The sequence below is a fragment of the Microbacterium sp. 22179 genome, from assembly GCF_052045715.1.
GTDB lineage: Bacteria > Actinomycetota > Actinomycetes > Actinomycetales > Microbacteriaceae > Microbacterium > Microbacterium galbinum.
The window spans coordinates 162,012-334,800 of record NZ_JBQEPJ010000005.1 but is presented as its reverse complement, the minus strand read 5'-3'; the positions used below and the strand labels follow the sequence as shown (position 1 = coordinate 334,800).

Here is a 172,789-nt window from a genome sequence, read left to right as displayed (position 1 = left end):
ACCCGAAGGACCTCTTCGGGTTCGCGACCTCGCCCGTCCCCGTCGCCTGACCGGCCTGCGTCGAGGAGAGCCCGGTCTCGCCCCGCCGCATTCGGCCGAGGCGAACGGGCCTATGCTCACGAGGTGGGAAACATCGCCGGCCGGGTGGCTACCGGCACGTGGGTCGTCATCGGGCTCGTCGTGGTCGCCGTCGTGTGCGTGCTCACCGGCATCCTGCCGAGGGCGGATGCGGGGGCGCTCGGCGCGCGCATCGCCCCCGTTCTCGGGTTCGTGGTGGCGATCACGATCGTCGCCGAGCTCGCCCGCGACGCCGCCGTGTTCGACGTGGTCGCGCAGCGCCTCGCGCGCTGGGGCCGCGGCCGCGTGCTGCTGCTCTGGGGGCTCGTGATCGCCCTCGCCGTGGTGAGCACGGTCTTCCTCTCGCTCGACACGACCGCCGTGATCGTCACGCCCGTGGTGGTGGTGCTGGCGCAGAGCATCGGGGTGCCGCCGATCCCCTTCGCGCTGGCGACCGTGTGGCTCGCGAACACCGCATCGCTGGCTCTGCCGGTGTCGAACCTCACCAACCTGCTCGCAGCGTCGCAGATGGGCGGTCCCGGGACGTTCTTCGCGCTGAGCTGGGCGCCCACGCTCGTCGGCATCCTGATCCCGGTGGCGATCCTCACCCTCGTGCATCGGCGCACTCTGTTCTCCGCCTACGAGGTGCCGCCGCCGCGCCGCTCGGCCGATCCCGTGCTCTTCTGGTCGGCCACCGGCATCCTGGTCGTGCTCATGCCGCTGCTCGCCCTCACGCACGACGTGTGGATCCCGGCATCCGTCGCCGCTCTCGCCCTGATCGTGCTGTTCGCCGTGCGCCGGCGCCGCGCGCTGCGGCTCGGTCTCGTGCCGTGGCAGGCGCTCGCGCTCGCGGGGGCCCTGTTCGTGATCGTCGAGACGCTCCACGCACGCGGCATCCTGGACTTCCTGACGTCCCCGATCGCCGGCGACGCCCCGGGCGACCTCTTCCGTCTCGCCGCTCTCGGTGCCGCCAGCGCCAACGCGATCAACAACCTGCCGGCGTACCTCGTACTCGAGCCGGCGGCGGGCGATCCCGTGGCTCTCATGGCGCTGCTGATCGGGGTGAACCTCGGTCCGCTCATCACGCCGTGGGCATCGCTCGCGACCCTGCTGTGGCACAACCGGATCACCGCTCTCGGTGTCGAGATCCGGTGGGGCCGGTTCATGATGTGGGGCGCGATCGCCGCGATCCCGACCGTCGCGGTCGCGGTGCTGGCGCTGCTCCTCGTCGCCTGAAACCGTCAGTGCTCGCGGCGCGCCATGGTGACAAAATGCCCGTATCGTCCGCCGGCTTCACGATCAGCGAGCTGTGCTGCCCCGAGGTGCATCGAGCTGTGGATCTCGTCGACCGCGTGGGGGAGTCCGCGGATGCCCGGGGGCACCGCTCGCATCCACGCCGCGTCGATCGCGCTCGGGTCGCGCTCGAGCACGGAGTCCAGTGCGGTATCGCGCTCGCGTTCGATCGAGGCGCGGGTAGCCGCGTCTACCCTCCCCCACGCATCGACGATCGCGCCTTCCGTTTCGTCGAGGACGGACTGCAGGACGCCACGGCGGAGGTGATCCGCGTCTCGGTCGGTGAAGCGATCGCCGGCAGCCGTGCGCCTTCGCGAGACGCCCACCGCGAGGGCAAGGGCGAGGACTCCTGCGGCGACCGCGACGCACCACCAGGCGAAGGTGTCGTCCGCCCACTGGCTGCGGCGCAACTGCAGTGCGACGACGGAGCCGAGGGTGCCGACCGTCGCGATCCAGAGTGCTCCGGCCGCGAATCGACTCGGTATACCCATCCGGGCGGGGCGGACCAGAGAGCCGCCGAGTGCGCCGACGGCGATGGTTCCGGCCACGGCGATCACCACGGCGCCTGTCGCCGGATCGAGCACGGTGCTGCCGCGGCCCAGCCCGAGCCCTGCCAGGATGCCCGCCGGGGTCGCCGCCGCCGCGACGACGCCGATCACGCGCAGGGAGTTCCGCCAGGGTGACGGGGCGAGCTCGTCGCGCGCCCCGGGATTCGACCGGATCTTCTCGGCCACGGTGGACTCCCATCGCGCGCGTGCCTCGGGTTCCATCGCGGCGCGTAGAGCCGCGACCTTCCGCGCATAGGGCGGATGCCACGACACCACCTCGCGATCGATGAAGGCTTCGATCGGGTGGTCGGCGCTGTTGCGGGCGATGGCGCCCAGTGCCTGGCCCCGACCGTCGGTGATGTCCGAATCGGCGGCGCTCATGGCTGCGAGATGTCGGTCCACCGGAAGGTCGCGCTGTCGTCGAAGGTTCCATCGCCGCGACCGGGCCGCTGGGAGAAGTAGAGGATGACGCCGGCGATGAGGGTCAGTGGCCCGAGGCTCAGCCCGGCGGGCGCGAAACCGTCCGATACCGGGATGCCGAAGAAGAACTGCGGGATGGACGCCAGGATGAGCAGGCTTCCGATCCAGATCAGCCACAGACCGGGTGTGCGATACGGGCGTTTGCGGATGCGGCGCCGACGACGGGTCATGCACTCACGATAGCGGCCGGCCCGCCGACGCGAGGCGCTACTCCTGCGGCGGCCCCTCCGGCCGGTGGGCACGGCGACCCGAGACGACCACCGGGGCGACCGGGCGGCCGGCTCGCTCCTGCCCGGGAAGGGGGCGGGAGCGGCGGCCGTAGATGAGCTCCGACGAGTCGAGCAGCCACGGCACGAGCGTGATCGAGACGCCGTGCACCAGCATGAGCTGGTTCGCGAGACGGCGGGCGCGGCGGTTGTGCAGGAACGATTCCCACCAGTGCCCGACGATGTACTGCGGCAGGTAGACGGTCACCACCGACGAGCCGTGCTTCTCGCGGTACTGGGTGATGAACTGCGTGACCGGCTGCGCGAACGACCGGTACGGCGACTCGACGATCACCAGCGGGATCGGCACGAGGTGGTCCTTCCAGTCCTTCTGCACGGCGGCGGCGGCATCCGCCGAGACGGCCACGTGCACGGCCAGGGTCTTGTCGTGCTTCGCGGCGATCGCGTAGTCGATGGCCTTCATGACCGGCTTCTGCAGGTGGTTGACGAGCACGATGGCGACGTCGCCGGATGCCCCGAACCGCGTCGTGTCGTCGATCGCGATCTCGTGGTCGACGTCGCGGTAGTACCGCTTCACGCCGAGCATGAGGAACGCGAGGATCGGGATGGCGAAGAACACCAGGTAGGCGCCGTGCGTGAACTTCGTGATCGTGACGATCAGGAGCACCAGCACGGTGAGCGTCGCGCCGGCGGAGTTGATGACCAGGCCCACGCGGGCGGATCGGCGATCGGATGCCGCGCCCCCGTCGTGAGACGCCGCACCCTGCCCGCGCAGCACGCGCCGCCAGTGCCGCACCATGCCGATCTGGCCGAGCGAGAACGACACGAACACGCCGATGATGTACAGCTGGATCAGCGTCGTCAGCTTCGCCTGGAACACCACGAGCACGACGATCGCGGCGATGCCCAGCAGGATCATGCCGTTCGAGAACACCAGGCGGTCGCCGCGGGTGTTGAGCGACTTCGGGGCGTAGCCGTCGCGGGCGAGCACGGCCCCCAGCAGCGGGAATCCGTTGAACGCGGTGTTGGCCGCGAGCAGCAGCACGCACGCGGTGGCGGCCTGCACGACGAAGAACAGGATGCTTCCACCGCCGAACGTCGCGGACGCGATCTGCGCCATGAGGCTGGGTTGAGGGTTCGTGCAGTCGAAGCCGATGAGATCGCAGGGGTTCTCGGCGTAGTGCACGCCGGTGATGAGCGCGAGGGCGGTGAGGCCGGAGAACAGGCAGATCGCGATCGTGCCCATGAGCACCAGGGTGGACTGCGCGTTGCGCACCTTCGGCGCGCGGAAGGCGGGCACTCCGTTCGACACGGCCTCGACGCCGGTGAGGGCGGAGCATCCGCTCGAGAAGGCGCGCAGGATCAGCAGGATGACCGCGGCCTGGCTGAGGTTCTCGGCCTGCACCGAGAAGTCGGCACTGGAGGCGACCGGCGCATCGCCGAGGAACGTGCGCACCAGTCCGGTCACGATCATCAACCCGACCGAGCCGATGAAGACGTAGGTGGGGATCGCGAACACGAGGGATGCCTCGCGCACCCCGCGCAGGTTCACGATGATGATGAGGATCACGAACCCGACCGCCAGCTCCACGCGGAACGGGTCTAGGCCGGGCAGCGCCGAGATGATGTTGTCGACACCGGAGGCGACCGACACCGCGACCGTCAGCACGTAGTCGACGAGCAGGGCGGCCGCCACGATCACGCCGGGGATCTCGCCCAGATTCTTCGAGGCGACCTCGTAGTCGCCGCCGCCCGAGGGATACGCCTTGATGAGCTGGCGGTAACTGAGCACGACCACGATCAGCAGCACCACGACCGCCACCGCGACGAGCGGGGTGAAGGAGAGGAACGTGAGCCCGCCGATCAGCAGGATCATCACGAGTTCCTGCGGGGCGTAGGCGACCGAGCTGAGGGCATCCGACGCGAAGATCGGCAGGGCCATGCGCTTCGGCAGCAACTGGTCGTCGACCTGGGCGCTCGTCAGGGGTTCGCCGATGAGGATGCGCTTGACCGCCGGCCCATCGCCGCCCTCTCTGAATTCTTCCGACACGTCCGGCGACACTACTCCTGCCGAACGGCATCCTGACGGCATCCTCACGGAATCCCTACGGCCCGAGCGGGCGCCCTCACGAAATCCTCACGCGGCGGATGGACGGATGCACAGCCGTTTCCGATCACGGGTGGATAACGTCGACATCATGACCACCCTCCCTGTCGATGAGATCTCGATCCAGGAGACCAAGGCCCTGCGGGACCAGTTCCAGCGGTTCCTGCGCGAGTACGAGTTCGGCATGCGCGAGGTCGAGACGAAGATCTCGATCCTGCGCGACGAGTTCACCCACGACCACGCGTACAACCCGATCGAGCACGTCAAGAGCCGGCTGAAGTCTCCCGACAGCATCGTCGAGAAGCTCGCGCGCAAGGGCATCGACGAGCCCGACTTCGAGCTCATCCGCTCCGAGATCACCGACATCGCGGGCGTCCGCGTTACGTGCAGCTTCGTCGCCGACGTTTACCGGCTGTTCGATCTGCTCACCGCGCAGGACGACATCACCGTGCGGGTCGTGAAGGACTACATCGCCACCCCCAAGCCCAACGGCTACAAGAGCCTGCACGCGATCATCGAGGTGCCGGTGTTCCTCTCGACCGGTGCGCTGTCGGTGCCGGTGGAGGTGCAGTTCCGCACGATCGCGATGGACTTCTGGGCCAGCCTCGAGCACAAGATCTACTACAAGTTCTCGAACCAGGTGCCCTCGCATCTCGTCGACAGCCTGAGCGATGCGGCCGAGGCCGCCGCCGAACTCGACACCCGCATGGAGCGGCTGCACCGCGAGGCGCACGGGGTGCCGAAACGCCAGCTCGCCCCGCCTCCCCCGCCGCGCATCGTCGAGGTGTAGCCTCGGCGCCATCCGATCGGTCGTCCGCTCCGAAGAACCGGCGAGCACCGTCACCGGTGGACGAGGAGGGCATCATGGCCGATCGGCGTAGTGGAAAGCGGTTCATCGTGTGGGCGGCGCTGGCCGGCCTGATCAGCGGCGCGGTGTTCCTCGCCGTCGCCGAGCTGTTCGCCCTGCTCGTCGCCCGCGCGGCGAGCCCGGTGCTGGCCGTCGGCGGGTTCGTCATCGACATCGTGCCGCAGCCGTTCAAGGAGTTCGCGATCGCGACCTTCGGCGAGTACGACAAGGTCGCCCTGCTCGCCGGTCTCGGACTGGCGGTGGTCATCGCCTCGGCGATCGCCGGCATCCTGCAGCTCGTGCGCGCCCCGCTCGGCGTGATCGCACTCGGCATCGCCGGAGTGCTGTCGACCGCGGCGATCGTGACGCGCGCCGGGGTGACGCCCCTGGCCTTCCTGCCTCCCGTGCTCGGCACGGTCGCGGGCGCCGTCATCCTCGTCCTGCTGACCCGCCGCCTGCGCCGCTGGCGCGAGGCCGCCCTGGCCCCGGCCGCGGCGAAGAAGCCCGCCGTCGACCCCTCGACGCCCCCGATCACCAAGCCGTCTCCCACCGACCTCACCCCCGCCGACACGAAGGTCGGCGTCAGTCGTCGCGGGTTCTTCGGCCTCGCCGCGATCGCCGGTATCTCGGCCGTCGTCGTCGGGGTGGCGTCGCGCGCGGTGAGTATGACGGTCTCGTCGGTGGAGAGCATCCGCAAGGCGTTGAAGCTCCCCACCCCCAACAGCACCGTCACCATCCCCGACGGCGCCGAGCTGGACGTGCCGGGGATCAGCCCGCTCTTCACCCCGAACGAGGACTTCTACCGAGTCGACACGGCGCTCACCGTTCCGACGATCGACCCCGACACCTGGCGCCTCGTGATCGACGGCATGGTCGATGAGCGGGTCGAGATGAGCTTCCAGGATCTGCTCGACATGGGTCTCGACGAGTACGTCATCACCCTGACCTGCGTGTCGAACGAGGTCGGCGGCGAACTCGTCGGTAACGCGAAGTGGCTCGGCGTGCCGATCCGCGACGTGCTCGCGAAGGCCGGCGTGAAGTCCGGTGCCGACATGGTGCTCTCGCGCAGCGTCGACGGCTACACCGCCAGCACGCCGTTGGCGTCGCTGACCGACGACAACCTGGACGCGATCCTCGCGGTGGCGATGAACGGCGAGCCGTTGCCGCTCGAGCACGGGTTCCCGGTGCGCATGGTCGTGCCGGGTCTCTACGGCTACGTCTCGGCGACGAAGTGGCTCACCGAGCTCAAGGTCACCACCTTCGCCGACGACGAGGCCTACTGGACCCCGCGCGGGTACAGCGCCGAGGCGCCGATCAAGTTCTCGTCGCGCGTCGACACCCCGAAGCTCGGTGAGGCGGTCGAGGCCGGACGCATTCCGATCGCCGGGGTCGCCTGGGCGCAGTCGGTGGGCATCGACCGGGTCGAGGTCAGCATCGACAACGGCGAATGGACCCCGGTGACGCTGTCGAAGGCCATCAACGACGACACCTGGGTGCAGTGGTTCATGGAATGGGATGCGACCCCGGGCACCCACTACGTGGCGGTGCGGGCGATCAACAAGAACGGCGACACGCAGATCGAGGAGCGCGCGCCGATCGCGCCGAACGGCTCATCGGGCTGGCAGCGCTCGCTCGTGCGGGTCAACTGATCGGTGCGGGTGGCCCCGGCGCGTCCTAGGGTGGACGCATGACCTCCCCCTCCGCCTGTGTGATCACCGTGTCCGACCGATCGTTCGCGGGAGAGCGCGAGGATCGCGGCGGCCCCATCGCCGTCGGGCTGCTCCGCGAAGCGGGATGGCACTGCCCGGATGCCGAGATCGTCGCCGATGGCGCCGCCTCCGTCTCCGACGCTCTGCGTCGCGCGCTGGCCCGCGGTGCGAAGCTGATCGTCACGACCGGCGGCACGGGGATCGCTCCGCGCGATGAGACGCCCGAGGGCACCCGTCCGGTGATCACGCGCGAGCTTCCCGGGCTCGCCGAGGAGCTGCGTCGTCATGGTCTCGCCGACACCCCGAAGTCGGTGCTGTCGCGGGGCCTCGCCGGCGTCGTCGACCCGTTCGGCGCGCTCGTGGTGAACCTGCCCGGCTCCACGAACGCCGTCTCGTCCGGCATCCCGATCGTGCTCACGGTCGCCGCGCACATCGTCGACCAGCTCGCCGGCGGGGACCACGGATGAACGACGTCCGCATCGCCGCGATCGTCGAGCACCCGCTCGACCTCGACGCGCACCTCGCCGCGGTTGACGACCCGCGGCTCGGCGCGGTGACGACCTTCGTCGGGCGCGTGCGCGACAACGACCCGGATGCCGACACCCCGGTGATCGGACTCGAGTACAGCGCCCACCCCGACGCCACCGTCACCCTGCGGCGGATCGCCGCGGAGGCCGAGGGTGGGGCCGGCGCACTCGTCGCGGTCAGCCACCGCATCGGTCAGCTGGCCGTGGGGGACGCCGCCGTCGTGATCGCGGTGGCATCCGCGCACCGGGCCGAGGCCTTCGCCGTATGCCGCGAGATCATCGAGGCGATCAAGCGCGACCTTCCGGTGTGGAAGCGCCAGCACGAGTCCGACGGCACCTCGTCGTGGAAGGGCATCGGCGGCTGACGCTTCGGCTCGCCCTTCGTCTCGTCGCTACGCTCCTCGCTCAGGGACCGGTCGCGTTCGTCGGTCCCTGAGCGAGCGCAGCGAGACGATGGGTCACCCCCCGGCGAAGGGCGGCAGCACGTCGATGAGCTCGACCCCGTCGAGAGAGCGATCGTCATCGCTGCGCACGCCGTCGACCATCACGGCGCAGCGCGGCAGGATGTCGGCGAGTGCCGGGTGGTCGGCGACGACCGCGGCCCGGAGCCCGGCCAACGTGGGCTCGGCGCGCTCCTCGGCATCTGTCCCCGCGGCTTCGGCGGCGGCGGCGAAGTAGCGCACGCGGGTCATGCTGATGCCTCGCCGGGATCGGACTCGCCGGGCCGCACCCAGTCGCCCGAGCGCCCGCCCGACTTGGCGGTGATGCGCACGTTTTCGATCACGACCGAGCGGTCGAGTCCCTTGACCATGTCGACGACCGCGAGCGCCGTGACCGAGACGGCGGTGAGCGCCTCCATCTCGACGCCGGTGCGGTCGGCGGTGCCGACGGTGGCCTCGATCTGCACGCCGTCGTCGACGATCTCGAGGTCGACGCTCGCCCGGTGCACGCCGATCACGTGGGCGAGGGGCAGCAGGGATGCCGTCGACTTCGCAGCCTGGATGCCGGCGATGCGGGCGACGGCGATGACGTCGCCCTTCGGGGTGGTGCCGTCACGCAGGGCGGCGACCACGTCGGTGCTGCAGCGCACGAATCCCCGGGCGGTGGCGGTGCGGACGGTCGGCTGCTTGAGAGTGACGTCGACCATGTGCGCGTGACCGGCGGCATCCAGGTGGGTGAAGCTCATTCCACCAGCATGACATCGATCCGATCGCCGACGGCGACGGCTTCCACCTCGGCCGGGACGATCGCGAACGCCTGCGCCCGTGCGAGTCCTCCCGCCAGGTGCGAGCCGGAGCCTCCTGCGGTCGCGGGACGCACGGTGCCGGCGACGAGGTCGACGACGGCCGGAAGATACTGGCGCCGGCCCGGAGGGGTGGTCCACGCGGCATCCGCGGTCAGCGATGCGAGCGGCCGGTGGATCGCGGCCCGGCCCTGCATCGCCAGCAACGCCGGCCGCACGAACACCTCGAACGACACCGCGACGCTCACCGGGTTGCCGGGCAGGCCGAAGACCAGCGTGCCGGAATCGAGCACGCCGAACGCCTGCGGCTTGCCGGGCTGCATCGACACGCTCGCGAACTCGACCTCGCCGCCGCCGTCGAACGCCCCGCGCACGGGCTCGTAGGCTCCGGCGCTCACACCGCCCGTGAACACGATCACGTCGGCACCGAGGGCGACCGCTTCGGTCGTGACCGCGCGCACGGCATCCGCCTCGTCGGCCACGCGGGCGACCAGCACCACCTCGGCATCCGCCCCACCGACCAACTGTTCGAGGAGCGGGCCGTTCGAATCGGGGATGCGCCCCCGCACGACGGCATCGCCGGGCGCGAGCAGCTCGCTACCCGTCGACACGACCGCCACGCGCGGCGCGCGGCGCACGGCGACCTCGGCGATCCCGGCGGCGACGGCCGCGGCGATCTGGAACGCGCCGAGCCGTTCGCCGGCCCGCACGACGGGGTCGCCGGCGGAGAGGTCGGCTCCCCGGCGTCGGACGAACACGCCCGCCTTCGCCGGCGCGCGCAGCACCCGCACCTCGCCGAGAGAGTCGGCGAGACCGCCCGCGGTGTCTTCGAAGGGGACGATCGCGTCGGCGTCGGTCGGCGCCGGCGAACCGGTCATGATGCGGGCAGCCTCGCCGGCGGCGAGCGCCGGGTCGTCCGAGACTCCGGCCGGTAGATCGGCGACGACGCGCAGGGTGACGGGGGCATCGGCGGATGCCGTCGCGACATCTGCGTACCGCACGGCGAAGCCGTCCATCGCGGAGTTGTCGAAGAGCGGGATGTCGTGCGCGGCGGTCGCATCGGCGGCGAGGGTGCGGGCAGAGGCGTCGCGGATCGCGCGGGTCTCGGACGGCAACGGACGCACCGCGTCGAGCACGCGCGCGAGCTGCTCCTCGACCGTGCGGCGGCCTCCGGGTGCGGCGCTCACGCCGTGACCTCCGTCGCGACGCGGGCCGGGCCCGCGGGGCGGATCGCGACCTCGTGCTGCCGCGCCGAGAGGGCGTCGATCACGGCCAGGCGACCGAGCAGCGGGTCGCCGGCACCCGTGATGAGCTTCACGACCTCGCCCGCCAGCATCCCGCCGACCTGCACGCACAGGGCTCCGAGCACGCCGACCTGCGCGCAGCTGGGCGGTTCGCCCTCGGTGCCGATCGGGAAGAGGTCGGCCAGCACGACGGCATCCGATGCGGGCGGATCCGACCAGAACACCGTCACCTGCGCGTGCCATTCCTGCACGGCGCCCCAGACGAGGGGAACGCCCAGGACTTCGGATGCCGCGGCGACGGCTCGCCGCGTCTCGAAGGAGTCGCTCGTGTCGACGACGATGTCGGCGCCCGCGAGCAGCCTCTCGGCGTTGTCGGGGGAGAGGCGCTCGGAGCTCTGCACGACGGAGGTCTGCGGGGCGAGGGCCGTGATCGCGCGCGCCGCAGAGACGGTCTTCGGGGTGCCGATGTCGTCGACGCGATGGGCGAGCTGGCGCTGCAGGTTCGTGAGTTCGACCACGTCGTCGTCGATCACGGTGAGGGTGCCGATGCCGGCCGCGGCCAGCGCGAGCAGGGCGGGCGAGCCGAGGCCGCCGGCGCCGACGACCGCGACGTGCGCGGCGTTGAGGCGACGCTGCCCCTCTTCGCCGATACCGCCGAGCACGGCGTGACGCGCGGTGCGCACGAGCTCGGTCGGGTCGAGGGTCGGTGCGGGGGCGACGAGCGGGTCCATGGGTTCAGGGTATGCCGTGCGCTCGCTGTTCCGGAGGCCCGTGAGGGGTCAAGACACGCCGCGACTCGTGGCCCGCATCCGGCGTGTTGTGACCCCTCACGAAGAGATCGGTTGCGGGCGAGAGGTTCGTGATCCGCTTTCACGGATTCCTGGGTTCGGAATCTCCGCATGTGCGGTAGATTCGAACCCATGCAGACGTATCGGATCGCACGAGCCGCCCAGCTTCTCGGGGTCAGCGACGATACGGTGCGCCGCTGGGTCGACCAGGGTCTGCTGCCCGTGACCGACTCCACGCCCGCCGAGATCCCCGGCGATGCCCTCGCCGCCCGCGCCCTCGAGCTCGCCGACGAGGCGACCGCGCAGAGCGACTCCCTCTCGAGCGCCCGCAACCGCTTCGTCGGCATCGTCACGCGCGTGCAGATCGAGGGGCTGATGGCGCAGATCGACATCCAGGCCGGGCCCCACCGGGTGGTGTCCCTCATGTCGGCCGAGGCCGCGCGCGACCTGCGGCTCGAGATCGGCTCGCTCGCCACCGCCTCCGTCAAAGCGACCCAGGTCGTCATCGAGGTCCCGAAGGGGTGACCATGCACCGCTCCCTGCGCCGCTCCACCGCCGTCGGCATCGCCGCGCTCGCACTCGCGCTCGCGGGGTGCGCGAACGCCGCGCCGTCGGCGACCGCCCCATCGTCGACGGATGCCGCGGCCGACACGCTCGACGGCGAGGTCTCCGTCTACGCTGCGGCCTCGCTGGCGGGCGCTTTCGACGAGATCGCCACGGCGTTCACGGCCGAGCACCCCGACGTGACCGTGGTGCCGGTGTACGACGGCTCCTCCACCCTCGTGACGCAGATCCTCGAAGGCGCCCCGGCCGATGTGTTCGCCTCGGCCGACGAATCCAACATGGACAAGGCCGGAGATGCCGCCGTCGATCCGGAGCTGTTCGCCTCGAACACCCTCGTGATCGCCGTTCCCGCCGGCAATCCGAAGGGCATCGCCGACCTCGCCGATCTCGCCGATCTCGCCGATGTGACGACGGTGCTGTGCGCGGTCGAGGTGCCGTGCGGTGCGGCATCCGCGAAGCTCCTCGATGCGGCCGGCGTTTCGATCGAGGCCGCGAGCCTCGAGCAGAACGTCACCGCGGTGCTCACGAAGGTCGAGACCGGCGAGGCCGACGCCGGCCTCGTCTACGCCACCGATGTGATCGGCCGTGACGACGTCGAGGGTGTCGTGCCTGACAACGCCGACGACGTCGTGAACCACTATCCGATCGCCGCCCTCGCGGACGCCCCGAACCCGGATGCCGCGCAGGCCTTCGTCGCCTTCGTGCTGTCGGATGCCGGACAGGCCATCCTCGCGGAGTTCGGGTTCGGGAAGCCGTGAGCGCCGCCCTCGTGCCGGGGTACGCCCCGCGCACACTCGCGATCCCCGCGACGATCGGGCTCGTCTTCCTGCTGCTGCCGCTGATCGCGCTGATCTCGCGGGTCGAGTGGGCGACGTTCCTCGACGACGTGACCTCGGATGCCGCGCGCTCCGCACTCGTTCTCTCGCTCGGCACCGGACTCGTCGCCACGCTGCTCTGCATCCTCGTCGGTGTGCCGCTCGCCCTGCTCATCGCGCGCTCCGGCCCTCGTGTCGCGGCGGTGCTGCGCGCCGTGGTGACCGTGCCGCTCGTGCTGCCGCCGATGGTCGGCGGCGTCGCGCTCCTCTACCTCTTCGGGCGCGCGGGGTGGCTCGGCGGGCTCGGCCTGTCCTTCAGCACTCCCGCGGTCGTGCTGGCGCAGTCGTTCGTCGCCCTGCCGTTCCTCGTGCTCGCCGTCGAGGGAGCCGTGCGCGCCGCCGGGGTCGATCACGAACGCACGGCCGCCGCCCTCGGCGCCGGACGCTGGACGATCCTGCGCCGGATCACCCTCCCCCTCGCGGCTCCCGGCATCGTCGCGGGCGTCGTGCTGTGCTTCGCCCGGGCGATCGGCGAGTTCGGGGCGACCGCGCTCTTCGCGGGCAACCGGCCGGGCGTCACGCAGACCATGCCGCTGGCGATCTACACCGCGTTCAACGGTGCGGGCGTCTCGCAGGGTGCGGCGGTGGCCCTCGCGCTGCTGCTGCTCGCGACCGCGATCGCGGTGCTCCTGCTCGTGCGGGGCTGGCGGCCGGGGGCGGCGCGATGACGGCGCTGCGGGCGCATGTGGTCGTCGAGCGCGAGCACTTCGCGGTCGACGTCGCCCTCGCCGTGGCCGCCGGTGAGACGGTCGCGGTGATGGGCCCGAGCGGCGCAGGGAAGTCGACGCTGCTGCAGGCGCTCGCCGGGCTCGTGCCACTCGGCGGCGGCGAGATCTCCGTCGGTGAGCGGGTCGTCGACCGCACCGCCGCGCCCCGCGTGCAGGTCGCCCCCATGCACCGCGGAATCGTGCTGCTCGGACAGGACGCCCGCCTCTTCCCGCACCTCTCCGTGCGCGAGAACGTCGCCTTCGGCCCGCGGTCGGCCGGCGTCGCGGCTCGCCAGGCCCGGGCATCCGCCGATGCCTGGCTGGAACGCGTCGGCCTCCCCGGCGCCGGCGATCGGATGCCGCACGAGCTGTCGGGCGGCGAGAGCCAGCGCGTCGCCGTCGCCCGCGCGCTCGCCGCCTCGCCGCAGGCCGTGTTGCTCGACGAACCGCTCGTCGCCCTCGACCCCGACACGGCGGCCGGCATCCGCCGAATGCTGCGCGAGCAGCTCGCCGGCGTCACGACCGTCGCCGTCACCCACGATGCCGCCGATGCGGTGGCGCTCGCCGACCGGCTGCTCGTCATCGAGGCGGGGCGGGTCACGCAGAGCGGACCGGTGCGTGAGGTGCTCGGCGAGCCGGCATCGGACTTCGTCGCCAGCATCGGCGGGGTGAATCGCCTGGTCGGCGTCGCGGACGGAGGGGACTGGGTGGCCGGCGAGGTGCGACTCGCGAGTGCGGATGCCGCGTCGCGGGCGCTCGCCGCGGTCGACGGGGCGGCATTGGCCGCGGTGTTCCGCCCGGAGGATGCGCGCCTGGTCGGGGAAGAGGGGGCGGATGCGGACGCCTGGACGGTCACCGTGTCGGATCTGGAGCAGACGCTCACCGGAGTGCGCGTGCGGACCGGTATCGGCGTCGTCGACGTGCCGCTGGCGGATGCCGGGGGGCTGGCGGTCGGGAGCGCGGTGCGGGTGAGTGTCGCTGCGGACGCCGTGCGGTTCGTGGCCGTCCACTGAGTCGCCGGCGGCATCCGTTCGGCCGGGCCGACCGCCGGGCCCTGGCAATCCCCCGTCGATCACCGACGCATCCGCCCTGACCGGTATTCCAGCGGCTATTCTCGGAGGATGACGGGGATCGAGGGGGAGCGATGACGGCCGTACCGGTCGTGATCGGCCGCCGAGCGCCCGCCGCCGAGTCTCGTGAGCGGGCGGCGGTCGACCCGCGCGGACTCGTCGACACCCACGGCCGCGTGCACCGCGACCTGCGCATCTCCCTCACCGACCGCTGCTCGCTGCGCTGCACCTACTGCATGCCCGAGCAGGGCAACGAGTGGCTCGCCCGCACCAGCATCCTCTCGACCGACGAGATCGTCGAAGTCGCCGAGGTGGCCGCCGCCCTCGGCATCCGCACGTTCCGTCTCACCGGTGGGGAGCCGCTCCTGCGGCCCGACATCGTCGACGTCGTGCGGCGCATCTCGCGCATCCAGGGGGAGGACGGCCCGGTCGAGGTCGCGATGACGACCAACGGGATCAGCCTGGCCCAGAAGCTCCCCGCACTCATCGACGCGGGTCTCACGCGCCTGAACATCAGCATCGACACGATCGACCGGCAGCGCTTCGCCGACCTCACCCGGCGCGACCGGCTCGACGACGTGTTCGAGGGCATCGCGGCGGCCGCGGCATCCGAACTGCGACCGCTCAAGCTCAACGCCGTCGCCATGCGCGGCGTCAACGACGACCAGCTCGCCGACCTCGTGGCGTTCGCGATGGGGGTCGGCGCGCAGCTGCGCTTCATCGAGCAGATGCCGCTCGACGCGGGGCACACCTGGGATCGCGCGACGATGGTCACGCGCGAGGAGATCCTCGAAGCCCTCGGTGAGCGGTGGTCGTTGGAGCCGGTACCGGGGCGCGGGGGAGCGCCCGCCGAGAAATGGCGCATCGACGGCGGACCCCACGAGGTGGGCGTGATCGCCTCGGTCACCGCCCCGTTCTGCGGTGCCTGCGACCGCCTGCGGCTCACCGCCGACGGGCAGCTGCGCAACTGCCTCTTCTCGAACGACGAGTACGACCTCACGACGCTGCTGCGGGGCGAAGCATCCGTTCCCGGGCAGCGTGACGACGCGATCGCCGACCTGCTGCGGTCGTGCATCCTCGGAAAGCTGCCGGGTCATGCGATCGACGACCCGTCGTTCCTGCAGCCCGCCCGGGGGATGAACGCGATCGGCGGCTGAGCGGGCGGGGCACTGGCTCGAGGGAGTCAGAAGAACAGCATCGCTTTGTAGGCGATCGCGGACGAGACCGCGCACAGTACGGCGAGCAGGCCGATCGCCGAGACGGGCACGATCCACACGCGTTCTGCGCGCCGCAGGACGACGATCAGAACGAGACTCGCAATCTGAATCGCCGCGGCCGCCCACATGAACGTCTGACGGTTCTGGGCCAGAAGAGCCCACTCGCAGTTCGGCGAACAGTGCGGCGTCGAGATGCCCAAGAACCCGACCCAGAACACCGCCACCATCGCGGCCACGAGCTGCACCCACCAGACCACGAGACTCGCCCAGAACTGCGGGGACGGTTTCGGCCGGGTCCAGAATCCGATGCCGACTGCCACGCCGAAGGGGACCGCGGCGATCAGGGCCGCTTGTCCGAAGAGTTCGTACACCGGGCCAGTGTGCCCGATTTCGGCAGTCGCGCGCGGAGCCCTTGTGGAGAAGACGTCACGCGCGGTTCACAACTCCGGAGATAACGGGCGTTCCGGTCGGTTTCGGGGCTGAATGGGAGTGCAACGGGCGATATCTCCGGAGTTACGCGCGGGCGGGTGGGTGGCACCAACTCAGGAAGAACTCGTCGAAACGCGCTGAAACCGGGCTCGAACGGGCAATCTGACCTGTTCTTCCTGAGTTAGTGCACGGGCCCGCCGCCGCCTCAGCCCAGGAACTCCCGCGCGGCGGCCGACATCGCGGTGACCCCGACCTCGATCGTCGGGTGGATGACCGGCGCGAAGTACGGCGAGTGGTTGGTGGGGATGTCCTTGTCGAGCGTGCCGCCGGCCATCGCCGCCGCGAACGTCGCCGGGTCGACGCCGCCCCAGAACCAGAACACGAGGGGCGCGCCGGTGTCACGGGCGAACCAGGAGACGTCCTCACTGCCGGTGAACATGCCGGGATCGACGACGGATGCCTCCCCGAGAACACTCTGCAGCGCACGGGTGACGCGGGCCGTGGCATCCGCATCGTTGATCGTGGGCGGCAGGGTGTGGTCGGTGCGGATCTCGGGCTCGCGCTCGGCTCCGGATGCCGCGGCCTCGGCGCGCACGATCCGCTCGACGCTTGCGAGCACGCGGTCGCGCATCTCGTCGTTCGGGTAGCGCAGGCTGAGCTCGAGCTTCGCCTCGGCGGGGATGATGTTGTTCTTGAGTCCGGCGTGGATCGAGCCCACGGTCACGACGGCGACATCGCGCGGGTCGACCTCGCGCGAGGCGATGGTCTGCAGGCGCATGACGGTGGCCGCGGCCATCACGATCGGGTCGATCGTGGAGTGCGGGCGAGAGCCGTGCCCGCCGCGTCCGTGCAGGGTGACGGTGAGGCCGTCGGATGCCGCCATCTGCGTGCCGGGGCGCACACCGATCGTGCCGGCGGGCAGCGGGGTGACGTGCTGGCCGAGCACGATGTCGGGCTTCGGGGCGATGTCGAGCAGCCCGTCGTCGAGCATCGCGCGGGATCCGGCGCCATATTCCTCGGCGGGCTGGATGAGCACGACGAGCGTGCCCGACCACTCGGCGCGATCGGCGACGAGCTTCTCGACGGCACCGATCATCGCGGTCACGTGCATGTCGTGGCCGCAGGCGTGCATGACGGGCACGGTGTTGCCGGCGGGGTCGATGCCGGTCGCGGTGCTCGCGTAGGCGAGGCCGGTCTGCTCGCCCACGGGCAGTGCGTCCATGTCGGCGCGCACCCACACGACCGGGCCGTCGCCGTTGGTCAGGATGCCGACCACGCCCGTCACCCCGACGCCCTCGTGCACCTCGAGTCCGAGGTCGCGCAGATGGCCGGCGGCGATGCCGGCGGTGCGGGTCTCCTGGAAGGAGAGTTCGGGGTGCTGGTGCAGGTCGACGTAGAGCGCTTCGAGATCGATCGTCATGGCCCGAGCCTATCCGGCGGTGAGCGGGTCGCGCCTGGTGCACCGATCGGTGCAGAACGTCGGGAATGCGCGTTGAGAACCGGCGTTTCGCACCGATCAGTGCACGGGATCGCCCAGGGGTCAGGCGCCCGCGACGTAGGTCTCGAGGGCGGGGCCGGGGCGCAGCACCGCGGTGACGATCGCCTGGATGGCGAAGGCGCTGGTCTCGCCGAGCTCGATGAGGTCGGGGTGCAGCAGCCACTGCAGCTGCAGGCCGTCCATGACGGCGAGGATGCTGGCGGATGCCGCGGCGATCGTGTCGGGTGCGGTGACGCCCTCCTGCGCGCAGAGCTCGTGGAACGCGGCGGTCACCTCGCGGCGGAGGGTCGTGTAGCGCTCCTCGAAGTACTCGCGTCCGGGGTGGTGGTCGGTGACCGACTCCGACGAGAGCACGGTGTACGCCTGCACGATGCCGGGGCGCAGCTCGTTGGCGAACGCGGTGCGCACGAGGTGCAGGAACAGCTCGGGCCCGTCCGGGATGTGCTTCTCGGCGAGGTCGGCCACGTCGGCCTGGTCGCGATAGGCGAGCACTTCGAGCAGCAGCTTCTGCTTCGACCCGAAGTGGTGGAGCACGCCGGCGTGGGTCATGCCCACCTGTTCGGCGACATCGGCGAGGGTGCCGTTGGTCGATCCCTTGTTGCCGAAGATCTCGACGGCGGCCTGGAGGATCAGCTCGCGCTTGGCGCGGGTCGCCGGGCGCACCCGCGACTTCTCGCTGCTCTCGTTCACGGGACCCCCGTCGTTGGTGTTCAGGCTTGCCATCTTACTCACCAGTAGGTAACCTCTCGAAAGCTTACTTTCTCGCCAGTAAGCAAATCACGACGCCGTCGATCGACCGACCGCTCGACGGCAACGCAGCACAATGACCCGTGCCCCCAAGGAGAAGCAATGAAGCTCAGAAGGTCCTTGATCGCCCTCGCGGCGGTCACCGCGCTCGGCACCACCGCGCTCGCCGGATGCTCGTCCGGTGGATCATCGGATGCCGGTGACGGCGCCGGCTCCGCCGCCCTCACGATCGCCAAGCCCGACGGCGCGATCACCACCGAGTCGAACAACCCCTACGTCGGGGACTCCGCCGCCTCGAAGTACGGATACGGCAAGGTCATCTTCGAGACCCTCGGGCTCGTCAACCAGACCGGCGACCGCGGCGTCACCCCGTGGCTCGCCGAGAGCATCGAGTGGAACGACGACTACACGCAGCTCACGGTCGTGCCGCGCGAGGGCGTCACCTGGAGTGACGGCGAACCCTTCACCGCCGACGACATCGTCTTCACCTACGAGCTCGTCTCGACCCCCGCGCTCGACACCGCCGGCCTGAAGTTCGAGGGGGCGACCGTCGACGGCGACGCCGTGACCCTCACCTTCGGAGAGTCGAAGTACGTCAACCAGGCGCGCGTGCTGCACGTGCCGATCGTGCCGAAGCACATCTGGGAGAACCTCGACGAGCCGGCCACCGACCCGGTCACGGGCGACGACCTCGTGGGCACCGGCCCCTACGTCCTCTCGAACTGGTCGACCGAGTCGGTCACCCTCGAGGCCCGCGACGACTACTGGGGCGGCGACCTCGCCGTGCCCGAGCTGCACTACGTCTCGTACGGCGACAACACCGCTCTGACCACCGCCCTCGCGCAGGGCGAGGCGGACTGGGCGCAGGCCTTCATCCCGCAGATCGAGGAGCAGTTCCTCTCGGCCGACCCCGAGCACAACAAGTTCTTCGTCGCCCCGACCACGGGATCGGCGACGCTGTTCATGAACCTGCAGGAGAAGCCGTTCGACGACCCCGCGTTCCGTCAGGCGCTCGCCTGGGTGATCGACCGCGACGCCTACGTCGACATCGCCCGCGAGGGCGCGAGTGAGCCCGTGTGGTCGGTGACCGGCCTGTCGTCGATCCTCGAGGACGAGATCCAGCCCGAGTTCGCGGGCCAGAACTACGAGGTGGATGCCGAGAAGGCGCGCGATCTGCTGGAGGGCGCGGGCTACACCTGGAAGGACGACGCGCTCGTCGACCCCGACGGCACGCCCGTCTCGTTCACGCTCTCGGTGCCCTCGGGCTGGAGCGACTGGAACACCGCGCAGGAGCTCATCGCCGAAGACGTCAAGGAGTCCATCGGCGCCGAGGTCAAGATCGACATGCCCGACTGGGGCGGTTGGGCCGACCCGCGCGACAACGGAACGTTCTCGGCGATCATCCACTGGCTCGAGGACAGCGGCACGGCCTACGGCCTGTACACCTCGACCATGGATCCGCGTTGGATCTCCCCGGAGGGCATCGCCGGCTTCAACTTCGGCCGGTTCGAGGACCCCGCCGCGACCGAGGCGCTGAACACCTACGCGAACGCCTCGTCCGACGAGGAGCGCACCGCATCGCTCGACACGCTGCAGAAGATCTTCGTCGAGCAGGTGCCCGCGATCCCGCTCGGTGCGCACCCGCTGCTGGGCGAGTACAACACGCGCAATTACGTCGGCTGGCCGTCGGAGGAGGACCCCTACGCCTCGGGTGACCCGACGCAGCAGAACATCGTGCAGATCCTCACGAAGCTGAAGCCCGCCGAGTAGCCCTTCGTCTCGCTCCGCTCGCTCAGGGACCGGTCGCCATGCACCGGTTCCTGAGCGAGGAGCGGAGGGACGAGACGAAGGACGCCCCCACGAAGGAACCCCCATGCCAGACCCCCTCCTCACCGTGCGCGACTTCTCGGTCGTGTACGACGTCGATCCGCCCGTCGCGGCGGTCAAGAACGTCACCCTCGAACTGCAGCGCGGCGAGATCCTCGGTCTCGCCGGCGAGAGCGGATGCGGCAAGACCACGCTCGCGTACGGCGTGCAGCGTCTCTTGCGGGCGCCGGCCGTGATCACCGGTGGCGACGTCACGTTCCACGACGCCTCCGGTGTCGATGTCGACATCAACTCGCTCGACGTCGATGCGATGCAGCGCTTCCGCTGGGACAAGGTGTCGATGGTGTTCCAGGGTGCGATGAACGCCCTGAACCCGGTGGCGACGATCGGGTCGCAGCTCGAGGACGTGTTCGAGATCCACCGCCCCGACATGAACCGCCGCCAGCGCCGGGCCGAGGCCGAGGAGCTGCTCGAGATCGTGAAGGTCGGGCGGCAGCGGGTGCGCTCGTTCCCGCACGAGCTGTCGGGCGGCATGCGCCAGCGCGTGATGATCGCGATGGCGCTCGCGCTGCGTCCGCAGCTGATGGTGATGGACGAGCCGACCACCGCGCTCGACGTTCTGGTGCAGCGCGAGATCCTCAAGCAGATCTCGCAGCTGCGGCACGAGTTCGGCTTCTCGGTGATCTTCATCACCCACGATCTGCCGTTGCTGCTCGAGATCAGCGACCGGATCGCGATCATGCGCGAGGGAGAGATCATCGAGCTCGCCACCGCCGAGCAGATCTGGCGGCAGCCGCAGCAGGAGTACACGCGCACGCTGCTGTCGTCGTTCCCCCGGCTCACCGGGGAGAGAGGGGTGCTGGTGCGATGACCACCCTCGAGTTCCAGAACATCACCAAGACCTACACGGTGCGCGGCGCCGGGCAGATCACCGCTCTCGACGACGTGAGCTTCACCCTCGACTCGGGGCGCACGCTCGGTCTCGTCGGGCAGTCGGGCAGCGGCAAGTCGACGATCGCGAAGATCCTCACCCAGCTCGAGACCCCCACGAGCGGTCGGGTGCTGCTCGACGGCGCGCCCGTGCCGCGACGCGGCACGGGCCTGCGGCGGTACCGCCAGCAGTTGCGCATGGTCTTCCAGGATCCGTTCGCCTCGCTCAACCCGTACCACTCGATCCGCTACCACCTCGAGCGGCCGATCCGCCTCGATGACGTCGTGCCGAAGAAGGACACCGAAGACGAGGTGCGGCGCCTGCTCGCGCGCGTCCGTCTCGATGCGGATGCCGTGATCGATCGCCGCCCGCACGAGCTGTCGGGCGGTCAGCGCCAGCGCGTCGCGATCGCCCGCGCGCTGGCCTCGCGTCCGTCGATCCTGGTGGCCGATGAACCGGTGTCGATGCTCGACGTCTCGATCCGCCTCGGCGTGCTCACCCTGCTCGCCGACCTCCAGCGCGAAGAGGGACTCGGCGTGCTGTACATCACGCACGACCTCGCCACCGCGCGCCACTTCAGCGACGAGATCATGGTGCTCAACCAGGGGCGCGTGGTCGAGTACGGCACCGCCGACGACGTCATCCTGAACCCGCAGGACCCGTACACGCGCGAGTTGCGCGCGGCATCCCCCGACCCCGAGAAGCACTTCGCCTCGGCATCCGCGAACGGAGGCGCGCTGTGAGCACCGCATTCCCCCAGCTCGACGACAACGACCTCATCCAGCAGGACGCGCTCGAGGTCGGCACGACCGCGACGACCGCCGAGCGCGGGCGACGTCCGGTCGCCTGGCGCTTCTTCCTCGGGCGCGCGGGCTTCTACCTGTTCACCCTCTGGGCCGCGATCACGATCAACTTCTTCCTGCCGCGCTTCATGAAGGGCGACGCGGTCAGCTCGTATCTCGCGCGCAACCGCAACGTCAGCCCGGAGGCGGCGGAGTCGCTGCGCATCCTTCTCGGCATCGACAGCGACAAATCGATCTGGCAGCAGTACATCGAGTACTGGGGGATGCTGTTCCGCGGCGACCTCGGCATCTCCACGCTGCACGGGCTGCGACCGGTGGGCGAGGTGCTCGCCGCCGCCCTGCCGTGGACGCTGGGCCTGGTGGGCCTCGCGACGATCATCTCGTTCCTCATCGGCACCGTCGGTGGCGCGATCGTCGGCTGGAAGCGGGGGAGCAGGCTCGACGCGCTCATCCCGATCACGACCTTCTTCAACACGATCCCGTACTTCTGGCTGGGGCTCATCGCGATCGCGATCTTCTCGTCGACGCTGAAGTGGTTCCCGTCGTCGCACGCCTACGACAAGGGCCAGTCTCCCGAGTGGAGCCTCGACTTCATCGGCCAGGTGATCATGCACGGCACGCTGCCCGCGATGACGATCATCATCGCGTCGCTCGGCGGATGGATGCTCGGCATGCGCAACATGATGCTGACCGTTCTCGACGAGGACTACATCACCGTCGCGCAGGCGAAGGGCATGCCGAACCGGCGCGTGCTGTGGGCATACGCCGCGCGCAACGCGGTGCTGCCGCAGATCCAGAGCTTCGCGCTCTCGATCGGCTTCATCGTCGGCGGCACGATCGTCATGGAGATGGTCTTCAGCTACCCCGGCCTCGGCAAGCTGCTGCTCGACGCCACCAACGCCAAGGACTTCGCTCTCATGCAGGGCGTCTTCCTGGTGATCACGCTCTCGGTGCTCGCGGCCAACATCCTCGCCGATGTCGTCTACGCGTACCTCGACCCGCGCACCCGCCAGACGGAGGCCTGAGATGACCGATACACGCAAGACCTTCTGGTCGCAGCTCTCGCAGGCGTTCGCGATGTTCCGCAACCGCAAGTCGATCGCCGGGCTCATCATCCTCGGCATCTTCGTGCTCATCGCGATCCTCGCCGACTGGATCGCGCCCTACGGCCCGACCCAGAAGGACCGCTCGGCGCTGCGCCAACCGCCGTCGTTCGAGCACTGGCTCGGCACGACGCACATGGGCGAGGACGTGCTCAGTCAGATCATCTTCGGTACCCGCGGCGTCATCGTGGTCGGCTTCCTGTCGGCCGCGATCGCCACGGTCATCGCGATCACGATCGGCGTCATCGCCGGCTACGTGCGCGGCTGGAAGAGCGAGTCGCTGTCGGCGCTGACGAACGTGTTCCTGGTGATCCCCGGCATCCCGCTGATCATCATCATCGCCTCGCAGTTCGACAACCCGCCGATCATCCTCATCGCCGCGGTGCTCGGCCTCACCGGCTGGGCGTGGGGTGCGCGCGTGCTGCGCGCGCAGACGATGTCGCTGCGCAACCGCGACTTCATCCAGGCGGCGCGCGCCAACGGCGAGCCCCTGCGCCGGATCATCACGGTCGAGATGCTGCCGAACCTCATGGCGCTCATCGCGTCGAGCTTCGTCGGCACCGTGACCGCCGCGATCCTGGGCCTGACGACGCTCGCGTTCATCGGGGTGATCCCGGTGAACAACCTCAACTGGGGAACGATCCTGTTCTGGGCCCAGCAGAACGGCGCGTTCCCGCGCCTGTGGTGGTGGTACGTGCCCGCCGGACTCTGCATCGCGATCATCGGCGTCGCCCTGTCGCTCATCAACTTCGGCATCGACGAGTACGTCAACCCGCGCCTGCGCTCGGCGGGCGAGCGGGCGCGCGCGATGAAGAAGAAGGGGCTCGACGTGAACGACGCCGTCACGGCGGTGCGCAGCATCCCGATGGCGAACACGGATGCTCCGCCCAGCTCGACCCGAGACGATACGACCACACAGAACTCCTCGACCATCCTGACCCGGAACGCGAAGTGATGACCTCTCCCACCCTCACCACGGCTCTGCCGTACCAGGACCCCGCCCTCTCGATCGACGAGCGCGTCGCCGACCTCCTCGGGCGCATGACGCTCGAGGAGAAGGTCGGGCAGATGCTGCAGCTCGACGCGCGCGACGATCTCGACGACCACGTCCTGCGCCGTCACGCCGGGTCGATCCTGCACACGTCGCCCGAGCGCATCCTGCGCGCGAACGACCTGACCGCCCAGACCCGCCTGCGCATCCCGCTGCTGGTCGCCGAGGACTGCATCCACGGCCACTCGTTCTGGCCGGGGGCGACGATCTACCCGACCCAGCTCGGCATGGCCGCCTCGTGGGATGCCGAGCTCGTCGAGCGGGTGGCCCGCGCCACCGCCGAGGAGGTCGCGGTCACCGGCATCCACTGGACCTTCTCCCCCGTGCTGTGCATCGCCCGCGATCTGCGCTGGGGCCGCGTCGACGAGTCGTTCGGCGAGGACCCGTTCCTCATCGGCGAGCTCGCCTCGGCGATGGTGCGCGGCTACCAGGGCGACGGTCTCGACGACCCGACCGCGGTGCTCGCGACCGCCAAGCACTTCGCCGGCTACTCCGAGACGCAGGGCGGCCGCGACGCCAGCGAGGCCGACATCTCGCGCCGCAAGCTGCGCTCGTGGTTCCTGCCGCCGTTCGAGCGGGTCGCCCGCGATGGCTGCCGGGTGTTCATGCTCGGATACCAGACGATGGACGGCATCCCGATCACCACCAACGACTGGCTGCTCACCGACGTGCTGCGCGGCGAGTGGGGATACACCGGCACCCTCGTCACCGACTGGGACAACGTCGGTCGGATGGTGTGGGAGCAGCACGTGCAGCCCGACTACGCGCACGCCTCGGCCGCCGCGACGCGCGCCGGTAACGACATGATCATGACGACGCCGCGCTTCTTCGAGGGCGCGCTCGAGGCGGTCGAGCGCGGGTTGCTGCCGGCGGATGCCTTCGACGCCGCCGCCGCGCGCATCCTCACCCTCAAGTTCGAGCTGGGGCTGTTCGAGGATCCGCGTCTGCCGCGCGACGACCTCGACGAGATCGTCGGCAGCGCCGCGCACGCCGAACTGAACCTCAAGATCGCGCGCCGATCGATCGTGCTGCTCGAGAACGACGGCGTGCTGCCGTTGGATGCCGCGGCGCCGACGAAGGTCGCGGTTGTGGGTCCGCTCGCCGACGACGCGCAGACGCAGCTCGGCGATTGGGCCGGAGGGTCGGGCCAGGCCGGATGGCTCGACGGTCAGCCGCGCGAGATGATCACGACCGTGCTCGACGGGCTCTCGGGTGTCGGGGGCTGGGAGGTCTCGCACGCGCGCGGGGCCGACATCCTCACTCTCGAGGACGACCCGCAGGGAGCGCTGTTCCCCGACGGGCAGCCGCGCCCGCGCATCGTGAAGCCGTGCGCCCCCGACGAGGCGCTGATCGCCGAGGCCGTCGCCGCCGCAGAGGCCGCCGATGTCGTGGTCGCCGTCGTCGGAGACCGCATCGAACTCGTCGGCGAAGGCCGTTCGACCGCCACGCTCGAACTCATCGGCGGGCAGAACGCACTGCTCGACGCGGTGATCGCGACCGGCACACCCGTGGTGGTGGTGCTGATGGCGTCGAAGCCACTCGTGCTGCCGGCATCCGTCTCGCAGGCCGCGGCCGTGATCTGGGCCGCGAGCCCGGGCATGCAGGGCGGCCGTGCGATCGCCGAGATCATCGCGGGCGAGGTCGAGCCGTCGGGCCGTCTGCCGATCTCCTTCGCCCGGCACGTCGGCCAGCAGCCGACGTACTACAACCAGATCCGCGGGCAGCACGGCGATCGCTACGCCGACCTCACGCAGGCGCCGGCCTGGGGCTTCGGCGAGGGGCTGTCGTACACGACGGTCGCGTATTCGGACCTCGCGCTGGAGCGTTCGGAGCTCGGCCTCGGCGACATCGTCGTCGGGCACGTGACGGTGACGAACACGGGTTCGCGGCCGGTTCGCGAGACGGTGCAGGTCTACGTGCGGGATGCCGTGACGAGCGTCAGCTGGACCGATCGCGAACTCAAGACCTATCGCCAGGTCGACCTCGCGCCGGGGGAGTCGGCGCGGGTGCGGGTCGAGGTGCCGGTCGCCGACTGCACGATCGTGGATGCCGCGGGCGTGCGGGTCGTGGAGCCGGGGGAGTTCGCCCTGCTGGTCGGCCCCTCGTCGCGCGAGGAGAAGCTGCTCGGGGCGGGGTTCACGGTGGAGTGACCGTCCGGCGGTGGTACGCGCACGGCGGATAACCTAGCGTCGTGCATCGATATCGCGAGATCGCCCGTGACCTCACGATCCGGATCGCCGAGGGCGCATTCGACGCCACCGGGATGCTGCCTTCGGAGGCGCATCTCGCGGCCGACTACGAGGTCTCGCGCGGCACCGTGCGCAACGCGCTCGTGCTCATGGCGCGGCAGGGGGCGATCGCCCCGCGACGCGGTTCGGGCTGGCTGGTGCGCACGGCGGTGCAGAGCCAGCGGTTCTCGGAGATGCGGTCGTTTGCGCAGTGGGCGTCGAGCCGCGGCCTGGAGCCCGGCGGGCACGTGCTCACGCAGCAGCGCCGCCCGGCGACCGCGACCGAGGTGCGCCGCTTCCGGGGCGGTCGCGGCATCGGCGAGGTGCTCGAGGTCGTTCGTCTACGGTCTCTGAACGGGCGCGTCGTCATGCTCGAGCGCACCGCCTATCCGTCGTGGATCGCCCCGATCGTCGAGGAGCTGTCGCCCGACGAGCCGTCCGTGGTCGGTGCGCTGGAATCGCGCGGCGTGCGCATGGTCTCGGGCGAGCAGTCGATCGACGCGATCGCGGCTCCGAGCGAAGACGCCCGTCTGCTCGATGTGCGGCGTTCGAGCCCGCTCCTGCGCGTGAACCGCGTCAGCTACTCCGCCGACGGTCGCGCGATCGAGGCGGGCGACGACCGCTACCTTCCGGATGTCATGTCGTTCCAGATGCAGGCGTCGCTGCAGGGATACTCGCTCACGCGCGAGCTGGGCTGAGCGGCTCGACCTCGGCCCACGGCATCCGTGGTCCTGGGTGTACAACTGTGCATCGTGGGCTCCCGGATTCGGAGCGGATGCCGCAGCCGTCGCCGTTCGGACGAATCGCGTTCATCGACCGGTCATCTTGCGGCTGTTCTGTCGCTACAGGAGGCGATCACGACCTCCGATGGGCGTCCCGTCGGGGACGCCGACACTGTTCCCGGAAGGATCACGTCAGACATGTCCTCGTCACCTCCCCCCGTGGTGCGCCGTCGTCGGAGCGCGTCCCTGCTCGCCGCACTCGTCGCAGCCGGGGCGCTCCTCGTGTCGCCGCTGCTCGCCGCGTCGCCCGCAACCGCCGCGGCATCCGAGATCACCCTCGAAAGCTCCGACGTCGCCGTCGGGGATACCCTCTCGGTCGCCTACTCGACCGATCGCCCGACGGCCACGAACTGGCTGGCGATCTACCCCGAGTCCCGTCCCGCGCCCTGCGACGCGTGCGGCATGGCCTGGGCGTACGCGCCCGGCGCGACCGGCACGGTGCAGCTACCCACGAACGACCGTGCGGGCAACCCGCTGGCCGCGGGGAACTACCGCGTCGAGTACCTCTACAACGACGGATACTCCCGCGTCAGCGAGCCGGCGACGTTCACCATCGCGGCAGAGCCGGGCACCGAAGAGCCCGGTGAGGGCCCGGAGGTTGACCCGACGAAGCCGATCGATCTGTCGGTCGTGCAGCTCAACGTCTGGGGCAAGACCACCGACGCGACGATGCTCGCCGAGATCGGCGCCGACCTGATCTTCGTCGAGGAGGCGCAGAGCGCGGCAGCGGCCGTCGCCCGCGACCTCGGCTTCGACTTCCACTCCACGGGCGGCAGTGCGGGTGTCATCTCGCGCTATCCGATCGTCGACGTGGGCGTCGTCACGACGCCCGGCACCCAGGGCGGATGGACCAAGGCGATCGTGCAGGTGGGCGACACCCAGATCGCCGCGTACGGAGGCCACCTCGAGTACCGCTACTACGCCACCTACCTGCCCCGCGGATACGCGGGCGACGTGCTCGGCTCCGGGTTCCCGGCCGAGTGGCGCGGGTGGAACAAGCTGAGCGGTCCCGTGACCGACGTGCCGCAGATCCTCGCGGCGAACGAGGCATCCGGGCGACCGGCATCCGCTGCCGCCCTCACCACCGACATGGCGAACGAGCGCGAAGCCGGACGCCTCACCATCATGGGCGCCGACATGAACGAGCCGTCGGTCCTCGACTGGACCGAGAGCACGGCGAACCTCTACGACCACAACGGGGTCGTCGCCCCGTGGCAGACCTCCCGTATCCTCCGCGATGGCGGTCTCGTCGACGCGTACCGCGCCGTGTACCCCGACCCCGTGACCCACCCGGGCTTCACGTGGCCGGCCGACACCCCCAACGTCAGCGTCTCGCAGCTCGCGTGGGCGCCCGAGGCCGACGAGCGCGACCGCATCGACTACATCTTCTTCGCGCCGGACGAGCGCCTCACCCTGACGGGCACGCGCATCGTCGGGCCGAAGGGCGACATCGTGCGCGGCGCCCGCGCCCTGCCCGTCTCGGACGAGGAGATCTTCACCCCGCAGACGCTGTGGACCAGCGACCACAAGGGCCTGCAGTCCGACTTCGTGATCTGCGGCGAGGCCTGCCAGGCGGCGGAGCCCGAGCTCGGCGAGCTCGTCGTCGGCACGCCGTCGATCACCGGAACGGCGGCGGTCGGCGCCGAGGTCACCGCGGTGACCGGCGAGTGGACCGCGGGCACCGCCTTCTCGTTCCAGTGGCTGGCGGATGGCGAGGCCGTCGCGGGTGCGACCTCGGCCACGTTCTCGATCCCGGCGGACTTCGCAGGTCGTGCGCTCTCGGTACGCGTCGGCGGGACGCTCGAGGGATACGTCCCGGCCGAGGCGACGAGTGCTGCCGTGAGGGTGACCGCTGCCGAGGAGCCGGGTTCGGATGCTCCGGCGGTGATGCTCGGATCGTCGAGCGTGGTCGCGGGCGGAAGCCTGAAGGTCAGCGGCGCGGGCTTCGCGGCGGGCGCTCAGCTGAAGCTCGAGCTGCGCTCCACGCCGGTCGCCCTCGGTACGGTGACCGCCTCGGACGCGGGCGCCTTCTCGACGACCGTCACGATCCCGGCATCCGTTCCGGCCGGAGTGCACACGCTCGTCGTGATCCTGCCGGACGGCACCGAGGTGACCGCCGCCGTCACCGTGATCGCGGCGCCGAGTGCGAGTGCGGATGCCGGTGGCGAGGCGCTCGCGCAGACCGGTGGAGAGATCCTGATGCCGGCGGTGTGGGCCGCGGTTCTGGCGCTGCTGGTCGGCGCGGGGCTGATGGTGCGCCGCCGGATGCGTCGGTCGTAACGGCATCCGTGCCTGGTGCTGAGCCACCCCTCTCCGTGCGAGCCACCCCCTTCCGCGCCGTGCGGAAGGGGGTGGCTCGCTCGTGAAGGGGTGGTTCGGCGGGGTCAGTCCTCGAGCTGGTCGAGGACCAGTTCTCCTCGCGAATTGAGCGACTCCATCAGACGCTCGATGCGACGGCCGTCGATCGGCGGCAGCGCAGCCTCATCGAACGCGAAGACCAGAGGGATGCTCGGATGCATCCAGATGGTCAACCGGCCGGCCGGGTTCTTCGCCTCCGGAAGCCACGTCATCATGAAGCTCTCCTGGCGACGCAACTTCGTGCCGATCACGATCTTCAGATGCGCCAGCGTCCGGTCATCGATCTCGATCGGAGGGCGGGCGCTGTTGTACTCCAGGGTTCCCATGGAGTAACCATACGTCCTCGCCGGTCGTCTCTTGCAGGTCATCCGTGCGCGCGCAACCCCGGTCGCGCTCGGGTCGGCGCGGGCTTATCGTGCCCGGATGGACGGCATGCGAACGATGGAGAGAACAGAGATCCTGATCGACGGCGTCAGCGCGTACCTCGCCCAGGAACAAGACCTCGTCGCGCTCCTGCGGCAGATCGAGACGGCCGCGAGCGGACCCGCGGCGTTCGTCGAGTTCGTCGTCGTGGGGAATCGGCGGGTGAAGGTTCTCATCACCCCGAGCTCCCGCGTCGTGATCTTCACCGAGACGGTGCAGCACGACCCCCGTGACACGGGGAACGACGCCTATCCCTACGGGGGCCTTTACGACTTCGACCCCGAGCCGCTCGGCTGAGCCTGGCCCGAGCTATCGGGACTGAACTGCTTGACCTAGAGTGCTCTAGGTTTCGAGACTGGGTGGATGACCATGATCGCGCCCGCGTCAGACTCTCCCCACATCACGATGAAGGAGATGGTTCTGCGCTCCGGGCTGAGTGAGCACACACTGCGGTACTACGAGCGCATCGGGTTGCTCGGCCGTATCGCGCGGGATAGGTCGAGTCGGCATCGGTATTACAGCGAGAGCGACGCGGTCAAGGTCGTCACGCTGGCCTGCCTGCGCGCCACGGGGATGTCGATCGAACAGATGCGTCGATACGTGTCGCAGAACGACGCGGGCGTTTCTGCCGCAGCGGACCAGATCGCGCTCTTCGATCAGCATCGAGAGTTCTTGCAGCGTCAGATCACCCGTGCGCAGCACCAGCTGGAGTACCTCGACGGGAAGGTCGCCTACTGGAACGCGCTCTCCCGCGGCGATGGGGAATCGGCGTCGAAGATCGGCTGGAAGAACTTCGAGATGGCCCTCGAGATCAACAACGAAATGAAGGAGGAACAGGCATGAAGACCTGGTTCATCACAGGGACGTCCAAGGGCTTCGGCCGGGTGTGGGCAGAAGCGGCGTTGGAGCGGGGAGACCAGGTGGTCGCCACAGCGCGCAATCTCGACAGCATCGCTCCGCTGACCCAGGCATACCCCGACACCGCGCTCGCCCTCGCCCTCGATGTCACCGACCAGGATGCTGTTCTCGCGGCAGTGCGCCAGGCGAAGGAGCGGTTCGGGCGCATCGATGTGCTCATCAACAATGCCGGCTACGGCCTGTTCGGTGCCGTCGAGGAGATCAGCCCCGAGCAAGCTCGAGCTCAGTTCGAGACGAACGTGTTCGGTGCGTTGTGGGTCACGCAAGCCGTGCTGCCGGTGATGCGTGAACAGGGCTCGGGTCACATCATCCAGATCTCTTCCATCGGTGGGGTGAACGCGTTCCCGTACCTGGGCATCTACCACGCGAGCAAGTGGGCGCTGGAAGGGTTCAGTCAGACCCTCGCCCAGGAGGTTGCGGGCTTCGGGATCACGGTGACTCTGGTCGAGCCGGGTGGATACAGCACTGACTGGGGCACCGCGTCTGCGGACTTCGCCGAGCCGATCGACGCGTATCAGCCGCTGCGCGAGGGTCTCGCGCAGACGCGCGCCAACAGTGCCAACGGTTCCGGCGACCCGGAGGCGACAGGCCCGGCCATGCTGGAGCTGGCGGACATGGAACAGCCGCCGTTGCGGATCTTCTTCGGAAAGGGCCTCAACGCGCTCATCCATGGCGAGTACCAGAAGCGACTCGACGAGTGGGATGCACACAACGCGCTCTCCGAACGGGCTCACGGCTGAGCTCGCGATGTCGCGTCGAGGGCCCGTCTCGTCATCGAGCGGGTCCTCGATCGCGTGGGGGGGTGTGTGTCGCCGGATCACTCGCCGATGGTGCGGACGAGTCGGGCGGGGGAGCCGAGGGCGATCGTCCCGGCGGGCACGTCTTTGGTGACGATGGACCCGGCGCCGACGACGGCATCGTCACCGATGGTGACGCCGGGGAGCACGGTGACGTTCGCGCCCAGCCACACGTTGCGCCCGATGCTGACGGGGGCGGGGATGAGGTCGGCACGTCGGTGGGGGTCGATGCCGTGCTGCAGCGTGGCGATCACGACGTTGTGACCGATGAGGCTGTCGTCGCCGATCGTGATCCCGCCCTGATCCTGAAAGCGGCACCCGGAGTTGATGAAGACCCGCTTACCGATCGAGATGTTCTTGCCGAAGTCCGCGGTGAACGGCGGGAACAGCGTGACCGTGTCATCGACGGGTGTGCCGATCAGCGCACCCAGGAGTTCTCGCACACGGTTGGGCTCGTGGTATCCGGTGTTGAGTTCGCCGGCGATGCGGAGCGCCTCCTGGCTCGTCTCGTGCATCACCGCGTGGCCGGGTGATCCGCCGGGGATGGTCTCCCCGGCGTTCAGGAGGGTGAGCAGTTCGGTGAGGTTCATGCGACCCACCGTAGGTCGGCGCGGCCGGATGAGGGATGCCCTATCGGTACACGCTCCGGTGGGGCGACCTCGCGATGAGGGGGCATGGTACGTCGTGCCGGGGCATCCGTCGAGGGGCGCGGTGAAGTCGCCGCGGGGGCGCACGGTGAGTGCACACCCCACGGAGCCGACGGAGGCGCACCATGTATTTCCACGTGCAGGAATTCATCAACGAGATCGCCGCGGACGAGCCGGATCCCGCAGCGGCGAACGCGCTGCAGGAGGGGCTCGGCGGTCAGTTCGGCGAGATGCGCACCATGATGCAGTACCTGTTCCAGAGCATCAACTTCCGCGGCCCCGACGGCAAGCCGTACAAGGACCTCATCCAGGGCATCGGCACCGAGGAGATCAGCCACGTCGAACTGATCGGCACCACGATCTCCCGGCTCCTCGACGGTTCGCCGAAGTACCAGGGCAAGCCGACCGACCCGGTGGATCAGCCCGGTGCCGGCGGCGCGACGCCGCTGAGCATCGCCGTCGACACCAGCAACATCCACCACTACCTCGTCGGCGCGCAGGGCGCGCTGCCGGTGGATGCCGTGGGCAACCCGTGGTCGGGGAGCTACGTGTACAACTCGGGCAATCTCGTGCTCGACCTGCTCTACAACCTCATGCTCGAATCGACGGGGCGGCTGCAGAAGTGCCGGCTGTACGAGATGACCGACAACAAGACCGCGCGCACGACGATCTCGTACCTCATCGTGCGCGACCAGGCGCATGAGAACGCCTACGCGAAGGCGCTCGAGACCCTCGGTGTGAACTGGCGCACGTCGCTGCCGATCCCGAAGACGAACGCCGAGCAGTTCCCGGAGGTGAAGAAGTTCCTCGACCTCGGTCTGCAGAGCAAGAACTACTCGTTCGACCTCACGGCGCAGTCCGAGGCCGGCAAGATCTTCCAGGGCGCATCGCCGTCGAACGACGGCACCGAGCTCGACGCGAGCGAGCAGGCGCCCGAGGGCTTCCCGATGACCATCTCGCCGGAGCGCCCCGAGGAGTTCTCACCGGGCGCCGACGACGAGCTGCGCAAGCTCATCGAGGCGACCGCGGCGATGGAGATGGCCGACATCGATGCGACGTTCGGGCGGATGAAGTAGGGGCCGCGAGCTGACCCTATGATCGGAGGATGAATCCGAGGGCCTGGCTACGCGTTGGCCGCGGATGATGCCCTCTTCTTCCTCGGATCCCGCAGCACGTCGGAGAAGGCGACCGAACTCATCGGGTCTTCCGGACTGGCTCCCGTCGGCGTATCTCGACGCGCTTTCGTCGTCGGAAGGAGAGCTCGAGCCGGACTTGATCTTCTTCGGCGAGGCGAGAGCTCGGCGGGAGAACCTCGAGTTCGACGACGCCGACTACTGGCTGAGGGGCGAACGGCCCGATGCCTGGTGGATTTTCGGAGAGAGCGGCCAAGGAGACCACTGGCTGCTCCACACCGACTCTCAGGTCTACTTCTTCGATCATGATCAGGGCCAACGGTCGGCTGCTCGCTTCGCCTTCGTCGTGGAAAGTCTGCCGCAGTGGCTCGAGATCGCGAACGTTCTCGAATCGAGCGATCGCTCGTCCGATCGCATCGTTCGAGACGCCCTCGAACGGATATCCCCCGGACTCGCCGATCGCTACCCCTTCGCTCTCGCTTGACCCGGCCGGCATCTGTGTGTCCTCGGCTTGACTGAAGGCAAGCCCGGTGCGACGTCGGCCATTCACGCAGTGCTGGGGGACTGGGGCGCCGTCGACTAGCGGCATGCCGTAGAGACGCTAGCAGTCGTCGATCTCTCGGCCAGAATGGAACTCCGAGCATTCGCGGGGGCGTTGAGATGATTTCGAGTTTCATGGGTCGGGCGATCCCGGGCATCGCCCTGGTGATTCCCGCGCTTCTGCTGGTCGGGTGCACTCCCGCCGTCGACAGCGCTGAGGCGGACGACCTCGTCATCACCGAGGAGGGCACGGTGACCGCCGTGATCGACGGTGACACCATCGACGTCACGACCTCCTTCGGCGACGAGGTGCGCGTGCGGCTGATCGGAATCGACGCCCCCGAGATCGGTCGCGACGGTGCAGCGAGCGACTGCTACGCCGAGGAATCACGGGCGTTCGTGGACGAGCTGCTCTACGGGCAGGATGTCATGCTGATGTTCGACCGCACGCAGGGTGACACAGACAGGTACGGCCGGTTGCTGCGCTATGTGCTCATCGACCACCACTTGGCGGAGGACATCATCATCGGTGCCGGTTACGCCCGAGAACGCACCTTCGGCGAGCCGTACGTCCATCGGGACAGCCACATGGCCGGTCAGCGGGCGGCGCAGATCGCCGCAGCCGGGCTGTGGGGGCACTGCTAGGTTCTGACACTCAGAGGTTGCTGTGACGAGGGGGGAGCAAGAATGACGACGCCAGAGGGTGACATCACTGCAGAGGAGCGCACGGCTGCCGCGAGAAGGGCGTACTTGCGCGCGGACTCTCACGGACGGATCAAGATCCTCACCGCGATCAACGTGATCGGACTGATCTGCGCGCTCATCGGCGGCATCGGCGAGACGAATACGGTCTCATGGTTCTTCCCGCAGATCTGGGGGTTCAAGACGCCGTTCGGCATCGGTATCGGGGTGATCACGGTGATAATCCTCGCGGCGACAGCCAGCGTGAAGTCGATGACGGGCGTGGACAGCGAAGACCGCCGCTACAGGTTCTACGCATCATTGACCGTGTCGTCGACGATCATGTTCGCCGTCTTCGCCGGAGGGATGCTGCTCCTCTACGTGTTCTTCATGACTGCCGCCTCCTGAACCCTCCGGAGAAGCTCGGCGCGGTCGCTCCCGCTCAGCGTCCACCGCCGTTGAGAATGTCCATCCAGTCGGCGGGAAGCCGGTCGCTCGGACCGGGAACGGCCTGTGATTCGGGATGGCTCGTCGGTGCGGCGAGCGACGGGCCATCGAAAGCGGTCTCGTCACGGAAGTCCCAGAACCAGTCCTCCCCGGGTTCGAAACTCTGCATCACGGAGTGGCCGGTCTCCTGCCAGTGCTTCGTCGCGTGCGTGTTCGGGGAGTCGTCGCAGCATCCGATGTGTCCGCATGCGGCGCACCGTCGCAGGTGAACCCACCACGAGCCGGTCTCATCGCATTCCACGCACCCCGTACCGCTGGGAGGCACTGTCACGTCGATCATCTCGGGATCTGTCGTCATGCCGCCATCATCGCGGTTCCCTCGCCGCTTGGACAGGCCCTCCTGGGGCCACCACCGACGGAGCCGTAACCTGGCTGAGTGAATGTGCTCTTCGTGTGCAGCCGCAATCGGCTCCGCAGTCCGACGGCGGAGAACGTCTTCCGTGACTGGCCGGGCATCCGCGTCGCCTCCGCAGGCCTCAAGCCCGACGCCGAAGAGCGCCTCACGCCCGATGACCTCGACTGGGCGGACCTCGTGCTGGTGATGGAGAAACGGCACAAGAGCGAGATCAGTAGACGGTACATGCCGCACCTGCGGGATGTGCGGATCGTCGTGCTCGGCATCCCCGATGACTTCGACTTCATGGACCCGCAGTTGGTCGACCTTCTTCAGCGCAAGGTCCCTCCCCATCTTCGAGGGCGCTGAGGGTTCGTGTCGGGGCACTGCTAGGTTCGGAGCTTCAGGGGGAGAGGAACGGGCATGACCGCACCCGAACATGATGTCTGATGCGTGACGTCAAGGTCGGCGGGATCAACACAGCCGACGAGTTTGCAAAGCCGGCGAAGCCGCTGGGTGCGCTCGCCTGGAGCGCACTGATCCTGTCGTTGCTGTCCTTGCCGTCACTTATGCCCTACGGATGGCTCGAACCCGTAGGCGCTCTGATGCTCATGCGCGTCGGCGTCATTGCACTCATCCTGAGCGTCATCGCGACCGTCCGGAGATCGCGGCCGCGCAGGGTCGCGATCGCCGCCCTCGTGATCAGTGGCCTGTTCGTGCTGGTCGTCGTTCTTGCTGCAGGGCCGCTCGGGTTCCTGCGTCTCCTGATCGCCTTCTGACTCGGACTAGTCTCCGACAGGGGGGCGATGGACCGCCGCGCATCTTCGAAGGATCCCTGGGGAGGCTTGGTCAGCGGACTCGTGGCCGCGTCTCGGGTCGAACGCAGCGCCGATGCTGTGAACCTCACGTTTACACATTCGCTTCGCGCGAGTAGACTTTCTATCGGTAGCTAGGGATGAAATAGTTCCCCGAGCGCCGATCCGAGGAACCCACGCTTAGGCGTGGGTTTCTGCGTTGTAGGAGATACTAGTCGCGTGTTTCTGGCCTACATCGACGAGATCGGCGAGACCGGTGCGTTCATCAGCAGTGACCACGCCCGATTCAACACGAGTCCAGCGTTCAGCTATGCGGGCTTCGTGATCCCTGCGGACAAGGCGCGACTCTTCGGAGCCAAGTTCAACTTCGTCAAGCGTGGTCTCTTCAAATCGGAGATCGCCGCAGCCGCGCATCCCGGGCGGTGGGAGCGTAAAGGTGCGAGCATCTTTCGCCGGGACACCCATCAGACGTTTCCCAATCAGATTCGAGCGTTTAATGGCCTCGTGGAACAGTTGCGGTCTCTCGGTGGACACATCTTCTTCTACGCAAACGAGAAGCCGCTCGGCACGCCCGGGCAGACGAAGCTCGACACGACAGCTCGCGAGACCGCGGCCATGCAAGAGACCCTCAATCGCATCGCTCGCCACGCAGACAACGCACAGTCCAACGTCATGGTCGTGATCGATCAGATCAACGAGAAGACGCGCGCTGAACGGTTGCCAGTGATGTACAGCCATATCCTCGGTCGCGCTTCGGACCATCCTGAGATGAGACGCATCATCGAGCCCCCGATGCACGTCGACAGCGCCTTGAGCTCGAACATTCAGTTCGCCGACTGGATTGCCGCTTGCCTCACGCGCGCTATCCACTTCCACCTCATCGAGGACTCCCCATTTGGCTGGGTGACCCACCGAAACCGCGGAGGGCTTCTACCGGCCCTCCATGGGGGATTCACACTTGAGTCGAAGCTCCACCTTCAGAGCCATCGAACTGTGAAGGATCTCAATAACTCCGACATCGTGCGTGCGAAGCGACCGCTCTACCCGATAGGGAGTGGCAACCGAATCGGGTCGGCGATTACACCCGAGGCGCAGCGCCGTCTTCAAGCGATCGCCCAGATCCGAGCCGCCCAGAAATAGCTGTCGTGCGTTACTCGACGTCGGACAAGTCGCGAGTCGAGCGACTGCTCCGTGGCGGATGAACCGCTGAACCCGCCCGGTCTCCGAACCAAGCCTCCTCTCCCCGCGGCATAGAGTGGATCGGCCCCATCGGGCCCATCCACCCCCCTCTGGAGCATCCGTGACCTCCGTCGACGACCGCGCGCGCTATCGCGCGAATCCCTCCGTGCTCACCGCGCTGAAGAGCCCGCGTTTGCTGACGCGCGAGGTGCTCGCCGGCCTCGTCGTCGGTCTCGCACTGATCCCCGAGGCGATCTCGTTCTCGGTGATCGCCGGCGTCGACCCGGCCGTCGGCCTGTTCTCGTCGTTCATCATGGCGATCGCGATCTCGTTCCTCGGCGGACGCCCCGCCATGATCACCGCCGCGACCGGTGCCGTCGCCCTGGTGATCGCGCCCGTCGCCCCGACGTACGGCATGGACTACTTCATCGCCACCGTCATCCTCGCCGGCGTCTTCCAGGTGCTGATGGCTGTGCTCGGCGTCGCGAAGCTCATGCGCTTCATCCCCCGCAGCGTCATGACCGGGTTCGTGAACGCGCTCGCGATCTTCGTGTTCAGCGCCCAGGTGCCGCAGCTCATCGGCGTGCCGTGGTTGGTGTATCCGCTCGTGGCCCTCGGCATCCTCGTCATGATCTTCATGCCCAAGATCACCAAGCTCGTGCCGGCGCCCCTCGTGTCGGTCGTCATCGTGACCGCCGTCGTGCTGGTGTTCGCGATCAACGTGCCCACCGTCGGTGACCAGGGCGCCCTACCGCGCAGCCTGCCCGAACTCTTCATCCCGAACGTGCCGTTCACGTGGGAGACGTTCACGATCATCGCGCCGTATGCGCTCGGCGTCGCGCTCGTCGGACTCATGGAGTCGCTGATGACCGCGAAGCTCGTCGACGAGATCACCGACACCCACTCCCGCAAGACCCGCGAGGCGTGGGCGCAGGGCGCGGCGAACATGCTGTCGGGCATCTTCGGCGGCATGGGCGGCTGCGCCGTCATCGGCCAGACCATGATCAACGTGCGCTCCGGCGCCCGCACGCGCATCTCGACGTTCTTCGCCGGCGTCTTCCTCTTCCTGCTCGTGGTCGTGTTCGGCGACTTCGTCTCGACGATCCCGATGGCCGCACTCGTCGCCGTCATGATCATGATCTCGATCAATGCGTTCGACTGGCACAGCATCCGTCCGTCGACCCTCAAGCGGATGCCGAAGAGCGAGACGTTCGTCATGATCGTCACCGTCGTCGCCGTGGTGCTCACCCACAACCTCGCGGTCGGGGTCGTGGCGGGGGTGATCACGGCATCCGTCCTCTTCGTGCGCCGGGTCGCGCACGTCGTCTCGGTCACCCGCACCGTCTCGGACGACGGCGAGGTCGCGACCTACGTGGTCGACGGGGCGCTGTTCTTCGCGTCGAGCAACGACCTCACCACGATGTTCGAGTACGCCGCCGACCCCGCACGGGTGGTCATCGACCTGTCCCGATCGCACGTATGGGATGCCTCGACCGTCGCCGCGCTCGACGCGATCGAGACGAAGTACGCACGGCACGGCACGTCCGTCGAGCTCGTCGGGCTGAACGAGGCGAGCGGTGCGTTCCACGGACGACTGACGGGGCAGCTCGGCGGCGAGGGGTAGCGCGCATTACGCTGCATCACGACGACCGGCCCTCGGGGCTCCGGGGTGATTTAGCGTGAGGGTATGACAGCAGAGCCCCGCGTGTACGTGATCCACGAGAACGCCGAATGGTTCCCGCCGTTCGCCGCGGCCTTCGAGGCCGAAGGCGTGCCCGCGCAGGAATGGCTGCTCACCGACGGGTCGATCGACCTGAACGCCGAACCGCCCGCCGGCGTGTTCTGGTCGCGACTGAGCGCCTCGGCGCACACGCGCGACCACGGCGACTCGAAGGAGTTCGGCCGTGCCGTGCTGCGGTGGCTCGAAGCATCCGGTCGCACCGTCGTGAACGGCAGCCCCGTGCTCGAGCTCGAGGTCAGCAAGGCCGCCCAGCACGCCGCACTGCAACGCGCCGGCATCGAGGTGCCGCGCACCATCGCCGTCTTCGGCACCGCCGCGCTCAAGGAGCGCGCCCGCGAGTTCACCGCCCCCTTCATCAGCAAGCACAACCAGGGCGGCAAGGGTCTCGGCGTGCGCCGCCACGACAGCCACGACGAGTTCGACGCCTGGGTCGACGGCCCCGAGTTCGAGGCCTCGCCCGACGGCATCACGCTGCTGCAGGAGAACCTCTTCGCCGCCGCCCCGTTCGTCACCCGGGTCGAGTTCGCCGGTGGGGAGTTCGTCTACGCCGTGCGCGTCGACACCAGCGCGGGCAGCTTCGAGCTGTGCCCGGCCGAGGCGTGCGCGCTGCCCGGCGCCGACGGCGTCGAGCCCGAGCCGCTGTTCCGCATCCGCGAGGAGATCACGGCGCAGCATCCGCTCGTGCAGCAGTACCTCGCATTCTTGAAGGACGCCGGCATCACGGTCGCGGGCATCGAGTTCATCGAGACCGTCGACGGCCGCTTCGTCACCTACGACGTGAACACGAACACGAACTACAACCCCGGCGTCGAAGCCACCGCCGCCGTCTCGGGCCCGCGCACGATCGCGAGTTTCCTCGGCGGACTGCTCGCTCGCGACACCGCGCCGGTCGGGGTCTGACGCTTCGCGCGTTCATAACTCCTGAGAATCGGGCCGTCGCGCCCGCGAAAGCCCCCGGAACCCGCGTTCCGGGGGCTTTCTTCCGGAGTTGTGTACCGGGAACTCCGTACCTAACTCAGGACAAACCGCCTCGAAGTCGCCAGAAGGCGCCGATTCCGTGGATTCGGGGGCATTCTTCCTGAGTTAGTGCCACGTGCCGCCGACGCGCTACCGCCCGCTGCCGGCGATGACGCCCTCCTTGACGTACCGCTGAGCGGCGAGAACCAGCACGAGCGCCGGGAGGCTCGCGATGAGGGATGCCCCCATCGTCGCCGCCCACGTGTTCATGTTCGAGTTCGCGAGCGCGTAGATGAACACGGTCACGGGATACATGTCGGTCTTCGTGACGAGGGTGAGGCCGAACAGCAGATCACCCCAGGCGAAGAGGAACGTGAACACCCCGGCCGTGATGATCGCGTTGCGCGACAGCGGCACGACCACACGCCACAGCGACCCGACCGGTCCGAGTCCGTCGAGGGTGGAGGCCTCGATGACCTCGGTGTCGAGGCGCAGCATGAACGAGCGCAGCAGGATGATCGCGAACGGGATGCCGGCCGTCGCGTTCGCGAGGATCAGTCCGATGTAGCTGTTCAGCGCGCCCCACGTGTTGAACATCGCGTAGAAGGAGTTAGCGAGCACGATGCTCGGGATCATCTGCGCGAGCAGCAGGATGACGAGTCCCAGGCTCACCGCCCGCGACCGCAGCCGGCTGAGCGAGTAAGCGGCGGGCACCGCGATGACGAGGGTCAGCAGCACCGATCCGATCGCGGTGATCAGGCTGACGCGCAGGCCGTCGAGGCCGCCGTCCTCGAACGCCGTCACGTACCCGTCGAGGGCCGGGGCGGTCGGGAACCACGCGGTGTCGGTGGAGTTGGCATCGGGCTGGAGGGATGCCGAGATCATCCAGTAGATGGGGAACAGGTAGACGATGAGGATCGAGACCGTGAGCACGGTCCAGAACCAGCCGCGGCTGCGGCGGGGAGTGCGGGTGCTCATCGCTCGGCACGCTCCTGTCGGGCGGACAGCCACGTGTAGACGGCGGCGAAGCCGAGGCTGATGACGAGCAGCAGCATGCCGTAGGCGCCCGCGTGCCCGAACTCGAACAGGCTGAACGCCGAACGGTACGAGAGCACGCCGAGGGTCATGGTGCTGTTGGCCGGGCCACCCTGGGTGAGCGCGAGCACGAGGTCGACGATCAGCAGGTTGAAGACGACGCTCATGACGACGAGCACCGAAATCACGGGCCAGATGCTGGGGATGATGATGTGCCACAGGCGCTTGAACGCCCCGGCCCCGTCGAGGGATGCCGCTTCGAGGTGCTCCACCGGCACCTGCTTGAGGGCCGCGGCGAGAATCGTCGACCAGTACGGCAGGCTCGCCCACACGGTCACGATGATCACGGCGGCGAGGGCGGTGGCGGGATCGGCGAGCCAGGCGTTGCCGGGCAGGCCGAGGAACCCGAGGATGTCGTTGATCGCCCCGTCTCCCGCGAGCAGCGACTTCCAGATCGTCGCGACGACGACGGCCGGCAGCAGCCAGGGGATGAGGATGAGCGCGGGCAACCAGCGGCTGCCCGGGAAGCGCCGCGTGAACAGCAGCGCGAGCGCGAGGCCGATCACGAGCTCGGAGATCACGGCGACGACCGTGATGGTGAGGGTGTTCACGATCGCGATACCGGTGGCATCCGCGCGGAAGATGTCGATGAAGTTCTGGAACCCGACGAACGGCGCCTCGCCGGTGATGAAGGTGCCGGTCGTGAAGTCGGTCGTGCTCATGAACACGCCGTACCCGAGCGGGAACAGGAAGAACGCGGCGAAGAACAGGATCGCGGGCACGAGGAAGGCCCACAGCTCGAGGTTCCGTCGCCGCACCAGGGTCAGGCCGAAGCGGCCGGAGACACGAGTCCCCGGCCGCTTCGGCGCTGTGGCAGCGGCTGTCATCAACCCTGGTCGGCCTTGCTCAGCGCTTCCTCGGCGCTCACGCCGTTGACGGTCGCGTTCTGCAGCGCGTCGACGTACTTCGCCTGCAGGGCGCTCCACTCGGTTCCGAGCGTCGCCGGGTTGAAGGCGTTCGCGACGGGGGTGACGAAGGCCTCGGCGGCCGGGACCTCGGCGACGAAGGCATCCTGGGCCGACGTCAGCGCCGGGACGTACCCGCCCTGCACCGCGGTGTCGATCTGGTTCTCCTCCGAGGCGCGGCACTCGATCAGAGCGGCCGCCGCCTTCTCGCGCTTCTCGTCGCCCTGCACCGGCACGGTGTAGGCGTAGCCGAGGAGTCCGACGCTGCTCTCGTCGTCGCTGGTCGCGGCCGGCACCGAGAACGTGCCGTACTCGAAGTCGAGGCTCGTGTCGACGAGGTTCCAGGGGCCCGAGACCGTGATCGCGGCCTTGCCGGACTTCCACTGGTCGATGCCGTCCCAGCCCCAGTTCACGAACTCCTTCGAGAGGCTGCCGTCGTCGACGAGGGTCTTGTAGAGGTCGACCGCCGCGACCGCGCCGTCACTGGTGAGGTCGGCCGGGTCGCCGCCCGCGCTCAGCAGGAACGGCAGGAAATACGACGACGTCGAGCCGTCGCCCGCGATGCCGGGCAGCGCGATGCCGTAGTGGTCGGCGGTGGTGGTGGCCTTGGCAGCGGCGATGAGTTCGTCGAAGGTGGTGGGCAGCTCGGTGATGCCCGCCTCCTCGAAGTACGCCTTGTTGTAGAACACCGAGTAGTCCTCGACCTGCGTGGGCAGACCGTAGAGCGTGTCCTCGTATTCGCCGAGGGCGGCGACCGGCTCGGCGAGACCCTCTGTCGTGAGGCCGAGGGTGTCGAGGTCGGAGAGCACGCCTTGCGCTGCGAGCGTCGGCAGCTGGGTGTCGGTGTTGACGAGGGCGATGTCGGGCAGCGACTTCGAGCTCGCCGCCTGCAGCAGGCTGGTCGTGTAGTCGCCCGAGAGGGTCTGGGCGTCGATCGTCATGCCGAGGTCAGCGGCGCACTTCTCGAAGTACTCCTTCTGCAGCGTCTGGTACGGGTCGAAGTCGATGCTGCTCCACGACGTCAGCTCGACACCCTCGAAGTCATCGGCGTCACCGGAGGAGCTCGACGGGGCGGACGAACCGGTGCAACCGGCGAGGAGGGCGACGGAGGCGACTCCGGCGGCGGCCGACAGCGCGACCCGGGTGGCGCGCGTGCGAGAGGTGCTCATGAGGGTGCGGGATCCTTAGCTCGACCGGGCTGTGACCGATCGTCGGGAGAAGGTCGGGCGGATGCCCGTGGCATGAGTCTCTCGGACGTGGGGGCATGCGGTCACGGGTTCGGAAACACGGCGAAATGATGTGACGCAGATCGTCATTCCCGCGAAATCTGCGCGTTACGCAGGGCGCGACGGAGGGCAGCCGTGGTTCCGAATAGGATTCATCTGGCCGTGTCGGACGCTCGGGGAGGGTGTGTCGCGCCGGGCCGTGGAACGAGTGGGAACGATGCCCGGGGAGGCCATCATGAGATCTGCGCCGACCCCGGAAACACCGGAGGCCGCATCGGCCGCCGATCGACTGGACCGCGCCGTCGGCGAAGCCGACTGGGCCGCCGCGAGATCGGCCGTGCGAGATGGCTGGTTCGACCTCGTGACACCCGCGCACGCGGATGCGTCGCGCACCGTGTTCGCGCGCATCCCCACGGCGGTGCTCCGTGCCGAGCCGTTGCTCGCGATGGAGTACGGGATCCTGCTCAACCAGACGCGATACCAGCGTCTTCGTGCCCTGCGGTTCTTCGTCATGGCCGTTCGTGCTGCGCGTTCGGATCGGAACGACCTCGATCCCGCTGACAGGTTGCTGATCCGTGCCTCGGAGTCGGCCGCGTTCCGGTTGCTGGGGCGCACGGGTCTCTCGGTCAGTGCTGCTCGTGCAGCGATGGCGCTCGCCGAGACGTTGAGCGATGCCGACCGCGCCGCCGTTCCGGAGCTGCCCCGCATCTTCGCCGTCGTCGGCGTCTCGTTCTTCGCGGGCGATCTGCCGAACGAGGCCCTCCATGCGGCGGAGACGGGCATCGCCGAGGCAACGACCCAGACGCCGTCCGACGGTATGGGTGCCCTCGCTCTGCTGTGCGGGATCCCCGCGCTGCGGGGCGATCTCCCGCAGGCGGCCGAGCATCTCGACTACGCGCGGAGCGGACCGTGGACCGACGCGCAACGCGATGGGTATTCCGGTGTGCTCTACCGCGTCGCCGAGGCGTACGCCGCGATGGAACGGCTCGATTCCGACGAGGCGCTCAGCCAGCTCCATCGTCTGGCGGCGATGACGACCGGCAGGCACGCCAACGAGCATTGGATCCTGCTGGCCGAGACGCTGGCGATGGCGGAGCTCGTCGCCGGCCGTCCCGGACATGGGCTCGCGGCCGTGGACGAGTTCGTCGAGCTCCGAGGTGCCGAGGGCTCTCATCGCGCTCGCGTCCGCCTCGCGCGGGTGCGGGCGCTGTTGCAGCTGGCGATGGGGAACCCCGACGGCGCCACCGCCGTCCTCCGGAGGGACCGGCCCGAAACCCGCGTGGCGCGCCTCGAGCACGCGCGCATCGCCCTCGCGCTGGGGCAGACCCGCACAGCGCTGACCGAGCTCCGGGCACTCGGCGCGGAACGACTCTCGACGCGACAGGCGGCCGAGGCGGCGGTGATCGATGCGGCGGTGCTCCTGCGCCTCTCACCCACGCCGAGGAGGGCAGGGGCGGTTCAGCGTCTCGGCTCGCTCCTCGAACGATCCGGACAACGTCTCGCGCTCGCTCTGCTGCCACCGGCCGACCTGCGACGCGTGAGCGCAGCCCTGGTCGAAGCAGGATTCATGACGGTGGGAACGGACCCCGTTCTGCGTCCGTTGCTCCCGGATGTCGAGCCCTCCGGCCTGCTGAGCGAGCGTGAGCTCGCGGTGCTCGGTCAGCTCGCCCGCACGGGGTCGCTCGCCGAGATCGCCGCGTCGCTCGTCGTCTCGACGAACACGGTGAAGTCGCAGACGCGCAGCCTGTACCGCAAGCTCGGTGTCTCGAACCGGGAGGATGCCATCGCCGTGGCGTCCGAGAGGCATCTGCTCGTTATCGAAGAGTGATCTATCTCGAGGGTGATCGCGGGGTGAAAAACCTCCACGCCGGTATATCGGCGTGGATAGTGTTTCGCCGGTGGAGAGCGCGGTGCGCCTTTCCGAGCAGGAATCGAGAGGGGTACGGCCGTGGCCGCATCAGGAATCAGTCATGTCCGGCGGCGACGGATGCAGAGGCGAGATCTCTCCATCGACGGCGTTCGACGTCGCAGTGGATGGGTCGGCCTTCTCGCCGCTCTCGTCGTCGTGTTCAGCACTCTCGCTCCGACCGCCGCGATGGCCGCCCCGACCGGCATCACCCTCACCCCGGCCACCGTCACCGCCGCCAGCGGCGTATCGACGACGTTCACCCTGGGCGTGTCGTGCAGCACGGACGGCGGATGCACCGACGCCAAGGTGACGATCCCCACCACCGCCGTCACCGGCACCGACGGTCTGACCGATTTCGGGTCGTGGATCGGTACCAGCTCCTGCCCCGATCTGACGCGTACGGTCAGCGCCGGTCAGGTCGTCTTCTCCTTCACCAACACCCTCCCCACCGGTGGGCGTCAGTGCACCTTCCCGATCACGGCCCCCAACTACAAGGTCGCGAACGGCACCGTCGCGACCATCACCGCCTCGCTGACGAGCTCGAACTCCGACACGAGCACTGCCCCCTCGATCCCGTACACGGTCACGGCAGGGCGCAACGCGGGCGTCACGAACTCGACCCCTGCCTCCGTGCTGGTGGGCGGCAGCTTCGGCTACACGATGCAGTTCACCTGTGGCCAGGGCACCGGCAGCGTCGGCACATCGGCGATCAACCTGACGGCGACCCTGCCGACGAACTTCGACTATCAGAGCTACACGACCAGCCGCGGCACGCTTCCGGGGACCGTGTCGTACGACCCGGCCACGCGTCAGTTCACGTACTCCGATCCGGCCGGAGCCGCCTGCAACGGCTCGGTCGCGGGGAACGCCGCGAACCTGTTCACGATCGTGCTCACGGGCAAGGCGACGAGCGCCGTGGGCTCGCAGGTCTGCAATTCGGCGTCGGCATCGTGGACGTACATCGACGGCGTCTCCGGCTCGGCGGCATCGACCTCCGTCTGCACCCGCGTCGTCGAGATCAACACGAGCGCCGCGAAGGCGGGCGGCACGAACTCCACGCTCGGCAACGTCGGCCAGTACGCGGCGGCCGACGGCGGCAGCCGCGGTCAGTACGTCTTTCCCGGCAACTGGGACGGGTCGGGCGCGACCGGATACTACGAGGTGACGGCCTACACCGCGCCGACCCAGACGGCGAACTCCGGCGTCTCCTACGGGTTCACCGATCCGATGCCCTGTCTGACCAACGGCGTGAACGACAACTACACGTCGAACGCCGCGGGCACCTACTGCCAGAACCCCGGATTCGTCCCCACGCTCGTCACCGCGACCGGATGGGTGCCGACGGCATCCGAGCTGCTGACCCTCGTCTACACCGACGGCACGACCTCCACCGTTCCGTACACGGCGAATCGCGGCTGGGTCGTGCCGACCACGCGCGCCGTCGCCGAACTCCGCACGCAGCCCGTCGCGGCTCAGGGCTCGAGCGCGAGTACCTTCATGCGCATCCGGGTGACCGGATACGCCGCTGCCGGGGTGCCTGCCCCGGCCGTGCTCTCGAACCGCGCCAGCGTGACCCCCTACCTTTCGACGGATCTGTCGACCCCGATCGCCGCACCCACGCTCCCCGTCGGTCGCCTCCAGGTGGAGGTGCCGCCCGCGAACGACAGCCCCATCCTGCTGCCCGCACTCACGACGACGCGCATCGGATCGACCTGCACGGCGAATGTGACACTGACCTCGGGGAACAACGTCACGCGCATCGAGCTCGCCACGGCCCCCTCGCGCGCCATGTACATCGACTACCTGGCGCCGGCCGGCACGGCATCCGTCGCTGCGGCGACGACCACGTTCGGGTTCACCCCGATGAACACGTCGGGAGCGTCGCTCCCGACGTACACGTCCGGTGCGATCGCGCCGACGACCACACCGGACTACAACGGCACGGGACGCACGCTCATCCGCTGGGCGGTCCCCGCCGGTGTGATCCAGACCGCGGGCCTCTGGGCCGTGCGCCCCACGAGCGGGCTCGGCGTCATCACGCTGGAGTCGGGCTGTGTCGGCACCTACACGGGTGACGTCACGATCGGCTACGGCGCGCCGATCTACAAGTGCTACGTCGCCACCGGCGTCGCGGGTACGACGGTCGTTCAGGATGCGCCGCTGCACCCCTTCGGTACCACGCAGCTGCGCGACAACGCGGCACCCGCGTCCGGCAACTACTGCGGCTGGTCGAGCAGCCTCACCATCCAGAACGACACCGCGGCGTTCGTCGTCGACAAGACCGTGCAGGGCAACCTCGATCCGTCGCCGATCGGTTCCGGCGGCACGGGTCATGTGAGCGTCGACGGCGGTGCTGCGACCTACACCGTGACGTTCAAGAACAACGGCCAGAGCGTGCTCAAGAACCCGGTCATGTACGACCTGCTCCCGCGGATCGGTGACACCCGGGCATCCTCCACGGCCCCGCGCGGCTCGGCTTTCGCCGTCGCTCTGACGAGTGTCGCAGCGCTGCCCGCGGGGGTCACGGTGGCGTACTCCCAGGCGACCAACCCCTGCCGACCCGAGGTGCTGACGCCGAACGCGGGGTGCACGGACGACTGGACGACGACGGCTCCGGGATCGCTGGCGAGCGTCACCGCGCTGAAACTCGTCTACACCGGGAGCATCGCGCCGGCGGCGGCGTTCTCCGCGAGCTACACGGTGAGCACCCCGGCCACGGCTGCCGGGAACATCGCCTGGAACAGCATCGGCACGAACGTGACCGCCGGAGACGCCCGGATGGGCGCCGCGGAATCGTCTCTGACGGGCCTGCAGGCGCAGAGCGCTCAGCCCGCGATCACGAAGACGGCCGATCGGACGGCGGTCGACGCCGTGGGGCAGGTCGTGAACTTCACCTTCACGGTCTCGAACAACACGGCCGTGCAGCTGAACGACGTGCGCGTGACCGATGCACTGGTGAACTCCGCCGCGTCGAGCGTCGCCCCCACCCCGGTCTGCGTCGAGCGCACGTCCCCGAGTGCCACCTGCTCCGGGGCGACCACCTCGCTCGCCCCCGGGCAGTCGGCGACCTTCACGGCCGCGTACACGATCACCCAGGCCGACCTCGACCACGGTTCGGTATCCGACCAGGCCACGGCCACTGCCACCCCTCCGACGGGACCGGCGCTGAGCAACAGCACGGGCATCGTCACGGTCACGGCGACGCAGAACGGTGCCCTGACGCTCACCAAGAGCGCCTCGCCCGCCACCGTGGACTCGGTCGGTGACGAGATCGACTACACCTTCGCTGTCGTCAACACCGGCAACGTCACCCTGCGCGGGCTGAGCATCGCCGAGACCGCGTTCTCCGGCACCGGCTCGCTGTCGGCGATCACGTGTCCGACGGGTGCGCTCGCCCCGGGAGCATCCGCCGAGTGCAGCGCGACCTACCCGGTCACGCAGGATGACCTGACGGCCGGCTCGATCTCGAACACCGCGACGGCGTCGGCGAACACTCCGGCCTCGGCGGCGGTGACGTCCGCGGCATCCACCGCTGTCGTCGACGTCGAACAGGTCGCGTCGCTCAGCCTCGTCAAGTCGGCGTCCCCCGCCGGGGCGGCGTCGTACAACGCAGGGCAGGTCATCACGTACTCGTTCGTGGTGACGAACACCGGCAACGTGCCGGTCACGGGCATCACCGTCGACGAGGTCGAGTTCACCGGCAGCGGTGAGCTGTCGGCGATCGACTGCCCGGCCGACGAGCTTGCACCGACGGCGCAGTTCATCTGCACGGCGACGTACACGCTGACGCAGATCGACGTCGACAACGAGGCGCTCGAGAACACGGCTCGGGCGAACGGCACGGCCGTCACGGGAGCCGTCGCGTCGGACGAGTCGTCAGTGCGCACCCCGCAGATCGCGGCCTCGAGCCTCGAACTGACGAAGACGGCGAGCACGAGCTTCGTGAACGCTGCCGGTGACCCCCTCACCTACTCGTTCACGATCCGCAATGCGGGCAATGTCACGGTGTCGGAGATCGCGGTCGACGAGACCGCGTTCACGGGCACCGGCGGTACTCCCGTCGCGACCTGCCCCTCGACGACGCTCGCTCCCGGCCAGCAGGTCGTCTGCACCGCGCCGTACTCGGTGACGCAGGCCGACATGAACGCCGGCGGGATCGACAACACCGCTCGGGCGACGGCCGTCGACACGACCGGAGCGGACGTCGTCTCTCCGGAGGACAGCGCCTCGGTGACCGCGAATGCCGCCCCCGCCCTCTCGGTGGAGAAGAGCGCGGACGTCGAGACGTATGACGCCGTGGGCGACGAGATCGTCTTCTCCTTCCTGGTGACGAACATCGGGAACGTGGGCTTGACCGAGGTGGCCGCCACGGAGCGGACGTTCACCGGTACCGGGACGCTCGGTGCGATCGACTGCCCGGCGGACGAGCTGGCGGTCGGCGAGTCCTTGACCTGCACCGTGGGGTACGTGGTCACTCAGGTCGACATCGATGCCGGTCGTATCGTCAACACCGGCGCGGCGACGGGCGAGGCGCCCGACGGCACGACCGTGATCGCGGTCCCGTCGACGGCGACCGTCGATGCCGTGCAGGCGCCGGTTCTCGAGCTCGAGAAGACGGCCACGCCGGACGAGGCGGATGCCGCAGGGGACGAGGTCGTGTACACCTTCTCCGTGATCAACAGGGGAAACGTCACGCTCTCCGGAGTGACGGTCGCCGAGACCGCGTTTTCCGGAACCGGCGCGCTCGCGGCGCCCGACTGCGACATCGCACTCGCTCCCGGTGAGGGAGCGACCTGCGAGGTGACCTACGCGCTCACGCAGGCCGACGTCGATGCGGGTGAAGTGTCGAACACCGCGGTGGCGACCGCATCCGCCGCCGGCGCAGCCGTCACCTCGGAGGCCTCGACCGCCCTCGTCACGGTCGACCGCCAGCCCGCACTGTCGCTGGTGAAGTCCGCAGACATCGCAGACCCCGAGAGGGTCAACGCGGGTGACGTGGTCACGTACGGCTTCGTCATCACCAACACCGGCAACGTGACGATCAGGGACGCCGCGGTCGTCGAGGGCGAGTTCACCGGAACGGGTGCGCTCGGCGAGATCGAGTGCGAGAGCGGCGACCCGCTCGCCCCGGGCGATCAACTGATCTGCTCGCTGCCGTACACGGTCACGCAGGACGACGTCGACGCGGGGACGCTCTCGAACACCGCGATCGCGACCGGCGCGGGTCCGGCGGGCACCGAACCCCCGAGCTCGCCGGAGTCCACGGTCGAACTGCCCGCCCCGGCCGCCCCGGCGCTCTCGCTGGTGAAGAGCACCGAGGTGACGAAGGTGACGGCGGCAGGACAGGTCGTCGGGTACACCTTCACGATCACGAACACCGGCAACGTCACCGCGCGCTCGGTGTCGGTGAGTGAGGACTCGTTCTCGGGACGCGGTGACGACCTGGTCGTGACCTGCCCGGCCGACGACACGCTCCTGCCTGGTCAGGTCATCGAGTGCGCCGCGACCTACACGGTCGTCGCCGCCGACCTCGACGGCAGCGCGCTGGTCAACACTGCGAGCGCCCGCAGCGTCGCCCCGGATGGGACCGAGCTCGCCTCCGACCCGTCGACGGCGCGGATCGTCGATGTCGTCACGGCCCCCGGTTCGGAAGCCGACGAGCAGGCGGGGTCCGGGCTGGCGATCACCGGCGGAACACTGGCCTGGGGTGCGGCGATCCTCGCCTTCGGACTGCTGCTCGCGGGTGCGGTGCTCCTGACGGTGCGCTCGCGCCGCAGGCCGCAGGAGGACTGACCCGAGCGGTTGACGACAGGGCCCCCGGACCTTGCGCCGGGGGCTCTGTCGTTTGGGGATTCCGATCTACCGAAGGCGCATAAAATCGATCCATGACCGCCGGCCCCGCGACCACCTCGGGTCGGCGAGCATCCGCGACCCGCCCCCTCCTGCAGATCGCGGCGTTCTCTGCGGTGCAGGCGGTCGTGATCATCGTCCTCGCTCCATTCACGCCCCATGTCGCCGCATGGTTCCCGCCCGCGTACGCCCTGGTCGCCTTCCTGCAGACGCTGTTGATCTTCGCCGCGCGCCGGTTCACCGGCATCCGTTGGGGTGCGACGCTCGCCGCGGGTGTCACCGCACTCGTGTGCGGTCCTTTCACGGCGATCGGATGGTTGCTGGCGGTGCCCTTGCTGGCGGCCGCCGTGCTGTTCGATCTGGTCGTGGGCCTCGCCGAGCGCCGCAGTTGGAGAACTCAGCGAGACAGCATCGTGGTCGCGCTGGTCGTCGGGACCGCCTTGTTCCTCGTCTCGCTTCCGGTGATGTCGGTCGAGCATCTGGGACCGGTCATCGTCATCCTCACGCTCTTCGCCCGCATCGTCGCGACGTGGGTCGGAGCATTCCTCTCGGCACGGCTCGTGCACCGACTCGAGCGGCTCGGAGTCTCCGCGCATCGAGTGCAGACGGAGCCTCGCGTGGGCGACGCTTCGACAGGCTCAGCGACCCCGTCTCGGTGACGGGCGACGCTTCGACAGGCTCAGCGACCCCGTTCCGGTGGCCCCACCCAGGGGGCCGCTCCGCAACGGAGGAGATCACGCGCTCCGCAGGATCAAAACAGTGGATGCTTCCTGCGCAAGAAGCGATCTCCTCCCGTCGCGCGTAGGCCCCACCCCGCGAAACCCCCTCAGCGCCGCCGAGCCCCCGCGGGGTGGTCGGCGCCGAGCCGGTCCGCGCCGTCGGTGCGCAGGCGCGAGCGCAGCGTTCCTTCCGAGGGGCGTCCACCGAATAGCCCCCGCTCGCGCAGTCGGGGCGCGAGCAGCGTCGAGAAGTCGTCGAGCGACCCGGGCGACAGGTACTGGTGCAGCAGGAAGCCGTCGACCCCCGACTCCTCGACGAACTCCTCGATGTTCGCGGCGACCTCGTCGGGGGTGCCGATGAACCGGTCGTCGGCGAAGGCGGTCACCGAGGCGAAGCGGCGTCGCACGTCGCCCGCGGTGAGTGGCGGAGCATCCGACCGGGTCTCCTTCGTCTGCGTGTGGTTCGTCGACTGCTTCACGATGGGCTCGTCGTCGGCGTAGGCGGCGAAGTCGATCCCACTCCAGCCGGCGTACGCGGCGAGCTGGGCGTCGGCGTTGTAGTGCGACTGATAGGCGTCGAGCTTCTGCTGCACCTCGACGCGGGTGGGTGCGAGCACCGGGTTCATGCCGACGACGGCGCGGATCTGTTCGGGGTCGCGGCCCAGCTCGGCGGCGCGGGCGCGGATGCCGGCGAGCCCCTCCCGTATGGCCTGCGGGTCGGAGTCGCCGACGAAGATCAGCTCGGCGTGCCGGGCGGCGAACTCGCGTCCCCGCGGCGACCAACCGGCCTGGATCAGGTAGGGCGTGCGCTGCGGCGACGGCGGGCTCACGTGCGGACCGGCCACGCGGAAGTGCGCACCCTCGTGGTCGACGCGGTGCACCTTCGACGGGTCGGCGAAGCGCCGCAGCTCGCGACTGCCGACGTATGCGTCGTCGTCCCAGCTGCGCTCCCACAGGTCGTAGACGACCTCGAGGAACTCGTTTGCCCGGTCGTAGCGACTGTCGTGCGCGAGCACGTCGAGGCCGAAGTTCGCGGCTGCTCCCGGCAGGTACGAGGTGACGATGTTCCAGGCGATGCGCCCGGCGGTGAGGTGGTCGAGCGTGCTGAAGCGGCGGGCGTGGGCGAACGGATGCTCGTACGTCGTCGAGACCGTCGCCCCGAACGCGATGCGCTCGGTGACCGCTGCGAGAGCGGGGATGTGCAGGAGCGGGTCGTGCGCGGGAAGCTCGACGCCCCACTCGAGCGCGGTCGCGGGGCCGCCGCCGAGCGTGTCGTACATGCCGAGCACGTCGCCGAAGAAGAACAGGTCGAACTCGGCCTCTTCGGCGCGACGGGCGAGGTCGATCCAGTAGCGCAGGTCGAGCGCGCCGAGGCGCCGGTCGTCGGGGTGGGTCCACAGGCTCACGGCCCCGGACCCGTTGCCGACGCACGCCTGCTCGTACAGGCCGAAGAAGAGGGGCTTCGTGTCGGTCATGCGCGGGCTCCCTCGAACGGGGTCCCTGAGCCCGTCGAGGGGCCCCGCCCCACGGAACGCGCCTCCCACAGCATCCGTCCGTCGACCACCGTGCCGAGCGCCTCGGGCGCGCTCTCGACGATCTCGGCGAGCGCATCGCGCGGGTCGGCGGATGCCGTCGCGAACACCGCGAGGTCGGCCCGGGCGCCGTCGATCAGGGTGCCCGCCGGTGCGGGCCCGTCGGCGAGTCCGAGGGCGCGGGCCCCACCGGCCGTCGCCGCGTGCAGCAGCCGAGCATGCAGGTCGTCGGCCGAGTACCCCTGGGCGCGGGCGAGCCGGTGCAGTTCGGCGACGTCGTCGAGCACCCGCAGCGAGGGCGAAGACGACAGCGAGTCGGTGCCCACTCCGATCGGATTGCCCTCGGTGAGGTACGCGGCGATGGGCGGGGCATCCAGTCCGATGACGGCGTTCGAGCGCGGACACAGCGCGACCGACACCCCGCGTTCGCGCAGCAGTGCGCGGTCGGCGGCGTCGACGTAGATGCCGTGCGCGAGGTGCGAGTGCGGTGTGAGCACGCCGACCGTGTCGAGGTAGTGCACGACGCCGTTGCCCGATCCGTTACCCGAGAGCAGCTGCATGTCGGAGTGCCCGAGGCCGCGCCAGCGGTCGGCGAGGGGTCCGGTGCCGAAGCGGGCGAACTCGTCTTCGGATGCCGACTCGGCGGCGTGGATGTGCAGACGCACGCCGTGCGCCTCGGCGAGCCGCTGCAGTTCGCGGAACACATCGGTGTCGAGCGAGTAGATCGCGTGCGGCGAGAGGCCGGTCGCGGGAGGGGAGGGGAGCGCGTCGAGCTGGGCGAGCACGCGCTCGGGGCCGTCGTGCTGCCAGGCCGCGCGCTTCCAACCGAACACCTCCCAGAACACGACCCCGTGCAGCCCGGCGTCGTGCACGGCGCGCCCCGCCTCGGGGTCGGTGACGATCTCGGCGACCGCGGTCGTGCCCGACTCGATCGACAGGCGCACGCCCTCGGCGGCCGACGCTGCCCAGTCGTGCTCGACGCGGTAGCCCTTCTCAAACGCGAGCGCCCAGGTCTCGAAGCTCGGGTACTGCCCCCGGCCCACCGCCGCCATGTCGGTGTACTGCAGGTGCGTGTGGGCGTTGACGAGTCCGGGCGTGAGGGCGCCGTCCCATTCGCGGCGCTCGCCGATCGCGTCGCCGAGCTCGGCGGTGAGGGCGTCGTGCGCGCCCACTGCGACGATGCGTCCGTCGCGCACGGCGACCGCGCCATCGGCGATCGGGGGCGCGGCGACGGGCAGCACGGTGCGCGCGCGGTGGAGGATGATGTCGCTCATGGTCGTCTCTCGGGTGTGCGGGTCGGGTTCAGGGGGTGACGTCGCGGGGGCGCCAGGATGTCAGGTAGTCGCTCTGCGCGGACGAGACGGCATCCAGTCCGCCGCCGAAGGCGCCGAGCGCCAGCGCGGCCACGCGGTCGTCGGCGCTGCGGGGCAGGATGTGCACCGCGGGCGTGAGGGTGCCGCGGCCCGCGATCAGGTAGTCGACGGCCGAGAGCTGCACCCCGAACGACAGGTCCATGACCTGGATCGGATTGCCCTCGGCGGCGCTCACGTTGATGCAGTGGCCGTCGTCGAGCACGCGGATGCTGCGCCCGTTCGCGAGCCGCAGCACCGACACCGCTCCGCGCCGCGACGTCTCGACGGCGCCGGCGTCGAGGGCCGCGAACAGCGAGATCTCCTGAAACGCCCCACCGCCGACCGCGACGGCGGCGCCCTCGGGCAGCCGGTCGAGGTGCTCGACCGCGACGGTGTGCGCGATGCCGGTCGTCGAGATGAGCACATCGGCGTGCGCCGCGGCATCCGCCAACGGCTCCACGGCATACCCGGCGAACGCCGCCTGCAGAGCGGCCACCGGATCGACCTCGGAGACGGTGACGCGCGCGCCGAGGGCGGCGGCGTGGCGGGCGACGCCGCTGCCGACGCGTCCGAAGCCGACGACGACCACGTCGCTGCCGGCCCACGACTGGTCGAGCAGATCGGCGACCGCCAGCACCACCGACTGGCCGGTGCCGTGCGCGTTGTCGAACAGCGACTTGGTGCGGGCGTCGTTCGCGGCGACGATCGGGATGCGCAGGGCTCTCTCGCGCTCCATCGTGCGCAGCGGGCGCACGCCGCTCGTCGTCTGCTCGGTCGCGCCGGCCATCGACCCCAGGAGGCCGGGGCGCTCGGTGTGCGCGAGACGGATGGTCGCGGCACCGTCGTCGACGATCACCTCGGGGTGGTGGTCGAGCAGGGCGAGGACGTTGTCGCGGTCCTCGGCATCGGTCGCCCCGCGGTGCGCGTAGGTCGGGATGCCGGCGTGCACGAGCGCTGCGGCCACCGCGTCGTCGGTGTCGCGCCCGACGCACGAGACGGCGACGTCGGCACCGGCCTCGGCGAGCAGCAGTGCGACGGTCGCGGTCTTCGGCTCGAGCACGTCGGAGACGGCGATGCGGATGCCGCGTACCCGCCCGCTCTCGCGCAGCTCGGCCGCGAGAGCCGTCGTCGCGGGCATGAACTGCCGTGCCCACGCGATGCGTTCGGTGCCCTCGCGCCAGAGGGTCGGATCGGCGATGCGGCCGGTCATGCGAGCACCAGCTCGGCGAGGTGGGCGTCGGCCAGTGCTGCGGGGTGGGGCCCTTCGACAGGCTCAGGGACCCGGTCTCCAGGGGCGTCCGCTGCACCTGGGTCGCTGAGCTCCGCACCTGGGTCGCTGAGCTCCGCACCTGGGTCGCTGAGCTTGTCGAAGCGTCCCCCACTCGGGGCCCGGGCCGTGAGGATCGACAGGGCGACGAGCGCGTCGGCGAGGATGCTCGACTGCCCCAGCGTCTCGAACACCCCCGGGGCCTCGACGACCCAGGTGCCTTCTCCGACGCGGGTGACGAACGGACGAACCGTGTCGCCCGCCGACGACACGAGGCCGTTCGCATCCACGGACGCGTCGATCAGCACCCCGGTCACGGATGCCGGGTCGACGGCGGCATGGCCCTCGCCGGTCGTCAGCACGAGGTCGGCCACGGGCCACGGCTCGTCGACCGTGCGGGCACCGGCGAGGTGCGCGCGGAGGCGCGCGACCGGATCGGCGATCCCGCGGATCACCCGGGTGCCGCCGACGGTGAGCGTGGCGGCGAGACGATCGGCGAGCGGGCCGTCGCCGATCACGAGAGCGGATGCCGCGGGCAGCACAAGATTCGTGCGCCGGGCGAGCGCGCGCACGATCTGCTCGGCGCGCGCGTGCGCGAAGATCGCCGCGAAGGCGGGCAGGTCGCGGGGGTCGGGTGCAGCGGCATCCGACACGACATCGACGCCGAACGCCGCGCGCGCGGCATCCGCCACCTGCTCCGGCAACGCCGCGAACCGCCACGACACGGCGGCGGGCGCATCGCCAGGCTCAGCGAAAGGCGCCGGGAAGGCGGATGCCGCGGCCGCCGCCCACCGGAATCCCGGGGGCGTCACGGCATCCGTCGACGGGGTTCGGGAGGGGGCATCGGTCACGGTCGCGACGCTATCCGTTCGCCGCCGCGCGCCGCCGGTCTGTGACCTCTCATGACGCGCGGGCGAGCGCCGCGGGCGCGCGTTGTCTAGCGTCGGGGCAATGAGCGAAGGCATCCGTCCCGAATCCGTCCCGCACGAAGTGCTCGAACCGGTGTACGACTGGACGGGCTTCGGCTTCGACACCCGCCAGATCCACGCGGGGGAGTTCGACGAACCCGCCCACGGGTCGCGCATCGCGCCGATCTACCTGAGCGCGGCGTTCCGCTTCGACTCGTTCGACGAGAGCACGCGCCGCTTCGGAGGCGAGGACGGGCAGATCTACTCGCGCAACCTCAACCCCACGAACGAGGTCGCCGAGCGTCGCATCGCCGCACTCGAGGGCGGCGTCGGCGCCATCGTGGTGTCGTCGGGGCAGGCGGCGATCAGCGCCGCGATCCTGTCGATCGTCGGCAACGGCGACCGGTTCGTCTCGACCGCGAGCATCTACAGCGGCACGCGCATCCTCTTCGGTCGCTCGTTCGCCCGCTTCGGCGTCGGCGTCGACTACGTGCAGGATCCGACCGACGAGGCCGAGTGGGAGGCCGCGATCGGCCCCGACACCAAGGCGATCTTCACCGAGACGATCCCGAACCCCAAGAACGACGTGGTCGACATCGCGGCGGTCGCCCGCATCGCCGAGCGTCACGGCATCCCGCTCATCGTCGACAACACGATCGGCACCCCCTACCTCGTGCGCCCGCTCGAACTGGGCGCGCACATCGTCGTGCACTCGGGCACCAAGTTCCTCACCGGCCACGGTGCCGCGATCTCGGGCATCGTCGTCGACGGCGGCACCTTCGACTGGGCCGGGAGCCCGCGCGACTACCCCGGGATCACCGACTCGCCGGCGCCCGGCGTGCCGAGCGCTCTCGAGACCTACGGCCCCCGCGCCTACGAGTACTTCGTGCGCGGCGGCATCGTGAACGATCTCGGTCCGGCGCTCTCGCCGTTCCACGCGTTCCTGCTGCAGCAGGGCATCGAGACCCTGTCGCTGCGCATGGAGCGGCACGTGTCGAACTCCCGCGCGATCGCCGAGTTCCTCGCCCAGCACCCCGCGGTCGAGTACGTCGACTACGCCGGGCTCCCGGGGCATCCGCAGCACGAGATCGCCCAGCGCACCCTCGACGGCCGCAGCGGATCGGTGTTCGCCGTCACCGTGCGCGGCGGGCGGGCAGGCGCCGAGATCTTCATCGACAGCCTGCGCGTGTTCAGCCGCATGACCAACATCGGCGACGTGCGCTCGATGGTGCTGCACCCGGCGACCACCACCCACCTCTCGTTCACGCCCGAACTGCGGGCCCAGCTCGGCATCGACGAGGGGCTCGTGCGGCTGTCGGTCGGCATCGAGACGGTCGCCGATCTGATCGCCGACCTCGATTCTGCGCTCGCCGCGGTGAGCGCGCACCTTTCCGGCGATTCGGATGCCGCAGGGGTCGCGCCATGACCGCCCGCAGCCAGTGGACCGGGGTCGCGACCCGCGAGGAGAACGCGCACTGGCGCTCCGTCGCGCAGGCGGTGGCCGCGGAGCTCTCGGTCGACGTGCTCGCCCGCGAACGCGCCGGCGCCGTGCCGCGCGCCGAGTCTGCGCTGCTGCAGCGCTCCGGACTCACGACCCTGCTCGACCCCGCATCGCTGGGCGGCGGGGGAGGCCACTGGTCGTCGGCCTTCCTCGCGGTGCGCGAGATCGCCCGGGTGGATGCCGGCATCGCGCAGTTGCTGGGCTACCACTACGCCAACTCGGCCACGATCGCCCTGGTCGCGAGTGCCGACGAACGCGACGACTGGTACCGCCGCTCGATCGAGGGCACGTGGCTCTGGGGCGACTCGGTCAACCCGGTCGATCCGACGCTCTCACTCACCCCCGACGGAGACGGGTTCCGGCTGGCGGGGGTCAAGCGCTTCTCGACGGGATCGTCGGTGGGCGATGTGATCCTCGTCAACGCGGTGGTCGATTCGGGTCCGGACGAGGGGCGCTTCGCCTTCCTCGTGCTCCCGGCGGGGCATCCGGGTGTCGAGGTGCAGGACGACTGGGACTTCCTCGGTCAGCGCCTCTCGGCCAGCAACTCGGTGCGGTTCGCGGATGCTCCGGTCGGCCGTGAGCACCTGCTCGGCTTCGGCACCGACGAGTGGTTCCAGGCGCTGCTCACGCCCGCGGTGCAACTGCTCTTCGGCAACCTGTACCTCGGCATCGCGCAGGGCGCGCTCGACCAGGCGCGCGAACTCACCAACGCGCGGCCGAACGCCTGGTTCCTCAGCGGCGCCGAGCGGTACCGCGACGACCCCTTCGTGCAGCGCCTCTACGGCGAGCTCGTCGCGCAGGTCGCCGCGGTCGAGGCGCTCGCCGATCGCGTGAACGAGGAGTACGACGCGGTCGTCGCGCGCGGGGCCGAGGTCGACGAGCAGGCCCGCGGCGACATCGCGATCCGCGTCGCGCAGCTCAAGGTCGTCTCGAGCGAGACGGCGACCGATGTCGCCCACCGGGTGTTCGAGGCCACCGGGTCGAGTTCCACCTCCTCAAAGATCGGCCTCGACGCGCACTGGCGCAACATCCGCACCCACTCGCTGCACGATCCCATCGACTACAAGAAGCTCGAGGTCGGCGCCGACTTCCTCCTCGGCATCCGTCAGCCCCTGTCCCTCTACACCTGAGGTCGCCGAGGTTCCTCGGGGTGGGGCGCTTCGACAGGCTCAGCGACCCAGGAGCTGGGTCCCTGAGCTTGTCGAAGGGCCCCACTACGTGAAGCTGTGTCGTGTGGGGGACGCTTCGACAGGCTCAGCGACCCAGTTTCCATGACTGGGTCCCTGAGCTTGTCGAAGGGCCCCACCGCGAGACGCTTCGACAGGCTCAGCGACCCCCGCCGTGACCTACCGGGTCTCGAGGTCGTGCAGGCGGGTCCAGAAGTGGTGGAGGCCGTGCTCCGACAGGGTGGCCGAGGCGCCGAGCGTCTCGAACAGCGCCCGAACGGCATCGCCGGCGAGGGGCACGAGACCCGCGGCCACGAGTTCGACATCGGCGACGGATGCCGTGCCCTCCTCGGCGCGACGCAGCACCGACTCCGCGGCGGCCGAAGCCACGGCCGAGCGGGCGGCGGAATCGGCGAGAACCCGCAGGAACTGGGGGTCGTCGGCCGCGCGCTCGGTGTTGCCGTGCTGCTGACGGCGGGTGCGCGCGGCGGTCTGCGCGGCGCCCGTCTCGGTGACCTCGGCGATCAGGTCGGCGAGGTCGCGCACCAGCCCGGTGGCGCGGTCGGACGGCAGAGCGGAGGCGGGCATGGTGCTCCTCGGAGAAGAAGGCGGCGGGATGCTCCGACTGTATCGAACGGCATCCGTCGCGAACGTCATGCGCGTTAACAGGGACGCCCGCCCTCCCCGGTGCTGGATACGCTGAAGCCATGACCTCCCGTCCGTTCGGCTCCCTGGATTGGGCGCGGAGAACCCCCGGAATCCCGGCGCTCCTCGACGAGATCCGCCAGGCGAGCATCGCCGATGCCCCCGAGCTCCCGCAGAGCTTCTTCACCCGTCTCGCCGCCGCCGGCTTCGGCCGCATCCGCGTGCCCGTGGCCGAGGGCGGTCTGGGCGGCGACGTGCTCGACCTGCTCGACGCCCTGCTCGCGATCGCGGCGGCCGATTCCAACCTCGCCCAGGCCTGGCGCACCCACGTGCTCGCCACCGAGCGTCACGTGAAGTCGCCCGCCGGCCCGTTGCGCGACCGCTGGATCTCCCGCGTCGCTGCGGGTTCGATCATCGGCGGCGGCTGGACCGAGGCCGACGGCTCCGGCCCGAGCGTCTTCACCACCCGCCTCTCGACCGAGACCGGCGTCCCGCGTCTCACCGGCCGCAAGTTCTACTCCACGGGCAGCCGTTACGCCGACTGGCTCGAGTACAGCGCGGTCGACGATGCCGGCGACCTTGTGATCGCGGCGCTGCCGGTGGATGCCGAGGGCGTCACGCTCCTCGACGACTGGACCGGCTTCGGCCAGCGCGCCACCGCCAGCGGAACGACCGTGCTCGACGGAGCCCCGGTCGATCCCGACGACGTCGCCCCGTGGCAGACGCAGCACCTCGGCACCCCGGGCTGGCAGCAGATGATCCTGCTCGCGGTGCTCGTGGGCATCGGCGAGGGTGCTCGCGCCGCGGCATCCGATCTCATCGACCAGATCGACCGCGCGCACGGCGGATCGCCGATCCTCGTGCTCGAGGGCTACGGCCGCATCAGCGCGCTCGTCGCCTCGGCCCGCACCTCGCTCGGCGAGATCGGTCGGCTGAGCGAGATCGCGCACCGGGCGATCATCGCCGGAGATGCGGATGCCGAGACCCTCGCCGACGACGCGGTCAACGCCGTCTTCCAGGCGCAGGCCACGATCGTGCCGCAGGTCATCGAAGCCACCGACAAGCTCATGACGCTGCCGGCGCTCCTGGACGACGTCGCCGAGGCGCAGAACCTGCGCAGTTCCCTGCGCCTCGACCGCTTCTGGCGCAACGCCCAGACCCTGTCGACGCACAACCCCGTGCTGCACCGCCTGCGCGCGATCGCCGACCGCGAGATCTACGCGATCGATCGCATCGCCGATCCCGCCGAGCGCGAGGCCGCCGTCGCGCAGTCGATCGCCGACGGCATCCGTCCTCTGACCGTCGTGCGGCTCGATGCCGCGCTCGCCGCCCGCCTCGCCGCCGACCCGCGCTCGCTCGATGCGGTGGCCACGGCGTTCGGCGGTCGCGAGCCCGTGCTCTTCCAGTTCGACGAGCGCCCGGGCGCGCACTTCGACGCAGCGGTCGCGATCGCGACCCTGCTGCACTGCCTGCCCACGGCGTGGTTCGCCGTCGGCACCGGCGATCTTTCGCTCACCGGTCACCCGTACAACCTCGCCCGCCGCATCGCCTCGCTCGAGCAGCTGTCGGGCGGACGCACCGCCTGGGTGCTCGATGACGGCGATACCGAGACCGAGGAGCAGCGCGACCGCATCCGCGTCGTGCAGCAACTGCTGCGCACCTGGCCGCGGGAGAGCATCGCCGCGGATGCCGGTGCCCGCCACTTCGCGCAGACCGAGAGCATCCGTCGCATCAACGCCGACGGCGCCTTCCCGACGGCGGGCCCGCTCAACGTGCCGAGCAGCCCGCAGCACCTGCCGGTGTTCGTATCGTCGCGCCGGTTCGACGACGTGCACCGCTACGTCGACCTGCTCGTGCGCGACGACGCCTGGGTGCTGCCCTACGCGGATGCCGCCGGCCACCCGCTCGCGACCGGCCATGCGGTGGATGACATCGACGGACTGCTCGCGATCGCCGGCGCGCTGCCGCAGATCGCGGATGTCGCGTCGGACGCAGCGTCGGGTGCCGACTCGGATGCCGCTCCCCAGACCCTGCGCGCCCGGCTGAGGTTGCCCGCGCCCGCCCTGTACGAGCTCCCCGGAGCATCCGCCCGCTTCGAGCGCGGCAGCGAGACGGAGGCATCATGAGCGACGAGAACCGCCTGCTCACGGTCAACATCAACGTGCTCGGCGTCGGGCAGCGACCCGCCGCCTGGCGCGCCCCCGACATCCGCCCCGACGCGATCGTCGACCTCGCGCACTGGCAGAACGTGGCCCGCATCGCCGAGCGCGGTCTCGTCGACGCGATCTTCCTCGCCGACCGCCCGGCGATCACCGACCCGCGCAGCCGTCCGGTGCAGTACCTCGATCCGGGCGTTCTCGTGCCGGCGATGGCCGCGGCCACCGAGCATCTGGGCTTCGTGGCGACGGCATCCACCACCCTCAACGAGCCGGTCGAACTCGCGCGCCGCCTGTGGGCGCTGCACACCGCGACGCAGGGCCGCTTCGCGTGGAACGCCGTCACCAGCTGGGACGTCGAGGCCGTGCGCAACTTCGGCATCACCGAGGTGCCCGAGCGCGCCGTGCGGTACGCCCGCGCCGAGGAGTTCGTGACCGTGATCAAGCGCCTGTGGGAGACCGCGGGCACGTCGGACGTGGTGGATCACGACGGCTCGTTCTCGGTGCATGCCGGGCTCGAGATGGACGCCCTCGTGCCCGAGCGGCCGGCCATCGTGCAGGCCGGCGGGTCCGAGCCGGGCTGGCGTCTCGCGGGGCTCGTCGCCGACGGGGTGTACTCGGTCGACCACGACCCGGCATCCGCGGCGGAGCACCGTCAGAAGATCCGCTCCTACGCCGTCGAGGCCGGTCGCTCGGCCGACGACGTGCGGGTCTTCCCGGGGCTCGCGGTCGTGATCGGCAGCACCGAGCAGGAGGCCTGGGACCGCTTCGACCACTGGGAGCACCTCGCCCCCGCGACCTACAGCCTCAACGAGCTGTCGAAGGCGCTCGGTGCCGACTTCTCGGGGCTCGACCTCGACGCGCCGGTGCCCGAGAAGGTGCTGGCGGATGCCGAGGCGCAGGATGCCGGATGGTCGGCGGCGTACCGCCGGGTGCTCATCGAGCGGATCCGGTCGGAGCAGCCGACGATCCGCCGCCTGCTGCGCGACTTCGGCGGGTACGGGCAGCGGTTCCTCGCCGGAACGCCCGAGCAGATCGCCGACACGATGGAGGAGTGGTTCCGGGCGGGGTCGGCCGACGGCTTCAACATCATGCTCGACCTGTTCCCGTCCGGGGTGGAGGACTTCGTCGACCAGGTCGTGCCCGAGCTGCAGCGCCGCGGGATCTTCCGCCGCGAGTACGGCCAGGGCGGGGTGCTGGAGCGCTTCCGCCGGCCGTAGGCGGGTGGTTCGTGTCGCGCGGCGGGAGGAGATCTCGTGCTGTGCAGGAGGCATCCGCTGTGCTGATCCTGCGGAAGGCGTGATCTCCTCCGGTCGGTGACGGAACGGCGTCGCTGAGCCCGTCGGAGGCTCCCGCGGTCAGTCCCGCCGAAGCTCCGCATCATCGGGGGCGACGTTCTTGACCCACTGCTGGATCCCGGGTCGCTCGAACCCGTACGGCACGAATCCCTCTTCGGTGGCTCGCGGTTCGTCGGTGAAGAGCGACACGTCGCCACGCGGCACCGGCACGATCTCCACCCGCATCCCGCGGTACCTGCCGAAACGCGTCATGCTCCGAGCGTATCGGCGAGCAGAGAGGAGTGGCGCTCCACCCCCGAACGGTGCGGGCGGAGATCTCACCGTCGGGCGGAGATTCTCGCCCGATCGCTCCGCCCATCACGGAGAACTCCGCCCCACGCGGTGCGAGAGGGGCCCCGTGCACGCGCGAGGGGAGGAGATCTCGCCTTGTGCAGGAGGCATCCGCTGTTCTGATCCTGCGGAGCGTGTGATCTCCTCCGGTGCGGTGCGGTCCGAAGCGGGGCGGGTGCTGTGGGCTGGGGCCCTTCGACAAGCTCAGGGACCCAGCGCCCTCAGGGACCCAGCCGTGTGAAGGAACTGGTTCGCTTAGCCCACAACTGGGTCGCTGAGCCTGTCGAAGCGTCCCGCCCCGAAACCTCAGACCTGGTCGAACCGACCCGACCCGGCGAAGGCCGGAGCGCCGACCGCGATCGCCGCAGACGCACCGAGGCCGAAGGCCGTGCGCGCCCCGACGATGTCCTCGTCGCCCTCGTCACCGATCGCCGGCACCGTTCCCCACACCGGCAGCGCGGCCGCGTCGAGCACCACATCGACCCCCGGCTCCACCTCGGCGGAAGACGACAACAGCACCGTCACGGGCTTGTCCGCGACATCCACCGGCACCGTCAGCGGCCCGCCGATCGACGGGAACGCGGGATCAGAGATCCGCACGATGCGCGAATCGTCGACGTACACCCCGGTCTCGGAATCGCCGACCATCGCATCGAGCGGCCACGACTCGAACAGCCGCGAGATCAGCGCCAGCACGGATGCCGACGTCCCGGCGAGTCCGATCCGCCGCCCGTGCAGGTTCGACAGGGTCGAGATGTTCCGGCCGAGGTTGATCGGATGCTGCCGCTCACCGATGATCGGCACCACGACGACCCGCTGCGTGATCGCGAGCAGCGCCCCCGCGGCGGCGGTGCGGTCGGGCCCGGGGCCGGTGAGGTCACCGAGCAGCAGCACGTCGGCCGCGGCATCCAGTTCGGCGCCGAGTGTGGGGGGCGCCGCACGTCCGGAGCCCGAGCGCACCGCGAAGGCGGCGAGGGTGGCGTCGTCGACGCGCAGCAGACGGGTCATCAGCGGGCCTCTCTCATCCAGCGGGTGAACGGCCGATCGCCGTGCGAGGCGAGCAGTCCGCGTGACCGCAGCACGGGCGTCACGTGCTCGGCGAACTCGCGCAGGCCCCACGGGTTGGTGTCGAACAGCAGGTTGAAGCCGTCGGCGGCCCCGGCATCCACCCAGTCGGTCATGATGTCGACGAGCCGTTCGGGCGAGCCGACGAAGAGCTGGTGCCCGAAGCCTGCGAAGTACCGCAGCAGCTCGCGCGCCGTGAGGTTGCCGGCCGCGCCGTAGGCCGCGATCGCCTTGCGGAACCCGATCGGCGCGGCCGAGGGGTCGCCCGACAGCCGCTGGATCTCGCCCTCGGCCGGGGCGTCGAGGTCGAGCCGCGAGCCGTCGATGCCGAACATCGCGGTGAAGCGCTTGAGCACGTAGCCGTCGGGGCTGCGCTCGTGGATCGTCTGGAATCGGCGCTCGGCTTCCTCCTCGGTCGAACCGACGACGAGGTGGATGCCGGGCAGTACGAGCGGCGCGGGCCGCCCGAGCTCCGCCGACCGGCGGCGCAGGTCGAGGCGGTTCTCGGCCGCCGTCTCTTTCACGGTCTCGGCCGCGAACACGGCTTCGGCGCTCGCGGCGGCGAGCTGACGCCCGCGCGGCGAGCCGCCGGCCTGCACCACGAGGGGCGCGACGTCGGGCAGCAGAGTCCGGATCGCGGGATCGACGCCCAGATCGGCACGACGGATGCTGTCGCCGAAGTACTCGCCCTCGTGCACGTAGTCGGTGTCGCCCTGCACGGCGGCGAGGAACGCGGTGTAGGCATCGACGAACTCCTCGGCGCGGGCGTAGCGCTCCTCGCGTCCGGGGTCGGAGGTGTAGCCGAAGTCGGTGACGGCGGGGCCGGTGACCCCCGTGACGACGTTCCACCCGAACCGTGAGCCGCTGAAGGCGCTGACGCTGAGCAGACGGCGGGCGAGTTCGACCGGGTCGTTCGTGCTCGACGAGACGGTCGAGATGATGCCGAGGTGCTCGGTCTCGGCGGCGACCGTGGCCAGCGCCGCGAGGGGTTCGAGGAGCCGGCTCGGACGGATCGCCGGGTTCGAGGCGAGTCCCGGGGTGTCGGCGAGGAAGATCGCGTGGATGCCGGCGTCCTCCGCCGTGCGGGCGGCGTCGCGCCAGAAGTCGGCGCCGAACACGCGCAACGGGTCTTCGCCCGGTGCACGCCAGGCGCCGGCATCCGTGCCGTAGTCGTAGACGTTCGCGCCGATCACGAGGGGGCGGGTCATCGGGCGGGCTCCTTCTCAGCGGGCGTGGACGCGGTCGCGGATGCTCTCGTGGATGCGGTGGCGGATGCCGGAGCGGATGCCCCGAGCCGACCCGTGCCGACGTACCAGATCTCGGGCAGGTCGCTGCCGACCAGGGCGCGTTCGCCGAGCGCCCGAGCCTTGAGGTGCACGGGGTTGTGGTTGCTGAGCGTGCGGGCGTTGCGCCAGTGCCGATCGAGGGCCAGGCGGCCGTCGACGAGCGATCCGCCGCCCAGGTCGAAGACGCTCTGCGCGGCCTGCTGCACGAGCGCCGGCACCGTGATCTGCGCGCGCGTGACGGCGAGGTGCCCGTCGCCGGTCTGCTCGGCGAGGGGGCGATCCAGGTCGGCTCCGAGCAGCGCGGCCGCCGTGCGCACCGACGCCACCACGGCCTGCGCGAGACCGTCGAGAGTGCCGATGCGCTCCTGCAGCTGCGGGTCGTCGGCGGGCACGGCGGTCGAGGCGTGGCTGAAGTTGCGGGTGCGCGAGCGCAGCCAGGCGATCGCGTCGTCGCGGGTGCGCAGCGCGATCCCGGCCAGCGTCGCGAGATGCGTGAGCTGCAGCACGGCGTCGAGGTTGCCGAGCCGGTCGGTGCGCGAGCCCTCGCCCACGCGCACGCGCTCCGGGTCGACGACCACGTCGGTGAACTCGACCGTGCCCGAGGTGGTGAGCCGCTGGCCCACGCCGTCCCAGTCGTCGTGCAGCGCGACGCCCTCGGCATCCGCAGCCACGATCGCGACCAGGTGCCGGCCGTCCTCGTCGGAAGCGAGCACCGAGATCCGGTCGGCGTAGCCCGTGCCGGTCGCATAGGCCTTGCGTCCGTTCAGACGCAGGATGCCGTCGGCATCCGTGCGCAGTGTCGTGCCCACCGTGCCGATCTCTCCGGCGCCCTCGGTGGTCGCGCCGGCGAAGAGCAGTCCGGCCGCGATCTCGGCGGTCGCGGCATCCGTCTCACCGCGGGCGATGGCGCGGGCGGCGCGGTCGCTGGTGGTGAAGTGCGTGCGCAGGCTCTGCGTGACGTTCGCGTCGGCACGGGCCAGGAGGATCTGCAGGTCGACGAGCTGCGGGTACGTGAGCCCCGCGCCCCCGGCGGCGACCGGCAGGCGCGCTGCCGTCAGCCCGAGGCGGGCGAGTTCGCGCACGTCGGCGCGGAGTCCCCGCTCGGGGTCGCGATCGTGGTCGCGCGCCGGCGACTCGGCGGCGATGCGGCCGATGACCTCATCGATCTCGGCGACGTTCGCCAGGGCGACCCCGACGTCTGCGACCGAGGTGAACGCGAGCAGATCCTCCGGCATCCGTCAGTCCGTCCCGCCCGCGCCCGACGGGCCGGAGTTCGGCCAGCCCGCGGGGGCCGTGCGACCGGCCGGGTCGAGCGCCGGACGCGTGCGGCCGTAGGCGAGCGCGTGCACGAAGCGGCGGCGGAACTCGGTCAGATCGAACGAGGTCACCGCCCGCGTCGAGGCGCCCTCGGGCGTGCCCCACACCAGCGGCAGGCCGTCGCTCGTGAGCGCGACCCGAGTCGCGAGCGAACCCGCGGCCGGGGTGAAGTCGACCGGGCCCTCGATCCAGCCCGTCACGATCTCGGGGCGATGCAGGATCACCGACGACAGTCCGTCGTGGGCGGCCGAGATCCGGCGCCCCCACTTGTACTGGTAGAAGTCGTTGTACGCATCGAGGATCGTGCCCGCGAAGTGCGCCGCGGGCAGGTCGGAGCCGAGCAGCAGCGCCGTGACGTCCTCCTCGAGCAGCGCCTGCGAAGTGACGTTGACGCCCACCATGATCACGTTGCCGTTGTTCACGGCACCGAACACGGCCTCGGCTGCCGCGCGGTCGTTGTTCGTGTTCGCATCGGTCACGGTCGGGGTGCCGGGCGCCGGGTACGGGCCCGCGCCGCCCATGATCACGACCGAGCGGAACTTCAGGAACAGCTCCGGGTCCTTCTCGAGCGCCAGCGCGATGTTCGTGAGCGGTCCGAGCGGGTGCAGGTCGATCTGCCCCGGGTGCTCGTTCGCGATGCGCACGAGGTAGTCGGCTGCGGACTCCGCCTCGAGCGTGGGCTCGGGGCGCTCGAAGCCGCGGTCGCCGAGGCCGTCGTGTCCGTGCACGAACCAGGCGATCGACGGGTCGCCGTCGAGGGGGCCGCTCGCGCCCAGGTAGATCGGGATGCGCGGGGCGTCCGCCACGTCGAGCACGTACGCGACGTTGCGGGCCGAGTCCTCGACCGCGCAGTTCCCGTAGATCGTCGTGATGCCGACGATCTCGACGTCGGGCTGCGCCAGCAGGTAGAGCAGGGAGTGGGCGTCGTCGATCCCGGTGTCGGTGTCGACGACGATCCACTGCTTCTCGGGGGCGAAGTCGGGCATGATCCTGCTCTCAGTGCTGGTGCTGGTGCGCGGGCTCGGCGAGCTTGAACGCCAGGCGTCCGTGCGCGAATCCGCCGCCCGCGCGGATGGCGGTCGCGACCCAGGCGGCCTCGGCCAGTTCGGCCTCGTCGGCACCGGCCGCGACGGCCTTCTGCGAGTGCGCGTCGATGCAGTACACGCACTGCGTGGTGATGCCCACGGCCAACGCGATCAACTCGCGGTACTTCAGCGGGATCGCCCGCGACTCGTCGGGAGCGAACACGGCGCTGTCGAAGGCCGCGAACGCCGCGAGGATGTCGGGGGTGTGTTCCTTGTAGACCTTCGTGTAGGTCTTGTCGGCTTCGCTGTCGAAGTAGGCGCTCATGCTCTGCTCTCTGCTGGTGTGCGTCGGGTGCTCCCGCCGCCGGGCGCGACGGCGCCACCGAGGAAGGAGGATCTACCGCGACGCTAAGACCTGCGGCATCCGCCCCGCACCTCGGAGTGCAACACGAGGTCATCCGGCGCGAGCGGTCAGACCTCGTCCTCGTCGCTGAGTCGGCGGGGGCCCGCCCCGAGACTGCCGAGTGCGTCGTCGGGGTTCAGCAGACCGCACGCCTTCATCGACAGGCAACCGCAGCCGATGCATCCGGTCAGTTCGCGTTCGAGGCGTTCGATGCCCTCGCGACGCTTCTCGAGCGCGCGCTTCCAGCGGCGCGAGGCGCGCTGCCAGTCGTCGTGGCTCGGGGTCTCGGTGAGCGGCACGTCGGCGAACGCCGTCTGCACGTCGGCGAGCGGGATGCCGAGGCGCTTCGCCACCGCGATGAGCGACACCCGCCGGATCATGTGCCGCGGGTAGCGGCGCTGGTTGCCGGGCGTGCGGAACGAGGCGATCAGGCCGATCGACTCGTAGAAGTGCAGAGCGGATGCCGCGACCCCCGTGCGTCGCGTCATCTCGCCGATCGAGAGGGCGTCCTCGGCGGTGTGCGCGGCATCGGCGTGCGAGGTCATCGCTGCCTCCGGAATACTGTGGCTCATGCCCGCGGATCCTGGCCCGCGGATTTGACCTAAAGTGTACTTGAGGTTTTAGCGTGGAACGCTGACCCGAAGGAAGACCCGATGACCTATGTGATCGCCCTGCCGTGCGTCGATGTCAAGGACCGCGCGTGCATCGACGAGTGTCCCGTCGACTGCATCTACGAGGGTGAACGCTCGCTCTACATCCACCCCGACGAGTGCGTCGACTGCGGGGCGTGCGAGCCGGTGTGCCCCGTCGAGGCGATCTTCTACGAGGACGACCTGCCCGACGAGTGGACCGACTACTACAAGGCGAACGTCGAGTTCTTCGACGAGGTGGGTTCGCCCGGGGGCGCGGCCAAGGTCGGCATGATCGCGCACGACCACCCGCTCATCGCCGCACTTCCCCCGCAGGAGGGCGCCGAGTGAGCACCGCAGAATCCGGCATCCCCGTCCCCAGTGCCGTCGGCGAAGGGCTCAAGGCGGCGTTCCGCACCCACCCCGCCGGGGTCGCGATCATCACCGCGGCGACCCCCGAGGGCCCCGTCGGACTCACCGCGTCGAGCGTGGCATCCGTCGCCGTCGACCCGGCCGCGATCGTGTTCTCGGTCACCCGGGCGACCGGAAGCGCGGGCGGGCTCCTCTCGGCCCCGACCTTCGTCGTGCACCTGATCGATCACGATCACTCCGAATTGGCGCAGAGCTTCGCCGTGAGCGGGTCGGAGCGCTTCACGCCCGAGCAGCAGTGGAGCACCCTTCCGACGGGCGAGCCATACCTCCCCGCGGCCCGCTTCGCCCTGCGCTGCCGCGCGCTGCAGACCGTGCCCGTCGGCACGTCGAGCGTGGTGATCGCCGAGGTGCTCGAGGTGTTCGCCGGCCCGCAGGGCCGCCCCCTCGTCTACGTCGACCGCAAGTTCCACAGCCTCCCGCACCAGCCCTGACCGGCCCCGCGCGTACCCAACTCAGGAACATCGGCCTTCGAACGGCAGTTTCCGCCGCTGAATCGGACGATCGTGCCGTTCTTCCTGAGTGAGGTACGCCGCCCGCGGCGCACAACTCCTCAGAACCGGCCCCCGAACCCCGGTTCTGGCCGAAAACCACCCCGGAACGCCCGTTCTCTCCGGAGTTGTGAACCCCGATCCGCTCACAACGAGGCGGTCGAACCCCGATCGGTGAGCACGAACGGCAGATCGGCGGGCGGGACCTCGCCTTCGCCCAGCTGTGCGAGCACCGCGGCGGCCGCGCGCTCGCCCTGCTGCAGCGGGAACTGATCGACCGTGGTCAGCCCGAAGATCTCGCCGAGCTCGTGCCCGTCGATGCCGATCACCGAGAGATCCTCCGGAACGCGGATGCCGTGCTCCCGCGCCGCGAGGATCGCCCCGATCGCCATCTCATCGGATGCCGCGAACACCGCGGTCGGCCGTGGACCGCCCCCGCCGAGCAACTGATGAGCGGCGCGCAGGCCGCCCGCGATCGTGAAGTCGGCGGCCACCACGAGCGACGGGTCGACCGGGATGCCCGCGTCGGCCAGCGCCTCCTCGAACCCGCGGCGACGGTTGGTCGGCACGTGGAACTCCTCGTCGAACTCGGCGGTCGCTCCGATGTACGCGATGTCGCGGTGGCCCAGCCCGATGAGGTGCTCGGTGGCGAGGCGGGCGATGCCGAGCTCGTCGACCGTGAGGGTCTCGAGGGTCGGATGCGGTCCGCCGATCGCGATGATCGGCATCCCCAGCTCGAGCAGCCGACGCGTCTCGTCGTCGTCGAGACGGATCGACACGGCGATCACGGCATCCACGCCCTGACGTCGCAGGAAGGTGTCGAACACGTGCCGCCGCGTCTCGCGGTCGGGGGTGATGTTGTAGAGCGTGATGTCGAAGCCGGCGCGCATGAGCGCCGACGACACCCCCGACAGCACGGTGCTGAAGAACCAGCGGTCGAGGTAGGGAACGATCACGCCGACCGTACGGGTGCGCCCGGAGGCGAGGCTCGACGCACGCGACGACACCACGTAGCCGAGGCTGTCGGCGGCCCCCAGAACCCGCGCACGCGTCTCGTTCAACACCTTGCCGCGCCCGCTCAGAGCGCGCGAGACGGTCGCCGTCGACACGCCGGCCAGTCGTGCCACGTCGTCGATGCTCGCCATCGCGCCGCCTTTCGAATCGGGGTGATCGGGTGGGTGAGCGGATGCCGGGGCCGCACGCACGTGCGGCCCCGGCCGGAGGGCATCAGCCCCGCGTGAACCAGACGGTCGTGTCGACGGGCAGCTCCGAGCCCGCGAAGGGCTGGCTCTTCACGAGGAACGTCGCGTCGTCGGGCAGCGCGAGCGGCGCGGTGCCGAGGTTGGCGACCACGTGAACGTCGCCGCGGCGGAAGGCGACGGCATCCGCACCGAGGTCCTCCCAGACCAGCGAGCCCGAGCCGAAGCCGTGCGCACGGCGCAGCGCCAGCAGTTCGGTGTAGAGCGAGAGGGTCGAGTTCGGGTCGGCCAGCTCGACGTCGCGCGCGTACGTCGCCCATTCGTCGGGCTGCGGCAGCCACGAGAGTCCGGTGTCGTTGAAGCCGAACGCCGGGGCATCCGCCTCCCACGGCAGCGGCACGCGGCATCCGTCGCGTCCGTAGCGTTCGTGCTTCGTGCGGAACCAGGTCGGGTCCTGACGGTACTCGTCGGGGATCTCCATGGCCTCCGGCAGGCCCAGCTCCTCGCCCTGATAGAGGTACGAAGATCCGGGCAGCGCGAGCATGAGGGTCGTCGCCGCGCGGGCGCGGGCGAGGCCGATCACGGCATCGGGCTTGTTCGGGGTGTGGGGGCCGATGCCCTCGCCCTGCGGGTTGTCGACCGTGAGGGCGAGGCGGGTGGCGTGGCGCACCACGTCGTGGTTCGAGAGCACCCAGGTGCTGGGGGCGCCGACGGCTCCGAAGTCGTCGAGCGATTCGCGGATGACGTCGCCGAGTGCCTTCGCGTCCCACGCGGTCATCAGGTACGGGAAGTTGAAGGTCTGGTGCATCTCGTCGGGGCGCACCCACAGCGAGGTCTTCTTCAGCGTCGGCAGCCAGGCCTCGCCGCAGAGGGCGCGGTCGCCGTCGTACTCGGCGAGCAGTTCGTGCCAGTCGCGGTAGATGTCGTGCACGCCGTCCTGACCCCAGTACGGCACGTTCGCCTCGCCGCCGCCCATCGAGTCGGCATCCGACGGAGGGGTGTAGTCGGGCAGGCCGTCGGCCTTGATCATGCCGTGCGCCACGTCGACGCGGAAGCCGTCGACGCCGCGGTCGAGCCAGAAGCGCAGGATCGAGCGGAACTCCTCGCGCACCTCCTCGTTGGTCCAGTCGAAGTCGGGCTGGGTGGCGTCGAAGATGTGCAGGTACCACTGGCCGGGGGTGCCATCGGCCTCGGTCACGCGCTGCCACATGCCGCCGCCGAACACCGACTCCCAGTTGTTCGGGGGCAGTTCGCCATTCTCGCCCTTGCCGTCGCGGAAGATGTAGCGGGCGCGCTCGCGGCTGCCGGGCGCCGCCTTCAGCGCCTCCTGGAACCACACGTGCTGGTCGGAGGAGTGGTTGGGTACGAGGTCGACGATCACGCGGATGCCGCGGGCATGGGCCGCCTCGAGCATGGTGTCGAAGTCGGCCAGGGTGCCGAAGAGCGGGTCGACGTCGCGGTAGTCGGCGACGTCGTATCCGGCGTCGCGCTGCGGGCTGGTCATGAAGGGGCTCAGCCAGATCGCATCGACGCCGAGGTCCTTCAGCGAGTCCAGGCGGCTGGTGATGCCGGGGAGGTCGCCGATGCCGTCACCCGAGGCGTCGGCGAAGGAGCGGGGGTAGATCTGGTAGATGACGGCGCTGCGCCACCACTCGGATCCGGGCGCGGCGAACTGTTCGATTTCAGGCATCCCCCGAGCCTAATGCAAGCGCTTGCATCACTCGCGCACCGCGCACCCGGGAGTACGCTGACGGCACCATCACGAGGAGGTGTCGCATGATTCCCGAGATCAACTACTGGGCCGTTCTGCTGGCCATGCTGTCGAGCATGATCCTCGGCTCGATCTGGTACTCGCCGAAGGTGTTCGGTACGCGCTGGTCGAAGCTCGCGAACGTCGACATGGATCGTCCGGCGGCCACCGCGGTCTGGCCGATCATCACGACGGTGATCGTGAGCTTCATCACGGCCTGGGTGCTCGCCGGAGCATCCGCCATCGCCTGGCATTTCTACGGCGGATCCTGGTTCTGGGGTGCCGTCATCACCGCGGTCACCCTCTGGGCCGGCTTCACGGCGGCGCGCTTCATCACGCACGACGCCTTCGAGGGTCGCTCGACCCGGCTCACGACGCTCAACATCGCGCACGAGCTCGTGACGGTGCTCGTGATGGCGGCGATCATCGGGGTGTGGCCGCCCGCGATGACCGTGTAGGCGGCTTCGGTACCGGCCGGTTATCCACAGATTTGGGTATATCGGTCAGGGGCTTTTCCCCGCCGCTACGCTGGCCCGGCACCGTCATGTGGTGCGCGGCGACAGGGGGTCGGGGTGGGCAGGATTCAGGCGGATGCCGGAGTGGACTATCGAGTGGATCCGGATGGGGTCCTCGGGATGCTGGCGGCGCTGGACACCCTCGGCGGCGACTTCGAGTCCGCGTATCGCGAGATCGACAGCGCCGCAGCCGAGGGGCCGGCGGCGCTGACCGTCGACGGGCGAACGGCCGTCGCGAACGCGTGGCGCACCTTCATGGAAGACCGTCGCGTCGTGCCCGGTGCCGTCATGTATTCGATCAGCGCGTCGGCGAAGGCGGTGGGTGACGCCACGGTGGTGATCGTCACCGGAGATGAGCAGATGGCGCAGGCCCTCGTCGATGCGAGCTTCGGTGTGGACGTGATGCTGTGAGCGCGGTGCGCGGCGAGCTGCCGCTGCTGCTCGATCCAATGGTGCTCGAAATGCTGGGTACCCAGGTGTTCACCGCCGCGAGCACCCTCGCCGACGCGGCGAACCAGGCGAACGATCAGTGGAAACGCCTGCCCGAGGTGTTCGTCGTCGAGGATGCGGGCATCGCCGAGACGATGCTCGACGGACCCGCCGGGACCGCCGCGGATTTCGTCGAGGCGATGAAGTCGGCCCGCCGGGTGCTCGTTGAGTTCACCGTGACCACGATCCCTGCGTTGCAGAAGCGACGCGACGAGCTCGAAGCCCGCATTCTCACCGTGAATCAGGAGCACGAGACGGCGCAGTCGGGGCTCGAGTCGGCGGATGCCGCGTACTGGCGGTCGTACGAGACCGATCCGGCATCCGACTCGACGCGGCGGGCGGGCGAGGCGCAGACCGACGCCACGGATGCCTGGCGCGACGCGCAGGATGCCGTTATCGCTCTCGAAGCCGACATCCGCGTCTTCCGCATCGACGTCGAAGCAGCCGAGGACTTCCTCGCCTCGGATCTGAAGGGGATCAGCGGGGGCGACGATCCGCGCGGAGCGTGGGGAGTGCCGGTCACCAGCACGCAGAGCTCGTGGGGTGACACGGCCGCCCCGTACCCGGGCGGCCCCGTGAGCGACGAGACATTGGCCGACCGGCTGCGTGGAGACATGTCGGATGCCGTGGCGGCCCGGATCACCGCGCTCGGCAACGGCGACCCCGACGGTGCGAAGGAGTGGCTCGGGGCGCACCCGGACTTCGCCGGGACCGTCGGGGTCGTCGATGTCGATCGGGCGCGGGCGCTGTGGGATCAGCTCGGGCGTGCGTCCACCCGCGGCGATGACGGAGCCTGGGCGATGGGGCCTCTCGCCGTGCTGCTGGGTGGGGCACCGACCGTGATCGGGAACCTGAACGGCATCCCCGCGGCCGCGAAGGACGAGTTCAACCGGGCGGAGCTTGAGCGGTTGCTCGATGGTGAGCTGACGGATGATCAGCGGCGGAAGTTGGAGAGTGTGCAGGCCCTGTTGGACAAGGGGGATGAGAATCCGGTGCCGCCTCTAGCGCTCCTGTCGTTGTTCCTTGACACCGACGACGAAAGTCCGCGAGTGAGCGTTGGTTTCGGAGATGTCGATGCGGCTGATCAGGTTACGACGTTGACTCATGGCATCTCAACGGATACCGCTCAGATCGGGGAATGGGCCGATTCGGCGATCGCGTTGCAGAAAGCCACGATGGCCGAGCTCTCTGAGGTCGGCTCATCGGTGACGACCGCCGTCGTGCTCTTCATGGAGTGGGATTCGGGAGGGCCGTCGAACGTGTGGGAACTCGAGAGGCCGCACGCCGGTGCAGAGAGACTCGCGCAGTTGCTTCGCGGGTTCGATCGGTCGAACCCGAACGTGCAACTCGACCTCGGTCTGCATTCGCTCGGCACGACAATGGGGGCCGAGATGGTCGCGAACAATCCCGGGCTCGTGGAGCACGCGTGGTTGTACGGATCGGCGGGCATCGCCGAAGAGACGGCGGCGGACCTGGAGAACCTCATCCGGCGAAACGAGCTGAACCTCTTCGCAACCCATGCCGAAGACGACTTCATCGCTCCGATGGGCAGGTTCGACGTGTCCACTCATACGGTCGACCCGCGAAACATCGCCGGCACCGAGACGTTCGGGTCTGACGGTGGGTGGGTGCTCGGCTACGGCGACGGTGACAGGGATTGGGGAGAGAGAGTCGAGGGGCACAACTCGCAGGCGAGTACGGAGTGGTTCTATCTCCTCGACGGATTCAAGACCCAGCAGACGGGAGGAATGTCACCGTCGTTCATCCCGCAGTGGGACGACGAGGCGGTCGGTTACCTCGACCCGCGTTCGCAGTCCTTCAAGCAGACTGTCGTCGATCTCGTCGATTCGATCGTCATGTCTGAAGGGGTGCGTCGATGAGCGGTTCGAAGCGGGGCGCGCTTGCGGCTCTGACAGCGGGGTTACTCATGATGACGAGCGGATGTGGAGCGGCTATGACGGAGGAAGAACTGTTCGAGCGGGCGCGCGAGGTGAACTTCGCGTACAAGCGAGCTGTAGCTGACGTTCAGGTGCAGATCTTCGACGGGGACTGGGATCTGACCGGCTATGGCGATTTTCCCGATGCTTGCGCGAGTGGCGGCTACGAGTTCGATCTGATTCGATACACCCCCGAAGGGTGGCATCTGAACGAGAGTCCAGAGGCCATCGCCGACCGAGTCGCCGCATGGCTGAGCGAGCACGGATGGACGGATATCAAGACTCGGGGGTACTCGGGTGAGATCGCGGATGTCGTCGTCGAGGCCGAGCACCCCGGCAACTACGTAGAGTCGTTGGTCGTGGATATCAGTCCAGGTGACCTCTACGACCACGTGGCGCTTTACGCCACGAGCACGTGCGAGCCGGGTGACTGGCATGTGATCGCAGAGATGCGTCGACCGGGGGACGCTCCGAAAGAACAGCAGCCCGCCACGGAGCACCCGACTGCACCATTGAGCTTCGGTTTTGATGCGGACGGAAAGCGTCGTTTCTGGGATGAAAGCGGATGATTGAGCCGCGACCCACCAGCGTGGCAACTCTCGCCGGCATTGTGTCCGCACTGTTGATGGTGAGCGGATGTGGGGTACCGATGACGGACGAAGAGTTGTTCGAGCACGCGCGTGTGGTGAACTTCGCGTACAAGGCTCCGGTCGCGAAAGTGCAACTGAGCATTCTCGATGGTGACTGGGAGATCTGGGACTACGGGGACGCGCCGAAGAACTGCTCCGACAACGAGTACAAGTTTGGGATGAGCCGAACAACTCCGGAGGGGTGGCGGCTAGACCGGACGCCCATGGAACTGGCGGAGGAGGTCGCCGCGTGGCTGGACGAGAACGGGTGGACGGATATCAAGACGCGTGGGTACTCGGGGGAGATCGCGGACGTCGTCGTCGAGGCGGAGTATCCGGAGAAGCATGTCGACCTTCTCGTCGTGGATATCAGTCCGGGGGAGCTCTTCGACTCTGTGACCGTTTCGGCGACGAGTACCTGCGAGCCGGGTGATGCACATACGATCTCGACGATGAGGCGGCCTGGTGAGGGTGAGCGCGAGAAGCTGCCGGCGTCTGAGCATCCGACCGCGCCGCCGAGTTTCGGTCACACCGAGGATGGCAAGCGCCGCTTCTGGAAAGACAGCGAGTGACCGCACCGATGAAGCCTTTATTCATACACGAGCAGAAACTGTAAGAAATCCCCTTCCCTCTCGGCGACGGAACTGCGATGATCATCGCGTGACCTTCGGGTCGCCCGTGTGCGTTTCCCCCACCGCGCGCGGAGTTTGACGAGAGGTCCCCCCAATGTCTCGTTCTCGTTCGCCCCGTCGTGCTGTCGGCTGGACGGTGGTCGTCGCGCTCGTCGCCACCGCCGTGCTCGCCGGCGCGGCATCCGCTGCCACCGGAGACCCCGTCCCCGCCGACGAGACCGCAGACCCGACCGCTCCGGAGCCCTCCGTGTCGATCGCCCTCGCCTACGAGTTCCTCGACGCGCGCACCGACCAGTTCTGCGACGGCGAGGGCATGTGCCTGCCCCGCAGCTACGAGGGCGGGTTCTTCACGACGCCGACCTGGGACTTCACACCGTCGTTCGTCTACGACGACGCGCTGGTCATCATCGCGTACACCGCCCGCGGTCTTCCCGACGACATCCGCCGCGCGAAGAGCATCGGCGAGACGCTGCTCTTCGTGCAGGAGAACGACCCGATCGGCGACGGACGCGTGCGCACCCACTACGAGCCCCACGCCATCCGTCAGGGCCGCATGGAGATCACTGGACCCGGCACGTTCACCGGAAACCAGGCCTGGGCCGGGCTCGCCCTCGCCCGCCTCTTCCACGCCACCGGCGACCAGCGCTACCTCGACGGTGCGCTCGACATCGCGAACTGGATCCAGACGAACACCGCCGACATGGTGCGCGCCCCCTTCGGTTACACCGGCGGACAGACGGATGCCGGTGACTCGCTCCTCTGGAAGTCGACCGAGCACAACGCCGACATCGCCGGTTTCTTCGGGCAGCTCGCCCAGCTCACCGGCGACACCGTCTGGGCCGACCGCGCCGCCGTCGCCGCTGCGTTCGTCACCGCGATGCAGAGCCCCGACGGCCACGTCGACACCGGTACGCTGCTCGACGGCAGCACGGTCAACACTCACCCCATCCCGCTCGACGCGCAGACCTGGACCTCGCTCGCGACCGGCGACCCGCGCTACGACGCGGCACTCGACTGGACGCTCGCGAACCTGGTCGGCACCGACGGCCCCTACACGGGCCCCGGGATCAGCGACGTCGACACCTCGAAGGTCTGGTTCGAGGGAGCAGCGCACCTCGCACTGGCCCTGAAGCTGCGGGATGCCGCCGGCGATGCCGCCTACGCGGACACGTTGCTCGACAGCATCCGTCTCGGTCAACGCGATGCAGCCAACGGCGACGGCAAGGGGATCGTCGCGACCTCGACCGACGGCCTCGACTCCGGGTTCGGCGACCTCTACTACGCGAGCCTGCACACCGGCGCGACCGCCTGGTACCTGCTGGCCGAGGCCGGCGACAACCCCTTCACCCTGCCGGCCGACTGACCGGCGGCAGAAACGAAGAGGGGGCGGATGCCGAAGCATCCGCCCCCTCCGTCGAAGAAGTTACGCGGCGACGCGCGCGACCGCGGCGATCGCGCTCGCGAAGAAGCCGATCCCGTCGATGCCGGAGCGCATGGCCACCGAGGTGTCGGGGCCGAAGCCGGCCTCGGTCGCGTGCTCGGGGTGCGGCATGAGCCCCACGACGTTGCCCGCCTCGTTCGTGATGCCCGCGATGTCGCGCAGCGAACCGTTGGGGTTGACGCCCGCGTAGCGGAAGGCCACGAGACCCTCGCCCTCGATGCGGTCGAGGGTCTGCTCGTCGGCGATGTAGCCGCCGTCGGCGTTCTTGAGCGGGATGACGATCTCCTGCCCGCGGCGGAACTCGTTGGTCCACGCCGTGTCGGAGTTCTCGACCGTCAGCTTCTGGTCGCGACGGATGAAGTGCTGGTGGCTGTTGCGGATGAGGCCGCCGGGCAGCAAGTGCGACTCGACGAGCATCTGGAAGCCGTTGCAGATGCCGAGCACGGGCAGGCCCTTGGCGGCGGCATCCTTCACCTCGGCCATGATCGGCGAGAGCGCGGCGATGGAGCCGGCGCGCAGGTAGTCGCCGTAGCTGAATCCGCCGGGCAGCACGAGGGCGTCGACACCCTCGAGGTCGTGCGAGCCGTGCCAGAGGGCGACGGGCTCGGCGCCGGCGATGCGCACGGCGCGCTGTGCGTCGCGGTCGTCGAGCGAGCCGGGGAAGGTGACGACCCCGATGCGTACGGTCATTCGACGACCTCGATGCCCACGACGTCTTCGATCACGGAGTTCGACAGCACCTCGTCGGCGATGCGGGTCGCCTCGGCGAGCAGCTCGTCGGTGACCTCGCCCTCGACCGTGAGCTCGAAGCGCTTGCCGATGCGGACGTCGGAGAAGCCCTCGACGCCGAGGCGTGCGAACGCTCCGGAGACGGCCTTCCCCTGCGGGTCGAGCAGTTCGGACTTGGGCATGACGTCGACGACGATGGTGGGCATGAACGGCTCCAGAAGTCGCGGGCAGGAAGGCGCGTCCAGTCTACCGCCCTGCTCCGGTCGCGATTCGCCGCCGGGCGTGGCGCGCGGGGCGTCGCTCAGGCGTGGAAGACGGTGTGCAGATCGCCGATGAGCTCGCGGCCGCCGAGGCCGTCGATCTCGAACAGCACCGAGATGCCGACCACGTGGCTGCCGAGGCGCTCGACGAGCTGGCGGCCGGCGGCGAGGGTGCCGCCCGTCGCGAGCACGTCGTCGATGAGCAGCACGCGCGATCCCGCGGGCAGGTCGTCGTGCATCTCGATCGTGGCGGTGCCGTATTCGAGGGCGTAGTCGACGGATGCCGCGGGGCGGGGCAGCTTGCCGGCCTTGCGGATCGGGATGAGTCCGGTGCCCGCGGCGATGGCGGCGGCGCTCGCGAGGATGAACCCGCGGGCCTCGATCCCGGCGATCACGTCGAACTGTCCGGCGAACGGCTCGATGATGGCCTCGGTCGTGCCGCGGAGGGCCTCGGCGTCGGCGAGCAGCGGCGTGATGTCGCGGAAGACGATGCCCGGCTGCGGGTAGTCCGGCACGTTGCGGATCAGCGACTGGGCGCGGACGAGGGCAGGGGAGAGTTCGGCTTCGGGCACTGAGCAAGGGTACTCCTCGTGTTCGAGGGTTTCGAAAACGGGAACCCTTGACAATCGTGGGAGCGCTCCCATATCGTGGCCGGAACGTCGTGGGAGCGCTCCCATAGCGGAGCCCACGGCTCAGCACCATCCCGACGCACCACCCACCGCACCACCTCACAAAGGAGTGAACTGTGAACGCACGCGCCCGCCACCGGGTCCTCACGACCGCAGCCGTGGCATCCGTCTCGGCCCTCGCCCTCGCCGGCTGTTCCACCGGCGGAGGAGGCGAGGGCGGCTCGAACGCCGACGAGGAGATCACCCTCACCGTCACCACGTTCGGCACCTTCGGCTACGACGACCTGTACGAGGAGTACGAGGCCGCCCACCCGAACATCACCATCGAGGCCACCAACATCGACACCGGTGGCAACGCCCGCACCGACGCCTTCACCAAGATCGCGGCCGGCTCGGGTCTCAGCGACGTCGTCGCGATCGAGGAGGGCTGGCTCGGCGCCGTCATGGACGTGTCCGACACCTTCGTCGACCTGCGCGACTACGGCATCGAGGACCGCAAGGACGACTGGGTCGACTGGAAGTACGGTCAGGCCACGGATGCCGAGGGCCGCGTCATCGGCTACGGCACCGACATCGGCCCCTCGGGCATCTGCTACAACGGCGCCGCATTCGAGGCGGCGGGTCTTCCGAGCGACCGCGAGTCGGTCGCCGAGCTGCTGAACGGCGACTGGGAGAACTACTTCCAGGTAGGCGCCGACTACACGGCCAAGACCGGCAAGGCCTGGTACGACCACTCCGGCTTCGTCTGGAACGCGATGGTCAACCAGCTCGACGAGGGGTACTACACCGCCGACGGCGAGCTGAACGTCGAGGGCAATGCCGAGCTGCAGGAACGCTTCGAGCTGCTGGGCGCGGCGACCGAGGGCGGCCAGTCCGCCGCCCAGACCGCGTGGGACTGGAACGGCGGCAAGTCGTTCGTCGACGGCACCTTCGCGACGTTCGTGTGCCCGGGCTGGATGCTCGGCGTCGTACAGGGGCAGGTCGAGGCCGGCGGCGGCGACGCATCGACCGGCTGGGACTTCGCGGATGTCTTCCCCGGCGGAGCGGCGAACTGGGGCGGCGCGTTCCTGTCGATCCCCGAGTCCTCGCAGCACAAGGAGGCCGCGGCCGAGCTCGCCGACTGGCTGACGCAGCCCGAGCAGCAGGTGAAGCAGTCGGCCGCTGCCGGCAACTTCCCCTCGACGGTGAAGGCGCAGGAGACCCTCGCCGCCGATGCCACCCCGAACGCGTTCTTCAACGATGCCCCCACCGGCGCGATTCTCGCGGAGCGCGCGAAGGGCGTGGTCGCGCAGTTCAAGGGCGCCGATGACTCGGTGATCCAGGAGAACGTCTTCGGCCCGGCGCTCAGCGCGCTCGACCGCGGCGAGACCGACACCAAGGGCGCCTGGGATCAGGCGATCTCCCTCCTGAACGACCTGGTCGGCTGACCGGCCCTTCGACAGCGGGTGGGCCCTTCGACAGGCTCAGGGACCCACCCGCTGTCGAAGCATCCCGCAAAGGAACCCCATGACTCTCACCGCACCGCCCGCGCAGCAGCGGGTGGCGGCATCCGCCCCTGAATCGGATGCTCCGCCGAAACGCTCCTGGCGCCATCGCGTCTCCCGCTTCGACCAGAACGCCTCGCCGTACTTCTACATCTCGCCGTTCTTCCTGCTGTTCGGGCTGGTGGGCCTGTTCCCGCTGCTGTACACGGTGTACGTCGCCGTGCACGAGTGGGATCTGCTCAAGGGCGAGGGCGGGTTCGTCGGCTTCGGCAACTTCGTCGAGATCCTCGGCGACGGGATGTTCTGGAACTCGATCTTCAACACCCTCAGCATCTTCCTGCTGTCGGCGATCCCGCAGCTCGCGGTCGCGCTGACGATCGCCTACCTGCTCGACCGCGGGCTGCGCGCCCCGACGTTCTGGCGCATGAGCGTGCTCATCCCGTTCGTGGTCACCCCGGTGGCGGTCGCGATCATCTTCTCGAGCATCTTCAACGAGGCCGACGGTCTCGCCAACAACCTGCTCAACCTCATCGGCATCGCCGACCAGCAGTGGAAGCACGACACCGCGCTGTCGCACATCGCGATCGCGGTCATGGTGAACTTCCGCTGGACCGGGTACAACGCGCTCATCCTGCTCGCCGCGATGCAGGCCGTGCCGCGCGACCTCTACGAGTCGGCGGCCCTCGACGGCGCGGGCGCCGCCCGCCGCTTCTTCTCGATCACGATCCCGACGATCCGCCCGACGCTGATCTTCGTCATCATCACGGCGACCATCGGCGGACTGCAGATCTTCGCCGAGCCGCGGCTGTTCGACGTCTCCACCGCCGGCGGCATCGGCGGCAGCGATCGGCAGTTCCAGACGACCGTGCTGTTCCTCTGGGAGCTCGCGTTCTTCCGGCGCGATCTGGGCGAAGCATCCGCCGTCGCCATCCTGCTGTTCCTGTTGATCGTCGGCATCGGCGTGATCAACTTCCTGATCTCGCGACGGATATCGACGGGGGATGCCGGCCGCAACCGCGCCGCGCGCCGCCGGGCCCGCGCGACCGCCGCCGCCCTCGAGGAGGACGCACGATGACCGCCACAATGGCACTGAGCGTGCCCGAGAAGATCCGCCGTCGCAGGGGCAGCGCCCTCGGCAACGCGGGGATCGGCAGCCGCCCCGGCTTCCTCACCTACGGCCTGCTGGCCGCGTTCGTGATCGGCAGCGTCTACCCGCTGTGGTGGTCGGTCGTCGTCGCGAGCGGCACGAACGCCACGCGCGGCGAGACCCTGCCGCTCATCCCGGGCGGCAACTTCCTCGCGAACGCCGCCAAGGTGTTCGACGCGATCCCGTTCTGGCTGGCGCTGGGAAACTCGTTCCTCATCTCGGGCATCATCACGATCTCGGTCGTGACGTTCTCGACCCTCGCCGGGTACGCGTTCGCGAAGCTGCGCTTCAAGGGACGCGACGGCCTCATGGTGTTCGTGATCGCGACCATGGCGATCCCCACGCAGCTGGGCATCATCCCGCTGTTCATGCTCATGCGCGAGCTGGGTTGGACGGGCTCGATCGGGGCCGTGATCGTGCCGACGCTCGTCACCGCGTTCGGTGTCTTCTTCATGCGGCAGTACCTCGTCGACGTCATCCCCGACGAACTGATCGAAGCCGCCCGCGTCGACGGTGCCAACCAGTTCCGCACGTTCCTGACGGTCGGGATCCCGGCCGCCCGCCCCGCGATGGCCATCCTCGGACTCTTCACGTTCATGACCGCGTGGACCGACTACCTGTGGCCGCTCATCGTGCTCTCGCCCTCGAACCCGACCCTCCAGACCGCACTCAGCCAGCTGCAGTCCGGTTACTACATCGACTACTCGATCGTGCTCGCCGGTGCGGTGCTCGCGACCCTTCCGCTGCTCGTGCTCTTCGTGGTCGCGGGCAAGCAGCTGGTCAGTGGCATCATGGCGGGCGCGGTGAAAGGATGACTCCATGACCCGTGCGTTTCCCCAGAACTTCCTCTTCGGCGCCGCCACCGCGGCCTACCAGATCGAGGGGGCGGCTTTCGAAGACGGGCGCACCGCGTCGATCTGGGACGCGTTCTCGCGCGTACCCGGAGCGGTGATCAACGGGGACAACGGCGATGTCGCCTGCGACCACTACCACCGGTACCGCGACGACGTGGCGCTGATGAAGGACCTCGGTCTCCAGACGTACCGCTTCTCGACCTCGTGGTCTCGGGTGCGCCCGGATGGCGGTGCCGTGAACGCGCAGGGCGTCGACTTCTACGAGCGCCTGGTCGATGAGCTGCTCGCCGCCGACATCCTGCCGTGGCTGACGCTGTACCACTGGGACATGCCGCAGGCGCTGCAGGAGACCGGCGGCTGGACGAACCGCGACACGGTCGACCGCTTCCTCGAGTACGCGGGCACCATGCACGACGCGCTCGGCGACCGGGTGAACGTGTGGACCACGCTGAACGAGCCGTGGTGCTCGTCGTTCCTGTCGTACACGGGCGGTGAGCACGCCCCCGGTCACACCAGCGTCGCCGAGGGTCTGCTCTCGGCCCACCACCTGCTGCTCGCCCACGGCGAGACGGTGCGCGAGCTGCGCGGGCGAGACGCCTCCCTCAACCTCGGCATCACGCTCAACCACACGGTCGCCGACCCCGCCGATCCGACCAACCCCGCCGACGTCGACGCCGCGCGCCGCATCGACGGGCAGTTCAACCGCTGGTTCCTCGACCCCATCTACCGGGGTGAGTACCCGGCCGACATCGTCGAAGACATCCGGGCGGTGGATGCCGCGGCCGTCGAGACCTTCGAAGCCGCGATCCACGACGGCGACCTCGCCACCATCGCGCAGCACATCGACACGCAGGGCGTGAACTACTACCACGGTGACCTCGTCTCGGGCGCGGTGCCCGAGAACGTCGCCGTCGAGAGCGTGCCCGACACCGAGCGCAAGGTGCGCAGCCCCTACCCGTCATTCGAGAACATCCACAACGTCGAGCGCGGCCTGCCCCGTACGGCGCAGAACTGGGAGGTGCAGCCCGAGGGGCTCACCCGCCTGCTGCAGCGCGTGTGGACGGAGTACGCGCAGCCCGCCGGAACCGTGCTGTACATGACCGAGAACGGCGCCGCCTACGACGACGTCGCGGTCGTCGAAGACGGCGAGACGCGCGTGCACGACGACGACCGCGCCGAGTTCCTGCGGCTGCACCTCGCCGCGGTGCTCGACGCGGCGGATGCCGGGGTCGACGTGCGCGGATACTTCTACTGGTCGCTGTTCGACAACTACGAGTGGGCGTGGGGCTACGACAAGCGCTTCGGCATCGTGCGCGTCGACTACGACACCCAGGAACGCACGCTCAAGGACTCCGCGCGGGAGTACGCTCGCATCATCGCCGCTCGCTCTCTCTGAGACCGGGCGGCGAGGGCGGTCGGAGCACCCGATCGCCCCGCCGGATCGGAGGAAGAGCTGTGTCGCGAGCGACGATCGAAGAGGTGGCCGCTGCCGCCGGAGTGTCACGGTCGACGGTCTCGCGCGTCGTCAACGGTTCGACGGCGGTCAGCCCCGAGGCGCTCGCCGCGGTGCACGATGCGATCGAGCGGCTGAACTACGTGCCGAACCGCGCGGCGCGATCGCTCGCGTCGCGTCAGACGCATGCGATCGCCCTGATCGTGCCTGAAGACACAACGCGCTTCTTCGGCGACCCGTTCTTCGCCGCGATCGTCGCCGGCATCACCGGCACGCTGCGCACCTCCGACTACCTGCTGAACCTGCTCATCGCGAGCGACGACCCGGGCGACAAGATGACCGGCTTCGTGCGTAACGGCGGTGTCGACGGGGCGCTGCTGGTGTCGCACCACACGAGCGACGCGTTCATCGACCGGATCGCGGATGCCGTGCCGGTCGTCTACGGCGGGCGCCCCGTGCGCACGCGCGAGACCGACTACGTGGTCGACGTCGACAACGTGGCCGGGGCGCGTGAGGCGGTGCGCCGCCTGGTCGACATCGGCCGCACCCGCATCGCCACGATCTCCGGTCCGCTCACGATGTTGTCGTCGATCGACCGCGTGCAGGGCTTCCGCGAGGCGCTGGCGGATGCCGCGCTCACGCCGTTCGCCGAGGAGGAGGGCGACTACAGCGAGGCCAGCGGCGCCGACGCCGCCCGCCGCATCCTCGCGGCGGGCCGCCCCGACGCTATCTTCGTCGCGAGCGACCTCATGGCGCGGGGTGCCCTGACGGCGCTGCGCGCCTCCGGCATCCGCGTTCCCGACGACATCGCCCTCGTCGGATTCGACGACTCCTCGGTCGCGCTCAGCTGCGACCCGCAGCTCACGACGATGCGTCAGCCGATGTACGCGCAGGGCGAGGCGATGGCGCAGGTGCTGCTGTCGCGGCTCGCCGGGGGAGACCCGCCCCGCACGACCATCCTGCCGACGGAGCTCGTGGTGCGGGGTTCGGCCTGACGTTGGTCTCTCGGGGGTCGGCCCGCCTCGCTCCACCGGGTTGCTGAGCTTGTCGAAGCAACCGCCCCGCGTGCGCGCGGGGCGTGCGTGCGCGCTGGACGCTGTTAGGTTCAAGTCCGCAGACGGCCGCCAACGAGGGATGGCAAGATCGCCTCTGAGAGCGAGCTCTCTGCGGAAGAGCACACAGCCGCAGCCGTTCCTATGTCGCCTGGCGCCCACGACACGCCGAAGACCGTGACGAGTCGATCAGATCCTTGACATGCTCACCGGTCTCAATCGACCCTTCGAGTGGAGTTCGTATGCACGCAATCGTGAACGGTGTGTCGCAGCGTGTCGCATCGAGTCGCAGCGGCGAATCGCAACGGGGAGTCGCATTGTCTGGTGCGAGACGCCAAGTGGGAAAACGGCTATACGCGGAGTGCGGGATCGCGAATGTGGTTCGATCTCCTCATGAGTTCTGAAACGACCACCGCCACTCCCGAGCAAACGAGGGAGGCCATGACCACACTGTCCCGAAGGAGGTACACGCAGATCCGTAGCATCCTTGTCCAGCTGCCTGAACGGGGGAAGCCGCGCGCATCCACGTTATCGACGATGCTCCGCGGCCGTAAGCACCGCGCCCTGCTGCTTTACTTGCTCCTGCTCACCTGCTGGCCGTGGCTGGAAGGGCGCCGCAACCCACTCGAAGGCGCGATCTGGATCCGTGCTCTCACCTCGAAGGACGGGCCGACATGGACGGCATCGACGCTATCGCGCACCTGGGCGGAACTCGCCGACCTCGACTTGGTGGACCTGCCGAAGAAAGAAGGGCGGTTACGCCGTCCGCGGCCGCGTCGCGAAGACGGGGCAACGGAGTACGACGTTCCCGGTGGGCGCCGCGACCGCTACAACGCCTACTTCTCCCTCCCGGACGAGTTCTGGATCGATGGGCTGTTCGGTCGGCTCTCCCTCCCCGCCCTCGTGATGCTGCTCGTCATCGCGAAGGAGACCAATTCGAAGAAGACCAAGGAAGTCTGGCTGCCCTACGAGTACATGCCTGACTGGTATGGGATCAGCGCCAAGTCGGCACAGAAGGGCATCACCGAACTCCTCGGAGAAGGAATTCTCAATCGGCGACCCGACTCAAAACCCGCTCCGCTCTCCCCCACCGGAAGCACCACACACATGTACTACTCACTTACCGGCGTGTACGGACACACCTCCCGCGCCGCCCGCCGCAAGAAGGCCGCCACCGCCCGCGCCGAACGCGAAGCACAACGGGCTCTAGACGCCGTACCAGAGCCTTAGGAGACGCCATGACCACACCACCATCGAAGCCCGTGCGGCTCATCTACGTGGACGACTCCGGCGCCGAACGCAGCGGCTACGCCACCTTCAGCTGGCTCGAGCTGCGCATTGACGACTGGCAGAGCGCGCTCCGCACGGTCTTGGACTGGCGGCACCGGCTCGCCCGCGACCACCAGATCCCGGTCACCTACGAACTGCACGCCACCAAGTTCGTCAACGGCCGCGGAGACCCCTCCCTCGACCCCGACTGGAACCGGCACAAGGCCAAACGTTCCCGCGTCGTCGACGACGCGTTCCAGATGCTCGCCAACGCCCCCTGGCTGTCCGTGGGAACGGTGTATTCACACACGACGCGCCGCGGGCGCGACTTCGCCGACGAGCGCGCCCGGGTCTACGGCGAACTCGTCACCCGACTGGACCAGCGGCTCACCGCCGCCGGCGAGTTCGGCATCCTCTACATGGACGGCGACGGCACCGACCGCAGCTATGTCGCCGCCCATCGTGAACTCAAACTCGCCACCCGGTCCCTCATCGAGGACCCCGCGTTCCAACACTCCCACAGCAGCCACCTGGTGCAGATCGCCGACCTTGTTGCCTACGCCGGCTACCAGCAGATCCTGCAACTGCCACAGAAGTGGTTCGCCTGGCCCTGGTACCCCGCGCTCACCCCGAAAGACGTGAACGGCGGGCCGATCGCCGTATGAACCCGAAAAGAAGCTGGACCCGTTGACCAGTGTTCACTGGGCGGGTCCGCACGTACAGGCTACCTCATTCGCCTGATCGGGGATCGGTGGCACCCGTAAGCCCAGACAGCGCGCTCATGTGACGGATGAACGCGATCGACCCGGACGATCGCGACCAGATCCGCACAACAACCCGACGGCCTTCGCGCGGAACTTGAGCGACTCACCGCGGCAGGATCCTCGAAGAGGACTGGATTCGTGATCGCTTCCACCCCCTGATCATCACGCGCATTTTCGCGAGTGCACGCCCCGTGACCGACCCGCTGTGGATCGTGGCCGGCGGGAAGCCCGGCGCCGAGAAAAGCCCACGGCCGTGACGGGGTGCTCCGCCTGAACGGTGAAATCCCATCCGCCGCGATGCGATCATCGGCGACGACCTGCACCTCCCACCCCGACTACCATTGCCTCGGCCGCGAAGCCCGTTCGCGATGTCCGCCGCCACCGCGCCCGCCTCGTCGCGATCGCCGTCTCCTCTCGATGGGAAGGCCAACTACTGTCCTCCATCGAACACTTCCAACTCGACCACGAAGCCGGGTGCATTGCACGGTTGACTGATCGGGCAGCGCGGCGTGGGCATACATGGAGCCCTTCTCGCCGTTGACGCCGCAACTGACTCCCTACGATCGATCGGATCGCCGTCGTCACGCGCACTGGCGACGCGATCTTCGGCCCGACACGTCCCGCGCCTCTCGTCCACGCGGCCGACGCCCTGCGTGCCCTGCATCAGAGCTCGACTAACCCCGCAGTACTCCACAATTGGGCGTTCCGCCGCCAGGATGTCTTCGCTCGCCTGCGCCCGGCACTCCGCCGCGCGCGCGAAACCCGTGCGGCGGTTCGCGCGCTCGACGATCACGCCACGTCAGTGCGCCAACGTCGTCAGATCGCCGATCACCCCGAGGCGGACCACGCCACCGTTGATCTCACGAGTAGCGCCGAGACCGCAAGCGAGTATGCCACTGAACGCGCGCGACCGTCGCCTCGTTAGTGAGCGGTGAGCTTGACGGCTCACGAACGCATCGCTGAGCTCGCGCACCGTGTCGAGGATTCGGTCCGGAGGCCGGAGAGGCGGCGGCCCTCCCGCCTGTCGCGTTCCGATATGGTCGCGTCATGTCTCGAAGTCTTCACGCAGCCGCTGAAGCGGCTGTGACCCTCGGTTCATGGCCCGATTGGGTTGCCGCCGTCGGAACGACAGCTGCCTTCCTCATTGCGGCGATCAGCTACTTCAGGAGCACCCGAGACGCGAGCAAGGCTCAGGCCCGACTCGTGTACGCCAAGATCGCCGAGGTGAAGTTCTACGACCCGGGCGAAGAAGGGCCGCTCGTGCTCGACAACGTGCAGCTCTCAGTCGGCGAAGGTCTAGAGATCCTGCGTCAACCCGGTCTGATTCCGATGAGCATGCGCGCGTTGATGCCTCTGGCCCGCGTAGTAGTGCGGATTCACAACGGCAGCGATGAGCTTGTTGGCCCGGGCAAGCTGCAACTTGTCGATGCCGGCCAGGGGAAGATCTTCGACCAAGTATCCCTGCCGTTCGGTCCTATCGAGCCGAGGTCCGACATCACAGCCGAGATCCACGTCGCGAACCCGTATCACCCGAATCAGCCGTCGATTTCGACTGTGATGCTCTTCCGTGACTCGTCAAGCAGATGGTGGAAACGCGAAGGCATCGAACCGATCGAGAGTATCCACGAGGACCCGAACAACCTGCTGGACACGCCCGCGGAGCGGGCTCAGCGCGCGCGTGTCATCGCGGCTTTCGGCGGAGGACAGCTTGAGCCGCTTCCCGTGCCGTCGTTATTGGTTCGCTGGCACCGCCTGATGCGCGGACTGCGGGGCAAGAATCCGATCCCCTGAGGCGCGACATACTTCTATGCTCCGCACCCTCTAGGCAGGGTCGTCGCCGACGGGACGATTGCGGGCGAGTTCGTCGGTGAACGCGCCGGTGATCGCCGCCCCGTTAGGGAATGCCTTCTGCTCCTCTTCGCTGAGTTCGTACCGGCTGACCTCAACGGGCTGCGCCATCGATGCGAGCGCACCGGACCACCGTTTCGTCTTTATTCGCGACACGCAGGTTCCCACAGTCGGTTGATACTTTTCCGTGTTTCGGAGGATGTCATCGACGACGGTTGCATAGAAACCGAGCGGGCCGGCATCCGCGGGGTGACCGTCGTGGTTTTCAACTCGACGACCACGTACCGGAGCTGCCCAACGCGGAAGCACAGAGGGCCGATGTAAAAGTCCGTCTGTCCGATCTGCTGGTGCGCATGAAGGCCCACGAGCGCACACGATGTACGGGCGAGGCGATGGCGCAGGTGCTGCTGTCGTGGCTCGCCGGGGAGGGGGCGACCCGCCCCGCACGACCATCCTGCCGACGGAGCTCGTGGTGCGGGCACCCACCTGACGGGTTTCGCGGAGTGGGCCCTTCGACAGGCTCAGGGACCCAGTATCCAAAACTGGGTTGCTGAGCCCGTCGAAGCACCCACCATGCGGGAGTGAAACGAGTGCGCCCCTGTCGCCCCCTCCGGGACAGGGGCGCACCCGCGATTTCAGGGGCCGCCCAGGAGCGACGTGAAGAAGTCGCCGCCGAAGAGCGTCAGCGCGGTGACGCCGGCCGAGAGCAGAACCACCCCCACGGTGCTCGCCACGGCCAGCACAGAGATGCCGTGCCCGCCGAGGCGCTGTCCTCGCAGCCCCACCGAGACGCCCGCGCGGGCCGCGATCTCGCCTGCGGCGTCGTCGCGGTAGAGCTCGGTGCGTGCGGCGAATCTGCGGTGGAACTCCTCGGCGAGAACGAGCGCCGCGGCCATGGTGGCGGGGCGATCGAACCGCGTGCTCCCCGGCAGGTACACGTACAACCGGTCGGAGACGAGCTCGATCTCGGCGCCGCGTCCGAGGTCGAGCACGCGCGCCATCAGGTCGGGCGTGAAGATGTACAGAGCGTCGGTCTGATACCCCTCCGGCACGATCAGCCGGAACACCTTCGCGAACACGCCCTCGAGCTCCATCCGGGCAGCGCCCCGGCCGAGGCCCAGCGTCGGGACGATGCTGCGTCGCCGGTTGGCCAGCACGATGTGCGGCACCGATGACGGCAGCGGCAGCTCGATGAACGCGAACGGTCGCTGCACGGTCGCGCCCTCCTGACCGCGCGACAGCGAGTGATGGATGCCGAGCTCGAACGGCATCCGCGGATCGTCGCCCGCGACCACCGCCCGCTCCTGACCACGCAGCACGCGGGTGAAGGGAGCGCCGGGGCGGCCGGTGTGCGCGAGGCGATCCGCGTAGGCCCAGTCGTTCTGCCAGGCGAACGCCGCGATCTTCACGCGGCGGCTGAGGCCCACCGCGAACCACACGAATCCGACGGCCGCGAGCAGCGTGTAGCCGATGACGAACACCGCGAGGATCGGTGCGACGGCGAGGATGTCGGTGCGCCCGAGGAACCACAGACCCGCGAGCATCGCCGCCGCGAACATCAGCACGACCACGAGCAGGAACACGAAGCGACGGTGCAGCGGAGTCTTCGTGATCCGCTCGTAGGCGACGATGTCGCGGATGCCGGCGCTGCGCTGCAGCGGAGCGAGGTCGACGGCTACAGCGTCCACGGCAGGGTCGCCCACGGACCGTTGCGCGTCTCGGTCGCTGCGGCCTTGAAGTCCGCCCATCCGTCGCCGAACTTCTCGAACGACTTCTCGTCGACGCGGCCGTCGGACCAGTGCATGACCCGGCCGGCGATGTAGCTGAGGCCGAAGTCCGCCCACGACGAGAAAGCGGGCCGCGCCTCGACGTTGATCGCGTGGATGATCGAGCGGGCCTCGGGCACGTCGCCGTGTCCGAGCGCGACGCCCCAGGTCGCCATCGCGACGGCCTGGCCGATCGCGTACCCGTCGAGGGTCTGCACGAACAGGTCCGGCGTCACGATGTCCTTACCCACGCGCTTGCGCACCTCGGACTCGATGTACTCGATCGCGGTGATGAACGTCTTGGCGTCGCGCTTGTCGCCGCCCTCCTCGACGATGGCCGCCAGCCATTCCTTCGCCTTCGGGGCACGGCCGAGGCGCTCGGCGAGGGCGACGCGCACGGCGAGGTACAGCACCCAGACCTCGCGGCGGCGGCGCACCGTGGTGAGGCGTTCGATGTTCGACAGCCACTCCTCACGGGTGTGCACGCCCCACTGCTCCACGAGTACCGACTTCTCCGACGGGCCGAGGTCGCTCGCGGTCGGGTCGTTCCACGGGCCGGAGGGCAGGTTGCGGATCTGCAGGAAGCCCAGGGCGATCTCGTTCGCCTCGGCATCCGTCGTCGAGAACTTCTCGGACGGCTTCACCTTGGCCGCGGGGATGATCCAGAGGATCAGGAAGAAGAGGGCGACGGTGCCGACGATCGCCCACACCCACCACTGGCCGATCAGCCAGCCGACGATGGACCCGAGGTCGTTGAAATCGACGGGCGCGAGACGGTGCATGGAGGCTCCCCAGAGATAATTAAACTGAACGTACATTCAGCGAGTAATCTATAGTACGGGGACGCACATCGGTGCACATTCGGGGGCAACGGGGAAGTGAACTTCACATGGCGCGATCGGAAGACCAGAATCGACGTGCGCGCGAACGAGCCAAGGAGGTCATCCTCCAGGCGGCGATCGAGGTGTTCGAGGAGCGGGGCGTCTCCGGCGCCAGCATCGCCGAGATCACCAAGCGCGCCGGTGTCGCTCAGGGGCTCGTCAGCTATCACTTCGGCGGCAAGGATCAGCTGATCGCCGCGGTCATCGACCGCTGGTTCATCACGCTCCTCGAGTTGCCGAGTGTCGAGGGCAGTCCCGACGAGGTGCTCGCCTCGATCATCGACAGCGTGTTCCAGGCGACGGCCTACGCCGTGCCGCTGCAGCGCGTCGTGCTCGCGATCCAGCAGCAGCCGGCCACGCACCGGCTCTTCGCCGAGTCCGAGGACCGCTTCAGCGAGCAGGTCACGATGGCCGAAGACGCGGTGCGCAACCTGTTCCGCGCGCGCGGCGCAGCCGATCCCGGGCTCGAAGAGGTCATGTTCCGCAGCGTGCTCGAGGGCGTGTTCGTGAAGTACTCGGTGTACCGCGACACGTATCCGCTCGAAGACGCCCGCCGCTGGGTGCGTCGGTTGTATGGGCTGCCGGCGCCGACCGTGCCCCTGCCGCTCGCCGTCGCCCCGCGCGAGGGTGAACCGCGCCCTCGGGCCCGCAGCGGGGTGCGCGAGGGCGCCGGCACCGACGACTGACGGTCTGTCGGGCGGGACGCTTCGACAGGCTCAGCGACCCAGTTCCTCTAGGGCCCCGCATCTGGGCTGGGTCCCTGAGCCTGTCGAAGGGCCCACCCCGCAGCAACACGAAGGTCCCGGATGCTTCGCGCCGAAGCATCCGGGACCTTCTGTCGTGCGGGCCGGGGTCAGGCCGGGTCGCCGCCCAGCGGACCGACGGGCTCGAGCGGCTTGGGGTCGTCGGCACCCGTCTTGCGCGCGCGGGCGATGAAGTTGCCCACGTGGTAGATCAGCAGCGCCGCGACCGTGCCGAGCACGATGCCGCCGAAGGCGAAGTCGCCCAGGTTCATCGAGAATCCGGCGATGCCGATCACGAGCGACACCGCGGCCGTGTACTGGTTCACCGGGCGCGAGAAGTCGACGCGGCTGTCGACCCAGATCTTGATGCCGATGATGCCGATGAGGCCGTAGAGCGCGGTGGTCGCGCCGCCCAGCACACCGGCGGGGATCGAGTTGAACACCTCGCCGACCTTGGGCGAGAAGGCGAGCAGGATCGCGAACAGACCGGCGACCCAGTAGACGGCGGTCGAGTAGACGCGGGTGGCCGCCATGACGCCGATGTTCTCGCCGTACGTCGTGGTTCCCGAGCCTCCGAAACCGCCGGCGATGGTCGTCGCGACACCGTCGGCGATGAGCGCGCGACCGGTCTGCTTGTTGACCGTCGGGTCCTCGGTCATGGTGGCGACGCCGCGCACGTGGCCGATGTTCTCGGCGACGAGCACGAGCACGACCGGCAGGAACATCGCGATCGTCGACCAGGTGCCGGGGGCGACGAAGTCGGGGAACTGGAAGTCGGGCAGGCCGACCCAGGATGCCTCGGCGATCAGCTCGTTCGGGGTCTTGCCGCCGCGCAGCTCGTTCGGCACGTCGAACGAGCCGTTGAACGCCGCCCAGATGAAGCCGACGGCGACGCCGAGGAAGATCGAGATGCGCCCGAGGAATCCGCGGAACAGCACGGCGAAGACGATGATCGCGACGAGGGTGATCGTGGCGGTGACCGGGTCGAGGTTGTAGTTGTTCCACGCGGTCGGCGCGAGGTTGAAGCCGATGAGGGCCACGATCGCGCCGGCGACGACCGGGGGCATGAGCGCATCGACCCAGCGCAGGCCGGCGAACTGCACCACGAGACCGACGAGGGCGAGCAGGATGCCGACGGCCACCACGCCCGCGAGCGCCGAACCCGTGCCGCCCGCGGCGACCGCGGCGGTGATCGGCGCGATGAACGCGAACGACGAGCCGAGGTAGCTGGGCAGGCGGTTCTTGGTGATCAGCAGGAAGAGCAGGGTGCCCACACCGCTGAACAGCAGCGTGGTCGAGACGGGGAAGCCCGTCAGCGTGGGCACGAGGAACGTGGCACCGAACATCGCGACGACGTGCTGCGCACCGATCGCGATCGTGGCGGGCCAGTTCAGACGCTCTTCGGGGGCGACGACGGCGCCGGCTTCGACCGTGCGGCCGTTGCCGTGGATCTTCCACAGGGGCATGCGGGCTCCTCAGGGATTCGGGGTGGGGGAGTGCTGGAGCAACACTACCGATTCCTGAGTGTTCCCTGGGTGCCCTTCGTCTCGTCGCTGCGCTCCTCGCTCAGGAACCGCGCCGCGAGACGAACGGTCACGCCCCGAGGCGGTCGATCAGTTCGCGGTAGCGGTCGGCCGTGCGCGAGACGATGTGCTCGGGCAGCGCGGGGGGCTCGCCCTGCTTGTCCCAGTGCGACGCCAGCCAGTCGCGCACGATCTGCTTGTCGAAGCTCGCCATGCGCTGGCTCGGCGTGACGCCGGTGCGCCAGGCCTCGGCATCCCAGTACCGCGACGAATCGCTCGTGAGCACCTCGTCGGCCAGACGCAGCGTGCCGTCGGCATCCGTGCCGAACTCGAACTTGGTGTCGGCGAGGATTAGGCCCTTCTCCTCAGCGATGGCGGCCGCGCGCGTGTAGAGGTCGAGCGAGACGTCGCGCAGCTCGGCGGCGCGCGCTTCGCCCACCAGCTCGACGGTCTGCGCGAAGGTGATGTTCTCGTCGTGCTCGCCCATCGGCGCCTTGTACGCGGGGGTGAACAGCGGCTCGGGCAGGCGGTCGCCGTTCTTGAGCCCGGCGGGCAGCGGGATGCCGCAGACCGTGCCGCTCTCCTCGTATTCCGCCCAGCCGGAACCCGTGATGTAGCCGCGCACCACGCACTCGACGGGCAGCATCTCGAGGGACTGCGCGAGCATGGCGCGGTCGGCGACGGCATCCGGGATCTCGCCCTCGGCGAGGTGGTTGGGGGTGTCGAGCTGCGCGAACCACCAGCGACTCAGCCGGGTGAGCAGGGCGCCCTTCTTCGGGATGCCGGGTGACAGCACGGAGTCGAACGCGCTGACACGGTCGCTCGCCACGACCAGGATGCGCGTGTCGGCGGGATCCTCCGAGGCGTACAGGTCGCGGACCTTGCCCGAGTAGAGGTGACGCCAACCGGGGATGCTCTGGGACGTGCTGTCTGCAGGAGTGCTCACCTGCCCCATTATCCCGGTCGTGCGAGGGTGCCGTGTCAAGGGGAGTGGCGGATGCCGCGGCATCCGCGATGCTCTCCGCAACGAACGGAGGATGCATGTCGAAGGAACTGTCGAAGGGTGACCGGGTGAGCTGGAACACCTCGCAGGGGCGCACACGGGGGACCGTCGAGGAGAAGCGCACGAGGGACTTCGAGTTCGCGGGGCAGCATTTCACGGCGACGGCCGATGAACCGGCCTACATCGTGGAGTCGGAGAAGAGCGGTGATCGCGCCGCGCACAAGGGATCGGCTCTGCGGCGACTGAAGAGCTGACGGCGCGCCCGACAGCATCGCGCTTGCCCACTTCCGCGAAACAGGCGTATAGTCCACGTGGACTAATCGAAGTGGAGCAGGTGATGAAGGATCCGATCGACACGCTCACGCCCATGGGTGTGATGGTGCTCGCGCTGCTGCGCGAGGGCGACATGCACCCCTATGAAATGGTCCGTCTGCTGCGCACCCGTCAGGATGACCGCCTGCTCACGATCACCAACGGCACGCTCTACCACACGGTCGCGCGCCTGCAGAAGACCGGCCTGATCGACGAGATCGGCATCGATCGCGACGGCAACCGTCCCGAGCGCACCACCTACACGCTGACCGATGCCGGTCGCGACACCGTCATCGCGTGGGTGCGCCGCGAACTGCCCCGCACCGACAGCGAGACCGACTTCCGCATCGCGCTCGCCGAAGCGCACAATCTCGAGCGCGACGACGTCACCGCGCTGTTGCGCGAGCGTCGTTCCGCTCTCGTCGACAGCCACGTGGCCCACCGCGACGGGCTCCGCGCAGCACACGAACGGGGTACTCCCGCGCAGGTGCTCGTCGAGATAGAACGCCAGGAGGCACTGCTCGAGGCCGAGGTGCGCTGGCTCGACACCCTCCTCACCCGACTCGACGGCGACGGGCTCCGCTGGGGCCCGAACGACTTCGACGACACAGACCGCTACATCGCTCAGCGAAAGGCTGCACAGCAATGACCGATTCCCGACAGGCCGTCGGCCCCCAGACCGGCCCCTTCGCCGCGGGGCAGGCGCCGAAGAGCCCCTGGCCCGCCCTCTGGGCGCTCGTCATCGGCTTCTTCATGATCCTCGTCGACACGACGATCGTCTCGGTCGCGAACCCCGCGATCAAGGCCGCCCTCGACCCGAACACCAACAACCTCGACAACGTCGTGTGGGTGACCAGCGCCTACCTGCTCACCTACGCCGTGCCGCTGCTGATCACCGGCCGCCTCGGCGACCGTTTCGGCCCGAAGAACATCTACCTCATCGGACTCGCGATCTTCACCGCGGCATCCCTCTGGTGCGGTCTGTCGAGCTCGCTCGAGGGCCTGATCGCGGCCCGCGCCGTGCAGGGTCTCGGCGCTGCGTTCATGACCCCGCAGACCATGGCCGTCATCACCCGCACCTTCCCGCCCGAGCGCCGCGGCGCGGCCATGGGCCTGTGGGGTGCGACCGCCGGTGTCGCGACGCTCGTCGGCCCGCTGCTCGGCGGCGTGCTCGTCGACGGCCTCGGCTGGGAGTGGATCTTCTTCGTCAACCTGCCCGTCGGAGTGATCGCCTTCGTCGCCGCGTGGATCCTCGTGCCCAAGCTCAAGACGCACCCGCACCGCTTCGACATCCTCGGTGTCGTCCTGAGCGCCGTCGCGATCTTCCTCGTGGTCTTCGGCCTGCAAGAGGGTGAGAAGTACGACTGGGGCGTCATCTGGGGCCCGATCTCGGTGTGGGGCATGATCATCGCCGGCATCGTGGTGCTCGCGATCTTCATCGTGCAGCAGTGGAAGACGAAGTCCGAGGCGCTCGTGCCGCTGGAGCTCTTCAAGGACCGCAACTTCTCGGGAGCGAACGTCGCGATCGCCGCGGTGGGCTTCACGGTGACGAGCATGTCGCTGCCGCTGATGTTCTTCCTGCAGACTGCCCGGGGGCTCACCCCGACCGAAGCCGCGCTGCTGATGATCCCGATGGCGGTGCTCTCGGGCGTGCTGGCTCCGGTCGCGGGCAAGATCCTCGACCGCACCGACCCCCGCATCATCCTGATCCCGGGTCTGCTCGCCGTCTCGGGAGCCCTGTTCTGGTACTCGTCGCTGGTGAACATGGACACCCCGATCTGGATGTTCCTGTTCCCCTCCGCCCTCATGGGCCTCGGCAACGCCGGTATGTGGGGTCCGCTCGCGACGACCGCCACCCGGATGCTCCCGATGCGCCAGGCCGGCGCGGGCGCGGGCATCTACAACACCACCCGCACGATCGGATCGGTGGTCGGATCGGCCGCGATCGCCACGTTCATGCAGGCGCGCCTCGAGGCGAACCTGCCGGGCATGGACGACGCCGGCGGGTCGATCGGCTCGGGCGGAACCCTTCCGGATGCCGTCGCCGAGGGCTTCTCGACGGGCATGTCGCAGGCGATCCTGCTGCCGGCCTGCGTGATCCTCGTCGCGCTCATCGCGTCGCTGTTCCTGCGCGGTGCGCCGAAGCATCCGACCGTCTGATCCCCCGACGAACGCCCCGCCCCGAAATGGGCGGGGCGTTTCGCGTTGACTAAGGTAGACGGGCGGCGACCGGCCGGTCGCCACCCCGATCCGAGGAGCATCCGTCGTGATCCCACACCCCTCTTCCCTGCGCGCCCGGCTCCGCCGCCTCGCCCGCACGACCGGAGCCGCCGTGCTCGCGACCGCCGTCGCGGGCGCCGCGCTGCTCGGCGGAGCCGCCCCCGCCACGGCCGCCGACGGTGAGACGTACGTCATCGGCACCGACACGACCTTCGCTCCGTTCGAGTTCACGAACTCCGACGGCGAGCTCGTCGGCATCGACATGGACCTGCTCCGCGCGATCGCCGACGACCAGGGCTTCGAGGTCGAGATCCGCCAGCTCGGATTCGACGCGGCCCTGCAGGCCCTGCAGTCGAACCAGGTGGATGCCGTCATGGCCGGCATGTCGATCACCGAGGAGCGTCAGCAGACGTTCGACTTCAGCGAGCCGTACTTCACCAGCGGCATCCAGCTCGGCGTTCTCGAGTCGAGCGACATCGATTCGCTCGACGACCTCGACGGCAAGACCGTCGCGGTGAAGACCGGTACCCAGGGCCAGACCTTCGCCGAGGACAACCAGGACGAGTACGGCTTCCGCATCACGCCCTACTCCGACACGACCGACATGGTGGATGCCGTCAAGGCGAACCAGGCCGTCGGCTACTTCGAGGACTTCCCGGTGCTGGCGTACGGCATCCAGCAGGGCTCCGGTTTCCGTCTCGTGGGCGAGCCCGAGCTCGGCGGCGAGTACGGTTTCGCGGTCAACAAGGGCATGAACCCCGAGCTGATCGAGAAGTTCAACGCCGGCCTGGCGAACCTGCAGGAGAGCGGCGAGTACGACGAGATCGTCGACACCTACCTCAGCGCGGACGAGGCATCCGCCCAGCCGACCGACATCATCTCCGTCGCCGTGAAGTACTGGCCGGCGCTGATGAGCGGACTCTGGCTGACGATCCTCGCGACGCTCGTCGCCCTCGTCGCCGCCTTCGTGCTCGGCATCGTGTTCGGCTTCGGACGCCTGTCGAAGTTCTTGCCGTTCCGCTGGATCGCGACCGCCTACGTGTTCGTGTTCCGCGGCACCCCGATCCTGGTGCAGGCGTTCTTCGTCTTCTTCGCCATCCCGCAGCTGTTCCCGGGCCTGCAGTTCAACCCGTTCGTGGCCGGAGCGATCACGCTCTCGCTCAACACGGGTGCCTACATGACCGAGATCATCCGCGGCGGCATCCAGGCCGTCGACCCCGGTCAGAACGAGGCATCGCGGTCGCTGGGTCTCGGCCACTGGAAGACCATGCAGAAGGTCGTGCTGCCGCAGGCGTTCCGCATCATGATCCCGTCGTTCGTGAACCAGGGCATCATCACCCTCAAGGACACGTCGCTGATCAGCGTCATCGGCCTCGCCGAGCTGACGTTCCAGTCGCGTCAGATCATCGCCTCGACCTATCTGTCGGCGCAGGTGCTGACGATCGTCGCCATCATCTACTTCGTCGTGATCACGCTGCTGACGCTGCTCGCGAACCGCCTCGAGAGGAAGTTCAACGCATGAGCAAGATCGCCGTGCAGAACCTGCACAAGTCGTTCGGAAGCAACGAGGTGCTCAAGGGCATCGATCTGACGGTCGACGACGGCGAGGTCGTCGCGGTCATCGGGCCCTCGGGTTCGGGCAAATCGACGCTGCTGCGCTGCCTCAACAAGCTCGAGGAGCCCACGTCGGGCAAGGTCGTCATCGACGGCGTCGACCTCACCGACAAGAGCGTCAAGCTCGACGAGGTGCGCCAGCGCATCGGCATGGTCTTCCAGCACTTCAACCTGTTCCCGCACATGACGGTGCTCGAGAACATCACGCTCGCGCCGATCGAGCTGGGTCGTCTGTCGAAGTCGAAGGCCCGCGAGCGCGCGCTGGCCCTGCTCGAGCGGGTCGGCCTGTCGGAGAAGGCGGATGCCAAGCCCGCCTCGCTCTCGGGCGGTCAGAAGCAGCGCGTGGCGATCGCCCGCGCGCTCGCGATGGACCCCGAGATCATGCTGTTCGACGAGGCCACCAGTGCCCTCGACCCCGAGATGGTGGGCGAGGTGCTGCAGGTCATCCGCGATCTCGCCGAGGGCGGCATGACGATGGTGCTCGTGACGCACGAGATGGGCTTCGCCCGCGAGGTCTCCGACCGCACCGTCTTCATGGACGGCGGCGTCGTCGTCGAGGAGGCTGCACCGGCCGAGCTGTTCGAGGCGCCCAAGAACGAGCGCCTGAAGGAGTTCCTCTCGAAGGTGCTGTAGTTCGCGACATCCGCTCTTCGTCGGTTTGCGACCGGACACCGCCATCTGATGGGGTGGGGCGATGACCGTGCAGCTCGTTCGACCGACCGCCGACCTCTTCGGCTCGTGGGCAGCTGCCGTGGCGGAGTTCGGCGAGGGGCATGTCGACGGGTCGGGTCTGACGGCTCCCGTGACGCCCGATCGGGCGACTCTGGATGCCCTGATCGCGGATGCCGAGCGCCTCGCCGACACCTCGATCGCCCCGCCCGCCGACCGGGTGCACAACGACCTGTACTGGGTGGTCGACGGAGCCGAGGTGGTCGGGTTCCTGTCGTTCCGGCACGCGCTCAACGAGTGGCTCGCCGAGGCCGGCGGGCACATCGGCTACTCGGTGCGGGCCTCACGTCGCCGCGAGGGGATCGCGTCGGCCGCGCTCACGCTCGGCCTCGAGCGAGCGCGCGAGATCGGCCTGGAGCGGGTGCTGATCACCTGCGACGTCGACAACGAGGGCTCGTACCGCACGATCGAGCGGGCCGGCGGAGTGCTGCAAGACATCAGCGACCAGTCCGAGCGGGGCACGGGGATGCTGCGGCGGTACTGGGTCGCGCTCTAGAACGCCGCCCCGCACGCCGCTGCCCCACCCCGCCGTCCGGAGACGTTCGGGCGGTGTCCGGGATCGTCCGGAATACCCCGAACCGGTCGGGCGCGCGCCCGCACGCTCTCTAGCGTGAGCGGAGGCGCGATCGTCTCTCCCGGGACACCCGCGCGCAGGAGCAGCGGCCGTGCCGCGGACGGAAGGGGCGACGGTGGGACGATCTGTCGGCATCGATCTCGGGACGACGTACTCGGCGGTTGCGGTCGTCGACGAGTCTGGGGCGCCCGTGATCCTGAGGGATGCCGAGGGGCGGGCCACGACGCCGTCGGTGGTGCTGTTCGAGACCGTGGAGGGTGCGGATGCGCCGGTCGTCGGACACGCGGCGAAGCAGCAGGCAGGGGTACGACCGGACGACGTGGTCCAGCACGTCAAAAGGCACATGGGGGACCCCAGCTGGCGCTTCGATTCGCCGGCCGACGAGCAGTATCGTCCGGAGGAGATCTCGGCGATCATCCTCCGGGCGCTGGTGCAACGGGCCGAGGTCGCCCTGGGAGAGACGATCCGTGACGTGGTGATCACCGTGCCCGCGTATTTCGACGATTCCCGGCGCACCGCGACCAGACAGGCGGGTGAGATCGCCGGGCTCAACGTGCTGCGGGTGCTCAACGAGCCGACGGCAGCCGCACTCTCCTACGGCGTCGCGGCGCAGGCCGACGAGATCACCGTTGTGTACGACCTGGGGGGTGGCACCTTCGATGTGAGCATCCTCGGGATCGAGGGGAACGATTTCGCGGTGCTCGCGACCGAGGGCGATCGCAACCTCGGAGGCTTCGACTGGGACAACGCGCTCATCAAGCTCGTGGTTCAGGAGCTCGAAGACCGCCACGGGGTGCGGGACTTCTACGACGACCTCGACGCGGTGGCGGCGCTTCGAGAGCGCGCCGAGCAGGCGAAGCGCGAGCTCTCGACCTCGGATTCCGCTGAGATCCCGGTCGTGCACGGGGGAGCCGAGCGGCGCGTGACGATCACGCGCGAGCAGTTCGAGACCGCGACGAGATCGCTCGTCCGCCGCACGCAGGAGCTCGTCGAGGACACCCTCGACGCGGCGGGAATCGGATGGAGCGATGTCTCGACCGTCGTGCTGGTGGGCGGATCGACGCGGATGCCCGCGATCCGCTCGCTCATCGAGCGCCTGTCGGGTCTCACGCCGGTCGAGGGCGTCGACCCCGATCAGGCCGTCGCGCTCGGCGCGGCGATCCAGGCCGCGCTCGTCGGCGGTGGAGAGGCGCCTGCGGGTCTGGCCGACGTCCGCATCGCCGACGTCACCTCGCACGCCCTGGGCACGCTCGCCCTCGACGACGATGACGACCAGCGCAACTGGGTCATCATCGAGAAGAACGCCAAGGTTCCGGCGCAGGGCGTGAATGTACTCACGACGATGGGTCCGCGTACGCAGCTGCGTGTGACGGTCACACAGGGTGACGACCCCGACCCCGACTTCGTCACCGTGATCGGTGTCGGCATCGTCGACCTCGACGAGGAGTGGCCCGCCGGCGTCGACTTCGCGGTCGTCTATCGCTACGACGTCGATCAGACCGTAACGGTCGAGATCTACCGTCTTCCCGGCGACGAGTACGTCGGCGCGTTCGCGATCGAGCGGGTCGCGAACCTCACCGCCGAGAAGGTCGAGGAGGCGATCGATCGCATCGATCGCCTGGCCGAGCCGGCCGCCCCCGCTGTCGCCCTCAAGCCCGCCGCTCTCCCCGGAGGCATCCTCGCCCCGACCGCATCCGCGACCCTCACTTCCACGATGTCCGCGCGCCCGAGCGCCGCACCCTCCCCCAACTGAAAGAGAAGAACGCATGAGCCTCGCAGCTCCCGTGGTCGACGACTACTACACCCTCTTCGAGATCGACGGCTCGGCTGACCCCGACGCCATCCGTGCGGCGTTGAAGGCTGCCCGTCGCAAGTGGCGGCAGCTGACCGGTTCGCCCGACAAGGAGCGCGCTCGGATGGCCGAGCAGCGCATGGAGCAGATCGAGGCGGCGGAGACGACCCTCCTCGACGCCCCCTCGCGCGCCGCCTACGACCAGGCGCTGGCCGCGGCAGTCGCTTCGAGCGCTCCCGCCGCCCCCGAGCCTGCGACGAGCGGCTGGGGTGAGCGGGCGAAGGCGTATTACTACGACGGAGACGTCCGCAACGCCTTCGTGGCCGCGAAGAAGGGCACCGACACCGATGCCGACGACGTACTGGCGTGGCTGGTGTACGTATGGGCCGCGACCGATCTGAAGCGTCACGAGGACGCCGACTTCGCATCCGCCGAGCTCGTGCACCGCATGCCGGGCGACGCGACGCCGCTCGAGCTGCGCGGAGGCGTGCTCGACGGGATGGGCCGTTACGCCGAGGCCGAGCGTGCCTTCCGGGCGGCGGTCGCCATCGCTCCGGCGAACCCCTACTACCAGGGGCGCGTCGCCTGGGCGATGCTCGACCAGGGGCGAATCGACGAGGCCGTGCGCGAGGCCTGGGCGCTGGTCGACCGGTTCCCGGACGACACGTACGCGGTCAAGGTGCTCAGGGCCGCGTCGGAGCATCTGCGAGACCGCAAGCGCCCGAAGGAGGCGCTCGACCTCGCCGGATCGATCCTCGGACGCTTCCCCTCCGACACCGACGCGGTGCTGCTCGTCGTGCTCGCCGTACAGGATCTCGAGTCCGCGGGCGACGTCCAGAACGCCCTCGCCGAAGCCTGGCGCCTGCACGACGCCTACCCGCACGATGAGCGTGCGCAGCGTCTCGTCCGCTACGTGATCGGGGCGCTGCGTCAGCGCAGGATGGCCGGCGCCGCGCTGACCGAGTCGCGCCGACTCCTCGCCGCTCATCCCGAAGACGAGCACGCCCGTACGGCCTTCGCGCTGTCGCGGATCGCCGAGGCCGAGACGCGTCTGAGCCCCGCCGGTCCCGGTAGCCACATCATCCTCAACAAGGCTCAGGCGGCGCACTACGACGAGGCCATCCGCGAGGTGGAGGCCCTGGCGCCGCAGGACGCGGACGTGCGTCGGGCCATCGCGGGGATGCGGGAGTACCACGCGGCGCAGACCAAGACGAAGGTGCGCCTCGGCTTCGGCAAGGTCGTGCTCGGGATCGTCGCGGTGGTGCTGATCCTCATCGGCCTGGCGAACCTGGCCAGCGGCGGCTTCATCTGGCTGCTCTTCGGGGCGCTGCTGGGCTGGGCGTTCTGGAGCGTCTCCTTCCGCAAGCAGTATCAGCTGAACTACAAGGCGGCGGACCCCGCGAACCGCACGAAGGGGCTGCGATGATCGAACTGCTGCAGATCCTCGGCGCGGTCTTCGCGCTGATCGGAGGATTCCTCCTCTTCCGCGCCCTGATCACTCCGCGCCGCTTCCGTGCCAAGCGCCCGTGGCTGTTCACCGCGGGGTGGGGGACGATGGCGATCGCCGCGCTCTTCTTCTCGCTCGCGGGCGGGTGGATCCCCGAACTCTTCGTGCCCGCCGAGGGGATGACGCCCCCGGTGACGCCCTGAACGCCGACGCGAGCCGCGGAGCCGACACGCGGTGGCGGCACGCGCGAACGTGGGGGACGATGCGCGCCGGCGATCTCATCCTCGCGCTGCAACGCCTCGCCCCGGCGCGCTCGGACGACCCCTCCTCGCCGCGGAGCGGGACCATGCTGCACGTCGCGGCCGAGGGAGCGGTGGCGTGGGCGGCGACGGATGCCGGGCTGGCGCTCGTGCCGCTCTCCCTCGAGATCGCGGATGCCGCGGTGGGGGCCGCCGTCGTACCGAACGGTTTCGCCGCCGCGCTGCGTGAGGAGTTCGACCGCGCGGAGACGATAGAGCTCGCGGGCGGGGACGGCGAGGTGCTCGTACGTCGTCCCCAGGGTTCGCGGGTCCTGGTGCAGCCGCTCTGGGCGGGCACGGCATCCGCCGACGCCTATGCCGCGTACAACGTTCTGGCGGCCGGCGCGGCGTCGGCCGGCGCAGTCACGATGCGGGGCGAGGAGCTCCGTGCCGCTCTCCGTGATCGGGCGCACGATGAGCGTGTCGGCATCCGCCTGCGCACCGGGTCGGTGGAGATCGAGGCCGCCGGTGGCCGTATCGCCCTCGTCGACGCGCGCTCGTCCGTCGAGGGTGACGTCTCGTGCGATGGTCGCGCTCTCGAGAACGCTGTCTCGGTCGTGACGGACGTGAAGTTCCCTCGGGTTCAGCTGGAGTTCGGGAGCCCCGGCAGCGTGGCGCGGCTGTACGGCGTCAGTCGCGCCGAACCCCCCGCCTTCGGGACCGTCGAGTTCCTGCTGCCGACCCAGGCCGGGTTCCGACTTCCCACGGGCACGGGGAAGCCCGCGGCGCCCCCGGCTCCGGCCAGGATCGAGGAGCCGGAGCCGGTGGAACCGCTCGACGTGATCCTCGCCGAGCTCGACGCCATCGTCGGGCAGGCGCAGCTCAAGCGCGAGGTACGCGGGCTCGTGCATCAGGTCGAGATCAACAGACTGCGCGAGGCGCAGGGGCTCAAGCCCAGCCGCGTCGGAAGCCACCTCATCTTCGCTGGGCCCCCCGGCACGGGCAAGACGACGGTGGCGCGGCTCGTCGCCCGTCTCTTCCACGCGCTCGGGGTGCTCGAGGCGCCGGTCGTGCACGAGGTGTCGCGACCCGACCTCGTGTCGTCGAACGTCGGCGGTACCGAGGAGAAGACGAGCCAGGCCATCGCCGACGCGCTCGGCGGGGTGCTCTTCATCGACGAGGCGTACACCCTCGCAGATGGAGGCGACACCGACTTCGGCAAGCAGGCGATCGCGGTGCTGATGAAGGAGCTCGAAGACAGGCGGACCGAGTTCGTGTGCATCATCGCCGGATACGGCGACCGGATGTCGGACTTCCTGCGGTCGAACCCGGGTCTGGAATCGCGTTTCCGCCCACCCGTGACCTTCACCCCGTATGCGACCGACGAGCTGGTGCGGATCGCCGTGCACATGGCGATCGGCATGGACAACGAAGTCACCGACGACGCCCGCGCACGCCTGAGCGCGCGTCTCGCCGACGAGGAGCGCCGCGGTGGCCTCGAACGCGCCGACTGGGGCAACGCCCGCGCGATGCGCAACGTCGTCGAGGGGGCGATCACCCACCGCGACCTGCGGATCAGCATGGCCGGGGCGCGCGACCGCGCCTCACTCGTGGAGCTCACCGCGGACGACATCGAGGCCGCGTGCGACGACCTCGCCATCGGCCGCATCTCGGGTGTGCAGGAGACCGTCGAGGAGGTGCTCGCCGAACTCGACGCGCAGGTCGGACAGCCGGCGCTCAAGCGGCAGGTCCGAGCGATCCTGGCGCAGGCGCGCGTACAGCAGCGCAAGATGGAGCACGGTGGTGCGAACGGCGCCTTCCCGCTCGAGCACCTGCTGTTCGTCGGACCCCCGGGAACCGGCAAGACCACGGTCGCACGGCTGATCGCCCGCCTGTATCGGGCGCTGGGCATCCTGCCCCGCGGCGAGATCGTCGAGGTTGACCGGCAGGCCCTCGTTTCGGGCTACGTGGGGCAGACCGCGACGAAGACCACCGCGGTGATCGACGACGCCATGGGTGGTGTGCTGTTCATCGACGAGGCCTACACGCTCTCGCAGGGCGGCGAGAACGACTTCGGCCGCGAGGCGATCGCGACCCTGCTGCCGCGCCTCGACAACGACCGCGGCAAGTTCCTGGCGATCGCAGCGGGCTACCCCGACGACATGGACGCCCTGCTCGCGACGAATGTGGGACTGGCCTCGCGCTTCGTCACGCGGATCGAGTTCGCCTCGTACAGCGCCGAGGAGCTGGTGCGCATCGCGGAGGGCATGGCCCACGCGCTCGGTGAGCAGCTCACGACCGAGGCGCGCAGCGTGCTGCTCGACCGCCTCACTGCGGCCGAGGCCGCGGGGGCCTTCTCGTCGAAGGACTGGGGCAATGCCCGCTCTGTGCGTAACGTGCTCGACCGCGCCGTGCAGCAGCGCGACCTCCGCGTCTCCGACGAGGGCGGTATGGACGACGCTCTCACCGCCATCGACGCTCTCTTCACGATCGAGGCGGTCGACGTGCGCGCCGCCTGCGACATCGAGCGGATCGGGGCTCGGGCGGTCGTCGAGACGGTCGACGACGTGCTCGCCGAGCTCGACGCGCAGGTCGGCCAGCCGGCCCTCAAAGCGAAGATCCGCGAGCTCCTCGCGCAGGCTCGCTTCGACCTGCGCCGCCGCGAGGCGGGCGTCGGCGCAGGTCCGGTTCCGCTGGAGCATCTTCTCTTCGTCGGGCCGCCGGGAACCGGCAAGACCACGATCGCGCGCCTGCTCGGACGCCTCTACCGCGCGCTCGGACTGCTGCCCAGCGGCGTGCTCGTCGAAGTGGCCCGTGGTGATCTCGTCGGCGCACACATCGGTAGTACCGCCCCGAAGACCACCGAGCGGATCGAGGCCGCGATGGGCGGCGTGCTGTTCATCGACGAGGCGTACACCCTGGTCGGGGGCGGTCCGCAGGACTTCGGCAAGGAGGCGATCGAGACTCTCATGCCGCGCATGGAGAACGATCGCGGATCGTTCCTCGTCATCGCGGCGGGCTACCCGGCCGACATGGACCGGTTCGTGGCCTCCAATTCCGGTCTCGCGTCGCGGTTCACCGAGCGCATCGAGTTCCTCCCGTACACGGTCGACGAGTTGACCGAGATCGCCGTGGGCATGGCGCGCCGGGCCGGACAGGAGATCGGCGATGACGGTCGGGACGCCCTGCGCGAGCGATTCGCTGCCGCGGAGGCGTCCGGAGCGTTCACGACCGAGGGCTGGGGCAACGCGCGGCAAGCCCGCATCATCGTCGAGACGGCGATGAAGGCCCGGGATCTGCGGTTGGATGTCGGCGGCCATGCGGCACCCGACGACCTCGTCCTCCTGCGTGCGGACGACGTGCACGCCGCGTTCGACCGGCACGGGATCGGATGACGCCGATCCCGGAGCCGGTCGGTCATCCGGCGGGTGTGGCCTCGGGCGGGGAGTCGGAGGCGCGGTCGGTGCCGCGGCCGCTCGGGGCGTCAGCCGTGTACCCGTCGTTCGGGGTGTCCGTGGCGCCGGCGAGGTCGGGCGCGGCGAGAGCGCGTCGGCGCCGCAGGAGCGCCGGGGGTGTGCGCTCGGCGCCCAGTCCCCAGCGTAAGAACAGCCCGGCGAGCAGCAGACCCGCGGTACCCGAGATCGTCTTGTCGATGATCGACACCGTGATGTTCACGCCGAAGGTCCCCGTCCAGGGATCGCCGATCGCATGGGCGAGCGACGCCAGCAGGAGGCCGGAGTGCTCGGACGGCCCACCGTACATCAGCACGTTCAGCGGGGCGCCGATGATCGAGCATGCGAGCGAGACGACGATGGTGAGCAGGATGAATCGCGGAATCGTGTGCGCATAGCGACGGATGCCGACGCCCCAGATCAGAGCGCCGGTGACGTTGACCAGCGCGAAGACGATCGTCTCGGGCGTCGCGACGAGCGAGCCGAGCAGGTTGGTCACGAGGGCCACGAGGGCGCCCCACCACGGCCCGAAGGCGAAGGACGTCGCCGCCGTGCCGATCATATCGAGATAGAGGGGCACCTCGTGTCGGATGATCAGGGTGCCCAGGTAGACGTTCAGCCCTATGCATCCGATGAGAGCCGCGACGAGGGCGCCGGGGTGCGCGCCGAGAGGCGACCGACGGGGCCGTTCGTCGGGGGCGGGCCTGTCGATGGGCTGATCGGGCCGTCGGGCGTCGAGGTACCGCATCCGCCACCGCTCCGCCTCGTCGTCGTCGTATCCGAGAGCGAGGACGATCTCGCGCACCAGCGCCGGATTGACGCGGCGGCGGCCCGTCTGGAACACGTCGAAGACGGTCGATCGCGCGATCCGGGCGGCACCCTCATCGGAGCCCTCGGCCATGCGTCGTGCCGCGATGCGGGCGGCGATCTCGGCGTACGAGAGGTCTCCCGCGTGGAGGCGGAGACGCCGCAGCTCCTGCGCGAGGGCGTCCAGACGCGCGGTGGCCGCCGCATCCGCCGCCGGCGACGAGGTGCGTTCTGCCGAGTGGGGCGGTTCGGTCCCGGTCATTCGGCGACGCGGGCGGCGATGTCGCCGCGGTAGTGCGCGCCCTCCAGACGGATGCGTCCGATCGCGTCGTACGCGCGAGCGCGGGCCGTGCCGAAATCGGATGCCGTCGCCACCACGTTCAGCACGCGGCCGCCGGTCGCGAGCAGGTCGCCGCCCGGAGCATCCGGACCCGCCGTCGCGGCGTGCACGATGCGCACGCCCTCGACGGCCGCGGCATCCGCGAGGTTCTCGATCGGGCGACCGGTCTGCGGGGCCTCGGGGTAGCCCTCGCTCGCGAGCACCACGGTGATCGCGACGTCGTCGCTGAAGACGGGCTCGGGCTGGTCTTCGAGGGTGCCGGATGCCGCGGCGAACAGCAGCTCCGACAGCGGCGTGACCAGGCGCGGCAGCACGACCTGCGTCTCGGGGTCGCCGAAGCGGGCGTTGAACTCGATCACGCGCACACCCGCGGGGGTGAGGATGAGGCCGGCGTAGAGCAGGCCGATGAACGGGGTGCCCTCGGCGTCGAGCTGGCGGATCACGGGCACGGCCACGTCGCGCGTGACCTCGGCGACGAACTCCTGCTCGCTGCCGAACTGCTCGGCGAGCCAGGGCAGCGGCGAGTAGGCGCCCATGCCGCCCGTGTTGGGGCCGGCGTCGCCGTCGAGCGCGCGCTTGAAGTCCTGCGCGGGGCTGAGGGCGCGCACGGTGTCGCCGTCGCTGAGGAAGAAGAGCGAGACCTCGGGGCCGGAGAGGAACTCCTCGACGAGCACCGGGCCGGCGGGCAGATACTGCTCGGCGTGCGCGAGGGCCTCGGCGCGGTCGGAGGTGACGATGACGCCCTTGCCGGCGGCGAGACCGTCGGCCTTCACGACGTGCGGGGCACCGAGGTCGTCGAACGCCGCCTCGACCTCGGCGGGGGTGGTCGCACGCACGGCGCGGCCCGTGGGAACACCCGCGGAGTCCATGATGCGCTTGGCGAAGGCCTTCGAACCCTCGAGCTGGGCCGCCGCCTTGCCCGGGCCGAAGACCGGGATGCCGCGCTCGCGCAGCGCATCGGCCACGCCCGCGACCAGCGGTGCCTCGGGGCCGATGACGACGAGGTCGATCGCGTGCTCGTTCGCGAACGCGGTCACCGCGCCGCCGTCGAGCACGTCGACCGCGACGGGGGTCGCGTCCTGCGCGATGCCCGCGTTGCCGGGGGAGACGAAGATCTCGTGCTCCGCCTTCTCTGCTCGCAGAGCGAGGATGATCGCGTGCTCACGGGCACCGGAACCGAGGACGAGGATCTTCACCCGCCCAGCCTACCGAGCCTCGCCCGTCGGGTTTCGGCGGGTTGCGGCGGGCATAACTCCGGAGATCTGCGTCGAATTGCTCCGCATCTGCGTGATCCAGACCGAATCGCCGCGTTTCTCCGGAGTTATGAACAGGAGCCCCGGTCATTGAGCCCGTCGAAGGGCCCCGCCCCGAGCAACCCCTCAGACCGGCCGCTCGTCGGCGACGTTCCACGGCACGGTCCACCCGGCCGCGTCGAAGATGCCGCTGAGCACCATGGCCGTGAAACCCCACACGATCGTGCCGTCGACGTCGAACGCCGGAGCCCGAAACGTGCGGTCGCCGAACGTGCGCACCGAGGTGTACCGCGTCGCCGGGTCGAGCAGCTGCGCCACCGGCACGCGGAACACCTCGACCGTCTCGGCGTGATCGATCGCCGCCACACGCGACGGCGTGCGCCACCACCCCAGCACCGGAGTCACGCGATGATTGCTGGCCGCGAGGGGGATCTCGGGCAGGGTCGCCAGCACGTCGACGCCCGCCGGGTCGAGTCCGGTCTCCTCTTCGGCTTCGCGGAGCGCGGTGGCGGCGGCATCCGCATCTCCCGGCTCGACCCGCCCGCCCGGGAACGACACCTGCCCCGGATGCGACGAGAGCGTGGGGGCGCGGCGCTGCAGCAGCACGTCGAGGTCGCGCGCGACGGCCGCATCGGGCACCACGGCCGGTTCGCGATCGAGCACGCCGAACAGGATGAGCACCGCCGCATCGTGCGCGTTCTCGGGATCGAGGAGTGCGGGGAACGGGCCGCCCCAGCCGTGCCCGGATACCGCGGCGAGCAGCTCGGCGCGGGCGCCCTCGGGATGCATGCTCATGCTGCGAGCCTACGCGCGGTCGTAGTGTGGGGAGATGGCCAAGAAGATCGACATCGTCGACGGACGCTCGGCGCTCGACGTCGTGAAGCAGGCGGATGCCGCGGGCGAGAAGCCTCCGCGCCCCGCCCTCGCCACGGCCGTGCGGTATCTGCTGCAGCTGCTCGACGAGAAGGCGCCGGGCAACAGTGTCGAGGTGCGGGTGCCGCCGTTCGGTGCGGTGCAGGTCATCCAGGGTCCGCGGCACACGCGCGGCACACCCCCGAACGTGGTCGAGATGGACGCCGCGACGTGGCTCGCGGTCGCGCTGGGCGAGGAGCAGTGGGCGGATGCCGCGGCATCCGGTCGCATCGCCGCCTCGGGCACGCGCGCCGACCTCGTCGACGTGCTTCCGCTGCGCCCGTAGCGCGCCGGTACCTAGCGCCGCGCGACCACCAGCGGAACCCCCGTGACGGGGTGGGGGAAGACGTCGACGGGCTGACCGTAGACCTCTTCGATGCGCGGCGCCGTGAGCACCTCGGCGGGGGTGCCGGTGGCGACCACGCGCCCCTGCGACAGCAGGGTGACGCGGTCGGCGTGCGCCAGTGCGGCGTTGAGGTCGTGCAGCACGATCGCGACGGCGACTCCCTCGGCCGCCTGCAGGGCGATGAGCCGCATGACGTCTTCGTGGTGCTTGAGGTCGAGAGCGGCGGTGGGTTCGTCGAGCAGCAGGATGCCGGTGCTCTGCGCGATCACGCGGGCCAGAGCCACGCGGGCGCGCTCACCGCCCGACAGAGACGTGACCGAGCGGGCACTGAGCGGCAGCACCTCGGTGGATCCCATCGAGGTCGCGACGATGGCATCGTCGTCGTCGGCCGCGGGGGTGCGCGCCCAGGGCGAGCGCCCCATGCGCACGACCTGCTCGGCCGTGAACGGGAACGTGACGGTGTTCTCCTGCAGCAGCACCGCACGCTTCTGCGCGAGGGTGCGCGAACGGATGCCGGTGACCGGCGCACCGTCGAGCTCGACCCGTCCGGTCTGGGCCGTCACGTCGCCGGCGAGCACTCCGAACAGGGTCGATTTACCGGCGCCGTTGGGGCCGACGAGGGCGTGGATCTGCCCGGCGTGGATGTCGATCGAAGCGTCGTCGAGGATCGCGCGACCGTCGCCGACGCGCACGGTGAGCCCGGTGCCCCGCAGGCGGACGGTCATGCCCAGCCTCCCGCCCGGCGGCGCGTGCGCACGAGCAGCCAGAGGAAGAAGGGGCCGCCGACGAGCGAGGTGATCATGCCGATCGGCAGGTCGGCGAGGGGCACGGCGGTGCGGGCGACGAGATCGGCCACGGCGATGAGCAGCGCGCCGCCGAGAGCCGAGGCGATCACGAGCGGCAGGTGCGCGGGGCCGATGATCATGCGCATCAGGTGGGGCACGACGAGGCCCGCGAACCCGATGATCCCGGCGAACGCGACGGCCGCGCACACCAGCAGCGCCACGGTGACGATGACCGTGATGCGCAGCAGTTCGACGTTGAGTCCGAGGTGCCGTGCGGTGCGCTCGCCGAGGGCGAAGAGGTCGAGGCTCGGAGCGACGATCAACGCCACGACGATGCCGATCGCGACCAGCGGTGCGACGAGGGCGACGTTCTGCCACAGTGCGCCGTTGAGTGATCCGAGCTGCCAGAACACGATCTGCTCGCGCGTCGAGGTCGTGCCGATGAACGTGAGGAACGCCATCCCGGCACCCGCGATCGCGTTGATCGCGATACCCGTGAGCAGGAGCGTGACGACCTCGGTGCGCCCACCCGACCGGCTGATGAAGTAGACGGAGAGCACCGCCACGAGTCCGCCGATGAAGGCGAACGCGGGGGTCGTCCACATCCCGAACGAGGCGAGTCCCAGGGTGATGCTCGCGGCCGCGCCGAGGGCGGCACCCGACGAGACGCCGACGACACCGGCATCCGCCAGCGGGTTGCCGAAGATCGCCTGCATGAGCACGCCCGACACCGCGAGCGCGGCGCCGACGAGCAGGCCGAGCACCAGCCGCGGCATCCGGATGCTGTTGATGACGCCGTAGTCGGTGGCGTTCGACGGCGCCCAGGCGGTGTCGATGCCCATACCGTGCAGCAGCACGCCGATGAGATCGGTGGGGGAGAGGTCGTACTGGCCGCTCGTGATCGATGCGATGCAGGTGATCACGAGCGCTGCGAGCAGGCCGATGACGACCAGCGCGAAACGCAGCCCCCGGCGCGTGGTCGGCGTCGGGGTGACGACCTCCGAGGTCATTTCGCGGGCTCGGGCGCGTAGAGGGCGCGGGCGAGGGCGCTGATGATCTCGGCCGAGCGCGGCCCGAAGCTCAGGATCTCGCTGTCGGCCATGTCGATCACGCGGCGGTGGGTTCCGGCGGGCGTCTCGGCGACGGCGGGTACGCGTTCGATCAGACCGTCGATGCCCCCGACCGATTCGAGTCCGTCGGTCATCATCACGAGCACGTCGGGCTTCGCGGCGACGAGGGCTTCGGCGGTCATGGGCTTCATACCCTCCCAGCCGATCTCCTCGGCGACGTCGACACCGCCGACCGCGTCGATGAGGGAGTCGGCGCCGGAGTCCTCGCCGAAGATGTAGTAGACGTTCGCGCTGCCCCGCACGTAGAGGAAGAGCATGCGGGCGCGATCGGCCTCGTCGGCGGGCACGATCTCGGCGATCTCGGCCTCGGCGTCGTCGAGCTCGCCCGCGAGGCGTTCGATGAGGGCCGCTCCGCGGGTGGGCACGCCCAGGGCGCCAGCGATCTCGGTGACGAGCTCGTCGGTGGTGTCGATGCGGCGGTCGCTCGAGATGACGACGACCGCGATCCCCGCGTCGCGCAACTGCTGGCGCACCTCCTTGGGTCCGATGGTCGTGTCGGTGAGCACGACGGTGGGGGCGAGCTCGAGGATCGCCTCGGCGTTCAGGCTGTGCCCGCTCTGCGTGACGACGGGGAGGTCTTCGGTGCCGGCGAACTGGGTCGACGCATCCCGCCCGACGACCTGGTCGCCGAGGCCCAGGGCGAAGACGGTCGAGGCGATGGTGCCCGAGATGTCGATCGGCAGGATGCGGTCGGCCGAGGTGATCGTGACCTCGCGGTCTTCGCTGTCGGTCACCGTGACCGGCAGGTCGGGCGCGGTGTCGTCGTCGATGGGGGTGATGGCATGGCTCGACAGGCAGGCGGTCGAGCCGCCCTCGACGGCGCGGACGTCATCGACGAGGTCGAGATCGGCGAGAGCGACGGATGCCTGGGGGCAATCGTCCACGGGCGTTGCCGAGGCGTCGGGGGTTGCGGCATCCGCGCCGGGCTGTGCGCAACCGGCGAGTCCGATCGCGAGCGAGGCAGCGAGGAAGACGGCAAAGACGCGGCGCATAAGGCAAGGCTATCCTAAAACTTGACGCGAGCCTCGCGCACAGCCTACGCTCAGGAACGGTAGCTGCTTAGTGCAGCCTAACCTAATTCCTTCGCCCGACTGCATAGCGGCACCGCCGGCGTGCGTGCCCGCGCACCCCGGGGCCCGGAGAGAAACCGTGAACTCCACAGCACCCAGCACCACAGCGACAGGCCGCGTCCGCGCGGCGATAGCTGCCCTGATATCGCTCTTCCTCGTCGTGACCGGCCTCACGGTCGCTCAGCCCGCGCTCGCGGCCGACACCGTCGTCACCACCAGCGTCACCGTGGCCGATACGTCCGGCGTGACGGTGCGGGCCACGGCATCCGCTCTTCCCGAGGGAACGGCCGGCGCCTACGCCGCCGTCATCGAGAAGGGCAGCGAGAGCGGCGTGACCGCGGGTGGCGGATTCGCGGCCATGCAGTTCGTGCGCACCGTCACCGACGGCGGCTTCACGGTCGACCTCGCGGGGGCGGCATCCGCCTTCGACCGCACCAAGGTGTACGAGGTCATCGTCTGGCAGCAGCACACGATCCCGGACGCCACCAACATCTACGCCCGCGCCGATGTCGCCATCAGCGCGGAGCAGTGGGATGCCGTCTTCCCGCCCGCGACCGAGCCGGAGACGCCCGCTGAGCCGGAGACGCCGACCGAGCCGGAGACCCCCGCTGAGCCCGAGACGCCGACCGAGCCCGAGGTTCCGGCTTCCGCCGCGATCTCCGTCTTCCTCGCCGACGGCACCACGCCCGCGGCCGACACCGCGCTCAAGGCGGGCGACAAGGTCGTCGTGAAGGGCACGGGCTACGACCCGACCGCGAACGTCGGCGGCCGTGGCGTGCCGATCCCCGCGAACCTGCCCCAGGGCACGTACGTCGTGTTCGGCAACTTCGCCGAGAACTGGAAGCCGTCCGCCGGTGCCGCAGCCGCGACCCGCTCGGGTTCGGTGCAGGCGTGGGCGCTCGCCGAGAGCGTGCTCGACCAGGTTCCCTCTCAGTACCAGGCCGCCGTGCGCGGCCAGTGGGTGCCCCTCGCGGCCGACGGTTCGTTCACGGCGACCCTGACGCTCAAGGACACCACGGCGACCCCCGGCTCGTACGGCGTCTACACCTACGGTGCCGGTGGCGTGAGCAACGCCGACCAGGAGCGCAGCGTCGCCCTCAACTACGCGCCGGCCCCGAAGGTCGCCGTCTCCGACCTCGCCGTCAGCGATGCGGGCATCACGGCCAACGTCACCGGCACGCTGTTCGGCGCCGCCACCGGCGTCTACGCCGCGATCATCGAGACCGGCACCGAGGCGAACGTCACCGCCGGCGGCGGATTCGCGGCGATGCAGTTCGTGCGCAACGTCTCGGGCGGCGCCTTCTCGGTCGCGCTCGCGGCTCCGGCCTCCGCTCTCGACCGCACGAAGACCTACGAGGTCATCGTCTGGACGCAGCACACGTTGCCGAACGCGCAGACCATGCTCGCGCGCACGCCCGTGACGATCTCGACGGCGCAGTGGGAGATCGTCAAGCCGGTTCCGGCTGCCCCGTCGATCTCGGTCTTCCTGGCCGACGGCGTGACCCCGGTGGAGGGCACCGCTCTCAAGACCGGTGACAAGGTCGTCGTGAAGGGCTCGGGATACAGCCCGACCGCGAACGTCGGCGGCCGTGGCGTGCCGATCCCCGCGAACCTGCCCCAGGGCACGTACGTCGTGTTCGGCAACTTCGCCGAGAACTGGAAGCCCTCGGCATCCGCTCCTTCGGCGAACCGCTCGATCGGCTCTCAGCTCTGGGCGCTCTCCGAGGCCGTGCTGAACCAGGTTCCGGAGGCATTCCAGCCGACCATCCGCAGTCAGTGGGTCGACATCGCGGCGGACGGCACGTTCACCGCGACGCTCACGCTGAAGGACTCCGCGGCCAAGCCCGGTGCGTACGGCGTCTACACCTACGCCGCCGGTGGCGTCGTGAACGCCGAGCAGGAGCGCAGCGTCGCCCTGAACTACAACGAGGCACCCGTCGCGACCGCGACGGTGAAGGCGGCGACCGAGGACGGTCTGACCGTCACGGCCGGAGGCTCCCAGCTGGGGTCGATCACGGGTGCGTATGTGGCGCTGATCGAGGCGGGTACCGAGGCGGATGTGACCGCCGGTGGTGGGTTCGCGGCGATGCAGTTCGTGCGCAACATGTCCGGTGGTGCGTTCAGCGTTGATCTGGTGGCGGCGAAGGCGGGTCTTGACCGGTCGAAGTCGTACGAGGTCATCGTCTGGCAGCAGCACACGCTTCCGACGGCGTCAACGATCTACGCCCGTCAGGCCGTGAACGTGACGGATGCTCAGTGGAACACGGTGTTCCCGCCGAGCAGCCCGACGGTGTCGGGTTCGGTGTCGGTGGCGTCGACCGAGGGTCTGACGGTCGCTGCGTCGGGATCGAACCTGGGGTCGATCACGGGTGCGTATGTGGCGCTGATCGAAGCGGGCACCGAGGCGGATGTGACCGCCGGTGGTGGGTTCGCGGCGATGCAGTTCGTGCGCAACATGTCCGGTGGTGCGTTCAGCGTTGATCTGGTGGCGGCGAAGGCGGGTCTTGACCGGTCGAAGTCGTACGAGGTCATCGTGTGGCAGCAGCACACCCTTCCGACCGCGTCGACGATCTACGCACGTCAGGCCGTGAACGTGACGTCGGGCCAGTGGGATGCGGTGTTCGGTCCCCTGGACGGCCCGAAGGTGACGACCGCGGTGAAGTCCGCGACCGCCCAGAACGGCCTGACCGTCACGGCGACCGGTTCGAAGCACGGCTCGATCACGGGTGCGTACGTCGCGCTCATCGAGAAGGGCACCGAGGCGGACGTCACCGCCGAGGGCGGATTCGTCGCGATGCAGTTCGTGCGCAGCGTCTCGGGCGGTGGCTACTCGGTCGACCTCACGGCCGCGGCGAGCGCGCTCGACCGCACCAAGACGTACGAGGTCATCAGCTGGCAGCAGCACACGATGCCGACCGCATCGACGATCTACGCCCGCAGCACGGTGACGGTCACCGAGGCGCAGTGGGACAAGATCTTCGGACCGAAGCCCCCGCAGCCTCCGAAGCCCCCGAAGCCCCCGGTCACCCCGACCGCTCCGGTCGCGACCGTCCCCGGCGGCTCTCTGCGCTGGGACGTGTCGAGCTCGTTCCTGAGCTACATCACGGGCAACATCGCCAAGGGCGCGATCGAGGTCACCGGTGGTGCCACGCGTGCCGACGGACTGTTCCAGTTCGGACAGGCGACCGGCAGCACCTACGACCCCGCGACCGGCCTCGGCACGGTCTCGTACGTGGGCGCGGTCCGGTTCACCGGTCACGGCGGCATCCTCGATGTCACGGTCGCGAACCCGCAGATCCGCTTCACCTCGGCGAACGCGGCGACGCTCTACGTGACCAACGGCGGAAGCCAGGTGCCGTTCGCGACGCTCGACCTGTCGCGTGCGGGCAAGACCACGGCGAACGGCGCGGTCACCTACACCTCGGCCCCGGCATCCATCACCTCCGCCGGCGTCAACCAGGTGTTCCAGGGGTACTCGACGACTCTGAGCCCGGTCACGTTCACGATCGGTTCCGCAGCCGCGGCTCCGAGCGGATCGACCGGCACCGTCGCGGCGGCCGCGGCGGTCGTCAAGAAGGCGGCCCTCCCGGCCACGCCTCCGGCGACCACCGGCATCGAGATCGACGACGAGAACCTCACCGCCCTGCAGTCGGGCAAGACGGCGACGATCACGGCATCCGGTTTCGAGCCGAACGAGAAGGGCATCCAGGTCGTCGTGTACTCGACGCCCGTCCTGCTCGGCACGGTGGATGCCGACGCCAACGGTGTCGCCACGTGGACCGGCACGCTGCCCGCCACGCTCGAGAACGGTGAGCACACGCTCACCCTCCAGGGTTCGGTGACCCGCGGACTCGTCTTTACGCTGGCTCGTGCGACCGTCGTGATCGGCGCCTGCACCGTCGAGGGCGCGAGCCTGAACTGGGGATACAAGGAGTCGTTCCGCACCTACATCGAGGGCATCGCGAAGGGCGGCTGGACGCTCACCGATGTGGTCTACCAGTACCCCGACTTCGTGTGGTCGAACGGCTCCGGCTCGTACGACGACGAGAGCGGCGCGGGCCTCGTGACCTACGGCGGCAGCATCAACTTCACGGGCCACGACGGCGCGCTGAACACGACGCTGGCGAACTTCCGCCTCGAGCTCGCGGGCGACACCGGCTACATCGTGGTCGACGTCACCGGCACCACGCAGTCCGGCGAGGCCATCGACCTGAAGGACGTGCGGTTCGCGGAGTTCTCGCTGGCCGACGTCACCGCGGTCGACGGAGTGATCACGCTCGACGGCATCCCGTCGACGCTCACCGAGGCCGGTGCCGCCGCCTTCGGCACCTACGCCGCGGGCGAGGCGCTCGACCCGGTCAGCGCCGTCATCCCCGTCGGTGCGGACTGCGGAGTCGCGGCCCCGGCCGACGACGAGGAGACCGAGTCGGAGGCGACCACCGCGGTCACCGCCGTCACCGAGGTCGCGGATGAGCAGGGCGGCGTGCCGGTCTGGGTCTGGATCGTCGGCGGGCTCGTCGTCGTGGCCCTCGTCGGCACGGGCGGTGTGCTCATCGGACGCCGCAGCCGCTCGACGGCAGAGTCGTCCGTCACGACCACCGAGGTCTGACAACCGATCGAACCGCCCTTCCGCATCGCGCGGGAGGGCGGTTCGTCGTGGGCCGGTCGGGCGGAGGGCTCCGTGTTGCGCGGAGCGACGCGGCGTTGGGCGGAGTTCTCGGTGTTGGGCGGAGGTTTCTGGGCGAAGCATCCGCCCGACGTGGAGTTCTCCTCCGCTGCGTGGGGGGGCCTTCGACAAGCTCAGGGACCCGGCCTTCTGCGCGGGACCGACTCCCGGGTCGCTGAGCCTGTCGAAGCGTCCCGCGGAGCGACGCGGTGGTGGGCGGAGTTCTCGGTGTTGGGCGGAGGTTTCCGGGCGAAGCATCCGCCCGACGTGGAGTTCTCCTCCGCTGCGTGCGGCCCTTCGTCTCGCTCCGCTCGCTCAGGAGCCGGGTCTCAGGGGCGGCAGACACCCGGCTCCTGAGCGAGGAGCGGAGCGACGAGACGAAGGACGTGGCGCGGTCCGGAGGGAACGGTGGGAGAATGGAGGCATGTCCTCCTCCGAGACCCCGCAGACCGTCGAAGCGACCGTGCGCCACGTGCCGCGGTACGGCGTGTTCATGGGTATCGGTGTCGTGCTGGGTGTGATCGCCGCCGGCATCCTCACCTTCACCGGCAGCTTCGAGGAGTCGCAGGCTCTCGACGTCGTCTACCCGCCCGGCCAGGTCTTCGGATTCCTGCTGCTGTGGACGGTGCCGATCGGGATCGCCCTCGGCGGTGTCGTCGCGTTGATCCTGGAGCGCACCGGCCGCCGGCACGACCGGGTCGTGCGCGTCGACCGCGAGACGATCATCGAGATCCACGACGAGGCGCCCGAAGCACAGGCGGCACCCGAGGCCGCGGCATCCGACGCACCCGCCCCCGAGCGCGACTGACCCTCAGGCCAGTTCGGCGATGACCGGCCGGATGGCCGAGTCGAACGCCACGATGTCTCGGCGCAGACCGTCGGTCACCGCGACGGTCAGATCACCGATCCACCAGATCCCACGCTGCGAGAACGGCAGCACCTGCACGTTCAGCTCGAACGAGTGGGCCCGCCGGCCGATGTCGCGCTCGAACTCGGCGATCGCGCTGGCGTACGCCCGGTAGGCGTCGCCGCCGGTGTGGCTCTTCATCGACTTCACGTAGCGGTCGTGCGCGGCGCGCGCGTAGCGCAGAGCGGATGCCGCGTGCGCGGCGATCCCCGCACCGAGCTCTTCCGCGCCGGAGGCGGGCAGCGCCACGAGCGTGTCGAAACCGTCGACCAGTTCGAGGGGCACACCGGAGGGGTGTGCGCGCGGCTCGACCGTCATGTCCCAGTAGTCGCGCCACTGCTTCTCGATGGCCGACGTGGCGTCGGCGGCATCCGGCGCGCGCACCGGCAGATCGCGCAGAGTCGGCAGATCGTCGGGAACGCGGATGCCGAGGGCCTGGCGCAGCGCGAGCGCGACGAGCACCGGAACGCTCGCGTCTTCGCGAATGAGCCACTGCGGCTTGTCGGCCATGGCCCCATCGTAGGGCTGTGGCCGCGCTCGGGGTGAGAATCCGGGAAGCAGTGCTAACCGCTGCCGCGCGCCGCGTCAACCCGCGCGCCCTTTCGACCGTCGAGGCGTAGACCGGGGGAAGCGGGCCATCCGCTGCCCGCGGACGAGAGGAAGAGATGATGCGCAATCAGGAGAACGAACGCACGGGCGAGGTCCCGGCAGCCGACGGCGCCGACGGAGAGTCCGGAGCGATGAGCGGGATGGAGACGGGGACCGCGCCCTGGGGCGTGACCGGCGAAGGCGACGCGCGGCACGGCGACGCCGCGGATGCCGGAGGAGAACGCGACACGGCCGACGATGTCGACGGGGCTGAAGACGCTCGGCGCTGACGGTGACGCCGATGCGATCGCCTCCCTCCGCAGGAGCCGATCGCATCTCGGCACGCCCGGCGGGCGGTAGGCTGGACGCGTGGCTGCCTCCCCCACCAATCCCTATTCCGAAGCCGGCGTCGATACCGCTGCCGGCGACCTCGCCGTCGAGCTGATGAAGTCGTCCGTGCGGGCGACGCACGGCCCCGAAGTGCTCGGAGGCGTCGGCGGATTCGCCGGTCTCTTCGACGCGAGCGCGCTGCGCGACTTCCGCCGCCCGCTGCTCGCGACCAGCACCGACGGCGTCGGCACGAAGGTCGCGATCGCCCAGGCGATCGACAAGCACGACACGATCGGCCAGGATCTGGTCGGCATGGTCGTCGACGACATCGTCGTGGTGGGTGCGAAGCCGCTCTTCATGACCGACTACATCGCCTGCGGCAAGGTCTTCCCCCAGCGCATCGCCGACATCGTGCGCGGCATCGCCGAGGCGTGCGCCGCGACGGGCACCGCGCTGGTGGGTGGCGAGACGGCCGAGCACCCGGGTCTGCTGGGTCCGCGCGACTACGACGTCGCGGGTGCCGCGACCGGAGTCGTCGAGGCCGATGCGATCCTCGGCGCCGACCGCGTGACCGACGGCGACGCGGTGCTCGCGATCGCCTCGAGCGGTCTGCACTCCAACGGCTATTCGCTCGTGCGTCACATCATCACGGGCGCCGGCATCTCGTACGGCGACAACTCGGCCGACCTCGGCGGCACGTGGGGCGAGGCCCTGCTCGAGCCGACCCGCCTCTACACGCTTCCCCTGCTGCGTCTCATCGACGCCGTCCCGGGCGCGGTGCACGCGCTCAGCCACGTCACCGGCGGCGGCATCGCGGCGAACCTCGCCCGCGTGCTCCCGCAGGGCAGCTGGGCCGAGGTCGACCGCAGCACGTGGTCGCCGAGCCCGGTCTTCCGCGTGCTCAGCGACATCGCCGGTTCGTCGCTCGAGTCGGCGGAGGGCACCTGGAACCTGGGTATCGGGTTCCTCGCGGTGGTCTCCGACAGCGCGAAGGATGCCGCGATCGCGGCGCTCCAGGCCGAGGGCATGCCCGCGTGGCAGGTCGGCACGGTGCGTTTCGACGGGCGTCCGGCAGGAGAGTTCGAACAGGGCGCCAAGGGCGTCGACGGTGGAGCGGTGCGCCTCGTGGGCGCCTACGCGGACGGAGCGAAGTAAAACCCCATGTGCGGCATCGTCGGAATGGTGGGGACGGCCCCGGTCAACCAGGACATCTACGACGCTCTCCTCCTGCTGCAGCATCGCGGCCAGGATGCGACGGGCATCGCCACGGCAGAGGCGAACGGCGTCATGCACAACGCCAAAGCGCAGGGGATGGTGCGTGAGGCGTTCCGCACCCGCGACATGCGTGCGCTCCTCGGCAACGTCGGTCTCGGTCACGTGCGATACGCGACCAAGGGCACGGCATCGAACGAAGAGGAGATGCAGCCGTTCTACGTGAACGCGCCGTACGGCATCATCCTCATCCACAACGGCAACCTCACCAACACGCGTGAGCTCACCGCCGAGATGGCGAAGCGCGATCGCCGCCACCTCAACTCGTCGAGCGACACCGAGCTGCTGCTCAACGTGCTCGCGGGCGAGCTGCAGAACACCACCTCGACGGTCGACCTCGACCCCGAGCGGGTCTTCGAGGCCGTCGAGCGCACGCACGAGCGCATCGAGGGCGCGTACGCCGTCATCGCCGTGATCGCCGGCTACGGTCTGCTCGCCTTCCGCGACCCCTTCGGCATCCGCCCGCTGATCCTGGGGCGTCGCCCGTCGACCGTGCCCGGCAACGAGGGCAAGGACGAGTGGGTCGTCGCGAGCGAGTCGCTGGTGCTCGAGAACGGCGACTACGAGGTCGTGCGCGAGGTCGAGCCCGGTGAGGCCGTCTTCATCACGACCGAGGGCGAGCTGCACACCAAGCAGTGCGCCGCCGCGACGCAGCTCTCGCCGTGCGCGTTCGAGTACGTCTACCTCGCGCGTCCCGACTCGGTCATGAACGGCATCTCGGTCTACGAGTCGCGTCTGCGCATGGGTGACCGTCTCGCCGACACCATCGCGAAGCACGTGCCGATGAACAAGATCGACGTCGTCATGCCCATCCCCGACTCGTCGCGCCCCGCCGCGATGGAGGTCGCCCGCAAGCTCGGCATCGAGTACCGCGAGGGCTTCTACAAGAACCGCTACGTCGGCCGCACCTTCATCATGCCGGGGCAGGCGGTGCGCAAGAAGAGCGTGCGCCAGAAGCTCAACGCGATGTCGACCGAGTTCCAGGGCAAGAACGTGCTGCTCATCGACGACTCGATCGTGCGCGGCACGACGTCGAAGGAGATCATCCAGATGGCGCGGGATGCCGGCGCGATCTCGGTGACCTTCGCCTCGGCGGCGCCGCCCGTGCGGCACCCGCACGTCTACGGCATCAATATGCCGTCGCGTCACGAGCTCATCGCGCACGGTCGCACGATCCCCGAGATCGCCGAGGTGCTGGGCTGCGACCACCTCGTCTACCAGGAGGTCGACGACCTGAAGGCCGCGATCACCGAGGGCTCGGTCGTCGACGACCTCGACATGAGCTGCTTCGACGGCCGGTACGTCACCGGAACCGTGAGCGACGAGTACCTGGCCTGGGTGGAGAGCTCTCAGACCTCATGATCACGGAGGGCCGCCCGCTCTGGCAGGGGCGGGCTCTCGCGCTGATCGGGATCGTGCTCGTGGCGTTCTCGCTGCGTTCGGCGGTCGCCTCGCTGTCGCCGGTGATCGACCACATCTCCCGCGACTTCCCGGTGTCGCCGGTGATCGTCGGCCTCATCGGCGCCGCGCCGCCGGTGTGCTTCGCCGTGTTCGGGCTGGTCACCCCGCTCGTCGAACGGCGCTTCGGGCTCGAGCGCGTCGCGGTCGGCGCCCTCGCCCTGATGTCTCTCGGACTCCTGCTGCGCGGCTTCGCGGGCGATTCGACGAGCCTGCTCGCCGCGACCGTGGTCGTGTTCGCCGGTGTCGGCGCGGGCAACGTGCTGCTGCCGCCGCTGGTGAAGAAGTACTTCCCCGACCGTCTCGGCGTGATGATGACGCTGTACTCCACCATGATGGCGGTCTCGACCTTCGTGCCGCCGCTCGTCGCCGTGCCGGTCGCCGACTCGCTCGGCTGGCGGGTATCGCTCGGGCTCTGGGGCGGGTTCGCGGTGCTCGCGCTGCTGCCGTGGATCGCGCTGCTGATCGGTGAACGCGGGCGCGCGTCGACGGCATCCGCTCGTGCCGCCGACGTCGTGCTCGACCCGACCGACGGGGTCGACGATCTGACGGATGCCGCGGCCGTCGCCACCGGACCCATCGCCACCGTGCCGGCCAGCCCGCGCGTGTTCGGCAGGCTGTGGCGGATGCCGTTGCCGTGGGCGCTCGCGCTGGTGTTCGGCACGTCGTCGACCATGGCCTACGTCGCCTTCGCCTGGCTGCCGACCATGCTCGTCGACATCGCCGGCGTCACCCCCGCGACGGCCGGATTCCTGCTCTCGCTCTTCGCCCTCGCCGGTCTCCCGTGCGGGCTGCTGGTGCCGATCCTGATCGTGCGTTTCCAGGCGACGCGGCCGCTGTTCCTGTTCGCGGTCGCCTGCGGCGTCGTGGGTCTCGGCGGTCTGCTGCTCGTGCCGACGGTCGCCCCGGCGCTCTGGGCGATCATCTACGGGCTCACGGCGATCCTGTTCCCGCTCAGCCTCGTACTGCTGAGCATCCGTGCGCGCACGCCCGAGAGCGCGGTCGCCCTGAGCGGATTCGTGCAGAGCATCGGCTACGGCATCGCCGCGGTCTTCCCGCTGCTGATCGGTCTGCTGCACGAGACCACCGGAAGCTGGCAGGTGCCGTTGATGGTCGTCATCGGCGTGCTTATCGTGTCGATCCCCGCAGGTCTCGTCGCCGGGCGCCGCCGCACGATCGAAGACGAGTGGGAGGCGCGGCACGGCCGCTGGTGAGCTCGACGCTCAGGGCACGTGCACCTCGTCGCCGACCCGGATGACTCCCGCCGGCGCGTTCTCGTCGCTCGGCGGGGTGACCGGCAGGAACAGGCGTCCGAGCGTCGGCTCGTCCTGTCCGAGCGCACCGGTGAGGGTCGTGAGAACCTTGACGTCGCGTTCGCCGGTGTCGGGGTTCGCATGGGTCGCGAGGCAGCGCACGATCGGTCCCTCCGTGGTCAGCGTGACATCGCCGATCCGCACCTCGCCGTCCCAGTCCAGCTCAGTCCACGCATCGACCCCGTCGATGACGATGTTCGAGCGGAAGCGTCGATCGTCGATCCCCGTTCCCACCGCCTCGCCCAATGCCTCCGCGCTGCCGCGGCTGTGCAGAGAAACGTAGCCTCGGGCTCGGTCCTGGAAGCGCGAGGTCTCGCCGTCACCGACCAGCACGAGGGGGAGTCGCCCGGGACGCTCGAGGCGTCGACCCTCCCGCGTCGCGCGCACGAATTCGGTGACGGCATCCGTCAGCTCTGCGCGTCCGTCGCCGTCGAGACCCGCCTCCGCGAGCACCGCGCCGTCGTGCTCGATCCGCACTCGTGCGCGGGTGTCGTCGTAGTGGGTGCGCAGGGCGGCCAGTGCCGGGAAATCCTGCAGGGCGAGACCCTTCGCCTTCGGCCAGTGCTCGAGGCCGTCGCGCTCTTCCGGCGTCGCGGCATCCGCGAAACGGAACGCGAGCACGCGATCTCCCGCGACCCGTCCGTCGGCCTGAACGGTCAGGGACCCGACCGACTCCGGAGTGAAGCCCTTGATCGGGTGACGGTAGAGAGCGACGACATGGGGCATGCGTCGATCCTCGCAGATCGTGTCACCCGGGTACGACGAAACCCCCGTAGGTCATACGGGGGAGAGGTCGAACGGAGGGGCGGTCAGGCCTTCTCTAGTTCGTCCTCGTCTTCGTCGGCGTAGTCATCTGCCCACTTGTCGACGTAGGCATCTTCGTCGGTCGGGTGAGCCAACTCGCGCTCGAGCGCGGAGTAGTTCACCGACGGACTGTACGCCTTGAGTTCGCGGGCGATCTTTGTGTGTTTCGCCTTCTGACGGCCACGGCCCATGCGCGAGACCCCCTCACGAGTTAAGCGGCGGGTGGTCAGGTCCCGCGGCATTCACGACACCGGTTCGAAGCCGGTAAGAGTAGCATTCAGAATAGCACGCGGGTCAGACCCCCTGGCCTCAGCCGGGCTGGTGAACGGAGCGATCTCATGGCCGACCACACCTCGACGCCTTCCGACGAAGCGGCGCAGAACCAGGCTCTGCAGAAGGCCGTGATCGTCGGAGTGCAGCCGCACCAGGACGGCCGCGTGGTCGACGAAGCCGTGCGCTACGCCCGACTGCTCGGCGTGCCCCTCGTCGTCGCCCACGTCGACGTGACGCGTTTCGTCACGTACGAGGACCCCGACGGCTACGTGCACTCGGCCCCCATCGACATCAACTTCGACGCCGGTGCCGCCGAGTTCGAGGCCGTGCAGGCGGCGGTCGCTCCGGCCCTCGACGCCTCGGGCATCACCTGGACCGCCCGTCAGCTCGTCGGCGACCCGGCGCTCGCGATCAAGCAGCTCGCGAACAAGCTCGACGCTCAGCTGATCGTGATCGGCACCCGCAAGCGGGGCATCGGCGAGAGCATCCGAGAATTCTTCACCGGATCGGTCGCCGCTCGCCTGGCGCATCGCCAGCACCGGTCGATCCTCGTCGTGCCGCTCGGCGACCTCGTTCCCGACTCCCAGAAGGAGATCTGGCCGGAGGCGGCGGAGTAAGTCTCCGGGGTCGTCTCAGCCGACCCAGCTCGGGTCGTCGAACAGCCGCTGGAGGTCATCGACGAGGCGGCCGGTGTGGAAGCCGTCCGCTGCGGCGTGGTGGATCTGGATCGCGAGGGGCTGGATCACTTGGCCCGCGCGCTCGACGTAGCGGCCGAGGGTGAAGATCGGCGGGAGATGCGTCCCGGCATCCTTGATCTGCAGTGAGAACGCGGTGAACGTCGTCCACGGCAGGCTCGAGACGTCGAAGGTGTTGGGCGGCGTATCGGACTGCGGGAACATCTCCGTCGCCGAGCGGTGCGTGCTCAGGAGGTCGACGGCGTGCTCGTGGAAGGTCGCGAAGTCGGGATCGTACGGCGTCCACACGCTCGCGAACGTCTCGCGCTCGGGGTTGAACACGGTGAACGCAGGGTGCACGACGTCCCAGATGCCGGGTGCGCCGTCGGTGGTCAGGCCCATCCGGAACTGCTCGTGACGGTTGACCGCATCAGCAAGGGCCCAGATCTGTGTCGGATACGTCTTGCGCGCGGCGTTGCGGATCGCCGCCGTGAGCCGCGTCGCATCGAGCTCGACCGTGAGGGCGTAGCTGCACGGCACGGCGGTGGAGTAGTGCTGGAAGTGCTGGGCGCGCGGCCACGAATCGACATCGATCGGACGGAGATTGCTCATGCCGTCATCCTCTCATCGGCGCGTTGGGTCATCGCGGACATGCCCGAGTTCGAACTGCCGGAGGTGATGCAGTACGCCATCATGGCGCCGCACCGCGACGGGGCCACGAGCTTCATCATTACCAAGGCGTTCAAGCGCGTCGAGAACCGCGGCTGGAGGCGCTGCGCGAAGCCATCGCCAGTTCCGGATCCGCGGAGCTCTCTTCCGTCACGCCACTGCCTCGCCGCCCAAGGTCAGTGGGGCAGTGGCGTGCATAACTCCTCAGAACCGAGGTCGAATCCGACCGATTCCGACCGTTCGAGGAGGGAACGGCGAATTTCTCCGGAGTTATGAACGGGGAGATGGCGCGGGGCGCTTCGACGGGCTCAGCGACCCAGCGCTGAGCCCGTCGACCTGGTAGGCGGCCTAGCGGGTCGTCGAGATGCCGACCGTGACCGCGCGGGCGGCGGCGTCGAGGGCGTTCTCGAGATCGGTCACGACGTTCGCGGGGAGTGCGCCGCCCTGTGCCACGTGCGTGCGCAGATCGGTGCGGATGCGTGCACGGAACGCGTTGATCACGGCATCCGCCCGGTGCATCTCCTCGCGGCTCGTCACCCGGGTGTCATCGGATGCCGAGCGCGGACGGCTCTTCGCCGACTGGCGTTCGTCGTGCGCGGCCGAGGCGAGGTCGGCGCGGAGGGTCTTCATCGCGTCCTGCACGCTCTGACGCACCTCGTTCGCGATGAGGCGCACCGAGTCGGCGAGCCCGGACTCGATCCCGGCCAGGTCGTTCTCGCGGGAGGCGAGCTCGGCGCGGCCCTCGTCGGTGATCGCGTAGATCGTGGTGCGCCCGTCGACCGTCTTGGTGACGAGCCCCTCTTCCTCGAGCTTCGCGAGGCGCGGGTAGATGGTGCCGGCGCTCGGGGTGTAGGTGCCGCCGGTGCGATCGGTGAGCGCCTGGATGATGCCGTAGCCGTGCTGCGGCGACTCGGCGAGCAGCGACAGCAGGTACAGGCGCAGGTCGCCGTGCGAGAAGACGGCGGGGGTCATGCCTCTTCCTCCCATTCCGCGTCGTTCGTGATCGACTCGGGGGTGCGGCGCAGAACGGTGACGCCGCCCGAGACGGAGTTCACCCGCAGGTCGACGAAGCGCCCGGCGAGCTCGCCCTTGGTGCCGGTGTAGTTGCTCGGGCCCGAGGAGCTGCGCTCGATGCCGTCGATGAGCAGGCGTCCGCTGAGCGAACGGATGACGTAGTTCGCGGCGAGCGACTCGTCGAGGCGCACCGTGGTGCCTCCCGAGACCGAGTTCACCGAGATGGTGTTCACGTCACCGGCGGCGTCGACGGTCGTCGAGCCCGAGACGATGTCGACGGTCGCCTTGCGCACGACGCCGGTGACGGCCACGTCGCCCGACACGCTGTTCGCGTTGATCGAGCCGGTGAGGCCGCGCACCTGCACGTCGCCCGAGACGGTGTTGACGGTGAGGTCGCCGATCAGGGTGTCGACGATGAGGTCGCCCGAGACGGTACTGAGGCGAGCATCGTTGCGGATGCCGGAGACGAGGGCTCCGGCGCTGACGACGCCGAGGTTCAGCGCGATCGAGCGGGGCACGGCCACGCTCACCTCGGCGCGCGGACCCCCGCTGCCGAAGTTGCGGAACACCTCGAGGAAGTTGTCCCAGCCGAGCTGCGGGTGGTCGATCTCGACCTCGCCGTCGTGGGATTCGATGCGGAGGTCCTTGGTGGTGACGCCGTGGACCTCGATGCGGATGCCGGGTTCGTCGTGCGCGATCACGTCGACCTGTCCGCCGACGAGGCCGACCTTGAGGCGCGTCACGGATTCGATGTCGATGACGCGTTCTTCGCCGGGGGCGATGAGCCACTTCTCGGTCATGTCTGCTTCTCCTGGGTCGAGGATCGAGATATATCGTGTTCGAGAACCATAACACGATATATCTCGATACTGTCAAGAGGTCGGGAAACTCTCGGGTTGGCGGGCAGTTGACATTGACGCAACGTCAACTTCTACGGTGGAGTCATTCACACGGAAGGAGAAGCGCATGAGCAGTCGCGACTGGTCGATCCAGGAGATCGCCCGCCTCGCCGGCACGACCAGCAGAACCCTGCGTCACTACGACGACATCGGACTGCTGGCGCCGACGCGCATCGCGGCGAACGGCTACCGCCACTACGACGAGACCGCCCTCGTGCGCCTCCAGCGCATCCTGCTGCTGCGCGAGCTCGGACTCGGGCTGCCGCAGATCGCGGAGGTGCTGGGCCCTTCGACAGGCTCAGGGACCGAGCGCGCCGAGGCATCCGCTCTCGAAACCCACCTCGCGCTGCTGCGCGAGGAGCAGACCCGGCTGGCGCGACAGATCGCGTCGGTCGAATCCACCATCGACGCTCTGAGAGGAGGTGAAGAACTCATGGCAGAGAACATGTTCGATGGCTTCGACCACACGCAGTACAAGGACGAGGTCGAGCAGCGCTGGGGCGCGAAGGCCTACGCCGACGGCGACCGTTGGTGGCGGAGCATGACGGATGCCGAGCGCACCGACTGGAAGCAGAGGGTCGCCGGCCTCGGTCGAGACTGGATCGCCGCCGCCGAGAGCGGCATCGACCCGGCATCCGATGAGGCGCAGGCTCTCGCCCGCCGTCACGTCGAGTGGCTGACGGGAGTGCCGGGGACTCCGGCATCCGCCCCCGACGGTGACGTGAAGGCGTACGTGCTCGGACTCGGCGAGATGTACGTCGCCGACCCGCGCTTCGGCGCGAACTACGCCACCTCGTCGGGTGGCACCCACGGCGCGGAGTTCGTCCGCGACGCGCTCCGCGTGTACGCGGAGGCGAATCTGTAGGCCGCCCTCGGTCTCGCTTCGCTCGCTCAGGGACCGGTTTCACCAGCCGGTCCCTGACCGAGGAGCGAAGCGACGAGACGAGATGAGACAAGACGAAGGGCCAACCCACGGCATCCGTTCGGGAGGATTCCTCGCGTTCGGCAGGATCGAACCGGCGGATGCCTCCTGCGGAGGGCGAGTTCTCCTCCGCTGCTGCGCGCGGGGGCCCTTCGTTTCGCTGCGCTCGCTCAGGAACCGGGAGGGTGCCGTACCCACAGGGGTGTTTCGCGCGCAAGGGGTGGTTCTGCGGAGGGGGCGCGGGCGTAAGGTCGGGGCATGACGTGGAGGCGAAGGCGGCGGCGGAGCACGGCCGCACCGCTGTTCGTCGTCGCAGCATCCGCTTACGGGGCCAATGCCGCGCTCGGCACCGCCGTGGCCGCGAAGGTCATCGACACGCGGAACTTCCGGTGGGTGCACCACGCCCTCTACATCGCGACGTGCGTCACCACCGGCGGAGCCATCGCGGCCGGTCTGTGGGCGCGCCCGCGCCGCGCGAGCCGTCGCGCCGCCCTCGCCCTGCTCCCCGCTGCTGCGCCGCTCGTGGCGATCCCCTACCTCGGCACGCACAGCGCACGGCATCCGCTCGTCGCGCTGGCCGCCGCCCCCTTCATCGTCGCGGGCGTCGTGTGCTCGCGCGTGCCGTCCGCCGACCGGAAGTGACCCCATGGAACTGCTCGACGCCATCCGCCGCCGCAAGACCACCAACGGCGGATTCCTGCCCGATCCGGTGAGCGAGGAGCACCAGCGCATCCTGCTCGAGGCCGCCGGGCGTGCGCCCTCGCAGTTGAACAGCCAGCCGTGGCGGTTCGTCGTGATCGAGAACCCCGACACGATCGCGCAGATCTCGCGCATCTCGGGCGAGAGCATGACAGAGGCGATGTCGAACGGCACGTTCTTCGAGCGGTACAAGCCGTACTTCCGTTTCAGCCAGGCCGAGATGGACGAGAAGCGCAGCGGGATGCTGTTCGACAAGCTGCCCGCGGCGCTGCGTCCCTTCACGAGCCAGGTGTTCACCAAGCGCGGGCAGAAACTCATGAACACGTTCGGGGTGCCCAAGACGCTGGGCGAGGAGAACCGCAAGCTCGTCGCCGGGTCGCCGCTGCTGCTGGGCGTCATGCTCGACCGCAGCGAGTACCGACCCGGGCAGCTCTCGTCGTTCTACTCGGTGTTCAGCATGGGCGCCGCGATGGAGAACATCTGGCTCACGACGGTCGAGCTGGGGATGGGTATCCAGTTCATCTCGTTCCCGATGGAGGTTCCGGGGCGGTGGGACGAGATCGTGCGGCTGCTGCGCGTGCCCGACGAACTCGAGCTCATGGCCGTGTACCGGCTCGGCTACCTGCCGCCCGAGCAGCGCCGCCCGGCGATCGACTGGTCGAGCAGTCAGCGCAAACTCGCCTCGCAGTACGTCTTCCGCGAGGACTGCGAGACACCGCAACAGGGGTGGGATGCCGCGCCCCCGCACGCGGACTGATCTCACCCGCTGAGGGGTCAAGACACGCCGCGCCCGCGGCATCCGATGCGGCGTGTCTTGACCCCTCAGCGGATGCAGGGCGCGTCAGCGCCGGCCGGTGCGGGGGAGCTCGCGGAGGTCCTTCAGTGCCGGGCCCTCGATGCGCGTGCCGTCGGCGGCGAAGCGCGAGGCGTGCAGCGGGCAGTCCCATGTGCACTCGGCGTCGTTCCAGGCGAGCACGCCGCCCAGGTGCGTGCAGACGGCGTCGACCGCGCGCGTGACGCCGTCGACGGTCGAGACGCCGACCGGGAGACCGGCGCGGTTCGCGATGACCCCCTCGCCCTCGGCGGGGCGCGGTACCGGCACGGGATGGGTCTCGGCATCCGTCCATCCCTTCACCGCCTCCTTGCCGACCTCGAGGCCCTCCTGCGCACCCTGGGCGAGATCGGCGGGAACCGTCATGCGCGTGGCGATCGTCGTCATCCAGTGCGGTCGTTCGCGCCACGGCGTGCCGAGGATCTCGGACGACAGGCGGATCGCCGCTGCCGGGCCGTTCGACAGACCCCACTTCGCGTAGCCGGTCGCGAAGCGGATGCGGCCGAGGCCGCGCGGCATCGCGCCGACGAAGGGGATCCGGTTGTGCGACTGGTAGTCCTGCGCCGACCAGCGGTGCGTCTCCTCGGCGCCGGGGAAGTGCTCCTGCGTCCACCGCACGAGGTCTTCGACCGCCGCCTCTTCGCTGTCGGATCGTCCGACCGGATGCCCGTTCCCGCCCACCACGAGCTGGGCGATCCCGCCCGGGCCGTCGGCATCCGCCACCGGACGGATCGATCGGCTGGGCGAGTCCACCGAGAGGAACGTCTCGGCGGGCACCTCGCCCGGCACGCGGAACGAGACGCAGTACGACCGCATGCCGCTCGTCTTCGTGAAATACAGCCCGCGGTCGAGGATGGCGCTGCCGGTCGCCAGCACGACGTCCTTGGCGTAGATCGGCCCGACGGCGGTCTTCACGTGCGTCTCGGGGATCACCCGCACCCCGGTGGCGCGGATGCCGGTGTGCAGCGTGCCGCCCGCGGCGAGGAAGACGCGGGCCAGAGCATCCGCGACCTCGACGGGATCGATCGTCACCTGATCGTCGAGGGCGACCGCCCCGGCGACGGCGAACGGAAGCGCGCCGAGGTCACCGGCCGCGAGCATCCGCGTCGGCAGGCCGGCTTCCTGCGCGGCGGCGTGCTGCGCCTCGAGGGTCTCGAGTCCGCTGCGGCCCTGGGCGTACGAGTGGTCGGCGCGACGGAGGTACGAGACGTCGGCGCCGTCGGCGAAGGCGGTGAGCCAGTCCATCCCCGCGCGGTTCGATTCGACGTACGCGCGCACGAGCGCGGCCGGATGGTGCTCGCGGATCTCGGCCAGCCGCTTGCCCTGCAGGAGGGAGAGCTTGCCGGTGTTGCCGCCGGTCGCCAGCTCGGCGACATCGCCCGATTCGATGACGGCGACGTCGAGGCCGGCGCGGCTGAGCATCACGGCGGTCGAGAGACCCGTGATCCCGGCGCCGACGATCACCACGTCGTGACGCGCGCCCGGCTCGAAGGGAGTGCCGAGGGCAGCGGGGGCGTCGGACTTCCACAGGGGCTTCATGCGGGCCAGTCAACGCGGCCCGCACCGCACCGCCCACGCCCTTGACAAGTGCTCGGCACGCCCTCGCGAGGAGTACCGTGATGCTGTGACCCTCCGCCGCCTGCTCCTCGTGCTGGCCGGCGGCACGATCGGCACGGCGGCGCGGTTGGCCCTGATGCTGCTGATCCCGGATCACGGCGGATTCCCCTTCGCGATCCTCATCGCCAACATCGTCGGGGCGTTCCTCATCGGCGTCGTCGCGGCGCGGCTGCCCGCGTCGAGGGATCTGCGCGTGTTCCTCGCCACCGGCATCCTGGGCGGTTTCACGACGTACAGCACCTTCATGACGGGCACGCTGGCACTGTGGGCGGATGCTCCGCTCGTGGGTGCCGCGTACGCCGTGGGGTCGCTCGTGCTCGGGCTCGTCGCGGCGGCGGTCGGGCTGCGCATCGGCCGTCCCCGGCATGATGCGGGAGTGCGTGATGCGGGAGTCCCGGCGTGAGCCCGCTGCTGTTCGTCGCGGCCGCGCTCGCGGGAGGCGTGGGCAGCGTGCTGCGGTACGTCGTCGATCAGGGCGTCGCCCGCTTCGCGGGCCGTCGCTACCCGTGGGGCATCCTGATCATCAATATCACCGGGGCATTCGCGCTCGGGCTCGTGACCATGGCGCTTCCGGAGCAGCTCTTCCTGGTCGGCGCGGGGCTGATGGGCGGCTACACGACCTTCAGCACGGCGATGCTCGACACCGTGGCCCTGCATCGCGACGGCGCACGACGCGCGGCGGCTTTCAACGCCGTCGGGATGCTCGTGCTGGGGCTCCTCGCCGCCGGCGCGGGGCTCGCGCTGGGCGCGGTGCTGCGGTAGGCGGCATCGCTCTCAGCTTCTTCTCACCCCAAAAATGTACAAATGTACATGTACGGACGTACGGGAGGACTCCGATGGTGACGAAAGCGCGGCGCAGACGCGACCCTGAAGCGCGCCGCCGCGAGATCGTCGAAGCGGCCGCCGAGCTGATCGTCGAGATCGGCGTCGACGCCCTCACCCACCGCAAGGTCGCCGCCCGGGCGTGCGTTCCGCTCGGAGCGACGACCCAGTACTTCGACACCCTCGACGACCTGCGCGATGCCGCGCTCGGCTTCCTCGTGCGCGAGATCGAACTGCGCATCGAGGCCACCCGTCAGGCCGTCGAATCGGTCGGTGTGACGCCCGAGGCGCTGGCCCGACTCATCACCGAGAGCCTCGCCGACGCCCGCGCTCTCGAGACCGACCGGGCCGTCGTGACCGCCGCCGTGCACGATCCGCGCGTGCGCGAGCTGGCTCGGCGCTGGTCCGACCAGGTCGTCGAATTCATCGCCCCCGTTCACGGACCGGACCGGGCCCAGGCGGCAGCCGTCTTCATCGACGGCGTACTCTGGCACGCCCAGATCAGCGACGACCCCCTCGAGGAGCGCCTCATCCGAGACGGCCTCGCCGGGATACTCACCCCCGGTAGCACCGCACCCGCAGCATCCGCACCCGCAGCACCTTCCCTCGCACCCGCACAGACAGCACCCTGAGGAACAGCCTTGTCGAAACTCGCCGTCCTGAGCCTGAAGAACCGCGCGCTCATCGCCCTGATCACGATCGTCGCCGCGGTCTTCGGCGGCCTCGCGCTCACGAATCTCAAGCAGGAACTCATCCCCTCGCTCGAGCTGCCCGCGCTCGTCGTGATGACCACCTACCCCGGCGCCTCGCCGGAGGTCGTAGAGAACGACGTTTCGACGCCGATCGAGGCGGCGATCCAGGGCGTGCCCGACCTCGAGTCGACCACCGCCACGAGCACCACCAACGCCTCGATCATCCAGGCGAGCTTCACGTACGGCACGAACCTCGCGACGGCCGAACAGAAGATGCAGCAGGCGATCAACCGCATCTCGTCGACGCTGCCCGAAGACATCGACCCGCAGGTGCTCGCGATCTCGATCAACGACCTTCCGGTGATCCAGGTCGCCGTGTCGGGCTTCGACGACGCCGACAACGCGCAGGCCGAGCTCGAGACCGTCGCGATCCCCGAGCTCGAAGACGTCGATGGCGTGAACGCCGCCGAGATCGTCGGCGGGGTCGGTCAGCGCATCACCATCACCCCGGACGTCGCGGCGCTCGCCGCCGCAGGTCAGAGCACCCAGGCGATCAGCGACGCGCTCGAACAGAACGGCACGCTGTTCCCCGGAGGTGACATCACCGAGAACGGCGAGACGCTCACCGTGCAGACCGGCGCGAAGATCTCCTCGGTCGACGAGATCGCCGCTCTGCCACTCGTCGGCACCGACCTCACCGTCGGCGACGTCGCGACCGTCGTCCAGGAGTCCGACCCGATCAGCTCGATCTCGCGCGTCGACGGCCAGGATGCGCTGTCGATCTCGATCACCAAGCTTCCCGCCGCGAACACCGTCGAGGTGTCGGCCGGGGTCATCGCCGCGCTCGACGAGATCGGCGAGGCGTTCCCCGATGCCACGTTCACCGTGATCTTCGACCAGGCGCCGTTCATCGAGCAGTCCATCGAGACGCTCGCGGTCGAGGGCCTGCTCGGGCTCGTGATGGCCGTGCTCGTCATCCTGCTGTTCCTGATGTCGGTGCGCTCGACGCTCGTCACCGCGATCTCGATCCCGACCTCGGTGCTCGTCACCTTCATCGGTCTGCAGGCCTTCGGGTACTCGCTGAACATCCTCACCCTGGGCGCGCTCACGATCGCGATCGGTCGCGTGGTCGACGACTCCATCGTGGTGATCGAGAACATCAAGAGGCACTACGTCGGCGACGCCGACAAGGGCGATGCGATCCGGCTCGCGGTGCGCGAGGTCGCGATGGCGATCACGGCATCCACCATCACCACGGTCGCCGTCTTCCTGCCGATCGTGTTCGTCGGCGACATGGTCGGCGAGCTCTTCCGGCCGTTCGCGATGACCGTGTCGATCGCGATGATCGCCTCGCTGCTCGTCTCGCTGACGATCGTGCCGGTGCTCGCGTACTGGTTCCTCAAGCCCGGCAAGCCGCTGCTCGACGAGAACGGCGCAGCCATCGATCCCGAGCACCAGGATGCTCCGCCCACCCGCCTGCAGAAGGCGTACCGCCCGATCCTCGGCTGGACGCTCAAGCACTCGGGCGTCACCGTCGTGCTCGCCGTGGTCGTGCTCGGTGCGACCCTCGCCGCAGCTCCGTTCATGAAGCAGAACTTCCTCGGCGACTCCGGTCAGAACACGATGACCATCACGCAGGACCTCGGCCCGACGGCCAGCCTCGAGACCAAGTCCGATGCCGCGATCAAGGTCGAGGACGCACTCAGCGGCATCGACGGGATCGAGCACGTGCAGGCCTCGATCGGGTCGAGCGGCTCCTCGGTGCGCGACGCGTTCTCGGGCGGATCCTCGGGCGTGACCTACTCGGTGCTCACCGATGAGAGCGCCGACCAGGAGAAGCTGCGCGCCGATGTGCAGGACGCGATCGACGGTCTCTCCGACGTGGGCGACGTGTCGGTGGCCTCGTCGGCCGGGTTCGGCTCGAGCGACATCGAGATCACGGTCTCGGCGTCGAACGGCGACGACCTCTCCACGGCGACCACCGCCGTGATGGACGAGCTCGACGGGCGCGACGGCATCGATCAGGTGAGCGACAACCTCGCTGCCGCCCTGCCCTACATCGCCGTGGTCGTCGACCGTGAGGCCGCCGCCCAGCGTGGGCTCTCGGAGGTCGCCGTCGGAGCGATCGTGTCGAACACGATGCGCCCGCAGCAGCTCGGTTCGGTCGAGATCGACGACACCGCACTCACCGTGTACCTCGTCACCCCCGAGCCCCCGACCACGGTCGAGGCGCTGCGCGAACTGACGATCCCGACGCCGCTCGGCGTGGTCGCCCTCAGCGACATCGCCACGGTCGAGCAGCGCAACGGCCCCACCGCGATCACCACCGAGCAGGGGCAGCGCACCGCCACGATCACCGTGCCCCCGGCATCCGACGATCTCGCCGTGGCGACGGCATCCGTCTCCGCTGCGCTCGCCGCGGTCGACCTGCCCGCGGGCGCGTCCGCCGAGATCGGCGGCGTCGCCTCGCAGCAGGCCGACTCGTTCTCGCAGCTGGGCCTGGCGATGCTCGCCGCGATCCTCATCGTCTACGTGGTGATGGTCGCGACCTTCAAGTCGCTGCGCCAGCCGCTGCTGCTGCTCGTGTCGGTGCCGTTCGCGGCCACCGGTGCGATCCTGCTGCAGATCATCACGGGCGTGCCGCTCGGTGTCGCCTCGCTGATCGGTGTGCTGATGCTCATCGGCATCGTGGTGACGAATGCGATCGTGCTCGTCGACCTCGTCAACCAGTATCGGGAGAAGGGTCTGTCGACGGTCGCCGCCGTGCAGGCCGGATCGGAGAAGCGTCTGCGGCCGATCCTCATGACGGCCCTCGCGACGATCCTCGCCCTCACCCCGATGGCGCTCGGCATCACCGGGCACGGAGGTTTCATCTCGCAGCCGCTGGCGATCGTCGTGATCGGTGGACTCATCTCGTCGACCGTGCTCACGCTGATCGTGCTGCCGACGCTCTACAACCTCGTCGAGGGTGCGAAGGAGCGGCGCCAGGCCCGCAAGGGCGGGGGAGCGGATGCCGCGCCGACGGACTCCTCCCCGGATGCGCCGGAGGGGCCCGATGCAGGTTCGGCGGGGTCCGCGGTGGCGGTGGACGAGCTGGAGCTCACCGAGGCGGAGGTGTCGGTCGTTGCGCACGGAGCGACGCTCAGCCGCCGGGAACTGCGCGAGCGCCCGTGGCTGTCGCAGTGATGCGCTGTCCCTAACTCAGGACGAAAGGCCCCGAATCCACGCGAAAGCGTCGGATCCGGGGCCTTTCTGGTCGATCGTCCTGAGTTATTGCACGCGTCTGCCGGAGAGTCAGCCCAGCGAGATGCCCCAGTCGAGCGTCCAGGTCTCGCCCGGAGCGAGGCGACGGACGCCGAGGCCGCTGTTGAACGCGTCGGCGGGTGCGGTCATCGGTTCGATCGCGACGGCCAGGTCATGGCCGGGGTAGTTCGTCGCCGTGTAGACCTGCACGAAATCGAAGCCCTCGCCCTGCCAGAGCGTGAGGCGGCGGCCATCGGGAGCGGTCAGGGAATGCCGCACGCGTCCGTCGGGGTCGCGCGCGAGATCGGTGAAACCGGTGTCGAGCTTCGCATCGCCCAAGCGGATGCCGTCGCGCAGAGCCGCCTCGACCGGACGGGTTCCGGTGGGCAGCATCCGCTCGTCGGTCTCGAACGCGGTCGACGCCGGCACGCGCAGCACGAGGTCGTGCGCGTCGACATCGCCGATGGTCACGTACGGGTGGGTTCCGAGGGCGACCGGCGCCGCGGCATCCGACCGGTTCGTGAGGGTGTGCGTCACCGCGACGCCGTCGTCGGTGAGAGCGTAGGTGACCGAGGTCTCGATGAGGTACGGGTAGCCGGTCTGCGGCACGATCGTCGCGCGCAGGGTGGCAGCGGCATCCGTCTGCTCGATCTCGTAGGCGGTGAACCGCAGGAGTCCGTGGCTGGCGTTGCCGAACTTCGGCTCGGTGATCGCGAGCTGACGGTCGGTGCCGTCGTCGTTCCATCGGCCGTCGCGGATGCGGTTGGGCCAGGGTGCGAGAACGACGCCCGAGCACCCCGGAGTCGGCTGATCGAGCGGATACGGGGAGATCAGGTCGACGTCGCCGATGCGCAGCGCGCGCAGCGAGGCGCCGACCTGGGCGATCTGCGCGGTGACGTCGCCGCGACGGAGGGAGACCTGGATGCCGGTGGGATTCACCTCGCCATCGTATGGCCGCGGGGGAGTCTTTCAGGTGCGGCGGGTACACTGGAGAAGTCGGCTTCGGACACCCGCGCAGCGCGCGGACGTTTTACCTGTTTGAAGTGTGAGTCCAGGGGCCGATGGTGAGCGTCCATCGACGCGCATTCAACCATCACATGAATGGCCCCGGCCCTTGAGCGTCCGGCACCCCTGATCCACGGGTGCTTCTCCGCGTGCGCCGTGCTGTTCTCGTGCGAGAACGAAAGACACACATGCCGAAGAACAAGAAGCCCCAGGGCGGCCGAGCCGCTCGCAACTTCGAGCCGCGCTACGGCGCGAACAAGACCTCCTTCCACGACCGTCACCACGGCGCATCGTCGCGTGACGGCGGCCGCGACGAGCGCGGCGCACGATCGGATGCCGGCGACCGCCGCTCCGCTCCCGCCGCCGGTGGGTACGACCGTCGTCCCGGAAGCCGTAGCGCCGGCCACCGCGGATACCGTCCGGCCGAGGCCGAGTCGGGTGCCCCCAAGCAGCGCTGGGGCGCGCAGGAGCGCGCCGGCCGCGACGAGGCCCGCAGCATCCGCAACCGCGCCGAGTCGGGCCGCCGCGAGGCGCCGCACCGTCGCGACGAGCGTCCCCGCTTCGAGGGCGGCTCCGAGCGTCCCCGCTACAACGACCGCCCCTCGGCCGGCCGCCGCTTCGACGACCGTCCGCGTCGCGACGACCGTGGTGGCGCCGAGCGCCCCCGGTTCAACGATCGTGGTGCCGACCGTCCCCGTTTCGACCGTGACGAGCGTCCGCGTCGTGACGACCGTGGGGGTGCTGAGCGTCCCCGGTTCAACGACCGTGGTGCCGAGCGTCCCCGGTTCAACGACCGCGGCAACGACCGTCCCCGGTTCGACCGTGACGAGCGTCCGCGTCGTGACGACCGTGGCGGCGCCGAGCGCCCCCGGTACAACGACCGTGCGGCATCCGATCGCCCCGAGCGTTCGTACGATGCCGACCGTGCCCGCCGCGCCTTCGACCGCGACCGCACGCAGCGCTCCTACGACGCGCCGGGCGAGCGCAGCCGTCCCTCGACAGGTGGCGCGTACCGCACCGACCGCCCGCGCCGCGACGAGCGTCCGAGCCGTGACGCGCGCCCCGGCCGCAACGACTGGAACGCCAAGCCGAAGGCGGCCTTCGAGCCGACCGACGACGTCGTGCACGAGCGCCTCGAGGCGAAGTCCGTCGCGGCCGTCGAGGTCGACGGTGTGAGCTTCGGCGACCTGGGCCTCGGCTCGAACATCGTCGAGACGCTCGCTGGCATGGGCGCGGCGACGCCGTTCCCGATCCAGGCGGCCAGCATCCCGGCCGTGCTCGGCGGGCGCGACGTGCTCGCCCGTGGACGCACCGGCTCCGGCAAGACCATCGCCTTCGGCGCCCCGCTCGTCGAGCGCGTGCTGCAGTCGCAGGCCGGCAAGCGTCGTGAGTTCGGTCGTTCGCCGCGCGCGATCATCCTCGCTCCGACCCGCGAGCTCGCCCTGCAGATCGACCGCACGATCCAGCCGATCGCCCGCAGCGTCGGTCTCTTCACCACCCAGATCTACGGCGGCGTGCCGCAGGGTCGCCAGGTGGGCGCGCTCAAGAAAGGCGTCGACATCGTGATCGGCACCCCCGGCCGCGTCGAGGACCTCATCAACCAGGGCAAGCTCGACCTCTCGGACTGCCGCATCGCGGTGCTCGACGAGGCCGACCACATGTGCGAGCTCGGATTCGTCGAGCCGGTGCAGCGCATCCTGCGCCACACCGCCGACGGCAGCCAGAAGCTGCTGTTCTCGGCGACGCTCGACCGCGAGGTCGCGGCTCTCGTCGACGAGTTCCTCGTCGACCCGGCCGTCTACGAGGTCGCCGGTGAAGACCAGGAGTCCAGCACGATCGAGCACCGCGTGCTCGTGATCGAGCACCGCGACAAGGCCGAGATCCTCACCTCGCTCGTCGACCGCGAGGGCAAGACGCTGGTCTTCGCTCGCACCCGCGCGTACGCCGACATGCTCGCCGAGCAGTTCGACGACGCCGGCATCCCTGCGGTCTCGCTGCACGGAGACCTGAACCAGGCCAAGCGCACGCGCAACCTCGAGCGTCTGACCTCGGGTCGCGTGAACGTGCTCGTCGCCACCGATGTCGCCGCCCGCGGCATCCACGTCGACGACATCGATCTCGTCGTGCAGGCCGACGCTCCCGACGAGTACAAGACGTACCTGCACCGTTCGGGCCGTACCGGCCGCGCCGGTCGCTCGGGCCGCGTCGTCACGCTCATCACGCGTCAGCGTCAGCGTCGCATGACCGAGCTGCTCGACCGGGCCGAGATCGACGCGCCGTTCGAGAACGCGCGCATCGACGACGACATCATCGACGAGATCACCGGTCGCACCCCCACGGCGGAGGCGCTCACCCGCTGAGCCAGAGGGTCGCGCGGGCCGAGGTTCGCGCGGGCTGAGGGTCGCGCGGGCTGAGCCCCGCCAGCCGAGGGTCGCGTGGGCTGAGGCGCGCGTGACCTGAGGGGTCACGAAAGGCCGGGTCGGAAGCATCCGACCCGGCCTTTTCCGACCCCTCGCGCCGGAGCCGCGGCACGACTTCGGTGTTCTGAGGCGACACGCCGGAGTTCAGGGCCGTTGGCGCGGCGTGTCGCGCCCGATCTCCGAAGTTGGGCGGGCAGGCAGGCGGGCGGGCGGGTGCACGCACGTGACGGAGGAGATCGCATGATACGCAGGAGCGGATCCGCGAGAGGCTCCTGCGGAACGAGAGATCTCCTGCGGAACGAGCGATCTCCTCCCCAGGGTGCGGACGTCTTGACCCCTCAGGGGCTACCCGAGCTCGTGCTCGTGGATCGCGGTGGTGAGGTTGGCGCCGTTGAGGTCGAGGTAGAGCACCTGTTCGGTCACCGTGAGGGTGAGCGTGTTGCGGCGCTCGATGTGCGGCGTGACCTGGTCGATGAACCCGGGGTCGAAGCTGAACACGCGCAGGTCCTCGGAGCGATGGATGCGCTTGCCGGCCCAGGGGAGCATGACCTTCTCGGGGTCGCGATGCGTGTAGACCACGGTGCGCTCGGCGAGGCGGCTGCCGTAGTGCAGGCGTTCGGCGTCGGGAGCGCCGACTTCGATCCAGGCGGTGATCGCGCCGGTGAGGTCGCGGACGAGAACGGCCGGCTCATCGGTCTTCGAGATGCCCTCGCTGAATCCGATGCCCTCGGCGAACTCGAGGCCGTAGGCGAGGATGCGGGTGATCATGTAGGCGTCGGTCTCGGACGGATGCCTCGCCACGCGCAACGAGAAGTCCTCGTAGACCCCGCGATCGGTGTCTGCGAGTTGCACGTCGAACGTGTGGATGGTGGAGCCGGTAGCCATAGTCACCGAGCCTACGGGCCTGCGGCCCTTCGCCCCGACCAGCGGATGCCGCAGCCCACGCTCAGAACAGCATGGGCTGCGCGGGGGTCGAGGTCGCCGAACCGGTGGTCCGGAACGTGACGGCCGGGCTCGGGCTGCCCGGTGCCCGCCCCGTCGTCTGCGCTCCGTCCTGACGCCAGATCGACTCGACATGCCCCTGCCCCGGACGGAATCCGCGCCGGGGGTAGTCGTCTTCGTGGCGCGCGTCGAGGCCGTGCACCCGGATCAGCGGTTTGACGCGCTTCGCGAGCCACTGCCGATAGGGCTTCGGCGCCTCGGCGGAGGCCCCCGGGTAGAGGCCGCGGTACGACGAGACGAGGTCGGGCCGGTGCTCTCCGAGCCACTGGAAGAACCACGGCTTCACACCCGGCCGCAGATGCAGCGCTCCGTAGATCACCGTGCGCGCGCCCGCCATCTTGATGCGTTCGAGCGCATGCGCGATCGCGTCGACCGAGTCGGTCATGTGCGGCAGGATCGGCATGAGGAAGACGGTGACGGGGAAACCGGCATCCGACAGCGCCTTCACCGTGTCGAGCCTCGCCTGCGTGCTCGGGGTTCCCGGTTCGATCGCCTTCTGCAGCTCGTCGTCGTACATCGCGATCGACATCTGCACGTCGATCGGCACGCGCTGCGCGGCCTTCACGAGCAGAGGGATGTCACGGCGGATCAGCGTGCCCTTCGTGAGGATCGAGATCGGGGTGCCGGATGCCGCGAGCGTCTCGATGATCCCGGGCATGAGCTTGTAGCGCCCCTCGGCCCGCTGGTAGGGATCGGTGTTCGTGCCCAGCGCCACGGTCTCGTGGTGCCAGCTGCCCTTGCGCAGTTCACGCTCGAGCACCTCGACGACGTTCACCTTGACCACGATCTGAGAGTCGAAGTCCGACCCGCCGTCGAGGTCGAGGTACTCGTGCGTCCCACGGGCGAAGCAGTTGTGGCTGATGACTCCGTTGGCGACGAAATCGCCGGTCCCGGTCGTGATGTCGAGGAGGTCCTGCTCTTCACCGAGGGGTTCGATCGACACGACCCGGAGATCAGATGCCGTTTTCACAGCGGTTCCGATGATGTCGAGTTTTCGCGTGATGGCAGGTGAGGCGATCGCGAAGAACCTCTGGCGGCTGGGTAGCCCGCCCGTCACGCGCACGTCGCGGACACCGTTAGCGCGCGCGCCTTCGACGATGTGGGGAACGTCGAAGGCGCGCATGCCCTGCTCGATCAGGCGGATGAGTTCGGGATCCCCATTCGAGATGCGGAGCACTCCGCGCGAACAACTCCCTTCCGCATCAAAGATGCCGCCGAGGAATCCAGCGAACCAGCTCTCGTTCGGGTCCTCGGGCGAGAGGATGAGCTGCTCGATCCGCTCGACTCCCGCGCGAGCCGCCGTGTGAATCGCGTTCGCAGCGCTCCGAGTCTCGGTCTGAGCGGCGAATGGTCTGGTCCTCGTCGGCACATCCTCAGCTTCGAGGAACTCCCGAGTCCGGTCGAGAGCCTCCGGATCGACCAGCGCCAGGCGGAACATGTGTACCTTCCGCACCCGCTCCGGGCTGGGATAGGTGCCGTGGAAGATCATTCCGTCTCCGCGGATCATCCCGGCCAGGTAGCCGCGTCGATAATCGGCGCTCGTCTGGTCGATGTCTGCCCCCGCCGGCCCGATTCCGAACCCCAACAACCGGTTGTTCGTGGTGAGGTGCGGTCTCTGCCCGGACTCTGCGTCGGTGACGTGCTTCCATCCGCGCTCGGTCAGGAATCGGTGATCCCCGCTCGCGATGATCTCGGTGCCGTCGGCCAGCGTCACCCGATACGCCGCCTTGCGGGTCGACCACTTGGCGCGGATTTCGGTAGGCACATAGCGGCGGTACGCGCCCTCGCGCTCGGTGCCGATGATCTGGTCGCCGATCTCCAGGTCGCGTAGGGGACGCTGGCGCCCGTCGGCGCAGAGGATCAACGTGTCCGGCGAGACGCAGTAGACACAGGCATGACTGCATCCCCGATAGGGGTTGATCGTCCACGCGAACGGCATGCGCGACGCGCCGGGAACATGGTTGAGCGCCGACTTCGACAGCACCTCGTGGAAGGTCATGCCGGCGAACTCGGGGGTCGTCACCGAGCGCAGCACGCTCGACCGGTCTTCGAGACCGGGGAGCGCCGCGGCATCCGTCTCTCCGAGCTTCTGTCCCTGCCAACGCATGCTTCATTCGAACATGCATCCGAAGTTAACGCAAGCGAGGTTCGAAGAAAATGACGAAGAAGTTATCCCGTCGGTTCGGTCGCCCGGATCAACCCGCATTCCACGCACGACCAGACAACGAGGAAGCGCTCGTCGTCGAGGATCTCGAATTTCAACGCCCCGCCGCAGGTCGGACACACCCGGGGATCCCGCACGTGAGCGTTCATCCCCTCAGCCTACGTCCGGCTGCCCCGGGGTCGGCAGGTACTGGTCGACCCCGGTCGGCGCACCCCGCGGATGCCGTCGCTCCGGTGCCTGCCTGTGAATGCATATCGGTCACCGCGCGGTGATCGGGGCAGAATGGAGATCATGCCCGAATCGCCGCACGCTCAGCATGCGGCTCCGCGCTCCCCGATCCGTGGTCCCGCCCTGCCGATCGGCGTCGCGGTGACCGCCATCGGCATCCTCCTCTCCCTCGCTTCGGCGCCGGCATCCTCGGCGCCCGAAGCCTCACGAATGCCCGAGCCGGTCGCGGTCGTGCAGGTGCCCTCGGTCGACGTCGGCTCCACCCCGGCCGCCGACCCGTGCGCCGAAGCATCCGTGCAGGAGTCGCTCGCCGCCGGAGACGACGCGGCCACCATCGCCGGCTTCGGCGGGGGCGAGGCGTTCCGCGCCGCCGTCGTGGCGGGCAACGCGCCGTGCATCTCGCTCTCCGACCCCGCCCGGGTGTGGGTCGTCGTCAACAAGGCGCGACCGCTCGACCCCGCCGACTACGCACCCGGCGCCCTCGCCGACGTGCCGCTGCAGATGACCACGGCATCCGGGCAGGTGCGCACCGACGTCGCGACCGCGGTCGGCGACATGGCGAACGCGGCCATCGAGGCCGGGGTCGGGCGCCTCGGTGCGAACAACGGCTACCGCTCGTACGGCCTGCAGGTCACGACCTACGAGTCGCACGTGCGCGACCAGGGGCAGGTCGGGGCCGATGCCGGATCCGCGCGCCCCGGACACTCGGAGCACCAGACCGGCCTCGCGGTCGACGTCGTCGCGTGCGGCCTGGGCTGCGGCGGGCTCGACGGGTTCGGCGGCACCACGCAGAGCGACTGGGTCGCCGCCCACGCGTGGGAGTACGGGTTCATCGTGCGCTACGAGGACGGGGGCTCCGGTGTCACCGGGTACGCTCCCGAGCCGTGGCACCTGCGCTACGTGGGGCGCGACCTCGCCGCGGCCTACCAGGCGGGCGGGTTCCACACGCTCGAGGAGTTCTTCGGCCTTCCTGCCGCGCCCGACTACCTGCCCTGAACGACGCTCGGAGGCATCCCACAATCGCGGTACCCAGTACCACGAAACGCGGGATGCATTCCCACAACGTCCTGTCGCGGCATCCGTCGTCGCCCTAGAATCGCGGGAGCAAAGACGCCGACACGTTCAGGAGGACGCGCAATGGAACGCGACATCTATGAAGAGGATCACGAGGCCTTCCGCGACCTCGTCAAGGACTTCGTCAAGCGCCACGTGACGGGTGCGGACATCGAGCGGTGGGATGCCGCGGGCGAGGTCGACCGCGACACCATGCGAGCGGCGGGCGAGGCCGGGATCATCGGCCTGTCGGTTCCCGAGGAGTTCGGCGGGGCCGGGATGCTGCAGGACTACCGCTTCCGCGCGGTCGTGAACGAAGAGGTCATCGCCGCCGGTGCGGGCTCGCTCGCCGGGGCCTTCGGCATCCAGGACGACCTGGCGGTTCCGTACCTCGTGCACATGGGCACCCAGGAGCAGAAGTCGAAATGGCTGCCGCGGATGGCGACCGGCGAGGTCGTCGGCGCGCTCGCGATGACCGAGCCCGGCGCGGGAAGCGACCTGCGCGGCATCCAGACCACCGCCAAGAAGGTCGACGGCGGGTACATCGTCAACGGCGCCAAGACGTTCATCTCGTCGGGCGCGACCGCCGACCTGGTCGTCACGTTCGTGAAGACCGGTGAGGGCAACCGACCGGATGCCTTCAGCCTCGTGCTCATCGAGAACGGCATGGAGGGCTTCGACCACGGCAAGAAGCTGCACAAGATGGGCTTCCAGGGCCACGACACGGCGGAGCTGTCGTTCAGCGACGTGTTCGTGCCCGACGAGAACCTCATCGGCGGGGTCGAGGGCAAGGGGTTCGTGCAGCTCATGATGAACCTGCCGCTCGAGCGCCTGTCGATCGGCGTCGCGGGTGCCGCGGCCGCGCAGGCCGCCCTCGACTGGACCGTCGCCTACACGAAGGACCGCGAGGCGTTCGGCGAGCGGATCATCGACTTCCAGAACAGCCGCTTCACGATCGCCGACATGGCCACCACGGTCGACGCGCTGTGGGCGTACATCGATCGGGCGCTGCTCGCGTACTCGCAGGGCAAGCTGTCGGCCGAGGAGGCCGCGAAGGTCAAATTCTGGGCCACCGAGCGCGAGTGGGAGGTGCTCGATCAGGGCGTGCAGTTGCACGGCGGCTACGGCTACATCACCGAGTACCCGATCGCCCGCGCGTTCCTCGACGCCCGCGTGCACCGCATCTACGGCGGCACGAACGAGATCATGCGCGAGATCGTCGGCCGCCAGATCGCCGGCAAGCGCTGACGGCTGCCGCCCCGGTCCCTCGAGCTGTGTCCCTGAGCCCGTCGAAGGCCCCCGCCCCCCGCACAACTTCGGAGATCTGCGCGCGACGCGCCGTCACGGCATCCGTCTGCCCGGCGTGTTGGCGCGGATCTCCGAAGCTGTGCTGGGGCTTGCGCGACGTCCCAAGCGCGAATGCTAGGAGGTGGCAATATCCTTGCTACCCGAGTAGCATTGAGTCATGACGAACAGCAAGGTCAGCCTCAGCCTCAGTGCGAGCGACGTAGCGTTCCTCGACGCGGAGGTCCTGATGGGAAAATACGCCACCCGGTCGGCGGCGGTTCAGGATGCTGTGTCGCTCTTGCGCGAGAGCCGTCTGGCAGATGCCTACGCCGAAGCATTCGCTGAAGGCTACGACGACGAATGGGACACGGCTGCCAGCGACGGACTCGCCTCAGCGTGAGTGCGCCGTCGACCACGCTGCTGCGGCGCGGCCAGATCGTGCTGGTCGCCTTCGACCCGGTTGTCGGGGCCGAGGCCGCGAAGACCCGTCCTGCCGTTGTCGTCAGCAACAACACGGCCAACACCGCGGCTGTACGCAGCACGCGCGCGACGGTAACGGTCGCGCCGGTCACCTCCAATGTCGCGCGAGTCCTCCCATTTCAGGTTCTGTTGCCTGCGGCGGGCACCGGGCTCAGTGTCGATTCGAAGGTTCAGATCGAACAAGTCCGCACGATCGCGACCTCGCGCGTTGTTCGGCCGGTGGGATGGGTGCCTGCCGAACTGATGGGAGAGGTCGACGAGTGCCTTCGCATGCACCTCGCACTGTGATCGTCGTCCGGCATTAACGCCGCGCGTCAGCGGCGTCCGCCGACGCCGGCGCGGCGTAGGCGATCCGCGATCAGGATGCCGAGGGCCGTCGCCGCGACGCAGCTGGCCATCGTGACGGCGAAGAACGCCGCCTGGTATCCGAGGCCGAAGCTGCCCAGGTCGAACCACGCCCATGCCGAGATCGGGTAGACGATCGCGACGGCGACCGCTCCGACGTAGTGCATCCAGGTGCCCCAGTAGCGCCACAGCACGAACAGGAACGGCAGCTCGGTGAACGCCGCCCACCAGAGGTTCGTGGCGACGCTGCCGAAGCCGTACCCCGAGAACGGCACCATGACGAGCCCCGCGATCAGCGCGACGAGCAAGCCGACGAGCGGACGCTTGAGCAAACGCAGCGCGATCACCGAGGGCAGCAGCCAGAGCCCGGCGAGGCCCATCCCGAGGAAGGGCAGTGGTCCGGTGAGCAGGGTCGAGAGCCAGTTCATCGGCGCGAGCAGAACCGCCCCGGCGACGCCGAGCGCCGCGCAGGTCAGCAGCAGGGCAGTGGGGAAGCGCATCCGTCCGCGCGCGGGCCGCGTCGCCACGGCATCCGCTTCCGTCGCCGCATCCGCGCCCGAACCGGCAGCCGACGAAGCGGCATCCGCCTCGCTCATCCGAGCGGCTCCGCGGCGGCCTCGCGAGCGGCCTTCGACGTCGGGGAGGCGGCACCGATCTTCCAGTAGCCGCAGAAGCTGACGGTGCTCTTGTCGACGCCGCGCTCGCCGACGAGCAGCTTGCGTACACCCGAAGCGAGCGACTGCTCGCCGGCCGCGTAGGTGTGGAACGTCTCGGCCGGCAGGTCGAGCTCGGCCACCCGCTGCAGCGCGAGGGCTCCCGGCTGCTCGTCGTGCGGGCGCAGCACCCACTCGACCGACAGTCCCTCGGGGTGGGGGAAGTCGAGGGCGTCGTCGAGCGACGGCACCTCGATGATCGCGGTGCCGGTCGCGCCCGCGGGAACGGATGCCGCGATCGACGCGATCGCCGGCAGGGCCGTCTCGTCGCCCACGAGCAGCACCCGGTCGACACCGCGCTCGGGGTTGAAGGTGAGGCCCTCGTCGATGATGAGCACGTGCTCGCCCGGGGTGCAGGTCTCGGCCCACCGCGATGCGGGTCCGGCGGTGCCCTCGGCGGCCGATCCGTGCAGCACGAAGTCGACGTCGATCTCGGCGCCGCGATCGCCGTCGGCCGGTCGGTACGCGCGCACGCTGTAGTTGCGCATCACGGGGCGCTCGCCGTCGGGGATGCGCAGGAACTTCAGGTACCCGAACATCTTGTTGGCCTTGGCGGGCACGCGATCGAGTCCGGCGTCGCCGCCGATCGGCAGGAACAGGCGGAACCACTGATCGAAGCCCATCGGCCGGAACTTCTCGATCTCACCGCCGCCGAGGGTCACGCGCATCCAGTGCGGGGAGAGACGCTCGGAGCGCAGCACGGTGAGGTGCACGAGTTCCTGCGTCTCGGGCTTGACGAGCTTGCTGAACGCCATCGGGTGCCTTTCAGAGGGAGGGCGGTTGCCAGGGGAAGAACACGAGCAGGATCACCGCGGATGCCGCGAGGCTCAGCACGACGAAGATCGTGTCTCGCGTGCGGAACGGCACCAGATGCCGCTCGGTGCGGGTGGGGTGTGCACCGAAGGCCCGGGAGTCCATCGCGAGGGCGACGCGCTCGGCGTGCCGGATGGCCCCGGCGAGCAGCGGCACGATGTAGCCCCAGCCGCGCGCGATGCGCGAGAAGGGGCCGCCTCCGCCGTGGTGTCCTCGCACGCGATGGGCTGCGCGGATGACCGAGAGCTCGTAGCCGAAGCGCGGCACGAAGCGGAACGCGGCCAACGCCGTGTAGCCGATGCGGTACGGAACCCGCAGCTGCTGCACGCTCGCCCGCACGAGGTCGGGTCCGCTGGTGGTGAGCCCGCCGATGAGGGCGAGCGAGATGATCGCGCCGAGGCGCAGCGCCGTCGCGAAACCGATCATCAGTGCTCCGCTGTAGAGCGTCCAGTCGCCGATCTGCAACACCGGGGTCGTGTCGCCGACGAGCGCGGTGTCGACCCAGAGCGAGAAGCTCACGCCGATCACGGCCATGCCGACGGGCAGCACCGCGAGCAGCAGGAGCAGACGCCAGGTGAGGCGGGCGCCGACGAGCAGCAGCACATAGGCGAGCAGCAGGAACGCGGTCGGGGTGGCGAGGTCGCGCACGAACACCAGGAAGATCATCGCCGGGGCGAATCCCGCCACCTTCGCGAGCGGGTTGAGGGCGTAGAGGAACTGATGCCGCGAGGTGACGGTCATCCGTGCGTAAGGGTCGACGATGGTCGAGGTCATGCCTCGGCCCCCCGTGCGTGCGCCGCGAGCACCCGCTGCAGAGCGGGCAGGCGGAGCCCCGCCGAGGTGAACGTCTGCTCGTCGCGGAAGAGATCGGCCGTGCGTCCGCTCGCGTGCACGCGCCCGTCGGCGAGGATCACGGTGTGCGTCGTGTGCTCGGCGACGAGCTGCAGGTCGTGGGTGACGATCACGATCGTCGTACCCTCGGCGCGCAGACTCTGCAGCAGCGCGAGCAGCTCGGTCGCCCGCGCGCGATCCTGGCCGAATGTCGGCTCGTCGAGCGCGAGAACGCGGGGGCGGGTGATCAGCGCGGTGCCCACCGACAGGCGGCGCTTCTCGCCGCCCGACAGCAGGAACGGATGCACGTCGGCCTTGTGCGCGAGGCCGAAGCGCTCGAGCATCTCGGTCACGCGCTCGGTGATCTCGGCATCCGTGATCTGCTCGCCCTGCGGCCCCTGAGCCTGTCGAAGGGTCAGCCCGTGCGCGAGCTCGTCGAACACCGTGTGCGCGATGAACTGGTGCTCGGGGTTCTGGAACACGAAGCCGATGCGGGCGGCGAGGTCGCGAGGAGCGGCCCGTCCGGGATCGATGCCGTCGACGTCGACCTGCCGCTTCGGCGGGGGCACGACGCCGGCGAGCGCTTGGATGAGCGTGGTCTTGCCGGCCCCGTTGGCGCCGACGATGGCGGTGAGGCTGCCGGGCGTGAGATCGAGGTCGATGCCGTGCAGGATCTCGGTGCGGCCCCGGCGCACGGTGAGCCCGCGCGCCCGGATGATCGCCTCGCCCGAGGGCGCGGCATCCGTCGTCGGGTCGATCGCGGTCGCGGTCGCGGCCGCGCTCGCGCGAGCGGATGCCGGGGGCAGCTGCGCCGCCAGCTCGTCGGGTGTCAGGGGCAGGGGGTCGAGACGGATGCCGTCATCGCGCAGTCGCAACGCTGCCAGCGTCGCCGCGGGCAGCCACACCCCCATCGCGACGAGCTCGTCTGTGTGCGCGCGGAGGATCTCGGCGACCGGACCGTCGTACGCGACGCGTCCCTCGCGGTCGAGCACGATCGTGCGGGTGACGAATCCCATCGCGGCGTCGAGGTTGTGCTCGACGAGGAGGATCGCCCGGTCGCCCGCGGCGATCACGTCGGCGAGGGCGGCGTAGACGTCATCGATGCCCTGCGGGTCGAGGTTCGCGGTCGGCTCGTCGAGCACGATCAACGGCGACCCCATGGCGAGGGCGCAGGCGATCGCGAGGCGCTGGCGCCCGCCGCCGGAGAGCCGGTCGGGGTTGTCGTCGCGGCGCTCCCATAGCCCGACGCGGCGCAGGGCATCTTCGGTGCGGGCGGTGACCTCGGCGAGGGGCAGGCGCAGGTTCTCGGGGCCGAACGCGACCTCGTCGTAGAGGGTTCCGGTGACGATCTGGGCATCCGGGTCCTGGAAGACCATCGCGACCCGCGTGCTCAGCTCGGAGGTCTGCGCGTCGGCGGTGGCGACCCCGCCCGCCTCGACCGTGCCGGTCATGGCGGCGGGAAGCGCGTGCGGGATGAGCCCGTTCAGCGCGAGCGTGAGCGTGGACTTGCCCGAGCCCGAGGGGCCGAGCAGCAGCACGACCTCGCCCGGGTCGATGTCGAAGGTCACGTCGCGCGGGGAGGGGTGCGCGGCATCCGCGTGGGTGAGAGAGACATCACGCACGCGGAGAAGAGGCGCGGATGGGCGCACGGCGAGACCCCGGGTCGGTGGACGTACGTCTTCGGTGGAACGTACGTCTCTAACTTAGCCGAGCCTTACCTGACCTCGCGACGTGCATTCGTGAGTGCGTGAGGGGTCAAGACACGCCTCACGCCCGGCATCCACTGAGGCGTGTCTTGACCCCTCACGGAGAGTCGAGCGAGACGGATGCCGGGAACGACGCGCTCAGCGACGGGCGACGCCGGCGCGGCTGAGCGCCGTGCCGACCGCGAGGCCGATCGCGGTCCACGCGATGGGGCCGAGCACCGAGATCGCGAGGTACGTGATCTGCGCCCACAGCGGCATCGTGCCGAGATGTGCGGCGAAGAACACGGCGACCGCTACGACGACGCCGATCAGCGCCGCCGAGATGAAGAAGCGCCAGGCGCCCCAGGCGCGGTAGCGGGTGAGAGCCGCGACGCCCTCCTGGATCGCGCCGAACAGCAGCGCCGTGCCGATGAAGCGCAGCGCCCAGGCCGGGTTGAACGCGCTCGAGACGAGGGCGGCGATCAGGTGCGTGATGAGCGCCACGAACGGGCGCCGCAGCACCTCCTGCGCGATGATCCCCGGCAGCACGTGCGAGCCGAGCACGAGCCCGTAGAGGAAGAGCAGGGGGCTCGCGAGCAGGATCGGCGTGACCCATCCGGCGATGCCTCCGATGAGGCCGGTCGCGACGCCGATCGCGGCGCAGATCAGCAGCACGCGGGTCGGCAGAGCGGAGGTTCGGGCCACGGTTCCAGCCTACTTGCGCGCACGATGTGCGGATGCCGAGGGGGCCGTGCAAAAGCACGGCGTCGGTCGTCAGCGCAGGCGTTCGGCCAGGTAGGGCGCCGTGCGGCTCGCGGGATTCTGCGCGACGTGCTCCGGGGTTCCGGCCGCGATGACGCGGCCCCCCGCGTCGCCTCCGGCGGGCCCGAGGTCGATGACCCAGTCCGCTGCGGCGACGACGTCCATCTCGTGCTCGACGACGACCACGGTGTCTCCGGAGTCGACCAGCGTGTGCAGCTGCGCGAGCAGCCGTTGCACGTCGGCGGGGTGCAACCCGGTGGTCGGCTCGTCGAGCAGATACAGAGTGTGGCCACGGCGCACGCGCTGCAGCTCGGTCGCCAGTTTGATGCGCTGCGCCTCGCCGCCGGAGAGCTCGGTGGCGGGCTGACCGAGGCGGAGGTATCCGAGCCCGACGTCGAGGAGAGCACGCAGGCTGCGCGCCGCCGCCGGAATCGAGGCCAGCGCCTCGGCTGCCTGCTCGACGGTGAGGGCGAGCACGTCGGCGATGGTCCGACCGTCGTAGGTGACCTCGAGCGTTTCGGCGTTGTACCGCGCGCCGTCGCACGTCGGGCAGCGCCCGTAGCTGCCGGGGAGGAACAGCAACTCGACCGAGACGAATCCCTCGCCGAGGCAGGTCTCGCAGCGCCCGCCCGCGACATTGAACGAGAAGCGTCCGGCGCCGTAACCGCGCTCGCGGGCGAGGTCGGTGCGGGCGAAGACCGCACGTACGGCATCGAACAGGCCCGTGTAAGTCGCGAGGTTGGAGCGCGGTGTGCGGCCAATCGGCTTCTGGTCGACCCGTACGAGGCGATCGATGTGCTCGAGACCGCGCACGTCGCGCACGGTCAGGGTGTCGACGCCCGCATCCGGCACCGTCGCCTCGGCCGGCCGGGAGTCGTCGGCTCCCATATCGACCGGGGCGTCGTCGATCTCGTCGGGGGCGTCGTCCGAGCGCAGGTGCGCGCGCACGACATCGGGGAGCACCCGACTGACGAGTGTCGACTTGCCCGACCCCGAGACACCCGTCACGGCGACGAGGGAGCCGAGCGGGACGGATGCATCGATGTCGGCGAGGTTGTGCAGGCTCACGCCCTCGACAGTGAGCCACGCCGACGCCTCTCGGCGGTCGCGTCGCGTCACGGATGCCGCATGCGCGTCGGGGAACAGGAACGGCCGGGTGACGGATGCCTCGACAGCGGCGAGCCCCGGCACCGCACCGCTGTAGAGCACGTGCCCACCGCCTTCGCCGGCACCGGGGCCGACGTCGACGATCCAATCGGCGTGCCGGACGATGTCCATGTTGTGCTCGACCACGAAGACCGAGTTCCCGGAGCGCTTGAGCTGTGCGAGCACGTCGAGCAGCTGCTCGGCGTCGGCGGGATGCAGACCGGCCGAGGGCTCGTCGAGCACGTAGACCACTCCGAAGAGTCCCGACCGCAGCTGCGTCGCGAGCCGGAGCCGCTGCATCTCACCGGGGGACAGGGTGGTCGTCGCTCGGCCCAGCCCCAGGTAGCCGAGCCCCAGGTCGGTGAGCACCTCGATGCGCGCGAGGAGATCGGTCGTGAGGGCGACGGCGACGTCGGTGCGCTCGCCCGAGAGAGTGGTGGGGAGCGCCGGCGTGACCTCGGTGAGCTGCGTCGTCGGGCGGATGACGTCGGCGAGGTCGGTCAGCGGGAGAGCGTTGAGCTCGGCGATCGACCGGCCGGCGAACGTGACGGCCAGCGCCTCGCGCCGCAACCCCGTCCCCCCGCACAGCGGGCACGGCCCGGATCGCACGAACTGGAGCACCTTGGTGCGCATCATCTGGCTCTTGGAGTCGGCGAGCGTATGGAAGACGTACTTCTCGGCGCTCCAGAACATGCCGTTGTAGGGCTTGGCCACGCGGTCGCGCTGCGGGGTGATCTGCACGACCGGCTGCTCGTCGGTGAAGAGCAGCCACTCGCGATCGGCACGGGGAAGATCCCGCCAGGGGACGTCGACGTCGTAGCCGAGCGCGATGGTGATGTCGCGCAGGTTCTTCGCCTGCCACGCGCCCGGCCAGGCGGCGATCGCACCTTCGCGGATGCTCAGCGAAGGGTCGGGCACGAGCGAGTCCTCGGTGACGCTGTGCGCGACGCCGATGCCGTGACACTCCGGGCAGGCTCCGGCGACGGTGTTGGGAGAGAACGCATCGGAGTCGAGCCGGGTCGTGAAACCCTCCGGGAAGGTGCCCGCCCGGGAGAAGAGCATGCGCAAAGAGTTCGACAGCGTCGTCACGGAGCCGACGCTCGATCGCGAGCTGGGCGCGCCGCGCCGCTGCTGCAGGGCGACCGCCGGGGGCAGGCCCGAGATCGATTCGACGTGCGGATCGTGGCCCTGCTGGATGAGCCGCCTCGCATACGGCGCCACCGACTCGAGATATCGGCGCTGGGCTTCCGTGAAGATGGTGCCGAACGCGAGCGACGACTTGCCCGATCCCGAGACTCCGGTGAACGCGACGATTCGATCGCGCGGCATGTCGACATCGACGGAGCGGAGGTTGTTCTCGTTCGCTCCGCGGACGCGGACGAACGAGTCGGGTGCGTTCTCAGAGGGGGAGGGCATTGTCGCGAGTGTATCCGCGACGTCGGACATCGCCCTGGGTGCCGTTCAGGAACGGATGCCGCGGCATCCGTTCGTCGCATCGTCGATGCCGCTCGTCGCACGGCATCCGCTCCCGCTCCTCGACCCCCGCCCCGTTTCCTAGCGTGGGGGAACGCAATGACGCGCACCCCGAGGAGAACCCCATGACTGCACCTTCGTCGCGCCGACGCGGCGCCGGAACCGTCGACGACGAGCCCATCATCGTCACCGACCCGAAACTCCCACCCGTCGCCCTCTCCCCTGAGCACGAGGAGAAGAGCCGGCGCTGGACCCTCCCGAAGATCCTGATCTGGACGGCGATCGCGCTGCTCGGCGGTGTCGCCTGGGTGATGCTCGCGATCGTGCGCGGCGAGACCGTGAACGCGATCTGGTTCGTCTTCGCGGCGGTCTGCACCTATCTGATCGGCTACCGCTTCTACTCGAAGGTGATCGAGAAGTACATCACCCGCCCCGACGACCGCCGCGCGACACCGGCCGAGGTCAAGCAGGACGGCAAGGACTACGTCCCCACCGACCGCCGCGTGCTCTACGGGCACCACTTCGCCGCGATCGCCGGCGCCGGCCCGCTCGTCGGCCCCGTGCTCGCCGCGCAGATGGGCTACCTGCCCGGCACGATCTGGATCATCGTGGGTGTCGTGCTCGCGGGCGCCGTGCAGGACTACACCGTGCTGTTCTTCTCGATGCGCCGCGGAGGCCGCACCATCGGCCAGATGGCACGTCAGGAACTCGGGCGGATCGGCGGCACCGCCGCGATCATCGCTTCGCTGCTGATCATGCTGATCATCGTCGCGATCCTCGCGCTCGTCGTCGTCAACGCCCTCGGTGAGAGCCCCTGGGGCGTCTTCTCGGTGGCGATGACCATCCCGATCGCGATCTTCATGGGTATCTACCTGCGCTTCCTGCGCCCGGGCAAGGTCACCGAGGTCTCGATCATCGGGTTCGTGCTGCTCATGGCCGCGATCATCGGCGGCGGCTGGGTCGCCGGCACCGAGTGGGGCCAGGCGATCTTCCACCTCGACCGCACCACGATCGCGTGGGGCATCATCATCTACGGCTTCATCGCCGCGGTGCTCCCGGTGTGGCTGCTGCTCGCTCCCCGCGACTACCTCTCGACGTTCATGAAGATCGGTGTGATCGTGATGCTCGCCGGCGCGATCATCCTGGTGCGCCCCGAGATCACGGTGCCCGCGGTCAGCATCTTCGGCGAGAACGGCATGGGGCCGGTGTTCGCCGGTCCTCTCTTCCCCTTCCTGTTCGTGACCATCGCCTGCGGAGCGTTGTCGGGCTTCCATGCCCTGATCGCCTCCGGCACGACGCCCAAGCTCGTCGAGAAGGAGCGTCAGACGCGCTTCATCGGCTACGGCGGCATGCTCATGGAGTCGTTCGTCGCGATCATGGCGCTCGTCGCCGCGATCTCGATCGACCAGGGCATCTACTTCGCGATGAACGCGCCATCGGCGGTGACGGGCGGCACGGTCGAAGGCGCGGTCGCCTTCGTGAACTCGCTGGGTCTGACGGGGGTGAACCTCACCCCCGAGATACTCACCGGTACGGCCCAGGCGGTCGGCGAGGAGTCGATCGTCTCGCGCACCGGCGGTGCCCCGACCCTCGCGCTCGGCCTCGCGCACATCATGCAGCAGGCGCTCGGCGGGCAGGCGCTCATGGCGTTCTGGTACCACTTCGCGATCATGTTCGAGGCGCTGTTCATCCTCACGGCGGTGGATGCCGGTACCCGCGTCGCCCGCTTCATGCTGCAGGACTCGATCGGCGCCTGGTTCCCGAAGTTCCGCGACGTCTCGTGGCGGCCCGGCGTGTGGATCTGCACGGCGATCATGGTGGCCGGCTGGGGAGCGATCCTCATCCTCGGCGTCACCGACCCGCTCGGCGGCATCAACACGTTCTTCCCGCTGTTCGGCATCGCGAACCAGCTGCTCGCCGCGATCGCGCTCGCCGTGGTGATGGCGATCGTCGCCAAGCGCGGCCGCAGCTACGTCAAGTGGTTGTGGATCATCGGCCTGCCGCTCGCGTTCACCGCGGTCGTCACGGTCACGGCCTCGCTCTACAAGATCTTCTCGCCGGTCCCGGCGATCGGATACTGGGCGAACCACTTCCGCTACCTCGAGGCGCTGAACACCGGTGACACGTCGCTCGGCGAACGCGAGGTGCTCGAGGCGGTCATCCGCAACACGGCCGTGCAGGGCACGCTCTCGATCATCTTCGTGACGCTCGCGCTGATCGTCATGATCGCGGCGATCCTCGTCACCATCAAGGCGATCCGCAACGGCGGCGGCGAGAACACCGAAGACGAACCGGTCGCCTCGCGCCGGTTCGCCCCGGCGGGCTTCCTGCCCAACGCCGACGAGCGCGAGCTCGAGAAGCAGTGGGAGCCGATCCTCGCCGACGAGCGCAAGGTCTCGAGCCACTGACATGGTGATCCATCACACGGATGCCGCGCCCACTCCGCTGCGTGCACTGCTCGGTGCCGCGGCGCGGGTCGGGCGCGGCATCCGCTGGTACATGACGACGCTGATGGGCGACACGGCCTACGCGACCTATGTCGCCCATCACCGTCGTCATCATCCGGACGAGGACCCGATGACCGAGCGCCAGTTCTGGCGTCAGCGCATGGACGACCAGGACCGCAACCCCGGCGCCCGGTGCTGCTGACCGGTGCGTGGTGGGCCCTTCGTCTCGCTCCGCTCGCTCAGGAACCGGCAGTGTCCGGTCCCTGAGCGAGGAGCGGAGCGACAAGACGAAGGGTGCCTAGGCTGATCACATGACCGACGTCGTTCTCGCCGCCGTGCTGGGCGTGCTCGGCGGCATCGCGCTGACGGTGCTGCTGCTGCTCGCCCGCCGTCTCGCGCGCGGCGCGGCCGATCTCGGCAGCGAGGGCGAGCAGGCAGCTCTGCGGGCGTTGCATCACGCGAGTCTCGCCGCTCCGCATCTGCGCGCGGGCCTCTCGGCGCCGGAGGTCGGGAAGGCCGCCCGGCAGCTGCGCGTGCTGCTCGGCAGTGCCGCCGTCGCGATCGTCGCCGACGACGACACCGTCTCGTTCGACGGCGCGCCCGACGGGCTGGAGGCCGCGGCCGTGCGGATCGCGACCCGCGTGCGCGAGTCGGGTCGCCGACAGGTCTTCCCCTCGCAGGCCGCCGACGACCACCTCGAGGGCGTCGGTGCGCCGATCGTCGTCGACGGCCACGTGATCGGCGTGGTCGTCGCGTTCGCCGCCCCGGTGCGGGCGGCGCTGGTGCGGGCGGCCGAAGAGGTCGCCGACTGGTGCGCGGCTCAGGTGGAGCTGGGCGGACTCGACGCCTCGCGCACCCAGCTCGCCGAGGCCGAACTGCGCTCGCTGCGCGCGCAGATCTCGCCGCACTTCATCTACAACGCCCTCACGGCGATCGCCTCCTTCATCACGACCGATCCCGCTCGCGCCCGCGATCTCGTGCTCGAGTTCGCCGACTTCACCCGCTATTCGTTCCGGCGGCAGGGCGAATTCACGACCGTGGCCGATGAGCTCGAGAGCATCCGTTCCTACCTCGAGCTCGAGCGCGCCCGCTTCGGCGAGCGTCTGCGCGTGACGCTGCAGATCGCGCCCGAGACTCTCGCGACGGTGATCCCGTTCCTCTCCGTGCAGCCGCTCGTCGAGAACGCGGTGCGCCACGGGCTCGAGCCGGGCGAGGGCGGGGGCGAGATCCGGATCGCGTCGCGCGACGAGGGCACGCACACCGAGATCACGGTGGAGGACGACGGCATCGGCATGGATCCGGATGCTCTGCGCTCCACACTCACGGCGGCCGACGACGGCCTGCACGTGGGGCTGCGCAACGTCGATACGCGTCTGCGTCAGCTCTACGGTGCGGACGGCGGCCTGGTCGTCGAGACGAACACCGGCGCCGGTACCCTGGTGCGCATGCGGGTGCCCAAGTCGCAACCGCTGAACGACCCGGACAACGACTGAGGTGCGGCCATGATCGACGTGCTCGTCGCCGACGACGAGAGACCGGCGCTCGACGAACTCGTGCACCTGCTGCGCACCGATGAGCGCATCGGCGACATCCTCACGGCCACGACGGGTGCCGACGCCCTGCGGCAGCTGTCTCAGCGCGCGGTGCGCATCGCCTTCCTCGACATCCATATGCCCGGGTTGCTCGGCACCGAACTCGCGCGAGGACTGCTCTCGCTCGCCGAGCCGCCCGCCGTGGTCTTCGTCACCGCCGACGACGCCCGCGCCGTCGAGGCCTTCGAACTGCGCGCGGCCGACTACCTGCTCAAACCCGTGCGCGCCGCGCGCCTGCGGCAGGCCGTCGACCGGGTGATCGAGCGCGGTGACGCACCCTCGGCGGGTGACGACGAGGTGCTGCCCGTCTCGATCGGCTCGGCGGTGCGCTTCGTACGCCGCAGCGACATCCGCTGGGTGCGAGCGCAGGGCGACTACTCGCGGCTCCACGCCGACGGCGATGCCGGGCATCTCGTGCGCATCCCGATCTCCGAGCTCGAGGCGCGATGGGCGGATGCCGGATTCCTGCGCATCCATCGCTCGACACTGGTGCGGGCATCCGCCGTCACCGAGGCCCGGCTCTCGGGCACCGATCCGTCGGTGTCGGTGGGCGAGATCGTGCTGCCGGTGAGCAGGCGTCTGGTGCCGACCGTGCGCGAGGCGCTCGTGCGCAGCGAGGGGATGCCGTGACCGAGGCGCCGAAGCGGGTGCGGGTGACGGCGGATGCCGCGCCGCGCCGCCCCACGACGGCGACGCGCGGGATCGCCCTGCCGGGCTCTCCGGTCGACGAAGCGGATGCCGTGTACGCGCGCGCCCTGATGCGCAGCCAGTTCCGGCTCGCCCTCGGCACGATCGCCGGGTTCGTGCTGGTGGTGCTGGCGATGGCGTTGACGATCGCGCTGATTCCCGCGATCGATCGGATCGTGCTGTGGGGGCTGCCGTTGTCGTGGCTGCTGCAGGCGTTCGCGTTCTATCCGGTGATCCTCGTGTTCGCGCTGCTGTACGTGCGCACCGCCGCGCGCAACGAGCGTCGGTACCGGGCACTGCGGGACCGCGAGTGAATGCGGTCCTCGATCTCGTCGGCGTCGCGCTCGTGGTCGTCGCGACGCTGCTGATCGGCGTCTACGGTCTGCGGATCTCGCGCACGACGAGCGACTTCTTCGTCGCCTCCCGCACCGTGCGCCCGGTGTGGAACGCCTCGGCGATCAGCGGGGAGTACCTCTCGGCGGGCACCTTCCTGGGGCTCTCGGGGCTGGTGCTGCTCGACGGGGCGCGCGGGTTCTGGTTCCCGATCGGCTACGCGGCGGGGTATCTGCTGGTGCTCGCGTTCGTCGCCGCCCCCCTGCGCCGCAGCGGGGCGTACACGATCCCCGATTTCGTCGAGGCCCGATTGGAGTCGACCTCGGCGCGACGGGTGACGAGCGCGGCGGTGCTCATCATCGGTTGGCTGTACATCGTGCCGCAGCTGCACGGTGCGGGCATCACCCTCGTCGTCGTCGCGGGGCTGCCCGAGTGGGTGGGCGCGGTGACCGTGGCGGTGCTCGTGGCCGCCGCCGTCGCCGCGGGCGGCATGCGCGCGATCACCTACGTGCAGGCGTTCCAGTACTGGCTCAAACTCACGGCACTCCTCGTGCCGGTCATCCTCATCGCCTTCGCACTGAGCGGCGGTCCGCACGACTTCGACCCCGCGCTCGTGTTCCCCGCCGAGGCCGGTCCCTCGGGGTTCGACGCCTATGAGACGGCATCCCTCCTGCTCGCCCTGCTGCTGGGCACGATGGGGCTGCCGCACGTGCTCGTGCGCTTCTACACGAGCCCGACCGGCGTGTCGGCGCGCCGCACCACCGTGATCGTGATCGCAATGGTGAGCGCGTTCTACGCGGTCTCGAGCGGCATGGGACTGCTGGCGCGCATCGCCGCCCCCGACCTCGCGGTGCCGGGTCTCGCCGACACCGTCGTGCTGCAGCTGCCGTCGCGGGTGTTCCCCGGCATCATCGGCGAGCTGCTGACGGCCCTCATCGTCGCCGGGGCCTTCGCGGCATTCCTCGCGACGTCGGCGGGGCTCGTCGTGTCGCTCGCCGGGGTGATCAGCCAGGACGTCTTCTCGGGCTCGGTGCGCTCGTTCCGCGTCTCGGCGCTGCTGTGCGCGCTGGTGCCCCTCGCGATCGCGCTGCTCACGGTGCCGGCGGGGCTGGTCGCGAGCGTCGGCGTGGTGTTCGTCGTCGCGGCATCCACGCTGTCGCCGGTCGTGCTGCTGGGGGTCTGGTGGCGCGGGCTCACCGCGCGCGGGGCCGTGGCCGGCATGGTGAGCGGCGGGGTCGCGTGCGGGCTCGCGCTGCTCGTGCATGCGGCGATCGACGGGGTCGGAATCGCCGCACCGTATCTCGCGCAGCCGGCCGCGTGGACGATCCCGCTCGCCGTCGTCGTCACGGTCGTCGTGTCGGTGCTCGACCCGCGCGGGCCCTCGCCCCGCACCGACCGGTTCCTCGCCCGCGTGCACACCCCCGAGCGCGGCTGAGGGTTCGCCGCGGGGCGGGGCCCTTCGACAAGCTCAGGGACCCAGTTCGTGCCGCGACCGCTCACTGGGTCGCTGAGCCTGTCGAAGCGTCCCCCACGGGAACGCGGCACCGCGAAGTCAGAGCTTGCGGCTGCGGGGCATCAGGCGCACGGGCGGCAGCGGAGGAGCCGGGATGCGCACGTCGTGCCCCTCGACCTCTCCGAAGCGAGCGGATGCCGCCTCCCACTCCTCGCGCGCCTCGGCGATCTCGTCGTGCGAGCGACCCGCGAAGTTCCACCACATGACGATTTCGTCTTCGAAGGGCTCGCCGCCGAGCACGAACAGCAGGGCTCCCTCTGCGCTCTCGACCGTGACCGTGTCGCGGGAGTCGCCCAGATAGAGGGTGTCGTTGAGGGAGAGTGGATGCTCCGCCACCTGCGCATCGCCCTCGACGAGCATCACGGCGTGCTCCCACTCGGGGCGCAGCGGCAGCCGCACGCGGGTTCCCGCGGGCACGACGATCTCGGCGCCGACGATCGGGGTGTGCACGGTCGCCGGTGAGCGGGTGCCGGCGAACTCGCCGAGGACGACGGTGGCGGAGGCATCCGCTCCCTGCTCGGCGGGAAGAGACAGGCCGGGCAGTTCGGTGTGGCGCTCGAAGCCGGCGGCCCCGTGCCGCGCGGACTCCGGCAGCACCACCCAGAACTGCAGGGCGTCGAGGGGGATCGGGTCGTCGCCGATCGAGTACTCGGAGTGCGAGATGCCGTTGCCCGCCGTCATGAGGTTGAGCTGCCCGCGGCGCAGATCGGCATCGCTGCCGAGAGAGTCGCGGTGGCGGATTTCGCCGACGAGCGGCCAGGTCACGGTCTGCAGGCCGATGTGCGGGTGGGGCTCGACGCGCATGCGGGTGTCGGCGGGGCCGAAGCGGTCGAGGAAGCACCACGCGCCGATGGTCGGCAGGTTTCGGTGGGGCAGCGCACGCAGCACGTTCATGCCCCGGACTCCGCCGAGGGGGACCTCGCGGGGTTCGAGGACGATGCGCCGCTCGCCGATCATGCGCCCGGTCGCTTCGGCCAGCGGATCTCGGCGCCCGGGATCTCGTGCGTCTCGAGGTAGGAGGCGATGTAGGGGCACAGCGGCACGATCGCGTCGCCGCTCGCCGCGGCATCCGTCAGTGCGGCCTTCGCGAGCTTGCCGGCCAGCCCCTGACCCTGGAACGCGGGGTCGATCTCGGTGTGCGTGAACCGGATCTGACCGTGCTTCGTCTCGAACGCGGCGAAGCCGGCGAGCAGGTCTCCGGTGCGGATCTCGTAGCGGGAGGCGTCGTCGTTGCGGGTGACGGTGATGTCGGTCATCGGATGCTCCTTCGGGCGTCTGGTTCAAACCTACGCCCGCGCGGGGGAGTGCGGCTCACCCCGGTGAGGGGTCAGAACACGCCGCACGCCCCGGGGCCGTGGCGGCGTGTTCTGACCCCTCAGAGCGTTGGGATGGCGATGCGGATCACGAGGTAGGCGATGAGGGCGCCGACGAGAAGCGTGGTGATGCCCGCGGCGGGGATCGGCCAGGTGCGCTCCCAGCGCTTCGCACTCATCGCGAACGGCACGACGACCGCGATGAAGAGGATGCCGTCGAAGATCGCGAACGCCGTGACAGCCGACCAGCTCGTCGAGGTGTCGCAGATCTCCCCGCAGGCCGCGGCGCCCACATGCGATACGTACAAGACCAGCGGGAGGAGGAGCGACAGGAGGATGAAGATCGAGATCAGAACGACCGAGATGTCGGCATCGCTCATCGGTCGCTGTTGTGCCATCACGCCGTTCAACATAGAGGTCCCTGTGCAGGAGATGTGGGCGTGCAGCAGAGTTGTGGATAACCGCTCCGGGTGTCGGTGGCCGTCAGCAGGATCGCCTCATGACGATGACGCACGACATGGCTCCCGACGACTACCTCACCACGCTCGAAGATCTCAAAACGCACGTGCGGCAGGCGCGGGTAAGGGCTCAGCGCGTGGCGAACACGGAGCTTCTGATGCTCTGGTGGCGGATCGGTAGAACGATCCAGCAGCGTCTTGCCACAGAGGCATGGGGATCTGCGGTACTCTCGCGACTCGCGGCGGACCTGCGGGCGGCGTTCCCGGGTATGACCGGGTTTTCGCCAGCGAATCTGCGCTACATGCGCCGCTTCGCCATGGCTTGGCCTGCTCCCAATTCAATTCGCCAACAAGCCGTTGGCGAATTGCCCTGGAGCCATGTCATCCAGCTTCTCGACAAGCTCGACGACCAGGGCCTGCGCGACTGGTACGCAGCGAAGGATGCACACCACGGGTGGAGTCGAGCTGTGCTCGCGCACCAGATCACCACTCGCCTGCACGAGCGCGAGGCGGCGGCGCCCACGAACTTCGAGGGTGCGCTCGATCGGGATGATTCGGACCAGGCGCGCGAGATCACGAAGGATCCGTACGCGTTGCAGTTCCTCGCGATCGACGGCAACGCATCGGAACGGGAGCTCGAGCAACGGCTGGTCGATCGCATTCTCGACACGATGCGCGAGCTCGGCCCGGGGTTCGCGTTTGTCGGTCGGCAGGTGCACTTCGACATCGATGGTGACGATTTCTTCGTAGACCTGTTGTTCTTCCACATCGAGCAACTGCGGTACGTCGTGATCGAGCTCAAGACGACGAGGTTCACGCCTGCGGATGCCGGGCAACTGGGGTTCTACGTCAGTGTCGTCGACGATCGGCTCCGCGTTCCGGAGAAGCATCTCCCCACGGTTGGCATCCTGCTGGTCGCGGGGAAGAACGATACGGTCGTGCGATACGCCCTCGCGTCGACGAGCCAGCCGGTCGCCGTCAGTAGATACGAGCTCGCGGAGGAGGAGCAACGCGCGCTTCCCGATGAGGAAGCCATCACACGGGCCTTCGCCGACGAGCTCGCTCGTGACCCTGGCGCGACCGAACGGTGACCCTGGCGCGACCGAACGGTGACCCTCGCGCGACCGAACGGTGACCCTCGGGAGGAGAAGGGCGGGTCGGTGTCGGTTGCGTGATGTCGCAGCCGTCGCCGCAGCCCGCGACTCCGAACAGCAACGTCCACATGACGAACGGAAGCGCCACCGCTACGAAGATGAAGATCGTCACCAGGATGAGCGCGACATCCGACTCGTCCAGCCGTGTGCGTCGCGTCACCACGTCGTCCACCTTAAGTGGATCTCTTGCGCGAGAGGGGAGGTGCGTGGAATCTGTGGATTACGGCGCAAGTTCCGGAGGAGATCTCACGTTCTGCAGGACGGAAACGGGGAAGCGCTCCTGCGTTGCGTGAGATCTCCTCCGATACGGAGACGCGCCCGCCCGGCGACGGACCTGTGGAGAGGGGCGGGCCGGCGTCGGCGGGGGTCGTTACGCTGGAGGGATGCCGCAGACTCCCCGTGACCCGTACGCGGACCTGCCGTACGCCGACGAGCCATACGACGACGGGTGGGAGCCCAGCGCCCCGCCCGAGCCGATGGACTGGGAGCCGCAGGGCGCCGGTTTCGAGCCGCCCCTCGACTGGGGTCCCGGCCCCACGACGCCGGTGTCGACGGCCACCGCACCGCGGCCGAGCAGCGCACCCGTCACCCGCCGCGCCACGCCGAGCCGCTACGCGACCGCGCGCGAGGCGCTGCACACGGTCTTCGGCTACGACGATTTCCGCGGCGACCAGGCCGCGATCGTCGATCAGGTGATCGCCGGAGGCGACGCGGTGGTGCTGATGCCCACCGGTGGCGGTAAGAGCATCACGTATCAAGTTCCCGCACTCGTGCGCGAGGGCACCGGACTCGTCGTGAGCCCGCTCATCGCACTCATGCACGACCAGGTCGACGCGCTGCGTGCCAACGGCGTCAACGCCGCCTACCTCAACTCCACGCAGTCGCCGCAGGAGCGTGCAGAGGTCGAGCGCTCCTACATCGCGGGTGAGCTCGACGTCATCTACGTCGCCCCCGAGCGTCTGTCGAACGCGCAGACCACGGCGCTCCTCCAGCGCGGCACCCTCAGCGTGATCGCGATCGACGAGGCGCACTGCGTGTCGCAGTGGGGGCACGACTTCCGCCCCGACTACCTCGCGCTGGGCGACCTGGGCGAGCGGTTCCCCGGGGTTCCGCGCATGGCGCTCACGGCCACCGCCACCCGCGCCACGCACCAGGAGATCACCGAGCGTCTTCAGCTCGGTGCCGCGCAGCATTTCGTCGCCAGTTTCGATCGCCCGAACATCCAGTACCGGATCGTGCCGAAGGTCGACCCGCGCAAGCAGCTCGTCTCCTTCATCAAGTCGCAGGAGTCCGCCGAAGGCGCGGCCACCGGTCCCGCGGGAATCGTCTACGCGCTCAGCCGCAAGTCGGTCGAGCAGACCGCCACGTATCTCGCCGCGCAGGGCCTCGACGCCCTGCCGTACCACGCGGGCCTCCCCGCCGAGGTGCGGGCCGCCAACCAGTCGCGGTTCCTGCGCGAAGACGGCGTCGTCATGGTGGCGACGATCGCATTCGGCATGGGCATCGACAAGCCCGATGTGCGCTTCGTCGCCCATATCGACCTGCCCAAGTCGGTCGAGGGCTATTACCAGGAGACGGGCCGGGCGGGGCGCGACGGCGAGCCGTCCGTCGCCTGGATGGCCTACGGTCTGGGCGATGTCGTGCAGCAGCGGCGACTGATCGACCAGAGCCCCGGCGACCGCACCTTCAAGATGCGCATGGGACAGCACCTCGACGCGATGCTGGCCCTGTGCGAGACGGTCGAGTGCCGCCGGCAGAACCTGCTCGGCTACTTCGGCCAGGAGTCGCAGCCCTGCGGCAACTGCGACACCTGCCTCGAAGACACCGAGACCTTCGACGGACTCGTCCCCGCCCAGAAGCTGCTCTCGACGATCGTGCGCCTCAAGCGCGAGCGCAACCAGGCCTTCGGCGCGGGGCACCTGATCGACATCCTCCGCGGCGCGTCGACCGAACGCATCCGCCAACAGGGCCACGACAAGCTCGCCACCTACGGCATCGGGTCCGATCTCTCGGATCAGGATTGGCGCAGTGTGGTTCGCCAACTTCTCGCCCGGAGCATTCTCATGGCGCAAGGGGAATATGGCACCCTCGCGCCCGGCGAACAGGCAGCCGGAGTGCTGCGCGGAGAGACCGCAGTGCCCCTGCGCAAAGACACGATCGGGCGCGCGACGACCACGCGCGCGCGGAAGGCGACGGCCGCGGATTCGGTGGATGCCGACGACCGGCCGCTCTTCGAAGCCCTCCGGGTCTGGCGTGCGGAAACCGCTCGTGAACTGGGCAGGCCCGCGTACATGGTGTTCAGCGACGCCACGCTCCGCGCCCTCACGGAGAACCGCCCGGCCAGCCTTGCCGACCTCGATGGCATCAGCGGCATCGGAGCGAAGAAGCGTGACGATTACGGCGACGCCGTGCTCTCGGTCATCGCCGCCAACTGATCCTCTCCACCAGCGTCTCCGTCGATGACACGGGGCGCACAATGACGTTTGGTGACCCCGAATATTCTCGAAATGGAATTCACTGAACGCCTAGACAACCATCGAAATCTCCCGTAGAAACACTCTTACTTGCGCCTGACCGGTAAAGAAGCCGGTTCCTGGGGGGGCCTAGTGACGACGAACTTGGTTCGACATCACGGGAGGGCAAATGAGCAGTACACGAAGGAGGACTCTGCCCAAAAGCAGAATCCTCGCAGTAGCAGCAATCAGTGCAGTGGTGGTCGGGAGCGTCATCGCCCCGACAGCGGCGGTGGCAGCTCCAGGGGACGAGTCTGCCTCCAGTTCGCGGTTCCTCACGGGCAGTCTTCTGCTCGGCGGACTACCGCTCGACGACGTCGTGGCGCTGCAAGGGGTGCAGACGACCAACGACGGCTCGACGGGTGAACCCGTCGTCGACACCGGAGGCCTCGACATCACGGCGCTCAACGCGCTGAGTGTCAGCGTCCCGGGTGGTCTCAGCGTGCCGGCGCTCTCGAACTTCCTCACGCTCGGTGCGGCGAACCAGTACTCCGCCTCGAATCCCGATGGCTCGAGTCGCGCCGCGACCGGGGCAGTCGCGGACAACGGCGTAGTCGATACCACGGGCGCCGGTGCGTACCCGTCAAATGCCTCGCTCAACCTGCAGGGGCTGCTGGGCTCGACGGTGACGAGCGTCGTCGGAGACCTCGACGTCTCGCTCGGGGCGATCAGCTCCGAGGTTTCTCTTGCGGGCGACGGGACCGTCTCCCGCGACTACAACGTCGCCGGAGGAACGGTGACGCTCCAGCTTCCCGCGGTGGCCGGCCTCACGAACACTCTCGTCGGTACCGGCGGTGTCGCCTCGACCGTCGACACGGCCGTGGGCACCCTCACCGGTCCGAACGGCCTCCTGGCGGGTGCGATCGCGGGCCTCAACGCTGCGCTGGCGCCGATTCTCGGCAATCCGAACCTCAACATCACGATCACCACCCAGGTGAATCAGGCGCTGAACACGCTGCTCGACACGCCCATCGGCGACGACGTCGTGACGGTGAACCTGCGCACGGGGGTGGTTTCGGCGGATCTCGATGAGCTCTTGGTCGACACGACTGGCCGGGGCCTCAACAGCCTCGACGTCAATGAGGAAGTGCTCTCGGCGGAAGTTCTCAACAACCTGATCACTCGCGTCGGGAACGTGCTCGGCACGGTTCCCGAGCTCGTGCGCACGACGCTCACCACCACGCTCAACGCCGCGGTCCTGAACATCTCCGGCACCGTCTGCGTCGTGGGCACCGGCGCCACCTGCTCCACGACGCCGATCGATGTCGGAACCGGCGTGGTGATCGCGGTGACGAACCAGACCCTCGGCAGCATCACCGGTGCTCCGGGATCGCCCGCCCCGGCGGCCACGATCACGGTCAAGGTGGCGGGAGCGAACGTCCCGATCCCCCTCGGCACGCTCGTCGCGGCTCTCGCAGGGCCGATCAACACCGCCCTCCTCGGACCGGGCGGTGTCGTGAACACCGTCGTGCCCACCGTCACAACGGCGGTCACGGGGATCGTCACCGCGATCGCCCCGGCGGTCAGCCTGCTCAACGGCGTCGTCTCGCTCCGCGGTAACGTGCAGCCCGACAACGGCCCGATCTACAGCCAAGAGGCGTTCGTCCTCACGGTCGGCGCGATCGCCGGCGGAGGCGGGGTGGGCACGCTCGTGCTCGCTCGAGCCGAAGCAGGGCCGAACGCGCTCGCTCCTCTGCTCGAGGCGACGAGTCCGGTGAAACCGGGACAGCCCACCACGCTGACCTCCAGCGGTTGGCCGGCGAACACCGCCGTGAGCGTCCAGCTCGCCGATGCGGAGGGAACGGCGGTCGGTGATCCGATCAGTGTGACGACGAACGGCGACGGGGACTTCCCCGCCGGAACGACGCTGACGGTTCCGCCCACGGCGGCAGCCGGCGACTACACGATCACGGCATCCTCCGGTGATCAGACGGTCGAAGCGCCGCTGGTGGTCGAGGCCTACACGCCGACGGTCTCGGCGACCGGTCCGATCACGGTCGGAGAGTCCACGACGCTCACCTCGGGCGGCTGGCCCGCCGAGGCCGAGGTCACCTTCGAACTCGAAGACCCCACCGGCGCCGCTGTCGGCACCCCGGTGACGGTGACGACCGACGAGGACGGCAACATCCCCGCGGGCACGACGCTGACGGTTCCGGCCGGCTCCGCGATCGGCGACTACACGGTCGCCGGTGAGGACGAGTTCGGAAACACGGCGGAGGGCACCGTCACGGTGCTCGCCGTTCCGGGCACGCCGCAGCTGACGGCATCCGGTCCGGTGAAGCCGGGCCAGACGACCACGATCGCCTCGGGCGGGTGGCCCGCCGCGGTCGACGTCACGTTCCAGATCGAGACCGAGGCCGGCGCTCCCGTCGGCGACCCGGTCACGGTGACGACCGACATCGACGGCAACATCCCGGCCGGCACGACCCTCACGGTCCCGATCTCGACCGACCCGGGCGACTACGTCGTCGTCGGTGAGGGCGAGGGCGATACGGCCGAGGGGCCGCTCGTGGTGGCTCCCTGGACCCCGACCGTCGAGGCGTCGGGTCCGGTGAAGCCGGGTCAGGCGACGACGATCACCTCGGTCGGATGGCCGCCGGCGACGTCGGTGACGTTCCAGCTGGAAGACGGCGAGGGTGAGCCCGTCGGTGCTCCGGTGACGGTCACGACGGATGCCGAGGGCAACGTGCCCGCAGGGACCGTACTCACGGTTCCCGTCGGCACGGAGCCGGGCGACTACACGGTCGTCGGTACCGGCGTCGAAGGGATCACCGCGGAAGCGACGGTCACGGTGGAGCCGTGGACGCCGACCGTCGAGCTCTCGGGTCCGGTGAAGCCGGGCCAGTCGACGACGATCACCTCGGGTGGGTGGCCGCCGTTGGCGAGCATCACGTTCCAGCTGCAGGATGCTGCGGGCGACCCGGTCGGTGACCCGATCACGGCCGAGGCGGATGCCGATGGCAACATCCCCGCGGGGACGACGCTGACGGTCCCGGCCGATGCGGATCCGGGTACTTTCACGGTGGTCGGTGTGGATGCGGATGGCAACACGGGTGAGGGTGAGGTGACGGTGGAGGCCTGGACCCCGACCGTCGAGCTCTCGGGGCCGGTGAAGCCGGGGCAGCCCACGACGATCACGTCGGGTGGGTGGCCGCCGTTGGCGAGCATCACGTTCCAGCTGGAGGATGCCGACGGCAACCCGGTCGGTGACCCGATCACGGTCGAGGCGGATGCCGATGGCAACATCCCCGCGGGGACGACGCTGACGGTCCCGGCCGATGCGGATCCGGGTACTTTCACGGTGGTCGGTGTGGATGCGGATGGCAACACGGGTGAGGGTGAGGTGACGGTGGAGGCCTGGACCCCGACCGTCGAGCTCTCGGGGCCGGTGAAGCCGGGGCAGCCCACGACGATCACGTCGGGTGGGTGGCCGCCGTTGACGGAGGTCACGTTCCAGCTGGAAGACGAGAACGGCGACCCCGTGGGCGAGCCCGTGATCGTCACGACCGACGAGAACGGCGACGTTCCGCCCGGAACGACGATCACGGTTCCGGCCGATGCCGCCCCCGGCACCTTCACGGTCGTCGGTACCGACGAGAACGGCAACACCGGTGAGGGAGACGTGACGGTCGAGGCGTTCGCGCCGACGCTCGACGTGACCAGCCCGGTCGCGCCGGGAGCTGCGACCGTGATCACCTCTGACGGATGGCCGCCGCTGACCGACGTCACGTTCCAGATCGAGGACGCTGCGGGCGACCCGGTGGGTGCTCCCGTAACCGTCGAGACCGACGAGAACGGCGTGGTCCCCGCGGGGACGCAGCTCACGGTTCCGGGAACGGCCGAGCCGGGTGACTACACAGTGGTCGGCGAGGACGTGAATGGCAACACCGTGGAGGCCGACCTCGTGGTCGAGGCCACCGGAACCGACACCGATCCGGTGACGGACCCGGGTACGGACACGGATACCGATCCGGGTACGGACACGGATACGGGCACCGATACCGACACCGGCACGGACACGGATACGGGTACCGACACGGACACGGGTACGGACACCGATCCGGGTACCGACACGGACACGGGTACGGACACGGATACGGGTACCGACACGGATACCGATCCGGGTACGGACACGGACACTGATCCGGGTACGGACACCGACACGGGTACGGATACCGACACGGGTACGGACACCGACACCGGTACGGACACCGATCCGGGGA

General features: G+C 69.4%; 156 protein-coding genes. 93 read left to right on the top strand and 63 right to left on the bottom strand.

Going from position 1 to position 172,789, the window contains the following annotated elements; all coding sequences use genetic code 11:
• Positions 1-123 precede the first annotated feature (123 nt).
• Positions 124-1,293: an SLC13 family permease gene (locus tag ACTJKK_RS13335; protein WP_440748356.1), complete on the top strand. Its 1,170-nt coding sequence runs from the start codon at positions 124-126 to the stop codon at positions 1,291-1,293.
• Between the two features lie 5 nt (positions 1,294-1,298).
• On the opposite strand, the gene ACTJKK_RS13330 is transcribed toward ACTJKK_RS13335, so the two are convergent.
• From ACTJKK_RS13330 to ACTJKK_RS13320, 3 genes are read right to left on the bottom strand one after another with little or no spacing between them, the layout of a single operon-like run.
• Positions 1,299-2,279, bottom strand: coding sequence for a hypothetical protein (locus ACTJKK_RS13330; protein WP_440748355.1), 981 nt, complete (start codon positions 2,277-2,279; stop codon positions 1,299-1,301).
• On the bottom strand, positions 2,276-2,548 hold the full coding sequence (locus ACTJKK_RS13325; protein ID WP_440748354.1) for a hypothetical protein: 273 nt from the start codon (positions 2,546-2,548) through the stop codon (positions 2,276-2,278). The genes ACTJKK_RS13330 and ACTJKK_RS13325 overlap by 4 nt, the downstream gene beginning before the upstream one ends.
• 37 nt (positions 2,549-2,585) lie before the next feature.
• The gene (locus tag ACTJKK_RS13320; protein ID WP_440748358.1) at positions 2,586-4,697 is read right to left on the bottom strand and encodes an APC family permease; all 2,112 of its coding nucleotides are present in this window, start codon (positions 4,695-4,697) and stop codon (positions 2,586-2,588) included.
• A gap of 106 nt (positions 4,698-4,803) precedes the next feature.
• On the opposite strand from ACTJKK_RS13320, the gene ACTJKK_RS13315 reads away from it, so the two are divergent.
• From ACTJKK_RS13315 to ACTJKK_RS13300, 4 genes are all read left to right on the top strand, one after another.
• Entirely contained in the window at positions 4,804-5,502 is a 699-nt protein-coding gene (locus tag ACTJKK_RS13315) for a GTP pyrophosphokinase (RefSeq protein ID WP_247623715.1), read from the top strand.
• A 74-nt stretch (positions 5,503-5,576) separates the two neighbouring features.
• On the top strand, positions 5,577-7,208 hold the full coding sequence (locus tag ACTJKK_RS13310; RefSeq protein WP_440748353.1) for a molybdopterin-dependent oxidoreductase: 1,632 nt from the start codon (positions 5,577-5,579) through the stop codon (positions 7,206-7,208).
• 38 nt (positions 7,209-7,246) lie between these two features.
• Complete coding sequence (locus tag ACTJKK_RS13305; RefSeq protein ID WP_440748352.1) at positions 7,247-7,735, top strand: MogA/MoaB family molybdenum cofactor biosynthesis protein; 489 nt, start codon at positions 7,247-7,249, stop codon at positions 7,733-7,735.
• Positions 7,732-8,160: a molybdenum cofactor biosynthesis protein MoaE gene (locus tag ACTJKK_RS13300; protein WP_247957490.1), complete on the top strand. Its 429-nt coding sequence runs from the start codon at positions 7,732-7,734 to the stop codon at positions 8,158-8,160. The genes ACTJKK_RS13305 and ACTJKK_RS13300 overlap by 4 nt, the downstream gene beginning before the upstream one ends.
• Before the next feature lie 93 nt (positions 8,161-8,253).
• Here the strand turns inward: ACTJKK_RS13300 and ACTJKK_RS13295 are convergent, their stop codons facing one another.
• The 4 genes from ACTJKK_RS13295 to ACTJKK_RS13280 are packed head-to-tail and all read right to left on the bottom strand — an operon-like array spanning position 8,254 to position 11,013.
• Positions 8,254-8,487 (bottom strand): MoaD/ThiS family protein, encoded by a 234-nt coding sequence (locus ACTJKK_RS13295; RefSeq protein ID WP_440748351.1) that lies wholly within the window; start codon positions 8,485-8,487, stop codon positions 8,254-8,256.
• Positions 8,484-8,981 carry a cyclic pyranopterin monophosphate synthase MoaC gene (gene moaC / locus ACTJKK_RS13290; RefSeq protein ID WP_440748350.1) on the bottom strand — a complete coding sequence of 166 codons (498 nt, stop codon included), beginning with the start codon at positions 8,979-8,981 and terminating at the stop codon, positions 8,484-8,486. The genes ACTJKK_RS13295 and moaC overlap by 4 nt, the downstream gene beginning before the upstream one ends.
• Positions 8,978-10,225: a molybdopterin molybdotransferase MoeA gene (locus tag ACTJKK_RS13285; RefSeq protein ID WP_440748349.1), complete on the bottom strand. Its 1,248-nt coding sequence runs from the start codon at positions 10,223-10,225 to the stop codon at positions 8,978-8,980. The genes moaC and ACTJKK_RS13285 overlap by 4 nt, the downstream gene beginning before the upstream one ends.
• The gene (locus ACTJKK_RS13280; RefSeq protein ID WP_440748348.1) at positions 10,222-11,013 is read right to left on the bottom strand and encodes a HesA/MoeB/ThiF family protein; all 792 of its coding nucleotides are present in this window, start codon (positions 11,011-11,013) and stop codon (positions 10,222-10,224) included. Before ACTJKK_RS13280 ends, ACTJKK_RS13285 begins: the two co-directional genes overlap by 4 nt.
• A 189-nt stretch (positions 11,014-11,202) precedes the next feature.
• On the opposite strand from ACTJKK_RS13280, the gene ACTJKK_RS13275 reads away from it, so the two are divergent.
• From ACTJKK_RS13275 to moaA, 5 genes are all read left to right on the top strand, one after another.
• Positions 11,203-11,595, top strand: a complete 393-nt coding sequence (locus ACTJKK_RS13275; RefSeq protein ID WP_440748347.1) for a TOBE domain-containing protein — start codon at positions 11,203-11,205, stop codon at positions 11,593-11,595.
• Between the two features lie 2 nt (positions 11,596-11,597).
• The gene (gene modA, locus ACTJKK_RS13270; protein ID WP_440748346.1) at positions 11,598-12,392 is read left to right on the top strand and encodes a molybdate ABC transporter substrate-binding protein; all 795 of its coding nucleotides are present in this window, start codon (positions 11,598-11,600) and stop codon (positions 12,390-12,392) included.
• Positions 12,389-13,177, top strand: coding sequence for a molybdate ABC transporter permease subunit (gene modB / locus ACTJKK_RS13265; RefSeq protein ID WP_440748345.1), 789 nt, complete (start codon positions 12,389-12,391; stop codon positions 13,175-13,177). Before modA ends, modB begins: the two co-directional genes overlap by 4 nt.
• Positions 13,174-14,229, top strand: coding sequence for an ABC transporter ATP-binding protein (locus ACTJKK_RS13260; RefSeq protein ID WP_440748344.1), 1,056 nt, complete (start codon positions 13,174-13,176; stop codon positions 14,227-14,229). Before modB ends, ACTJKK_RS13260 begins: the two co-directional genes overlap by 4 nt.
• A gap of 131 nt (positions 14,230-14,360) precedes the next feature.
• Entirely contained in the window at positions 14,361-15,443 is a 1,083-nt protein-coding gene (moaA, locus tag ACTJKK_RS13255; protein ID WP_247623701.1) for a GTP 3',8-cyclase MoaA, read from the top strand.
• Positions 15,444-15,469: 26 nt separating this feature from the next.
• Here the strand turns inward: moaA and ACTJKK_RS13250 are convergent, their stop codons facing one another.
• From ACTJKK_RS13250 to ACTJKK_RS13240, 3 genes are all read right to left on the bottom strand, one after another.
• A complete protein-coding gene (locus ACTJKK_RS13250) occupies positions 15,470-15,874 on the bottom strand; it encodes a hypothetical protein (RefSeq protein ID WP_440748343.1) in 405 nt (134 codons plus the stop codon).
• 263 nt (positions 15,875-16,137) lie between these two features.
• On the bottom strand, positions 16,138-17,352 hold the full coding sequence (locus ACTJKK_RS13245; RefSeq protein WP_247957499.1) for an amidohydrolase: 1,215 nt from the start codon (positions 17,350-17,352) through the stop codon (positions 16,138-16,140).
• Between the two features lie 120 nt (positions 17,353-17,472).
• Positions 17,473-18,153, bottom strand: coding sequence for a TetR/AcrR family transcriptional regulator (locus ACTJKK_RS13240; RefSeq protein WP_247957573.1), 681 nt, complete (start codon positions 18,151-18,153; stop codon positions 17,473-17,475).
• Positions 18,154-18,279: 126 nt separating this feature from the next.
• Between ACTJKK_RS13240 and ACTJKK_RS13235 the strand changes: the two genes are divergently transcribed.
• The 8 genes from ACTJKK_RS13235 (at position 18,280) to ACTJKK_RS13200 (ending at position 29,182) form a co-directional block, all read left to right on the top strand.
• Positions 18,280-19,947 carry an ABC transporter substrate-binding protein gene (locus ACTJKK_RS13235; RefSeq protein ID WP_247957500.1) on the top strand — a complete coding sequence of 556 codons (1,668 nt, stop codon included), beginning with the start codon at positions 18,280-18,282 and terminating at the stop codon, positions 19,945-19,947.
• 103 nt (positions 19,948-20,050) lie between these two features.
• Positions 20,051-20,875: an ABC transporter ATP-binding protein gene (locus ACTJKK_RS13230; protein ID WP_247633129.1), complete on the top strand. Its 825-nt coding sequence runs from the start codon at positions 20,051-20,053 to the stop codon at positions 20,873-20,875.
• Positions 20,872-21,678, top strand: a complete 807-nt coding sequence (locus ACTJKK_RS13225) for an ABC transporter ATP-binding protein (protein WP_336641151.1) — start codon at positions 20,872-20,874, stop codon at positions 21,676-21,678. Before ACTJKK_RS13230 ends, ACTJKK_RS13225 begins: the two co-directional genes overlap by 4 nt.
• Positions 21,675-22,763, top strand: a complete 1,089-nt coding sequence (locus tag ACTJKK_RS13220) for an ABC transporter permease (protein WP_247633127.1) — start codon at positions 21,675-21,677, stop codon at positions 22,761-22,763. The genes ACTJKK_RS13225 and ACTJKK_RS13220 overlap by 4 nt, the downstream gene beginning before the upstream one ends.
• 1 nt (position 22,764) lies before the next feature.
• Positions 22,765-23,796 carry an ABC transporter permease gene (locus ACTJKK_RS13215; protein WP_440748342.1) on the top strand — a complete coding sequence of 344 codons (1,032 nt, stop codon included), beginning with the start codon at positions 22,765-22,767 and terminating at the stop codon, positions 23,794-23,796.
• Positions 23,796-26,042 (top strand): glycoside hydrolase family 3 N-terminal domain-containing protein, encoded by a 2,247-nt coding sequence (locus tag ACTJKK_RS13210; protein WP_440748341.1) that lies wholly within the window; start codon positions 23,796-23,798, stop codon positions 26,040-26,042. Before ACTJKK_RS13215 ends, ACTJKK_RS13210 begins: the two co-directional genes overlap by 1 nt.
• A 41-nt stretch (positions 26,043-26,083) precedes the next feature.
• Complete coding sequence (locus tag ACTJKK_RS13205; protein WP_440748340.1) at positions 26,084-26,818, top strand: GntR family transcriptional regulator; 735 nt, start codon at positions 26,084-26,086, stop codon at positions 26,816-26,818.
• A gap of 222 nt (positions 26,819-27,040) precedes the next feature.
• Positions 27,041-29,182 carry an endonuclease/exonuclease/phosphatase family protein gene (locus ACTJKK_RS13200; protein WP_440748339.1) on the top strand — a complete coding sequence of 714 codons (2,142 nt, stop codon included), beginning with the start codon at positions 27,041-27,043 and terminating at the stop codon, positions 29,180-29,182.
• A 104-nt stretch (positions 29,183-29,286) separates the two neighbouring features.
• On the opposite strand, the gene ACTJKK_RS13195 is transcribed toward ACTJKK_RS13200, so the two are convergent.
• The gene (locus tag ACTJKK_RS13195) at positions 29,287-29,586 is read right to left on the bottom strand and encodes a DUF7882 family protein (protein ID WP_247633122.1); all 300 of its coding nucleotides are present in this window, start codon (positions 29,584-29,586) and stop codon (positions 29,287-29,289) included.
• A 97-nt stretch (positions 29,587-29,683) separates the two neighbouring features.
• Between ACTJKK_RS13195 and ACTJKK_RS13190 the strand changes: the two genes are divergently transcribed.
• The 3 genes from ACTJKK_RS13190 (at position 29,684) to ACTJKK_RS13180 (ending at position 31,341) form a co-directional block, all read left to right on the top strand.
• Positions 29,684-29,980, top strand: a complete 297-nt coding sequence (locus tag ACTJKK_RS13190; protein ID WP_440748338.1) for a hypothetical protein — start codon at positions 29,684-29,686, stop codon at positions 29,978-29,980.
• Between the two features lie 72 nt (positions 29,981-30,052).
• A complete protein-coding gene (locus ACTJKK_RS13185) occupies positions 30,053-30,526 on the top strand; it encodes a MerR family transcriptional regulator (RefSeq protein WP_247957505.1) in 474 nt (157 codons plus the stop codon).
• On the top strand, positions 30,523-31,341 hold the full coding sequence (locus ACTJKK_RS13180) for an SDR family oxidoreductase (RefSeq protein WP_440748337.1): 819 nt from the start codon (positions 30,523-30,525) through the stop codon (positions 31,339-31,341). The genes ACTJKK_RS13185 and ACTJKK_RS13180 overlap by 4 nt, the downstream gene beginning before the upstream one ends.
• Positions 31,342-31,418: 77 nt before the next feature.
• Here the strand turns inward: ACTJKK_RS13180 and ACTJKK_RS13175 are convergent, their stop codons facing one another.
• The gene (locus tag ACTJKK_RS13175; protein ID WP_440748336.1) at positions 31,419-31,988 is read right to left on the bottom strand and encodes a sugar O-acetyltransferase; all 570 of its coding nucleotides are present in this window, start codon (positions 31,986-31,988) and stop codon (positions 31,419-31,421) included.
• A 182-nt stretch (positions 31,989-32,170) separates the two neighbouring features.
• On the opposite strand from ACTJKK_RS13175, the gene ACTJKK_RS13170 reads away from it, so the two are divergent.
• From ACTJKK_RS13170 to ACTJKK_RS13155, 4 genes are all read left to right on the top strand, one after another.
• Positions 32,171-33,121, top strand: coding sequence for a manganese catalase family protein (locus ACTJKK_RS13170; RefSeq protein ID WP_440748335.1), 951 nt, complete (start codon positions 32,171-32,173; stop codon positions 33,119-33,121).
• 196 nt (positions 33,122-33,317) lie between these two features.
• Positions 33,318-33,662, top strand: coding sequence for an SMI1/KNR4 family protein (locus ACTJKK_RS13165; protein ID WP_440748334.1), 345 nt, complete (start codon positions 33,318-33,320; stop codon positions 33,660-33,662).
• 176 nt (positions 33,663-33,838) lie between these two features.
• Entirely contained in the window at positions 33,839-34,363 is a 525-nt protein-coding gene (locus ACTJKK_RS13160) for a thermonuclease family protein (protein ID WP_440748333.1), read from the top strand.
• A 105-nt stretch (positions 34,364-34,468) separates the two neighbouring features.
• On the top strand, positions 34,469-34,807 hold the full coding sequence (locus ACTJKK_RS13155) for a hypothetical protein (RefSeq protein ID WP_440748332.1): 339 nt from the start codon (positions 34,469-34,471) through the stop codon (positions 34,805-34,807).
• Between the two features lie 34 nt (positions 34,808-34,841).
• On the opposite strand, the gene ACTJKK_RS13150 is transcribed toward ACTJKK_RS13155, so the two are convergent.
• On the bottom strand, positions 34,842-35,204 hold the full coding sequence (locus ACTJKK_RS13150) for a UBP-type zinc finger domain-containing protein (RefSeq protein WP_440748331.1): 363 nt from the start codon (positions 35,202-35,204) through the stop codon (positions 34,842-34,844).
• 78 nt (positions 35,205-35,282) lie between these two features.
• Between ACTJKK_RS13150 and ACTJKK_RS13145 the strand changes: the two genes are divergently transcribed.
• The 5 genes from ACTJKK_RS13145 to ACTJKK_RS13125 all read left to right on the top strand — a co-directional run bounded on the left by ACTJKK_RS13145 (position 35,283) and on the right by ACTJKK_RS13125 (position 39,875).
• Positions 35,283-35,609: a low molecular weight protein tyrosine phosphatase family protein gene (locus ACTJKK_RS13145; RefSeq protein WP_440748330.1), complete on the top strand. Its 327-nt coding sequence runs from the start codon at positions 35,283-35,285 to the stop codon at positions 35,607-35,609.
• 80 nt (positions 35,610-35,689) lie between these two features.
• Positions 35,690-36,019, top strand: coding sequence for a hypothetical protein (locus tag ACTJKK_RS13140; RefSeq protein ID WP_440748329.1), 330 nt, complete (start codon positions 35,690-35,692; stop codon positions 36,017-36,019).
• A gap of 255 nt (positions 36,020-36,274) precedes the next feature.
• The gene (locus tag ACTJKK_RS13135) at positions 36,275-37,195 is read left to right on the top strand and encodes a DUF3800 domain-containing protein (RefSeq protein WP_440748328.1); all 921 of its coding nucleotides are present in this window, start codon (positions 36,275-36,277) and stop codon (positions 37,193-37,195) included.
• A gap of 160 nt (positions 37,196-37,355) precedes the next feature.
• Positions 37,356-38,858, top strand: coding sequence for a SulP family inorganic anion transporter (locus ACTJKK_RS13130; protein ID WP_440748327.1), 1,503 nt, complete (start codon positions 37,356-37,358; stop codon positions 38,856-38,858).
• A 63-nt stretch (positions 38,859-38,921) separates the two neighbouring features.
• A complete protein-coding gene (locus ACTJKK_RS13125) occupies positions 38,922-39,875 on the top strand; it encodes an ATP-grasp domain-containing protein (RefSeq protein ID WP_440748326.1) in 954 nt (317 codons plus the stop codon).
• A 207-nt stretch (positions 39,876-40,082) separates the two neighbouring features.
• On the opposite strand, the gene ACTJKK_RS13120 is transcribed toward ACTJKK_RS13125, so the two are convergent.
• Genes ACTJKK_RS13120 through ACTJKK_RS13110 form a run of 3 tightly spaced genes read right to left on the bottom strand, consistent with a single transcriptional unit; the run spans position 40,083 to position 43,101 of the window.
• Positions 40,083-40,910, bottom strand: coding sequence for a carbohydrate ABC transporter permease (locus ACTJKK_RS13120; protein WP_440748325.1), 828 nt, complete (start codon positions 40,908-40,910; stop codon positions 40,083-40,085).
• A complete protein-coding gene (locus ACTJKK_RS13115) occupies positions 40,907-41,854 on the bottom strand; it encodes a carbohydrate ABC transporter permease (RefSeq protein ID WP_247957518.1) in 948 nt (315 codons plus the stop codon). The genes ACTJKK_RS13120 and ACTJKK_RS13115 overlap by 4 nt, the downstream gene beginning before the upstream one ends.
• Positions 41,854-43,101, bottom strand: a complete 1,248-nt coding sequence (locus ACTJKK_RS13110; RefSeq protein WP_440748324.1) for an extracellular solute-binding protein — start codon at positions 43,099-43,101, stop codon at positions 41,854-41,856. The genes ACTJKK_RS13115 and ACTJKK_RS13110 overlap by 1 nt, the downstream gene beginning before the upstream one ends.
• Before the next feature lie 292 nt (positions 43,102-43,393).
• On the opposite strand from ACTJKK_RS13110, the gene ACTJKK_RS13105 reads away from it, so the two are divergent.
• From ACTJKK_RS13105 to ACTJKK_RS13095, 3 genes are all read left to right on the top strand, one after another.
• Positions 43,394-44,986 carry a response regulator transcription factor gene (locus tag ACTJKK_RS13105; RefSeq protein ID WP_440748323.1) on the top strand — a complete coding sequence of 531 codons (1,593 nt, stop codon included), beginning with the start codon at positions 43,394-43,396 and terminating at the stop codon, positions 44,984-44,986.
• 120 nt (positions 44,987-45,106) lie between these two features.
• Positions 45,107-50,860: a DUF7507 domain-containing protein gene (locus ACTJKK_RS13100; RefSeq protein ID WP_440748322.1), complete on the top strand. Its 5,754-nt coding sequence runs from the start codon at positions 45,107-45,109 to the stop codon at positions 50,858-50,860.
• Between the two features lie 92 nt (positions 50,861-50,952).
• Complete coding sequence (locus tag ACTJKK_RS13095) at positions 50,953-51,576, top strand: hypothetical protein (RefSeq protein WP_440748321.1); 624 nt, start codon at positions 50,953-50,955, stop codon at positions 51,574-51,576.
• 167 nt (positions 51,577-51,743) lie between these two features.
• Here ACTJKK_RS13095 and ACTJKK_RS13090 read toward each other — a convergent pair whose 3' ends face one another.
• The 4 genes from ACTJKK_RS13090 to ACTJKK_RS13075 are packed head-to-tail and all read right to left on the bottom strand — an operon-like array spanning position 51,744 to position 56,638.
• Complete coding sequence (locus ACTJKK_RS13090) at positions 51,744-53,111, bottom strand: NtaA/DmoA family FMN-dependent monooxygenase (RefSeq protein ID WP_440748320.1); 1,368 nt, start codon at positions 53,109-53,111, stop codon at positions 51,744-51,746.
• A complete protein-coding gene (locus ACTJKK_RS13085) occupies positions 53,108-54,442 on the bottom strand; it encodes an amidohydrolase family protein (RefSeq protein WP_440748319.1) in 1,335 nt (444 codons plus the stop codon). The genes ACTJKK_RS13090 and ACTJKK_RS13085 overlap by 4 nt, the downstream gene beginning before the upstream one ends.
• A 28-nt stretch (positions 54,443-54,470) precedes the next feature.
• Complete coding sequence (locus ACTJKK_RS13080) at positions 54,471-55,730, bottom strand: adenosylhomocysteinase (RefSeq protein WP_440748318.1); 1,260 nt, start codon at positions 55,728-55,730, stop codon at positions 54,471-54,473.
• Complete coding sequence (locus tag ACTJKK_RS13075) at positions 55,727-56,638, bottom strand: hypothetical protein (RefSeq protein ID WP_440748317.1); 912 nt, start codon at positions 56,636-56,638, stop codon at positions 55,727-55,729. The genes ACTJKK_RS13080 and ACTJKK_RS13075 overlap by 4 nt, the downstream gene beginning before the upstream one ends.
• A gap of 100 nt (positions 56,639-56,738) precedes the next feature.
• Here ACTJKK_RS13075 and ACTJKK_RS13070 point away from each other — a divergent pair, with 100 nt between their 5' ends.
• Both ACTJKK_RS13070 and ACTJKK_RS13065 read left to right on the top strand, forming a co-directional pair.
• A complete protein-coding gene (locus ACTJKK_RS13070) occupies positions 56,739-58,121 on the top strand; it encodes an O-acetylhomoserine aminocarboxypropyltransferase/cysteine synthase family protein (RefSeq protein ID WP_440748316.1) in 1,383 nt (460 codons plus the stop codon).
• Positions 58,118-59,326, top strand: coding sequence for an acyl-CoA dehydrogenase family protein (locus ACTJKK_RS13065; protein ID WP_440748315.1), 1,209 nt, complete (start codon positions 58,118-58,120; stop codon positions 59,324-59,326). The genes ACTJKK_RS13070 and ACTJKK_RS13065 overlap by 4 nt, the downstream gene beginning before the upstream one ends.
• A gap of 216 nt (positions 59,327-59,542) precedes the next feature.
• Here the strand turns inward: ACTJKK_RS13065 and ACTJKK_RS13060 are convergent, their stop codons facing one another.
• On the bottom strand, positions 59,543-59,950 hold the full coding sequence (locus ACTJKK_RS13060; RefSeq protein WP_247957527.1) for a hypothetical protein: 408 nt from the start codon (positions 59,948-59,950) through the stop codon (positions 59,543-59,545).
• Between the two features lie 119 nt (positions 59,951-60,069).
• On the opposite strand from ACTJKK_RS13060, the gene ACTJKK_RS13055 reads away from it, so the two are divergent.
• Together ACTJKK_RS13055 and ACTJKK_RS13050 are read left to right on the top strand one after the other, a co-directional pair.
• Entirely contained in the window at positions 60,070-62,133 is a 2,064-nt protein-coding gene (locus tag ACTJKK_RS13055; RefSeq protein WP_440748314.1) for a hypothetical protein, read from the top strand.
• Positions 62,130-63,383, top strand: coding sequence for an LLM class flavin-dependent oxidoreductase (locus ACTJKK_RS13050; protein WP_440748313.1), 1,254 nt, complete (start codon positions 62,130-62,132; stop codon positions 63,381-63,383). Before ACTJKK_RS13055 ends, ACTJKK_RS13050 begins: the two co-directional genes overlap by 4 nt.
• Before the next feature lie 138 nt (positions 63,384-63,521).
• On the opposite strand, the gene ACTJKK_RS13045 is transcribed toward ACTJKK_RS13050, so the two are convergent.
• The 7 genes from ACTJKK_RS13045 to soxR form a co-directional block, all read right to left on the bottom strand.
• Positions 63,522-63,713, bottom strand: a complete 192-nt coding sequence (locus tag ACTJKK_RS13045) for a hypothetical protein (protein WP_440748312.1) — start codon at positions 63,711-63,713, stop codon at positions 63,522-63,524.
• Positions 63,714-64,097: 384 nt separating this feature from the next.
• Positions 64,098-64,799: a hypothetical protein gene (locus ACTJKK_RS13040; RefSeq protein WP_440748311.1), complete on the bottom strand. Its 702-nt coding sequence runs from the start codon at positions 64,797-64,799 to the stop codon at positions 64,098-64,100.
• A complete protein-coding gene (locus tag ACTJKK_RS13035) occupies positions 64,799-66,064 on the bottom strand; it encodes an LLM class flavin-dependent oxidoreductase (RefSeq protein WP_440748310.1) in 1,266 nt (421 codons plus the stop codon). Before ACTJKK_RS13035 ends, ACTJKK_RS13040 begins: the two co-directional genes overlap by 1 nt.
• Positions 66,061-67,377 (bottom strand): acyl-CoA dehydrogenase family protein, encoded by a 1,317-nt coding sequence (locus ACTJKK_RS13030; RefSeq protein WP_440748309.1) that lies wholly within the window; start codon positions 67,375-67,377, stop codon positions 66,061-66,063. The genes ACTJKK_RS13035 and ACTJKK_RS13030 overlap by 4 nt, the downstream gene beginning before the upstream one ends.
• Positions 67,378-67,380: 3 nt before the next feature.
• The gene (locus ACTJKK_RS13025) at positions 67,381-68,445 is read right to left on the bottom strand and encodes a nucleoside hydrolase (protein ID WP_440748308.1); all 1,065 of its coding nucleotides are present in this window, start codon (positions 68,443-68,445) and stop codon (positions 67,381-67,383) included.
• Between the two features lie 10 nt (positions 68,446-68,455).
• Positions 68,456-68,809, bottom strand: coding sequence for a carboxymuconolactone decarboxylase family protein (locus ACTJKK_RS13020; RefSeq protein ID WP_247623661.1), 354 nt, complete (start codon positions 68,807-68,809; stop codon positions 68,456-68,458).
• A gap of 146 nt (positions 68,810-68,955) precedes the next feature.
• Positions 68,956-69,432, bottom strand: a complete 477-nt coding sequence (gene soxR / locus ACTJKK_RS13015) for a redox-sensitive transcriptional activator SoxR (RefSeq protein WP_247634004.1) — start codon at positions 69,430-69,432, stop codon at positions 68,956-68,958.
• A gap of 108 nt (positions 69,433-69,540) precedes the next feature.
• Here soxR and fdxA point away from each other — a divergent pair, with 108 nt between their 5' ends.
• Positions 69,541-69,867, top strand: coding sequence for a ferredoxin (gene fdxA / locus ACTJKK_RS13010; protein ID WP_247623660.1), 327 nt, complete (start codon positions 69,541-69,543; stop codon positions 69,865-69,867).
• Positions 69,864-70,379 carry a flavin reductase family protein gene (locus ACTJKK_RS13005; protein ID WP_247633092.1) on the top strand — a complete coding sequence of 172 codons (516 nt, stop codon included), beginning with the start codon at positions 69,864-69,866 and terminating at the stop codon, positions 70,377-70,379. The genes fdxA and ACTJKK_RS13005 overlap by 4 nt, the downstream gene beginning before the upstream one ends.
• Positions 70,380-70,582: 203 nt before the next feature.
• Here ACTJKK_RS13005 and ACTJKK_RS13000 read toward each other — a convergent pair whose 3' ends face one another.
• Both ACTJKK_RS13000 and ACTJKK_RS12995 read right to left on the bottom strand, forming a co-directional pair.
• On the bottom strand, positions 70,583-71,581 hold the full coding sequence (locus tag ACTJKK_RS13000) for a LacI family DNA-binding transcriptional regulator (protein ID WP_440748307.1): 999 nt from the start codon (positions 71,579-71,581) through the stop codon (positions 70,583-70,585).
• An 82-nt stretch (positions 71,582-71,663) separates the two neighbouring features.
• Positions 71,664-73,325 (bottom strand): glycoside hydrolase family 13 protein, encoded by a 1,662-nt coding sequence (locus tag ACTJKK_RS12995; protein ID WP_440748306.1) that lies wholly within the window; start codon positions 73,323-73,325, stop codon positions 71,664-71,666.
• Positions 73,326-73,411: 86 nt separating this feature from the next.
• Between ACTJKK_RS12995 and ACTJKK_RS12990 the strand changes: the two genes are divergently transcribed.
• From ACTJKK_RS12990 to ACTJKK_RS12965, 6 genes are all read left to right on the top strand, one after another.
• Entirely contained in the window at positions 73,412-73,843 is a 432-nt protein-coding gene (locus ACTJKK_RS12990; RefSeq protein ID WP_440748305.1) for a DUF1761 domain-containing protein, read from the top strand.
• Between the two features lie 114 nt (positions 73,844-73,957).
• Positions 73,958-74,311 carry a hypothetical protein gene (locus ACTJKK_RS12985; RefSeq protein WP_440748304.1) on the top strand — a complete coding sequence of 118 codons (354 nt, stop codon included), beginning with the start codon at positions 73,958-73,960 and terminating at the stop codon, positions 74,309-74,311.
• Entirely contained in the window at positions 74,308-76,269 is a 1,962-nt protein-coding gene (locus ACTJKK_RS12980; RefSeq protein ID WP_440748303.1) for an alpha/beta hydrolase, read from the top strand. The genes ACTJKK_RS12985 and ACTJKK_RS12980 overlap by 4 nt, the downstream gene beginning before the upstream one ends.
• 74 nt (positions 76,270-76,343) lie before the next feature.
• On the top strand, positions 76,344-76,895 hold the full coding sequence (locus tag ACTJKK_RS12975; protein WP_440748302.1) for a hypothetical protein: 552 nt from the start codon (positions 76,344-76,346) through the stop codon (positions 76,893-76,895).
• 80 nt (positions 76,896-76,975) lie between these two features.
• Positions 76,976-77,527, top strand: a complete 552-nt coding sequence (locus tag ACTJKK_RS12970) for a hypothetical protein (RefSeq protein WP_440748301.1) — start codon at positions 76,976-76,978, stop codon at positions 77,525-77,527.
• Between the two features lie 154 nt (positions 77,528-77,681).
• Positions 77,682-78,950 carry a hypothetical protein gene (locus tag ACTJKK_RS12965; protein WP_440748300.1) on the top strand — a complete coding sequence of 423 codons (1,269 nt, stop codon included), beginning with the start codon at positions 77,682-77,684 and terminating at the stop codon, positions 78,948-78,950.
• 60 nt (positions 78,951-79,010) lie between these two features.
• Here the strand turns inward: ACTJKK_RS12965 and purQ are convergent, their stop codons facing one another.
• The 3 genes from purQ to ACTJKK_RS12950 form a co-directional block, all read right to left on the bottom strand.
• Positions 79,011-79,718, bottom strand: coding sequence for a phosphoribosylformylglycinamidine synthase subunit PurQ (gene purQ, locus ACTJKK_RS12960; protein WP_247623654.1), 708 nt, complete (start codon positions 79,716-79,718; stop codon positions 79,011-79,013).
• Positions 79,715-79,963 (bottom strand): phosphoribosylformylglycinamidine synthase subunit PurS, encoded by a 249-nt coding sequence (gene purS / locus ACTJKK_RS12955; protein WP_247623653.1) that lies wholly within the window; start codon positions 79,961-79,963, stop codon positions 79,715-79,717. Before purS ends, purQ begins: the two co-directional genes overlap by 4 nt.
• A gap of 95 nt (positions 79,964-80,058) precedes the next feature.
• Positions 80,059-80,589: an adenine phosphoribosyltransferase gene (locus ACTJKK_RS12950; protein ID WP_440748299.1), complete on the bottom strand. Its 531-nt coding sequence runs from the start codon at positions 80,587-80,589 to the stop codon at positions 80,059-80,061.
• Positions 80,590-80,762: 173 nt separating this feature from the next.
• Between ACTJKK_RS12950 and ACTJKK_RS12945 the strand changes: the two genes are divergently transcribed.
• From ACTJKK_RS12945 to ACTJKK_RS12910, 8 genes are all read left to right on the top strand, one after another.
• Positions 80,763-82,073, top strand: a complete 1,311-nt coding sequence (locus tag ACTJKK_RS12945; RefSeq protein ID WP_247633082.1) for an ABC transporter substrate-binding protein — start codon at positions 80,763-80,765, stop codon at positions 82,071-82,073.
• 79 nt (positions 82,074-82,152) lie between these two features.
• Entirely contained in the window at positions 82,153-83,205 is a 1,053-nt protein-coding gene (locus ACTJKK_RS12940) for a carbohydrate ABC transporter permease (protein ID WP_440748298.1), read from the top strand.
• Positions 83,202-84,092 carry a carbohydrate ABC transporter permease gene (locus tag ACTJKK_RS12935; protein WP_372491944.1) on the top strand — a complete coding sequence of 297 codons (891 nt, stop codon included), beginning with the start codon at positions 83,202-83,204 and terminating at the stop codon, positions 84,090-84,092. The genes ACTJKK_RS12940 and ACTJKK_RS12935 overlap by 4 nt, the downstream gene beginning before the upstream one ends.
• A gap of 4 nt (positions 84,093-84,096) precedes the next feature.
• Positions 84,097-85,527 carry a GH1 family beta-glucosidase gene (locus ACTJKK_RS12930; protein ID WP_247955436.1) on the top strand — a complete coding sequence of 477 codons (1,431 nt, stop codon included), beginning with the start codon at positions 84,097-84,099 and terminating at the stop codon, positions 85,525-85,527.
• A gap of 59 nt (positions 85,528-85,586) precedes the next feature.
• Positions 85,587-86,579, top strand: coding sequence for a LacI family DNA-binding transcriptional regulator (locus tag ACTJKK_RS12925; RefSeq protein ID WP_440748297.1), 993 nt, complete (start codon positions 85,587-85,589; stop codon positions 86,577-86,579).
• Positions 86,580-87,077: 498 nt separating this feature from the next.
• Entirely contained in the window at positions 87,078-87,866 is a 789-nt protein-coding gene (locus ACTJKK_RS12920) for a hypothetical protein (protein WP_440748296.1), read from the top strand.
• Positions 87,867-87,874: 8 nt separating this feature from the next.
• A complete protein-coding gene (locus tag ACTJKK_RS12915) occupies positions 87,875-88,570 on the top strand; it encodes a DUF3800 domain-containing protein (protein ID WP_440748295.1) in 696 nt (231 codons plus the stop codon).
• A gap of 1,302 nt (positions 88,571-89,872) precedes the next feature.
• Positions 89,873-90,460, top strand: a complete 588-nt coding sequence (locus ACTJKK_RS12910) for a hypothetical protein (RefSeq protein WP_440748294.1) — start codon at positions 89,873-89,875, stop codon at positions 90,458-90,460.
• A 30-nt stretch (positions 90,461-90,490) separates the two neighbouring features.
• Here ACTJKK_RS12910 and ACTJKK_RS12905 read toward each other — a convergent pair whose 3' ends face one another.
• From ACTJKK_RS12905 to ACTJKK_RS12895, 3 genes are all read right to left on the bottom strand, one after another.
• On the bottom strand, positions 90,491-90,628 hold the full coding sequence (locus ACTJKK_RS12905; protein ID WP_440748293.1) for a hypothetical protein: 138 nt from the start codon (positions 90,626-90,628) through the stop codon (positions 90,491-90,493).
• Positions 90,629-91,152: 524 nt separating this feature from the next.
• Positions 91,153-92,205 carry a hypothetical protein gene (locus ACTJKK_RS12900; protein ID WP_440748292.1) on the bottom strand — a complete coding sequence of 351 codons (1,053 nt, stop codon included), beginning with the start codon at positions 92,203-92,205 and terminating at the stop codon, positions 91,153-91,155.
• Positions 92,193-93,065, bottom strand: a complete 873-nt coding sequence (locus ACTJKK_RS12895; RefSeq protein ID WP_440748291.1) for a DUF1266 domain-containing protein — start codon at positions 93,063-93,065, stop codon at positions 92,193-92,195. The genes ACTJKK_RS12900 and ACTJKK_RS12895 overlap by 13 nt, the downstream gene beginning before the upstream one ends.
• 107 nt (positions 93,066-93,172) lie before the next feature.
• Here ACTJKK_RS12895 and ACTJKK_RS12890 point away from each other — a divergent pair, with 107 nt between their 5' ends.
• Positions 93,173-93,850 carry a TetR/AcrR family transcriptional regulator gene (locus ACTJKK_RS12890; protein ID WP_440748290.1) on the top strand — a complete coding sequence of 226 codons (678 nt, stop codon included), beginning with the start codon at positions 93,173-93,175 and terminating at the stop codon, positions 93,848-93,850.
• Positions 93,851-94,017: 167 nt separating this feature from the next.
• Here the strand turns inward: ACTJKK_RS12890 and ACTJKK_RS12885 are convergent, their stop codons facing one another.
• Both ACTJKK_RS12885 and ACTJKK_RS12880 read right to left on the bottom strand, forming a co-directional pair.
• Complete coding sequence (locus tag ACTJKK_RS12885) at positions 94,018-95,373, bottom strand: uracil-xanthine permease family protein (protein WP_440748289.1); 1,356 nt, start codon at positions 95,371-95,373, stop codon at positions 94,018-94,020.
• 127 nt (positions 95,374-95,500) lie between these two features.
• Complete coding sequence (locus tag ACTJKK_RS12880; protein ID WP_440748288.1) at positions 95,501-96,385, bottom strand: phosphoribosylaminoimidazolesuccinocarboxamide synthase; 885 nt, start codon at positions 96,383-96,385, stop codon at positions 95,501-95,503.
• Between the two features lie 86 nt (positions 96,386-96,471).
• Between ACTJKK_RS12880 and ACTJKK_RS12875 the strand changes: the two genes are divergently transcribed.
• The 10 genes from ACTJKK_RS12875 to ACTJKK_RS12830 all read left to right on the top strand — a co-directional run bounded on the left by ACTJKK_RS12875 (position 96,472) and on the right by ACTJKK_RS12830 (position 108,755).
• Positions 96,472-96,687, top strand: a complete 216-nt coding sequence (locus ACTJKK_RS12875) for a DUF2945 domain-containing protein (protein WP_440748287.1) — start codon at positions 96,472-96,474, stop codon at positions 96,685-96,687.
• 83 nt (positions 96,688-96,770) lie between these two features.
• The gene (locus ACTJKK_RS12870; RefSeq protein ID WP_336641102.1) at positions 96,771-97,394 is read left to right on the top strand and encodes a PadR family transcriptional regulator; all 624 of its coding nucleotides are present in this window, start codon (positions 96,771-96,773) and stop codon (positions 97,392-97,394) included.
• Positions 97,391-98,905, top strand: a complete 1,515-nt coding sequence (locus ACTJKK_RS12865) for a DHA2 family efflux MFS transporter permease subunit (protein ID WP_440748286.1) — start codon at positions 97,391-97,393, stop codon at positions 98,903-98,905. Before ACTJKK_RS12870 ends, ACTJKK_RS12865 begins: the two co-directional genes overlap by 4 nt.
• A gap of 106 nt (positions 98,906-99,011) precedes the next feature.
• A complete protein-coding gene (locus ACTJKK_RS12860) occupies positions 99,012-100,487 on the top strand; it encodes an amino acid ABC transporter substrate-binding protein/permease (RefSeq protein WP_440748285.1) in 1,476 nt (491 codons plus the stop codon).
• A complete protein-coding gene (locus tag ACTJKK_RS12855; RefSeq protein ID WP_247623627.1) occupies positions 100,484-101,212 on the top strand; it encodes an amino acid ABC transporter ATP-binding protein in 729 nt (242 codons plus the stop codon). Before ACTJKK_RS12860 ends, ACTJKK_RS12855 begins: the two co-directional genes overlap by 4 nt.
• A 61-nt stretch (positions 101,213-101,273) precedes the next feature.
• Positions 101,274-101,804: a GNAT family N-acetyltransferase gene (locus ACTJKK_RS12850; RefSeq protein WP_440748284.1), complete on the top strand. Its 531-nt coding sequence runs from the start codon at positions 101,274-101,276 to the stop codon at positions 101,802-101,804.
• Positions 101,805-101,997: 193 nt separating this feature from the next.
• Positions 101,998-103,635, top strand: a complete 1,638-nt coding sequence (locus tag ACTJKK_RS12845) for an Hsp70 family protein (RefSeq protein ID WP_440748283.1) — start codon at positions 101,998-102,000, stop codon at positions 103,633-103,635.
• 13 nt (positions 103,636-103,648) lie between these two features.
• Entirely contained in the window at positions 103,649-105,100 is a 1,452-nt protein-coding gene (locus ACTJKK_RS12840) for a tetratricopeptide repeat protein (RefSeq protein ID WP_440748282.1), read from the top strand.
• Positions 105,097-105,324, top strand: coding sequence for a hypothetical protein (locus ACTJKK_RS12835; RefSeq protein WP_440748281.1), 228 nt, complete (start codon positions 105,097-105,099; stop codon positions 105,322-105,324). Before ACTJKK_RS12840 ends, ACTJKK_RS12835 begins: the two co-directional genes overlap by 4 nt.
• A gap of 59 nt (positions 105,325-105,383) precedes the next feature.
• Positions 105,384-108,755 (top strand): AAA family ATPase, encoded by a 3,372-nt coding sequence (locus ACTJKK_RS12830; protein ID WP_440748280.1) that lies wholly within the window; start codon positions 105,384-105,386, stop codon positions 108,753-108,755.
• Positions 108,756-108,777: 22 nt separating this feature from the next.
• On the opposite strand, the gene ACTJKK_RS12825 is transcribed toward ACTJKK_RS12830, so the two are convergent.
• The 3 genes from ACTJKK_RS12825 to ACTJKK_RS12815 form a co-directional block, all read right to left on the bottom strand.
• The gene (locus ACTJKK_RS12825) at positions 108,778-109,881 is read right to left on the bottom strand and encodes a hypothetical protein (protein WP_440748279.1); all 1,104 of its coding nucleotides are present in this window, start codon (positions 109,879-109,881) and stop codon (positions 108,778-108,780) included.
• Complete coding sequence (purD, locus tag ACTJKK_RS12820; protein ID WP_440748278.1) at positions 109,878-111,155, bottom strand: phosphoribosylamine--glycine ligase; 1,278 nt, start codon at positions 111,153-111,155, stop codon at positions 109,878-109,880. The genes ACTJKK_RS12825 and purD overlap by 4 nt, the downstream gene beginning before the upstream one ends.
• Before the next feature lie 183 nt (positions 111,156-111,338).
• On the bottom strand, positions 111,339-112,007 hold the full coding sequence (locus tag ACTJKK_RS12815) for an NUDIX hydrolase (protein WP_440748277.1): 669 nt from the start codon (positions 112,005-112,007) through the stop codon (positions 111,339-111,341).
• Positions 112,008-112,041: 34 nt separating this feature from the next.
• Between ACTJKK_RS12815 and ACTJKK_RS12810 the strand changes: the two genes are divergently transcribed.
• Entirely contained in the window at positions 112,042-112,410 is a 369-nt protein-coding gene (locus ACTJKK_RS12810; RefSeq protein ID WP_440748276.1) for a sterol carrier family protein, read from the top strand.
• Positions 112,411-112,421: 11 nt separating this feature from the next.
• Here ACTJKK_RS12810 and ACTJKK_RS12805 read toward each other — a convergent pair whose 3' ends face one another.
• The 3 genes from ACTJKK_RS12805 to ACTJKK_RS12795 are packed head-to-tail and all read right to left on the bottom strand — an operon-like array spanning position 112,422 to position 115,377.
• Positions 112,422-113,195: a heme ABC transporter ATP-binding protein gene (locus tag ACTJKK_RS12805; protein ID WP_440748275.1), complete on the bottom strand. Its 774-nt coding sequence runs from the start codon at positions 113,193-113,195 to the stop codon at positions 112,422-112,424.
• Positions 113,192-114,265, bottom strand: coding sequence for a FecCD family ABC transporter permease (locus tag ACTJKK_RS12800; RefSeq protein ID WP_440748274.1), 1,074 nt, complete (start codon positions 114,263-114,265; stop codon positions 113,192-113,194). The genes ACTJKK_RS12805 and ACTJKK_RS12800 overlap by 4 nt, the downstream gene beginning before the upstream one ends.
• On the bottom strand, positions 114,262-115,377 hold the full coding sequence (locus ACTJKK_RS12795) for a heme/hemin ABC transporter substrate-binding protein (RefSeq protein WP_440748273.1): 1,116 nt from the start codon (positions 115,375-115,377) through the stop codon (positions 114,262-114,264). The genes ACTJKK_RS12800 and ACTJKK_RS12795 overlap by 4 nt, the downstream gene beginning before the upstream one ends.
• Before the next feature lie 157 nt (positions 115,378-115,534).
• On the opposite strand from ACTJKK_RS12795, the gene ACTJKK_RS12790 reads away from it, so the two are divergent.
• Positions 115,535-120,064 carry an HtaA domain-containing protein gene (locus ACTJKK_RS12790; protein WP_440748272.1) on the top strand — a complete coding sequence of 1,510 codons (4,530 nt, stop codon included), beginning with the start codon at positions 115,535-115,537 and terminating at the stop codon, positions 120,062-120,064.
• 481 nt (positions 120,065-120,545) lie between these two features.
• On the top strand, positions 120,546-120,929 hold the full coding sequence (locus tag ACTJKK_RS12785) for a potassium transporter Trk (protein WP_440748271.1): 384 nt from the start codon (positions 120,546-120,548) through the stop codon (positions 120,927-120,929).
• A 3-nt stretch (positions 120,930-120,932) separates the two neighbouring features.
• Here the strand turns inward: ACTJKK_RS12785 and ACTJKK_RS12780 are convergent, their stop codons facing one another.
• Positions 120,933-121,538, bottom strand: a complete 606-nt coding sequence (locus ACTJKK_RS12780) for a zinc-binding alcohol dehydrogenase (protein WP_440748270.1) — start codon at positions 121,536-121,538, stop codon at positions 120,933-120,935.
• 158 nt (positions 121,539-121,696) lie between these two features.
• Between ACTJKK_RS12780 and ACTJKK_RS12775 the strand changes: the two genes are divergently transcribed.
• The 4 genes from ACTJKK_RS12775 to ACTJKK_RS12760 all read left to right on the top strand — a co-directional run bounded on the left by ACTJKK_RS12775 (position 121,697) and on the right by ACTJKK_RS12760 (position 125,890).
• Positions 121,697-121,906 (top strand): hypothetical protein, encoded by a 210-nt coding sequence (locus ACTJKK_RS12775; RefSeq protein ID WP_440748269.1) that lies wholly within the window; start codon positions 121,697-121,699, stop codon positions 121,904-121,906.
• A 79-nt stretch (positions 121,907-121,985) separates the two neighbouring features.
• A complete protein-coding gene (gene purM / locus ACTJKK_RS12770; protein ID WP_247633057.1) occupies positions 121,986-123,101 on the top strand; it encodes a phosphoribosylformylglycinamidine cyclo-ligase in 1,116 nt (371 codons plus the stop codon).
• Positions 123,102-123,107: 6 nt separating this feature from the next.
• Positions 123,108-124,580, top strand: a complete 1,473-nt coding sequence (gene purF, locus ACTJKK_RS12765; RefSeq protein WP_440748268.1) for an amidophosphoribosyltransferase — start codon at positions 123,108-123,110, stop codon at positions 124,578-124,580.
• Positions 124,577-125,890: an MFS transporter gene (locus tag ACTJKK_RS12760; protein ID WP_440748267.1), complete on the top strand. Its 1,314-nt coding sequence runs from the start codon at positions 124,577-124,579 to the stop codon at positions 125,888-125,890. Before purF ends, ACTJKK_RS12760 begins: the two co-directional genes overlap by 4 nt.
• Before the next feature lie 9 nt (positions 125,891-125,899).
• On the opposite strand, the gene ACTJKK_RS12755 is transcribed toward ACTJKK_RS12760, so the two are convergent.
• Together ACTJKK_RS12755 and ACTJKK_RS12750 are read right to left on the bottom strand one after the other, a co-directional pair.
• Positions 125,900-126,715 carry an MOSC domain-containing protein gene (locus ACTJKK_RS12755; protein WP_440748266.1) on the bottom strand — a complete coding sequence of 272 codons (816 nt, stop codon included), beginning with the start codon at positions 126,713-126,715 and terminating at the stop codon, positions 125,900-125,902.
• A gap of 83 nt (positions 126,716-126,798) precedes the next feature.
• Complete coding sequence (locus ACTJKK_RS12750; RefSeq protein WP_017204296.1) at positions 126,799-126,984, bottom strand: DUF3073 domain-containing protein; 186 nt, start codon at positions 126,982-126,984, stop codon at positions 126,799-126,801.
• 147 nt (positions 126,985-127,131) lie between these two features.
• Here ACTJKK_RS12750 and ACTJKK_RS12745 point away from each other — a divergent pair, with 147 nt between their 5' ends.
• On the top strand, positions 127,132-127,683 hold the full coding sequence (locus ACTJKK_RS12745) for a universal stress protein (protein WP_440748265.1): 552 nt from the start codon (positions 127,132-127,134) through the stop codon (positions 127,681-127,683).
• 15 nt (positions 127,684-127,698) lie between these two features.
• Here the strand turns inward: ACTJKK_RS12745 and ACTJKK_RS12740 are convergent, their stop codons facing one another.
• The 3 genes from ACTJKK_RS12740 to ACTJKK_RS12730 all read right to left on the bottom strand — a co-directional run bounded on the left by ACTJKK_RS12740 (position 127,699) and on the right by ACTJKK_RS12730 (position 130,223).
• On the bottom strand, positions 127,699-128,352 hold the full coding sequence (locus ACTJKK_RS12740) for a CatA-like O-acetyltransferase (RefSeq protein ID WP_440748264.1): 654 nt from the start codon (positions 128,350-128,352) through the stop codon (positions 127,699-127,701).
• A gap of 405 nt (positions 128,353-128,757) precedes the next feature.
• A complete protein-coding gene (locus tag ACTJKK_RS12735; protein WP_247623608.1) occupies positions 128,758-129,381 on the bottom strand; it encodes a PadR family transcriptional regulator in 624 nt (207 codons plus the stop codon).
• The gene (locus tag ACTJKK_RS12730; RefSeq protein ID WP_247623607.1) at positions 129,378-130,223 is read right to left on the bottom strand and encodes a DUF4097 family beta strand repeat-containing protein; all 846 of its coding nucleotides are present in this window, start codon (positions 130,221-130,223) and stop codon (positions 129,378-129,380) included. Before ACTJKK_RS12730 ends, ACTJKK_RS12735 begins: the two co-directional genes overlap by 4 nt.
• Positions 130,224-130,389: 166 nt before the next feature.
• Here ACTJKK_RS12730 and ACTJKK_RS12725 point away from each other — a divergent pair, with 166 nt between their 5' ends.
• The 3 genes from ACTJKK_RS12725 to ACTJKK_RS12715 all read left to right on the top strand — a co-directional run bounded on the left by ACTJKK_RS12725 (position 130,390) and on the right by ACTJKK_RS12715 (position 132,700).
• The gene (locus ACTJKK_RS12725; protein ID WP_440748263.1) at positions 130,390-131,187 is read left to right on the top strand and encodes a MerR family transcriptional regulator; all 798 of its coding nucleotides are present in this window, start codon (positions 130,390-130,392) and stop codon (positions 131,185-131,187) included.
• A gap of 315 nt (positions 131,188-131,502) precedes the next feature.
• Positions 131,503-131,886: a hypothetical protein gene (locus ACTJKK_RS12720; protein ID WP_440748262.1), complete on the top strand. Its 384-nt coding sequence runs from the start codon at positions 131,503-131,505 to the stop codon at positions 131,884-131,886.
• A gap of 4 nt (positions 131,887-131,890) precedes the next feature.
• The gene (locus ACTJKK_RS12715) at positions 131,891-132,700 is read left to right on the top strand and encodes a nitroreductase family protein (protein ID WP_336641086.1); all 810 of its coding nucleotides are present in this window, start codon (positions 131,891-131,893) and stop codon (positions 132,698-132,700) included.
• Between the two features lie 84 nt (positions 132,701-132,784).
• Here ACTJKK_RS12715 and ACTJKK_RS12710 read toward each other — a convergent pair whose 3' ends face one another.
• The gene (locus ACTJKK_RS12710; RefSeq protein WP_440748261.1) at positions 132,785-134,314 is read right to left on the bottom strand and encodes an FAD-dependent oxidoreductase; all 1,530 of its coding nucleotides are present in this window, start codon (positions 134,312-134,314) and stop codon (positions 132,785-132,787) included.
• A gap of 85 nt (positions 134,315-134,399) precedes the next feature.
• Between ACTJKK_RS12710 and ACTJKK_RS12705 the strand changes: the two genes are divergently transcribed.
• From ACTJKK_RS12705 to ACTJKK_RS12690, 4 genes are all read left to right on the top strand, one after another.
• The gene (locus ACTJKK_RS12705; RefSeq protein WP_440748260.1) at positions 134,400-134,795 is read left to right on the top strand and encodes a fluoride efflux transporter FluC; all 396 of its coding nucleotides are present in this window, start codon (positions 134,400-134,402) and stop codon (positions 134,793-134,795) included.
• On the top strand, positions 134,792-135,154 hold the full coding sequence (locus tag ACTJKK_RS12700; protein ID WP_440748259.1) for a fluoride efflux transporter FluC: 363 nt from the start codon (positions 134,792-134,794) through the stop codon (positions 135,152-135,154). The genes ACTJKK_RS12705 and ACTJKK_RS12700 overlap by 4 nt, the downstream gene beginning before the upstream one ends.
• A gap of 74 nt (positions 135,155-135,228) precedes the next feature.
• Complete coding sequence (locus ACTJKK_RS12695; protein ID WP_440748258.1) at positions 135,229-135,846, top strand: TetR/AcrR family transcriptional regulator; 618 nt, start codon at positions 135,229-135,231, stop codon at positions 135,844-135,846.
• Between the two features lie 9 nt (positions 135,847-135,855).
• Positions 135,856-139,092, top strand: coding sequence for an efflux RND transporter permease subunit (locus ACTJKK_RS12690; RefSeq protein ID WP_440748257.1), 3,237 nt, complete (start codon positions 135,856-135,858; stop codon positions 139,090-139,092).
• Between the two features lie 108 nt (positions 139,093-139,200).
• Here ACTJKK_RS12690 and ACTJKK_RS12685 read toward each other — a convergent pair whose 3' ends face one another.
• Positions 139,201-140,088 (bottom strand): aldose 1-epimerase family protein, encoded by an 888-nt coding sequence (locus ACTJKK_RS12685; protein WP_440748256.1) that lies wholly within the window; start codon positions 140,086-140,088, stop codon positions 139,201-139,203.
• 254 nt (positions 140,089-140,342) lie between these two features.
• Here ACTJKK_RS12685 and ACTJKK_RS12680 point away from each other — a divergent pair, with 254 nt between their 5' ends.
• Entirely contained in the window at positions 140,343-142,514 is a 2,172-nt protein-coding gene (locus ACTJKK_RS12680) for a DEAD/DEAH box helicase (RefSeq protein ID WP_440748255.1), read from the top strand.
• Between the two features lie 405 nt (positions 142,515-142,919).
• Here the strand turns inward: ACTJKK_RS12680 and ACTJKK_RS12675 are convergent, their stop codons facing one another.
• The gene (locus ACTJKK_RS12675) at positions 142,920-143,459 is read right to left on the bottom strand and encodes a YaeQ family protein (protein WP_440748254.1); all 540 of its coding nucleotides are present in this window, start codon (positions 143,457-143,459) and stop codon (positions 142,920-142,922) included.
• A 61-nt stretch (positions 143,460-143,520) separates the two neighbouring features.
• Positions 143,521-145,683, bottom strand: a complete 2,163-nt coding sequence (locus tag ACTJKK_RS12670; protein ID WP_440748253.1) for an intein-containing Rv2578c family radical SAM protein — start codon at positions 145,681-145,683, stop codon at positions 143,521-143,523.
• Between the two features lie 348 nt (positions 145,684-146,031).
• On the opposite strand from ACTJKK_RS12670, the gene ACTJKK_RS12665 reads away from it, so the two are divergent.
• The 4 genes from ACTJKK_RS12665 (at position 146,032) to ACTJKK_RS12650 (ending at position 149,076) form a co-directional block, all read left to right on the top strand.
• On the top strand, positions 146,032-146,964 hold the full coding sequence (locus ACTJKK_RS12665) for a M15 family metallopeptidase (protein ID WP_440748252.1): 933 nt from the start codon (positions 146,032-146,034) through the stop codon (positions 146,962-146,964).
• Positions 146,965-147,105: 141 nt separating this feature from the next.
• On the top strand, positions 147,106-148,269 hold the full coding sequence (locus tag ACTJKK_RS12660) for an acyl-CoA dehydrogenase family protein (RefSeq protein WP_440748251.1): 1,164 nt from the start codon (positions 147,106-147,108) through the stop codon (positions 148,267-148,269).
• Positions 148,270-148,486: 217 nt separating this feature from the next.
• The gene (locus ACTJKK_RS12655) at positions 148,487-148,708 is read left to right on the top strand and encodes an antitoxin (RefSeq protein ID WP_247623575.1); all 222 of its coding nucleotides are present in this window, start codon (positions 148,487-148,489) and stop codon (positions 148,706-148,708) included.
• Complete coding sequence (locus ACTJKK_RS12650; protein ID WP_440748250.1) at positions 148,705-149,076, top strand: type II toxin-antitoxin system PemK/MazF family toxin; 372 nt, start codon at positions 148,705-148,707, stop codon at positions 149,074-149,076. The genes ACTJKK_RS12655 and ACTJKK_RS12650 overlap by 4 nt, the downstream gene beginning before the upstream one ends.
• 26 nt (positions 149,077-149,102) lie before the next feature.
• On the opposite strand, the gene ACTJKK_RS12645 is transcribed toward ACTJKK_RS12650, so the two are convergent.
• The 6 genes from ACTJKK_RS12645 to ACTJKK_RS12620 form a co-directional block, all read right to left on the bottom strand.
• Complete coding sequence (locus ACTJKK_RS12645) at positions 149,103-149,729, bottom strand: ECF transporter S component (protein WP_440748249.1); 627 nt, start codon at positions 149,727-149,729, stop codon at positions 149,103-149,105.
• A complete protein-coding gene (locus tag ACTJKK_RS12640) occupies positions 149,726-150,601 on the bottom strand; it encodes a siderophore-interacting protein (RefSeq protein WP_440748248.1) in 876 nt (291 codons plus the stop codon). Before ACTJKK_RS12640 ends, ACTJKK_RS12645 begins: the two co-directional genes overlap by 4 nt.
• Before the next feature lie 10 nt (positions 150,602-150,611).
• Positions 150,612-151,433, bottom strand: coding sequence for an energy-coupling factor transporter transmembrane component T family protein (locus ACTJKK_RS12635; RefSeq protein ID WP_440748247.1), 822 nt, complete (start codon positions 151,431-151,433; stop codon positions 150,612-150,614).
• Positions 151,430-153,139: an ABC transporter ATP-binding protein gene (locus ACTJKK_RS12630; protein ID WP_440748246.1), complete on the bottom strand. Its 1,710-nt coding sequence runs from the start codon at positions 153,137-153,139 to the stop codon at positions 151,430-151,432. The genes ACTJKK_RS12635 and ACTJKK_RS12630 overlap by 4 nt, the downstream gene beginning before the upstream one ends.
• Positions 153,140-153,334: 195 nt before the next feature.
• Positions 153,335-153,880 carry an ECF transporter S component gene (locus tag ACTJKK_RS12625; protein ID WP_440748245.1) on the bottom strand — a complete coding sequence of 182 codons (546 nt, stop codon included), beginning with the start codon at positions 153,878-153,880 and terminating at the stop codon, positions 153,335-153,337.
• Between the two features lie 69 nt (positions 153,881-153,949).
• Positions 153,950-156,499 carry an ABC transporter gene (locus tag ACTJKK_RS12620; protein WP_440748244.1) on the bottom strand — a complete coding sequence of 850 codons (2,550 nt, stop codon included), beginning with the start codon at positions 156,497-156,499 and terminating at the stop codon, positions 153,950-153,952.
• Between the two features lie 182 nt (positions 156,500-156,681).
• On the opposite strand from ACTJKK_RS12620, the gene ACTJKK_RS12615 reads away from it, so the two are divergent.
• From ACTJKK_RS12615 to ACTJKK_RS12590, 6 genes are all read left to right on the top strand, one after another.
• Positions 156,682-158,964 (top strand): carbon starvation CstA family protein, encoded by a 2,283-nt coding sequence (locus ACTJKK_RS12615; protein ID WP_440748243.1) that lies wholly within the window; start codon positions 156,682-156,684, stop codon positions 158,962-158,964.
• Between the two features lies 1 nt (position 158,965).
• Entirely contained in the window at positions 158,966-159,205 is a 240-nt protein-coding gene (locus ACTJKK_RS12610; RefSeq protein WP_247633013.1) for a YbdD/YjiX family protein, read from the top strand.
• A 109-nt stretch (positions 159,206-159,314) separates the two neighbouring features.
• Positions 159,315-160,496: a sensor histidine kinase gene (locus ACTJKK_RS12605; protein ID WP_440748242.1), complete on the top strand. Its 1,182-nt coding sequence runs from the start codon at positions 159,315-159,317 to the stop codon at positions 160,494-160,496.
• 9 nt (positions 160,497-160,505) lie between these two features.
• A complete protein-coding gene (locus ACTJKK_RS12600; RefSeq protein WP_336641068.1) occupies positions 160,506-161,225 on the top strand; it encodes a LytR/AlgR family response regulator transcription factor in 720 nt (239 codons plus the stop codon).
• A complete protein-coding gene (locus tag ACTJKK_RS12595; RefSeq protein WP_336641067.1) occupies positions 161,222-161,596 on the top strand; it encodes a heavy metal transporter in 375 nt (124 codons plus the stop codon). Before ACTJKK_RS12600 ends, ACTJKK_RS12595 begins: the two co-directional genes overlap by 4 nt.
• On the top strand, positions 161,593-163,050 hold the full coding sequence (locus ACTJKK_RS12590; RefSeq protein ID WP_247623562.1) for a sodium/solute symporter: 1,458 nt from the start codon (positions 161,593-161,595) through the stop codon (positions 163,048-163,050). Before ACTJKK_RS12595 ends, ACTJKK_RS12590 begins: the two co-directional genes overlap by 4 nt.
• 117 nt (positions 163,051-163,167) lie before the next feature.
• Here the strand turns inward: ACTJKK_RS12590 and ACTJKK_RS12585 are convergent, their stop codons facing one another.
• The 3 genes from ACTJKK_RS12585 to ACTJKK_RS12575 all read right to left on the bottom strand — a co-directional run bounded on the left by ACTJKK_RS12585 (position 163,168) and on the right by ACTJKK_RS12575 (position 164,839).
• The gene (locus tag ACTJKK_RS12585; protein ID WP_440748241.1) at positions 163,168-164,085 is read right to left on the bottom strand and encodes a pirin family protein; all 918 of its coding nucleotides are present in this window, start codon (positions 164,083-164,085) and stop codon (positions 163,168-163,170) included.
• Positions 164,082-164,384 carry a GNAT family N-acetyltransferase gene (locus tag ACTJKK_RS12580; protein WP_247633008.1) on the bottom strand — a complete coding sequence of 101 codons (303 nt, stop codon included), beginning with the start codon at positions 164,382-164,384 and terminating at the stop codon, positions 164,082-164,084. The genes ACTJKK_RS12585 and ACTJKK_RS12580 overlap by 4 nt, the downstream gene beginning before the upstream one ends.
• Before the next feature lie 119 nt (positions 164,385-164,503).
• On the bottom strand, positions 164,504-164,839 hold the full coding sequence (locus ACTJKK_RS12575) for a hypothetical protein (RefSeq protein WP_440748240.1): 336 nt from the start codon (positions 164,837-164,839) through the stop codon (positions 164,504-164,506).
• Between the two features lie 101 nt (positions 164,840-164,940).
• Here ACTJKK_RS12575 and ACTJKK_RS12570 point away from each other — a divergent pair, with 101 nt between their 5' ends.
• The 3 genes from ACTJKK_RS12570 to ACTJKK_RS12560 all read left to right on the top strand — a co-directional run.
• A complete protein-coding gene (locus ACTJKK_RS12570; protein ID WP_440748239.1) occupies positions 164,941-165,990 on the top strand; it encodes a PDDEXK nuclease domain-containing protein in 1,050 nt (349 codons plus the stop codon).
• A gap of 446 nt (positions 165,991-166,436) precedes the next feature.
• Positions 166,437-168,488: a DNA helicase RecQ gene (gene recQ / locus ACTJKK_RS12565; protein WP_440748238.1), complete on the top strand. Its 2,052-nt coding sequence runs from the start codon at positions 166,437-166,439 to the stop codon at positions 168,486-168,488.
• A gap of 310 nt (positions 168,489-168,798) precedes the next feature.
• The coding region (locus ACTJKK_RS12560) for a choice-of-anchor G family protein (protein ID WP_440748237.1) at positions 168,799-172,789 on the top strand (3,991 nt) is incomplete at its 3' end.

Coding starts and splice junctions, on each gene's coding strand:
- ACTJKK_RS13120 (WP_440748325.1), bottom strand. CDS start 40,910: ATGAGCACCCGCACTCCCCGCCGCAGCCGCGGCTGGTTCTGGACCGTG.
- ACTJKK_RS12715 (WP_336641086.1), top strand. CDS start 131,891: ATGGAACTGCTCGACGCCATCCGCCGCCGCAAGACCACCAACGGCGGA.
- ACTJKK_RS12835 (WP_440748281.1), top strand. CDS start 105,097: ATGATCGAACTGCTGCAGATCCTCGGCGCGGTCTTCGCGCTGATCGGA.
- ACTJKK_RS12795 (WP_440748273.1), bottom strand. CDS start 115,377: ATGCGCCGCGTCTTTGCCGTCTTCCTCGCTGCCTCGCTCGCGATCGGA.
- ACTJKK_RS12570 (WP_440748239.1), top strand. CDS start 164,941: ATGACGATGACGCACGACATGGCTCCCGACGACTACCTCACCACGCTC.
- ACTJKK_RS12850 (WP_440748284.1), top strand. CDS start 101,274: ATGACCGTGCAGCTCGTTCGACCGACCGCCGACCTCTTCGGCTCGTGG.
- ACTJKK_RS12840 (WP_440748282.1), top strand. CDS start 103,649: ATGAGCCTCGCAGCTCCCGTGGTCGACGACTACTACACCCTCTTCGAG.
- ACTJKK_RS12665 (WP_440748252.1), top strand. CDS start 146,032: ATGCCCGAATCGCCGCACGCTCAGCATGCGGCTCCGCGCTCCCCGATC.
- ACTJKK_RS13310 (WP_440748353.1), top strand. CDS start 5,577: ATGGCCGATCGGCGTAGTGGAAAGCGGTTCATCGTGTGGGCGGCGCTG.
- ACTJKK_RS13170 (WP_440748335.1), top strand. CDS start 32,171: ATGTATTTCCACGTGCAGGAATTCATCAACGAGATCGCCGCGGACGAG.
- ACTJKK_RS13175 (WP_440748336.1), bottom strand. CDS start 31,988: ATGAACCTCACCGAACTGCTCACCCTCCTGAACGCCGGGGAGACCATC.
- ACTJKK_RS13230 (WP_247633129.1), top strand. CDS start 20,051: ATGCCAGACCCCCTCCTCACCGTGCGCGACTTCTCGGTCGTGTACGAC.
- ACTJKK_RS13125 (WP_440748326.1), top strand. CDS start 38,922: ATGACAGCAGAGCCCCGCGTGTACGTGATCCACGAGAACGCCGAATGG.
- ACTJKK_RS12930 (WP_247955436.1), top strand. CDS start 84,097: ATGACCCGTGCGTTTCCCCAGAACTTCCTCTTCGGCGCCGCCACCGCG.
- ACTJKK_RS13065 (WP_440748315.1), top strand. CDS start 58,118: ATGACCGCCCGCAGCCAGTGGACCGGGGTCGCGACCCGCGAGGAGAAC.
- ACTJKK_RS13210 (WP_440748341.1), top strand. CDS start 23,796: ATGACCTCTCCCACCCTCACCACGGCTCTGCCGTACCAGGACCCCGCC.
- ACTJKK_RS12940 (WP_440748298.1), top strand. CDS start 82,153: ATGACTCTCACCGCACCGCCCGCGCAGCAGCGGGTGGCGGCATCCGCC.
- ACTJKK_RS13245 (WP_247957499.1), bottom strand. CDS start 17,352: ATGACGATCGATCTCGAAGCGCTCTACGTCGACCTGCACCAGCACCCC.
- ACTJKK_RS12730 (WP_247623607.1), bottom strand. CDS start 130,223: ATGACCGAGAAGTGGCTCATCGCCCCCGGCGAAGAACGCGTCATCGAC.
- ACTJKK_RS12725 (WP_440748263.1), top strand. CDS start 130,390: ATGAGCAGTCGCGACTGGTCGATCCAGGAGATCGCCCGCCTCGCCGGC.
- ACTJKK_RS13050 (WP_440748313.1), top strand. CDS start 62,130: ATGAGCGACGAGAACCGCCTGCTCACGGTCAACATCAACGTGCTCGGC.
- ACTJKK_RS12975 (WP_440748302.1), top strand. CDS start 76,344: ATGACGGAGGAAGAACTGTTCGAGCGGGCGCGCGAGGTGAACTTCGCG.
- ACTJKK_RS13225 (WP_336641151.1), top strand. CDS start 20,872: ATGACCACCCTCGAGTTCCAGAACATCACCAAGACCTACACGGTGCGC.
- ACTJKK_RS13190 (WP_440748338.1), top strand. CDS start 29,684: ATGGACGGCATGCGAACGATGGAGAGAACAGAGATCCTGATCGACGGC.
- ACTJKK_RS13060 (WP_247957527.1), bottom strand. CDS start 59,950: ATGCCCGCCTCCGCTCTGCCGTCCGACCGCGCCACCGGGCTGGTGCGC.
- ACTJKK_RS12830 (WP_440748280.1), top strand. CDS start 105,384: ATGCGCGCCGGCGATCTCATCCTCGCGCTGCAACGCCTCGCCCCGGCG.
- ACTJKK_RS12785 (WP_440748271.1), top strand. CDS start 120,546: ATGTCCTCCTCCGAGACCCCGCAGACCGTCGAAGCGACCGTGCGCCAC.
- ACTJKK_RS13115 (WP_247957518.1), bottom strand. CDS start 41,854: ATGACAGCCGCTGCCACAGCGCCGAAGCGGCCGGGGACTCGTGTCTCC.
- ACTJKK_RS12605 (WP_440748242.1), top strand. CDS start 159,315: ATGACCGACGTCGTTCTCGCCGCCGTGCTGGGCGTGCTCGGCGGCATC.
- ACTJKK_RS13275 (WP_440748347.1), top strand. CDS start 11,203: ATGCAGACGTATCGGATCGCACGAGCCGCCCAGCTTCTCGGGGTCAGC.
- ACTJKK_RS13195 (WP_247633122.1), bottom strand. CDS start 29,586: ATGGGAACCCTGGAGTACAACAGCGCCCGCCCTCCGATCGAGATCGAT.
- ACTJKK_RS13090 (WP_440748320.1), bottom strand. CDS start 53,111: ATGACCGACACGAAGCCCCTCTTCTTCGGCCTGTACGAGCAGGCGTGC.
- ACTJKK_RS12995 (WP_440748306.1), bottom strand. CDS start 73,325: ATGCCTGAAATCGAACAGTTCGCCGCGCCCGGATCCGAGTGGTGGCGC.
- ACTJKK_RS12935 (WP_372491944.1), top strand. CDS start 83,202: ATGACCGCCACAATGGCACTGAGCGTGCCCGAGAAGATCCGCCGTCGC.
- ACTJKK_RS13025 (WP_440748308.1), bottom strand. CDS start 68,445: ATGCCCGACTTCGCCCCCGAGAAGCAGTGGATCGTCGTCGACACCGAC.
- modA (WP_440748346.1), top strand. CDS start 11,598: ATGCACCGCTCCCTGCGCCGCTCCACCGCCGTCGGCATCGCCGCGCTC.
- ACTJKK_RS12740 (WP_440748264.1), bottom strand. CDS start 128,352: ATGAGCAATCTCCGTCCGATCGATGTCGATTCGTGGCCGCGCGCCCAG.
- ACTJKK_RS12970 (WP_440748301.1), top strand. CDS start 76,976: ATGACGGACGAAGAGTTGTTCGAGCACGCGCGTGTGGTGAACTTCGCG.
- purQ (WP_247623654.1), bottom strand. CDS start 79,718: ATGACCGTACGCATCGGGGTCGTCACCTTCCCCGGCTCGCTCGACGAC.
- ACTJKK_RS13300 (WP_247957490.1), top strand. CDS start 7,732: ATGAACGACGTCCGCATCGCCGCGATCGTCGAGCACCCGCTCGACCTC.
- moaC (WP_440748350.1), bottom strand. CDS start 8,981: ATGAGCTTCACCCACCTGGATGCCGCCGGTCACGCGCACATGGTCGAC.
- ACTJKK_RS12990 (WP_440748305.1), top strand. CDS start 73,412: ATGATTCCCGAGATCAACTACTGGGCCGTTCTGCTGGCCATGCTGTCG.
- ACTJKK_RS12825 (WP_440748279.1), bottom strand. CDS start 109,881: ATGACCGGGACCGAACCGCCCCACTCGGCAGAACGCACCTCGTCGCCG.
- ACTJKK_RS13305 (WP_440748352.1), top strand. CDS start 7,247: ATGACCTCCCCCTCCGCCTGTGTGATCACCGTGTCCGACCGATCGTTC.
- ACTJKK_RS12965 (WP_440748300.1), top strand. CDS start 77,682: ATGTCTCGTTCTCGTTCGCCCCGTCGTGCTGTCGGCTGGACGGTGGTC.
- ACTJKK_RS13185 (WP_247957505.1), top strand. CDS start 30,053: ATGATCGCGCCCGCGTCAGACTCTCCCCACATCACGATGAAGGAGATG.
- ACTJKK_RS12780 (WP_440748270.1), bottom strand. CDS start 121,538: ATGGCCGACAAGCCGCAGTGGCTCATTCGCGAAGACGCGAGCGTTCCG.
- ACTJKK_RS12895 (WP_440748291.1), bottom strand. CDS start 93,065: ATGCACCGTCTCGCGCCCGTCGATTTCAACGACCTCGGGTCCATCGTC.
- ACTJKK_RS12620 (WP_440748244.1), bottom strand. CDS start 156,499: ATGCCCTCCCCCTCTGAGAACGCACCCGACTCGTTCGTCCGCGTCCGC.
- ACTJKK_RS12855 (WP_247623627.1), top strand. CDS start 100,484: ATGAGCAAGATCGCCGTGCAGAACCTGCACAAGTCGTTCGGAAGCAAC.
- purS (WP_247623653.1), bottom strand. CDS start 79,963: ATGCCCACCATCGTCGTCGACGTCATGCCCAAGTCCGAACTGCTCGAC.
- ACTJKK_RS13315 (WP_247623715.1), top strand. CDS start 4,804: ATGACCACCCTCCCTGTCGATGAGATCTCGATCCAGGAGACCAAGGCC.
- ACTJKK_RS12640 (WP_440748248.1), bottom strand. CDS start 150,601: ATGGCGTTCAGCAAGCTCGTCAAGCCCGAGACGCAGGAACTCGTGCAC.
- ACTJKK_RS12775 (WP_440748269.1), top strand. CDS start 121,697: ATGCGCAATCAGGAGAACGAACGCACGGGCGAGGTCCCGGCAGCCGAC.
- ACTJKK_RS12635 (WP_440748247.1), bottom strand. CDS start 151,433: ATGACCTCGACCATCGTCGACCCTTACGCACGGATGACCGTCACCTCG.
- ACTJKK_RS12660 (WP_440748251.1), top strand. CDS start 147,106: ATGGAACGCGACATCTATGAAGAGGATCACGAGGCCTTCCGCGACCTC.
- ACTJKK_RS13140 (WP_440748329.1), top strand. CDS start 35,690: ATGCGTGACGTCAAGGTCGGCGGGATCAACACAGCCGACGAGTTTGCA.
- ACTJKK_RS13110 (WP_440748324.1), bottom strand. CDS start 43,101: ATGAGCACCTCTCGCACGCGCGCCACCCGGGTCGCGCTGTCGGCCGCC.
- ACTJKK_RS13295 (WP_440748351.1), bottom strand. CDS start 8,487: ATGACCCGCGTGCGCTACTTCGCCGCCGCCGCCGAAGCCGCGGGGACA.
- ACTJKK_RS12710 (WP_440748261.1), bottom strand. CDS start 134,314: ATGAAGCCCCTGTGGAAGTCCGACGCCCCCGCTGCCCTCGGCACTCCC.
- ACTJKK_RS13180 (WP_440748337.1), top strand. CDS start 30,523: ATGAAGACCTGGTTCATCACAGGGACGTCCAAGGGCTTCGGCCGGGTG.
- ACTJKK_RS12575 (WP_440748240.1), bottom strand. CDS start 164,839: ATGGCACAACAGCGACCGATGAGCGATGCCGACATCTCGGTCGTTCTG.
- ACTJKK_RS12865 (WP_440748286.1), top strand. CDS start 97,391: ATGACCGATTCCCGACAGGCCGTCGGCCCCCAGACCGGCCCCTTCGCC.
- ACTJKK_RS13150 (WP_440748331.1), bottom strand. CDS start 35,204: ATGACGACAGATCCCGAGATGATCGACGTGACAGTGCCTCCCAGCGGT.
- ACTJKK_RS13035 (WP_440748310.1), bottom strand. CDS start 66,064: ATGACCCGCCCCCTCGTGATCGGCGCGAACGTCTACGACTACGGCACG.
- ACTJKK_RS12615 (WP_440748243.1), top strand. CDS start 156,682: ATGACTGCACCTTCGTCGCGCCGACGCGGCGCCGGAACCGTCGACGAC.
- ACTJKK_RS12720 (WP_440748262.1), top strand. CDS start 131,503: ATGACGTGGAGGCGAAGGCGGCGGCGGAGCACGGCCGCACCGCTGTTC.
- ACTJKK_RS13330 (WP_440748355.1), bottom strand. CDS start 2,279: ATGAGCGCCGCCGATTCGGACATCACCGACGGTCGGGGCCAGGCACTG.
- ACTJKK_RS13105 (WP_440748323.1), top strand. CDS start 43,394: ATGAGATCTGCGCCGACCCCGGAAACACCGGAGGCCGCATCGGCCGCC.
- fdxA (WP_247623660.1), top strand. CDS start 69,541: ATGACCTATGTGATCGCCCTGCCGTGCGTCGATGTCAAGGACCGCGCG.
- ACTJKK_RS13085 (WP_440748319.1), bottom strand. CDS start 54,442: ATGAGCGACATCATCCTCCACCGCGCGCGCACCGTGCTGCCCGTCGCC.
- ACTJKK_RS12870 (WP_336641102.1), top strand. CDS start 96,771: ATGAAGGATCCGATCGACACGCTCACGCCCATGGGTGTGATGGTGCTC.
- ACTJKK_RS12585 (WP_440748241.1), bottom strand. CDS start 164,085: ATGATCGGCGAGCGGCGCATCGTCCTCGAACCCCGCGAGGTCCCCCTC.
- ACTJKK_RS13160 (WP_440748333.1), top strand. CDS start 33,839: ATGATTTCGAGTTTCATGGGTCGGGCGATCCCGGGCATCGCCCTGGTG.
- ACTJKK_RS12655 (WP_247623575.1), top strand. CDS start 148,487: ATGACGAACAGCAAGGTCAGCCTCAGCCTCAGTGCGAGCGACGTAGCG.
- ACTJKK_RS12680 (WP_440748255.1), top strand. CDS start 140,343: ATGCCGAAGAACAAGAAGCCCCAGGGCGGCCGAGCCGCTCGCAACTTC.
- ACTJKK_RS12610 (WP_247633013.1), top strand. CDS start 158,966: ATGGTGATCCATCACACGGATGCCGCGCCCACTCCGCTGCGTGCACTG.
- ACTJKK_RS12675 (WP_440748254.1), bottom strand. CDS start 143,459: ATGGCTACCGGCTCCACCATCCACACGTTCGACGTGCAACTCGCAGAC.
- ACTJKK_RS12915 (WP_440748295.1), top strand. CDS start 87,875: ATGACCACACCACCATCGAAGCCCGTGCGGCTCATCTACGTGGACGAC.
- ACTJKK_RS12735 (WP_247623608.1), bottom strand. CDS start 129,381: ATGACCCCCGCCGTCTTCTCGCACGGCGACCTGCGCCTGTACCTGCTG.
- purF (WP_440748268.1), top strand. CDS start 123,108: ATGTGCGGCATCGTCGGAATGGTGGGGACGGCCCCGGTCAACCAGGAC.
- ACTJKK_RS12800 (WP_440748274.1), bottom strand. CDS start 114,265: ATGACCTCGGAGGTCGTCACCCCGACGCCGACCACGCGCCGGGGGCTG.
- ACTJKK_RS13095 (WP_440748321.1), top strand. CDS start 50,953: ATGACCGCCGGCCCCGCGACCACCTCGGGTCGGCGAGCATCCGCGACC.
- soxR (WP_247634004.1), bottom strand. CDS start 69,432: ATGACCTCGCACGCCGATGCCGCGCACACCGCCGAGGACGCCCTCTCG.
- ACTJKK_RS12580 (WP_247633008.1), bottom strand. CDS start 164,384: ATGACCGACATCACCGTCACCCGCAACGACGACGCCTCCCGCTACGAG.
- ACTJKK_RS13055 (WP_440748314.1), top strand. CDS start 60,070: ATGACCTCCCGTCCGTTCGGCTCCCTGGATTGGGCGCGGAGAACCCCC.
- ACTJKK_RS12755 (WP_440748266.1), bottom strand. CDS start 126,715: ATGCCCCATGTCGTCGCTCTCTACCGTCACCCGATCAAGGGCTTCACT.
- ACTJKK_RS13240 (WP_247957573.1), bottom strand. CDS start 18,153: ATGGCAAGCCTGAACACCAACGACGGGGGTCCCGTGAACGAGAGCAGC.
- ACTJKK_RS12890 (WP_440748290.1), top strand. CDS start 93,173: ATGGCGCGATCGGAAGACCAGAATCGACGTGCGCGCGAACGAGCCAAG.
- ACTJKK_RS12745 (WP_440748265.1), top strand. CDS start 127,132: ATGGCCGACCACACCTCGACGCCTTCCGACGAAGCGGCGCAGAACCAG.
- ACTJKK_RS13235 (WP_247957500.1), top strand. CDS start 18,280: ATGAAGCTCAGAAGGTCCTTGATCGCCCTCGCGGCGGTCACCGCGCTC.
- ACTJKK_RS13070 (WP_440748316.1), top strand. CDS start 56,739: ATGAGCGAAGGCATCCGTCCCGAATCCGTCCCGCACGAAGTGCTCGAA.
- ACTJKK_RS13280 (WP_440748348.1), bottom strand. CDS start 11,013: ATGGACCCGCTCGTCGCCCCCGCACCGACCCTCGACCCGACCGAGCTC.
- ACTJKK_RS13030 (WP_440748309.1), bottom strand. CDS start 67,377: ATGCCGGAGGATCTGCTCGCGTTCACCTCGGTCGCAGACGTCGGGGTC.
- ACTJKK_RS12815 (WP_440748277.1), bottom strand. CDS start 112,007: ATGAGCATGCATCCCGAGGGCGCCCGCGCCGAGCTGCTCGCCGCGGTA.
- ACTJKK_RS13040 (WP_440748311.1), bottom strand. CDS start 64,799: ATGACCCGTCTGCTGCGCGTCGACGACGCCACCCTCGCCGCCTTCGCG.
- ACTJKK_RS13320 (WP_440748358.1), bottom strand. CDS start 4,697: ATGCCGTCAGGATGCCGTTCGGCAGGAGTAGTGTCGCCGGACGTGTCG.
- ACTJKK_RS12695 (WP_440748258.1), top strand. CDS start 135,229: ATGGTGACGAAAGCGCGGCGCAGACGCGACCCTGAAGCGCGCCGCCGC.
- ACTJKK_RS12880 (WP_440748288.1), bottom strand. CDS start 96,385: ATGGGGCAGGTGAGCACTCCTGCAGACAGCACGTCCCAGAGCATCCCC.
- ACTJKK_RS12805 (WP_440748275.1), bottom strand. CDS start 113,195: ATGACCGTCCGCCTGCGGGGCACCGGGCTCACCGTGCGCGTCGGCGAC.
- recQ (WP_440748238.1), top strand. CDS start 166,437: ATGCCGCAGACTCCCCGTGACCCGTACGCGGACCTGCCGTACGCCGAC.
- ACTJKK_RS12600 (WP_336641068.1), top strand. CDS start 160,506: ATGATCGACGTGCTCGTCGCCGACGACGAGAGACCGGCGCTCGACGAA.
- ACTJKK_RS13325 (WP_440748354.1), bottom strand. CDS start 2,548: ATGACCCGTCGTCGGCGCCGCATCCGCAAACGCCCGTATCGCACACCC.
- ACTJKK_RS13215 (WP_440748342.1), top strand. CDS start 22,765: ATGACCGATACACGCAAGACCTTCTGGTCGCAGCTCTCGCAGGCGTTC.
- moaA (WP_247623701.1), top strand. CDS start 14,361: ATGACGGCCGTACCGGTCGTGATCGGCCGCCGAGCGCCCGCCGCCGAG.
- ACTJKK_RS12760 (WP_440748267.1), top strand. CDS start 124,577: ATGATCACGGAGGGCCGCCCGCTCTGGCAGGGGCGGGCTCTCGCGCTG.
- ACTJKK_RS13260 (WP_440748344.1), top strand. CDS start 13,174: ATGACGGCGCTGCGGGCGCATGTGGTCGTCGAGCGCGAGCACTTCGCG.
- ACTJKK_RS12905 (WP_440748293.1), bottom strand. CDS start 90,628: ATGGCGCAGCCCGTTGAGGTCAGCCGGTACGAACTCAGCGAAGAGGAG.
- ACTJKK_RS13020 (WP_247623661.1), bottom strand. CDS start 68,809: ATGAGCGCCTACTTCGACAGCGAAGCCGACAAGACCTACACGAAGGTC.
- ACTJKK_RS13200 (WP_440748339.1), top strand. CDS start 27,041: ATGTCCTCGTCACCTCCCCCCGTGGTGCGCCGTCGTCGGAGCGCGTCC.
- ACTJKK_RS12645 (WP_440748249.1), bottom strand. CDS start 149,729: ATGAGCGAGGCGGATGCCGCTTCGTCGGCTGCCGGTTCGGGCGCGGAT.
- ACTJKK_RS12810 (WP_440748276.1), top strand. CDS start 112,042: ATGGCCAAGAAGATCGACATCGTCGACGGACGCTCGGCGCTCGACGTC.
- ACTJKK_RS12920 (WP_440748296.1), top strand. CDS start 87,078: ATGACCACACTGTCCCGAAGGAGGTACACGCAGATCCGTAGCATCCTT.
- ACTJKK_RS12885 (WP_440748289.1), bottom strand. CDS start 95,373: ATGCCCCTGTGGAAGATCCACGGCAACGGCCGCACGGTCGAAGCCGGC.
- ACTJKK_RS12750 (WP_017204296.1), bottom strand. CDS start 126,984: ATGGGCCGTGGCCGTCAGAAGGCGAAACACACAAAGATCGCCCGCGAA.
- ACTJKK_RS13080 (WP_440748318.1), bottom strand. CDS start 55,730: ATGACCGGCCGCATCGCCGATCCGACCCTCTGGCGCGAGGGCACCGAA.
- ACTJKK_RS12670 (WP_440748253.1), bottom strand. CDS start 145,683: ATGCGTTGGCAGGGACAGAAGCTCGGAGAGACGGATGCCGCGGCGCTC.
- ACTJKK_RS12875 (WP_440748287.1), top strand. CDS start 96,472: ATGTCGAAGGAACTGTCGAAGGGTGACCGGGTGAGCTGGAACACCTCG.
- ACTJKK_RS13045 (WP_440748312.1), bottom strand. CDS start 63,713: ATGACGCGTTTCGGCAGGTACCGCGGGATGCGGGTGGAGATCGTGCCG.
- ACTJKK_RS13000 (WP_440748307.1), bottom strand. CDS start 71,581: ATGGCGAGCATCGACGACGTGGCACGACTGGCCGGCGTGTCGACGGCG.